Here is a 230,686-nt window from a genome sequence, read left to right as displayed (position 1 = left end):
CACGGCCGCTGGCCCGTTTCCCACGCCGGGCTCGCGGCCGCGTTCGCGCCGGCGAGAAGCATCGCCGTGCGTTTCCCGACGGCACGGCATGCAGGCGGCTCGCAGCGCTTCCGCCAACGAAGGTTTAATCAGTTGTGCGTATTACAACACTCACAAAACGGAGACAGACGATGAAGAGCAGGACATGGACGATTTGCGCGGCGCTGCTGGGCGCGGCGGCAAGCACGAGCAGTTTCGCGCAGAGCAGCGTCACGCTGTACGGCGACCTCGACGCCGCATTGCTCTATACGAGCCGCTCGTTGGATTCGGCGACCGGCGGCAACGCCGGACGCCAGTTCGCGCTGACCGACACGGGCATGACGCCGACCAACTTCGGCATCACGGGCACCGAGGATCTCGGCGGCGGGCTGCACGCGCGATTCAAGCTGGAAAGCGGCTTCAACATCACGGACGGCGCGTTCGGCCACTCGAACGGCAACTTCTTCGGCCGCCAGGCATGGGTCGGAATCGACGGCGGCTTCGGCGAAACGAAGGTCGGCCTGCAGTTCTCGCCGTTCGTGCTCGCGATCCTCGGATCGGATCCGCGCAACGTCTCGCACTTCGGCGCCGCGCTGGTTCCGTACGTCGACAACGTGCTCGTCACGGGCCTCTTCAACCCGAACGCGATTTCGTACACGAGCCCGACCATCGCCGGGCTGACGGCCAGCGCGATGTTCGGCTTCGGCGGCAAGGCCGGCGACTTCCAGGCGGGACGCCAGTATTCCGGCAGCCTCACCTATACGAACGGCGGTTTCATGCTCAACGCGGCGCTCTACGACGGCAACGGCGGTACGTCCCCGACGCCGGTGCCGAGCACGGTCGCGTTCGTCGGCCGCACGATCGGTGCCGCCTACACGTTCGGGCCGGTGACCGGCAAGGCGTCGTTCACGAGCTACAAGGTCGCCGGCTCGTTCAGCAACAACGTGTATAGCGCCGGCCTCGACTACCGCGTCACGCCGGCCCTCGACCTGAACACCGGCGCGTGGTACACGACCGACCGCAACGACTCGCACAATCATTCGCTGCTGGCCGCGATCGGCGCCGACTACAGCCTGTCGAAGCGAACCGGCCTGTATGCGCAGGTCGGCGTCGTCAACAACCACGGCGCGATGAATACCGGCCTCGGCATCACGGGCGGCGCGCTGTACGGGCTGCCGGGCACGACGGTCGGCGTCAACGCCGGCATTCACCACGTGTTCTGACGCAGCGCCTGTGGACGGGCGGCCGCCACGCGCCGCCCGTCCCTCGTCACGCCGCCGCGCGGCCGCCACGGCAAACGTGGCGCAAACGTGGTGCAAACGCGCCCCGCCCGGCGCCGGTCCGGCCGTCGGGGATGCCGATCTCGATGTTTACCCGACCTCAAGTCCGCGGCCGTGCAGCCGTCAAGTCAGGAACGCACGCCCACCATCCGCCGGGAACCCGGTGCGCATGTCCTCAAGGAGACCCACCAACGTGAACTTCTTCGGAATCGGCCGCGGCCGCCGTTCGTCGCGCGCGCTCGTCGGCGACATCGCCGAACAGGCCGGCAGGCTGGGCATCGAGATCTGCGACGTGTCGGGTCACGTCGAGGAAGTCGCGGCCCGCGTCGCCCGACAGGCGGAGGTGTGCCACACGCTGCGCGAATCGGCCGCCCTCACGCTGCGCGGCAACCACCGGATCGCCGAGGCCGCGCAGCAGGTGCGCGACGTCAGCGCCAATGCGTCGAATGCGGTCCGGCAGTCACAGCAGACGATCGAGGCCTCGCTCGCCGACATTCACGGCCTCGTCGAGGGCGTCACCACGATCAGCGACCAGATGGGCGCGCTGCGTGACGCACTCGATCACGTGCGGGCCGTGTCCGAGGAAATCTCCGTCATCGCGCGCCAGACCCACCTGCTCGCGCTGAACGCCGCGATCGAGGCCGCGCGCGCCGGCGAGTCGGGCCGCAGCTTCGCGGTCGTCGCGGCCGAGGTCAAGAACCTGTCCGCGAAGACCGGGCAGGCGACGGCCCAGATCGAGACGACCCTCGCGCGGCTCGCCGAGCAGACCGAACACCTGCTCGCGGAAGGCACCGACAACGCCGCCCGCGCACATCGCGTGCGCGAGGGCACGCGCACGATCGGCGAGGTCGTGCACGCGACCGGTCACGCGATCACCGAACTCGCCGGCGAGGCCGAACAGATCGCGTCGCTGACGGACGAGATCGAGACGCAGTGCCATCGTCTCGACGAACAGGTGGGCGAGATGGCGTCCGGCGTCGAGAACTCGGCCGAGAACTTCTCGCAGGCCAAGGACCGGCTCGGCAATCTGCTCTCCGTCTCCGAGACGCTGATCGAGCTCACCGCCGCGACCGGTATCGAATCGCCCGACACGCGCCTGATCGACGCCGCGCGCAGCACGGCCGCCGCGATCGGCAAACTCTTCGAGGAGGCGGTCGGGCGCGGCGACATCGCACTCGACGCGCTCTTCGACGCGCACTACGAACCGATTCCCGGCACCGACCCGCAGCAGTTCATGACGCGCTTCACCGCGTTCACCGATCGCGTGCTGCCGGCCGTCCAGGAGCCGGTGCTCGATCTCGACGAACGCATCGTCTATTGCGCGAGCTTCGACCGGCAGTGCTACCTGCCGACCCACAACCGGAAGTTCTCGCTGCCTCAGCGCTCGGACGCCGCGTGGAACGCGGCGAATTGCCGGAACCGCCGGATCTACACGGACCGCACGGCGCGCATGTCCGTGGCGCATGACAAGCCGTTCCTGTTGCAGACCTATCGGCGCGACATGGGCAACGGCCAGTTCGCGCTGATGAAGGACGTGTCCGCGCCGATCGTCGTCGGCGGACGGCCGTGGGGTGTGCTGAGGATCGGCTACAGCGTCTGAACCGGCGCGAGCGGGCCGCGCCTGCTTACTGCTTCAGCCCCACTCCCGGCGGCCGCTGATCGCTGCGCCCGTGATCGTCGACCACCCGCACCGTATAGCTGCCGGCCGTGCGCGGCTGCCAGAACAACGCGTCGCCGGTGCGCTGCGGCCGACGTACGCATCGTTGACGAACCCGTACAGCGCATGCGCGCTCGCATCGGCGGTCGCGTTGAACGCGATGCACGTTTCGTCGGTGGTCTTCACGCGCATCGCATACGGACTGCCGTGTAGCGGCGACGTGACGCGCGGCGGGTCGCCTTCGACCTGCCCGGCATCGCGGCAATCCGGATGCAGCACGCCCCGGTCGAAGCCGGGCGCATAGACGAACGGCTTGAGCGTGGAGCCCGGCGAGCGCCGCGCGCGCGTGCCGTTCACCTGCCCGTCGATCGAGCGATCGAAGAAGTTCGCGGGGCCGCCCCGCGCCTTCACGCCCATGTCGCACGTATCGTTGCGCGCGGCGAGCGCCTGGTCGACCGCATGCGGCGCGTCGAACGGCAACGCGGACAGCGGCTTGAGCGACGCATCGCCCGGATGCGTCGTCAGCCAGCGCGCATACAGCCGGTTACGCGACGCAACCAGCGCACGGTCGATCGCGTCCTGCCCGCCACGCACGTAGGTGATCCATGCGCCGCACGCGAGCCCGTACGGATTGAAACCCGGATGCCACCGGAACCAGCGGTCCTCGTGCAGCATCACGGCTTCGACCCGTTGCGGCCCACGCGGGCGCCGTCCACGATACGTCGCCGACCCGGCAGGCGGTCGGATATCGGCTGGTCGCGGGCCGTCGCGACCCGACGGCTGCACACGGTCGCGCCACGTTCGCTAGAATGCGCGGCTCGGCAGGATCGAATCGAAATGAAAGGAAACCGCTTGAAACTCCCGTTCGAATGGCAGATCGGGCTGCGCTACGCGCGCGGCGGCCGGCGCTCGGCCGGCGACGGCTTCGTGTCGTTCATCGCCGGCGCCGCGATGGCCGGCATCGCGCTCGGCGTGGCCGCGCTGATCGTCGTGCTGTCGGTGATGAACGGCTTTCGCACCGAGGTGCGCGACCGGATGCTGTCGGTGCTCGCGCACGTGGAAATCTTCTCGCCGTCCGGCGCGATGCCCGACTGGCGGCTGACCGCACACGAATCGTTACAGAACACGGCGGTGCGTGCCGTCGCACCCTACGTCGACGCGCAGGCGCTGCTGACGAACGCGGGCAACGTGACGGGCGTCGCGCTGCGCGGCATCGATCCCGTGCTCGAGCCGCGCGTGTCCGAGATCGCGCGCAAGCTGAAGACCGGGCGCCTCGACGCGCTCGCGCCGGGCGAGATGGGCATCGTGCTCGGCGCCGCGCTCGCCGATGCACTGCACGTGAAGATCGGCGACCGCATCACGTTCTTCGCGCCCGGCAACCGTGCGCGCCTGGGCGACGCGCTGCCGCGGTTCCGCCAGTTCAACGTGGTCGGCACGTTCGAGTCGGGCCACTACCAGTACGACAGCGCGCTCGCGTACATCCACATCCGCGATGCGCAGCAACTGTTCAACGTGCCCGCGCCGACCGGTATCCGGCTGCGCGTCGACGATCTGCAGCGTGCGCCGGAGGTCGCGCTGGCGCTGTCGCGTACGCTGTCGGGCGACCTGTATATCCGCGACTGGACGCGGCAGAACCGCACGTGGTTCGAGGCCGAGCGGCTGCAGAAACGCATGCTGTCGCTGATCCTGATGCTGATCGTCGCGGTCGCCGCGTTCAACCTCGTGTCGTCGCTCGTGATGACGGTCACGCAGAAGCAGGGCGACATCGCGATCCTGCGCACGCTCGGCGCGCCGCCCCGCTCGATCATGAAGATCTTCGCGATCCAGGGAATGACGATCGGCCTCGCCGGCACGCTGGCAGGCGTCGCGCTCGGCTGCGCGATCGCGGTGAGCATCCCGGTGGTGCTGCCGGCGATCGAGCAGTTGCTCGGCATCCGCTTCCTGACGCCGTCCGTGTATTTCCTCAGCGCGCTGCCGTCGAAGCTGTCGGCGCTCGACGTGATCGAGATCGCATCGGCCGCGTTCCTGATGTCGTGCGTCGCGACGCTCTACCCGAGCTGGCGCGCCGCACGGGTGCGGCCCGCCGAAGCGTTGCGCGACGAGTAGACGCAGCCGGCTCGATTGGCGCGGCGTTACGCGATCTCGTGGAAACCGACGCTGTTGCCGCCGTCCGGCGTGTAGCTGGCGAGCACATCGAAGCCGACGTTGACGAGTTCCACGCGCATGCCGTGGGACTTGTTGCCGGACGCGTCGACGAAGATCGACGTGCCCGACGATAGCTGGCGTGCGGCGTCCAGCAACGCGAGCGTGCCGCGCGCGCTGCCGGCCGACGGCGCGATCGTCAGCGTCGTGCCGTCCTGCGTGGTGAAGTGCCCGCCGGGCGGCACGGGCGGCGGGTTGTCCGCGACCGACCGGTCGAGCAGGCTCATGAAGTGAAAGCGCGTGTCGGCGCCCTGACTCGCCGCCGCGCGATCGCTGTCCGTGAACGTATCGCCTCGCACGGCCGCACCCTGCGCGGCGATATCGACGGCCTGCTCGTGAAACGCGCGCGTCGCGAGCACGAGGCCGGCGTTCGCATTCAGCGTCGACTCGATCCATGCGCGGTCGCTGTCGGTCAACGTCGTCGACACCACCTTGATCCGGCCGGCGTCGGTCATGAAATCGAATGGCGCATCGGCCAGGTCCGGCCGCTTCGCGACGATGTCCCGCAGGCTCGTCGCGAGCGCGTCGGTCACGCCGCGCAGCTTCATCGACAGGTCGCCCACCATCGACAACTGTTTCGTCAGCGCCGCCTGCATCGCTTCCGGGTCGATTGCCCGGATGCCGATCGGCGCGTCTTGCGGCGCGCCGGACGCGGCCGCGTCCGTCGTCTGACGCCCGTCGAGCGCCGCCTGTGCCATTTGCGCGAGCGTAAGGCCGCCCGCCGCCGTGACCGGAATCGTCATTGCCCTCTCTCTCGTTTTCAGCGCGTTTTTCATTGTTTACGGACGGATGGCCGGGAAGTTGAGCGTGCATGCAACACACACGTCGAAACTTTGTTTGACCCGAACTAAAAAAGTTTGACACGGGCATTTCGCTGAGATAACTTTTGCGCAAGCTTCCGGAAAGCAATCCGGCCAGCGTGCCGACTCGCGTCGCGCTTTCCTGCCGTTGCAGCACCGCCGTTCGCAACATTCCCGCCTCATTGCATCGTGCCGTTCCGTTTCATTCGAAACCTGAAGGAATCCCGGGCATGCCCGCATTTGATTCGCAGTCCTGCATTCGCAGCGAACCGCCGCACTGACGATTTCCGTTCGGGGCGATGCACTCGCCTCGACGCCGGCCGGATGCACGCCGCCTGACCCGCGCCGGCACCGGGCGAGACGCTCATCCATCTCGCCCGCCGTTTTTTGATGGTGCAGTTCCGCTTCATCCGACGCAGCACCCGGCCAGGCCGCAGGGGGCGTATCGCGAGCCAGCCGGTTCCAGACAAACACAAGAGACGAGGTCGATTCAATGAACATTCATCGAACCGGAGTGCGGCGCGCATGGCTGCCCGCGCTCGTGGCGGCCGCGACGCTCGCCGCGTGCGGCGGCGACGACGGCGGCAGCGTGGCGGGCGTGTCAGCGCTCGCGCAGGGCCAACAGGAGGGGGCCTCCGCCGCGGCCGGCACGGCCAATACGCCATCGCTCGCGTCGCGCTTTTCGCCGTCCGGCGTGCCGTACGCGAATCCGGCGAGCGGCGGACGCTACAAGCCGGTGATCAGCAACGGCCAGGTGCAGCCGTCGCTGTCGGGCGGCACGATCGAGGAAAACGCGTGGGTCGACACGCCGGTCGATTCCGACGGCGACGGCACGCGCGACCGCATCCACGTACGCATCGTGCGGCCGTCCGAAACCGCGAACGGCGCGCGCACGCCCGTCATCGTGCTCGCGAGCCCGTATTACGCCGGGCTCGCCGACAGCCCCAATCACGACGTCGACGTCGAACTCGACGGCACGCCGCATCCGGCCGCGACCGCCGGTGCCGCGGCATCGGCGTCCGCCCGCATCTTGGCCGCGGCGCCGCAATCGCGGATGCTGCAGCAGGTCGAGGCGGCTGCCGCCGGCCGCTCGTGGATCGAAAGCTATTTCGTGCCGCGCGGCTTCACGATCGTCTATGCGGATTCGCTCGGCACCGCCGGCTCGGACGGCTGCCCGACGATCCTGACGCGCGACGAATCGGTCGCGATGGCGTCGGTGATCCGCTGGCTCGGCCGCGATGCGACCGCGAAGGACGCGAACGGCAAGACGGTCGTCGCGAACTGGTCGACCGGCCACGTCGGCATGTACGGCGTGTCGTACGACGGCACGCTGCCGAAGATGGTCGCCAGCCTGCGCACGCGCGGGCTCGACGCGATCGTGCCGATCGCCGGGCTGTCGAACATGTACGGCTACTACCGCTCGGGCGGCCTCGTGCGCGCGCCGGAAGGCTATCAGGGCGAGGACGTCGACGTCTACATCAAGGCGCTGCTGACCAACGCGCATCCGGAGCGCTGCACGCACCTGATCGACGAAGCACTGCAGCAGGAAGACCGCAAGACCGGCGACTATTCGCCGTTCTGGGCCGCACGCGACATCCCGACCGGGTTCGCGGTCGCGCCGGCGCTCGTCGCGCAGGGCCTCACCGACGACAACGTGCGCGTCGACCAGTCGACGTCGTGGTATCTGGCGATGCGACGCCAGGGCGTGCCGACCCAGCTGTGGCTGCATCGCCTGAAGCACACCGATCCGACCCGCGTGCCGGGCATGGCCGACGCGTGGACCGCGGAGGTGAACCGCTGGTTCACGCGCTACCTGATCGGCTATGACAACGGCGTCGAGCAGGATCCGCGCGCGGTGATCGCGCAGGCGGACGGCACGCTGCTGAAGGAAGCCGACTGGGCCGCGCGGCGCGCCACGCCGGTCACGTACTTCGCGGGCGGCGACGGCGCCGGTACCGGCACGCTGCTGCGGCTGCCGAGCGGCGGCCCGCTCGCGCGCTTCACCGACGATGCGCGCATTCCCGCGCTCACGCTGGCGAACACGCCGACCGGCGAAAACCGCAGCCGCTTCGAGACGGCCCCGCTGACAGCCGCCACGCGCATCTCCGGCACCGCGACCGCGCACGTCAGGCTGACCTTCACGGGCGTCGCGAACGTGACGGCGCTGCTGGTCGACCGCGCGCCGGACGGCACGGCGACGATCGTCACGCGCGCATGGACCGACCCGCGCAACCGGCTGTCCGAGTGGGTGTCGCAACCGGTGCTGCCCGGCATGCCGTACGACCTGAAGCTGACCTTCATGCCGCGCGACTACCGGCTGGAAGCCGGCCACCGGCTGGGGCTCGTCGTCCTCTCCAGCGACTACGAGGCGACGCTGCGACCGACGCCCGGCACGGGCCTGACGCTCGATCCGGCCGGCACGTCGGTGACGGTGCCGCTCGCGTCATCATCGACGGGCGCGTAGCCGTGCGCCGGCTGGCAGCCTGACGCTGCCGTCTCCCCCGCCCGCATCCGCGTCGATGCGGGCGGGGGCAACGCTGCAAGAAGGGAACACCTGCGCTAGGCTGCGGCAATCGAATGCCTACGGTGAGCCCCCATGATTCCTCTCAGCGCCAAAGCCATCGTCCGCAATGGCCGTTCCGTCCTGTTCCTGCGCAATCCCCGCGACGAGTGGGAGCTGCCGGGCGGCTGGCCCGAAGCGGGCGAATCGCTCGAAGACGCGGTCACCCGCGAAGTGGAGGAAGAATGCGGAATCGTCGCGTCGGCGATCCGCTACGTGGGCAGCCGCTCGTGCGAGGTCGTGCCGGGCAAGCGCGTACTGATCGTGTGCTTCCAGTGCGAGGTCGATCGCCATGACATCGTGCTGAGCGACGAGCACCACCAGTTCGGCTGGATCGATCTCGATGCCGACAAGCCGGCGAACCTGCCGGATTTCTACTGGACATTCTGCAAGCAGGCGGACTGATTCGACGCCGCCGCGCGGCGCTCACACCGGCGTCAACACCGGCTGCCCCGCGAAATGCCGCGCCGCGTTGTCGAGAAACTGCCGCACCGAACGATCGAGCGCCTCGGGCGACCAGCCGCCCATGTGCGGCGTGAGCACGACGCTGTCGAGATCCGTCAGCGCACGCGGCGGCTCCGGTTCGCCTTCGTACACGTCGAGCCCCGCGCCCGCGATGCGCCGTTCGCGCAGCGCGTCCGCCAAAGCAGCGGTATCGACAACACTGCCGCGCGACACGTTGACGAGAAAGCCGCCGGGGCCGAGCGCGTCGAGCACGGTGCGATCGATCAGATGCCGCGTGCCCGCGCCGCCCGGCGTCGCGACGATCAGGAAATCGGCCCACTGCGCGAGCGCGTCGACCCGGTCGAAATAGCGATACGGCACGGGCTTCTCCGACCGGTTGTGATAACCGATCTCGATGTCGAAGCCGGCCGCGCGGCGCGCGCATTTCTCGCCGATCTTGCCGAGCCCGACGATGCCGAGCTTCTTGCCCGACACGTTCGGCGGCATCGACAGCCCGTCGCGCCATACGCCCGCGCGGGTCTTCGCATCGAGCTGCACGACGTTGCGCACCGCCGCGAGCAGCAGCGCGAACGCGTGATCGGCGACGCAATCGTCGTTGGTGCCGGCGCCCGTGACCACGACAATGCCGCGCGCCTTCGCATGCGCGACGTCGATGTGCTCGTAGCCCGCGCCGAGCGCGCTGACGAACGTGAGCCGCGGCAGCCGGTCGATCTCGGCGGCGGTCAGCCCGGTGCTGCCGTTGGTCAGCACCGCACGAATCGTGCTGCCGTGTTCGGCGATCGCGCGTTCGCGCGCATCGGGCGTCGGGGCATAACGCACGTCGAACGACGCGGCGATCTCGCGATGCGCGTCGCCGCGCAGCGCGATGAGGACCAGCAGCTCGGGCTTCATGTCAGCAAATGTCCGCAGGCGGGGAACGAATTTCAGTGTAACAAGCCCGCATGACGGATGCGGGTTATCCCCACACCGGCTGTGGACACGCCGCCGCACGCGGTTTGCCAAAGCCGGCTCAGTCAAGTAACTTTCGGCGTACGCCCCCGTCCTGGAGATTGGCCCCGATGAAGCTCGCCCTGCCCGCCCGGATCCTGGGCCTCGCGTTCGCCGCCGCCATCGTGGCGCCCGGCGCGCACGCCGACACGCCCGTCGTGGTGTCGTCGAAAATCGACACCGAAGGCAACCTGCTCGGCAACCTCATTTCGCAGGTGCTGAAGGCCCACGGCATTCCCGTCACCGAAAAGATCGCGCTCGGCACGACGCCGATCGTGCGCAAGGCGCTCACGAGCGGCGAGATCGACGTCTACCCCGAATACACGGGCAACGCCGCGTTCTTCTTCAACAAGGCCGACGACCCGGTGTGGAAGAACGCGAGCCAGGGCTACGACACCGCGAAAAAACTCGACTACGCGGCGAACCATCTCGTGTGGCTCGCCCCGGCGCCCGCGAACAACACGTGGGGCGTCGCGCTGCTTGCGCCCGTCGCTCAGTCGCAGCACCTGAAGACCTTCTCCGACTTCGGCAAGTGGGTGGCCGGCGGCGGCAAGGTGAAGCTCGCGGCCTCGGCCGAATTCGTGAACAGCGCATCGGCGCTGCCGTCGTTCGAGAAAGCGTACGGCTTCAAGCTGAAGCCCGAGCAGCTCGTCGTGCTGTCCGGCGGCGACACGGCCGCGACGATCAAGGCCGCCGCGAACCAGACCGACGGCGTGAACGCCGCGATGGTCTACGGCACCGACGGCGGCATCGCATCGAGCGGCCTCGCGGTGCTCGACGACGACAAGCACGTGCAGCCCGTCTACGCGCCGGCGCCGGTGATCCGCGAAGCCGCGCTGAAAGCGCATCCGCAGATTGCCGACTTGCTCAAGCCCGTGTTCGCGAGCCTCGACCTGAAGACGCTGCAATCGCTGAACGCCCGCATCCAGCTCAACGGCGAGCCGGCGGCCGGCGTCGCGAAAAGCTACCTGAAAGCGAAGGGTTTCGTGAAATGACGGAGCGCGCGGCCGCGTCCGCGCGGCGCGTCACGCTCGACAAGGTCGGCATCCTGATCGGCATCCTGACGATCGTCGCCGTGTTCGGCCTGTCGTTCGCGGTGCTGCGGCCAAACCGGATCGCGGCCGGTACCGGGCTGTCGGTGTTCGCCGCGCTGCCGGCGATGCAGGGCGCCGCGCTCGCCGCGCTGTGGACCGTCGGCGCGCTATGGGCGATGACGGCGAGCCGCCCCGCGTGGCGGCTCGCGGCCGGCTGCGCGGGGCTCGCGACGCTCGCGTATGCGGTCGGCGCGGCCGCGACGCACGTCGTCGCGCCCGACGACATGCTGGCCCGCGTGTCGCCCGACGCCGGCGTCTGGTTGCTGCTGTTCGCGTGGGCCGTGCTCATCGCCGACGCGCTCGCGCGCCTCGCGTTCGGCCCGTGGCGGCGCCTCGCCGCGCTCGCCGTCGCGATCGCGGCGGTTGCCGTGCCGCTCGCGAGCGGCTGGTGGGACGGCCTCTCCGTGATGCGCGAATACGCAGTGCGCAGCGACGATTTCTGGCGCGAAGCGATCCGTCACGTGTCGCTCGCGGGCGGCTCGGTCGCCGCCGCGCTCGTGGCCGGCGTGCCGCTCGGCATCGCCTGTGCGCGCATCGCGGCGGTGCGCACCGTCGCGATGCCGGTGCTCAATATCGTGCAGACGATCCCCAGCATCGCGATGTACGGGCTGATGATGGCGCCGCTCGGCCTGCTCGCCGCGCACGTACCGCTCGCGGCCGCGCTCGGCATTCGCGGGATCGGCGTCGCGCCGGCCGTGCTCGCGTTGTTCCTCTACTCGCTGCTGCCGATCGCGTCGAGCGTCGTGGTCGGGCTCGAACAGGTGCCGCCGCACGTGACCGAAGCGGCCCGCGCGATGGGCATGACGCGCGTGCAGCGGCTGCTGCGCGTCGACCTCGTGCTCGCGCTGCCGGTGATCCTGAGCGGCGTGCGCATCGTGCTCGTGCAGAACATCGGGCTGACCGCGGTTGCCGCGCTGATCGGCGGCGGCGGATTCGGCACCTTCATCTTCCAGGGGATCGGTCAATCGGCCGCCGATCTCGTGCTGCTCGGCGCGATCCCGACGATCGCGCTCGCACTGGCGGCCGCCGTCGTGTTCGAAGCCGCGACGTCGCTCGCGAAGGGACGTGCAGGATGATCGAGATCGAACGAGTCGGCAAACGCTTCGGCGACGTGGTCGCCGTCGACGACGTATCGCTGACGATGCAGCGCGGCACGATCACCGCGCTCGTCGGCGCATCGGGCAGCGGCAAGTCGACGCTGCTGCGCATGATCAACCGGCTGATCGCGCCGACCAGCGGCACGATCCGCATCGACGGCGTCGATACGGCGACGGTCGCACCCGAGCAACTTCGCCGCGGCATCGGCTATGCGATCCAGGGGCACGGGCTGTTTCCGCACTGGAGCGTCGCGCGCAACATCGCGACCGTGCCGCGCCTGCTCGGCTGGCCGGCCGAGCGCATCGCCGCGCGCGTGAACGAACTGCTCGACCTGTTCCACCTCGCGCCGGCCGAATTCGCCGGCAAGCTGCCGCACGAACTGTCGGGCGGCCAGCAGCAGCGCGTCGGGGTGGCGCGCGCCCTCGCCGCCGAGCCCGCGATGCTGCTGATGGACGAACCGTTCGGCGCGCTCGATCCGATCATCCGCAACAAGGCGCAGGACGACCTGTTCGCGCTGCAGCGCCGCCTCGGCATCACCGTGGTGATCGTCACGCACGATATCGAGGAAGCGCTGAAGCTCGGCGACACGATCGCGGTGATGGACGGCGGCCGGCTGCTGCAGGTCGCGTCGCCCGCCGAGATTCTCGGCCGGCCGGCAGCGGGGGTGGTCGAACAGCTCGTCGCGGGCGTCGACCGGCCGCTGCGCCTGCTCGCGCTCACGCCGATCGACGCCGTGGCCGAAGCCGGCCACGCCGACGGCGAACCGATCGCCGCGACGCGCACACTGCGCGATGCGGTGTCCGAATTGTTGTGGCGCGGTGTCGACGCGCTGCCCGTCGACGATACCGCCGCCGGCGACCGCCACGCACACGGCCCCCGTCGCATCACGCTCGACGCGATCCGCTCGCACGCGAGGCAGCCCGCATGACGACGCGCAGCAGCGTGGGGCCCAAGCGGCCGTCGCTTCCCGCGTACGTCGCCCGCGCGGCCGCGCTCGCGCTGTTGCTCGTGCTGTTGTTGCGCCCGGCCTGGCTGCAGGGTCTGTTCGCGCCGTTCGCGGACAACGGCGCGCCGGTGATCTACGATCGCGCGAGCCTGCTCGATCTCACGCTCGCGCATCTCGGCACGGTCGCGCTGTCGAGCCTGATCGGCACGATCGTCGCGGTCTCGGCGGGCATCGCGGTCACGCGTCCGTTCGGCGCCGATTTCCTGCCGGTCGCGCGCAGCGTCGTCGATATCGGCCAGACCTTCCCGCCGGTCGCCGTGCTCGCGCTCGCGGTGCCGGCAGTCGGCTTCGGATTGAAACCCGTGCTGATCGCGCTCGTGTTGTACGGGCTCCTGCCGGTTTTCGAAAGCACGATCGCGGGGCTCGAGGACGTGCCGCGCGACGTCGTCGACGCCGCACGCGGGATGGGGATGAGCGGGTGGCAGCAACTGGTGTCCGTCGAGCTGCCGCTCGCGTTCCCGGTGATCGTCAACGGCATCCGCCTCGCGGTCGTGATCAATCTCGGCACCGCGACGATCGGCTCGACGGTCGCCGCGCGCGGGCTCGGCGACGTGATCATCGCGGGCCTGCAGACGTCGAACACCGCGTTCGTGCTGCAAGGCGGCGTGATCGTCGGCTTGCTTGCGGTGCTCGTCAGCGATGCGATCGGCGCGATTGCGCGGGTAGCGAGCGCGCGGCGCGCCTAGCAGCCGTTGCGCAATTTTCCGAAGGAGCAACCATGTCTGTCCTCGACACCGGCCCGTTTTTTCATGGCACGAAAGCGGATTTGCGGATCGGCGACTTGCTGACGGCAGGCTTCCGATCGAATTATCGGGACGACGTCGTGATGAATCACATTTATTTCACGGCCCTGCCCAAAGGCGCCGGCCTGGCCGCGGAAATGGCCAAGGGCGACGGCCGGCCGCGGGTCTATATCGTCGAGCCCACCGGCGAATTCGAAAACGACCCGAACGTCACGGACAAGAAATTCCCCGGCAATCCGACGCGCTCGTATCGAAGCACGTCGCCTTTGAAGATCGTCGGCGAACTCGATCGCTGGGAACCGTACGATCCCGAGTTCATCCAGCAGCTCAGAGCCCGCGTCGAAACCGGTATGGGCGAGATCATCAACTAGCGTTTCGTTCGCGCCGATTCGCCAATCGGGCCCGAACTGCCGCCGGCATGGGACACGCGAGCCGACGACATTGCCGCGATACCGCGGGGCGAATCGCAGGAGAGGACGGAAACGCCCGGTTCATCCGGACTCCGATGCGTGTCCGCGCAACGATCGGCGCGTCGATCGTCGCGAACGTGACAAGCCTACACGTCGCTTTCACTCGAACTCGCCCTCGACCACCGGCCGCGATTGGTCGATATACTATGCGCCTCCCATTTCCCCGCACTCGACCATGCGACGACGGTTCTTCTGGCTGATCGTGCTTTCGCTCGGCATTGCGCAACCCGCCGCGGCGCAGCAGGCGCCCGCCTTGCCTGCCTCTGCGCCCGAAGCAGCCGCATCCGCGCCAGGCGACGCATCCGCACCGCTCGCCAACGATCAGCCCAACGAAGCAAACCGCCGCATCACGTCCTACCTGACGAAGAAATTCGGCGTCGCGAAGGAACGCGCCGCGAAGCTCGCCGATATCGTGAGCGTCACTGCGACGAAATATTCGCTGCCGCCGGCACTCGTTTACGCGATTATTTCGATCGAATCGCGCTTCCAGGAAAAGGCGCGCGGCCAGCATGGCGCGACCGGGTTGATGCAGGTCGTACCGTCCGCGCACCGCGGCATGCTGCGCAACGTGAAGGATCTCACCGAGCCGAATGCGAACGTCGAGGTCGGCTCGCGCATTCTGTCGGGCTACGTGAAGGCGGCCGGCGGCAACGTGCAGGCCGGGTTGAAGAGCTACAGCGGCGGATCGAGTGCGTATGCGGCGAAAGTGATGCAGCGCGTCGATGCGTTCCGGTTCGTGCTCGAACCCGAGGACGATGCGAAAAGCGCGAATACCGGGAGCGATGCGAACAACGCGAAGGCACACATGGTGCCGGTCAGCGATCCGTCAGCGGCGCCCGCCGCGAACCGCAACGCGAAGTAAGTGCATGCAGGAACGTAAACGAGTGCGGCGGCGCATTCGCGCCGCCGCCCCATGGAATCGCCGGATCACCTCCCTCGTGCCTTGATCCGGCCCCCTCTGATCAAAGCTGCCCCGCCGCCCCCGTCCACCGCAGGTAATCTCCGCGCGTCCAGTCGAGCGACACGCCCACGCGCTTCGTCCCCGGCCGGATCTTCGGCTTGTACATCGACAGCGTCAGCGATTCCAGCGCCGGCCATTCGCGGAACGACAGCACCGCGAGATCGGCGACGAGCGTCTCCAGCAACCGCGTATGCGGCTTGTGCGCCAGAAACGACGCCACGCGCGCGCAGTACCCGTCGTAATCGATCCACTCGCCCTGCTCGCTCGGCTCGCAGCGATACCCGAGCCGCGCATCGATCACGATCGGCTGCGGCGCCTCGTGCTCGTGCGCGTGAATGCCGATCCGCGCGGGCACCTTCAGTTCGTCGACGAACACGCTCCAGCCGCGCCCGCGCAGGCGCGGCGCGTCGATCGCCACGAACGGTTCGTCGAACGGCTTCATGAGACGAGCGGCGCCGCGGCGTCGAGCATGATGCGCACGAAATAGTCGGCGAAGCTGCGACGCAGGACGATCTCGAACGTGTCGTCGCCGGTCGGGATCAGCGTGATCGGCGACTTGAAGTAGTGCGACTGCGCGCACTGGCCCGGCTTGAACACGCGCGGATGCAGGTCGAGCGGGCAGCCGCGCGCGATCACGTCGCGCACGCGTTCGCCGCTGATCTCGACGACCGTATAGCCGCTGCCGACGTCGACGGCCGCCGCGTACGAGCCCTGCACGGCCTCCGCCAGCTTCGCCTCGAGCACGCCGGCCTGAACCGGCCCGTTCGACCGCACGAGCCATTCGTCGGGGCCGAGCCACAGCACGTCGTACTCGGCGCCGCGCGCCACCGTGTTCGGCTGCGCGGGCGGCCGGCAGCCCACCACGCGCTCGAACGCGGCGACGAATGCCGGATCGTTCAACTCGCCGCGCACGTTGACGAGATCGAGGAACGGCCGCTCGCGCAGCGTGAACTTCTTCGATGCGCGCGCCTGGTGCGCCTTCAGCACGTCGGCCGCGCCGACGAACGGCGATTCAAGCGTCACGCCGCCCGCACCCGCCACCTGCGTCTGGTTTCTCGTTTCATTCCACATGCTGACGCACCCCTTCGGTATCGTAGAAAACCGGGCTCGAAATCTTCGCGGTGATGCGCTTGCCATTGGCCAGCGGAATCACGACGCTCTCGCCCATCTTGTTCAGGCCGCCCTTCACCACCGCGAGCGCGATCGAGCGCTTCAGGATCGGGCTGTAGTAGCTGGACGTCACGTGGCCGATCATCGGCGTCGGATCGACCGCCGACACCTGCGTGTCCTTCGCGACGATCTGCGCGCCTTCCGGCAGCACGAACTGTTCGTCTTCGGTCAGCAGGCCGACGAACTGCTTGCGGCCTTCCTTCGCAGTATCCGAACGCGACAGCGAACGCTTGCCGAGGAAGTCCTTCGACTTCGCGACGAGCCCGCCCATCCCGAGGTCGTACGGCGTGATCGAGCCGTCGGTGTCCTGGCCGACGATGATGTAGCCCTTCTCCGCGCGCAGCACGTGCATCGTTTCCGTGCCGTACGGCGTGATGTCGAACTCGGCGCCGGCCGCCATCAGCGCTTCCCACACCGCGCGGCCCGCATTCGCCGGCACGTTCACTTCGTAGGCGAGTTCGCCCGAGAAGCTGATCCGCATCACGCGCGCCTTCGCGCCGGCAACCGTGCCGTTGCGGTAGCTCATGAACGGGAACGCCTCATTGCCGAAGTCGATGTCCTGACACACCTTCTGCACGACCTTGCGGCTCTTCGGGCCGACCACCGCGAACGTCGCCCAGTGATCGGTGACGGACGCGAGCCGCACCTTCATGTCGGGCCATTCGGTCTGCAGCCAGCGCTCGAGCCACGTCAGCACGCGCGCCGCGCCGCCGGTGGTGGTCGTCATCATGAAATGCTGGTCGGCGAGGCGCACGGTCACGCCGTCGTCGAACACCATCCCGTTTTCGTCGAGCATCAGCCCGTAGCGGCACTTGCCGATCTCGAGCTTGTTCCACGGGTTCGTGTACATCCAGTTCAGCAGCTTCACCGCGTCCGGGCCCTGGATGTCGATCTTGCCGAGCGTCGACGCATCGAGAATGCCGACGCCGTTGCGCACCGCGAGGCATTCGCGCTTCACGGCCGCATGGAGATCCTCGCCGTTCTTCGGGAAATACCACGGCCGCTTCCAGTTGCCGACGTCCTCGAACATCGCGCCGTGCTCGACGTGCCATTCGTGCACGGCCGTCTTGCGGATCGGGTCGAGGAAGTCGCCCGTCTCGCGGCCCGCGAACGTGCCGAACGACACGGGCGTGTAGTTCGGGCGGAACGTCGTCGTGCCCGTTTCCGGAATCGTCTTGCCGAGCGCGCCCGCGAGGATCGCCATCCCGTTGATGTTGCCGAGCTTGCCCTGGTCGGTGCCGAAGCCCATCGCCGTGTAGCGCTTCACGTGCTCGACCGATTCGAAGCCTTCGCGCGCGGCGAGCAGGATGTCGGCGGCGGCAACGTCGTTCTGGAAGTCGACGAACTGCTTCGGCCCGCGCGCGGCCGCCTCGCGGCTGCCGACGAGCCACAACGGCTGCAGCGCGCCTTCGACGGTTTCCGCGACCTGCGGTGCGGCCGGACGCTGCGCGGCCGTGAAGCCCGCGGCCTTCGCCGCTTCGACGCCCGCATCCACCGCGAGCCGCAGCGCACGGGCGAGCCCGAATTCGCCGGCCGCCGCGCCGATGCTCGCTTCCGCCTGCACGGGCTTGCCCGGCAGGAAGCACGCCTTCTCGTCGTTCCAGCACGCCTTGCCGCCCGATTGCGCGAACAGGTGCAGCACCGGGCTGAAACCGCCCGACATCGCGACGAGGTCGCACGGCAGCGTCTGCAGCTTGCCGCCGGTCTGGCCGTTCGAGTAGGACGCGACGTCGACCGACGATACGCGCCACTTGCCCGAAGCGGCCGTGACGACCGCGCCGCTCATCACCGTCACGCCCTGCCGCTTCGCAGCGGCCGGCAGCGCGCCGTTCGACGACGCGCGGGAATCGACGACCGTCACCTTCGCGCCGCACGCTTTCAGGTCGAGCGCGGTCTGATAGGCGCGGTCGTTGTTCGTGAACACGACCACGTTGCGGCCCGGCAGCACGCCGAAGCGATGCACGTAGGTCGACACCGCGCCCGCCAGCATCACGCCCGGCAGGTCGTTGTTGCCGAACACGATCGGCCGCTCGTGCGCGCCGGTCGCGAGGATCACGCGTTTCGCGCGGACCTTCCACAGCAATTCGCGCGTGCCCTTGCGCATCGACACCGGCAGGTGATCGGTGAGGCGCTGCGTGACCGTCACGAGGTTGTGGTCCTGATAGCCGAACGCGGTGCTGCGCGACAGGATCGTCACGTCGGGCAGCTTGCGCAGTTCGGCCTCGATCTTCTCGACCCATTGCAGCGCGGGCTTCGCGTCGATCTCCGCGCGGCACGACAGCAGGCTGCCGCCGAGTTCGCGCTGGTCGTCGACGAGAATCACGCGCGCGCCGGCCGTGGCGGCCGCATGCGCGGCGGCGAGGCCCGACGGGCCACCGCCGACCACGAGCACGTCGCAGTGCGCGTAGCATTTGTCGTAGCGATCGGCGTCGAGCACTTCGGGCGCCTTGCCGAGGCCGGCCGCTTCGCGGATCTTCTCTTCGTACTTCGGCCACATGTTGCGCGGCCACATGAAGGTCTTGTAGTAGAACCCGGCCGGCATGAAGCGCGAGAACTTCTGGTTGATCGCGTACTTGTCGTTCTCGAGCGTCGGCTCGGCGTTCACGCTGGTCGCGACGAGCCCCTGGTACAGCTCGATCTCGGTCGCGCGCGCGTTCGGCACCGTATACGGGCCGGTTTCGAGCTGCACGACGGCATTCGGTTCCGCGACGTCCGCCGTCACGATCCCGCGCGGACGGTGGTACTTGAAACTGCGCGCGACGAAATGCACGCCGTTCGCGAGCAGCGCGGACGCGAGCGTGTCGCCCTGGAAGCCCTGGTACGTGCGGCCGTTGAACGTGAACGTCAACGGAATCGCGCGATTGATGCGGCCACCGGTGCCGAGGCGGTCTTTCTGGCTCATTTGCTCGTGCCCTCTTCGTGTGCGTTGCCGGCAGCTGCGCCATTGTTGGCAGCTCCACCGAACTTTTCGTAGCCCTTGATATCGTAGGTCACCGTGTCGCGCGTGACCTTGAACCAGCGGCGGCAGCCCTGCGTGTGCAGCCATTGCTCCTTGTGGAGCCCGCGCTTGTTCTCGCGCATGAACACGTATTCGCCCCATTCGCGGTCGGTCATGGTCTCGTTCGCCACCGGGCGCACGATGTCGGCTTCACCGCCGCACGTGAACTCGGATTCGGCGCGCGGCCCGCACCACGGACATTCGATCAGCAACATGTTTCTTTCTCCTCAGTGCGGTTAGTGCGCGACGGCAGCAGCGCCGTGCTCGTCGATCAGATGGCCCGTGTAGAAGCGGTCGAGCGCGAACGGTGCGTTCAGCGGATGCGGTTCGTCGCGGGCGATCGTGTGCGCGAACACCCAGCCCGAACCGGGCGTCGCCTTGAAGCCGCCGGTGCCCCAGCCGCAGTTGAAATAGAGGCCCTTCACGTCGGTCTTGGTGATGATCGGGCACGCGTCCGGCGACACGTCGACGATGCCGCCCCACTGGCGGTTCATCCGCACGCGCGAGAACACCGGGAACATCTCGACGATCGCCTGCAGCGTGCTTTCGATGATGTGGAAGCTGCCGCGCTGGCCGAAGCCCGTGTACTGGTCGATACCGGCGCCGATCACGAGGTCGCCCTTGTCGGACTGGCTGATGTACGCGTGCACCGCGTTCGACATGATCACCGAGTTGACGACCGGCTTGATCGGCTCCGACACCAGCGCCTGCAGCGGGTGGCTTTCGATCGGCAGACGCACGCCGGCCATGTCGGCGAGCGTCGTCGTGTTGCCGGCGGCGACCACCGCGACCTTCTTCGCCTTGATGAAGCCCTTCACCGTATCGACGCCGACCACCGCGCCGCCTTCGCGGCGAATGCCCGTGACCTGGCAGTTCTGGATGATGTCCACGCCGGCGCGGTCCGCGCCGCGTGCGAAGCCCCAGGCCACCGCGTCGTGACGCGCGACACCCGCACGGCGCTGGATCGATGCGCCGAGCACCGGGTAGCGGCTGTTCAGGTTGATGGTCGGCTCGATTTCCTTGATCTGCGCGGGCGTCAGGAATTCGGCATCGACACCGTTCAGCCGGTTCGCGTTCACGCGGCGCTCGGTGTCGCGCACGTCCTGCAGCGTGTGGGCGAGGTTCATCACGCCGCGCTGGCTGAACATCACGTTGTAGTTCAGGTCCTGCGACAGCCCTTCCCACAGCTTCATCGCCTTCTCGTACAGCGCGGCCGATTCGTCCCACAGATAGTTCGAGCGCACGATCGTCGTGTTGCGCGCGGTGTTGCCGCCGCCGATCCAGCCCTTCTCGAGGATCGCGACGTTCGTGATCCCGTGTTCCTTCGCGAGGTAGTACGCGGTCGCGAGGCCGTGGCCGCCGCCGCCGACGATCACGACGTCGTATTCCTTCTTCGGCTCCGGGCTCTTCCACTGCTTCTCCCAGTTCTCGTGATACGAGAGGCCGTTGCGGAACAGGCTGAATATCGAGTAGCGGCTCATGTTTGGATCCTTCGTTAGCATTCGATGACGTTCACGGCGAGACCGCCGCGCGACGTTTCCTTGTATTTCGTCTTCATGTCGGCGCCGGTTTCGCGCATCGTCTTGATCACGGAATCGAGCGATACGTAGTGCTGGCCGTTGCCCTTGAGCGCCATGCGCGACGCGTTCAGCGCCTTGATCGCGCCCATCGCGTTGCGCTCGATGCACGGGATCTGCACGAGCCCGCCGACCGGGTCGCAGGTCATCCCGAGGTTGTGCTCCATGCCGATCTCGGCCGCATTCTCGACCTGGTCCGGCGTGCCGCCCATCACGGCGGCGAGCGCGGCCGCGGCCATCGAGCACGCGACGCCCACTTCGCCCTGGCAGCCGACTTCCGCGCCGGAGATCGACGCGGTTTCCTTGTAGATGATCCCGATCGCCGCGGCCGTCAGCAGGAATTCGACGATGCCGGCTTCGTTCGAGCCCGGCACGAACTTCACGTAGTAGTGCAGCACCGCGGGGATCACGCCGGCCGCGCCGTTGGTCGGCGCGGTGACGACCCGGCCGCCGGCCGCGTTCTCTTCGTTCACGGCCATCGCATACAGGTTGACCCAGTCGAGCATCGACAGCGGATCGCGCAGCGACTCTTCCGAACGCGCGCGCAGGCGGCCATTCAACTCGGCCGCGCGACGCTTCACGCGCATCGGGCCCGGCAGATCGCCCTCGACCTTGCAGCCGCGCTCGACGCAGGCGGCCATCGTGCGCCAGATCGCGAGCAACCCGGCGCGCACTTCGTCGGCGGGGCGCAGCGCGCATTCGTTGCGCAGCATCAGTTCGGCGATCGACAGCCCGTGCTCGCGGCACTGGCGCATCAGGTCGTCGCCGGTGCGGAACGGATACGGCACGTCGACCGCCGCCCGCACGCCGTTCACGCGATCGCCGTCCCGGTTCACGACGAAGCCGCCGCCGACCGAGTAATACTCCTTCTCGACGAGCAACTGGCCGTGTTCGTCGAACGCCTGGAAGCGCATCCCGTTCGGGTGCACGATGCTCGTGCCGCTCATCAGCTTGCGAAAGAAGCCGATGTGCTCCTTTTCCTCGAAGCGCACCGTCTGCTTGCCGAGCAGCGACAGCGTCTTCTCCGCGCGGATCGCGGCGAGCCGCGGCTCGATCAGGTCCGGATCGATCGTGTCGGGCAGGTGGCCCTCGAGGCCGAGCAGCACGGCCTTGTCGGTGCCGTGGCCCTTGCCGGTCGCGCCGAGCGAGCCGTACAGCTCGACCCGCACGCGGCGCACGAAGCCGAGCAGGTTCGCGTCCTCGACGTGCGACGCGAAGCGGCACGCGGCGATCATCGGGCCGACCGTATGCGAACTGGACGGGCCGATGCCGATCTTGAACAGGTCGAACGCGCTGACGTTCATCTGGCTTCCTTTGGGTTGCATGCGTGAAATGTCGTTGGGCCCCAGTACATCAAAGCGTAAAATCGGCCGATAGAACAAAAACGGCATCGGCGTGGGATAGCGCCGCCAAGCGCCGCGCCGGCCGGCCCGAAAGTGCGTTTTGGCGATGGTTCGCGACGAAAAACCACAAGTCCGGCCGCGGCCGATCGGCGACGCTGGCTGCATCCGCGCCGCCCCGGCAGCCGTAACCCGCAAACCGAGTGAAACGAGTGAGACCGCCTGCCCGGCGTGACGAGATTGGCCGCGATGACCCCCGACGTACCCGCTTCCCCCCTCGCAGAACCCGCGCCGCGGCGCATCCGCTTCGGCATCGTGCTGCTGCCGAACTTCACGCTGACGGCCTTCTCCGGCTTCGTCGACATGCTGCGGCTGTCGGCCGACGACGGCGACTACAGCAAGCCGGTGCGCTGTGCGTGGAGCGTGATCGGCGAGACGCTCGCGCCGGTGCGCGCGAGTTGCGGGATCCAGATCACGCCCTGGGAGACGTTCGACGCGGCCGAGCCGTTCGACTATGTGGTGGTGGTCGGCGGGCTGCTGCATTCGGGGCCGCAGGCCGGCCCTGAAACGCTCGATTTCGTCCGCCGCGCGGCGGCGGACGGCGCGACGGTCGTCGGCATCTGCACCGGCGTGTTCACGTTGATGCGCGCCGGCGTGCTCGACGGCTACCGCACCTGCGTGAGCTGGTTCCATTACTGGGATTTCATCGAGCGCTTTCCGTCCGCCGACCCCGACCTGCTGATCGCCGACCGGCTGTTCGTGATCGACCGGCGCCGGATCACGTGCTCGGGCGGCCGCGCGTCGATCGACGTCGCCGCCGCGATCCTGCTGCGCCATTTCGATCACGCGACCGTGCAGAAGGCGCTGCGCATCCTGCTCGTCGGCGAGATGCAGAAAGGCAATGCGCCGCAGCCGCATCCGCCGGGCCTCGAGCCGGCGACGCATCCGAAGGTCAAGCGCGCGATTCTTCTGATGGAACAGCACGTCGGGCGGGCGCTGCCGCTCGAGGAACTCGCGTGCAAGCTCGACCTGTCGACGCGGCAGCTCGAACGGCTGTTCAAGGCGGAGACCGGCAAGAGCCCGCAGGCCTTCGCGAAACAGGTGCGGCTGCGTACCGCCGCGTGGCTGCTGACGAGTTCGGACCGCACGGTCGCCGATATCGCGTCGAGCTGCGGATTCGCCGATGCGTCGCACCTCGGGCGCGAATTCCGCAAGCAGTTCGGCGTGCCGCCGGCGACGTATCGCGAGCGCGGCGGCGACGTGGCTGAAGTCGCCGCGACGCCCGACGGGTCGGCCGATCCGGTCGAGGACATCGCCGACTGAACGCCCCCGGGCGCGCATCCGCCTCCCCCGTCGATTGCGGATCGACACACGTTCACATCGGTTTCGCCGCTTTTGGAACCGGTTCCAGTCAACTTAGCCGACGTTCGCCGCCGTAAAACGAGGGTTATCCCGGATGCTGATGCCCGCTCAAATTTGTATGATGACCACATCACCTTACAAACCTGAGCATCATGTTCGAGAAAATTCCCGCCCGGGCGATGAGCGACCATGTCGCGCAGCAACTGCTCAAGCAGATCGAAGTGGGCAGCTTCTCGGCCACCGGCAAGCTGCCGACCGAGGCCGTGCTCGCGCAGGAATTCGGCGTGAGCCGCACCGTGATCCGCGAGGCGATCTCGCGGCTGAAGAACGAAGGCGTGGTCGAGCCGCGCCAGGGCAGCGGCGTGTTCGTAAACCAGCACGGCGCGATCCGGCCGCTGCGGATCGACTACGCGGAAGCCGTCGAGGCGAGCTCGCTGCCGCATCTGCTCGCGGTACGCCGCGCGATCGAGGCTGAAGTCGCGGCCGAAGCCGCGCTGCACCACACCGCCGACGACATGGCCGACATCGACGACGCGCTGCGCAAGATCGACGAAGCGGTGGCCGAAGGGCGCGACGGCGTCGCGGAAGACGTCGCGTTCCACCGCACGATCGCGGCCGTCACCGGCAACCCGTATTTCCTGAAGACGCTGCAGTTCCTGAACCAGTACCTCGAAGCCGGCGTGAAGGTCACGCGGCGCAACGAAGCGACGCGCGAGGACTTCTCGCGCCAGGTGCGCGACGAACACGCGGCGATCGCCGACGCGATCCGCGCGCGCGACCCGATGGCCGCCCGCAACGCGGCGCGCACGCACATGTACAACGCCGCCCGCCGTCTCGCGGAAGCCGGCATCTGCTGAAAGCCGGCGGCGCGGCCGTTCCCGGCAGCGCCGCCGTCACGAACCTCCCCGAATCGATCAAGGTTGACCATGTCACGAAATGTTGGAGTCATCGGCCTCGGCGCGATGGGCCTCGGCGTCGCACGCTCGCTGCTGCGCGCCGGGCTGCGCGTGCACGCATGCGACGTGCGCGACACCGTGCTGCAGGCGTTCGCCGCCGAAGGCGGCATCGCGTGCGCGACGCCGGCCGAACTCGGCGCGCAATGCGACGTCGTCGTCACGCTCGTCGTCAATGCCGCGCAAACGGAAACGGTGCTGTTCGGCGAACACGGCGCGGTCGCGGCGATGAAGCCGGGCGGCGTCGTGATCGCGAGCGCGACCGTCGCACCCGAATTCGCGGTCGCGCTCGGCGCACGCATCGAGGCTGCGGGCCTGCAGATGCTCGACGCGCCCGTGTCGGGCGGCGCGGCGCGCGCGGCCTCCGGCGAGATGACGATGATGACGTCGGGCCCGGCCGCCGCGTATGCCGGCTGCGAGGACGTGCTCGCCGCGATCGCCGGCAAGGTGTACCGCCTGGGCGACGCGCACGGCATCGGCTCGAAAGTGAAGATCATCAATCAGTTGCTGGCCGGCGTGCATATCGCGGCGGCCGCCGAGGCGATGGCGCTGGGCCTGCGCGAAGGCGTCGATGCCGACGCGCTGTACGACGTGATCACGCACAGCGCCGGCAATTCGTGGATGTTCGAGAACCGTGTGCCGCACATCCTGAACGGCGACTACACGCCGCTGTCGGCCGTCGACATCTTCGTAAAGGATCTCGGCCTCGTGCTCGATACCGCGCGCCGCAGCAAATTCCCGCTGCCGCTGTCGGCCACCGCGCACCAGATGTTCATGAGCGCGTCGAGCGCCGGCCACGGCGGCGAGGACGATTCCGCCGTGATCAAGACTTTCCCCGGCATCACGCTGCCGCCCGCCCGCTGATTCGAACGACGCTTTTGCCATGACCGCTTCCGCTTCCCGTCCCCTGCTCGGCTGCATCGCCGACGATTTCACCGGCGCGACCGATCTCGCGAACATGCTCGTCAAGAGCGGCATGCGCACCGTGCAGACGATCGGCGTGCCCGCCGACGGCGCCGCTGCCGACACGATCGTCGACGCCGACGCGATCGTCGTCGCGCTGAAGTCGCGCACGATTCCCGCCGCCGACGCCGTCGCGCAATCGCTCGCCGCGTACGAATGGTTGCGCGCGCAAGGGTGCCGCCAGTTCTTCTTCAAGTACTGCTCGACGTTCGATTCGACCGACGCGGGCAACATCGGGCCGGTGGCCGACGCGCTGCTCGACGCGGCCGGCGGCGACTTCACGGTCGCGTGCCCGGCATTCCCCGAGAACGGCCGCACGATCTATCGCGGCCACCTGTTCGTCGGCGACGTGCTGCTGAACGAATCGGGGATGGAGAATCATCCGCTCACGCCGATGAAGGACGCGAACCTCGTGCGCGTGCTGCAACGGCAGACGCAGTCGCCGGTCGGCCTGATCCGCTACGACACGATCGCGCTCGGCGCGGCCGCCGTGCGCGCGCGGATCGACCAGCTGCGCGCGGAAGGCGCCCGTTTCGCGATCGCCGACGCGCTGTCGGACCGCGATCTCTACGTACTCGGCGAAGCGTGCGCAGGCCTGCCGCTCGTCACCGGCGGCTCGGGCATCGCGCTCGGCCTGCCCGCGAATTTCCGCCGCGCGGAGCAACTGCCCGAGCGCGACAACGCGGCGTCGCTGCCGCGCATCGACGGCCTGTCGGCGGTGCTCGCCGGCAGCGCGTCGAAAGTCACCAACGCACAGGTCGCCGCGTGGCGTGCGACGCGGCCGAGCTTCCGCATCGATCCGCTCGCGGCCTCGCGCGGCGAGCCCGTCGTGGAGCAGGCGCTCGCGTTTGCGCGCGCGCACCTGCCGCAGCCCGTGCTGATCTACGCAACGGCCACGCCCGACGAAGTGAAAGCCGTGCAGCAGGCGCTCGGCGTCGACGCGGCCGGCCATCTCGTCGAAAGCACGCTCGCGGCGATCGCCCGCGGGCTGCGCGAACTCGGCGTGCGCAAGTTCGTCGTCGCGGGCGGCGAAACGTCCGGCGCGGTCGTGCAGGCGCTCGACGTGAAGTCGCTGCAGATCGGCGCGCAGATCGATCCGGGCGTGCCGGCCACGGCCACCGTCGACGCGCAGCCGCTCGGCCTCGCGCTGAAATCCGGCAACTTCGGCACGACCGACTTTTTCGACAAGGCGCTGCGCGCGCTGGACGGAGCCGCACGATGAGCGACGAAGCCAAACTGCGCGAAGAGATCTGCGTGGTCGGCGCGAGCCTGTACGCGCGCGGCCATGCGGTCGGCAGCGCCGGCAACATCAGCGCGCGCCTGCATGACGGCTGGCTGATCACGCCAACCGACGCCTGCCTCGGCCGGCTCGACCCGAACGACATCGCGAAAGTCGGCGCCGACGGGCAGCCCGTCTCGGGCGGCAAGCCGTCGAAGACGCTCGCGCTGCATCGCGGCATCTATGCGCGCAACGCCGCAGCAAACGGCGTCGTCCACACGCATTCGACGCACCTCGTCGCATTGACGCTCGCGGGCGTGTGGCGCGACACCGACGTGCTGCCGCCGATCACGCCGTACTACGTGATGAAGGTCGGGCACATTCCGCTGATCCGTTACCGCCGCCCCGGCGACCCGGCCGTCGCGGCCGAAGTCGCGGCGCTGGCCGACCAGGTGCGCGGCGTGCTGCTCGATCGCCTCGGCCCCGTGATGTGGGGGCCGTCGGTATCGCACGCGTCGTATGCGCTCGAGGAGCTCGAGGAAACCGCGCGGCTGTGGCTGATGACGCAGCCGAAGCCGGAACCGCTGTCCGACGCCGCGCTCGACGAACTGCGCCAGACCTTCGGCGCGCGCTGGTAACGCGTCGCCGTCCGGATCACGCACCGCTTCCCATGCCCGCCGTGTGCGCGGGCCCTTCCGTCAGCACACACACGATCCGGCGGCGTACGCGCCGCCGGTACACGATAGTCCAGGAGACGACGATGACTGCTCTCGACGCGGCCGCAAGCCGCTCGCCCGCCGCGGCCGCCCAATCGGGCGAACTCGACCGCACCTACAAGAAAGTGTTCTGGCGCATCGTGCCGTTCCTGATGCTCTGCTACGTGGTCGCGTATCTCGACCGCGTGAACGTCGGCTTCGCCAAGCTGCAGATGTCGCAGGATCTCGCATTCAGCGAAACCGTGTTCGGGCTCGGCGCCGGGATTTTCTTCCTCGGCTACTTCCTGTTCGAACTGCCGAGCAACATGCTGATGCACCGCATCGGCGCGCGCATCTGGATCGCGCGGATCATGATCACGTGGGGGCTGCTGTCCGCGCTGTTCGCGTTCGTGAAGACGCCCACGCAGTTCTACGTGCTGCGCTTCCTGCTCGGCCTCGCGGAAGCCGGCTTCTACCCGGGCGTGATCCTGTACCTCACGTACTGGTTCCCGTCGCACCGCCGCGCGAAGATCATCGCGGTGTTCATGTCCGCGATTCCGGTGTCGGGCATCTTCGGCAACCCGCTGTCGGGCTGGATCATGGAGCGCTTCCACGGCGGCTCGGGCTTCCACGGCTGGCAATGGATGTTCATGATCGAAGCCGTGCCGGCCGTGCTCGTCGGCATCGCGACGATCCTGTATCTCGACAACAGCATTCGCAGCGCGAAATGGCTCGACGAGCGCGAGAAGCAGTTGCTCGAAGACGAGATCGCCGCGCAGCCGCAGGAACAGCAGAAGCACGGCCATTCGCTGAAGGCCGTGTTCTCGGACCCGCGCATGTGGTGGATGTCGCTGATCTACTTCGCGTTCGTCACCGGCCAGTACGGGCTCACGTTCTGGATGCCGACGCTCGTGAAATCGACCGGCATCACCGATACGCTGCAGATCGGCCTGCTGTCGGCGATTCCGTTCGTCGTCGCGATCGTCGTGATGAACCTGTTCGGCCACAGCGCGGACAAGCGCCGCGAACGCCGCTGGCACCTGATCGTGCCGGCGCTGATGGGCGCGATCGGGTTTGCGGTCGCCGCGTCGTACTCGCACAATACGGCGGTGTCGATCGTGTTCCTGTCGCTCGCGGCAGGCGGCGTGCTGACCTGCGCGCCGCTGTTCTGGTCGCTGCCGACCGCGTTCCTCGCCGGCTCCGCGGCCGCGGCCGGGATCGCGATCATCAACTCGGTCGGCAACCTCGCCGGTTTCGCGAGCCCGTACGTGATCGGCTACCTGAAGGACGTCACGCACAGCACGTCGTCCGGCATGTACGTGCTCGCGGCGATGCTCGTGCTCGGCGCGATCGCGGTATGGCTCACGCCGCCCAAGCTCGTGAACCGCTGATCCGCCGCCGGCCGATTCATCATTCGACGCGGGGCGCATGGCGCCCCGCTCCCTTCATTCACAGGACCCGCTGCCATGCCCCGCTTCGCCGCCAACCTCTCGATGATGTATACCGAGCATGCGTTCCTCGAACGCTTCGCCGCTGCCGCCCATGACGGTTTCAAGGCCGTCGAGTACCTGTTCCCGTACGACTTCGCGGCCGAGGACATCCGCGCGCGCCTCGACGCGCACGGCCTCGAACAGGCGCTGTTCAACGCGCCGCCGGGCGACTGGGCCGCGGGCGAACGCGGCATTGCGTCGCTGCCGGGCCGCGAGGACGAATTCCGCCGCGGCATCGACCAGGCGCTCGACTATGCGCGCGTGATCGGCAACAAGAAGCTGCACGTGATGGCCGGCATGGTCGCGCCGGGCGCCGACCGCGCGCGCCATCGCGACACCTACCTGGCGAACCTGCGTCATGCGGCGCAGGCGGCGGCCGCGCACGGCATCACGATCCTGATCGAGCCGATCAACCAGCGCGACATGCCCGGCTATTTCCTGAGCCGCCAGGACGACGCGCAGGCGATCCGCGCGGAAATCGGTGCACCGAACCTGAAGGTGCAGTTCGACTGCTACCACGGCCAGATCGTCGAAGGCGATCTCGCGATGAAGCTCAAGCGCGATTTCGCGGGCATCGGCCATATCCAGATCGCGGGCGTGCCTGAACGCCACGAGCCGGATGTCGGCGAACTCAACTACCCGTACCTGTTCGCGCTGATCGACGCACTCGGCTACGACGGCTGGATCGGCTGCGAGTATCGGCCGAAGGCCGGCACGTCGGAAGGCCTCGGCTGGCTCAAGCCGTACCTGTAATTCAAGCATTCCTCAGAGGGCAACCAACATGAAAGTACTGATCACCGGCGGCGCCGGCTTTCTCGGCCAGCGTCTTGCGCGCAAGCTGCTCGAGCGCGGCGAACTGACCGGCCCGGACGGTCGCAGCGAGAAGATCGACGAGCTGGTGCTGCTCGACGTCGTCAAGGGCAGCGATTTCGGCGATGCGCGCGTGACGTCGATCGTCGGCGACATCGCCGATCGCGCGGTGCTCGACAGCGCGATCGACACGCAGACGGGCGCGATCTTCCACCTCGCGGCGATCGTCAGCGGGCAAGCCGAAGCCGATTTCGATCTCGGCATGCGGATCAATCTCGACGCATCGCGCACGCTGCTCGAAGTGTGCCGCGCGCGCGGCCACCAGCCGCGTGTCGTGTTCACGAGCTCCGTCGCGGTGTACGGCGGCGCGCTGCCCGACGTCGTGCAGGACGACACCGCGCTGAACCCGCAATCGTCGTACGGCGCCGAGAAGGCGATCGCCGAACTGCTGCTGTGCGATTACGCGCGGCGCGGCTTCGTCGACGGCCGCGTGCTGCGGCTGCCGACCATCAGCGTGCGGCCCGGCCGCCCGAACGCGGCCGCGTCGTCGTTCGCGAGCGGCATCATCCGCGAGCCGCTGAACGGCGAGGAAAGCGTGTGCCCGGTGCCCGGCTCGACGCGGCTGTGGCTGCTGTCGCCGCGCGGCGCGATCGAAGCGCTCGTCGCCGGCTGTGAACTCGACAGCGCGAAGCTCGGCAACAAGCGCGTGATCAACCTGCCGGGGCTGTCGGTGTCGGTCGACGAGATGATCGCGGCGCTGCGCGACGTCGCGGGCGACGAGGTCGTCAAGCTGATCCGTCATGCGCCCGACGAACGCGTCGAGAAGATCGTCGGCAGCTGGCCGGGCCGCTGGGATACGTCGCGCGCGGAAGCACTCGGGCTGAAGGGCGACGCGTCGTTCGCGGACGTGATCCGCAGTCATATCGCGGACGAACGGCGCTGATTTGCGCCGGGCCGGGCCGCCTCGACGCGGCTCGGCCGGACTTTCCGACGCGCCACGACGCGCGTCGCGTCCCGCCCGCGTGCCGGCCTACCCGGACGCTTCGCGTCGAGCGCGAGCGCCGGCATGAAGCACGCATCGGCGCCGGGACGACACCGCACCCCCGCTCCACACGATTCGTATCCGCGCGACCCGCAGCGCGCGCGCCTCGCTCTGTCGCGATGCCGGCGGTCTCTCGCCACACGGGGACATGTCGGCCCCTAGTTGCCGACCTGCGCCGGCATGCCGGGTTCGGCCGCCGGCGTCGCCGACGCCGCCATGCGCGCCCGATCCTGCTCGGCGAGCTTCGCTTCCGCGGCCTGGATGTCGGCCGGATACTCGCCGTCGTCGCCCTTCGCCGGGTCGTACCCGGCCGCTTCGAGACGCATCAGTTCGTCGCGGACCTGCGCACGCGTCAGCGGGGCGGCCGCTTGCGCGAACGCCGACTGACCGGCGAGCGCACCGATCATCATCAGTAGTGCGACATATGTTTTCATCATGAACTCCTTCAACGTGATGTACCGATCAACCATGGGACAGGCGTGAGCTGCGCATGCAGGCGGGTGGATCAGCTGCCGAAATAGATCGTGCAGAAGCTCGCGGGGCCGACGCATGCGGCGGTGCCCGGACGCGGCGACATCGCCGCCGGCTTGCCCGCTTCGGACGACAAGGCCGGATCGCTGCCGACCGCCGTGCTGGCCTGCCGCTGCGGCATCCGCTCGGCTTGATGCTGAAACAGCGGGCTCACGTCCGGATACGACGTATCGGTCACGAAGCGCAACCCGTTGTTTTCGGCATCGATCAGTTCCTGCCGGACCTGCTCGCGCGTGAGCGCCTGTGCCGACGCTTGCGTCGCGACACCTGCGAGAGACATTGCCGCCACCGTGGCGGCCACCAGCCATTGCGTATTCATGTTCCACTCCTTCATCGATCAACGAGACGACGTGCTACACCCGTATGACGACGGAGGGGTCGTGTTTATTCCCGGCTTGCCATTCGCGCCGGCCGGACATTCAACTGTCATTCATTCGTCAGCCGGCGTAACCTGACGTAACGCAATGCCCGTCGCGCTTCGGCAGACTGACCAGCACTTCATCCGGACCGCCCATCGATCGCCCATGTCCGCCGCCTACGACCATGCAGCCGCCCTGCTGCGCACGCTGTACGACCGCCATATCGACAGCGGTGCGGTGCTCGACGCGGCCGCATTCCCGGATGCCGAGCGTTTCGTGCGCGCGTGGCCCGCGATCCGCGCGGAGGCGCTGGCGGTAGCACGCGACATGCCGCGCATCCCGCGCTTTCACGAAATCATGCGCGAGCAGTACGACATCTCGGCCAACGACGCACGCGACTGGCGCATGTTCATCATGCAGGCGTACGGGCAGCCGTTTCCGCGCAACCTGTCGCGCTGCCCGACCGTCGCGTCGCTCGTCGCGGCGTCGCCGGACGTGCTGTCCGCGTCGCTGTCGTTCCTCGCGCCCGGCAAGCACATCCCGCCGCATCGCGGGCCGTTTCGCGGCATCCTGCGCGGGTATCTCGTGCTGTCGATGCCGACGCGCGCGGACGGTACGCCGGCCGCCGTGCTGAAGGTCGACGGGCACGAATACCGGCTCGACGAAGGCCGCTTCCTGCTGTGGGACGACACGTTCACGCACGAGGTATGGAACGACAGCGACGCGGTGCGGATCGTGCTGCTGCTCGATATCCGCCGCCGCGGGATGCCGCGCTGGCTCACGTGGCTGTCGAATGCGGTGATCGGCGTCGTGCGGCTGGGGATCCGGATCCGGGGGCGGTCGATTCCGGTGTAGCCGCCGCCACCCTGCACGGCGCCTTCAATGCACCTTTCGGCGCACGCCGGATCGCCTACACTACAAGCCGTCCCTTCGTGCGGCTCCTGCCAGCTACCGCCATGGCGCACCTCTTCTTCGCCGCGTCGATCCAGCGGCACGTCGAAACGCCCGAGCGCGACATCGACGCGCACACGGTCGGCGAAGCATTCGACACCATTTTCAGCGAGCAGCCACGGTTGCGCGGCTACATCGTCGACGACCAGGGCGCGCTGCGAAAGCACCTGTCGGTGTTCATCGACGGCCAGCCGATCCGCGACCGGCAGCGCCTGTCCGATGCGCTCGGGACCACCAGCCGCGTGTATGTCGTGCAGGCGCTGACCGGCGGATAAAGGGACCGATGCACGGGCGCATCCCCATACCAAGTGCCGCCGTACCAAGGCGAACCATCCGGAGACATCGCACATGAACGATCGACTGCTCGTCGCCACCCGCAAGGGCCTGTTCGTCCTGCAACCGGACGGCAACGGCGGTTGGACGCCCGGCGAACCGCATTTCATCGGCGAGCCCGTCAGCATGGCGCTCGCCGATCCGCGCGACGGCACGCTGTACGCGGCGCTCAATCTCGGTCATTTCGGCGTGAAGCTGCATCGGCTGCGCGCAGGCGCCACCGACTGGGAGGAATGCGCGGTTCCGGTTTATCCGCCGCAGCCAGCCGATGTGTCGCCTGCCCGTGCCGACACGCGCGCAGGCAGCGGCGACACCGACGACGAGCCTGCCGGATCGCCGCAACCGCCGTGGACGCTGCAGCAAATCTGGTCGCTCGAAGCCGGCGGCGCGGACGAACCCGGCGTGCTGTGGGCCGGCACGATTCCCGGCGGCCTGTTCCGCTCCGACGACCACGGCGACTCGTGGGTCCTCAACCGCGCGCTGTGGGATCGCCCCGAACGCGCCGAATGGGGCGGCGGCGGGTACGACGCGCCGGGCATCCATTCGGTGATGGTCGATCCGCGCGACAGCCGGCACGTCACCGTCGGCGTCTCGTGCGGCGGCGTCTGGCAGACCGTCGACGGCGGCGCGACCTGGCGCGTCACGGCGGAAGGCATGGAAGCCGACTACATGCCGCCCGAGCGGCGCGGCGAGCCGAACATGCAGGATCCGCACCGCGTCGTGCAGTGCGCGGCCAACCCGGACGTGCTGTGGACCCAGCATCACTGCGCGATCTTCCGCTCGACCGACGGCGGCGAACACTGGCGGCGCATCGAGGCCGAGCCATCGAGCTTCGGTTTCGCGGTGGCCGTGCATCCGCACGAACCGGATACCGCGTGGTTCGTGCCGGCCGTGAAGGACGCGTGCCGGATCCCGGTGAACGGCCGGTTCGTCGTCACGCGCACGCGCGACGGCGGCCGCAGTTTCGAGAGTCTGTCGAACGGGTTGCCGGCCGCGCCGGCGTACGACCTCGTGTACCGGCACGGGCTCGCGGTGGACGATTCCGGCACGCGCCTCGCGATGGCGTCGACGACGGGCGGACTATGGACGTCCGCCGATGGCGGCGAGCACTGGCAACAGATATCGGCGCACTTGCCGCCGGTCTATTGCGTCAGCTTCGGGTAGCGGCGCGGCGCTCATCGGGCGCGATCCGCGCCACCGCGTCGCGGGTCCGGGCGATTTCCGCTTCGAGCCAGTCGAGAAACCGCCTGACCTGCGGCTCGCGCTCCCGCCCCGGCCGGCACAGCGCGACGAAGCGCGCGCCGTCGAGCCGCACCGCGGGATCGATCGGCATCAATGCGCCGCGCTCGACATGCTCGGCGGCCAGCACGGAGCTGAGCAGCGCGACACCCTGCCCGTGCAGCACGGCCTGCAACGCGTAATGCTCGTCGTCGTAATGGCGAAACACCGCGCGTTCGAGCCACGCTTGCCGGCCCGCCGCACGGCACCACGACGCCCAGTCGACCGACACGGGCAGCGGCGTGTCCCACACGGTCTCGATCAGATCGAGCGGCGCGTCCGTGCGATGCGCATCGAACCCGGCGGCCGCATACGCGCCGAAGTACTCGTCGATCAACGCAATCTCGTGCAGCGCGGGAAACTGGCGCGACGTCGCGCGAATCGCGAGATCGATCCGTGCATCGCGTTCGAGATCGACGAGCGCGTTTCCGGTTTCGACCTTGATGTGCAGATGCGGATCGACGCGGCGAAACGCACCGAGACGCGGAATCAGCCACATCGCCGCAAAGGCCGGCGTCGTGGTCAGCACGAGCGTGCGCTCGTCGGCCGCCTCCGGACGCACCGCGTCGAGCCCGCGGCTCAACGCCAGCAACGCATCGTGACTCGCGCGAAACAGCCGCTCGCCTTCTTCGGTCAGCCGCACGCCGCCCGCGCCGCGCTCGAACAGCAGCACGCCGACGCGGCTCTCGAGCGCCTTGATCTGGTGCGACACGGCCGCCGGCGTCACGGACAACTCGTCCGCGGCAGCCTTGAACGTGCCGAGCCGTGCCGACGCTTCGAATACACGTAATGCGGTCAGGGGAATTTTCGAGAACACGGAGCCTCGCGGGCCGGATGCGGCCGGGTTGAATTGGATTCAATCCGGGTGAGATTAGGTGAATTGAAGCGGGTGCGCAACGCGGCTAGCCTTGCGGGACGTTGCGGCATGACGCCGCCGTCGAACCGGAGGAACCCGTGCAAGGCCTACCGCGCAGGATCACGCAGGCGGTGCTCTACGAAGCGATCGCCATTTCCTGCATCTCGCCCGTGATCGCGGCGATCTTCAAGCAGGACCTCGTCTACTCGGGTGCGCTGTCGGCGACGATGTCGGCGATCGCGATGCTGTGGAACCTGATCTTCAACGCACTGTTCGAGCGCTGGGAAGCGTCGCGCCGACAGCCGGCGCGTACGCTCGGGCGGCGCATCCTGCACGCCACCGGATTCGAGGGCGGACTGATCTTCATCCTCGTGCCGGTCGTGTCGGGGTGGCTCGACATCTCGTGGTTCGACGCGTTCGTCGTCGACATCGGGCTGTTCGCGTTCTTCTTCTGCTACGCGTTCGTGTTCCAGTGGGCGTTCGATCGCGTGTTCGACGTGCCGGCGGCGACGAAGGGATCGTGAGTCGGGCGCTTACGCCCCCGCGGCAATTTTCGGCAACTGCCAGCCGAAGCGCACCGCCGCCATTCGCAGCGCAAAGCACGCGACGCCGCCCAGCACGGCCGCGACGACGGGCGGGCAACCGAGTCGCCGGCACGACACGACGACGACCGCACCGAGCAGCGCCGCGCTCGCGTAGATGTCGGTGACCAGCACGACCGGTATCCGTGCGAGCAGCAGATCGCGCACCACGCCGCCCCCGCAGCCGGTCACGGCGCCCATCAGCGTGGCGATGAACGGGTGGACGCGAAATTCCAGCGCCTTCACCGCGCCCGCGACCGCGAACAACGCGAGGCCGGCCGCATCGAGCGCCGTCAGCAGCGACGGCGGGAACGACGCGACCCGCGCATGAAACACGAACGCGAACAGCCCGGCGGCGAACGCGAGCGCCGGATAACGCCAGTCGCTCACGGCGCTCGGCGGGCGGGCGCCGATCAGCAGGTCGCGAATCACGCCGCCGCCAAGCGCGACGACGAGCGACAGCACCATCACCCCGAACAGGTCGAGTCCGGCGCCGATCGCCGCATTGGCGCCCTCGATCGCGAACACCGCCGTGCCCGCGAGATCGGCGGCGAGCACGACTTGCTCGATGCGCTTCATGCGAATGAACGGCCGCGGTGCGGGATCGCCCGGTTGCAGCCAGCATCGACCGAAGCGGTCGCGCCATTCGGTCGCGTGGCGGCTGCCGATTGCCATCCGGATGTATCGAGCGTGCTGCGGGTCATTGCCGTCTCCTCGATCGGGATCGAGCAGTCTAGCGCATCGCCGGCCAGCGGTCGGGCCAAGCGCGAAGCGGGCAGCAAAAAACCGGCGCAAGCAGGGCACCCTGCTTGCGCCGGCTCATCATGCACGTCAGGTTTTGGGTCGCAACCGCCAAGCCCGACAGGTCACCGTCAATGCACGCCGAGGTACGCCTTCACCGCCGGCAGGCCCGGCTTGCCGTCGAGCGTCGTCACGCCCGCGAGCCACTTGTCGAGGGCTTGCGGATTCGCCTTCAGCCATTCGGCGGCGGCCTTGTTCGGATCCTGCTTGTTCATGATCGGCACCATCACGTGGTTCTCGATCGACGTCGTGAACTGCAGGTTCGACACGAACTTCGCGACGTTCGGGCAGCGCTGCGAGTAGTCGGGCGGCGTCGCCGTCAGCACCTTCGCCTCGCCGTAGTTCGGGCCAAACACGTCGTCGCCGCCGGTCAGGTAGTCGATCTTCATCTGCACGTTCATCGGATGCGGTTCCCAGCCGAGGAAGACGATCCACTGCTTGTCGCGGATCGCGCGATTCACCTCGACCAGCATCCCGGCCTCGCTCGATTCGACCAGCTTGAACTTGCCGAGGCCGAACTGGTTGCCGTCGATCATCTTCTTGATCAGCGCATTGCCGTCGTTGCCCGGCTCGATCCCGTAGATCTTGCCGTTGAGCTTGTCCGCGTACTTCTGGATGTCCGCGAACGACTTCAGGCCGCCCTGGTACACGTAGTCGGGCACCGCGAGCGTGTATTTCGCGCCGGTCAGGTTGGGCGTCGCGAGCACCTTGATCGTGCCGGCCTTCGTGAACGGCTGGATGATCGGGTCCATCGTCGGCGACCAGTAGCCGAGGAACACGTCGATCTGCTTGCTCTTGATCCCGGCGAACGTGATCGGCACCGACGCGATCGTCTTCGTCGGGTTGTAGCCGAGCCCCTGCAGCATCGTCGACGCGAGGCCCGTGGTCGCCGCGATGTCGGACCAGCCGACATCGGCGAAGCGCACGTTCTTGCATACGGGCGGATCGGCCGCATAAACGGCCGACATCGGCGCGGCCACCCCGATCCCGCACACCGCTGCGATCAATAGGCGCTTCATCTTGCTTCTCCTCAAAGTGATGTCGTTTGCTTGAATGCGGGATCGTTTATTGAAGCCGCGCGCCGCGATCCCGGCGACGTCGCGGACCGAATGACCGCCCGTTCAGCGCCCCGGCAGCCGGCGCTCGTAGCTCGGTGCATGGCCGAACTGCGCGCGGTATGCCTTGCTGAAATGGCACGGCGAATGAAACCCGCAGACCGTCGTCACGCGCGCGATCGATGCATCGGTCGTGCGCAGCAGGTCGCGTGCGCGCTTCAGGCGCAGCGTCAGGTAATAGTGGGTCGGCGAAACGTTCAGGTACACCTTGAACATGCGCTGCAGATGCCGCTGCGACAGCCGCACGAGCCGCGCGAGTTCCTCGAGCGACAGCGGCTCCTCGATGTTCGCCTCCATCAGCCGCACGACCTCGATCAGCTCCGCGCGCGAGAAGCCCACCCGCGCATCGACCGGAATCGGCTGCGTATCGGTCGAACTGCGGATGCGCTCGAGGATGAACTGCTCGGATACCTGCGCGGCCAGTTGCTGGCCGAAGCGCATGCCGACGAGGTTCAGCATCAGGTCGAGCGGCGCGGTGCCGCCGGTGCAGGTGAGCCGGTCGCGATCGACGACGAACAACTCGTCGGCGAAGCCCACCCGCGGAAATTCGGAATGCAGCGCGGACAGGTTTTCCCAGTGCACGGTGCAGCGATAGCCGTCGAGCAACCCGCTCGACATCAGCGCATAGGCGCCCGTGCAGATGCCGCCGAGCGGCAGCCCGCGTTCGGCGAGCGCCGCGAGCGTATCGCGCGCGCCCTCGTCGACCACGTCGCGGATGCGGATGCCGCCGCACACGATCATCACGTCGGGCAGGTTGTCGTAGTCGAGCGCCTGCGTGGGCCGCACCGCGATGCCGTTACTGGCATGCACGGGCGCGCCGTCGAGCGAGTAGATCGACCACTTGTAGTGTTCCGCCCGCCCGACGTAGTTCGCCATCCGAAGCACTTCGACCGCGCTCGAGAACGCGATCATCGAGAAGTTCGGCAGCGTCAGGAAGCCGAAATGGGCGAGGGACGAAACCGGTGAAACGCAGGCGGCGGGCGCGACAGCGACGGCGGACGTCACATCGGTCTCCTGGCGAGGAGGTTGCAGGGGGCCAGCCCCGCGGCCGAAGCCGCGGGAACCGTTATCTATTCAGGGTGTGCGGCCAGGTCGCTCCTGGCCGCCGAAGATCAGGCCTGTGCGGGCGCGGCCTTCACGCGAAACAGCTGCTTGAGGCCGGAGAACAGCGGCGCCTTCACGGTGCCCGGTGCGCGGCCGAAGCTCTCGGTGATGCGGTCCAGAATGATCGCGAGCAGCACGACCGACAGACCGCTTTCGAAGCCGAGACCGATGTCGAGGCGCTGGATACTCGCTAGCACGTCGTTGCCGAGGCCGCCCGCGCCGACCATCGACGCGATGATCACCATCGACAGCGCCATCATGATCGTCTGGTTCACGCCCTGCATGATCGACGGCAGCGCGTTCGGGAACTGCACCTTGTACAGCAGTTGCCACGGCGTGCAGCCAAACGCCTGGCCGGCTTCGACGATCTCGCGGTTCACGTGGCGGATGCCGAGGCTCGTGAGGCGCACCGCGGGCGGCATCGCGAAGATCACCGTCGACAGGATCCCCGGCACGCGGCCGAGACCGAACAGCATCGCGGCCGGAATCAGGTAGACGAAGGCCGGCATCGTCTGCATCAGGTCGAGGATCGGGCGCACGATCGCGGCGACCCACTTGCTCTTCGCGGCCCAGATGCCGAGCGGAATGCCGAGCACGAGGCTGATGATCGTCGACGACAGCGTGAGCCCGAGCGTGATGACCGTCTGGTCCCAGAAGCCGGTCGCGAAGATCAGCAGCAGCGACGCGGTGGTGAACAGCGCGAAGCGCCAGCCCACCCGCCACAGCCCGACGCCGATGAAGATCGCCATCATCAACCACATCGGGATCGCCTGCAGGCCATGCTCGACGAATGCGGCGAGCCCTTCGATCGCCTGACCGATCGCGTCGAACGTCTTCGCGTCGTGGTCGAGCAGGTAGTGAACGGACTGGTCGACCCAGCTACCGAGCGGAATCATTTCAGACATGGGAGCCTCGCGAACGCGTGATGGCCTTCAGGATGAGCGCGCGATCGACCGAGCCGCAGTAGCAGCCGTCGTCGTCGACGACCGGCAGTGCATTCGGGCTCGCGACCACGCGCGCGACGACATGGTCGAGCGACGCATCGCGCCGGATGCTTTCGATCGGCCGCACGGACGGCGTGTCCTGGCCGATCGCGTCGCGCGTGACGAAGCCGCGGATCTTGCGCTGGGCATCGAGCACGAACGCGTATTCGGCGCTGCCGTTCAGCGACGCCGCGACGTTCGCGGCATCGCACTTCGACACGAGCGGCACGGCGCCCGTCTGCATCAGGTCGCCGGCCGTGAGATAGCGGCTGGTGTCGATGCCGTCGAAGAACGCGCGCACGTAATCGTCGGCCGGGTTCGCGATGATGTCCTGCGGCGTGCCGACCTGCACGAGGCGGCCACCTTCCATGATCGCGATGCGGTTGCCGATGCGCAGCGCTTCCTCCAGATCGTGCGACACGAACATGATCGTGCGACGCTGTTCCTTCTGCAGTTGCAGCAGCACGTCCTGCATTTCGCGGCGCTTGAGCGGATCGAGTGCGGAAAACGCCTCGTCCATGATCATCAGCGACGGGTTCACGGCCAGCGCGCGGGCGAGGCCGACGCGCTGCTGCATGCCGCCCGACAGCTCGGACGGCAGCTTGTGCGAAAACGGCGCGAGGCCGACCTGCTCGAGCACTTCCATCGCGCGGCGCTCGCGCTCCTTCTTGCCCATGCCCGCGACTTCGAGCCCGAACGCGGCATTCGACACGACGGTGCGATGCGGCATCAGCGCGAACGACTGGAACACCATGCTCATGTCCTTGCGGCGCAGCGCGGTCAGCGCCGAGCGGCGCGCCGACGCGACGTCGAGCCCGTCGATCAGCACCTTGCCGGCGCTCGGATCGACCAGCCGGTTCACGAGTCGGATCAGCGTGGACTTGCCGGAGCCGGACAGGCCCATCAGCACGAAAATTTCGCCTTCCTGCACATCGAAGGAGACGTTGTGCACGCCGACGACCTGACCGGTGCGCTTGAGCACATCGTCCTTCGTCGCGCCGGCGGCGAGCATGTCGAGCGCCTGCTGCGGATTGCTTCCAAACACCTTGCACAGACCTTCGACCACAACCTTGGGGGCATCCATCGAAACCTTCTCCTCGTGTAGCGGGGACTCGCGCTTGTCATAGCGTGCCTACATAGTTGCCAGAAAAAACCCCGGCCTGCCGACGAATTACGACAAACGCTTGCGCAAATACGACACAGCCTCCGGCCCCGTCCGGCGGGCCGCGCCGCCGATTGCGGCAGCGCAATACGCGCCCGGCCAGCAACGACGGGCATCGCCCGCCGGACTTGTGCGCAGCAGCGCGGCGAACGGCACATGAGGTTTTGCGTCAGGTCGCATCGGGCACGCGTCGTTTTGCGACAAATCGACGTCCGTTCCGGCGTCGATCTGCTCAGACGAAAGCGCGCATCCATTCGCCAGTAAAAAGCATGACCGTGCAAAAAGCCGGATGGCGACACCGAACGGCGCATGCCGCGATACCGCGTCACCCCCGGAATTCGGCGCGGGCACGCTGTGATACATTCCCCGCAAACACGCCGATCGCGACGATGCCGCGGGCCTTTCGCACGAGGGCCGAGCCGCACGGCGCGCGCATGCCGGTTCGCCTGCCGGCCGTGCTGAAACCGCCTCGATCCGGTGCGATCCGCGATCGAAGGACGATAACGATAGTGAGAGGGAGCAAGGCGTTGAACTGGGCATTCGCCGTAATCGGTTTCATCGTGGGCGGCATCGCTGCCTTGATCGGGGATTTCTCGGCCGGGAGCGGCTCGCTGCTCGGGGCCGCCGTCGGATTCTGCGTCGGGCACGCGCTGCGGCAACGCAAGCAGCAGAACCCGCGCGCCACGCCCGACGCGTTCGCGGTCTCCGCGACGCCGCCGCCCCCGTTACCGCTCGCCGATCGCGTCGCGCGCCTCGAAGCCACCGTCGACACGCTCACGCGCGAACTCGACGCGCTGCGTGTGCAACTCGCGGGCGCGACGGCCGGCGCGGCGACTTCCGGCGGCATCGCGCACACGGCTTCGGCGAGCGCCACATCCGCCCCGCTGCCGGCGCACTCCCCGACACCGCCCGTACCACCCGCGCAACCTGCTGTCGCACGGGCAGGTACATCGGCCTCCACCTCGGCACCGGCGCCCGCCTCGACGCTCGCGCCGGCAACCGCCGCGCGCCCGGCCGCATCCGCGCCTGCCCCCGTCGACACCACGACGATCCCCCCGGCCGCACCGGCCCGCGCTGTCCCGCCCGCACCCCGTGAACCCGGCATCGCCGAACGCGCATTCGGCGCCGCGCGCGACTGGCTGCTCGGCGGCAACACGGTCGTGCGCGTCGGGATCATCGTGCTGTTCTTCGGTGTCGCGTTCCTGCTCAAGTACGCGGCCGACAACGACATGCTGCCGATCGAGTTCCGCCTCGCGGGCACGGCGCTCGCCGCGGCCGCGCTGCTCGCGATCGGCTGGCGCGTGCGGGCGCGTCGCGCCGCGTACGGCCTCGTGCTGCAAGGCGGCGGCGTCGGCATCCTGTACCTGACGATCTTCGCCGCGACCAAGCTGTATGCATTGCTGCCCGTCGGCGCCGCGTTCCCGCTGATGGTCGCGGTCTGCGCGCTGAGCGCGTTCCTCGCGGTGCGGCAGAACGCGCTGCCGCTCGCATTCATGGGCAGCGCGGGCGGCTTCCTCGCGCCGATCCTGCTGTCGACCGGCCAGGGCAACCATGTCGCGCTGTTCAGCTACTACGCACTGCTGAACGCAGGGATCTTCGCGATCGCGTGGTTCAAGGCGTGGCGCCCGCTGAACCTGCTCGGCTTCGTGTTCACGTTCACGATCGGCTCCGCGTGGGGCGTGACCGCCTATCGTCCCGCGCTGTTCGCGAGCACCGAGCCGTTCCTCATCCTGTTCTTCCTGATGTATGTCGGCATCGCGCTGCTGTATGCGGTGAAACGCGAACTCGCGCTGCGACACTACGTGGACGGCACGCTCGTGTTCGGCACGCCGATCGTCGCGACCGCGCTGCAGGCGTCGCTCGTCAAAGGCATGCCGTTCGGGCTCGCGTGGAGCGCGGTCGCGCTGTCGGCGTTCTACGTCGCGGTCGCCGCATGGCTCGCGCGCCGCCGCGACCGCCTCGGCCTGCTGTTCGAATCGATGCTCGCGCTCGCGGTGATCTTCGCGACGCTCGCGGTGCCGCTCGCGTTCTCGGGGCCGACGACCAGCGCCGCGTGGGCCATCGAAGGCGCGGCCGTCGTGTGGCTCGGCGTGCGCCAGAAGCGCCTGCTCGCGTTCGGCTTCGGGCTGCTGATGCAGGTCGCCGCGGCCGGCGCGTTCTTCACGAGCCTGCTGGGCCCGGCCGACACGGCCGCGCTGCCGGTGCTCAACAGCCCGTATATCGCGATGCTGCTGATCGCGCTCGTCGGCCTGTTCACCGGCTGGTGGCTGCACGGGCGAGGCGAAGCGCGCGCGTGGCACGCATGGATGCCGGAGATCGGTGTCGCGGCCGCCGCGTGGGGGCTGCTGTGGTGGGTCAGCGGCGGGCTGCACGAGATCCTCGTCTATGCGAGCCGCCATGTCGACCTGCATGCCGACCGCTTCGTCGTCGATACGACCGCGCTGTTCGCGGCCGGCACCGCATGGCTCGCGCACGTCGCGCGCCGCCGGCTCGCATGGCCGCTCGCCGAATGGCCCGCGCTCGCGCTCACGCCGGTGCTGGCGCTGCTCGCGCTGCGCGCGTTCGACGCGCACGAAGCGCCGCTGTCGGGCATGGGCGCGTTCGCGTGGCCGATCGCCGTCGGCGCGGGGCTCGCGCTGCTGTGGCGCCAGTCGCGCGGCACGACCGGCGCCGCCGCCGCGAACGGCACGGCGTCCGCCGTTGCAGCAGGCATTCTCGCGCCGCTGCATACGCTGACGTTCTGGACCCTGTGCGGACTGTTGTCGCTCGAGGGTTTCTGGCGCCTGCGCACGTTCGTCCCGGAAGGCGCGTGGAGCTGGAGCGCATGGGCGTACGGCTTCGGCGCGCTGCTCCTGCTCGTATCGGGCCCCGGCTCGCGCCTGCGCTGGCCGGTCGCCGCGTTCCCGCGTGCGTATCAGGTGTGGGGAGCCGCGCCGCTCGCGGCGCTGCTGTGGCTCTGGAGCATCGCCAGCACGGCGAGCGACGGTGACGCCGCTCCGCTCTTCTGGCTGCCACTGCTCAATCCGCTCGACGTCGCGCAGGGTCTCGTGTTCGTCGCGTTCGTCGCGTGGCTGCGTCGCCTGAAATCGCTCGGCCTCGCGTGGCATCCGCGCGTCGTCGACTATATGGCGATCGCGACCGTATTCCTGTGGTTCAACGCGCTGCTGCTGCGCACGCTGCATCACCGCTTCCACCTGGGCTACGACATCGACACCGTGCTGTCGTCGTTCGGCATCCAGCAGGTGTTCATGGTCGGCTGGAGCCTGTTCGCATTCGCCGGAATGTGGCTCACGCGCCGCGACGGCATCGCCCGCCTCTGTGCGTTCGCGTCGCTGCCGCTGATCGTCGTGATGTGGGCGTGGACCTTCTACGCGAACTTCACGCAGGACGGCGGAAGCTGGGCGCGCGTACCGCTGTTCAATCCGCTCGATCTCGTGCTCGCGGTCGTCTATGCGCTCGCCGCGTCGTGGTTCATGCGCGCGCGCAGGCTCGGCTGGTCGTTCGACGCGTATCGCGTCGAGTTGCTGGGTGCGGGCGGCGCGACCGGGTTCCTGTGGCTGAACGCGATCCTGCTGCGCACGCTGCATCACTGGGCCGGCGTGCCGTACGAATTCGGCGCGATGGCGGAGTCGACGCTCGTGCAGGCGTCGGTGTCCGTGTACTGGACGGTCTGCGCGCTCGCGATCACGATCTGGGCCACGCGCCGCGGGCTGCGACCGCTGTGGTTCATCGGCGCCGCGCTGCTCGCGCTCACGGTCGTCAAGCTGTTCCTGTTCGACCTGTCGCACGTCACCGGCATCGAGCGCATCGTGTCGTTCATCGGTATCGGCGTGCTGCTGCTGTTGATCGGCTATTTCTCGCCGCTGCCGCCGAAGGCCGCCGCGCAACAGGACGGCCAGCCATGAAACGACTCGCCGCCCTGTTCGGGCTGAGCCTGCTCGCGTCGTTCGCGGCAGCCGACGGCGCGCCGAACGCCGGCCGCGTCACGCAGCGCTTCGCGCTCGACCTCGACGGCAGCGCCGCGTATTACCAGCTCACCGTGCCGCAGCCCGTGTATGCGGCGAGCCGGCGCGACGACCTCGGCGACGTGCGCGTCTTCAACGGCGCGGGCGAGCCGGTGCCGTACTCGCTCGATGCACCCGCCGCGGCCGCATCCGGCGTGCCGCCGTCCCGCACGCCGGTGCACTGGTTCCCGCTGCCGCCCGTCCGCGCCGAACACGGCAATGCGCCGCTCGGCGTGACGGTCGGCCCGGACGGCGCGCTGCGCGCGGCCGTCGCGACGCCTTCGGACGGCAGGCACGGCGCGGATCTCGTCGACCTGTCGCATGCCGACGGCAGCATCGATGCACTGCTCGTGCACGTGGACGACGACAGCTACCAGGGGCGCGTGTCCGTCGAAGCCAGCGACGACCTGCGCAGTTGGCGAGCGCTCGGCAGCACGCAGTTGCTGAAGGTCGGCCGCGGCAACGACATGCTGGTGCAGGAGCGCATCGCGCTCGAAGGCGCGGCGCCGCGCTACCTGCGGCTCGACTGGCTCGACGGCGCGCCCGCGATCGCGTCGATCGACGTCGAGACGCATCCGCGCGACGCGCGCGGCACCGACACGGCGTCCGTGCCGCGCCAGTGGCGCGATGCCGTGCGGATACGCGCCGGCGGTGCGCCCGGCGAGTATCTGTTCGACACCGACGGCGCGTATCCGGTCGACCGCGTGCGCATCGACCTGCCGCAGCCGAACACCGTCGCGCGCGCGACGCTGCAAAGCCGCGCCGATGCGCAGGCGCCGTGGCGCGACGTGGCGTCCGCCGTGCTGTTCCGGCTGCAGGGCAAGGGCGGCGAGCAGCGCAATCCGCCGTTCGAGTTCGTCGCGAATACGGATCGCGCGTGGCGAATCGTCGTCGACATGCGCAACGGCGGGCTCGGCGGCGGCCAGCCGGCCGTCGCGATCGGCTGGCATCCGGCCGCGCTGACCTTCGTCGCGCGCGGCACGCCGCCGTTTACGCTCGGCGTCGGCGATGCGTCGCTCGTGTCGTCGGCCGTGAGCCGCGACGCACTGCTGGTCGGCATGGCGCCGGAAGTGCGGCCCGCCCGCGTCGGCGCGGCGCTGCCGGTGTCCGCGGTCGCGCCGGCGGCAGCCGCCGATGCGGATGCCGGGCGCCGCTACGTGCTGTGGGGCGCACTGGTGATTGCGGTCGGCGTGCTCGGCGCGATCGCATGGCGCCTCGCGAAAGGCGGCGGCGAGACGCGCGACCGCGCCGAATGACGCAAACACGCGTTTGCGTGCCGCTCGACGCGGCGTTCATCGAGCAGGTTCGTTCCTTCGGCCATCGCGGCGCGTGACCACACCGGTTCATCGAGCGATCCGCGCCCCGTCTTCGCGGGAAGGCCACGCGACGCGCCTGCGGCACGAGCAGGCGCCCTGCCCGCCGCTATCGCGCCACGAAGCGGCCGTGCTGACGCGGCCGCCACGGCGACGACCGACGACTGGCCGCACCGGCCGCTCGGCGCGCCGCGAAACGTCCGGCGCGACGCCAGCCCGACTCGCGCCGGGCCATCGCGACGATGCGCGGCGCCCCCGCCTGCATGACACGCCGCACCGCCGCCACGCGCGCAGCCAGCCGCGCTGCCGGCAACACGCGGCGTGCCGCACGTGCAACGGGCCGTTTGCACAGGATCGCGCTGTCGTAGCACTTGCCGGCGAAACGCATCACGTCGACCACCTCGAAACCCTGCGCACCATAGAACGCCAGCAGGTGCGCAGCGGGATGCGGCGTATCCAGCGCGAGCAGCGCATAGCCGCGCAACGCGGCCCACTGCTCGGCGAACGACAGCAGCAACGCGCCGATCCCGCGGCTCTGGCAAGCCGGGTCCACCGCCACCTGACGCACGCTCGCGACGCCTTCGCGCCGGTACAACGAGCAGGCCGACGACGGATCGGTCGCATACAGCGTGGCCGTGCCGACGACACGCCCGCCGCACACGGCGACATAGCATTCGCCCGCTTCCGCGCGGCGGCGCGTGACGTCTTCGTCCTGATCGACGCACGTGCAATTGAGCCCCATCGCACCGAGTCGCGCGAACGCGCGGTGCAGCATCGGCGTGAGTTGTGCATAGCTGTCGACTGCCGGATCGAAACGCCGGACGATCACCCGATCGGCGCACGCCAAAGGCGGTGCGGCAGGGGTGCGTTCGGCGATCGCGTTCCAGGGTATCGACATGGCCAGGCTCCGTGGTGAAGATGCACGAAGTCTAGGAGCGCGCCGGCAGCCGTCGCAAGAAAAAATGTCGTAAAAATCCCGGGGTAGCGCGGGTGGCGGAGGACGTGATGGAGACGGTGCGTTCCGATGCAGCGTGCGCGTCTTGGCGAACGCATCGAAGCACCGGTCGTTGTTCGCGCAAGCAACCGAGCACGCCATGAAGTCGCGCGGGGAGGCCCGTCCCCGGCGCGCACGCCGTTGACACGTGCCATCCCACACTCCAGACTCGCTGCTCCGTCACCGCATCGCGAGCGCCCATGATCACCTGCTTCCTTCGCTACGTCGTCGATCCGTACAAACTCGTCGAATTCGAAACCTACGGCAAGATGTGGATTCCGCTCGTCGAGCAGTTCGGCGGCACGCATCACGGCTACTTCCTGCCGTCCGAAGGCGCGAGCAACATCGCGCTCGCGATGTTCTCGTTCCCGAGCCTCGCCGAATACGAGCGTTACCGCGAACGCTCGAAGGACGATCCGGCCTGCCAGGCCGCGTTCCGCTACGCGGAGGAAACGCGCTGCATCGTCAGCTACGAGCGCAGCTTCTTCCGGCCGGTGTTCGAGTAACGGGCCGCGCCGCCGCGCATCGCACCCCGTTTTCCGGTCGAGGACGAAAAAAAGCCCCGCCTGCATCCGCGCGGCGGGGCCAACCCATGTCAGTAGAGACATCATGGAGGAGACGAGTCCATCTTATCGACCGTGGCGCACCGTCCCAACCAAGCATTTCTGCTATCGATCTGCGCGGCCGCGCACACGATTGCCCCCGCCACGCGGCATATCGATAGAACGAAAAGTCGTTTTCAGAGTGGCGACGGGGTCGTTACCATCTGGTTTTAAGCCTGTGCTTAGCCGGGCAAGCCAATCCCAGGAGCGCCCCTTGACTGCATTCGATCAACACCGCCGCCCGTTCGTCGTCGGCATCGGCGGGACCACCCGAGCCGCATCGTCCACCGAACGCGCACTGTCGTTCGCACTGCGCGGCGCGCAGGCCGCCGGCGCACGCACGCGCCTGTTCGACGGCCCGTTCCTGCATACGCTGCCGCACTACGCCCCCGAACACAAAACGCTGACCGACGCGCAGCGCGAGCTGATCGACGCCGTGCGCCAGGCCGACGCGATCATCATCGCGACGCCCGGCTATCACGGCGGCGTGTCCGGTCTCGTGAAGAACGCGCTCGATACGCTCGAGGAACTGCGCGCGGACGAACGCCCGTATCTCGACGGCCGCGCGGTCGGCCTGATCGTCACCGCGTACGGCTGGCAGGCGGCCGGCACCGTGCTGACGTCGCTGCGCTCGATCGTTCATGCGCTGCGCGGCTGGCCGACGCCGTTCGGCGCCACCGTCAACACGCTGGAAACGCGCTTCGAAAGCGCCGACAGCTGCTCGGATCCGAAGGTGGTGGCACAGCTCGAGACGGTCGGCGCGCAAGCGGCCGAATTCGCGCTCGCGTTCGCGTCGCATCGTGCGGCCTCGCACGCGGCGTCGGTCGATGCGCTCGCACCCGTGCTGAAGGTCGCCAACCAGTAACCTCCGCATTCCGCCGCGCGGCCCTGATCGACAAGATTCGACAGGGCCGCGCGGCGCGTCTTCCCGCGCATGGCGATGTGCCGGACGCGCCGTCTTCGCCTCTCGCACATACCGTTTCCGCGTACCACCCCGATAACGATTCAGCCCGCTGCGTGATTTGCATTGGCCGAAAGATTGGTTCACGCCGCCGGCAGGTTTTCGTACGCTGAAAGTCCGAACTTTTTCCGCGCACGCCATGAACCGTACGATCCGCTACAAGGGCTATGAAGTCGCTCCCGCTGCCGCCCGGTTGCCGAACGGGCTGTTCGCCGCCAACCTGACCATCGAACGCGCGAACGGCGGGCCGTCGCCGCGCTCCGTGTCGTTCGACGCCATCGATTTCTTCTTCGAGGAAGAACACGCCCTCGCCTACGCGTCGCGCTGGGGCCGCCTCTGGGTCGACACGAACGCGTGACATCCGCGGGGCCGGCGTGCCCATGGCCGCTCGAAAATACGCGATGACGGAAGCTGTGCAAGAATCTTTCGATCCGTAATCGCATAACAATAGCCATGACTGACACGCTGCAGGAAGAGCATGCAGCCGCAGATCACGCGATGCGCAACTGGACCTTCGAGAGGCAAGGTTCGGTCCGGATCGGTTCCGATGCGCACAAGCAGATGTTCTGTCGGATGCTGCTCGACACACACAACCCGTACAAGCCGGCCGTGATCGACTGGCCGGCACTCCAGCCGGCCGAACTCAGGCGGCTCACGTCGCTGCCGATCTGGGACATCGCGGTGCAAACCGAAGGCCGCGCGTCGATCCGCGTGGCGACCTACGCCGCGACGGTCGACGATCCGCTGCTGCGCCGCGCGCTCGAGATGGACGGCGGCGAGGAAGCCCGCCACAAGGTCGTGCTGTCGAAGCTCGTCGAGGCGTACGGCATCCAGTTGGCGCCCGAGCCGCCCTATCCGGCACCGAAGGACCCCGAATGGTCGTGGATGATGACGGGCTTCAGCGAATGCATCGACAGCTTTTTCGCGTTCGGCCTGTTCCGCTCCGCGCAGCGCTCCGGCTATTTCCCGCCCGAACTGGTCGAAACCTTCGAGCCCGTGATCCAGGAAGAAGGCCGCCACATCCTGTTCTTCGTGAACTGGTACGCGTGGTACTGGCGCACGATGCCGTGGTGGCGCCGGCCGTGGTTCTTCGCCCGCGTGGCGGCCGTGTGGGTGCAACTGATCCGCGACCGCATGAGCATCGCGCGCGGCATCGATGCCGACGGCGCCGCGCGTGACGCGAATTTCCCGGCTACCGGCACCGCGGACATCGGCGATGCGCTGAACCCGCGCGAGCTGATCGAGCTGTGTCTCGCGGAGAACGACCGGCGGATGGCCGGATACGACAAGCGCCTGCTGCGCCCGATGTTCGTGCCGCGGATGGCGCGGTTCGCGCTGCGGTTTCTGAAGAAGTGAAGTCGAAGGCTTGCCGCCGGTCATGCGGCAAGCCCCCGGTCGGGTCCACGCCCGTGGACCGAATGTGGCGTGCGCGATACATTCGATCAATCCCTATTTTTCTTCGATACGTCGAGCCGCCGACGGCATGACGGACAAATTGTCGCACCCTCCATCTGACATTTCGACCGCCGCCGACCCGACGCCGACCTGCGGTCTTTGACGACCTGTCGACACACCCCGCGAAACAGCCGCTCCCCCTGCCTGCTCGACTTCCGGCGTGCGCACCGATTCCGCTCTAACACCGGTGCCAACGCGATCGTCAATAGGACAAATCCGATAAATTGCCGCGAATTGTTTCATTTGTCGCTCCGTAGCACTTTTTTACAACTTCGACGGATCGGGCGGCCCGGAACGCCCGTCGCACGGGCCCCCGCGCCGGGCTGGATGCGCAGATCGGCACAACCCAATGCGCCTCGTGCCAGGTAAATTCGATTATAAAATAATCTCCAAATACAAAAACCAATTCAATTTACACCAAACATTTAACAAGTTAATAATTAGGCAAATATATTATCTCGTCATAGCCAAACAATCCTTACTGAAATGAAAGAATGCAGGGTTGCGCAAACGTTTGCTATTTCATTTGTCTTACTTTTGAGTCGATTCGATCTGTTGCCCATCGCACACAACCATCGTAAGTCATTGATTTTTATATATAATGTAGCGTCTCGCCAGAAAAATTCAAACCCTACACGACACATTCTTACATCTTTCAAATTAATTCACACCCAGTACATCAAAACTCGATGCATTAACCATTCTTTAACTTTCAAAACGGTTCATTTATCACTGTTTGTCAATCTCTAAAATCCTCCTCCAATAAACTCCGCCCATCAATTTTGAGATTCGCGCGAGCGCACGGAGTAACCCTCTAACAAAAGAGACCGGTGTGTGGCGTGCACATTTGGAGGTAGCAGGACATGAACCGCACATACCGCTCGATCTGGAACGAAGCGCTTGGCGCCTGGGTCGCGGCATCGGAACACGATTCGGCACGGGGCAAGCCGAACAAGTCGGCCGTCACTGCCGCAGTATTGGCCGCCGTCGCAATGCTCCCGTCGCTCGCCGGCGCCAATACCTTCGTTCCAGGCACGACCAACGGTAGCCAATTCACCGTTTCGTCGTGTACGTCGAGCGGTGGCAACGGCACCGTCGGCCGCACGACGACAGGCAACACCAATGCCTATCCCGTCGACGGATCCGGCACTTACTCCACGGTTGCGGGCTGTAACTCCAGCGGCAACAACAATCTCGCGGCCACGGCTTATGGGGCATTCGCGCAAGTCACCGGCACCGGCGGTACGGCGACGGGCTTCCTGTCATCTGCCGCGCTCTGGGGCACGTCCGCCGGTCTCGAGTCGACCGCCAGCGGCGCCGGTTCTACCGCGCTCGGCTTCGGGGCAACGGCCAACGCATTGAATTCGGTCGCGATCGGCGGTGCAGCCGGTAATGGCACCACCCCGCTTTCATATGCGAACTCGACCATCGCTTCGGGCGCCGGCGCGGTCGCAATCGGCAGCAACGCGACGAAGGGCGCGCAGTCTGCCGCGTCGGATGGCATCGCGATCGGCGGGCAATCGTCCGTCGCGTCGGCCGCCACGTCGGGTATTGCAGTTGGCCGTGGTGCGACGGTCAATGGTGCGTATGGCATCGCGCAAGGCGACGGCGTCGTCTCCGGCGCAACGGGCCGAAACGTGGCAATCGGCTCGTCGGGCACGACGGCGAACAGCGCGACCTCGGCCGGCGGCGCGGTCGCGATCGGCCGAGGCCAGAGCGCAAGCGGCGACGGCGCCGTTGCGATCGGCGATCCGAACAGCGCCACCGGTACGGGCGCGCTGGCAATCGGCGCGAACGACACGTCGAACGGCTCCGGCGCCATCGCGCTCGGCAACAGCAGCACGGCGACCAACAGTTCCGTCGCCATCGGCAGCTCGGCCTCGGCGACGGGTACCAACGGTGCGATTGCCGTCGGCAATGCGGCAACCGCGAACGGCACCGGCGCAATCGCGCTCGGTAACGTCGGCAGCTTTGCCGCCAACTCGATCGCAAGCGGCACGGACGCACTCGCGCTCGGTAACGGCTCGACGGCCAGCGGCAGCGCCGGCGCGGTCGCGGTCGGCGCGGCAGCCGTGGCGTCCGGAAGCTACGGCACGGCACTCGGTTCGAATTCGACCGCGAGCGTCGCAAACTCGGTCGCCCTCGGCTACAACGCGCTGACGACCAGTGCGGCAACGGCGACGTCCGGCGGCACCACCACCGTCAGCAGCGCCACGATCGGCGGTCAGACGTTCGGCAACTTCGCCGGCGCCAATTCGGCGGGCGGTGTCGTCAGCGTCGGGCAGTCGGGCTCGGAACGCCGTATCCAGAACGTCGCGGCGGGCCTCGTCACGGCCACCAGCACCGACGCGATCAACGGCAGCCAGCTCTATTCGGTTGCGAGCACGACGACGTCGAGCATCACGAGCCTGTCGACGTCGGCTTCGACGGGCCTGTCGTCGGCTAATAGCTCGATTTCGTCGCTGTCCACGTCGACCTCGACCGGCATCAATTCGCTGTCCACCGGCCTCAGCTCGGCAAACAGCTCCGTTACGTCGCTTTCGACTTCCACGTCGACGGGTCTCTCCTCGGCTAATAGCTCGATCGGCTCCCTGTCGACCTCGACTTCGACCGGCATCAACTCGCTGTCCACCGGCCTCAGCTCGACAAACAGCTCGGTTACGTCGCTTTCGGCTTCCACGTCGACGGGTCTCTCCTCGGCTAATAGCTCGATCGGCTCCCTGTCGACCTCGACTTCGACGGGTATCAATTCGCTGTCGACGGGCCTCAGCTCGGCAAACAGCTCGGTTACGTCGCTGTCGACTTCCACGTCGACGGGTCTCTCGTCGGCCAACAGCTCGATCTCGTCGCTGTCCACGTCGACCTCGACCGGCATCAACTCGCTGTCCACCGGCCTCAGCTCGGCAAACAGCTCCGTTACGTCGCTTTCGACTTCCACGTCGACGGGTCTCTCGTCGGCCAACAGCTCGATCTCGTCGCTGTCCACGTCGACCTCGACCGGCATCAACTCGCTGTCCACCGGCCTCAGCTCGACAAACAGCTCGGTTACGTCGCTTTCGACTTCCACGTCTACCGGCCTCTCGTCGGCTAACAGCTCGATCTCGTCGCTGTCCACGTCGACCTCGACCGGCATCAACTCGCTGTCCACCGGCCTCAGCTCGGCTAACAGCTCGGTTACGTCGCTTTCGACTTCGACGTCTACCGGCCTCTCGTCGGCCAACAGCTCGATCTCGTCGCTGTCGACTTCGACCTCGACCGGAATCAACTCGCTGTCCACCGGCCTCAGCTCGGCTAACAGCTCGGTCACGTCGTTGTCGTCTTCCACGTCGACCGGCCTCTCGTCGGCTAACAGCTCGATCACGTCACTCTCGACCTCGACCTCGACCGGCATCAACTCGCTGTCCACCGGCCTCAGCTCGACAAACAGCTCGGTTACATCGCTTTCGACTTCCACGTCGACCGGCCTCTCGTCGGCTAACAGCTCGATCTCGTCGCTGTCCACGTCGACCTCGACCGGCATCAATTCGCTGTCCACCGGCCTCAGCTCGGCAAACAGCTCGATCACGTCGTTGTCGTCTTCCACGTCGACCGGCCTCTCGTCAGCTAACAGCTCGATCTCGTCGCTGTCGACTTCGACCTCGACCGGCATCAACTCGCTGTCCACCGGCCTGAGCACGGTCTCGACGAAGACGGACAACCTCGGCAGCAGCACCGCCTCGGCACTTGGCGGCGGTTCGACGTACGACCCGACGACAGGCAAGGTTTCGGCCCCGTCGTACACCACATACAACGCGAACGGCACGACGTCGACCGCCAACAGCGTCGGCTCGGCGATCAACAACATCAACAGCCAGGGCATCAAGTACTTCCACGCGAACTCGACCGGCGCCGACAGCACCGCAACGGGCACCGACGCTGTCGCCATTGGCTCGGGCGCCGTCGCCAGCACGATCAACTCCGTCGCCATCGGCCTCGGCGCGGTCGCCAGCACAGACGACTCCGTCGCACTTGGCGCCGACTCGAAGACCGTCGCGGCAACGCCCACGAGCAGCGCGACCGTCAACGGCGTGACGTTCAGCGGATTCGCTGGCGCCAAGCCAGTCGGCGTCGTCAGCGTGGGTGATGCCGGCAAGGAACGACAAGTCACCAATGTCGCCGCGGGTCAAGTGACCTCCACCAGTACCGACGCGATCAACGGCAGCCAACTGTATTCGGTCGCCCAGCAAGTCGGTACTGCGACCAGCGCCATTTCGTCGCTGTCCACTTCGACCTCGACCGGTCTGTCGTCGGCTAACAGCTCGATCACGTCGCTGTCGACTTCGACCTCGACCGGTCTGTCGTCGGCCAATAGCTCGATCACTTCGCTGTCGACCTCGACTTCGACCGGCTTGTCGTCGGCTAACAGCTCGATCACTTCGCTGTCGACTTCGACCTCGACCGGCCTGTCGTCGGCCAATAGCTCGATCACTTCGCTGTCGACCTCGACCTCGACCGGCTTGTCGTCCGCGAATAGCTCGATCACCTCGTTGTCGACCTCGACTTCGACGGGCTTGTCGTCGGCTAACAGCTCGATCACGTCACTCTCGACTTCGACCTCGACTGGCCTTTCGTCCGCGAACAGCTCGATCACCTCGCTGTCGACCTCGACCTCGACCGGCTTGTCGTCCGCGAATAGCTCGATCACCTCGTTGTCGACCTCGACTTCGACGGGCTTGTCGTCGGCTAACAGCTCGATCACGTCACTCTCGACTTCGACCTCGACTGGCCTTTCGTCCGCGAACAGCTCGATCACCTCGCTGTCGACCTCGACCTCGACCGGTCTGTCGTCGGCCAATAGCTCCATCACGTCGCTGTCGACTTCGACCTCGACGGGCCTGTCGTCGGCTAACAGTTCGATCACCTCTCTGTCGACCTCGACCTCGACGGGTCTTTCGTCGGCTAACAGTTCGATCACCTCGCTGTCGACTTCGACCTCGACCGGCCTGTCGTCCGCAAATAGCTCGATCACGTCGCTCTCGACTTCGACTTCGACCGGCCTGTCGTCGGCAAACAGCTCGATCACGTCGCTCTCGACTTCGACTTCGACCGGCCTGTCGTCGGCAAACAGCTCGATCACGTCGCTCTCGACTTCGACTTCGACCGGCTTGTCGTCCGCGAACAGCTCGATCACCTCGCTGTCGACTTCGACCTCGACGGGTCTGTCGTCGGCCAATAGCTCGATCACTTCGCTGTCGACCTCGACCTCGACGGGTCTCTCGTCGGCTAACAGCTCGATCACTTCGCTGTCGACTTCGACCTCGACCGGTCTGTCGTCGGCCAATAGCTCGATCACTTCGCTGTCGACCTCGACTTCGACCGGCTTGTCGTCGGCTAACAGCTCGATCACTTCGCTGTCGACTTCGACTTCGACGGGCTTGTCGTCGGCCAACAGCTCGATCACGTCGCTCTCGACTTCGACCTCGACCGGCCTGTCGTCGGCCAATAGCTCGATCACTTCGCTGTCGACCTCGACCTCGACCGGCTTGTCGTCGGCCAATAGCTCCATCACGTCGCTGTCGACCTCGACCTCGACTGGCCTTTCGTCCGCGAATAGCTCGATCACGTCGCTGTCGACTTCGACCTCGACCGGCCTCTCGTCGGCTAACAGCTCGATCACGTCGCTCTCGACTTCGACCTCGACCGGCCTCTCGTCCGCAAATAGCTCGATCACGTCGCTCTCGACTTCGACTTCGACCGGCCTGTCGTCGGCAAACAGCTCGATCACGTCGCTCTCGACTTCGACTTCGACCGGCCTGTCGTCGGCAAACAGCTCGATCACGTCGCTGTCGACTTCGACTTCGACAGGCTTGTCGTCCGCGAACAGCTCGATCACCTCGCTGTCGACTTCGACCTCGACGGGTCTGTCGTCGGCCAATAGCTCGATCACTTCGCTGTCGACCTCGACCTCGACGGGTCTCTCGTCGGCTAACAGCTCGATCACTTCGCTGTCGACTTCGACCTCGACCGGTCTGTCGTCGGCCAATAGCTCGATCACTTCGCTGTCGACCTCGACTTCGACCGGCTTGTCGTCGGCTAACAGCTCGATCACTTCGCTGTCGACTTCGACTTCGACGGGCTTGTCGTCGGCCAACAGCTCGATCACGTCGCTCTCGACTTCGACCTCGACCGGCCTGTCGTCGGCCAATAGCTCGATCACTTCGCTGTCGACCTCGACCTCGACCGGCTTGTCGTCGGCCAATAGCTCCATCACGTCGCTGTCGACCTCGACCTCGACTGGCCTTTCGTCCGCGAATAGCTCGATCACGTCGCTGTCGACTTCGACCTCGACCGGCCTCTCGTCGGCTAACAGCTCGATCACGTCGCTCTCGACTTCGACCTCGACCGGCCTCTCGTCGGCTAACAGCTCGATCACCTCGCTGTCGACTTCGACTTCGACGGGGTTGTCTTCGGCTAATAGCTCGATCACCTCGCTGTCGACCTCGACTTCGACCGGCCTCTCGTCGGCTAATAGCTCGATCACTTCGCTCTCGACCTCGACCTCGACGGGGCTGTCGTCAGCTAACAGCTCGATCACCTCGCTGTCGACTTCGACCTCGACGGGTCTGTCCTCGGCTAACAGCTCGATCACCTCGCTGTCGACTTCGACCTCGACCGGTCTGTCGTCGGCTAACAGCTCGATCACTTCGCTCTCGACCTCGACGTCGACCGGCCTGTCGTCGGCTAACAGCTCGATCACCTCGCTGTCGACTTCGACCTCGACGGGTCTGTCGTCGGCAAACAGCTCCATCACGTCGCTGTCGACTTCGACGTCGACCGGCCTCTCGTCGGCAAACAGCTCCATCACGTCGCTCTCGACCTCGACTTCGACGGGTCTGTCCTCGGCGAATAGCTCGATCACGTCGCTCTCGACCTCGACTTCGACCGGCTTGTCGTCGGCCAATAGCTCCATCACGTCGCTGTCGACTTCGACTTCGACGGGGCTGTCGTCGGCTAACAGCTCGATCACCTCGCTGTCGACTTCGACTTCGACCGGTCTGTCGTCGGCCAACAGCTCGATCACGTCGCTCTCGACCTCGACTTCGACCGGTATCAGCTCGCTGTCCACTGGCCTGAGCTCGACCAACAGCTCGGTGTCGTCCCTGTCGACCTCCACCTCGACCGGCCTGTCGTCCGCCAACAGCTCGATCACGTCCCTGTCAACCTCGACTTCGACCGGCATCAGCTCGCTGTCCACTGGCCTGAGCTCGACCAACAGCTCGGTGTCGTCCCTGTCGACCTCGACGTCGACCGGCCTGTCCTCGGCCAACAGCTCGATCAGCTCCCTGTCGACCTCCACCTCGACGGGTCTGTCGTCGGCCACCAGCTCGATCACGTCCCTGTCGACTTCGACCTCGACCGGCATCAGCTCGCTGTCCACCGGCCTGAGCAGCACGGACAGCACGATCCTGTCGCTGTCCACCTCGACGTCGACCGGCATCGGCTCGCTGTCCACCGGCCTGAGCAGCACGAACAGCTCGGTGTCGTCGCTGTCGACCTCGACCTCGACCGCGATCAACGCCGCGAAGACGCACTACTACAGCGTCAACGACAACGGCGTGCAGCAAGCCAACTACGACAACACCGGTGCAACCGGCACCAATGCTCTCGCCGCCGGCGTGAACGCCAGCGCGGCGGGCGCGAGCAGCGTGGCAGTCGGCGACGGCTCGAACGCGCAGACGGCAGGCGCGGTCGCGATCGGCCAGAACGCATCGGCAACGGGCGGCAAGGCAGTATCGATCGGCTCCGGCAACACGGCATCCGGCGATGGCGCGGTCGCGATCGGCGATCCGAACGTGGCGACGGGTACCGGCGCCGTGGCGATGGGTGCGAACAATACGGCGACCGGCGACGGCGCGGTGTCCCTCGGCAACCAGAACACGGCAACCGGCGCCAGCGCGCTCGCCCTCGGCAGCTCGAACCAGGCCACCGCGGACAACACGATCGCGCTGGGCAGCCAGGCCACGGCCAGCGCCACCGGCGCACAGGCCTACGGCTCGGCCGCCAAGGCCACGGCCGCCGACGCGCTCGCCTTCGGCACGAACGCGCAAGCGAACGTCGCGAACTCGATCGCACTCGGCGCGAACTCGGTCACGGCCGCGGCGGTCGGCACCTCGAGCGCCACGATCGGCGGCGTCACGTACCCGTTCGCGGGCGGCTCGCCGGTCGGCGTGGTGAGCGTCGGCGCACCGGGCCAGGAACGCCAGATCACGAACGTCGCCGCGGGTCGGATCTCGGCCACGAGCACGGACGCGATCAACGGCAGCCAGCTGAACGCGACGAACAACGCGATCAACGCGCTGTCGACGTCCACCGCGTCGAACGTCGCATCCCTGTCGACCGGCATCAACTCGCTGTCGACCGGCCTGAGCACGACGAACAGCAACGTGGCCTCGCTGTCCACGTCGACCTCGACCGCGATCAACTCGCTGTCGACGGGCCTCAGCACGACGAACAGCAACGTCAACTCGCTGTCGACGTCGACTTCGACCGGCATCGGTTCGCTGTCCACCGGCCTGAGCACGACGAACAGCAACGTGGCATCGCTGTCGACCGGCGTGACGAACATCAACAACCAGTTGAACCAGTTGTCGACGTCGATCAACAACAACACGACGCGTGCAGCCAACAACAACGGCATCGCGGCCGACATGAACGGCAAGGGCACCGACGTCCCGGTCGTCACCGCCGGCTCGAACTCGGTGGCGATCGGCGCGGGTTCGAACGACGGCGGTCGCTCGAACGTGGTGTCGGTCGGTAGCGACCAGCAGCAGCGCCAGATCACGAACGTCGCGCCGGGTACGCAAGGCACCGACGCGGTGAACGTGAACCAGCTGACGCAGGTGCAGACGACGCTGTCGACGGCACTGTCGGGCCAGCAGGCGCAGATCAACTCGCTGGGTTCGCAACTGCAGCAGACCGACCAGATGGCGAAGCAGGGTATCGCGGCCGTCGGCGCGATGGCGTCGATCCCGCAGCTCGATCGCGACGCCAACTTCGGGATGGGCGTGGGCACGTCGACCTTCCTCGGCCAGAAGGCGATGGCGGTCAACATGCAGGCGCGCATCACGGAGAACCTGAAGGCGTCGATCAACGGCGGCTTCAGCGGCGGTCAGAAGGTGATCGGCGCCGGCATGCTGTATCAGTGGAAGTAATGCGTCGCGCCGCCCGGCCGTCCGGCTCGCCAGCCGGGCGGCCCGCGGCTCCGACGGCAGGACGAGCCCGCCGCGCACCGCGCGGCGGGCCTCGGTCAACCCAAGCTTTAAGGACGTCACCGTGAACAAACTCGCTCTTGCGCTCGCGCTTTCCGCAACGGCCCTCGCCGCGTGCTCGACCGCATCCGGCCCGACCTTCAGCGCCTCCGAACTGCAGCCGCGCGACGGCGTGCGCACCTTCCAGGTGGACTGCCACGGCCTGCTGTCGGGCCCGCAGACCTGCATGAAGGCCGCCCGCAAGATCTGCGGCGACGAGCCCGTGCGCGCCGTGGACTCGGCCCGCGCGCTGCGCGACAAATCCGATCCGGCCACGCTGGTCTTCCAGTGCGGCGCCGCACCGGCCGAAGCGGCCTCGGCCGCCGAGCCGGCCGCCGCCGTGGTCGAACGCGTGAACCTGTCGGGCGACGCGCTGTTCGCCACCGACCACGCGACGCTCGCGCCGACCGCGCGCGAATCGCTGGACCGGCTGCTGAGCGAGCGCGCCGACCGCACGTACTCGCAAGTGACGGTCACCGGCTTCACCGATTCGGTGGGCAGCGACGACTACAACCTCGCGCTGTCGAAGCGCCGGGCCGAATCGGTCGCCGCCTATCTGAAGGCGCACGGGCTCAAGACCGACTCGATGACGGTCTCGGGCCGCGGCAAGGCCGATCCGGTCGCATCCAACGCGACGCCGGAAGGCCGCGCCAGCAACCGCCGCGTCGAAATCCGGCTGCAGCACTGAGCCGCCTGCGGCCGCCCGTGCGGCCGCGCGATCCGGCGTGCCGTCCGCGCCGCGCCGGCACGCCGCCGGACCACCGGGCGCCGCAACGCCTGCGCCCGTTTCCGTTGGCCGGCGGCTATGTCAAAGTTCGTCACGTCCTGCCAAAACCGGCGGTTTCCATGCCACAATCGCCGCAGACAGTCGCCGGGGCAGCCTGCCCGACGCGCGCCGTGCCAGGCGTGCCCGGCGACACGCCGGAATCCGGCTGCCGCCCGCGCGAATCTCGTCGCCCGATTCGTGCACCGCGGCGCACCGGCGCGAATCCAACCATGACGATCCACGGCGCGCCGCTGCCGGCCATACGCTCGACGCGATGCCCGGACGCATGACGCCGCAGAGGAAACCAACCGGTGACGGACATCAATGAAGCCGCCGCGGGCGGCACCCGCAAGCAACGGCCGGCGGTCGGCATCTCGCTGTTTGCGCGCGACGGCCAGGCGATCTGGGAAAACGGCATTCACCAGAACATCGCGTTCCTCGCGATGATGCTCAAGCACTCGGATCGCGTCGGCCCCGTCTATTTCCTGAACGGCGGCGACGCCAACGCGCTGCCGGCCGGCCTCGAACTCGACGGCCTCGACATCCCGCTGGTGAAACCCGCCGACGTCACGCACGAACTCGACGTCGTGATCGAAATGGGCGCGCAGTTGCCGGTCGAGTGGCTGCGGCACATGAAGGCGCTCGGCAAGAAGATCGCCGCGTTCTTCTGCGGGCACGTGTATGCGGGCCTGTGCGAAACGCCGATCTTCGGGAAACCGTCGGGGCACGTGTTCAACGGCGCACCGTTCGACGAAGTGTGGCTGCTGCCGCAATACGACAAGACCGCCGCGCCGATGCTGCAGACGATCCTGCGCGCGCCCGTCCATCTGATGCCGCACATCTGGTCGCCGTACTTCCTCGAGCGCCGCGTCGCCGCGATCGCCGGCGAAGGGGCGACGTTCGGCTATCAGCCCGGCGCCCGCCCGTGGCGCCTCGCGATGCTCGAACCGAACATCTCGGTCGCGAAGTCCTGCCACTACCCGATGCTGGCGTGCGACGCGTTCTACCGCGCGCGGCCGGACGCGGTGCAGCACATGTTCGTCGTCAACGCGATGCACATGAAGGAACATCCGACCTTCGTGCACTTCGCGAACAGCCTCGATCTCGTGCGCCAGCACAAGGCGACCTTCGAACCGCGCCTCGACCTGCCAGGCTTCATGGCGCGCCATGCTGATGCGGTCGTGTCGCATCACTGGGAAAACGGGCAGAACTATCTGTATTACGACGTGCTGTACGGCGGTTATCCGCTGATCCACAACTCGACGCTGATCGGCGACGCCGGCTACTACTACCCGGACTTCGACTCGGCCGCGGGCGGCCGCGCGCTGCTCGAAGCGTGGCTGCATCACGACGAACGCCTCGACGACTACCGCGCGAAGGCCGGCCGGCTGCTGCAGTCGGTCTCGATCGACAACCCCGCGAACCTCGACGCGTTCGTCTCGCGTCTGGTCGCCTGAACCGGAGCATACGCATGTCGGACTCCAATGCCCGTCAAGCGCCCGGCGAGGGCAAGCGTCTCGTCGTCGGCGTGTCGCTGTTCGTGCGCGGCGCCGGCCAGTCGCTGTGGGAAAACGGCATTTTCCAGAACTGCCTGCTGCTGATCCTGCTGCTGCGCCAGTCACCGCTCGTCGCGGATGCCGTGATGGTGAACGGCGGCGAACAGGTCGCCGATCCGCAGATGATGCTCGGCGAGTGGAACGTGCCGCTGCTGTCGATGGACGAAGCGCTCGAGCGCTGCGACGTGCTGATCGAGATGAGCGCACAGTTCGGCGCGGACTACCTGCGCGCGTTCCGCGAGCGCGGCGGCAAGGTCGTCACGATGCGGGTCGGCAACGACTACGTGATCGACATCGAACGCGCGATGTTCGACAAGCCGTCGGGCTTCCTGTTCTCGGGCGCGCCGTACGACGCGGTGTGGACGATCCCCGAGTTCGAGCGCTCGTGCCTGCACTACTACCAGACGGGCCTGCGCGCGCCGGTCACGATCGTCCCGCACATCTGGCATCCGATGCTGTTCGACAAGGCGCGCGCGACGCTCGGCGCCGGTTTGTCGTTCGGCTATCAGCCCGGCAAGCCGCGCTGGCGCGTGACGATGTTCGAGCCGAACATCTGCATGGTGAAGACGAGCATCATTCCGATGCTCGTGACCGAGGAAGCGTATCGCGCGAAGCCCGCGTTCCTCGAGTTCGTGCGCGTGTGCAACACGATTCACCTGAAGGAACATCCGACGTTCGTGCACTTCGCGAAGAGCCTCGACATCGTGAACCACGGCATCACGACGTTCGAAAGCCGCTATGCGGTGTACGAGTTCATGGCCGCGTACGGCGATGCGGTGGTGTCGCACACGTGGGAGAACGCGCAGAACTACCTGTACTACGAGCTGCTGTACGGCGACTATCCGCTGATCCACAACTCGCCGTTCCTCGGCAAGGCCGGGTATTTCTATCCGGACTTCGACTGCCAGGCGGGCGGCCGCGCGCTGCTGCAGGCGTTCGCCGGGCACGACGCGAATCTCGACGCGTATCGCGAGCAGTCGAAGCACGTGCTCGACTCGGTCAGCATCTACAACCCCGAGAACGTCGCGGCCTATACGGACGCGATCGCCACCCTCTATCGCGACGCGTGACGCGCCGCCCTTTCCGGACCCCGCCCATGAACGCACGCCCGACCCTCACCCGCGCAAAATGGCTGCTTGGCTGCGCCGCCGCATCGATCGCGATCGGCGCGCATGCGCAAGCCGCCGGCGAATCGGCCGACACGCTGCTGCGCGACTCCGATGCGGTGTTCAAGCAGCTCGACGCCGGCCAGTACGGCGCGGTATGGACCGACGCTGCACCGTTCGTCAAGGCGCGCTTCAAGCAGGACCAGTTCGCGGCGCAGATGCAGCAGGCCCGCCAGTCGGTCGGCACGGTCAGCCATCGCGGCTGGGCGCAGGTGACGCGCATCCGCTACGAGCGAACGGCCGGGATGCCCGACGGGCTCTATGCGAACGTCGATTACGCGACGACGGTGGCGAGCGGCGCCACGATGTTCGAAAAGCTGAGCTTTCGCCTCGAAACCGACGGCCGCTGGCACCTGACGGGCTACGTGCCGCGTCAGACGCAAAACGCCGCGCAGTAAGCCGCGCACTGCCCGCCCCACGGAGCCGATCCGATGAAACTCAATGTCGCGATAACGATGAACGTGCAGCGCGACGCGACGCAGTCGATCTGGTACAACGGTGCGAACCAGCACTGCGTGTACCTGTACATGCTGCTGAAGCAGTCGCCGTTGATCGGCGAGGTCTGGCTCGCGCACGACAACGGCATCACCGAGTATCCACAGGCGCTGATGATGGACGCGTTCGGCGACGCGCTGCGGCCGCTGTCGGCCGTCGTTCACCAGACCGACCTGCTGATCGAGATGAACGCGTTCGTCGACCCGTCGCACACGGACGTCGTGCGCCAGCGCGGCGGCAAGTGCGTGTCGTATCGCTTCGGCAACGACTACGTGATCGCGGTCGAGACGATCAACTTCGAGAAGAACGACTGGCGGCCGAACCCGCACCGCGTGCAGTTCGACGAGATCTGGACCAATCCGCAGCACATGCACACGTGCGCCGCGTATTTCCAGGCCGTGTACCGTGCGCCGGTGATCGAGCTGCCGCATATCTGGTCGCCGTATTTCATCGAGCGCAGCCTCGACGCCGATCCCGAACTGAAGGCGCGCTTCGGCTATCGCAACCACGGCCCGGCCAAGCGCATCGCGTTCTTCGAGCCGAACCTGAACGTCGTGAAGAGCGCGATCGTGCCGATGCTCGCCGCGAACGCGTGCTACGTCGAGCATCCGGAGCTCATCGAGCACGTGTACATGACCAACACGTTCGACAAGAAGGAAAACGTCGCCTTCAAGCATCTCGCGCTCGGGCTCGAAATGGTGCGCGACGGCAAGGCCACCGCCGACGTGCGCGCGCCGTTCGTCGCGTGGGCCGCGCATCACACCGACATCGTCGTGTCGCACCACTGGGAAAACGGCCTGAACTATCTGCTGTACGACGCGCTGTACGGCAACTACCCGCTCGTGCACAACTCGCCGTTCCTGCGCGACGTCGGCTACTACTATCCGGACTTCGAGATCTTCGATGCGGCGCGTGCGATCGCGACCGCCGCGCAGACGCACGATGCACGGCTCGACGATTACGCGGCGGCCGCCCGTCGCTGCCTGCATCGGGTCGACACGCTCGCCGAGCACAACGTCCGCGCCTATTCCACGCAAATCCAGCATCTGTTCGCCGGCCGCCCGCTCGGCTGATTTCCTTCGCCCGCGCCCCTGCCCATGAATCAGACCGTCCGCAATTTCGTCGTGATCGATTCGATCCACGGCCCGTTCGTCATCAACCGGCACTGCGCATTGCAGGCCGAGGCGCTGATCAAGACCGGCCGGCCGCATATCCAGGGCGAACTCGACACGATCCTGCACGTGATCGACCAGTTGCCCGACGGCGCCATCGCCGTGGACGGCGGCGCGAACGCGGGGCTCGTCTGCGTGCCCGTCGCGCACCGGCTGCGCGAGCGCGGCGGCCGCGTCTATGCGTTCGAGCCGCAGCGCACGCTGTTTCACGCACTCGGCGGCACCGTCGCGCTCAACCAGCTCGACAATCTCCATCTGCTGAACATGGGGCTGGCCGCCGCCAACGGCACGATGAAGGTGCCCGACGTCGACTACGGGCAGGATGCCGACTTCGGACAGGTCTCGCTCGTCGACGCGCAAGCGTCGGGCGGCACGCCGACGCCGGTCGTCCGGCTCGATTCGCTCGGCCTGCCGCGGCTGGATTTCCTGAAACTCGACATCGAAGGAATGGAGATCGACGCGCTGCGCGGCGCACGGCAGTTGATCGAGGCGCATCTGCCGTGGTGCTGGATCGAATACTGGAAAGTCGGCGAGGCGCCGATCATCGACACGTTCGCCGGTCTCGACTACACGTTCTACCGGATCGATGGACTGAACCTGCTGTGCGTGCCGAACCCGCGCTGGGACCGGCAGCGCCTGTTCATCACGGGCGAACCGCTCGACGTCGGCGCGACGGCCGAACACGGCGCGGCGCCAGCAACGGCTGCGGTCGCCGATGCCGACGCACCCGAAACGGACTGGAACCGCGCGCTCGAGCATGAATCGCGCGGTGAGTGGGGGCATGCGATCGACCGCTGGCGGCGCGCACGCGGCCGCGGGCTCGACGACGAGGCGATCGCGCTGCAGCTCGCGTCATGCTACGGCTTTGCCGGCATGCCCGAAGCCGGGCTTGCGGCGCTCGACCCGTTCGGCGATCCGGCCGCGCTGCCCGACGCGGCGCGCGGGCGCATCCAGCTGGCGCGCTCGGCGCTGCTGCTGCGTGCCGGCCGACGCGACGAGGCCGCACGCGCCACCATCGACAGCGAAAACGTATTGACGGCCGCGCAATTCGGGCTGGCGACGGAGCGGCTTTACCAGGGCCAGCCGCTGCACGGCAAGCGGCTGCTCGTCCTCAGCTACGGCGGTGTCGGCGATCAGCTTCAGTACGCGCGCTATCTGCATGCGCTCGACGCGTTCGGCTGCGCCGGCGTGACCGTGGTCGTCCCCGACGCGCTGACGGGCCTGCTGCGCCAGACGTTCCCGCGCATCGAATTCGTCGGCGCGCACGGCGCGTGGGTCGACACGTCGCATCTCGCCCACGACTACTGGTGTTCGTTCCTGGTGCTCGCCGCGCAGTTCGGTTACGCGCCGGCGCCGGAAGGCGTGCCGGCGCCCTACCTGACGTGCCCGCCCGCGCATGCGGCCACGTGGCGCGAGCGTGTGTCGCACGACGGCCATGCGCCCGGCACGCGCCGCATCGGGCTGAACTGGCGCGGTCGCGACGAAAGCGATGCGCGCTTCCATCGCGCGGCCAGCCTGCGCGATTTCGCGCCGTTCGCGCGAATGCGCGGCTACACCGCGTACTGTCTCAATCGCGACCTGTCCGCGCAATCCGAGCAATCGGACCTGCCGGTCACCTTCCCGCATCGGGCCATCGGCGACTTCAGCGATCTGGCCGCGCTGATGCTCGCGATGGACGCCGTGGTGACGACCTGCACCGCGCACATCCATCTCGCCGGCGCACTCGGCGTGCCGGCCGTGCTGCTGCTCAGCCCGAAAGCGGACGCACGCTGGGAAACCGGCTCGCGCACCGCGCTCTACCCCGGCATCCGGATCGTGCGCGCCGCGCACGTCGGTCGATGGGACGATGCGATCGACCGCGCGATGGCGCTGGTGCTTGGCGGTTTCGGGAAGGATTGAGATTCGACGGGCCGCGCGAGCGGGCCGCAGCACCGGGCTCGCTCGCGCGCCGGTTGCGTTACACCAGCACCCGGTCGCCGCTTTGCGCGGCGAATGCGCGGCCATGCCGCCGCCCCATGCGCGCGAGCAGCGCGAAACAACGGGCTGCCGGCCGGCCTGCACCGCCCGATTGCCGGACGAGGCTGTCGGATACGCCGCGCGCGATCGCCGACTCGTCGCCGCACGCGCCGGCGATGACGCCCGCGTAGTAGTGCCGGGCCGCCAACTCGCGGCCGCCCGCGTCGAGCGGGCTCATCCGCTGAATGCGGCGCGCGACGATCGTCAGGCCGTCGAGATAGGGTGCGACGTCGATCGGCGCATCGGTCGATTCGGCGCCCAGCTGCCACAGCATGTCCGCCAGTTCGGCGAGCGCGACCAGGTCGCGCACGTCGGTCGCCTGCGTGCCCGTTCCGCCTCCGGCTTTCGTTCCCGCCATGCCCACGCCCCTTTGCGATTCGTCCCCACCGCCGACACGCATCCCGCGCGCGCCGCCCTGCCCGTTGCCGCGATCACGCGGCGGCCGGCGACCGCCATGAAAAGCGGATGCCCTGCGCCCACGCGACGCCGGCATCCATGATGATCTGCCGGTCGATTTCGCTTTCCACGCCTTCGACGACGACGTGCCGCGCCCCTTCATGCGCGAACGCGATCAGCCGGCGGAACTGGTAGCGCCCGATCGCGTTGCGCTTGATCAACGACAGGACCGACCGGTCCAGTTTCACGATGTCGGGATTGCCGACCACCAGGTTGTTCAACGCGCTGAACCCGACGCCGAAATCGTCGATCGCGATCCGGCAGCCAGCCTGCCGGAAGCGGTTCACGAACGACCGGCCGGCGACGGGGTTCAGCGGCCCCGTCTCCGTGATCTCGATCACCAGCCGCGCCGCCACCGAAGGCTCGCGCTCGAGCCGCCTGAAAATCGCCAGCCACGCGTCGTCGACCACCGCGCTCGCCGCCGCGACGTTGCAACCGTACACGGCGCCCGGATCCGTGCGCAGCGCGTCGATCGTGCGGCCGACCACCAACCGGTCGAACCAGCGCATCAGCCCGAGCGCTTCGAGCCGCGGCAGGAAGGCGAGCGGCGGCAACGCATCGCGCTCGCCCCACCGCAGCCGCGCCAGGCATTCCCGGTACAGCACGCCGCCCGACAGGTCGGCGCGGCACACGGGTTCGTGCGCGAAGCCGAGCCGGCTTTCGACGAAACTGCGTACCGACGCAAGGTCGGGATGATCGTCGGGCGCGCCGAACACGAGATCGATTTCATCGCGATTCGCTTTCCGATTCGCCTCCTGGCGAGCTTCGACCGCATTCATCCGGCGCTCCGGCAAATGGCGAGCCGCCGATCACGGCTCGACCTCAACACATATGCGGAACGAGCCAACCTCGACGCACTCCGCCGCCTACCCGGCCCATCCTGTCATGTCGATTTTTTCCGGGGAGCGTACTGTTCGCTTCGGCGCGCCGTCAAATTCGATATTTTTACGATATTCGATTACTTGAAATACACCACGCGTGCGCGATGCCGACAGTGCGACAGGTTACACAACGCGAATTACAAAATCCCAAAATCCGGATCGTTTATCTTTTTTGCCTAAACAGTTTTATCCGAATCGGCTTTACCCGAATTTGCTCGTCGCGCAAATTGGGGCGCCGCCAATTGATCAGATAAATACCGTGCCTCGAGGTGCCGACCGTGCTTGATATGCCGAGTCGAAACACCGACTTCCGCCCATGCCGCGCCCCGCGGAAAACCCGCTGCGGCGCGCCATTCGATCGTCGCAGCATTCAATTTTCATGTTTCAAACGATATTATGAAGTTTCGAAACGGAATCAAGTGCCGGTCAATCAATAATACCAACTTCAATTATATGAAGATTATCAATTGAAACATCTTTAACAATCTTGAAGACTTGTTAACCTATAAACTCTTTCTTGACGGACTTCCCTCGGAGCCGTCAATTTCGTGCCTTCGAAAACCGTCGAACTCATCGGGTTCGGCGGTTTCTTTTTTAACGGCAGGATTTCGTCAGACATGAGGGCGGGACAAACCCGACGGAAGGCGGCGCCTCGAACGTGCGCCGCGGAAAATCGGCGTCAGGCAGCCGGCGCGCCGATCAGGTTCGCGAGCAGCGCGTCGTACTCGGCGACGAGCGCCGGATTCGCCGACGTGTAACGGCCGAGGATCTCGCGCTGACGCCGCGTGTACGCTTGCCAGTCGTCGTCGTGCGTATGCAGCGCGCGCAGCAGCGCGTCGGCGCCCTGCTGCACGTCGTTGTCCGGATAGTAGTAGCCGAGATCGGGCGCGAGGCTCGCGTTGTGCACGAGCGGATAGCCCTGCCAGCACACGTCGAAATAGAAATAGTTCAGCGGGTTCGACCATTGGTGCGACACGACGATATCGGTCAGGTCGGCCAGGAACAGCGGCGTATCGAAACGCCCGACGAAGCTCGCCTTGCCCGCGCGCACGATGTCCAGGTAGTTCATCAGCATCACGAACTCGGGGCTGTCGTGCGCGAGGCGATCGGCGTTCGTCACGTGCGTGAAGCAGATCGCGTCGGGGTCGCGGCGATACGCTTCGTCGATGATCAGCATCGGATACACGCAGAACTTCACGACGTTGTGGTTCGGCTCCATCACCGTGAGCCGCTTGCCCGGCTCGCTGCGCGGCCGGTATTCGCCGTGCTCGGGCAGCGACCGCGCGCGTTCGGCCAGGAACATCGGATCCCACACGAACGGCACCACGCGCCCCGGGCAGCGTCGCAGCGACTGCAGGAACGGCAGCGACGACGGTGCGATCTGCGGAATCGCCCACACCTCGTCGTAGCCGCGGTTGATGAACAGCGAATCCCACAGCCGGCGGCCGAACAGCATCGACTCCATCGCGTTGATGTACTCGACGCCGCAGCAATAGCTGACCAGCTTCACGCCACGGGCCTTCAGATAGGCCGTCTGCTCGCCGTCGATCTGCCCGCCCAGCTCGATCACCACGTCGAGCGCGTCCTTCATGTCGGCGAACGCGCGCGTGTCGTAAGCGCTGCGGTCCCATGGCAGCGCATCGGTGAGCGGCACGTCGGTCGTGTTGACCAGCGTCACGCGGTAGCCGTGCGGCGACGCCATCAGCAGCTTCGCGAGGAACAGCGCGTTCTGCTTGATGCCGTTGATCCACAGGCTTTCGTCGGGGGCACGCAATCCGATCGTGATACCGATGCGCAGGCCGGTCAGGACAGGAGACGTCATCGTCGGCGGGATGGAAGGTTGAACGGGGAATGGCGCAGTGTAGCGCGCGAAGCGCCGCCCGCGTCAAGCGGCGGCAACCCGGCATTCTAGCGGAGCGCCGGCCGCACACTGTCAGGGATGGTCAGCGCCCGCTCCCGCCGTGCCAATCCGTTCGACCGTTATGCGATACTCGTGCCGCCCGGCGGCCGGTTTGCCCGGGACATTCGAGCGGGCGCCGCACGACCTCGCCGCACCACGATCAGAACAGGGCACACCGAATGGAATACGATGCCGCGCCAGTCTTCCAGACCATCCACGACGAACCGGGGCGGCGCTCGCCGCCACGCGTATCCGGATCGGGTGCCGCGCTGAAGCGCACCGCGCGGATCGTGTGCATGCGTCCCGGCGTCCGGAGCGCACGATGATCGTCGTCAGCCATTTCAGCCAGCCCGCGCCCGCGAGTCTCGAGAATCACCGCTGGTACGCGCAGGTGCACGGCTATCGCCACGAGATCGTCGACGCCTGCGGCATGCCGCAGGCGCTGCCGTTGCGACCGCTGCATCGCTACGAATCGCTGCTTCACGTGCTGCGCGGCGCGCAACCCGGCGAACTCGTGCTGCTGCTCAGCGAAGACGCGGCGATCATCCAACCCGTCGCGCTCGATCGCCTGATGGCGGGGCGCGATACGCTGTTCGTCGACGCGTTCGCGTCGCCGCTGCCGCAAGTCGACGTGCAGATCTGGCGCAACACGCCGGACGTGCGGGCGATCGTGATGCGGCTCGTGCAGCGCTGCAAGCTCGGCAGCGAGCCGAGGCTGACGTCGGAAGCCGCGCTGTTCGCGGATCTCGATACGCACGACTACATGACGCCGATCGACGGGCTGTACGCGGTCATGCCGTCCGGCCCCGACCTCGATCCGATGTGGAGCCGCGAACCGACGTTCGCGATCAGCATCGACGACACGCCGCGCGATCCCGAACGCAAAGGCGCGACGCCGCGCTTTCGCGACACGCTCGTCGCCTACGTCAATCGCTGCCGCGCCGCCGGCCGGCCGATGTTCTCGTTCGATCACGATGCGGCGGTCACGCCGGACGAACGCGCCGAGCGCACCACGTACCACCCCGGCCGGCCGATCGCGTTGATGATGCTGTACACGCCGAACATCGGCAGCTATGCACGCGTCGCCGAACGGAATTTCCGGCGCTACTGCGATGCGCACGGCTACACGCTCTATGTGCATCGCGACATTCCCGCCGAGATCGGGCTGAACGCGACCGGCAACTGGTTCAAGCCGTGGTTGCTGCACGCGTACCTGCAGCACCACGAATGGGTCGTGTGGCTCGATGCCGACGTGCTGATCGCGAACCAGCAGCAACCGCTGGAACCGCTGCTCGCAGGGCGCGACTGGCTGCTCGCGCAGGATATCGGCCAGTGGGCGTTCAATTCGGGCGTGATGGCGTTTCGCCGTACCGAACGCAACGACGCGATGCTGCGCGACCTGATGACGGCGATCGCCGCGCTGCACGACCGCTCGAGCGTCTATGCGAGCGACGGCGACCAGCTGCATTTCATTCGCGCGATGGAGCGCGACGGGCAGTTGCACGGCGAAGGCGTGACCGATCTCGTGAGCCTCAACACACCCTGGCTGTTTCGCCGTGCGGACAGCTACGTCGTGCATTACTACGGCATGTGGTCCGCGATGCGAGCGCTGATGATGGCGCACGACGACGGGCTGCTGCCCTGACGCTTCCGCCGCGACATCATCGATTGGCAAACGCGACGGGCCGGCCGGTTGCAACCGGCCGGCCCGTCGTCGCATCGGTTACCGTCGTCAGATCGCCGTGATCGTCGGCGCGACGGCCGCCGGGTCGGTGATGCTGGCCTTGCCGGTCTCGACGTGCCCCGCGATGCGGCGCGTCCAGCCGGCATTGCCCGCCACCGCGAACTGCAGGTCGTACCAGTGGCTGCTGCACGACAGGTCCCAGTGTGCTTCGATACGCTGCCCGGCCGGAACCGTCAGCGTGCGCGCCGCGCCGCCATACGCGACATCGGTCGCCGTGACCGTGAGCGGGCTCGTGCCCGCATTGGCGATCGTCACGTACACGTCGCCGTTCGCGGTGTCGTAGCACGGTGTGATTTCAGGCTTGGCCGCGGCATCCGCCGCCGCCGAACCCGCGAAGCGCCGGAAATAACCGTTCGGCCCCCACACGCTCACTAGGTAGTTGCCGTTCGCATCGAGCGCCCACGTATCGGTCAGTTGCTTGCCCGCTTCGACCGTATAGCGGCGCGGCATCGCGGTGGGGTCGCCCGTATAGACCCAGAAGTGCGCGCCCTGCGTGCCGGTATTCGCGAACGTCAGCGCATACCCTTGTACCTGGAGTTGGCCGGTGACATGCAACTCGTACGGCAGCGCGCGCGCCGGCCGCGCGCCCGGTTCCTGCGCGGTCACGACCTGCTGCGCGGTGCTGGCCGGCGCGGTCTGCGACGACGCGCGCGAGCATTGCAGGTCGGCCTGCGCGACATATGCCTGCGTGTTCGGCAGGGTCGGCAGCGTCGCATCCGATTTCGAGAAGTCGAGCGCCGACGTCAGGTCGCCGCAGATCGCGCGGCGCCACGGCGAGATGTTGGTCTCCACCACGCCGAAGCGCTTCTCGATGAATTGCAGCACCGACGTGTGATCGAACACCTGCGAGCAGACGAAGCCGCCCTTCGACCACGGCGACACGACGAACATCGGCACGCGCGGACCGAGCCCGTACGGCAGGTTGTCGGCCGTATAGGTGCCGGCTTGCGTGGCGGTCACGACGTTGTGCCGCTCGAGCGACACGTCCACGGTGCTCATGCCCGAGCCCGGCAGCGTCGGCGCCGACGGCGGCACGACGTGGTCGAAGAAGCCGTCGTTTTCGTCGTACATGATCAGCAGGACGGTCTTGCTCCACACGTCCGGGTTGGACGTCAGCGCATCGAGGATCGTCGACAGGTAGTACGCGCCATACAGCGGCGTGAACTTCGGATGCTCCGAATACGCGGCGGGCGGCAGCAGCCACGACACCTGCGGCAGCGCATTCGCCTGCACGTCGGCCTTCAGCTGCGTGATCGGACGCGTGCTCATCCCGCGCGTCTGCAGCGACGAACCGGCCGGCGCATTCACGAAGTTGTTGAAGCACGCCAGCATGTTCGTGCCGTAGTTGCCGGTGAAGTTGTCGAACCCGGTGCCCTGCTGATAGATCTGCCACGAGATGCCGGCTTTTTCGAGGCGTTCCGGGTAGGTCGTCCAGCTGAAGGGCGGCAACTGGATCTTGTCGAACTGGTTGTCGATGTAGTCGGTGTTGTCGAGCAGCGGGCCGCCGCCGGTGCCGAGCGGATCGACCATGCCCGTCATCAGGTACATGCGGTTCGGGTGCGTGTTGCCCGGAATCGAGCAGAAGTAGTTGTCGCACACCGTGAACGCATCCGCGAGCGCGTAATGGAACGGGATGTCGTCGCGAACGTGATAGCCCATCGTCATGTTCGACTTCTGCACGGCCCACTGATCCGCGCGACCGTTGTCGATCGCGCCGTGCGTCGTCGCCCACGTGTGCGGCAGGCCGCCGATGCATTGCGCGTTGACGCCCGGGTTGGTCGTGTCGTAGCGAAACGGTGCGATCACGCTCGACTTGTCTTCCTGGCGCGGCTGGAACCACACCGGCTTGCCGTTCGGCAGCGTGACCGGGAAGCGGTCGTTGTAGCCGCGCACGCCGCTCAGGTGGCCGAGGTAGTGGTCGAACGAGCGGTTCTCCTGCATGAACACAACGATGTGCTGCACGTCCTGGATCGTGCCCGTCACGGTGTTCGGCTCGATCGCCAGCGCCTTGCGGATCGATTCCGGCAGCAGTGCGGTGGCGGCGGTCGCGCCGGCGAGGCCGGCCGAGAACTTCAGAAAATCGCGTCGCGAATGAGTGGCCATGCTGGTTGCTCTTGATGGGTTTTCTGGTGGAAACGGCCGGTATCAGGAAGCGGGCGACGAAGCAGGCGCGGTGAAGCCCGGCGGGCAGCGCATCTGCGCGGTGGCGACCACGGCGCCGCCGCACGCGGCCTTCTGCTGCGCGACGGGCGCGGCGGGTGCGGTCAGGTCGTCGTTGCAAGCGCCGAGCAGCGCGGTCAGCGCGATCAGACCGACGACTGCGAAAGGCCGTAGGGCCGACGTTCGCATAACGGTTCTCCGTGAGGATGATGACGTGACGCGGACGCGAACCCCGCGCCGGTCATATCGACGCCGAGATGCTATGTTCGACTTGTTACACGACGGTGTCGAGTGGCGGGAAGATCGAGGGGCGTGCCGCGCGCGGCACGAAGAGAGATGGCAGGAACGACGAAGACCGTAAGTCGTTCGAAAGATTTTCGTTGGCCGCGCGTACTGCTTCGCGTGTGCTCGATACCGCAGCCGTGCTGCCGCGACGACGAACACACGGCGAATCGCGACGCGCTTTCTTGCGGGCCGGCCGCCGCTGCAACCGGCCCGCGTATGGCAGCAACGCTGCCGATCAGCCTTCCGCCATCATCAGCAACTGCGCGCCGTCCGCGACCTGGTCGCCGACGCCGTACAGCACTTCCGCGACGACGCCCGCGCTCGGCGCGCCGATCGTGTGCTCCATCTTCATCGCCTCCATCACGATCAGCGGCGTGCCGGCTTCGACCTTCTGGCCCGGCTCGACCAGCACCGCGATCACCTTGCCGGGCATCGGCGCGGTCAGGCGGCCGCCGCCCTGCTCCGCGTCGCCCGCATGCGCGAGCAGGTTGCGCCATTCGAACGTTTCGGCCGCGCCCTGCGTGAACACATGGAACGTGTCGCCGTCCGCATACACGCGGCCGCTGCTGCGCACGTCGCCAAGCGTCACGTCGAAATCGAGCGGCGTGGCGCCGCGCGTCCACGCGAACGGTTGCGCGGCCGCGTCGCCGATCGCGATGCGCGCGCCGGCGCCGTCGTCCTCGTACGTGACCGTCACGTCCGCTTCGCGATCGATCGCATGCCACTCGAGCGTGCGGCGATAGCCGCCGTTCAGCCGCCAGTCCGGCAGCGCGGCCCACGGCGATGCGGCCGGCGCCGCAGCGCGTTCGCGTGCCAGCAGCGCCGCGCAAGCGAGCGCGAGCGTCGCGCGCGGCGGCTGTCGCGGCGCGAACAGCGCATCGTGGTTGCGCTCGATCAGGCCGGTGTCGAGATCGGCCGTCGCGAACGGCTCGCACGCGACGATCCGCTGCAGGAATGCCGCGTTCGTATGCAGGCCGACCACTTCGCACGCGCGCAGCGCACGCAGCATCAACCCCAGCGCTTCCGCGCGGTCCGCGCCGTGGACGATCAGCTTCGCGATCATCGGATCGTAGAACGGCGTGATCGCATCGCCTTCGCGCACGCCGCTGTCGACGCGCACCGCCGCGCCGATGTCGAACTCGACGCCGGCCGGCAGCCGCAGATGCTTCAGCGTACCCGTCGACGGCAGGAAGCCGCGCGCCGGATTCTCCGCGTAAAGGCGCGCCTCGAGCGCATGGCCCCGCACGCGCAGTTCCTCCTGCTTCAACGGCAGCGGCTCGCCGGACGCGACGCGCAGTTGCCATTCGACGAGATCGAGCCCCGTGACCATCTCGGTCACCGGATGCTCGACCTGCAGGCGCGTGTTCATTTCCATGAAGTAGAACGCATCGCCCGTCATGATGAATTCGACGGTGCCCGCGCCGACATAGCCGACCGCGCGCGCGGCCGCGACGGCCGCTTCGCCCATCGCCTGGCGCACGTCCTCATGCAGGCCCGGCGCCGGCGCTTCCTCGAGCACCTTCTGGTGACGGCGCTGCACCGAGCAGTCGCGATCGAACAGGTACACGGTATTGCCGAGCGTGTCGCCGAACACCTGCACTTCCACGTGGCGCGGGCGCGTCAGGTATTTCTCGATCAGCACACGATCGTTGCCGAAGCTGCTTGCCGCTTCGCGCTGGCACGATGCGAGCGCCGCGGGAAAGTCCTCGGAGCGCTCGACGACGCGCATCCCCTTGCCGCCACCGCCCGCGCTCGCCTTCAGCAGCACCGGGTAGCCGATCTCGTCGGCTTCGCGATGCAGGTTGGCCGCATCCTGGTCGTCGCCGTGATAGCCGGGCACGAGCGGCACGGCGGCCGCGTGCATCAGCGCCTTCGCGGCGGCCTTCGAGCCCATCGCCGCGATCGCGTCGACCGGCGGGCCGATGAACACGATGCCGGCCGCTTCGCATGCGTGCGCGAAATCCTCGTTCTCCGACAGAAAGCCGTAGCCGGGGTGAATCGCCTGCGCGCCGGTCGCACGCGCGGCGTCGATGATGCGCTCGATGCGCAGGTAGCTGTCTGCCGCGGCCGAACCGCCGATGTGCACGGCCTCGTCGCATGCGGCCACGTGTTTCGCGTTCGCATCCGCGTCGGAATAGACGGCGACGCTCGCGATCCCGAGACGTTTGCACGTCGCGGCGACGCGGCACGCGATTTCGCCGCGGTTGGCGATCAGAATCTTGTCGAACATGGCTTCGATGTCGTCCGGAAGGTTGAGGTCACGCGATCATTCACGCCACGACGGCGTACGCTTTTCGAGGAAGGACGCGATCCCTTCGCGCGCTTCCGCGCCGGCGCGGGTCTTCGCGATCCAGTCGGCGGTCTGCTCGATCAGCGTCGCATCGAGCGCGCGGCCGGCCACGTCGGCGACGAGCCGCTTGCACGCCTTCACCGCGTCGGGGCCGTTCGCGACCAGCGTCGCCGCCAGCTTCGCGACCGTTTCGTCGAGCGCGTCGGCCGGCACCGCATCGTGAATGAAGCCGAGCGACGCCGCACGCGCGCTGTCGAACACTTCGGCCGTCGTGAAATAGCGGCGCGCCGCGCGCTCGCCCATCGCACGCACGACGTACGGCGCGATCGTCGCGGGAATCAGCCCGAGCCGCGCTTCCGACAGGCAGAATTTCACGCCGTCGGCGGCGATCGCGATGTCGGCCGCCGCGACGAGGCCCACGCCGCCCGCATACGCATCGCCATGCACGCGCGCGATCACCGGCTTGCCGCAGCGATGGATCGCTTCGAGCATCCGCGCGAGCTTGCGCGCATCGGCGCGGTTCTCGTCGTCCGAGTAACCGGCCATCTTCTTCATCCAGTTCAGGTCCGCGCCCGCGCAGAATGCCGCACCTTCCGCGGCGAGCACGACCGCGCGCACGCCTTCGTGCGCGTCGAGCCATTCGAACGCGGTGGTCAGCTCGGCGATCGTCGTCTCGTTGAACGCATTGCGCACGTCGGGACGCGCGAGCGTGACGGTCGCCACGCGGCCGGCTTCGCTTACCTTGATCGTTTCGTATCGCATCGGTCAGTCCTCCCGGGCGTTACATGCGGAACACGCCGAAGCGCGTGTCGTCGATCGGCGCGTTCATCGACGCGGCGAGGCCGAGCCCGAGCACGTCGCGCGTCTGCGCGGGGTCGATCACGCCGTCGTCCCACAGCCGCGCGCTCGCGTAATACGGATGGCCCTGGCGTTCGTACTGGTCGCGGATCGGCTGCTTGAACGCTTCCTCTTCTTCCGGCGACCATGCGCCGCCCTTCGCCTCGATGCCGTCGCGGCGCACGGTCGCGAGCACCGACGCGGCCTGCTCGCCGCCCATCACGGAGATGCGCGCGTTCGGCCACATCCACAGGAAACGCGGGCCGAACGCGCGACCGCACATCCCGTAGTTGCCGGCGCCGAACGAGCCGCCGATGATCACCGTGAACTTCGGCACCTTCGCGTTCGACACGGCGGTCACCATCTTCGCGCCATGCCGCGCGATGCCTTCGTTCTCGTACTTGCGCCCGACCATGAAGCCCGTGATGTTCTGCAGGAACACGAGCGGAATCTTGCGCTGGCAGCACAGCTCGATGAAATGCGCGCCCTTCACGGCCGATTCGGAGAACAGGATGCCGTTGTTCGCGACGATCCCGACCGGATGGCCCCAGATGTGCGCGAAACCGGTGACGAGCGTCGTGCCGTAGCGCGCCTTGAATTCGTCGAACTCCGAATCGTCGACGATGCGCGCGATCACCTCGCGCACGTCGAACGGCTTGCGCGTATCGACCGGAATCACGCCGTACAGGCTCTTCGCGTCGTAACGCGGCGGCTTCGGCTCGCGCAGCGCGACCGGCGGCGCGATCTTCGGCGCGAGGTGACTGACGATGTTGCGCGCGATCGACAGCGCATGCGCGTCGTTCTGCGCGAGATGGTCGGCCACGCCCGACAGGCGCGTATGCACGTCGCCACCGCCAAGATCCTCGGCGCTCACTTCCTCGCCGGTCGCGGCCTTCACGAGCGGCGGCCCGCCGAGGAAAATCGTGCCCTGGTCCTTCACGATGATCGATTCGTCGCTCATCGCCGGCACGTAGGCGCCGCCGGCCGTGCACGAGCCCATCACGACGGCGATCTGCGCGACCCCCGCGGCCGACATCGTCGCCTGGTTGAAGAAAATGCGCCCGAAGTGATCGCGATCGGGAAACACGTCGTCCTGGTTGGGCAGGTTCGCGCCGCCCGAATCGACGAGATACACGCACGGCAGCCGGTTTTCCGCGGCGATCTCCTGCGCGCGCACGTGCTTCTTCACGGTGATCGGGTAGTAGGTGCCGCCCTTGACCGTCGCGTCGTTGCACACGATCACGCATTCGCGGCCGGCGATGCGGCCGATCCCGGTGATCACGCCCGCGCCCGGCGCGTCGTCGTTGTACATGCCGTTCGCGGCGAGCTGCGAGAACTCGAGGAACGGCGCACCCGGATCGAGCAGTTGCGCGATGCGGTCGCGCGGCAGCAGCTTGCCGCGCGACAGGTGCTTGTCGCGTGCGGCCTGGCCGCCGCCCTGCGCGAGCTGTTCGATCTTCGCGCGCAGGTCGGCGACGACCGCCTCGAGCGCGGCGGCATTCGCGCGGAAGTCTTCCGAACGCGGGTTCAGTTTCGATTCGATGATCGGCATCGACAAGGCTCCGTTCGCGTGACGTGGGGCGTTACATCGTTTCCGCGAACAGCTCGCGGCCGATCAGCATCCGGCGGATCTCGCTCGTGCCGGCGCCGATCTCGTACAGCTTCGCATCGCGCCACAGGCGGCCGACCGGATATTCGTTGATGTAGCCGTTGCCGCCGAGGATCTGGATCGCCTCGCCGGCCATCCACGTCGCCTTCTCGGCCGTGTAGAGGATCACGCCCGCGCAGTCCCTGCGCACCTGGCGAATGTGGTCGCTGCCCGCCGAGTCGAGGTGGCGGCCCACTGCATACAGGTATGCGCGGCACGCCTGGAACGTGGTGTACATGTCGGCGACCTTGCCCTGGATCAGCTGGAATTCGCCGATCGCCTGGCCGAACTGCTTGCGGTCGTGGATATACGGCACCACGGCGTCGAGGCACGCGGCCATGATGCCCGTCGGGCCGCCCGACAGCACCGCACGCTCGTAGTCGAGGCCGCTCATCAGCACCTTCACGCCGCCGTTGAGCTGGCCGAGGATGTTCTCTTCCGGCACTTCGACGTCCTGGAACACCAGCTCGCCCGTGTGCGAGCCGCGCATGCCGAGCTTGTCGAGCTTCTGCGCGACCGAGAAGCCCTTCATCCCCTTCTCGACGATGAATGCGGTGATGCCGCGCGGGCCGGCTTCGATATCGGTCTTCGCGTAGACGACCAGCGTGTCGCAATCGGGGCCGTTGGTGATCCACATCTTCGTGCCGTTCAGCACGTAGCGGTCGCCGCGCTTGTCCGCCCGCAGCTTCATGCTGACGACGTCGGAGCCGGCGTTCGGCTCGCTCATCGCGAGCGCGCCGATGTGTTCGCCCGACACGAGCTTCGGCAGGTATTTCTGCTTCTGCGCTTCGGTGCCGTTGCGATGGATCTGGTTCACGCACAGGTTCGAATGCGCGCCGTACGACAGGCCGATCGACGCCGACGCGCGCGAGATCTCTTCCATCGCGACCATGTGCGCGGTGTAGCCCATGTTCGCGCCGCCGTATTCCTCGGAGACGGTCATGCCGAGCACGCCGAGATCGCCGAACTTCTTCCACAGATCCATCGGAAACTGGTCGGTGCGGTCGACCTCCGCCGCGCGCGGCGTGATTTCCTTCGCCGCAAACGTCGCGACGGCGTCGCGCAGCATCTCGATGTCTTCACCGAGCATGAATTGCACGCCGGGCAGGTTGATCATGTCTCCTCCGTCTCCAGAAAGTGTGTCGCACTCACCGATTTCTGAGTTTCGCTCAAATCGAATGAATACGCCGATTCATTGACCAATACAGCGGAAATTTTGCACAGTTTCGCGCTTCGCCGGGCTCGGCGTCAATAGTTTTTTGAGTGATACTCAGATATGATGCGAACATGACAGCCGCTCCCGCCGACACCATGACCGCCACCGCCAAAGCCGACCGCGCCGATGCGCCGCGCGCACCCGCCGGGCGCAAATCCCAGCAGCGCGTGCAGGACATCCTGCGCGCCGGCCGTGACGTGTTCGCCGAAAAAGGTTACGAGCATGCGACGGCCGCCGAGATCGCGCAGCGCGTGGGGGTGTCGGAGGCGACGGTGTTCAGCTATTTCCGCGGCAAGCGCGAGCTGTGCGCGCGCGTGATCGCGGACTGGTACGACGAAATCATCGCCGCGTTCGAACACGGGATGCCACGGGAGGCATCGGTGCAGCAGCAGTTCGCGTTCATCGTGCGCACCCACCTGCGGCTGATGCTCGTGAACGGCACGGGGCTGTGCGCGCTGGTGCTGTCGGAAGGCCGCGCGAAACAGCACGCACTGAGCGACGAGCTCACCGCGCTGCAGCGCCGCTACACGGCGCCGCTGATGGACGTGCTCGCACGCGGCCAGGCGGCCGGGCAAGTTCGCGCGGATCTGCCGCTGAGCCTGTTGCGCTCGATGGTGTTCGGGCCGATGGAGCACGTGCTGTGGGATGCGATCCTCGGGCACCGCAAGCTCGATACGGAAACGACGGCCACGCAGCTGATCGACATGCTGTGGGCCGCCGTGCAGCCGCCGGCGCCGGAACAGGCGGCGCTCGTGCGCTTCAGGAACGAAGTGGCCGAAGCCGTGCGGCGGCTGGAAGGGCAAGCGTCACGCGGGTGACGCCGGTGGGCGGCACGCCCGCTGCCCCGCCGCGGCTTCTCTGCGGTCGGGCGGAGCACCGGTGCGTAGCCGCTACGAATCCTCGCTGACCCGCAGCGGCGCGCGGCTCTGCTCGTTGTTCAAATGCACGAACTTGCGTAGCAGGCGCATCAGTTCCTGCGAATCGTCGTCGCCCATCCCGTCGAACAGCCCGGCCCGCAACTCCGTCACCGACGGAATCAGGTGGGTGAGCAGCTCGACGCCCGCCGGCGTCAACAGCAGGCGCCGCTGACGCCGCGGCAGCACTTCGCGCACGATCAATCCCTTCGCTTCGAGCCGCACCGCGAGATCGGCCGTGGTCGATGTGTCGAGCGCCACCCGCTGCGCGAGCGTCACCTGATCGAGCCCCGGATTCTCGTACAGCATCCGCAGCACCGCGTACTGCACGGGCGTCACGTCCCGGCCCAGCTTCTCGTAGAACATCGCGACCGCGATCTGGTGCGCGCGCCGGATCAGGTGCCCGGGTTCGTCGTACAGGTCGATCGGGAAAGCCGGCAGGTCGGCGGGAGTCGTTTTTTCCATGAATGAGTCGATGACATAGGCGGTGCGCGCCGGTTGCGCGCGCCGTCGGCATGGCGCTGCCTCGCGCCATTTCGCGGGAAAACCAGTATACCGCTCGCCTTGTTTCCGCCAATCTCAATGAGTACACTGAATCTCATTCAGTACACGGAATGAAGATCGGGCCGCATCCCCGGCGGCACCGTCCCGAAGGAGACAAGGAACATGTTTCTCAAGAACGCGTGGTACGTGGCGTGCACGCCTGACGAGATCGACGGCAAGCCGCTGGGCCGCAAGATCTGCAACGAATCGATGGTGCTTTACCGCGCGACGGACGGCCAGGTCGCGGCGCTCGAGGATTTCTGCCCGCACCGCGGCGCGCCGCTGTCGCTCGGCGTCGTGCGCGACGGCGTGCTCGTGTGCGGCTATCACGGGCTCGAAATGGGCTGCAACGGCAAGACGGCCGGCATGCCGGGCCAGCGCGTCGGCGGTTTCCCGTCGATCCGCAGCTTCCCGGCGGTCGAGCGATACGGCTTCGTGTGGGTATGGCCGGGCGACCCGTCCGAAGCCGATCCCGCCAAACTGCCGGCGCTGGCCTGGGCCGAGGATCCGGCCTGGGCGCACGGCGGCGGCCTGTATCACATCCGCTGCGACTACCGGCTGATGATCGACAACCTGATGGACCTCACGCACGAGACCTATGTGCATGCGTCGAGCATCGGCCAGAAGGAAATCGACGAAGCGCCGCCGAAGACGACGAGCCACGGCGACGAAGTCGTCACGAGCCGCTTCATGGAGAACGTGATGCCGCCGCCGTTCTGGCGGATGGCGCTGCGCGGCAACGGGCTCGCCGACGACGTGCCGGTCGACCGCTGGCAGATCTGCCGCTTCACGCCGCCGAGCCACGTGATGATCGAAGTGGGCGTCGCGCATGCCGGCCACGGCGGCTACGATGCGCCGGCGAACAAGAAGGCGTCGTCGATCGTGGTCGACTTCATCACGCCCGAGACCGACACGTCGATCTGGTACTTCTGGGGGATGGCGCGCAACTTCCGGCCCGACGATCACGCGCTGACCGCCGAGATCCGCGAAGGCCAGGGCAAGATCTTCGCGGAGGATCTCGAGATGCTCGAGCGGCAGCAGCGCAATCTCGAGCAGTGGCCCGAACGTACGCTCCTCAAGCTCAACATCGACGCCGGCGGCGTGCTGTCGCGCAAGGTGATCGACCGGCTGCTCGCGGAAGAAAACGCGGCGCGCCCGCAGCGGCCCGCGATTCCGGTCGCGCACGCCCGGGAGGCGTCATGAGCGACGCGACATTGACCGTTCGGGTCGCCCGCAAGTGGCACGAAGCACGCGACATCTGCGGCTTCGAACTGGTCAGCGAGGACGGTTCGCCATTGCCGCGCTTCGACGCCGGCGCCCATATCGACGTGCATCTGCCGGGCGGGCTCGTGCGCCAGTACTCGCTGTGCAACCACCCGGAGCAACGCGATCGCTATCAGATCGCGGTGCTGCGCGAGGCCGACGGCCGCGGCGGATCGCGCGCGATTCACGACGAAGTCCGGCAAGGCGATACCGTGCGAATCGGCATGCCGCGCAATCAATTCCCGCTCGCGTCCGATGCGCCGCACCATCTGTTGCTCGCCGGCGGGATCGGCGTCACGCCGATTCTGAGCATGGCGGAACGGCTGTGCTCGGCCGGCATCCCGTTCGACATGCATTACTGCGCGCGTTCGGCCGATCGCATGGCCTTCGTCGAGCGGATCAACGCGGCCGGGTTTCGCGATCGCGTCCGCTTCCACGTCGACGACGGCGACCCCGCGCAGCGTCTCGACCTGGCCACGGTGCTCGCCGCCGCGCCTGAAGGCACGCATCTGTACGTATGCGGCCCACGCGGCTTCATGGATGCGGTGCTGAACGCCGCACGCGAGCGCGGCTGGGGAGAAACGCGGCTGCACTACGAGTTCTTCGGCGGCGCGGTCGTGTCGTCCGGCGCCGATCGCGCATTCCAGGTGCGGATCGCGAGCAGCGGCAAGGTGATCGACGTGCCGGCCGAATGCACGGTGATCGCGGCGCTGGCGGCGCACGGCGTCGACGTGCTGACGTCGTGCGAGCAAGGCGTGTGCGGCACGTGCGTGACCCGCGTGCTCGAAGGCGAACCCGATCATCGCGACGCGTATCTGACCGACGACGAAAAAGCAGCCGGCGACCAGTTCATGCCGTGCTGCTCGCGATCGCGAACCGACCTGCTGGTACTCGATCTGTAGATCCGCGGGCGGGCCGCCCGGCACGCGGCGGCCAATCACCATACTGGAAACGATCGATGGCCCATCCTGCCCGGCCATCAATCAAAAGATCGCGCCCGGCGCGTGATCGAGCGGTTGCTGCTGCAGCCCGAGCGGGCTCGACCCTCGCACGCCGGCCCCCGCCCATCGCTCGACTCAATCGGCGAGCCGGCAATGCGACAGCTTCAGCCCCGGCAGCACCGGCGCATCGATATAGCCTTCGTTCACGCAACTGAAGCGGAACGCCGCCGACGTGACGAACGGCTTGATCTCGCCGCCGGGAAATTTCGGCTTCAACGCGTCCTGGTCGGCCACGTCGAAATGCGTGTCGAACTGCTCGCCGTCGGCCGTCAGCGCGCCGAAGTACGTGCCGCCCGGGTCGCCGCCCATCCGGATCACGGCGCCGACGAACGCGAGGCGCTTGCCGTCGTACTTCGTCTTCGCGGCGGCCATGTCCTGCGTGTAGGCCTCGATCACGGCGCCGTAATGCGCGTCGATCGCGGGTTCGGCGGCCAAGGCCGCGCAAGCGGCCGGGTGGACGGCCGCCAGTAGCGTGCAGGCCGCGAGCGCGGCCGCCGCGAACGGCGCGGAAATCTTCTTCAAGGGTGGTCTCCCGTCTAGCGTGGTGGTTGAAGTCATCGAAGCCCGGCGCAACGCCGGTTGAATTCGCTTCCGTTGCTTTAATCGTTCGAATGGCGGTACACGGCTGCGATCACTTCATCGCCCGCACGCTCGCGCGCGGTGCGTGGCGTCGCGCGAAACGCGACGTGACAGGAAGATGACATGGTGCGGCCCCCGGCTCTCTCGTTGAATTTCACTGCGTCTGATTTTGGCCGCTACGGTAGCAGACGGCCGACGGGCCGGCAACCGAGCGCCGCACGTGGCCGGCCATCCCATTGCAATTGCAAATGATTCTCATTACATATATCATGCGCACCCTGGTCGCCACGCAATGCCGCGGCCCGCAACACGATCCTTAGCATTCCTCTTCCTGCATCGATTCATGCCATCCCGTCGAACGCCCTGCCGTGCCCGGACCACACGTCCGTGGCGCACGCGCCTGCCTGCCCTGCTCACCCTGTGCGTCGCGAGCGGCGCGCATGCGGCCGGCGCCGAACCCGTTGCGCCCGCACCCGACGCCGCGTCGGCCGCCGAACACGCGCTCCCGGCGATCAACGTCAGCGCGTCGGCCGCCGTCGATCCAACCGTCGGCTATCAGCCGCGCACGACGAGCATCGCGGGCGGCGACGACCGCGCGCTGAAGGAAATTCCGCAGTCGGTCGCGGTGGTCAGCAGCAGTGTGATGCAGGACCAGCAGGCGCGTTCGCTCGACGACGTGCTCGGCAACATCAGCGGCGTCACGCAGACGAACACGCTCGGCGGCACGCGCGACGCATTCATCAAGCGTGGCTTCGGCTCGAACAACGACGGCTCGGTGCTGGTCGACGGCGTGCGCACGCCGGTGCTGCACAGCTATCTCGCGACGATCGATCGCGTCGAAGTGCTGAAGGGCCCGGCTTCGCTGCTGTACGGCATGCAGGACCCGGGCGGCGTGATCAACCTCGTCACGCGCAAGCCGGAAGACACGTTCGGCGGCTCGATCTCCGCGTCGCGCACGAGTCACCGCGGCAGCAACGCGCAGTTCGATCTCACGGGGCCGCTCGGCCGCCCGGGCCAGGTCGCGGGCGGCACGCTCGCCTTCCGGCTGACCGGCGAATACGACACGAGCCGCTACTGGCGCAGCTTCGGCCGCGAACGCAACGCGTTGATCGCGCCCGCGCTGTCGTGGCACGACGCGAACACGTCGATCGACGTCAGCTATCAGTACGTCGACTACACGATGCCGTTCGACCGCGGCACCGTGCTCGTGAACGGCCGGCCGGACGATGCGCTGCGCTATCGCCGCTACGAGGAGGCGTGGTCGCAAAGCAGCGGCATCCAGGAAACGCTGCGTACCCGCATCGAGCACCGCTTCTCGGATGCATGGCGCGTGCGCGCCACTTACGGCTGGGGCCGGGACCGCTACGATCAATTCATCACCCGCGCCACCGCGTTCAACAGCAGGACCGGCGCGCTGACGCGCTCGTCGGATGCGAACCTCGGGCGCAACGATTCCGACCAGATCGCGACGCTCGGCCTGCTCGGCAACGTGACGCTCGCGGGCATGCAGCACGCGATCTACGTCGGCGGCGAATACGAGCGGCAGCGCAGCTTCCGCGGCGACACGATCCGCGGCAAGGCCACGACGGGCTTCAATCTCTACGATCCCGTGTACGGGCTGCTCGCGCCGGGCGGCGTGCCGAACCCGAAGCAGAGCGATTCGCGCTCGGTCGTGCATGCGTATTCGACGATCGTGCAGGACTCGGTGAAGATCACCGACCGCCTCACCGCGGTAGGCGGGCTGCGCTGGGAGAACTGGCAGCAGGAATCGGGGATGGGCCGGCCGTTCGTGTTCGCCGACCGCTCGCGCGGCAGCGTCTGGCTGCCGCAGTTCGGGCTTGCGTATGCGCTCACGCCGGCGCTCACCGCCTATGCGAACGTGAGCCGCTCGTTCAAGCCGAACGTCGCGTCGAACGTCGCGGCGCCGCTCGCGCCGGAATACGGCCGCGTGCTCGAGGCCGGGCTGAAGTTCAGCCTGAAGCCCGCGATCACGGGCACGCTCGCCGTGTACCAGATCGACAAGCGCAACGTCGCGGTCACGGTCGACGACATCACGTCGACGATCGGCACCGCCCGCTCGCGCGGGATCGAGCTCGACGTCGCCGGGCAGATCACGCGCCACCTGAGCGTGATCGGCAGCTACGCGTACACGAACGCGAACGATCGCGACAGCAACACGCCGCTCGTCAACGTCGCGCGCCACACGGGGAGCCTGTTCGCGGTGTACGACACGGCCATCGCGAACCTGCCCGGGCGCTGGCGCTTCGGCGGCGGCGCGCGTCTCGTCGGCGCCCGCTCCGGCGACACCGCGAACAGATTCACGCTGCCCGGCTACGTGAGCGTCGACGCGTTCGCGGCGTACGAAACGACGATCGGCAAGTTCCCGACCCGCTTCCAGCTCAACGTGAAGAACCTGCTCGACAAGACCTACTATCCGTCGAGCAACAACAACCTGATCGTCGCGGTCGGCGAGCCGCGGCTCGTCACGCTGACGACGACGGTATCGTTCTGACGTCCGCGCGCGGCCGACGCCGGCGCAGCAGCCGTCGGTCGCGCAACGCCTGCCGCCTTCACGTCGCCGCGCAACGCGGCGGCGCCCGCCTCGCGGTCAATCATCGGGCCCCCGAATAGCTCCCATCCGATATCGCGATTTCCGGTATCGATCGCGCGCCCCTAGACTGGCTACGCGATGGCGACGCAGCGCTGCGGCACGGCGATGCAGCTCGCCCCCACAAAAACGATCTGGGAGAGCTCGATGTCCGACCGGCATGCGCGCCGTGACGCACTCAAGACACTTGGCCTCGCGGCCGGCACCGTCCTGCTCGCGGCGACGCGCCCCGCGCACGCCGCGGCACCCGACACCGGCACGCTGCTGCCCGGCGGCGCCGCGCGCCTCGCCGACCTCACGCGCCGCCTCGCGGCAACCCCGCGACGGCGCGACTTCAAGACGGTGCCGATGATCCTCGAGCGCCCCGACCAGTGGGACCACGCGGCGCTCACCGAAGTCATCGGCTATCGCGGCGGCCCGAAGCAGGTGTGGGACAACACCGAGCTCGGCGGCCCGTGGCTGAACCTGATGCGCAATTCGCTGAACGCGCAGATCTGGTCGTACGGCCATCCGGATTTCCTCGTCGTGTCGGCCACTCACGGCAGCGCGCATCTCGCGCTGTTCGATCGGATCGCGTGGGACAAATACGGCCTCGCGAAATTCGCCGGCGCCGCGTTCCCGACCAACACGCTGCTCGACGCCAAACCGGCGCAAGCGAAAGGCGCACAGGACCACGAACTACCGGACGGCGCATTCTCGTCGCATGACAACGGCATCGCCGCGTTGCAGCAGCGTGGCATCGTGTTCCTGTCGTGCCACAACGCGATCTGGGAACTCGCGGAACGGCTCGACGGCGCGAATGCGAACCCCGACAAGCTGCCGCTCGACGCACTCGCGGCCGACCTGACCAACCACGTGATTCCGTCCGCGATCGTCACGCCGGGCGCGGTCGGCACGCTGCCCGAGTTGCAGCAGGCCGGTTTCACGTACGCGAAATGAGCACCGCGATGACCTCGATCCGGATGAAACCGCCCCGGCAATCGTCCACGGCGCGCCGCCGCCCGCGCACGCCGCGCGCCGTGCTGGCCGCATGGCTGTGCTGCGCCTCGGCGCTTGCGCTCGCCGCCCCCGCCGACACCGATGCACGCCTCTTTCCGCCGTGGCAGGACGGCCGCAACAACGACGCGATCCATCGCGGCCTCGAATTCACGGTGCCGCAAGTCGACGTGCTCGCCGATTTCCACGGCGACCTCACCGCGCCGAAGCTCGTGCTGTACGTCGGCGGCAATTACTTCTTCGCGATGGCGCCGCTCGTCGCGAAGTTCGAGGCAGACCATCCCGAGTATCGCGGCCGCATCTACTGGGAAACGATTCCGCCCGGCCTGCTCGTCAAGCAGATCCACGCGGGCGGCACGATCACCGTCGGCAACATGACGTGGACGGTCAAGCCCGACGCGTATTTCGCGGGGCTCGGCAAGATCAACGACCTGATCGCGGACGGCACGCTCGCGGGCCCGGCCGTGCCGTACGTGACGAACCAGCTGACGATCATGGTGCGCGCCGGCAATCCGAAACGCATCGCGTCGCTCGGCGATCTCGCGCGGCCCGACGTGACGCTCGCGATGCCGAACCCGGCCTTCGAAGGCGTCGCGCGGCAGATCCGCGCGTCGCTCGTGAAAGCCGGCGGCGACGCGCTCGCACGCGCCGTCTACGACGACAAGGTGCGCGCCGGCACGGCCGAGCTCACGCATATCCACCATCGGGAAACGGCGCTGTTCCTGATGCAGGGCCGCGCGGACGCGGGGGTGCTGTGGCAGTCCGAAGCGGCGTTCCAGGAACAGGTCAGGCATCCGCTGATGCACGTCGACATTCCGGCCGAGCAGAATACGACGGCGATCTACGCAGGCGCGATGGTGAAGGACGCGCCGCACCCGGAAGCGGCGCGTGCATGGCTCGCGTTCATCCGGTCGCCCGAAGCGTTCGGGATTTTCCGGCGCTACGGCTTCGGCCGATATGATGCGAACCAGCCGACGCCGCATCTCGCGCCGGCGCAGGACGTGCCTGCCGCAAGCTGACGGTCCGGCCGCTGCACGGCGCGCGCGCCACATACACAACAAGGAGGGGACACGTGAACGACAGGGTCGCTATACGGCGAGAACCATCGCGACGCCGGTTCGCACCGCTGCTGCTCGCCGCGGCCGCGCTGCTGGCCGGCCACGCGCATGCGGACGACGCGGCGTCCGGCAAGACGATCGCGACACAAGGCACGGCGACGGGCGTCGCCGCCTGCATCGGCTGCCACGGCAGCCAGGGCGAAGGCAACGCGGCGGCCGGCTTCCCGCGCCTCGCGGGCGCGAACGCCGCGTACCTGTCCGCGCAGCTCGCCGCGTTCGCGGACGGCAGCCGTCAGAATCCGGTCATGCAGCCGCTCTCGAAACTGCTGTCGCCGCGCGAGCGCGACGCGGTCTCCGCGTACTTCGCAAGCCTGCCCGCGCCGGCCGGCGTCTTCACCCCCGACGACGCGTCGATCGATCCGGCGAACACCGGCGCGTGGCTCGCGACGCGCGGGCGCTGGTCGCAGGGCCTGCCCGCGTGCGCGCAATGCCACGGCCCCGGCGGCCTCGGCGTCGGCACCGCGTTTCCGCCGCTCGCGGGGCAGCCGGCCGCGTATCTCGCCGGTCAGTTGCACGGCTGGCAACACGGCACGCGGCCGCCCGGGCCGATGGGATTGATGCCGATGATCGCCGGCAAGCTGTCCGACGCCGACATCGACGCGGTGGCCGCCTACTATGCACGCGGCGGCGCCGCGCAAGGAGACAAGCGATGACCGATCGCACGACGCTGATCCGCCGCGCCCGCACGGCGCTGCTCGGCGCGGCGTGGCTGCCCGCGCTCGCGTTCGGGGCGACACCGCAGGACGCACCGGCCGCCGCTTCCGCACCCCCGCCCGCGCCCGCCGCCGCGCCGGCGGCGAAACCGTTCACGCCGCCGCCCGAATCCGCGATCCCCGCCGACGACTTCGGCAAGACCGTCAGGCTCGGCGAGCAGATCTTCCTGCACACGCCCGCGTTCGCGGGCAAGTACGTCGGCAACAAGCTGACCTGCGCGAGCTGCCATCTCGATGCGGGCCGCCGGCCCGATTCGAGCCCGATGTGGGCCGCTTACCTGCTGTATCCGGCGTACCGCGCCAAGAACGGCCACGTGAACACGTTCGCCGAGCGCCTGCAGGGCTGCTTCCGCTACAGCATGAACGGCAAGGCGCCGCCGGCCGGCGATCCGATCCTGGTCGCGCTCGAAACCTATTCGTACTGGCTCGCGAAGGGTGCGCCGGTCGGCACGAAGCTGCCGGGCCAGGGGTTCCCGAAACTGCCACCGCCGGCGCAGAAGGCCGACTACGCACGCGGCGCGGCCGTCTACACGCAGCACTGCGCGCTGTGCCACGGCGCGGACGGCCAGGGCCAGTCGAGCGGCGGCAAACCGGTGTTCCCGGCGCTGTGGGGCGCGCGCTCGTTCAACTGGGGCGCGGGGATGGGCGACATCCGCAACGCGGCCGGCTTCATCAAGGCCAACATGCCGCTCGGGCTCGGCGGCACGCTGACCGATCAGGAAGCGTGGGACGTGGCAACCTTCATGGACAGCCACGAACGCCCGCAGGACCCGCGCTTCACGGGTTCCGTGCAGGACACGCGCGCGAAGTTCCACGATTCACCCGACTCGATGTATGGGCGCAGCGTGAACGGGCGCGTGCTCGGCGCGCCCTGACGATCAGGCCGCGCCGGTCGATACGGCCCGCGCGGCCGGCGCGGTCACGGACGCCAGCGATACACGACGATGCTCGACCCGTTGTAGTTGTCCTTCGTGATCACGTACTCGCCGGTCGAGCGCAGGTATGCGCGCACGCCGTACATCGAATCGACGTCGTTGCCGACGTCCATCGCCGACGGGTTCGAGTTCGTCAGCGTCGTGACGAACGCACCGGTGTTCAGGTCGAATATGTCGATGTTCGGCACCGTGTGCACGTAGCCGACGAACAGGTAGTGGCCGGCGGCCGCGATCGATTTCGGGTTCGCGCTCGTCAGGTTGATCACCGGGTTCGGCGTGCTCGTGTTGCCGTTCTTCCAGCCGTGATAGACCTCGATGTGCCCGTTCATCGCGGTCCAGTCCCAGTTGCCCGCGAGGCCCTGCGCAAGAATCATCGTGTCGCTGTCGGCCTGGTAGATGATGCGCGTCACGGGCGCCACGCTGCCCGGCACGGCGGTCGTCACCGGCTTGCCCCATGACGGCTTGCCGGTCGTCGGGTCGAAGCCCGTCATCGGGTAGCGCGTGATCGCGTTGGAGCCGTTCAGTCCGGCCCACACGTCGCCGTTGCCGTCGATGTCGAAACCGGCCGTCACCTGCAGCGTCGTGTTGAACGGCTTGCCGGGCAGCGAGCCGGCCGGAATCGCGATGTAGCCGCTCGCGGTGTTGAAGTAATAGAAGTTGAAGTTGCCGGGGTTCTGGCCCGACGCAACGAGGATCCGATTGCCGCCGACCGTCACGAGCTGGCCGAAGTGCTGGCCACGCTGATAGTCGTTCATGTCGAGGCGCGGGTCCTTCGGATAGGTGAACGGATCGACCGTGTTCGCGACGAACGTGCCGCCCGCGGTGCCCGTATACACGTTGTTGCCGCTGAAGAACAACGTGCCGTCCGTCGCGGGATCGGGCGCGGCGATCCCCTCGAAGTTCAGCGCCTGCAGCTTCCATTGCAGCGTGCCGATCGGGCTGTACGAATGCAGATCGGTGCTGCCGTTGCGGCCGAGATCCCAGCCGCCGCCCCAGGCGTTGTTCAGCACGTACAGGTTGCCGGCCGCATCCTTGCCGAGCGCCGCGACGCGCGTGAAGCGCTTGTCGCCGACCTGCCCCTTGATGCCCGTCGTCGTGTCGAGATAGCCGCCCTGCACGCCGAACGTGCCGACCTGCACCGGCAGCCCGGGCAGCCCGCCGTACACCTTGATGTTCATGTCGGGCCCTTCGTCGCCCACCATCAGGCGGCCCATCGACGCATCGAAGTACAGCGACGCCGGCCGCGCGCCGGCCGCCATCTGCAGCGTGTTCATCGCCGCCCCGGTCGGACTGAACTGCGCGACGACGCCCGCGCTCTTGCGCGCGACCCACAGGTTGCCGGCCGCATCGAGCGCCAGCGCGCCGGGCCCCGTGACGCCGATGTCGCGCTGCCACACGCCATCGGTCGTATAGACGCGCACGCGGTTGCCGTAGAAGTCGCTCACGTACAGCAGGTTGCCGCCCGTCGCGAGGCCCGTGATGACGTCCGCATACTGGATGCCCGTCCACGTGCTGACCGGAATGCGCAGGTCGCGCTGGTTGGTGCTGCGGTTGTAGCGGCCCACCGAGCCGCTGCCGAACGTGCGGTTGTAGCCGAGCGCGACGAACAGCGACGTCGAATTGCCGGTGATCGCGCCGCCCTGGAATTCGTCGTGGATGCCGATCGTGCCGAGCGGCTGGCCGTTCTGGTAGATCGCGACGCCGCCCGCGTTCTCGTCCCAGCGCGACGCCGTGTAGATCACGCCTTCGGGCGCGACCCACATCGAGCGCGCGCCGTTGCCGACGTGCGAGGCGAGCGTGCCGTAGGTGTTCGCGAGCCAGTCGGTCGAGTATTGCGCCTGCGCGTGGCTCGCCGGCGCCAGCATCGCCATGCACATTCCCAGCAACACCGCGCGGATTTGTTTCATTGACATGAATAATGCTCCCAGACGAACCATGGTCGACACTGTAAATCGCGGCGCATGAAATATTGGTGATTCAGGCAAATGCGCATTCGCCGTTACCCCGAATTATTCACTGCACGCCTTTTGCCGTCCGGCGCTTTTTCGTCAATGATCGAAAAATCTGCGAACCCACGCCACGACGGCCTTCCAGCCACGCTGTCGCGGCGCATTCCCCGGCATTTTCTTCCGGGTCATCCAATGCCAATGCGTCATTTTTTCTGATATGAGCGCATTGCTTTTTCATTCCCCGGCGATCGTTTTGATTATTACAAATAGAAATTAAAATGAAAGGGAAAAAATATTATCCGGCGAGCCCGGCGCTTGCGATTTCGTGCAGGAAGGGAAAACAGGAAGGAAAGCGGAATGCAGCGGGGAAAGCCGCGCGCCGGCCGTACCGGCACGCGGCGGCGATCGTTCAGTTCGCCGGATCGAGCGTCGGGCCGTCCCAGCCGTCGACGTATTTCGGCAGCGCATCGACGACGTCGAGCACGCGTTGCCGGTAGAACAGGTGCATCGTCGGCTGCAGGTCGCCGGGCAATGGCCCGCCGTGCGCTCGCGCGGTCAGGCTGTTCGGCACGACGCGCATGCCGAGCCGGTTCGTCCCGAACACGATCTCGCCGCACGCTGCGCACCACGTACGCGCCATCGACTTCGACGGATGCGGAAACGTCGCGTGGCCGCCGTCGATCGTCACCTGCTCCGGCGGCCATGCGGTCGCGGACAGCATCGGCGTGCCGTAGAAATCGCGGCAGGTCGCGCAATGACAGTTCGCACGCGCGGCCGGCTCGCCGCGCAACGTGACGGTCACGGCGCCGCACAGGCAGCGCGCGGAAAGCGTTCGGGTCATGTCGTCTCCTCGAAAAGCGAGGCGACAGTATAGAAGCATGCATGCAACGTGACCCGCATCGGCCGCGGGCCCCGTTGCACGCGCAACGACCGCCGCGTCAGAACTTCTGGCGCAGCCCGAGGCTCACGATCGCCTGCGAGCGCGAATCGGACGAGTGACCGTTCGCCTTGTCGGACACCGACGCGGTCGCGGCCACCGGCCGGCCGAGCGCGTCGAGCGTCGTGCCGGACGCATGCTGGTACGCGCCGAGCAGGTACACGCTGGTGCGCTTCGACAGGTCGTAGACCGCGCCGAGCGTGACGTTGTGATACTGCGCGCGGTTGTCGATGCCGTCGACGTCGCTGCCGCGCGTGTAGCTGTAGCCGGCGAACAGCTGCGTCTGCGGCTGCACGTTCCAGCGCGTGAACACGCCGGCGACGTTGAACGTCGCATGGCCGGAAAACAGCGATTGCGCGCCGCTGCGGTACTGCACGTTGCTGTAGTTCACGCCGACGACGGCCGGGCCGAAGTCGTACGTCGCGCCCGTCGCGATCACCTGTTGCGACTGCGCGCTCGCATAGCCTTCGTTGATCGACGAATTGAACAGGCCGTCATCGGTGCTCTGCCACTTGCCCGCCGTCGGATCGGTCGCGCCCGTCTTGCTGTTGTCCGAGCGCTCGTAGCCGACACCCACGCGCAGCGGCCCCGCCGCATACGCGGCGCCGACGCTCCACGTGTTGCGCTGCTTCATGCTGCCCGGCTGGCCGCCGAAGCCGTACAGCGCGCCGAACGTGAAGCCCGAGTAGTTCGCGCTCGTATATTTGATCGAGCTGTCGACGCGCGCGGTCTGGTCGAGATCGTCGATGTCGCCCGGGTGCGCGCCGAAGCCGCCGATGAACGACGATGGGCCCACCGGGCTCACGAAATCGTCGAGCGACGTGTACTGGCGACCGAGCGTGATCGTGCCGTAGCGGTTGCTGCCGAGCCCGACGAACGCCTGGCGGCCGAACTGGCGGCCGCCCTGGCCGGACGTACCGTTGGAGATGTCGAAGCCGTTCTCGAGGACGAACAGCGCGCGCATCCCGCCGCCGAGATCCTCGGAACCCTTGATGCCCCAGCGGCTGCCGGACAGGTTGCCGGTCGTGAGGCCGACGCTCGAGTGCCCGGTGTACGCGCCCGCCGAGCCGACCCGCTCGTTGCTGCGATAGGTCACGCCCGCGTCGACGATGCCGTACAGCGTGACGGAGCTTTGCGCGGCGGCGATACCCGCGAGCGAGAGCAGCAGCGGCGCTGCGATCAGTTGCTTGTTCATGTTGTATGTCTCCGGGCGGTGAGCCCGTTGTTCTGGCTGGCTGTTTGCGAGTGGCGCGCGCGGGCGCCGACATCCGCCGGCGGTGCGAGACCGGCGACGTCCACGCGCGACGACGCGGCGGGCATGCCCGCTGCGGCCGGTATGGTAGTTGGAACCGGTTTCGTTCCAAAGCGGAATAATGACAACAGTTTCTTGTCGAAATTGAGATAGTTCGGGCGTGGCCGTCGCCGCTCACTGCCGCGCCTGTACAGCGAGGGCCGACGCCCCCGATAATCGAACGCGCGCCCTCCATCGGGAGTTCAAACATGCATGAAACGACCCTGCTGATCTTCGCCGCTGTCGCATTCGTCGGCATCGCGACACCCGGCCCGACCGTGCTGCTCGCGCTGACCAACGGCTCGCGCTACGGCGTGCGCCGCGCGGCCTACGGTTTCGCGGGCGCGATGCTGTCCGACTTCGTGCTGATCGTCGCGGTCGCGCTCGGGCTCGGCGCGCTGCTGATGGCGTCGGCGTTCTGGTTCTCGGTCGTGAAGTGGCTCGGCGCCGCCTACCTCGCCTATGTCGGCATCCGGCTGCTGACGTCGAAGGGAGCGCTCGACGTCGCGGCCGCGCAACACGGCACGGCAACCGAGCGCAACGCGTCGATCTTCGCGAAAAGCTTCCTGACCGCGGTGACGAACCCGAAGGGTTATCTCTTCTTCTCCGCGTTCCTGCCGCAGTTCCTCGATCCATCCGCGCCGCTCGCGCCGCAGTACGTCGCGCTCGCGGTCACGTTCGCGCTGCTCGACGGCGTCGTGATGTTCGGCTACGCGCTGCTCGGCGCACGCGCGGTGCGGCTGTTGAAACGCGCGGGCGCGCTGTGGCTCGAGCGCACGTGCGGCGCGATGCTGCTCGCACTCGCCGGTTCGCTGGCGCTGTACCGGCGCCATGCCGCGTAGGCGCCGGGCTCGATGAAAATCGCCACGCCGCCCCGCGCCGGTTTCCCCGGCCTGTCGCTCAGGCAACTCGAACGCGCGGATCTCGATGCGTGGTACGCGTACCTGTCGAATCCCGACGTTTTCCGCCACACGAGCTGGAACCTGCGCTCGCCCGACGATCTGCTGCCGCTGTTCGACAACATCGAATCGACCGATCCGGATTCGATCCGGCGTCTCGCGATCGTCGACACCGCGTCGGGCGCGCTCGCCGGGACGATCGGGCTGCATACGGTGTCGACCGTGAACCGCTCGGCGGAAATTGCGTACGACCTCGCGCCGTCGCACTGGGGGCGCGGCATCGCGAGCGCGGTATGCGAAGCCGTCACCGCGTGGGCGTTCACGCACGGCGGCTTCATGCGCATGCAGGCGGTCGTGCTGACCAGCAACGCAGGCTCCGCGCGCGTGCTGCAGAAGTGCGGCTACCGCTACGAAGGGTTGCTGCGCGCCTACAAGATAGTGCGCGGCACGCCGGGCGACTTCGCGATGTACGCACGCCTCGCGACCGACTGACGCACGGCTCGCGGCCGCGCGCGCCGATGCCGTGACGCGATTGCACGACCCGCGCCGAATTGGCGACAATCGCCATTCCCCACATCGACTTGCCGCCATGAAAATCGCCGCGCTCTCCGACATCCACGGCAACCTCGCCGCGCTCGACGCGGTGCTCGACGACGTCCGCCGCCGCGGCGCCGACGTGATCGTCAATCTCGGCGACATCGTGTCCGGCGCGCTCCATCCGGCCGAAACGGCCGACCGCCTGATCGCGCTCGACCTGCCGACCGTCAAGGGCAATCACGAACGGCAGTTGCTCACCGGCGAGCGCGACGCGATGCGGCTGTCGGATCGCTGGGCGCACGACACGCTGCGCGCCGACCAGTTCGACTGGCTCGCCGCGCTGCCCGAACGCCTGACGCTCGACGGCGACGTGCTGATGGTGCACGGCACGCCGGCCAGCGATCTCGTCTATTTCCTCGAAACGGTCACGCCCGACGGCTGCCGCGCGGCCACGCCCGATGAAGTCGCGCAGCGCGCGGGCGACACGGCGGCGTCGCTGATCCTGTGCGGCCACACGCACGTGCCGCGTGCAGCACGGCTCGACGACGGCAGGCTGATCGTCAATCCGGGCAGCGTCGGGCTGCAGGCATATGAAGACGACCTGCCGCATCCGCACCGGATCGAGACGGGCTCGCCGCACGCGCGCTACGCGATGGTGTCGCGCACGGCGGCCGGCTGGAACGTCGAATTCCATGCGGTCGAATACGACTGGCACACGGCCGCCGCCACCGCGGCCGCGCGCGGGCGCGACGACTGGACCGTCGCGCTGCGCACCGGCCGCTGCTGACGCGCTCGCGCCGCTCGTCGTCCCGCTTCGCTCCGACTACCGGAACACCAACACGCCATGCCCGCTCCATCGCAATTGCTCTTCCTGCCCGGCGCATCGGGCAGCACCGCATTCTGGCAACCGCTGGCCGGCAGGCTCACGCATCCGGCCGAGCGGCGGATCGTCGCGTATCCGGGCTTCGGCGACACGCCGCGCGATCCAGCCGTCGACGATTTCGACGGTCTCGTGCGTCATGTGCTCGCAAGCGTCGACCGGCCGACCGCCGTGATCGCGCAATCGATGGGCGGCGTAATCGCGATGCGCGCGGCGCTCGACAAGCCGGATCTCGTCACGCATCTCGTGCTGACGGTCACGTCCGGCGGCCTCGACATGGCCGGACTCGGCGCGCAGGACTGGCGCGCCGGTTTCGCCGAGGCAAACCCGCGGTTGCCGGACTGGTTCATGACGTTGCGTGCGGACCTGTCTCAGGACATCGGCCGTATCGCGCAGCCGACGCTGCTGCTGTGGGGCGACGACGATCCGATCAGCCCGGTCGCGGCCGGCCGGCGCCTGCTCGAACGGCTGCCCGATGCGCGGTTGCACGTCGTACCGGGCGGCCGGCACGATCTCGCGGCCGTGCATGCGCAAGCGCTCGCGCCGCTCGTCGACCAGCATCTGCACCGCGCGTGACGTCGCTCCCGTCGTACGCCGCAGCACGCGCCCGACACCGCGACGCTCGCGCGCCGCGTCGCATCACCCCGCGTTCCTCAGCGTCAACGTCGCTTCGAGCCCGCCGCCGTCGGGCCGGTTGCTCAGCGTGAGCGTGCCGCCCATCGCCAGCGCCAGTTGCCGCGCGATCGCGAGGCCGAGCCCCGTGCCGCCGGTATCGCGATTGCGCGACGTCTCCACGCGCCGGAACGGCTCGAACACCGCGTCGAGCTGGTCGTCCGGAATGCCGGGCCCGCGGTCGAGCACCGCGATCACCGCGCCGCCGTCCGGCGCCGCCCGCACGTCGATCTCGGCCGCGCCCGCGAACTTCAGCGCGTTGTCGACCAGGTTGCCGACGATGCGGCGCAGCGCCTTCGGCCGCGTGACGAGCGCGAGCGGCGCGCGGCTGTGCAGCGCGACGTCCTGCCCCGCATCCGTGTAGTCGCACACGATGCTGTCGAGCAGCGCGTCGACGTCGATGCGGCGTGCGGCTTCCTCGGTGCCGTGCAGCGTCCGCGCGTACGCGACGCCCTCCTTCACCAGATGCTCCATCTCCAGCAGGTCCTGGCGCAGCTTCGCGCCCTGCGTGTCGTCGTCCATCACGTCGACGCGCAGCCGCATCCGCGTGATCGGCGTCTGCAGATCGTGCGAGATCGACGCGAGGATCTGCATGCGCTCGGCCATGTACTGCGCGATGCGGTCCTGCATCGCGTTGAAGGCCCGTGCCGCGCGCGCGACTTCCGACGGCCCGTCTTCGCTCAGCCGCTCGCCCTTCAGGTCGGGGCCGAGTGCGTCGGCGGCCTGCGCGAGCTGCTTGAGCGGCCGCGTCGCGAGCCGCACCGCGAGCCAGCAGCACGCGGCCAGCACCGCGAGCTGCACCACGAGCACGGCCGGCAGCCAGCCCGACAGCGGCACCGTCGACATCGGATGAATGTCGATCGTCAGCGGCGAGCCGTCGGTCAGCCGCAGATGCACCTGCAGATGTTCGCGGTCGCCGGGGATCGAATTCGCGGTCAGCGGATAGTCGCCGCCGATACCGTCCGAGATCGAGCGCTCGACGCGCGCCGACAGCCGCGCCTCCGGCGGCGTGCCGGTTTCGCCGGGCCCGAGGATGAATGCATAGCTGCGCCGTGCGAGGCGCGGCAGCCACGCGGTGCGCTCGGCGGGCGGCAGATGGTCGAGCAACGCGACCGAGCTCGCGACCTCGCGCTCGATGTAGCCCATCATCAGGTTCGTGGTCGCCTGGTCGCGCTCGGTCACGGTGAGCCAGAACGACAGCGTCTGCGCGAGCGCCAGGCCCACGCACAGGATCAGCGCGAGCCGCGCGAACAGCGAACGCGGCCAGCGCCACAGCGTGCGCGCGCTCATGGCGTACCGTCGACGGCGGTCACGGCCGACGAGAACACGTAGCCCTCGTTGCGCAGCGTCTTGATGTAGCGCGGCTCGCGCGCGCCGTCGCGCAGCCGCTGGCGCAGCCGGCTCACCAGCAGGTCGATCGAGCGGTCGAACGGGTCGGACTGGCGCCCTTGCGTGAGGTTGAGCAACTGGTCGCGCGTCAGCACGCGCTGCGGGTTGTCGAGGAACACGCGCAGCAGCCGGTATTCGGCGCCACTCAGCGCGACCAGCGTGCCTTCGGCGTCGAGCAGATGGCGCCCGGTCGTGTCGAGCTGCCATTCACCGAACGCGAGCAGCGCGGCCGTTTCCGTGACCTGCATGCCGGGCGGCAGCATGCGCGCGCGGCGCAGCACCGAGCGAATCCGCGCCAGCAGCTCACGCACCGCGAACGGCTTGGCCAGGTAGTCGTCGGCGCCCATCTCGAGACCAATGATGCGGTCGGTTTCCTCGCCGCGTGCGGTCAGCATCAGCACCGGTACCGTGCGGAACTTGCCGGCGCGCAGGTCGCGGCACAGCGTCAGGCCATCCTCGCCGGGCAGCATCAGGTCGAGCACGATCAGGTCGGGCGCGCCGTCGTCCAGCGCGTTGCGCATCTCGCGGCCGTTCGCGGCCAGCGACACGCGCATGCCGTTCTTCTCCAGGTAGTCCGCGATCAGTTCGCGGATCGCGCGATCGTCGTCGACGATCAGCACGTGGTCGAGCTTGTCCATGAGTCGTTGCCGGTATCGGTGTCGGGGTTCGGGCGGGGCGATGTCCGCTTTTATACCGCACGGCGGGCACGCGTTTGTATCGCAATGTATCGCGGCGCCGCGACGACACACAACATTGCATACGCGCGGCTGGCCGGACACATCGCGGATACGTCGGCGCCGCCTAATGGGGCCTGTCGAAACCCGTCCGGCCGCCGCCCTCCCGCCGCGGCCCCAAAGATCAGGAGAACGCCATGCTGCCCCGCTTCAAGACCGCCGCCCTCGTCATCGCCCTCGCCGCCACGGCCGGGCTCGCCGCCTTCGCCGGCACCCGCGACGACGCGGGTGTGCAGGCAGCGCCGGCCGGCATGGCGGCGCCCGGTTTCACCGGCATCGACCGCTGGCACAACAGCGCGCCGCTGACGCTCGACCAGTTGCGCGGCAAGGTCGTGCTCGTCGATTTCTGGACGTATTCGTGCATCAACTGCATTCATACGATCCCGTACGTGAACGACTGGTATCGGAAGTATCGCGACCAGGGGCTCGTCGTGGTCGGCGTGCATACGCCGGAATATCCGTTCGAACGCGACGCGAAGAACGTGGCCGATGCGATCAGGCGCTTCGACATCCGGTATCCGGTCGCGCAGGACAACCGCTACGACACGTGGCGCGCATACGGCAACCAGTACTGGCCCGCGCTGTACCTGATCGATGCGAACGGCAAGATCGTCTATACGCGTTATGGCGAAGGCGGGTACGACAAGACGGAAGCCGCGATTCGCGGCGCGCTCGCGCAGGCGGGGGACGGGACGAAGGGTGCGACGCGCACGCCGTGACCGGGGCCGCGCGCGGGCTCGCCACGCGCCCGCGCGCGGCGGTCATGCGCTCATTCGCGCTTCGCGCCGGCCTCCGCCAGCATCGCCTCGCCGATCGCGAGCTGGCCGTCCGCGACCAGCGCTTCGCCCGCGCCGCGAATATCGGCCGCGGGCTTGTTCTGCCCGAGCTTGCGCTTGCCGACGAGCTGCGTGATCTCGATCTGCAGCCCGACGATCGCTTGCAGCATCGCGTCCATGTAGTCCTGCGGCGCGTCGCCCATCTTCCACGGCACCGGCTGCGACGCTTCGTGCGTGCGCGTCAGCCGCGCGACCACGCCTCGCACGAACTTCTCGTCGTCGCGCACCGTGATGCGGCCGTGCGCATGCACGACCCGGTAGTTCCAGGTCGGCACCTCCCGGTGCGTCGCCTGCTTGCTCGGATACCAGGTCGGCGAGATGTACGCGTCGCCCGCACGGAAGATCACGAGCACCTCGTCGCCGTCCGCGACGTCCTGCCAGACCGGATTCGCGCGGGCGACGTGTGCATGCAGCTCGCCGAGCCCGCCATCGCCCGGCATCAGCGCGAACGGGAGGTGGATCGCATCGAGCCCGCTCTTGCCGTGCGTGATCAGGCTGCCGAACGGGTGCTGCACGATCAGCTCGCGCAGCGCGTCCGGATTGGGTTCGTTGTAATCGGCGGGGATGTACATGTCGGCTCCACGGTCGTACGGGGTGGGAAAGGGGCGCGGGCGCAGGCCCGTCATACGTCGATTGTGGCCTTAAACTGGTTTATCCTGTAGAGCCGGTTTGAAACAATTTCAGCAGACCAGAATCATGGCAAGAACGGCCCGGATCGTCGAAATCCCGTCGCTCGGCGCGCTCGATCGCGCGGCCGGCGACCTGAGCCGCCAGCTCGCGCAGGCGCTGCGCGATGCGGTGCGCCGCGGCGACGTCCGGCCCGGCGACACGCTGCCGTCCACGCGGCTGCTGGCGGCGTCGCTGCAGGTGGCGCGCGGCACCGTCGTCGACGCGTATGCACAGCTCATCGCCGAAGGTTTTCTCGAATCGCGCGGCGGTGCGGGCACGCGGGTCGCGCACGCGCTCGCGGAGCCGCCACCCGTCGACGAACCCGAACCACCCACCCGCCATCAACGCCCGGTACGCGACGCCCTGCCCGAACCCGCCGCCGCCTTCGCGCGGCTTGCCGACGAATTCAACCCGCTGCCGGCGATGCCGTTCGCGATCTCGGTGCCGCTCGGCCTCACCGCGCCCGACGACATCTGGCGCCGGCTCGGCAATCGCCTGCGCGCCCGCGGCGCCGGCGCGCCGTCCGGCTATGCCGATCCGCAAGGCGCGCTGCCGCTGCGCGAAGCGATCGCCGACTACGTGCGCCGGTCGCGCTCGGTGCGCTGCGATGCCGGCCAGGTCGTGATCACGAGCGGCACGCAGCAGGGGCTGCATCTCGCGAGCCAGGTGCTGCTCGGCGACACCGACCGCGCGTGGGTCGAGAATCCGGCCTACCGCGGCATCACCGCGCTGCTCGAAAGCACCGGGCGGCGCGACGCGATGGTGCGCGTGCCGGTCGACGCCGACGGCCTCGACGTCGACGCCGGCATCCGGCTCGCCCCCGATGCGCGCGCCGCGTTCGTCACGCCGTCGCACCAGTACCCGCTCGGCATGCCGTTGAGCATGGCGCGCCGCAATGCGCTGCTCGCATGGGCGCGCACGCACCGCGCATGGGTCGTCGAGGACGACTACGACAGCGAATTGCGCTACGAAGGGTATCCGTTCCCGTCGCTACAAGGCCTCGCGCCCGATCGCGTGATCTATCTCGGCACCTTCAGCAAGATCCTGTTTCCATCGCTGCGGCTCGGCTACGTGATCGCGCCCGACGATCTCGTGCCGGCGTTCTGCGGCGCGCGCGTACTGATGGACCGCCACGCGCCGACCGCCGATCAACACGTACTCGCCGCGTTCATCGCCGACGGCCATCTCGACCGCCACATCCGCCGCGTGCGCGGCGTCTATGCGGAACAGCGCGCGCTGCTGATCGACACGCTCGGCGCGCGACTGCCGCGCGAGCGCGCGTGGGTGCAGCCGGGCGACCAGGGAATGCACGTCGTGCTGTGGCTCGCGGCCGGCATCGACGATCTCGACGTGGTCGCGCGCGCCGCCCGGGCCGGTGTCGCGGTGCGCGCGGTGTCGCCGATGTTCGCGCCCGGCACCGCGCGCCCCGGGCTGGTGCTCGGCTTCGGCGGATTCGGCCGCGCGCAGATGGAAGCGGCCGCGCAACGGCTCGCGGACGTGGTTTCGTCGGTGGAATCGCGGCCCCGCGGGCGGTAAAAGGTTGTCGGCGGGCAACAAACGTAATCGTCTGTAAATCCTGCAAGCAAACGGCCGTTTCGGCCGCCGGCGCGCGGGTTCCGTTTGCTAGGATCGCGCGTCTTCCTTCCGCGCCCCTGCCGCCTTGAATCGCTTCGTGCCGTTGCTCCGAGACGCGTGGCTCCGTTGCCGCGCCCGTGTCGCGCCATTCGCCGCCGCCTGCCGCACGCGCCTCGGTGCGCTGGGCGCCGGCGCGCTGCATCGCCTGCGCCATCCGACCCGGCGCGGCGTGGCGCTGACGTTCGCCGCGATCCCGGTGCTGGGCCTGCTGGTCCTGCTCGCGTTCGTTCCGTTCACGCCGAGCATCGGCGACATCCGCAAGGCGCGCATCGACCGCCCCGCGCGCGTGCTGTCGGCCGACGGCCAGCTGATCGCCGAGTTCCGGCCCGTGAACCGCGAATGGGTGCCGCTCAGGCAGATCTCGCCGCACATGGTCGACGCGCTGATCGCGACCGAGGATCACCGCTTCTATTCACATCACGGCATCGACTTGCGCCGCACGCTCGCGGCCGGCCTGCATACGTTCTCGGGCAGCCGCCAGGGCGGCTCGACGATCACCCAACAGCTCGCGCGCAACCTGTATCCGGACGAAATCGGCCGCGCGCCGACGCTCACGCGCAAGGTGAAGGAGCTGATCACCGCGTTCAAGATCGAAGCGGTGTACAGCAAGGACGAGATCCTCGAAACCTATCTGAATACCGTGCCGTTCCTGTACAACGCGTACGGCGTCGAAATGGCCGCACGCACCTACTTCGGCAAGTCGGCGAATCAGCTCGACATCGCGGAAAGCGCGACGCTCGTCGGGATGCTGAAGGGCAACAGCTACTACAACCCGGTGCTGAATCCGGAACGCGCGGTCCAGCGGCGCAACATCGTGCTCGGCCGGATGGCGCAGATGGGCATGCTGTCGCCGCCGCAACTCGCGAAACTGCAGCGCCGGCCGCTGCGCGTCGACTTCGAACCGCAGACCGCGCAGCCGGGCCTCGCGCCGCATTTCGCGGTGCAACTGCGCAAGTGGCTGATCGCGTGGGCCGACCGCAACAACTACGATCTCTACGCGGACGGCCTCGTCGTGCGCACGACGCTCGATGCGCGGCTGCAGGACATGGCCACGCAGGCGCTGACGCGGCAGACCGAACGGCTGCAGGCGATCGCCGACGGCGCCTGGCGCGGGCCGTCCGGCTGCGGGCTGCGCAACGACCTGTTCCGCGGCTTCATGCGCCAGACGCCCGAGTATCGCCAGGCGCGCGACACGGGGCTCGCCGACGTGGTTGCGCTGAAGCAACTCGGCGCGAATCGCGAATTCATGCGGGCGCTGTGCGCGCGCAAGACGCAGGTGCAAGCCGGCTTCGTCGCGATCGATCCGCGCAACGGCGCGATCCGCGCGTGGGTCGGCAGCCCCGATTTCGGCAGCGCGCCGTTCGATCACGTCGCGCAGGCGCGGCGCCAGCCGGGTTCGACGTTCAAGCCGTTCGTCTATGGCGCCGCGTTCGCGGACGGGATGCGGCCGGGCGACACGTTCGTCGACCGCCCCGTCGCGATCCCGATCGACGGCCGCGCCGTGTGGCGGCCGACCGATGCGGAACCACCGACCGGCGAGCCGATGACCCTGCGCGACGGGCTGGCGCTGTCGCGCAACCGCATCACCGCGCAGGTCATGCAGCGCGAAGGCGCCGCGAAGGTCGCGCAGCTCGCCCGTGCGATGGGGGTGCGCGACAGCCCGCTCGACGCGGTGCCGTCACTCGCGCTCGGCACGAGCCCGGTCACGCTGAAAGAGATGGTGTCCGCGTACGGCACGATCGCGAACCGCGGCGTGTACGTCGCACCGCAGACGATCACGCGCATCGAGGATCGCGACGGCAAGGTGCTCGCCGCGTTCGGCAGCGCGCCGCCGGAGCGCGCGTTGCCGGAGGCCGCCGCGCAGACGCTCGTCGACGCGATGCGCGGCGTCGTCGACTACGGGACCGGCGCGGACATCCGCTCGCGCTACGGGATTCGCATCGACGTCGCGGGCAAGACCGGCACGACGCAGGACAACACCGACGGCTGGTTCATCCTGATGCATCCGCAACTCGTGGCCGGCGCGTGGGTCGGCTTCGACGACGGCAGCGTGACGCTGCGCAGCGACTACTGGGGCGCGGGCGCGCACAGCGCGCTGCCGATCGTCGGGTCGTTCTACGATGCGGCGTTGCGCGCGCAGGCGATCGATCCGCACGTGCAGTTCTCGCCCGACTTCCGGCCGCGCAGCGCACCGGCGCCGAGGCGGCGCGCGCAGCCGCATTCGGGCCTGTTCGACTGGTTGAGGTTCTTTCGCTGATCGGGGTGGCTGCGCGCCGGGCTACCGAGGCGTCGTCATCATGTGCCCGTCCGCGTACAGCCACACGGGCACGCCGTCGCGATCGTCATCGAACAGCGCAGCGTCGCCGAGCCGCGTGTAATGCGGCGGGTGCAGCACGGTGCCGTCCGCGCGCGGCAACGGCCTTCACGGCGCCGACGGCGAAGCGCCGCTGCGCGCGACCCGATACAGCTCGATGCCGTCGACCTGGAAGCCTTGCGTCATCAGCAGCAGGACGCCGGTGGTCGAACGCTTCGTCGTGAAGCCGTTGCCCGTGATGGACGTGACCTGGTACGGTGTCCCGATCGGCATCCTGATGATCTGGCCGCCCGGCACCTCCAGCACGCATGCGTCGGCAGGCGGCTTCTCCGGACCGTCCATATCGAGTTCAGCCACGTGCACCGGCGCCGTATCGACGCTCCAGCGCCCGGCTTCACGCGCGCGCAGCACGATGTCGCTCCCCACCTTCTCGACCCGCATCGTCGCGGGCTTGCCGGCGGCCGGCGCGTAATCGCCGAGTAACGCATCGCAGGCGGTGCCGGCTCGCGCGGACAGCGAGACGAACAACATCAGACAGAAAGCGGGAATACGCACGGTGGAGCCTCTCAGGTTCGAATTGCTATTGGAATGCCGGCGCGGGCGCGCACGGCGGCGGCGCCACGACAGGGTGCTGCCGGACGCCAATATAGCGAACACAAGCGGCGTGTGCCAGTCTGGCTCAGCCCGCCGCGAGCGTTGCAGCGAGCGCATCGAACTCCGGCGCCCACGCGGCACGCCACGCCGCCTTCGTCGCGTCGTCGACCCACGCGCCGTCGATCCCGTTCAGCATGAACTGCTTCAGGTCGGCGACGGTAAAGCCGAAATGACTGAACATCAGTTCCCACGCCTCGGCCGGATTGACCTTGTGCAACGTCGGATCGTCGGTATTCGGATGAATCTTCAACCCGAGGCCCGGCATCTTGCGCATCGGATGCAGCTCGGCCCATTGCTCCGGCGGCAGCGTGCGCAGGTAGTACGAATTCGTCGGCACGACGGTAAACACGATCCCGCGCTCCGCGTAGCGCGCGCACAGCTCGGGTTTGTCGACGACCGTATAGCCGTGATCGACGCGGTCGACCTGCAACAGATCGACGGCCGTCTCGACGTTGCGCCACGGCATCCCGAACTCGCCCGCATGCGCGGTCGTGCGAAAGCCGGCCGCGCGTGCATTGCGGTACGCCTTCCAGAACAGTTCGGGCGGCCGGTCGTTCTCGCGATAGTCGATGCCGAGCCCCGCGACTTCGTCCGCCCGATTCGCCTTCATCCACTCGACGATCTCAACCGCTTCGTCGGGGTCCTGCTCGCGATCGATGCTCGGAATCAGGCGCGCGCCGATCCCGAAATCGCGCGCGGCATCGCGGATCGCCGTCACGATCGCGGCCTGCGCGTCCGCATACGCGATGCCCGACACGCGCACCGTTCCCGTCGGATTCCAGAAGAATTCCGCATGCCGCACGTTGTGCGCGGCCGCGTCTTCCAGATACTCGTATGCGATTCGGCGCAGGTCGTCGGGTTGCGTCAGCAGGTACTTGTCGAGCGCACGCAGCACGTGCAGCACGCCGACCGGCTTCTCGCCGCGCGCGTAGAACGCGTCGATCTCCGACCGCTCGATCGGTGCGCCGCTGCGTTCGGCCAGCGCGACGAACGTGTCGTGCCGCACCGCGCCGAGCAGATGGCAGTGCAGCTCGACCTTCGGCAGCGCGTGGAAGAAGGCCCGATGGGCCGGCGTGATGTCGATGCCCGTGCGCGCGGCCGGGACGTTGCCTGGTGTTCCCTTCATCTCAGTCTCTTTTTCGGTAGTGCGATGCGTGGCGAAGCCGTCTCTCAGTGCGGCTTCACGACGGTCCAGAAGTAATAGCCGAGCGGAATCGCAAGCACGACGAGCCCCCACGACACGTCGCGCCAGCGGCCGGCCAGCAGCTTGACGAGCACGTAGCACAGCAGCCCGCCGGCAATGCCGGTGCCGAAGCTGTTCGACATCAGCGTGAGCAGCACCATCGACATCACGGGCAGCGCATCGGTAAAGTCGTCGAAATGCGTATGGCGGATCGTCGCGAACATCGACAGCCCGATCAGGATCAGCGCCGGCGCGGTCGCCTCCTTCGGGATCGCGAGCGCGACCGGCACGAACAGCAGCATCGCGGCGAACAGCACGGCGGCAGCCAGCGACGACAACCCGCTGCGGCCGCCGGCTTCGACGCCCGCCGCCGATTCGATCAGCGCGGTCAGCGCCGGAATGCCGAACACGGGCCCGAGCGTCGCGGCGAGCGAATCGACGAGGAACGGCCGGTTGATGTCCGGCAGGTTGCCCTGTTCGTCGAGCAGGTTCGCCTTCGCGCCGACCGCGAGCGCGGTGCCGAGCGTCGAGAAGAATTCCGCCGCGAAAAACGCGAACAGGTACGGCGCGGCGGCCAGGCTCAACGCGCTGCCGATATCGAGCTTGAACGCGATCGGCGCGATGCTGTGCGGCAGCGACACGAACGACGCCGGCAGGTGCGTGACGCCGAGCGGCACGCCGGCCGCGGCCGCGACGAGGATCGCGATCAGGATCGCGCCGGGCACCTTGCGCGCCTGCAGCACGATCGCCACCGCGAGGCCGATCAGCGCGACCAGCGCGCCCGGCCGCGAGAAGTCGCCGAGCGCGAACGCGTTGGTCTTCGCGTTCGCGACGACCATCCCCGCATTGCGCAGCCCGAGCATCGTGACGAACAGCCCGATCGACGCGCCGAGCCCGAGCTTGATCTGCACCGGAATCAGCCGCACCACGACGCCGCGCGCGCCGAGGATCGTCAGCAGGAAGAACAGCACGCCCGACACGCACGCGATGCCGAGGCCCGTCTGCCAGCCGACGTGCTCGGTCGTCGCGAGCGTCACGCCGATGATCACCGAGCCGCCGATACCGGGGCCGACGAGGAACGGCAGGTTCGCGTAGAGCCCCATCAGCGTGGTGAACAGCACGAACACGACGATCGTCGCGGTGGTCGCCGCGCCGCGCTCCATTCCGCCCGTCGCGAGCAGCGACGGGATCACGACGAGCAGGTACGCGGCCGCGAGGAACGACGTGACGCCCGCGATCGTCTCGGTGCGCACGCTCGTGCCGCGCGCGGCGAGCGCGAAGCGGCGTTCGAGCCAGTTGGCCGGCGCACGTGCCGGCATCGTGTCAGTCGCTGACATGGTGGTTCTCCTGTGATTCCGATTATTGTCCTGTGTCGGTTCGTGCGGCGCGGTCTTATACTGCCGCGTACCGCTTCCCGACCGTCATTGCCCGATGTCCGACCGCTCGTCGCTGCTGCCCGCGCTCACGCTGCGGCAAGTCCAGCACTTCGTAGTCCTTGCGCACGCACGCAGCTTCACGCAGGCCGCGCAGGCGCTGTCGCTCACGCAGCCCGCGCTCACCGCGTCGATCCGCCAGATCGAATTCCTGCTCGGCGGCCGCCTGTTCGCCCGCACCGCGCATCGCCTCACGCTCACCACCGCGGGCGAAGCCGTGCTGCCGCTCGCCGAACGCCTGCTCAACCAGGCGCGCGGCACCTTCGACGACATGACGCGGCTCATCGGCGAACGCATCCAGACCGTGCGCATCGCGTTCATTCCGTCGGTCGCGGGCCGCCTGCTGCCCGCGCTCAACGCACTGCGCGGCACGCACCCGACGCTGCGCTTCACGCTGACCGATTTGCCGAACAGCGCGCTCGTCGAAGCGGTGCGCGACGGCGTCGCGGATCTCGGCATCGGCGTGCGCGAACCCGATAGCGACGACGGCACGCTGCGCTACCAGCAACTGTTCGAGGACGAGATCGTGATCGTCGTGCGGCACGACGATCCGCTCGCCCGCGCGAAGAGCGTCACGTGGGCGAAGCTCGTCGATCGCGAACTCGCGGTGTTCGTGCGCGGCAGCGTCAGCGAATCGCTGCATCGCACCGGCGGCGCCGGGAAGCTGCGCCTGAACGTCACGTACCGGATGGAATACACCGAGCCGCTCTACGCGCTCGCGCGCAACGGTCTCGCGACCGCCGTGCTGCCGAGCCTCTACACGATGCATCTGCACGATCCCGAGCTCGTCGCGCTGCGTGTCGACAAACCGCGCGTCACACGTGCGATCTCGCTGATCTCGCTCGCCGCCGACGATCGCGGCCCGCACGTGCGCGCGTGCCGCGAGTGGATTGCGAAGCACATCTGATGCCGCGTCCGCCGCGCTTGCCGCATTTGCCGCGCGCGTTCAGGGCAGCTTCGCGATGCGCTCGACGAGCGTCGCGTAGAAGCGGTCCGCGTCGACCTCGTTGATCCACGTCGCGTTCGCCGCACGGCCGCTGCGCCCGTTCCAGTCGACGATCGTCTCGCCGAGCGTCCACTGCCCGGTCGTCTCGACCACCACGTTCACCTTGCGTCCGCCGAACAGCGTCGGGTCGACGAGATAGCCGACGGCCGTCGGGTCGTACATCGGCGCGTCGTCGATCCCGCGCCGCTTCTTGTTGTAGGCCAGTTCCGCTTCCATGATGTCCGCGACGATCGCGCCGCAGCGGTTGCCGAGCGCGCGGAACGGCGCGACCCGCGCCGGCGTGATCGGCGCCTTCACCGCGACGTCGCGCGGCAGCACGACGATCGGCACGCCGCTGCCGAACACGACGTCGGCCGCCTGCGGATCGACGTAGATGTTGAACTCGGCGGCCGGCGTGATGTTGCCGCGCTCGAAGAACGCACCGCCCATCAGCACGATGTCGCGCAGCGCGGCGCGAATCTGCGGCGCCTCGACCAGCGCGGTCGCGATGTTGGTCAGCGGGCCGAGCGCGCACAGCGTCACGCTGTTCGGCGCCGCGCGGCTCAGCGTATCGACGAGGTACGACACCGCGTGACCGGCGGCGAGCGGCGCGCGCGGCGCGTGCAGTTCGACGCCTTCGAGCCCCGTCTTGCCATGCACGTTCGCGGCCGTCACGAGGTCGCGCACGAGCGGGCGCGGGCAGCCCGCGTACACCGGCAGCGTCTTCGTGCGGCCAGCCCAGTCGCGGATGATCCGCGCATTGCGTTCGGTGAGGTCGAGCGGCACGTTGCCCGCCACGGCCGTCAGCGCGCGCACGTCGAGCCGGTCCTGCGCGCCGAGCGCGAACAGGATCGCGATGGCGTCGTCCTGCCCCGGATCGGTATCGATGATCACCGTGCGGCGCGCGGCGTCGCCGCCGGCCGCGAACGCGCCCGTTTCGGGGAGCAGCGCGGTGCCGGCCAGCGCGGCCGACAGTTTCAGGAAGGTGCGGCGGGATGCGATCGGATGGGTCATGGTCGGTGCTCAGAAGACGTGCCGGACGCCGAGCGTCGCCATCATCTGGCGCGTGCCGGTCGAACGCGCATACGCGAAGATCTGCGCATGATCCGCGTCGCCGGCCGCCTGCTGCGCGATCACCGTCAGCGCGACGTCGGTGCGTTTGGACAGGAAGTAATCGGCCTGCAGGTTCACCTGGTGCCATTTCGGACGCTTGTCGATCACGTCGTACTTGCCGTTCGTGAATGCATACGCCGCGCCAAGAAAGAGCTGCGGCGTCATCGTGTAGACGACGTTCACGCCCAGGTTCTGCAGGTGCAGATGCGAATTGTCGAGGTAATCGTAGCGCACGTCGGTAAACATCGCGGCGAACTGCGCGCGGCCGATCGTGTAGAAGCCGCCCGTGCCCGCGATCCGCTGCCGGCTCGCATACGCGGCCGGCGTCATCGCGCTCTTGCTGAAGATCAGCAGCGGCGACGCGTAGTCGTTCGCGATCGCGCCGTCCTGGTTCGTCGCGCTGTAAGGATGGTTGTACTGCGCATAGACCGCGCTCCAGCGCAGCGGGCCACGCTCATAGCCGAGCCCGAAGCTGTACGCGCTGTTGTTCGCGAAACCGGTCGCATTGCTGAAGCCGTACAGCGCGGTGAACTTCAGCCCGTAGTAGACGGGGCTCACGTACTTCACCGAGTGCTGCACGCGGATGTCGTTGTAACCGTTGTCGTTGTCGCCGATGTTCACGCCGTTGCTCGCGATGATCACGGGCCCGATGTAGTCGTGGATCGCGTCGTACTGGCGACCGAACGTCAGCGAGCCGTAGGTGCGGTCGGCCAGGCCGACGTACGCCATGCGCCCGAACTCGCGGCCGTTCTGCGCGGCCGTGCCCGTCATCACGTTGAAGCCGTTCTCGAGCTGGAAGACCGCGGACAGCCCCTGCCCGAGATCCTCCTTGCCCTTCAGCCCCCAGCGCGGGTTCTGGTTCGTGCCGGACAGCGCCTGCCATGCATTCTTGCCACCCTGGTTCGTCGCGAACCCGACACCGGCCGAGATCAGACCGTACAGCGTGATGCTGCTTTGCGCACAGGCATGGGTCGCGAAGGCGCCGAGCATCGCGAGCGGAGCGAGCTTGTAGAGAGTTTTCATGCGGGTCGTGTGGTCGGTGGTGGTCCAGGCGCGGCAGGGTTCCGCGAAACTGGACTCGACTATACGAACCCGGATCGGATAATAAAAGTTTGCTTTCCTTATATCTCAATAAAACGGATTTATTCTCATCCTCGCACCGCCCGCGCCCGGCGAAGCGGCGCTCAGTCCGCCGTATCACCGCCCTTCGGCAGCTTCGACCATGCGCCGCGCCCCGGCAGCGGCGACCACGCCGGGCGGGTCTTGCGGGCGCTGTCGATCACGACCAGGTAGCGGCCCGCGATCGGCGTGATGTCGCGATCGCGACGCAGCACCCACAGCGACTTGCCGGCCTCGACGCGAGCCTGGTAGTCGTCGTCGAGCAGCCCGTGCCGGTCGAGGAACGTGTTCAGCGACGCGGGAATCCGCACGCAGCCCTTCGAGTGCCGGATGCCGAGCAGCGCTTCGAGCCGGTCGGGGTCGGTCGCATGCATCTGGAAGCGCATCGGCGACACGCCGCCCTTGCCCCAGCCGCGCTCGCCGTCCACCCAGCCGAAATCGTAGATGCGCATGTCGCGGTGACCGTAGCCGCGAATGCCGTTCTCGTTCGTCGTGCCTTCCGCGCGGAAATCCATCGTGTCGGGCGAGTGATGGAACACGCCGAGCGGCGTCAGGAAATGGTCGTACTGGCCCGGCAACCCGGTGCCGACCGGCGATGCGCCGATCATCAGCCACGCATTGGCCGGTGTCGCGCGGAAGTAGATGAACAGCGCCTGCACGTTCGGCGCGCGGTCCACCATCGCGACGTATTCGCCGGCGAGATCGCCGAGATCCGCATCGGCGAGCGCTTTCTGGAGGCGGTCGCCGTACGCGCGCTGCTCGCTCGCGGGCACGTTCAGGCGGCGCGTGACTTCCTGCATGAAACGCTTGCGCATGTCGAGCGCGCGTGTCGTCGCGTTTTGCGCGTCCTCGGCCGACAGCGGCGGATGCCGACGCGGCGGCGTGGGCGGAGGCGGTTCGGCCTCGCTGGCGGGCGTGCCGGAGGCGGCCGATGCAGGTGCGCCGGCCGATGCCGCCGATGCCGCGGAAGCGGCCGACGCACCGGATGCCGTGCTTGCGGATTCAGCGCGATTCGCATGTGACGCGGCGGATGTCGGCGCTGCGGCCGATGCGTCCGACGCCGCATGCGCGGACGAAGCCGGATGCGGACGGGAGGCCGCCGAAGCAGGCGACGCGACGGATGAGGATTGCACAGCAGACGACGGAGCGTCGGACGCGGCAAAGGCAGGTCGTTGTGCGACGACGGAAATCGACACCGCGGCAGCAAGCCACACGGATGCGGCGACTGCGCGGTTGAGGCAACGCGGCTGCGCGAAGCGCCGCGTCAAGTGGGCAAGAATCATATGTTCGAAGCCATCGGCCGATCCGGCCGCCGCATGGTGCTGCTGCGAGCGGCGCATCTTCCGCGCAAGCCATCGACACGCCCGGCACATCGCGTGCGCCCGGCGCCGACGCCTCTTCGCGGCGGAGCCATTCGCTGATGCAACGCGGGCACTCCGATGGCGGCTAATGAGTCGTCAGGCCCCCTATTTTACTCGTCCATGCGCGAATCGGCCGCGGCCGGAAGCACGCTTTTACGGGGAATTGCGCTTCGTCACGCTTTGTTTCAACTCGTTGCCGCGTGCGTATTCGTGGCGTGGCACGCTTGCGTGTTCGATGCTTTCGGCACGCGGCCGAGTGCTGACGCGATGGATCCGGTTCGAGCGCGCCTCCCGGTTGATTCGCATGACAAAGCATTTTGGCGAGGGGCCGGTCCGGAAGCGGAAACCCCGGACCGCATCGCACGCATGCCGCAACGAACCGTGCGACATGCGTGCGCACCCGCCGATCACTTCGAGATGGTTTCGAGCGCGATGCCCTTCGTGCGCGGCCCCATCAACCCGATCGCGGCCATCACGATCACCATCGCGCCCGCGATGAACGCGAACACGCCGAACGTGCCGAAGCCGCGCAGCACGGCCGCGATCACGAACGACGAGAAGATCGCCGAGAAGCGGCTCCACGAATAGACGAAACCGACGGCCCGCGCGCGGATCGACGTCGGGAACAGCTCGGCCTGGTAGGCATGGAAGCTGTACGACATGATGTTGCTCGCGAGCGTGAGGCCGATGCCGAGCACGATCAGGAACGCGCCCACCGTCGTCTGGCTGAACAGCAGCCCGCAAACGACGATCGCCGCCGCCATCGCGACGATCACCGACTTGCGCTCGAAGCGGTCGGCGATCACGAGGCCGATCAGCGGACCGATCGGCGCGGCGAGTGCGATCACGCTCGAATACATCAGGCTCGACGTGATCGTGATGCCCTGCTTGATCAGCAGCGTCGGCACCCAGTTCGCGAAACCGTAGAAGCCGACCGTCTGGAACACGTTGAAGATCGTCATCATGATCGTGCGGCTGCGATACGGCGGCACCCACATGTCGCGGAAGCTGCCGCGCGGCGGCACGGGTTCGGCGGGCGCGGGCGGCGGCAGCGGTCGCCCGTATTCGGCTTCGACCTTCGCCTCGAGCGCGCGCATGATGCGGTCGGCCTCGTCGACGCGGCCCTGCTGCGCGAGCCAGCGCGGGCTTTCCGGCAGTTCGCGGCGAATCCACCACACGAACAGCGCGCCGTGCGCGCCGATCAGCACGACCCAGCGCCAGCCGTCGAGGCCGAGCGGTGCGTGCGGCACCAGCAGGTAGGCGAGAAACGCGACCACCGGCACCGCGACGAACCCCACCGCCTGCTCGCACGCGAACGCGCGGCCACGGATCTGCTTCGGCACGAGTTCGGAGATGTACGTGCCGATCGTCACCATCTCGACGCCGAGGCCGAGACCGACGACGAAGCGCCAGAAGTTCAGCCCGGCCGCGGTGTCCTGGAACGCCATCACGACATTGGCGGCCGTGTACCACAGCAGCGACCACGTGAAGATCGCGCGGCGGCCGAAGCGGTCGGCGAGGAAGCCGCACGCGATCGTGCCGATGAAGAGCCCGGAAAACAGCGCGGCGATGAAGCTCGCGACGCCCGTGGTGCCGAACAGGCCGTGCGTCGTCGCGGACAGGATGCCGCTTTTCACGAGGCCCGGCGCGACGTAGCCGCTGTAGAGCAGGTCGTAGAGTTCGAAGAAGAAGCCGAGGCTCAGCAGCACGACCAGCTTCCAGACGCTGCGCGTCGGCGGCAGGCGGTCGAGGCGGGCCGAGATGGCGCCGGGGTCGATGGAAGGGGATTGGGCAGGTGCCTGGGAAAGGCTGTCCGTTGAGGCCATCTTGGGCGCGTCTCCTGATCGTGTCGTGTTGTGCGTTGTCGTCCGGCGGACCGCCGAACCGCCGCCGGGCGAACCGCTGCATTGTACCGGCAGCCCCGTTCGACGCACGGGCAAGCCGGCAGGCCGGACGCAGTGCGGGCACCGAAGCCATTCGATGCCCCGCTTTCGCGCCTGATAATGTGTAACTTGCGTAACCGTATGTCGGGTACCGACTGCGCGTTCGCGTGGCGTTCCGCTACCACCGGCCTCGCGCGCAGGCCGCGCAGGCGGGTGATGACGGGCCTCCCGCGCTGCTTCACCTTGGTGCGCGCCGCCGGAATCGCCGCGAATCGCAACACGCAATCGGGACAACCACGCGTTCCGCGCCCCGGTAACATGCTAGCGGGCCAACTACCGGCTTCCGGCTGCCTTTCGGCAATCGGCATTGTCGGCAAATCGTAAGCATTCCATGTCCATACAACGACTCTCCACGTACGCCCGCCGGATCGCGCTGATCGCGCTGCTGCAGTTCGCGGCGATCGCGACCGCGTCGGCGTTTCCGGCGGCCGCTTCCGCGCCCGTCGCGAGCGGCGTCGGCGCCACCGCGCCGGCCATCTCGCTGCCCGACGCCGTCGCGCAGCTCAAGCAGATGCAGGCCGAGCTGGACCGCATCAAGCAGCAGACCTCCACCGCATCCAACAGCAAGGAGCTGGATGCGCTCGACGATTCGGCGCAGGAACTGAGCACCGATGTCGCGAAACTGCAGAGCGATCTCACGCCGCAACGCGCGCAGGTCCAGGCGCAACTCGACGTGCTCGGCCCGCCGCCGGCCGAGGGCGCCGCGCCGGAAACGCCAGCCGTCGCGAAGCAGCGGGCCTCGCTGGACGCGCGCAAGACGCAGATCGACGCCGCGCTGAAGCAGGCCGCCGACCAGAAGACGAGCCTCGCGAACCTGACCGAGCAGTTCGCGAAGCTGCACCGCAGCCTGCTGAAGAACCAGCTCGCGTTCCGTTCGGGCAGCATCTTCAGCGCGCAGTTCTGGCTGCCGCTGTTCCACCTGTCGCCGGACGATCGCCAGCGGCTCCAGGATTTCGACGACGAACTGTTCGACATGCTGCGCTCGTCGTGGGTGCCGGGGCAGCGGGCCATCACCGCGGTGCTGCTGATCGCCGCGTTCGCGGCATGGCTCGGCGGGCGCCGCCTCATCGAGCGCGGGCTCGCCTGGATCGCGCTGAACCGCCTGCCGCCCACCCGCTTGCGCCGCAGTGCGCTGGCGCTGTCGACCGCGCTGTCGACCTTCCTCGCGACGGCCATCGCGATCCAGATCCTCTACCTCGCCGTCGCGCGTCATTACGAGCTCACGCCGTCGCTGACCGATCTGTGGGACCAGTTCGCGAAGCTCGCCGCAACCTGCGCACTGATCGCCGGCCTCGGGCGCGCACTGCTCTGCACGAAACATCCGTCGTGGCGACTGCCCGCGCTCGCCGATCCGGTCGCGCTCGCGATGAAGCCGTTCCCCGCGATCCTGGCTGCGCTGCTGCTGGTGTCGGGCACGCTCGAATCGATCAACCGGATCGTCGACACCAGCCTGTCGGTCACGCTGTTCGGTCGCGGCATCGTGTCGCTCGTCGTCGCGCTGACGGTCGGCGCGTCGCTGTTGCGCGCGAACCGTGCGCGCGCCGCGCTCGCGGCGGCAGGCGAGGCGCCCGAGCAGCGCTCGACGCTCGCGGGCCTGATCCACGCCGGCGTCACGCTCGCGATCGTCGCGTCGTTGATCGCCCTCCTGATCGGTTACATCACGGTCGCGCGCTTCATCACGTACGAGCTCGTATGGTTCGAGATCGTGCTGTGCGCGACCTACATCCTGATCCAGTTGACGCGCGACGCGAGCGAAAGCCTGTTCTCGTCGAGCCTGTCGACGGGCCAGCAGATCAAGCACCTGTTCGCGCTCGAAGACCGCCACCTCGACCAGGCGCGCACGGTCCTGTCCGGCTTCGGCACGAGCCTGCTGATGCTGATCGCGGCGATCGCGCTGGTGACCGGCGGCTTCGGCACGACGCCGGGCGACCTGCTCGACAGCGCGGTCGCGATGATCGGCAGCCAGCGGCTGCAGAGTCTGAACATCATGCCCGACCGGATCATGAATGCCGTGATCGGCTTCGCGATCGGCTTCTACCTGCTGCGCTCGCTGCGCCGCTGGCTCGACGGCGAGTTCATGCCCGCGCTCGGCATGGACACGGGCATGCGCGTGTCGCTGATCACGCTGTTCACCAATGTCGGCTACGTGCTGCTCGTCCTGATGACGCTCGGGCTGCTCGGCGTCAGATGGAACAATCTCGCGTGGATCGTCAGCGCGTTGTCGGTCGGTATCGGCTTCGGCCTGCAGGAAATCGTGAAGAACTTCGTGTCGGGGCTGATCCTGCTGACCGAGCGCCCGGTGAAGGTGGGCGACATGGTCAGCATCGCGGGCGTCGAAGGCGACATCCGCCGCATCAACGTGCGCGCGACCGAAATCCAGCTGAGCGACCGCTCGACCGTGATCGTGCCGAACTCGCAACTGATCTCGCAGAACGTGCGCAACGTGACGATGGGCAACAGCACGCAGGGCGTCGCGACGCTGGTGCTGACGTTCCCGCTGAACACCGATCCCGAGCAGGTGCGCGACCTGCTGCTCGATGCGTATCGCGCGCATCAGGCGATTCTCGAGAAACCGGCGCCGTCGGTGACGTTCAGCCAGCTCGCGCCGGACGGGATCACGCTGAGCGTGACGGGTTACGTGTCGAGCCCGCGGATCGCGAGTTCGACGAAGAGCGATCTGCTGTTCGAGATCCTCAAGCAGTTGCGCGCGGCGGGGATCACGCTGTCGAGCCCGCAGATGCTGGTCGTGCAGAACATGCCGGCGAACGATGGCGCCACGCGGCACGAATCGTAGGCGAGCCATCGAGCGGGTCCGCTCACGATCGATCGGCGCGGCGCACGCATCGCAATAATCGGCATAGGGGACGGCCATGAGGCCGTACCCCTGCCACACCACCCGGCATGCGGGTCCGCACCGGGCGGTTCGGGAAGTTGAGGTTATGAGAGTCGGGGCACACCCAGCCGATCGAAGTACGCGAGGGTCAATACGCTATTCAGGAGCTTGCCGCTGTTACGCCACCAGTGACAGCTGTTCGCCGCCACCTGTTGCGCCACAGCGGACGGTGCGCCCAGCGCACGCAGTTCCCGGTAGATGGTCGGACCGCGGCGCCAGTGTTTGAGCTGGATGACACGCAGCCGGTGACGCATCCACTTGTCCAGATCCAGCCAGACTCGTGGCGTCTGCGCCATCTGGAAGTACGCCTTCCAGCCCAATACATAGGGCCGTAACCGTTCGACCACGTCCTTCATGCTGCGCCCGCCGCTACGGCCGGTCAGTTCACGAATGCGGCGTTTGAACGCCAGCAGCGCTCTGGCCGCCACCTTGCGCTTGATGACGCCGCCGGACGCTACCCATAGGCTGTAGCCCAGAAACTTGCGACCGAACACACTGGCGACTGCGCTTTTGGTCTCGTTGACCTTCAACCGCAGTTGCCCATACAGACGACGCAGCAGCGCCATCACCCGCTCGCCAGCACGGCGGCTACGAACGTAGACATTCGCATCGTCGGCATAGCGCGCAAAGCAGTGGCCTCGCCGCTCCAGTTCCTTGTCCACCTCATCGAGCAACACGTTGGCCAGCAACGGCGATAGCGGCCCGCCCTGTGGCGTGCCCTGTTCGCGCTGCTGAACCACGCCGCCATCCATGATGCCGCTGTTCAGATACGCCCGGATCAGCCGGATCACGCTGGCGTCCCCAATACGTTTCTGCAGTCGGTCGATCAGGATGTCGTGGTTGACCCGGTCGAAGAACTTCTCCAGATCAACATCCACCACGATTCGCCGACCCGACTGCACGTACGACTGCGCGGCAAGCACCGCATCGTGCGCACGCCGTCCAGGCCGGAAGCCGTAGCTGTGCTCGCTGAAGCCAGGGTCCAGAACCGGTTGCAGCACCTGCAGCAGCGCCTGCTGGATCAGCCGGTCCGTCACCGTCGGGATGCCAAGCTCGCGCTCGCCTCCGTCCGGTTTCGGGATCGTCACCCGCCGTACCGGACTGGGCCGGTACGTCCCCTTCAGCAACTGTTCACGGATCGCAGGCCACGCCGTCACCAGATGGCGCGACGTCTGGTCAATATCCAGACCGTCCACGCCAGCGGCTCCCTTGTTGGCCCGTACCCGTTTGAACGCCTGCTTCAGGTTCTCCCTCGTCAGCGCCGCCATCAGCAGCGATGACCCCGTGTCCCCGGATTCATGGCGCGGGCAACAGCCTTCGTCGCTCACGGGCATAGACGCAGCTTCACCGCGTATGCTTCCCGCTCGCCCCGCTCGCACGGGCATCTGACGCATTGCCTGTCGCATCGACATGACGCTGGACACTCCTTCCCGTTCGGCCCTTCGTCACCAGCTTCAGCCTCATCGACCTGTCCTGTGACTACTACGACCTCTGCTAATGGAATGGACGCCCCCGCCCGGCACGGCATCGATGTGCCAAAGTGGAAGTGTCAGCCACCACTTAACCAGAGGGAACGCTCATCATGAAGGTTACGACCGTTGGTATCGATCTGGCAAAGAACGTCTTTCAAATCCACGGCGTCGACGCGCACGGCAAAGCCGTCCTCAAGAAGCAGATCCGGCGCGATCAATTAATGCTGTTCTTCACGAATCTGCCAGCGTGCTTGATCGGCATGGAGGCCTGTGCCAGCGCGCATTACTGGGCACGACGCGTTCAAGAATGCGGACACACCGTTCGACTAATGGCTCCGCAATTCGTTAAACCCTACGTCAAGACCAACAAGAACGATGCGGCCGATGCCGAAGCAATTTGCGAAGCCGTCGCTCGGCCCAACATGCGCTTCGTCCCCATCAAGACCGAATCGCAGCAGGCCGTCCTCGCCATACATCGCGCACGTCAGAGTTTCGTCAAGGCGCGCACCGCGCAAGCTAATCAGATTCGTGGGCTCCTCGCCGAATTCGGCCTGGTGATTCCCCAAGGTATCGCCCACATCGCGCAACGCGTACCCGAACTGCTCGACTCCGACACTTGCGCCTTGCCAGGCCCGTTTCGTCTCCTTGTGCTGCGCCTGATGGAGCATCTCAAGCTGCTCGATCAGCACGTTCGAGAACTCGAGACGCAAATTCAGACCTGGCACCGCGACAATCCCGCCAGCCGCAAACTTGCCGAGATTCCCGGCGTCGGGCCAATCACGGCAAGCGCACTGGTCGCGTCGATCGGCGATGCCAAGAACTTCGAGAACGGCCGTCAACTGGCCGCTTGGCTTGGGCTGGTCCCTCGGCAACATTCCAGCGGCGGCAAATCGACCTTGCTGGGCATGAGCAAGCGAGGCGACTCCTACCTGCGCACGCTGCTCATCCACGGCGCGCGATCGGCCATCCTAGCCGCACAACGAAAGCCCGACACCGATAGCTGGCTGAGCCGCCTGCTAGGCCGACGCCATCCCAACATCGCTGCCGTAGCCCTGGCCAGCAAGAATGCACGCGTCATATGGGCGTTGCTGGCTCACAACCAGCAGTTCCGACCGGGTTATGCGACTGCCGCGGCAGTCGCATAACCCGGTCGGCTTGCAGTCGAACAAGACCGCTGCGACAAACTTTAGGAGCGACAAACCACCCGATTGCTCAGGCAAGCAATGCAGTGATGGCGAGACAGGTCAGACCGTGGCCGGCAAAACCCATAGAAGTCAGAGCACCTCAAGTGCGATCTGCTGATTGAGGAGCTGGCCAGCGTATTCCATCAGGGACAGCAGGCGTACGCCTGACATCAAAGTCCGGATGTATGGCTGCAATCGATGCCTTCGAACCGTCACTCACCGCGAACCTGGCAAAACGGGGGCGTCCATGTATGACTTCTCGCTCCGGCTCAATGCCGTCGCCCTTTCAGGCATAAGGCGAGATCTCCCCAGGTAAGAGCGCACTCCTTCATCGCACAACCGCCGCATTTACGCTGCTTCGCCTTGGTCACGAGAGCTTCGCGGTGCGTTGCCCGCTCGCCCTGCACGGCAGCGCCTTCTATGCAGTTCTTGTCCATCGGCTCACGATTTACGCTCCACGCTTCCTCTCCACATTCGGTCGCCCTCATGCAGTTGCGCTTCACTTCATTCGCTGTGACCAGCTTATGGCGGGACTTGCACCCGCAGGAGTACGCCCATGCTGGGCGCACAACGACCAGGGCCGGTTACCGCTTCCACGGCAACCGGCCCTGTTCATTCGACGTCGAAGCGCCCAAGCCGGGCGCCCGCACTTATACGTCGAACTTCACCCCCTGCGCCAGCGGCAGCTGGCGGCTGTAGTTGATCGTGTTCGTCGCCCGGCGCATATACGCCTTCCATGCATCCGAACCCGACTCGCGGCCGCCGCCCGTTTCCTTCTCGCCGCCGAACGCGCCGCCGATTTCCGCGCCGCTCGTGCCGATGTTCACGTTGACGATCCCGCAATCGCTGCCGGCCGCCGACATGAACTGCTCGGCTTCACGCATGTCGTTCGTGAAGATCGCCGACGACAGGCCTTGCGGGACCGCGTTGTGCACGTCGATCGCGTCGTCGAAGTTGTCGTAGACCATCACGTACAGAATCGGCGCGAACGTCTCGCGCTCGACCACCGCCGATTGCTTCGGCATCCGCACGATGGCCGGACGCACGTAGTACGCATCCGCGTGGCCGACGTCGACGCGCTCGCCGCCCTTCACTTCGCCGCCCTGCTCGCGCGCATCGGCCAGCGCCTTTTGCATCGCGTCGAACGACGCACGATCGACCAGCGGGCCGACCAGCGTGCCTTCCTCGAGCGGATTGCCGACCTTCACCGACGCATAGGCCTTCTCGATGCGCGGCAGCAGTTGCTCGACGAGGCTGCGATGCACGATCAGGCGGCGCAGCGTCGTGCAGCGCTGGCCGGCCGTGCCGACCGCCGCGAACGTGACCGCGCGCACGACGAGGTCGAGATCCGCGCTCGGCGCGACGATCATCCCGTTGTTGCCGCCGAGTTCGAGGATGCCGCGCGCGAGGCGCTGGCTCAGCACCTTCGCGACTTCCTGGCCCATCCGCACGCTGCCCGTCGCGCTGACGACCGGCACCTTCTTCGACGCCGTCAGCACCTCGCCGACGTCGCGCATGCCGAGCACCAGTTGACCCAGTTCCGCCGGCGCGACGCCCGGATGCGTCTTCTCGAACTCGCGCAGCGCCTTCTGGAGCAGCACGTGGCACGCGATCGCGGTGAGCGGCGTCTTCTCGGACGGCTTCCACACGACCGAATCGCCGCACACGAACGCGAGCGCCGCATTCCACGCCCACACCGCGACCGGGAAGTTGAACGCCGAAATCACGCCGCACACGCCGATCGGGTGCCACGTTTCCATCATCCGGTGGCCCGGGCGCTCGGACGCGATCGTGAGGCCGTAAAGCTGGCGCGACAGGCCGACCGCGAAATCGCAGATGTCGATCATTTCCTGCACTTCGCCGAGGCCTTCCGACGTGATCTTGCCGGCTTCGAGCGTGACGAGGCGGCCCAGCTCGGCCTTGTGCTCGCGCAGCACGTTGCCGAACACGCGCACGAGTTCGCCGCGCACCGGCGCCGGCACCGTGCGCCACTTGAGGAACGCGTCGTGCGCGGCGTCGATCTTGCGCTCGGCGTCGGCGGGCGTGTCGACGGCCAGCGTCGCGAGCGTCGCGCCGTCGAGCGGCGAACGCGCGGTCAGCGCGTTGCCTTTCCACTGGGCGAGATCGATGTCGAGCGCGGCAAGAATGTCGTTGAATTGCATCACTTCCTCTTCAGGGACAGATTGATCGGTGCGGCGGCAGCGCCGCCCGCGTGATTCGATTGGAGCGCGTTCGAGCGCCTCGTGCAAGCGGATGCGCCGCGCGGCGGGCCGGTGCGCCATCCGGCGCATCGCGCTGCGCCGCCGCCGGAAGCCCGGCCGGACGGCGCGCCCCAGCCTCGCGAGGCACGATCCATGAACACATTGTCGATGGCCACAAGTCGGGCCGCTATTGATATTAACTCACGACTTCATTCCCAAAACGCAAGAAGTGCGCTGGCCAGCCGCGGCTGTTTCGATGCCGATATGGGACGTTTCCCAAGCCCGTAACCGGCCGCCCGGACGCATCGCTGCGTGGCCCAAGTTGATGACCATCCCGCATCACCCTGTTCGGAAATATCGTTTGCCGCCGGTGCACCGGGCCCACACAATCGGTGCGACGTCGAGGTGCAACGCACCCGGCGCGCCGCCGGCCGCCACCACGGCAGCCGGACGACCGACGAAGGCGACACGCACCACGGCCCGGCTCAGCGGGCCGGTTTCGCACCGCATCACCGCTGCCCGGCCCGCGAGCCGGCGACGCGTCGCGCTTCGTCACCGAAAAAACAATCCCGGAGACAGCGCCCAGCGCCCGCCATGCATTCAGATGCCCGCCCCGATTCGTCCCGCCCGTCCGGCTCGCCGCCCGCGAAGCCGTCCCTTCACCGCGCGTTGCAGGCCCGCCATCTACGGATGATCGCGATCGGCGGCTCGATCGGCACGGGCCTGTTCGTCGCATCCGGCGCATCGATCTCGCAGGCCGGCCCCGGCGGCGCAATGGTTGCGTACATGGTGATCGGCCTGATGGTCTATTTCCTGATGACGAGCCTCGGCGAAATGGCCGCGTTCATGCCGGTATCGGGCTCGTTCGCGACCTATGGCGCGAAGTTCGTCGACGAAGGCTTCGGCTTCGCGCTCGGCTGGAACTACTGGTACAGCTGGGCCGTGACGCTGGCGGTCGAGCTCGTCGCCGCGCAGCTCGTGATGCACTACTGGTTTCCGCACGTGCCGGGCGTGTGGTGGAGCGCACTGTTCCTCACGCTGATCTTCGCGCTCAACGCACTGTCGGTGCGCGGCTTTGGCGAAGCCGAATACTGGTTCGCGCTGATCAAGGTGCTGACCGTGCTCGCGTTCGTCGGCGTCGGCCTGCTGATGATCTTCGGGATCATGCAGGGCGGCCCGAGCGCCGGCTGGGGCAACTTCACGATCGGCGACGCGCCGTTCGTCGGCGGCTGGGCGACGATGCTCGGCGTCGCGATGATCGCGGGCTTCTCGTTCCAGGGCACCGAAATGATCGGCGTCGCGGCCGGCGAATCGGAAAATCCGCGTACGACGATTCCGCGCGCGGTGAGCCAGATCTTCTGGCGCATCCTGCTGTTCTACGTGTTCGCGATCGTCGTGATCGGCGTGCTGATTCCGTACACCGATCCGAGCCTGCTGAAGAGCGACGTGACCGACATCGGCGTGAGCCCGTTCACGCTGGTGTTCCGCCACGCGGGCCTCGCGTTCGCGGCCGGCGTGATGAACGCGGTGATCCTGACGGCCGTGCTGTCGGCCGGCAACTCGGGCATGTACGCGTCGACGCGGATGCTCTACAACCTCGCGGTCGAAGGCCGCGCGCCGAAGCTGTTCGCGAAGCTGTCGCCCGGCGGCGTGCCGCGCAACGCGCTCTATGCGACCACCGCCGTCGGCGCGCTGTGTTTCCTCACGTCGCTGTACGGCGACAAGACCGTCTACCTGTGGCTGCTGAACACGTCGGGCATGGCCGGCTTCATCACGTGGCTCGGCATCGCGATCAGCCACTACCGGTTCCGCAAGGGTTTCCTGAAGCAGGGCTACCGGCTCGACCAGTTGCCGTACCGGTCGAAGTGGTTCCCGTTCGGCCCGCTGTTCGCGTTCGCGCTGTGCGCGGTCGTCGCGCTCGGCCAGGACTACCAGGCGTTCCTCGCCGACCAGATCGACTGGACCGGCGTCGCCGCGACCTACATCGGCCTGCCGTTCTTCCTCGCGATCTGGCTCGGCTACGCGCTCGTGCGCAAATGCCGGCTGGTGCGCTACGAGGACATGGAAATCGCGCCGTGGATCGAACGCAACGCGGCACGTGAAGCGACCGAAAAGGCCGATACCGGCTATCCGGCCTACGTCGCCCGTCCGGCCAACCCGACGCCGGGCGCCTGACGCCCGGTCACGCGCCGGCCGCCGCTCCCGGGCGGCGGCCGCTGCGCCGAAAACCCCATTCGACGCGGCGCGCGCGTTCAGGCAAGATCGACGCGCGCCGTCCGCTTTTCCGCCGTCACGAATCACCGAAAACGCATGCAGAACTTCTACGAAGCCACCGTTACCCGCCAGCCCTACCCGCAACTGACCGGCACGATCGATACGCAGGTCTGCATCGTCGGCGGCGGCCTCGCCGGCCTGTGCACGGCGCTCGGCCTCGTCGAACGCGGCGTGCACGACGTCGTCGTGCTCGACAGCGAACGGGTCGGCTTCGGCGCGTCGGGCCGCAACGGCGGCTTCGTGTTCGGCGGCTACAGCCTCGACAACGCCGACCTGCTGCGCACGCTCGGCCGCGACGAAGGGCGCCGGCTGTACCGGCTCACCGTCGACGCGGTCGACCTGATCCGCGCGCGGATCGCCCGCTACGGGATCGACTGCGACATCGTCGACGAGGGCGTGATGCTCGCGAACTGGTTCGACGATCCGTCGCGGCTCGACGGTGTGCGCACGCTGATGAAGAACGAACTCGGCGTCGAATGGGAGCCCGTCGCGACCGGCGCGCTGCGCGAGCGGCTGAAGACGCAGCGCTATTACGGCGGCCTGTTCGAGCCGAACGCGTTCCACTTCCATCCGCTCAAGTACGTGCTCGGCGTCGCGGCGGCCGCCTCGCGCGGCGGCGCACGCGTGTACGAGCGCTCGGCCGCGCTGAACATCGCCCGCGACGGCGCCGGGTACGTCGTGCGCACGGCGCAGGGCGCGGTGCGCGCGAAGGACGTCGTGTTCGCCGGCGGCGGCTACGCGCGCGGCGTGTCGCCGCGCATTGAGCGCGCGGTGCTGCCGATCGCGACCTACGTGATCGCGACCGAACCGCTCGGCGCGCGCCTGCCGGACGCGATCGACGCGCCGTACGCAATCTACGACACGCGCTTCGCGTTCGACTACTACCGTCCGCTGAAGGACACGCGGATCCTGTGGGGCGGCCGGATCTCGGTGCTCGACCGCGGCCCCGACGCGATCGCGCGCCTGCTGCGGCGCGACCTGCTGCGCGTGTATCCGCAACTGGAAGGCGTGAAGGTCGACTACGCGTGGGGCGGGCTGATGAGCTACGCGCGGCACAAGATGCCGCAGATCGGCCGCGACGCGGACGGCGTGTGGCACGCGATCGCGTTCGGCGGCCACGGGATGGCGCCGACCACGGTGGCCGGCGAGACGCTCGCCGCCGCGCTGGCCGAAAGCCGGCCGGTGCCGGACGGCTTCGCCGCGTTCGGGCTCACGCGCACGTTCGGGCTGGCCGGACTCGCCGCCGCGCAGCTCACGTATACGGCGTACCAGGCCCGCGACGCGCTCGCGTCCTGCCGCCGCTGAGCGCCCGCGACGGCCGAAACCACCGCGCCGGCGGCCTTGCCGATTAGAGCGGAAGGTCGGCCGGGCGGCCATTTCCCGCATGCTAGAATGCCTTTTCCAAGCCGCCGCGAACCACAATAAAGTCACATGAAAGCAGGAAGCAAGGCCGCCACGTCCGACACCCGCGCGCTTGCGTCCGATGCGCGGCGTAAATACGATCCCGAGCAAACCAAGCGCAACATCCTCGATGTCGCCACGCAGGAATTCTCTGCGATGGGCCTCGCCGGCGCGCGCGTCGACGCGATCGCCGAGCGCACCAACACGACGAAACGGATGCTCTATTACTACTTCGATAGCAAGGAAGGCCTGTACGAGGCCGTGCTGGAGAAGGTGTACGGCGACATCCGCGCGCTCGAGCAGGAACTGCACGTCGGCGACATGGAGCCGCGCGAAGGCATGCGCCGTCTCGTCGAATTCACGTTCGACTACCACGACAAGCATCGCGATTTCGTGCGCCTCGTGTCGATCGAGAACATCCACGGCGCGAAATATCTCGAACAGCTCAAGTCGTTCAAGAACCGCAACGTCAGCATCATCAAGACGCTCGAGGAACTGGTCGAGCGCGGCGCGGCCAGCGGTGCGTTCCGCAAGGACATCGACGCGTTCGACCTGCACCTGCTGATCAGCTCGTTCTGCTTCCATCGCGTGTCGAACCGCTACACGTTCGGCGCTGCGTTCGGCCGCGATCCGTCGGCGCCACGCCTGCGCGCGCGGCATCGCGACACGATCGCCGACGCGGTGCTCCGCTACGTCGCCGCGTAAGCGGCGCCAGCAGCCGGCCGGGGGCGCGACTCGTTCGCGCCCTTTGCATTTCGGCGCGTCAGCCCATCAGTCCGTCGGCGCGGTCGACGCCAGCGCGATCCGCGCCTTCTGTTCCGGGCTGCCCGCCACGTAATACTTCTTCGCCCAGCTCGAATCGGGCGCAAGCGCGAGCCGCGCATGCGTACCCGCGCCCGTACCGTGCTGCTGCTTCGCGTGGATCGCCAGCGCGCGGGCGCGGTAGTGCTCGTAAAGCCGCAGGAATTCCGCGAGATAGATCGCCGCGATCCGCTTGTCGCGGATCTCGAGCAGGTTCTCGTCGTTGTACTGCTCGGAATTGCGGCTCATGTTCGCCGAGCCCGTATAGACGACCGGATTCGCGCCTTCCGCATCGATCACGATGAACTTGTGATGGATCACCACGGGCGGAAAGGCCGGCGCCGGTTCGCCCGGGAAAAGCCGCAACTCCGGCTCGAAACCTTGCGGCACGGTAGCCGGCGAGAAATACGACGCATCGATCACGTCGTGGTTGTCGCGGCTGCGGTGGTACAGCTCGAGGTTCGCGAGCGTGGCCGCATCGAGCGACTGGCCGGCCTGCTGCGCAGCGTCGGCCTTCGTTGCGCTGCCCGCGTTGATCCGGTTCACGAGGCCGAACATCATCAGCCCGCGATCGCCGGCCGCGAAGCATGCATCGCGCAGCGCCGCGTCGGTCGGCATGAACAGGCAGAACGACACCGAATGCTTCGCGGCCGCGATCGCGGCGACGATCGTATCGATCTCGGTACGCTGCCCCGCCGGCTCCGGCGAGTATGCGACGCGCACCTGCGCGCTGCCGATCGTCATCGGCGCCGACCAGCCCGGCGACAGTCGCGCGGTCTCCGCGATCGACGGATTCCCAGCCAGCGCGTGGGCGCGCTCGTTGTACAGCGCGGCGAGCGCGGGCGAGTCGAACGCGTGCAGCACGTTGGCCTGCTCGGTCAGCCCTTCGGTCGTGAAGTTCGCGGAACCGGTCAGCACGCGCGCGGGCGCCGGGTTCGACGGTGCATCGGTCACGATGAACTTGTCGTGCATGATGTGCGTCCGGTCGCGCGGCGCGAGCGTCGCGAGGCCCTGCAGCGCATCGACGGCCGGCTGGTTCGGCGACGGCAGCGGCGGTTTGCCCTTGCGCGCCGTCGTGTGCGCGTCGTAGACGATCGCGAGCGACGCTGCGCCGTGCCGGCGGCCGAACGCGTCGAACGCGGGCAGCGCCCACAGCGAGTCGGTCAGGTGATAGACGGCCGACACCGCGCGCGACGCCGGATCGAGCATCTGCGCGAACACCTGCTCCATGTCGTTCGCGAGCCACGTGCGCAGCTTCAGCGCCTGCGCGGCGCTCGGCGCCTCGTTCGGCGCGAGGCCCAGCGCAGCAACCTGCTTCGCGAACGCCTGCGAGCTGACCACCGCGCGGTTGAACCACGTGCCGATACCGTCCTCGATATGCGCGGGCAGCACGACGACGCACACGCCGGCTTGCGCGTCGAGCACCTGCAGGTTCGCCGGCGTGCCGACGACCGGATAGACGTCGTAGCGGAACGACGCGTCACGGTCCTGCGGATCGATGCGTGCATCCCACCACATGAATTTCTGGATCGGCGCCTGATCGGTCGGCGCATCGCCCTGCGTGTCGGCGGCCGGGCCGTCGAACGTCAGGCGGTTGGGCAGCCAGCTGTCCGGCGCACGCGTCTTGCCGTCGGCCGACCAGAAGCCCGGCGTGCGCCGGATCGCGAAGCCGAGGAAATCGGACCGCGACGCCGCATCGGGCCAGTCGAAAGCCAGCAGGACCAGGGTGGGGGAAAGATAGCTGCGCACGCTGACGGTCATTCGTTGCTCCCTGGCCTGACGGCCGGTCGAGGTGAATGAGTCAGTCTCGATGGCGGTTCTTCCCGCGCGATGACCGTTCGATGAACCTTGTATGTCGGACGCGCGTCAGTCGCACACGAGCAGCTCGATCCCGCGCGCCGTCAGCGCGCGGCGCACGGCCTTGTCGGGCGCGCGCTCGGTCACCAGATAGCGGGCGGCGGCCGCGCCGTTGATCCGCACCGGCGTCACGCGGCCGAATTTCGAATGGTCGGCGACGATGATCGCCGTGCCCGCCGCCGCGATCATCCGGCTGCGCACTTCGGCCGCGAGCCGCGAGTAATCGGTGCATTCGCCGTCGGGCGTGATGCCGCCGGCGCCGACGAACGCGAAATCGACGTGGTATTGCGCGAGCTGGTGGATCGTGTCGAGCCCGAAGGTGGCGTCCTCGTCGTCGGACAGCTCGCCGCCGAGCAGCGTCACGCGGTTGCCGTTGCGCCGCGCGAGCACGAACGCGGTACGCCAGTCGTTCGTGTAGATCGACAGCCGGTGCCGGTCGGCCAGCGCCAGCGCGACCGCATGCGGCGTGCTGCCCGAATCGATCAGCACCGATGCATCGTCGGGCACGAATTCGGCCGCGCGCCGCCCGATCGTGCGCTTCGCGTCGGCGTTCGCGGCCTCGCGCTCGGACAGGCTCGGCTCGCGGCGATCCGCGGCCAGCGCGCCGCCGTGCGTCATCACGAGCAGCCCGCGCGCGGCCAGCGCGTTCAGGTCGCGCCGCACGGTTTCTCGCGACACGTCGAGCGAACGCACGAGTTCCGCGACCGACAGCGCGCCCGACCGTCCGAGCTCCGACAGGATGTATTGATGACGTTGTTCCGCCAGCATCGCGTGTGCGCCCGAGGCGACTGGTAATGGGTAAGCCGGCCATTGTATTACGGACGTTTGACGACCATTTGACGACGCCGGGAAGCGCGGCCGGCGCGTTTCCCGAAAGCGAAATTCAGTATTGTCCGGCGCGCGCGAATCCGCGCGGCGGCGGGCGCTACACTTTGCGCTTCGCCGAACGACCAACCAAGGGGCTCGCGCCATGTATCGCAAAGGCAGTGTGATCGAAATCCAGTTTCCGCCGGAACGCCTCAACGACGCGGCGGGTGATCCGTACTGGATCGACCTGACGCTCGACGAAGCGCGCCGGCTCTACGAACAGCTCGCCGCGCGCTTCGCGACCGACGCGCGCGCCAACCAGCCGCTCGACACGTTCTCGATCGACTGATCGTCGCCGCTGCGCGCCCCTCCGCGCAGCGGCGTGCGGGGCACGCATCCCCACGGCACCACACATCCGGCGCGCGCTGACCGCCGGCACGATCACGCATCGCGTGGCACGAGTGCAGGATTCGACAAGACGCCGGCACCGCTTCGTCCGATACTGGCCGACTTTCCGGTTCTGTCCGGCCGCCTCGCGGCCCGTCACGCATGCTTACCTCGATCGTCGCCGCCGCCTTCGTCGCGCTCTGGTCCACCGGCTTCATCGTTGCCCGGGCAATCAAGCCTTACGCCGACCCGAACCTGTTCCTGCTCGCGCGCTTCGCGGGCACGGCCGCGTTGTTCGGCGTGGTCGCGCTCGTCGCGCGCGCGCCGTGGCCGGCCCGCCGCGAATGGCCGCGCCACCTGATCGCCGGCGCGCTGCTGCAAGGCGTCTATCTCGGCGCGAGCTACTGGGCCGTCGCGCAAGGGTTGAATGCGGGCGTGATGGCGCTGCTTGGCGCGCTGCAGCCGCTCGCCACCGCCGTGCTCGCGGTCCCGCTGTTCAACGAACGCCTGCCCGCGCGCGGCTGGCTCGGCATGGCGCTCGGGCTGGCCGGCGTCGCGCTCGTGCTCGCGCCGAAGGTCACGGGCGGCGTCGCACCGCCGCCGGGCGCCGCGCCGGCGTGGCTCGTCGTCGCCGTGTCGGTCCTCGCGGTCGGGTCGATCACCGCCGGCTCGCTGTACCAGAAAGGCAAGCTCGCGCAGAGCGACCTGCGCACCGCGGTCGCCGTGCAGAATTTCGGCGCGGCGATCGTCGCGGCCGTGTTCGTCCTGCTGCTCCATGAAACCCGCTGGATCGACGCGCCGGCGCTGTGGGTGTCGCTCGTGTGGGGCGTCGTGTTCCTGTCCGGCGGCGCGGTCACGATGCTGATGTGGATGCTGCGGCGCGGCAATGCGGCGCGCGCGACGTCGCTGCTGTTTCTCGCGCCACCGCTGGCCGCGCTGCAGGGTTACGGGCTGTTCGGCGAAACGCTCGCCGCGATCCAGCTCGCCGGCTTCGCGCTCGCGCTGGTGGGCGTCGTGCTCGCGCGGCGCTGACGCCGCCCCCGGGCGCCTGCCCGGCCGCCGTTCGCGCGGCATCCTGCCCCCGCCCGGCGCACCGTGCACCACGGCGATGCGCCGCGTCTCGTCGATGCAACGCAAAACCGCCGGATCGCCGGCCCGGCGCGGCGGCACGCCGCGATTGCGCTTATGATGGGCGCCTTGCATTTCGTTCCGGAACTTCCTTCATGACATCCGCCGATTACGCCAGCCGCCAACGCGCGATCATTGCCGAACTGAACGTCGCCCCGCACTTCGACGCCGAAGCCGAAATCGACCGCCGCATCGATTTCCTCGCGCAGTACCTTCGTTCGACCGGCCTGCGGACCTACGTGCTCGGCATCAGCGGCGGCGTCGATTCGTCGACGGCCGGCCGGCTCGCGCAACTGTCGGTCGAGCGCCTGCGCGCCGACGGCTACGATGCGCGCTTCATCGCGATGCGCTTGCCGAACGGCGTGCAGAACGACGAGGAGGATGCACAGCGCGCGCTGGCGTTCGTGCGCGCGGACGAGGTATTGACGGTCGACGTGAAGCCGGCCGCCGATGCGATGCTCCGTTCGCTGGTCGCCTCCGGCCACGCGTTCGACACCCCGGCGCAACAGGATTTCGTGCACGGCAACATCAAGGCGCGCGAGCGCATGATCGCGCAGTACGCGGTGGCCGGCGCGCGGCGCGGCATCGTGATCGGCACCGATCACGCGGCCGAATCGCTGATGGGGTTCTTCACGAAGTTCGGCGACGGCGGCGCGGACATCCTGCCGCTCGCGGGCCTGAACAAGCGCCGCGTGCGCGGGGTGGCGCGCGCGCTCGGCGGCGAGGAGCTGATCGTGATGAAGGTGCCGACGGCCGACCTCGAGGAACTGCGCCCGCTGCGCCCGGACGAGCACGCGTATGGCGTGACCTACGACGAGATCGACGATTTCCTCGAAGGCAAGCCGGTCGCCGACCGCGTCTACGAAACGGTGCTGCGCTTCTACGACGGCTCGCGCCACAAGCGCGCGCTGCCGTACACGATGTTCGACTGGCCGGCCGCGTAAGCCGGCCCCCGGCTACCGACATACCGCCGCGCGCACCGTCACGGCCGCGCGCGGCACGCTCGGGACGGGCAACGCTACGCGTGCCCGCCCGTCTTCTTCGCCTGCAGTGCACGAATCCGCATCCGCGCGCCCGTATCGCTGACCGTCGCGTCGTACATCGTCGCGAGATCGCGCTTGAGCGCGGTGCGCGAGCCGCCGTCGAGATACACCATGTGCCCCGACGGATAGAACCGTGCGGACAGGTTCTGCCGCACCTTCTGGTCCTCCAGCGGCATCTGCTGCAGATCGATCACGGTCTGGTAGAACGGCGTGACGAAATCGTAGAAGCCGTTCGCCGACAGCACTTTCAGGTCGACGTTCAACGCCATCACCGCGGCGAGGTCGCCGGCCGTGTAGAGGATCACGTTCCCCTGCGCATCGATGCCCTGCTGCGCGCCGGTCGGGTCGATGTGGCTGAAATCCCAGTTCTGGAACGCCTGGTCGTTCAGGTCCGTGAACGCGGAATTCGACGTGAACTTCAGCTGCTCGTTCAGGTAGCTGTTCCACATCGCCGTATAGACGCCCGTCACGGCCGTCATCGTCGGATCGTTGCCGCCCGAATTCGGGTCGATCTTGCCGGCGATACCCGACGAGATCCCGGTCACGCGGCCGTCGTACGAACCGAGCGCGAGCCCCTGCGCATGCAGCAGCGTCGTCAGGAACAGCGAATTGCCGCGCGCGTCGTAGCCGGCGATATTCAGCCCCCACGACTGCAGCGTCGCCGTATCGATGCCCGTGTATTGCGACAGTTTCTGCACGGTGGCCGGGTTCGCATGCGGCACCGCGCGCAGCGCGCTCAGATAGTCGGTGCGCGCGAACTGCGCGACTTCCTCGACGAACGCGCCGAGATCGCTCGGCGGCGGCTTGATGCCGAGTTTCTTGTGATACCACGCATCGGCCGCGGCGGTCGGCAGCGTACCGACCGGGTTGCCGGCCTGCCGGTAATCGAGGATCGACGATTGCAGCGTGACGCCGTTCAGGTCGACGCCGTCCTCGTGCAGCTTGTACGCGAGCACGCAGCTGCGCGCGGTGCCGTACGATTCGCCGAACAGGTATTTCGGCGAATTCCAGCGGTTGTTCTTCGTCAGGTAGCGCTTGATGAACTGCTTCAGCGAATTCGCATCCTGGTCGACGCCCCAGAAGTCGCGGTTCTTGTTCGGCGCGACGGCCGCCGAATAGCCGGTGCCGACCGGGTTGATGAACACCAGGTCGCTGTGGTCGATCATGCTGTCCGGGTTGTCTTCGATCTGGTACGGCGCGGGCGGCGTGAAGCCCGGCATCGACGTCTTGATGCGCTTCGGCGCGAACGAGCCGAGCAGCACGAACACCGACGACGAACCGGGCCCGCCGTTGTAGAAGAACGTCACGGGCCGCGTTTCCTCCTTCGCGCCGTCGGCCGTGAACGCGACGTAGAAAATCTTCGCGGCCGGCTGCGAACTGCTCGGATCGACGGTCACCAGATGGCCGACCGTCGCCGTGTACGCGATGCGTTTCCCGTCGATCAGGATCGTGTGGTGCGTGATCGCGGCCGCCTCGGTCGTGTCGGTCACCGAATCGTCCGGGCCGTTGCCGTACGCGACCGGGTCGAAGAACGGCTGATCGCGGCCGTGGCTCAGCGCGACCGGGTTGATGGTCGGCGGCACGCCATGCGAATTGTGGTCGCCGTGATGCAGCGGATACACGCCGCCGGAAGATGCGGAATCGATGCCCATCGTGCTGCTCCTGGAGGTGAAAAAAGACGCGGGCAGACCACCCGCGTCGAACGGAAAGGCGTGCGCCGGCGCGTCAGCTCGACGGCTTGCGCGCGAGGATCGTGGCGAGCTGCGCGCCGTTCGGGCTGCCGAGGCCCGTGCACGCGTCCCAGCCCGACGCGGCCGCATAGGTGCCGTTCGATCCTTTCGTGATGTCGCGCAGCGCGTCCGGATGCTTGTACAGCACCGGATTGATCCAGCCGGCCGACGCGCCGGCCGCCGCATTGATCCGCGCGATCAGCGCGGCCCACAGCGGCGCGACCGCGCTCGTGCCGCCCATCACCGCGGGCGTGCCGGCCACCGACACTTCGTAGCCCGTCTGCGGCGACGCGTCGCCGGCGACGTCCGGCACGCCGCGCTTCGCGAGCGGCGTGCTGCTGCCGTCGGCGCGCGCGACCTTCAGCCCCTGCTGCCACGCCGGCAGGTCGAACAGCGCACTGACGCCGCCGCCACCCGCGCCGCCGCCCGACGCCTCGTCGTTCCACGTGACCTCGCTCCGAATGCCCTGCCCGGGCAGCGCGTCGAGCTGCGTGCCGCCGCAGCCGAGCACGTACGGGCTCGACGCGGGGAAGTCGACGTGATCGGCGCCATCCTGCAGCCCGTCGCCCGAGCCGCTGTCGCCGGACGCCGCGCAGACGGTGATGCCCTGCGCGGCGGCCGCCTGCAGCACGCGGTTGAACGCGTGTGCGGACTGCGCCTGCCAGATCGCTTCCGGGCCGCCCCAGCTGATCGAGATCACGGACGGCTGGTTCGTCTTGTCGGTCACGGCCGCGTTGACGGCCTGGATGAAGCCTGCGTCGCTGTTCGGCGCGAAGTAGACGGCGATCTTCGCGGCCGGTGCGATCGCGCCGGCGATTTCGATGTCGAGCGCGACTTCGCCGTCCGGGCCGTTCGGCTCGCCGGTCGGCGCATTGCGGCCGGTGCCGACGTTCACGTCGACGAGCTTGGGCGGTGTCGTGATGCCGAGCCCGCGGAAATACTGCTGGATGTCGGCCGCGCGATAGCCGCCGCCGAGCTCGATGATCGCGATGCATTGCCCGGCGCCGTCGCCGGCCGGAAAGTCGTACAGCGACGCAAGCTGGATCGGCGTGAACGTGACGGCCGCCGCGCCGCGCGCCGGCTTGAACGGCGGACGGAAGCGGAAGTGCGGCCGCGCCTGCGGGCGACTGTCGAGGCCGAGCACGGCCGTCACCGCATCGCCGAGCTCGTCGGGCAGCGCGATCGGGCCCGAGCGGCCGCGGTACTGGCCGATCGAACGATGCTCGAAACGCTCGAGCTTCACGCTGAACGCGGTTTCGAACTGCCGGATCGTGCCGGACAGCACGACGACGCTTTCGACCGGATCGACGCGATCGACCGTCAACTGGTGACGTCGCGCGAACGCCTCGGTCTTGCGGATGTCGTCGGGATTGGCGGAGAAACGCTGCGCGAAAGCGTCGCGCGACACCGGTTTTGCGCGGGCGTCGCCGGTGGCGAGCTGGTGAACCAATGCATCGAGTTGCCCTTCTTCCTGCCGCCGCAACATGATCGTGACGTGAATGCGTTCTGCCGGATCGCACTGGCCGAGGCACTTGGACTCGGCCACGATGCGGGGCTCACGGTCGGCTTGAAGATGCCTTGCCATGTTCAGACCCTCCTTGGTACCGCGTTGCACGGAACAGCCAGGAAATCGGACATAGCCTGCGGAAGACGGTTCCGTTCGGTCAGTCGGTTCGCGACAGCGCGTGTGCGACCGCGCGAAGTTAAAGGAAGTTTAGAACAGTCAGACGATTTGCGCGCACGCCCTGCTGCGGCAAGGCATGCGCGCGAAGGCCGGCATTGCGCGCGGCCTGCATCGATCCCTCACGGCGCGCCGCAGGGCCGATCGGCCCGCGCGGCGACCATGCCGCGACGACGCTCAGTCCATCGACAGCCGCAGCGCGAACCCGATCAGCGCCGCGGAAAAGGTCCAGCGCTGCACCGTCTGCGCGAGCGGATGCGCACGCATCCACGCCGCGATGCGCGACGCGCCGAACACGCACGCGAGGTCGAAGCACACACCGGCCGCCACCAGCAGCGCGCCGAGCTCGAACATCTGCCAGACGACCGGCCCGGCCTCGGGCCGCACGAACTGCGGCAGCAGCACCGAGCAGAACAGCAGCGCCTTCGGGTTCAGCAGGTTGGTCAGCAGCCCCTTCACGAACGACTGCCGCAACTCGCCCGCCGCCGCGTCGCCGTCGCCGAGCGCGAACACCGGCGAGCGGAACACCTGGATCGCGACATACGCGAGATAGAGCGCGCCGCCGTAGCGAATCACTTCGTACAGCCACGGCGCGCTACGGATCAGCGCCGCGACGCCGCACGCCGACAGCGTCACGTGCGCGGTGCGCGCGAGCGACAGGCCGGCTGCCGCCGCCATCCCCGGCCGCACGCCGCGGCCGATGCTGGTCTGCAGCACGAGCGCCATGTCGGGCCCCGGCACCGCATAAATGGCCGCCAGCGCGGCGAGATAAATCAACAGCAAATGCGTGGAAATCATGGTCCGCCCCCGTCCTCCAATGACGATATGTTGCCGCTGAAGGAGGAGGGATTATTGGCCATCTTTGGCTGAGGCTTGGCGATTCGTGGTGGAATCCGCCACAATCCCCCTATCAGAACAAGGATTCCGCCAACATGATCGACCTCGACAAAACCGACCGCGCGATCCTCGCTGCGGTGCAACGCGACGGCCGGCTGCCGATCGCACGGCTCGCCGAATCCGTGGGCCTGTCCGAGACGCCTTGCGCCCGGCGCCTCAAACGTCTCGAAAACGACGGCTACATCGAGCGCTATCGTGCGCAGCTGTCACGCCAGGCGCTCGGCTTCGGCGTGGTCGCGTTCGTGCTCGTGCGGTTCGCGACGCACGACCGCAAGGTCGCCGACCGGTTCGAACGGGAAGTGCTCGGCATCGAGCGGATTCTCGCGTGCCACAACGTCGCGGGCACGGCCGATTACCTGCTGCAGGTGGTCGCGCGCGACCTCGACGACTACGGCACGTTCCTGCGCGATTCGCTGCGGATGCTGCCGGGCGTGACGTCGATCGAATCCGCGCTGTCGCTGCGCGAGGTGAAGCACGACGCGGGTTTGCCGGTGCCGTGATGCGCGCCGGGCCGGCCAGCCCGGCCGGCCGCAACGCTCGTTCACATCGCCGGCTGCGCCGGTGTCATGCGACGTCCGGCGCTTGATGCGCGCGCTCGAGATCCTCGAGGAACGCCTCCACGAGCGGATTCCCGCGCCCGTTGCGCGCGACGACCATGTGGAACGTCACGTCGTAGCGCAGTTGCTCCGGATTGAGCGGCGCGAGCAGCCCCTGCGCGACGTACGGCGCCGCGAAATGCTGCGGCAGGTAGCCGAGATGGTGGCCGGACAGGATCAGCAGCGCGACGGCCTCCATGTTGTCGGCGGTCGCGGTCACGCGGTCGGGCGTCGTCGACAGTTGCGCCTCGGGCAGCGGATACGAGCGCCACGCCCATTCGAAGCCCGCGACGTCGGCCGGCGTCAGCGTGCCCGCGCCGTCGAACAGCGGATGGCCGCGGCCGCAATACGCGACCTGACGCTCGATGAACAGCGGCGTGTAATGCAGCGACGGCACGCGGTGCCAGAAATAGCCGACCGCGATCTGGATCTCGTCGCTCAGGAGCTTCTCCTCGAGATCGCCGGGCGCGCGCACCGAAATCGAGAAGCGCACGGCCTCGTCGCGCGTGCGGAACGCGGCGATCGCCTCGGCGATCCGCGCATTCTGGCTCACCGGCGTATGGCCGATCAGGCCGATGTTCAGCGTGCCGACCAGCTGGCGGTCCATGTGCCGCGCGGCCATCCCGAATTCGTCGAGCGCCGCGAGCAGCTTGCGGCTCATCGCGTGGAACCGCTCGCCCTTCGGCGTGAGCCAGAAGCCGCTGCGGCCGCGTTCGCAGAGCCGGTAGCCGAGCCGCGTCTCGAGCGACGACAGTTGCGCGCTGATCGTCGACTGGCCGACGTTCAGCACCGCCTGCGCGGCCGACACGCCGCCCGCGTCCGTGACCGCGAGAAACACGCGGATCAACCGCAGATCGAGGGTCGACAGATTCCCCAGCACGTTCATCCCCTTCCATACATCGATGAAAATCGATGTTTACGTCGATATCTTCGCATTCTTCTTTCCCGGCGGAGCGCGTAAAACTGTGCGCCAAGCCGCGTCGCATGATACGGCAACCCCACACTGGAAGAGACGCCCCCATGAACGACCACACCCATTTCCAGCCGCTCGGCGGCAATGAAATGCCGCGCTGCGGCGGCATCGCGACGATGATGCGCCTGCCGCACGTGGCGAGCGCCGAAGGCCTCGACGCCTGTTTCGTCGGCGTGCCGTTCGACCTCGGCACGTCCAACCGCACCGGCGCGCGCTTCGGCCCGCGCCAGATCCGCACCGAATCCGTGCTGCTGCGCCCGTACAACATGGCCACCCGCGCAGCACCCTTCGATTCGCTGCAGATCGCCGACATCGGCGACGTCGCGATCAATCCGTACAACCTGCACGATTCGATCGCCCGCATCGAGGCCGCGTACGACGCGATTCTCGAGCACGACTGCAAGCCGATCACGCTCGGCGGCGACCATACGATCGCGCTGCCGATCCTGCGCGCGATCCACCGCAAGCACGGCAAGGTTGCATTGATCCACGTCGATGCACACGCCGACGTGAACGATACGATGATGGGTGAAAAGATCGCGCACGGCACGCCGTTCCGTCGCGCGGTCGAGGAAGGCCTGCTGCACGGCGACAAGGTCACGCAGATCGGCCTGCGCGGCACCGGCTACGCGGCCGAGGATTTCGACTGGTGCCGCGAGCAGGGCTTCCGCGTCGTCCAGGCCGAGGAATGCTGGAACAAGTCGCTCGCGCCGCTGATGGAAGAAGTGCGCGCGCGCATCGGCGACGCGCCCGTCTACATCAGCTTCGACATCGACGGCATCGACCCCGCCTACGCGCCGGGCACCGGCACGCCGGAAATCGCGGGCCTCACGGTGCCGCAGGCGCTCGAGATCATCCGCGGCGCGAAGGGGCTGAACATCGTCGGCTGCGATCTCGTCGAAGTCGCGCCGCCGTACGACCCGTTCGGCACCACAGCGCTGCTCGGCGCGAACCTCGCGTACGAGCTGCTGTGCGTGCTGCCGGGCGTCGCGTACCGCGACTGATCCCCGCACCGCCATCTATTCCAAATCAGAGGATTCCAGAGGAGCACACACAAAGATGGGGACTTCCGTCAAGCAACCGAAGCGGGCAGCGCTCGCTTCGTTCGTCGGCACCACGATCGAGTGGTACGACTTCTATAGCTATGCGACCGCCGCCGCCATCGTATTCGGGCCGCTGTTCTTTCCCGGCGAAAACCGCTTCATCAGCCTGCTCGCGTCGTTCGGCTCGTTCGCGGTCGGCTTCTTCGCGCGGCCGCTCGGCGGCGTGCTGTTCGGCTATCTCGGCGACCGCTTCGGCCGCAAGCGGTCGCTGCTCGCAACGTTGATGCTGATGGCCGTGTCGACGGTCGCGATCGGCCTGCTGCCGACCCACGCGCAAGCCGGCGTGGTCGCACCGATCCTGCTCGTGCTGATGCGCGTGCTGCAAGGCATCGCGGTCGGCGGCGAATGGGGCGGCGCGGTACTGCTGGCCGGCGAGCACGCGCCGGAAGGCAAGCGTACGTTCTTCGCGTCGTTCGCGCAGCTCGGCAGCGCGAGCGGCCTGATCCTGTCGATGCTCGCGTTCGGCGCGATCAGCACGCTGTCGAAGGACGACATGATGAGCTGGGGCTGGCGCGTGCCGTTCCTCGCGAGCGCCGTGCTGCTGGTCGTCGGCTTCGTGATCCGCGCGAGCGTGTCCGAGTCGCCCGAGTTCGAGGAAGTCAGGAAGAGCGGCAACACCGCGCGGAACCCGGTGCGCGAAGCGCTCAAATACTGGCCGCTGCTGCTGCTCGCGATCGGCGCGAACGTGTACGGGATCGCCGGCGTGTATTTCAGCAACATCTTCATGATCAGTTATGCGACGCAGTTCCTGTCGCTCGACCGGTCGATGGTGCTGCATTGCATGACGATCGTCGCGGTGCTGCAGTTCGTCGTGCAGCTCGCGGCCGCGTTCCTCGCGCAACGCTTCGGCACCACGCGCGTGCTGCTGATCACCGGCGCCTGGGCGATGATCGTCCCGTTCGTGATGCTGCCGCTCGTGCACCTCGGCACGCCGGTGTCGATCACGGTCGGCGTCGGCCTCGCGACGCTCGCGGAATCGGGCTACTACTCGGTGGTCGCGGGCTTCGTCAGCGGCATCTTCGTCGCACGGATCCGCTATACGGCGATCTCGATCGCGTACCAGGTGTGCGGCGCGCTCGCCGGCGGCCTCACGCCGCTGGTGGCGACCGTCATCGCGCAGAACACCACGCCGCACTGGTGGCCGCTCGCGATCCAGTACGCGAGTGCCGCCGTGCTGTCGTCGCTGTGCGTGTGGCTGATCTCGCGCCGGGTCAGCATCGACGATGCGGGTGCACCCGGCAAGACGGACGAGGTGCTGCCGCGCGGCACGCGCACCGCGTAACGCCTGGCGCATCGCGCAAATGCACGCGTGACGAAAGCGGCCCGCTTCTGCGGGCCGCTTTTTTTTGCCGTCGCGATCGTTGATCGCGACGGTGCCGCACGGTGCTTGCCGCGTGGCTACCGCACCTGATTGCGCAGCGTCTTCGCAGCCGCGACCATGTTCGTCAGCGCCGGAATCACTTCCCCCCACTGACGCGTCTTCAGCCCGCAATCCGGGTTCACCCACAGGCGTTCCGCCGGAATCCGTTCGGCCGCCTTCCTCATCAGGCCGACGATGTGATCCTGCGTCGGGATGTTCGGCGAATGGATGTCGTACACGCCCGGCCCGATTTCGTTCGGATACTTGAAGTCGTCAAATGCATCGAGCAGCTCCATGTCGGAGCGCGACGTCTCGATCGTGATCACATCCGCGTCCATGTCGGCGATCGACGCGATGATGTCGTTGAACTCCGAATAGCACATGTGCGTGTGGATCTGCGTATCGTCCTGCACGCCATTCGCGGTGATGCGGAACGACTCGACCGCCCACTTCAGGTATTCGCTCCACTGCGCGCGGCGCAGCGGCAACCCTTCGCGCAGCGCCGCTTCGTCGATCTGGATCACGCGCACGCCGGCCTGCTCGAGATCGAGCACTTCGTCGCGGATCGCCAGCGCAAGCTGGTAGCACGACACCGAGCGCGGCTGGTCGTCGCGCACGAACGACCAGTTCAGGATCGTCACGGGGCCGGTCAGCATCCCCTTCATCGGCTTGTTCGTCAGCGACTGCGCATAGGTGATCCACTCGACCGTCATCGCCTTCGGGCGGCTGATGTCGCCGAACAGGATCGGCGGCTTCACGCAGCGCGAACCGTACGACTGCACCCAGCCGAACTGGCTGAACGCGTAGCCGTCGAGTTGTTCGCCGAAGTATTCGACCATGTCGTTGCGCTCGGCTTCGCCGTGCACGAGCACGTCGAGCTCGAGCGATTCCTGTTCGCGGACGCTGCGTTCGATCTCGGCCTGCATCGCCGTGCGATAGCCGGCTTCGTCCAGCGTGCCGGCCTTGAACCGGCTGCGCGCCTGGCGGATTTCGGCGGTCTGCGGGAACGAGCCGATCGTCGTCGTCGGGAACGCCGGCAGGTTCAGGCGCGCCGACTGCTTCGACGCACGCTGCGCATACGGGCTCGCGCGGTTGCCGAGCCGCGCGTCGATGCGGGCGATCGCGGCCTTCACCGCCGGATTGTTCACGCGCGGCGAGCGGCGGCGCGACTCGATCGCGGCGGCATTCGCGGCGAGCGCGTCGGCCACCGTGTCGCGGCCTTCGTTCAGGGCGGTCGCGAGTACCTTCAGCTCGTCGAGCTTCTGCAGCGCGAACGCGAGCCATGAGCGGATTTCCGCGTCGAGCTTCGCCTCGTTCGCGAGATCGACCGGTACGTGCAGCAGCGAGCACGACGGCGCAAGCCACAGCCGGTCGCCCAGTTGCTTCGCGAGCGGCTCGAGCCAGTCGAGCGTCGCGTTCAGGTCCGTCTTCCAGATGTTGCGGCCGTTGATCGCGCCGATCGACAGCACGCGTTCGGGCGGCAGCTCACGCACCAGCGCGTCGACTTCGTCGCGTGCGTTGATCGCGTCGATATGCAGGCCGTCGACCGGCAGCGACGCCGCGAGCGTCAGGTTGTCCTGAAGCTGGCCGAAATACGTGGCGAGCAGCAGATTGATGCGGCGCGTTTCGAGCGCCGCATACGCGGTGCGGAATGCCTGGCGCCATTCGGCATCGAGCTCGGTGACGAGAATCGGCTCGTCGATCTGCACCCATTCGACGCCCTGCGCGGTCAGCGTGTCGAGCAGCGCGCCGTACACGGGCAGCAGCTTCGGCAACAGCGCGAGGCGATCGGAATCGTCCTTCGCCTTGCCGAGCCACAGGTACGTGACGGGGCCCAGAATCACCGGCTTCGCATTCACGCCCTGCGCGTTCGCTTCGGCCAGTTGCTGCAGCAGACGCGACGGATCGAGCGAGAAGTTCGTGTCCGCATGGAACTCCGGCACGATGTAGTGATAGTTCGTGTCGAACCACTTCGTCATTTCGCCGGCCGCGACCCCGCCGCAGCACGCGGCATGCGCCTCCGCCGACTGCGCCGACCGGCCGCGCGCGACGCGGAAAGCGTTGTCGAGCGCATCGCCGTGGAAATCCTGCACGCGCTTCGGCAGGTTGCCGAGCGTGAAGCTCATGTCGAGCACCTGGTCATAGAACGCGAAATCGCCGATCGGCGCGAGATCGAGGTCACGCTGGTCGTGCCAGTGGCGCCGGCGCAGTTCGGCGCCGAGCGCCTTCAGTTCGTCGCGCGACGATTCGCCCTTCCAGTAGCGTTCGAGACCGAACTTGAGTTCGCGCTTCGCGCCGATGCGCGGAAAACCGAGGTTGTGTGTCGTGACCATGAGGCTGCCGTCCAGAGAAAAATGAAGATCCGGCAGCCATCATAGGGATTTCAAACCATGAAATAAAATGGCATTATTTCATTCATCCATTAACATTCTTCATGTATTCGTCGGGTGTGCGCAAGCCATGCTGGAACGATTCCATCTCGTCGTCATTCGTGAAGTCGAGCGCCAGGGCTCGCTGACCGCGGCGGCCCATGCGCTGCACCTCACGCAGTCGGCCCTCAGTCATACCGTCAGGAAAATCGAGCAGCAGCTCGGCACGCCGATCTGGGACCGCGAAGGCCGCGGCCTGCGGCTCACGCAGGGCGGGCAGTATCTGCTGAAGCTGGCGAACCGGCTGCTGCCGCAGTTCGAGCTCGCCGAGGAACGGATGAAGCAGTACGCGAAGGGCGAGCGCGGCACGCTGCGTATCGGGATGGAGTGCCATCCGTGCTACCAGTGGCTGCTGAAAGTCGTGTCGCCGTACCTGTCGCGCTGGCCCGACGTCGACGTGGACGTGAAGCAGCGCTTCCAGTTCGGCGGCATCGGCGCGCTGTTCGGTTACGACATCGACGTGCTCGTGACACCCGATCCGCTGAACAAGCCGGGGCTGCGCTTCGATCCCGTGTTCGACTACGAACAGGTGCTGGTGGTCGCGGATTCGCACCGGTTCGCGAATGCCGACTACGTGACGCCCGAGCAACTGACCGACGAGATCCTGATCACGTACCCGGTCGAAACCGACCGGCTCGACATCTACAACCAGTTCCTGACGCCGGCCGGCATCGTGCCGAGGCGGCACAAGTCGATCGAGACGACCGACATCATGCTGCAGATGGCCGCGAGCGGACGCGGCGTGGCCGCGCTGCCGCGGTGGCTCGCCGACGAGTATGCGGACCGGATGCCGGTCGTGCCGGTCAAGCTCGGCAAGAACGGCATCGCGAAGCAGATCTTCCTCGGCATCCGCGAAGCGGATGCCGCGATCGACTATCTGGCCGCGTTCGTCGCGCTGGCGCGCGAATCGACGTGGAACGCGCCGCGCATGCTGCGCTAGGCGCGCCCGCCTGGCCCGTGCGTCAGGCGGCGCGAACGCCGGTGCCGGTGCGTTCGCCGCGTTCGACCCACGCACCGAACAGCAGGCCGATCGTCGTCCACATGATCACCTGCATGCCGATGGCCGCCACGCGGAACTTCCACAGCAAGGCCGCCGGGAAATCGGCCGGCAACTCGCTGACCGACGGCAGCCCGATCTGCACGGCCGCGATGATCGCGATGAACACGAGCCCGGCGACGATCGACGCGTTCCACTGCCCGAGCTTCGCCACCAGATGGCGGCGCACGCTGACCGAGAACACCATCGTCGCGATCGAGATCGCGATCATCAGGAAGAACAGGCCCGTGCGATAACCGATCGTGTCGGGGTCGCCGACCGACGGCGGATTGGCCGGGTACTTGAGGTTCGGCACGATCACGAGCGCGACGAACGCCGCCAGCGCGAGCCAGGCGGCCAGCGGCCGTGCCGGCAGGCGGCTGCCGCGTCCGTACGCATACGCGAAGACCAGCGAGAACAGCCCGCCGAATGCCGCGCCGTAGGTCACGACGCCCGTCAGTAGCCCGAGGCCGGCCTGCGTGTGGCGGCTGACCAGTTCCGGCTCCGGTGCCTCGCCTTGGGCGGCGGCGGTTTTCTCTTCGAGGGCGATCGCCTGATCGACCTGCGGTTCGCCGACGACTTTCGCGAAACCGAACGTGAGGAGGCCCGCGGCGATGCCTGCGAGCATCCCGCGCATGAGCAGCTTTCCGACCATCTTTTACTCCGCGTCAGTGGCAGGGAAAGCCGAGCAGATGGCGGCCGTCGTGGACGAATTCGTGGACATACATGCCCGGCACGAGCGACGTCGCGCCCTGTTCCGCACCGACGAAATACAGGGCGAGCAGCAGGATCAGGCCGACGAACACGGCCCACGGCAACAGCTCACGGACGGGGATGGGTGCCGGCACGACCGCCGGCTTCAGCACTGCTTCGCTCATGGATGCACCTCAGGGGAATCGCGCCCCGACAAATGATGGATGGGTACGAAGGCAGGTCTGGCTTCCGGGATCATCGATTCCCCGGTTACAGTGGCGCGACCGCGCCGGAATTGCACCGGCTTCCGCGCTTCGTATCGGGCGAATTGTACGCGCGAACGTTCGCGTATTGAAGCGACGACAGATGGGCAAGCGCGCCCCGCTCCGGATCATCCGACCACCGACATGAACCTGCATGCCTCGCTGCGCCTGATCGCGCACGCCTCGACCCGCGCGATGCGCACCGGCACGTTTCCCGACGACGATCCGCTCGACGCGCGCGGGCTTGCCGAAGCCGCCGCGCTGCACGGCCGGTGGACGGCCATCGCCGGCTCGCTCGTGCTGTGCAGCCCGGCACGCTGCGCAACGCAGACCGCCGACGCACTCGGGCTGCACGCCGACATCGACGACGCGCTGCGCGACATCGACTACGGCGACTGGCGAGGCAAGCGGCTGCACGATCTCGCACGCGATCTGCCTGACGAACTTGCCACGTGGATCGGCACGCCGTCCGCGTCGCCGCATCGCGGCGAATCGTTCGACGCCGCCGCACGTCGGGTCGGCACGTGGTTCGACGGGTTGCCGCGCGAGCGCGACGTCATCGCGATCACGCATGCGCCGATCGTCCGCGCGGCCATCGCGCATGTGCTGCGGATGGACCACGCCGCGGCCGCGCGTCTCGACGTTGCGCCGCTGTCGTGCACGACGTTCGTAGCGTCGCCGGCCGGCTGGACGTTGGCGGCGACGGATGATGAGCAGCGCGATACCGGCGCGTAAGCCGCTGTCGTGTTCACTATGTGAGTGATCGACGCGACTCGCTGCCTCGCATGCCGCCACTCGCCTTACATCCCCGTAAGACACACCGTTCGTCGTCCCGACTGTCATCAAACTGACTGCTAGCCGCAGCTAGGATCGGACGCGGTTCCCTTACGAGATGCCGTCATGAATCAACCTGCTTCGTCCGCCCCGAACAATCCGGGCTCCGTCGCGCGCACCCGGCAGGTCGGCTATGCCGCCTTCCTGCTGGTGCTCGTGCTCGGCGCCGTCTATATCGCCACCCACCTGGTCGCCGATCTGGCGCCGGTCCGCGAAGGGACGCTGTTCCCGTACCTGCTGCTCGGCGCCGCCCTGCTGATCGCGCTGGGCTTCGAATTCGTCAACGGCTTCCACGACACCGCGAATGCGGTCGCGACCGTGATCTATACGCACTCGCTGACGCCGAACGTCGCGGTGATCTGGTCGGGCATGTGGAACTTCCTTGGCGTGATGGTCTCGAGCGGCGCCGTCGCGTTCGGCATCCTGCAGTTGCTGCCGGTCGAGCTGATCCTGCAGGTCGGCAGCGGCTCGGGCTTCGCGATGGTGTTCGCGCTGCTGATCGCCGCGATCGTGTGGAACCTCGCGACCTGGTATTTCGGGCTGCCGTCGTCGAGCTCGCATACGCTGATCGGGTCGATCATCGGCGTCGGGCTGATGAACCAGCTGATGCATGGGCCGTCCGGCACGAGCGGCGTCGACTGGGGCCAGGCGCTCGGGGTCGGCAAGTCGCTGCTGCTCTCGCCGATCGTCGGCTTCCTGTGCGCGTCGCTGCTGCTGCTCGTGCTGAAGGCGCTCGTGCGGATTCCGGAGCTGTACAAGGAGCCGCCGAAGGATCAGCCGCCGCCGTTCTGGATTCGCTGCCTGCTGATCCTCACCTGCACCGGCGTGTCGTTCGCCCACGGGTCGAACGACGGGCAGAAAGGGATGGGGCTCATCATGCTGATCCTGATCGGCACGGTGCCGACCGCGTATGCGCTGAACAAGGCCGTCACGCCCGCCGAATCGCAGACCTTCGTGGCGGTCGCGAACCAGGCGGCTGCGACGTTCGGGAAGTACACGAACGGCATCGCGCCGTCCGCGAACCCGCGTGCCGATGTCGAACATTACGTGCAGCACCGTGAACTGACACCCGCCGTGCTGCCGGCCGTCGCGCAGCTGTCCACGTCGCTCGCGACCGCCGTCGGCGCGTCGGGCTCGATGGCGGCCGTGCCGCAACGCGACGTCGACAACGTGCGCAACACGATGTACCTCGTGTCCGAGGCCATTCGCCTGATCGAGAAGTCGGGGCAACCCGCGTTCGCCGCCGCCGACAAGCTCGCGATCGACAACTACCGCAAGCAGCTCGACCACGCGACCAAGTTCATTCCGACGTGGGTGAAGGTCGCCGTCGCGATCGCGCTGGGCCTCGGCACGATGGTCGGCTGGAAGCGCATCGTCGTGACCGTCGGCGAAAAAATCGGCAAGCAGCATCTGACCTACGGACAAGGCGCATCGGCCGAACTCGTCGCGATGCTGACGATCGGTGCCGCCGACATGTACGGGCTGCCCGTGTCGACGACTCACGTGCTGTCGTCGGGCGTCGCGGGCACGATGGCGGCGAACGGTTCCGGGTTGCAATGGAGCACGGTGCGCAGCCTCGTTCTCGCGTGGGTGCTGACGCTGCCGGCGTCGATCGCACTCGCGGCGGGGCTTTACTGGTTGTTCCGGTCGCTGGCCTGATTTGTGGACGCGGCGGGTGGCGGGCGGGAGCCGGCCATCCGCCGCGATAGGCTGGATCTGGCGTTTCGCTACCTCTCCGCTTCTCCTTCTCCTCCGCCACCTCTCTGGTACCTCACCACATTCAGTGTGCCGATGCCGCAGCCCGCTTTTCGCTGTTTCATCATCCGAATTAAAGCGCAAGATCTGGAGCGTACCGGCGCATGGACGCCGCTAGACTGGGTTCATCAACTTCCATCGTGGACTCGACCGTGCGCGACTGCACGGCCCCACACCGCCGATGCCCAGAGGTACGCCCGTGAACATTGCCGATCTGCAACCTGCCGTCGAATCGCTGGACATCGCGCAACGCGTCGACGCCCTCGACTGGCCGACGGTCGAGGGCGAACTCGATCGCTACGGATGCGCGCGCGTACCGGGCCTGGTGTCGGCAAGCGAGTGCGATGCACTCGCGTCGCTCTATCCGTACGATGCACTCTATCGTTCACGTGTCGTGATGGCCCGGCACGGCTTCGGCCGCGGCGAATACAAGTATTTCGCGTATCCGTTGCCTGCGGTCATCGCCGAGCTGCGCGCGACGCTCTACCCGCATCTCGCGCCGATCGCAAATCGCTGGAACCAGGCACTCGGAGTCGACGTTCGTTATCCGAAGGAGCATGCGACGTTCCTCGATCGCTGCCATGCGGCGGGACAGACGCGACCGACGCCGCTGATCCTCCAATACGGCGCCGACGACTACAACTGTCTCCATCAGGACCTGTACGGCGAGCACGTGTTTCCGCTGCAGGTCGCGATCCTGCTGTCGGCACCGGGCCGCGATTTCAGTGGTGGGGAGTTCGTGTTGACGGAACAACGGCCCCGCATGCAGTCGCGCGCGGAAGTGGTGCCGCTGACACAAGGCGACGCCGTGATCTTCGCGGTGCACGGCCGGCCGGTGCAGGGAACCCGCGGCGTCTATCGCGTCAACTTGCGCCACGGCGTCAGCCGGATTCGAAGCGGCCATCGCCACACGATCGGCATCATCTTCCATGATGCGCAGTAGCGGGAATCGGGACGACGGCGCTACTGTCGTCCGCATATCGCATTCGGCCTTGATGCTCGTTCCGGCACCGCACGTCATTGTCCGGAGAGCGCGGCGGTCCAGCATGGTTGCCCGGCAGGCCCAAGCCCATTCGCCCGCGGTGACGGCAAACCGGTTACGCTGATCGTCAAGCGATCGCCACCGGGACGAATCGGCGCCTCGGGTGAGCGCCGAAAAACAAGCGCACTCACTGGTTGCACCGCAAATTCGATTTGCAGTCGGGCCTATCCTCGCGCTATGTTGGCCCGCAGCCGGTCGCCAGCATTGGAAGCCAGCCGTGCATAGCCCGGCAACGTCAGCAGCGCGAGCACGCCCGCCGCGACGAACGCCCAGCGGAAATCGTCGAGCACGTAGTGCATGCCGGCCGCATCGCCGCGCACCAATGCCGCTAGCCGCAGCGACAATGCGCCAAATGCGATCCCCATCCCGATCGTCATCTGCTGCGCGGCGCTCCACAGCGTGCTGGCCGCGCTCGTCTGGTGAGACGGGATATCCGCATAGGCCAGCGTCGCGAGCGTCGTGAACTGCATCGACCGCGTGAGCCCGTAGACGAATACGACGAACAGCGTGATCGCCAACGGCGTCGACGCGGTGAGCCAGCCGCATGCGATCGTGAAGATGCCGACGATCGTCACGTCGACGAGCGCGACACGCCGAAAGCCGTAACGGTCGAGGATCCACGATGTCCCCGCCTTCATCCCGAGATTGCCGAGCGCGCTCGCGAGCAGCAGCAGGCCTGACTGAAACGGCGACAGCCCGAAGCCGATCTGGAACAGCAGCGGCAGCAGGTACGGGACGGCGTTGATCGCCATCCGCGTAATCGAACCGGTGATCACCGTCACCGAGAACGTCGGCACCTTCAGCGTCGTGAAATCGAGCAGCGGATGCGCGCTGTGTCGCGCATGCAGCCACGCGGCGATGCCGAACAGCACGCTTGCGCCCACCAGGACACCCGCGCGCGTGAAGTCGACATCCTGCTGCCCGGCCGCTTCCGTGCCGATCAGCAGGCACGTCAATGCGCCACCGGCCAGTACGAAGCCGACCCAGTCGAGCGGCCGTTGCTCGTCGGCCCGCGTATTCCGGACGATCAGCCAGGTACAAACGAGTGCGGCAAGACCGAACGGGACGTTCAACAGGAAGATCCATCGCCATGACGCGTAGGTCGTGATGAAGCCGCCGATCGGCGGCCCGACGACGGGCGCGACGATGCCCGGCCACGTGATCGTCGCGATCGCGCGCATCAGTCTCGCCTTCTCGGTACTGCGCACGACGATCATCCGGCCGACCGGCACCATCATTGCCCCGCCGACACCCTGCAGCAGCCGCGCAGCCGTGAACGACATCACCCCTTCGGACAGCCCGCACAGCACCGACGCGCCGGTAAAGACGACGATCGCACTCGCGAAGACGGTACGCGAACCATAGCGGTCCGCGATCCAGCCGCTGATCGGAATGAACACCGCCAGCGCCAGCATGTACGCCGTCATCCCGAGACTCAGCGCATTCGGTCCGACGCCGAACGAGCTGGCCATTTGCGGCAGCGCAGTCGCGATCACGGTCGTGTCGAGGTACTCCATGAAGAACGTCGCGGCGACGAGATACGGCAAGAAGTCGGTCGTCCGACCACTTTGGGCGGGGCTGTCAGTCATGAACGATGCAGGAGACGGAAGGCCAAAGACGCCGACCGCCGGGGATGCAGACACGCACCGGCGAATCGGGACGAACGGCGATATTACCCCGAAGGGCTTGCTCTCCGCTCTGTCGAGCATGCCGGGCGAATGAACTTTATGCGCATAGATTTTTTATGACGATTTCGCGCTGCGCTCGCGGAGTGAGGCATTTGATGTGGCACACCGAAGCGTCGAGAGATGAAGCGAGGTCTTCGTCAGGAAGCGGTATTTATCGATCATCGTCGATCAACATCGCTCATCACCGGCCATCACAGCTATCGGCGCTGGATGTGCAGCATTAGCTGGAGCCGGCCCGAAGAGGAATAGGTCCGATTGGCAAAAGGAAGTGGCGGGAGATGCCGGACGGCACGAACAGCGAGTGTGGAACTGGCGGGCTCGGCGCTCCGATTGATTGCGTCAGCGGGGAGCCAGTGGACGTAGCCTTGGCAACGCTTCGCCGCACGATTTTTCTGGCGCACCAATGCAAAAACCCCCGCCTTTCGGGCGGGGGTTTCTGGCTTAGGGAGCCTGACGATTACCTACTTTCACACGGGAATCCGCACTATCATCGGCGTAGAGTCGTTTCACGGTCCTGTTCGGGATGGGAAGGGGTGGGACCGACTCGCTATGGTCATCAGGCAAAGAGGGTTGTTCTGCTGGCGTGGCCAACAGAACCAATCTGGGAAGAAGCAGTAATTTTGAGTTGTGTGTATCACACACGAGAATTCAACATGTCGCTTTGGATCGCGACCGGTGCTTTCGCACGGCGCCGATCTACAAGGCAGACTCGTTATAGGATCAAGCCTTACGGGCAATTAGTATCAGTTAGCTGAACGCATTACTGCGCTTACACACCTGACCTATCAACGTCCTGGTCTCGAACGACCCTTCAAGGGGATCTAGTCCCCAGGGATATCTCATCTTAAGGCGAGTTTCCCGCTTAGATGCTTTCAGCGGTTATCTCTTCCGAACATAGCTACCCGGCGATGCCACTGGCGTGACAACCGGTACACCAGAGGTTCGTCCACTCCGGTCCTCTCGTACTAGGAGCAGCCCCCTTCAAATATCCAACGCCCACGGCAGATAGGGACCAAACTGTCTCACGACGTTTTAAACCCAGCTCACGTACCTCTTTAAATGGCGAACAGCCATACCCTTGGGACCGGCTACAGCCCCAGGATGAGATGAGCCGACATCGAGGTGCCAAACACCGCCGTCGATATGAACTCTTGGGCGGTATCAGCCTGTTATCCCCAGAGTACCTTTTATCCGTTGAGCGATGGCCCTTCCATACAGAACCACCGGATCACTATGACCTGCTTTCGCACCTGCTCGACTTGTCGGTCTCGCAGTTAAGCACGCTTATGCCATTGCACTATCAGCACGATTTCCGACCGTACCTAGCGTACCTTCGTACTCCTCCGTTACGCTTTGGGAGGAGACCGCCCCAGTCAAACTGCCTACCATGCACTGTCCCCGACCCGGATCACGGGCCAAGGTTAGAACCTCAAACAAACCAGGGTGGTATTTCAAGGACGGCTCCACCGAAACTAGCGTTCCGGTTTCATAGCCTCCCACCTATCCTACACAGATCGGTTCAAAGTCCAATGCAAAGCTACAGTAAAGGTTCATGGGGTCTTTCCGTCTAGCCGCGGGTAGATTGCATCATCACAAACACTTCAACTTCGCTGAGTCTCGGGAGGAGACAGTGTGGCCATCGTTACGCCATTCGTGCAGGTCGGAACTTACCCGACAAGGAATTTCGCTACCTTAGGACCGTTATAGTTACGGCCGCCGTTTACCGGGACTTCAATCAAGAGCTTGCACCCCATCATTTAATCTTCCGGCACCGGGCAGGCGTCACACCCTATACGTCCACTTTCGTGTTTGCAGAGTGCTGTGTTTTTATTAAACAGTCGCAGCCACCAGTTTATTGCAACCCCTTCACCCTCCTGGCGCAGGCCAGTCAAGCTACAAGGGCGTACCTTATCCCGAAGTTACGGTACCAATTTGCCGAGTTCCTTCTCCCGAGTTCTCTCAAGCGCCTTAGAATACTCATCTCGCCCACCTGTGTCGGTTTGCGGTACGGTCATCGTTAGACTGAAGCTTAGAGGCTTTTCTTGGAACCACTTCCAATTGCTTCGCTCCCTAAGGAGCTCGCGCCACACCCTTGAATTACGCGCCCGGATTTGCCTAAGCGCCTTCTCCAATGCAGCGACCGGGACTTCCAACACCCGGACAACCTTCCGCGATCCGTCCCCCCATCGCATCTAACAATGGTGCAGGAATATTGACCTGCTTCCCATCAGCTACGCATTTCTGCCTCGCCTTAGGGGCCGACTCACCCTACGCCGATGAACGTTGCGTAGGAAACCTTGGGCTTACGGCGAGGGGGCCTTTCACCCCCTTTATCGCTACTCATGTCAGCATTCGCACTTCCGATACCTCCAGCACCCTTTACAAGGCACCTTCGCAGGCTTACGGAACGCTCTCCTACCATGCGAGCAAGCTCGCATCCGCAGCTTCGGTATATAGCTTAGCCCCGTTACATCTTCCGCGCAGGACGACTCGATCAGTGAGCTATTACGCTTTCTTTAAAGGGTGGCTGCTTCTAAGCCAACCTCCTGACTGTTTTAGCCTTCCCACTTCGTTTCCCACTTAGCTATATTTGGGGACCTTAGCTGGCGGTCTGGGTTGTTTCCCTCTTGACACCGGACGTTAGCACCCGATGTCTGTCTCCCGTGATTGCACTCTTCGGTATTCGGAGTTTGCTATGGCGGGGTAATCTGCAATAGACCCCCCAACCATGACAGTGCTCTACCCCCGAAGGTGAGACACGAGGCACTACCTAAATAGTTTTCGGAGAGAACCAGCTATTTCCAGGTTTGTTTAGCCTTTCACCCCTATCCACAGCTCATCCCCTAACTTTTCAACGTTAGTGGGTTCGGACCTCCAGTACGTGTTACCGCACCTTCATCCTGGCCATGGATAGATCACCTGGTTTCGGGTCTACGCCCAGCAACTGAACGCCCTATTCGGACTCGCTTTCGCTACGCCTGCCCTATACGGTTAAGCTTGCTACTGAACGTAAGTCGCTGACCCATTATACAAAAGGTACGCCGTCACCCCTTGCGAGGCTCCGACTGTTTGTATGCATGCGGTTTCAGGATCTATTTCACTCCCCTCCCGGGGTTCTTTTCGCCTTTCCCTCACGGTACTGGTTCACTATCGGTCGATCACGAGTATTTAGCCTTGGAGGATGGTCCCCCCATCTTCAGACAGGATTTCACGTGTCCCGCCCTACTTGTCGCACACCTAGTTCTTTCATACTGTTTTCGCCTACAGGGCTATCACCTGCTATGGCCGCACTTTCCAGAGCGTTCGGCTAACAATACAAATAAAGAGTGCAAGGCTCATCCCATTTCGCTCGCCACTACTTTGGGAATCTCGGTTGATTTCTTTTCCTGCGGTTACTTAGATGTTTCAGTTCACCGCGTTCGCTTCACTAGACCTATGTATTCAGTCTAGGATGACCCAAAAGGGCGGGTTTCCCCATTCGGACATCTACGGATCAAAGCTCGTTTGCCAGCTCCCCGTAGCTTTTCGCAGGCTACCGCGTCCTTCATCGCCTGTGATCGCCAAGGCATCCACCACATGCACTTGTTCGCTTGACCCTATAACGAGTCTGTCTCGTTACAGGTTGAGTTCTCGCGTTGTGCCGTATTCCAAATCGAGCCGAACAATGAAGTTCGAATCATCTTGAGATACATCGATACAATCACAACCCGGATAGTTTTCACGTCCATCTCGAGACGCTTCCGCTATCCAAATTACTTACTTCTTCCAGATTGTTAAAGAACGACAGCCGATATCTGTTGATATCCTCTGACTGGCTCAATCGCCAATGACAAAGACTCGAACAATCGTCATTCGAATGTTTGTCATTGAGGATTGGTGGAGGCAGACGGGATCGAACCGACGACCCCCTGCTTGCAAAGCAGGTGCTCTCCCAGCTGAGCTATGCCCCCATGTACAGATTTGCCTCAGGTGTACCTACCGCCAGACAATGGTGGGTCTGGTTGGATTCGAACCAACGACCCCCGCCTTATCAAGACGGTGCTCTAACCGACTGAGCTACAGACCCCTGAGTCTGTCTTTAATTTACAGCCGATAAGCGTGAGCGCTCAACTTTGCGAGATAGCTCTGGAAAGGAGGTGATCCAGCCGCACCTTCCGATACGGCTACCTTGTTACGACTTCACCCCAGTCATGAATCCTACCGTGGTGACCGTCCTCCTTGCGGTTAGACTAGCCACTTCTGGTAAAACCCACTCCCATGGTGTGACGGGCGGTGTGTACAAGACCCGGGAACGTATTCACCGCGGCATGCTGATCCGCGATTACTAGCGATTCCAGCTTCATGCACTCGAGTTGCAGAGTGCAATCCGGACTACGATCGGTTTTCTGGGATTAGCTCCCCCTCGCGGGTTGGCAACCCTCTGTTCCGACCATTGTATGACGTGTGAAGCCCTACCCATAAGGGCCATGAGGACTTGACGTCATCCCCACCTTCCTCCGGTTTGTCACCGGCAGTCTCCTTAGAGTGCTCTTGCGTAGCAACTAAGGACAAGGGTTGCGCTCGTTGCGGGACTTAACCCAACATCTCACGACACGAGCTGACGACAGCCATGCAGCACCTGTGCGCCGGTTCTCTTTCGAGCACTCCCACCTCTCAGCGGGATTCCGACCATGTCAAGGGTAGGTAAGGTTTTTCGCGTTGCATCGAATTAATCCACATCATCCACCGCTTGTGCGGGTCCCCGTCAATTCCTTTGAGTTTTAATCTTGCGACCGTACTCCCCAGGCGGTCAACTTCACGCGTTAGCTACGTTACTAAGGAAATGAATCCCCAACAACTAGTTGACATCGTTTAGGGCGTGGACTACCAGGGTATCTAATCCTGTTTGCTCCCCACGCTTTCGTGCATGAGCGTCAGTATTGGCCCAGGGGGCTGCCTTCGCCATCGGTATTCCTCCACATCTCTACGCATTTCACTGCTACACGTGGAATTCTACCCCCCTCTGCCATACTCTAGCCTGCCAGTCACCAATGCAGTTCCCAGGTTGAGCCCGGGGATTTCACATCGGTCTTAGCAAACCGCCTGCGCACGCTTTACGCCCAGTAATTCCGATTAACGCTTGCACCCTACGTATTACCGCGGCTGCTGGCACGTAGTTAGCCGGTGCTTATTCTTCCGGTACCGTCATCCCCCGACTGTATTAGAGTCAAGGATTTCTTTCCGGACAAAAGTGCTTTACAACCCGAAGGCCTTCTTCACACACGCGGCATTGCTGGATCAGGCTTTCGCCCATTGTCCAAAATTCCCCACTGCTGCCTCCCGTAGGAGTCTGGGCCGTGTCTCAGTCCCAGTGTGGCTGGTCGTCCTCTCAGACCAGCTACTGATCGTCGCCTTGGTAGGCCTTTACCCCACCAACTAGCTAATCAGCCATCGGCCAACCCTATAGCGCGAGGCCCGAAGGTCCCCCGCTTTCATCCGTGGATCGTATGCGGTATTAATCCGGCTTTCGCCGGGCTATCCCCCACTACAGGACATGTTCCGATGTATTACTCACCCGTTCGCCACTCGCCACCAGGTGCAAGCACCCGTGCTGCCGTTCGACTTGCATGTGTAAGGCATGCCGCCAGCGTTCAATCTGAGCCAGGATCAAACTCTTCAGTTCAAACCTGTTACTGTTTTCGGTTCTTTCGAACCGGTCGCTCACTCAAAGCTGACAGGAATATGAATCACTTCATAAACCTGACTTACTTTAGTGTGAGACTCTTGATACTTTTGCTATCTGATCCGAGGATCAGCTCGCTGCCATCAAGCGCCCACACTTATCGGCTGTTAATTTTTAAAGAGCATGTCTGCGAGGGATCTTGAACCCCTCAGCAGCGCTGCGTTTTCAGCAGCAGAGAAGCGAGATTATGAACCGTGTTTCGCAGCTCGTCAACAACTTTCTGAACGACTTCGTTGCGACTGCGGGGCTCAACTTCCGTACCGCCGAGGCTCGCTACCTCCGAACTCCAACGGCACTGCTTCCCTTCCTTCCGCGCCGCGTTTCCGTTAGCGCGAAAGAGGCGTGATTCTATGCAGCTCACGGCGATCGCGCAAGGGGCTTGAAGCAACTTTTTTACGAGCGCCGCAATTCGGCCGTCCGGCCATGCCTGGGCACGAGGCCGCTTATGGTGCAAAGAACGGACTAGAATGTGAGGTTCTTCGCCTCTTTCTATATACGTCTTTAATATGCGCCAGCGAATCGCCAAACGCCTCCCCCCCGATGCCGACAAACTGGTCGGTCTGTCGCTTGCGCTCTTCGCGTCGGGCAGCCGCATCGAGGATCGCTTCTGGGAAGCGAAGCTCGACGCGCTGCTCGCCAAGATCGTCCGCAACGGCAATCAGACCACGCTCGACGCCGCGCTCGACCATCTTCAGCAGAATCATCCCGACGCCTACGGCGCGCTCGCCGACATGGCCGAGACACACAGCGAGTCGATGGTGATCGACCACGACGGCCAACCGTACGATGCGCTGCTGGTCGCCGTCCCGGTGCTCGCCTGGACGCGCTATATGATTCCGTCGGGCCCACTGAAGGGCGACGTTACCGACGCGCTGCGCACGCACCTGCAGGCGCACGTGCTCGCAAACGGCACCCTCGTCGGGCTTGCTCCCTTCCTCTACAGCATCGACCAACTGCCGCGGCACCACGTGGAAACCTACCGGCTGGCCCAGCAGCTCGCGCATGCGGCGATCGGTCAGCACACCCCGAAGCTGAGCTTCGGCGACCTGCCGGAAACCTCGCCGATCCTGGCCGATCCGCGCTTCCTGCTGGCGGTCGTCGCCGCGCCGACCGGCGCGGCGCTGTTCCGTTGGCAGGAAGAAGAAAACGGCAGCCGTATCGAGCGCGGCCAGTGCCTCGAACAGTGGACGGCACAAGGCGGCCCGAACCTGTCGATCGCGCTGCCCGGCTGCGAGTTCGAATGCCTGCTTCCGGACGCGTACTACTCGGCCTGTCGCGATGCGGACGAACGCGTGCGTCCACACACCGTCCGAACGGCCATTCGTTATCTATTCGACACACTTGGTGCAGCGCCGCAGGAGTTGCGCGCGGTGGTCGCCGGCTTCGGCGAACGCCGTATCGACGAGTATCGGGTCGGCTTCACGCGGCGTGCCAGCAACGATGTGATCTACGGCGTCGTGTGGCCGCTCTACGGCCGTGAAAACGGCGACGTTTCGATCGACAGCGCGACGCTCGAAGGCGAAGCGCCGATCGAAGGGCCGCTCGAGGAAATCGTGAGCCTGCTGAAGGAATGCGGCGTAACCGACGTCCGCCGGCACGCGGGCCGCTTCGAACCCGAATACTGCGACGACTGCGGTGTGCCGCTGTACGCCGATCCGCTCGGCGAAATCGTCCATGCGGAAATGCCGGAAGACGCGTCGCCCGCGCAGCCGCATTTCCACTGACTCGCCCCCGCAGGCCCTGCAGCCTGCCCCGCCAAAAGCCGCTTCCGGTGCCTGCCGAAGCGGCTTTTTTTCTTGTCCGATGTTCTGTCGCCCAAAATTTCGAACTTTTCCTAAGCCTTTCAGCCAAGCAGACATCGTGTAAGGTCTTTGTCATTATCGGGGCCAGCTTATATCCCCCCGACAGCAGTCAATGACTCACCTTATGGAGATTGAATATGCGATTCTTGGTGCTTAACTCAGACGCCGAACGGCGTGACGGACTGAAGGCCCTGTTGCGGCAGATCGACCGGCACGCCAGCATCAACGATGCGCCTGACGGTTTCCAGGCGCGCCGGCTGCTGCGCACCCAGCGTTTCGACCTCCTCGCGATCGACTGGCTCGACGTGGGCCGGCTCAGCGAGCTTCAGGCGCTCGGCAACGCGTGCTCGCCGACACCGGTCGCCGTCCTGGTCGACGAGATCTCGCCCGAAGCCATCCAGCGTTTCTTCAACTACGGCGTCGCGGGCGTGATCCCGCATTCCACGCGGCCGCACCTTATCGTGCGCGCGCTCGAGATCGTCCTGCTGGGCGGGCACTACATTCCGCCGATCGCCCTCAGCCTGCTGCCGTCCACGGCGACGGCGCGCCACGATGCCCATTTCCAGACGCTCGCCGGCTCGCTGCCCCGCCGCCCGCCGAGCGGCCTCCTGTCGCCGCGACAAGCGCAGATCATGCGGTTCGTCCACATGGGCAGCACGAACAAGATGATCGCGCGTACGCTCGGCATCAGCGAAGGCACCGTGAAGATCCACCTCGCGAGCATCTTCCAGCAGCTTGGCGCCGCAAACCGCGCCGCCGCGGTCGCGATCTACAACGGCTGGCTGTCGCCCCATCTCGAGGTGCTGCTGGCGAACCGCAACCGCGCCCGCAAGCCGGCCATCGGCGAACACGGCCCGGTTCCGCTGCGGACACAACGGCATGACCGTCCGTACCCGTTGCCTACCGCGAATGCCGGCACGCACGATCTGCCGCTCGCCGCCGAGCCACCGGCACGGTTCCGGCGCGGACGCTAGGCAAACAGTCTCGATATTGCGACGGTCGCGCATGCGCCGGTTCCCACCTTTGATACTCAACGAGTAATATGGACGCATGGGTTTTCTTTTCACACCGCTTCCGCTCTGGGTTGGCATCGGTGGCTGGATCGCCGCCGTGGCCCTGCTCGCGCTCGCGATCTGGAATCGCCCGTTCGTACGCCTGCAAGACGCCACGCTTCAGCACGTGTGGCTCGCACTCGTCACTGCGATCACGGTCCTGTGGGCTTCGAACGCATGGCTCGAAGACGGCATCGTCATGCATCTGCTTGGCGCAACGCTGCTCGTCACGCTGTTCGACTGGACGCTCGCCCTGGTTGCGATGGGCGCCGTCACGGCGATTGCCGCGGTCATCTTCGACGCGCCGTGGCAAGGCATCGGCCTGACCTATCTGATCTACGGTGCGCTGCCTGTCGCCGTGTCGGCGTTGCTGCAACGCGCCGCGCTCGCGTGGCTGCCGCACAACCTCGCATCGTTCATCACGGGGCAGGGCTTCCTGTCGCCGGCCATCGCGATCGTCGCGGTCGCCGCTGCGGCGGCCGGTGTCCAGCTCGCGCTTGCCGACGGCGTGCCCGTCGTGATTCCGGCCGGCTATCTGCTGAACACCGCGCTGCTCGCGCTCGGCGAAGCGTGGTTCACCGGCATGGCGACGGCACTCATCGCCGTCTATCGCCCCGCGTGGGTCACGACCTTCGACGTCCGGCGCTACCGCCTCGGCGGCCCGCGCGCCTGACTTTCCCCTCCGGACCAGCTCGGCGCACACATGTGCCGGCGGCACCGTCCACGACGCGCGCCGAATACGCCACCTACTGCCGCACAACTTTTTTACGCTAAGATTGAACTCCTGTTCTTCATCGGGCATCTATACGTGCCCGATGTCTCCTTCGCTCCTCACCAATAACCAGATGGACAGCTCACCTGCCTCGCTCCGGATTTTCCGGGCGCTCGGCAAGCTGGCAGCCTGTATCGCGGGCCTGTCGCTTGCGCTTCCCGCTCCGGTATTCGCCGACCTGCTCGACCAGCGCTCCGAACTGATCAACAAATTCGTCAACGAGATGCATGCCGATCCGCTCGCCGCCGATTGTGCGGCGCACGGCAGCTTCATCGCCAGTACGTCGACGGCGTTCGATCGCGTCGACTTCGCACCGAACGCATTCGACAGCGGCAATGCGACCATCACGCCGTGGAACGACTCGTTCGACCAGGGCAAGCAGCGCGTGAAGGTCGACAACATCGTCACCGTCGATGGGCTCGGCATCCACAGCAACGGCAGCGATCCGACGCCGCTGAAATTCCGTTGCGGCTATGTCGGCCAGCAAATGCTCGCGTTCAGCTGGAACGACCCGGTCCCGCCGCTGAAGCCGCGCGTCGAACGCTCGTCGTCTTCGACGAAGAAGTTCAAGGGCAAGTCGCACCGCGGCAAAGCCAAGGCGAAGGCATCGAGCCACGCCGGCAGCAAGAAGGCCGTCGCGACGAAGAAATCCAGCGGCCAGAAGAAGGCCGTGAAGAAAAAAACCGCGAAGAAGTCCTGATACGACGGAGCGGCAACGACAGCGGCAAAAAAGCCGGCGCATCACGAGATGCGCCGGCTTTTTTCATGCGACGACGAACGGCTGCGCTTACGCGAACGTGTCGACGTGCACCAGGATCGCGGCCAGCATCGCCGCGCCGAGCGCCGCGCTGCGCTCGCCGTTCCAGCCGACGCGCTCGTCGGGCAGGTTCGCGTTGTCCTTGAACGGCATTTCGAGCGTCAACGACAGGCAGCCGAACTGATGGCCGATGTACTTCGACGCGAGCTTCAGCGCATCTTCCTTGTACTTGCTCGCCGCGTAGCCATGCTCGGTCTGGAAGTCGGGGCTGGCGACCTTGAACGCGTCGATGAACGCGGCCTGCTCCTTGCCCTGCTGCTCGGTAAAGCTCGGCAGCATCTCCGAGCCGGCGACGAACACGTACGGCAGATCCTCGTCGCCGTGAATGTCGAAGAACATGTCGCAGCCGATCGCGTGGATCGCATCGCGCACGGCCAGCACTTCGGGGCTGCGCTCGGCATCGGGCGCCATCCACTCGCGGTTCAGGTTCGCGCCGGCCGCATTGGTGCGCAGGTTACCGTGCACGCTGCCGTCCGGATTCATGTTCGGGACGATGTAAAACGTCACGCGATCGTAGAGCTTGCGCGCCACCGGATCGCCGGCCCAGTCGCCCCATCCCGCCAGCCGCTTGACCAGGCCTTCGACGAACCACTCGGCCATCGACTCGCCCGGATGCTGGCGCGCGATGATCCATACCTTCTTCTTCGGCGCATCGTCGGTTTCCGGCGTGCCGAGCGTCAGCAGCGACATCGGACGGCCTTCGACCGTGCGGCCGAGCTCGACGACGCTCGCCTGCGGCAACTGCTGGACCGCGCCGAGAAACGCCGCGTGACGCTCTTCCGAGTACGGTTCGAAATACGCGTAGTAGATGCTGTCGAACTCGGGCGTATGGTCGATGGTCATCGTCTTGCCGTCGAACGTCGTCGGCACGCGGAACCAGTCGACCCGGTCGTAGCTTGCCACCGCGTGATAGTTGCGCCAGCCCGACGGGTATGCGCATTCGGCTGCGTTCTCGAACGTCATCACGCACCGCTCGCCGCGCGCGCCCGTCAAGCGGTAGTAAAACCATTGCGCGAACTCCGACCGATTGTCGCCACGCACGCGCAGCCGGATCGCGTCGGGACGCTCGCACGACACGACGTCGATGGCGCCCGCGTCGAAATTACTGGTGATCGAAAGGGTCATCTGTCTCTCTCCGTTATCGACCGGCGTTAGCGCTTTAGCGCTTACGCCGGCCCCATGCAAAGCGGTTGACCGAAGCACGCGGTGTACCGCCTGTCCGGCCTCATGCAGGCGCCGGCCGTCTCGTGAACGGCCGGCAAGGTCACTCGCCGATGCGCCGGCGATATACGTAAGTCGAATCGTTCGACGCCGCCGCATCGAACGCATAGCCTTCGGTCGCGAATGCCTTCAGCGCCTTCGGGTCGGTGATACGGTTCTCGACGACAAAACGCGCCATCAGGCCGCGCGCGCGTTTCGCATGGAAGCTGATGATCTTGTAGCGGCCGCCCTTCCAGTCCTCGAATACCGGCGTGATGACCGGTGCGGCCAGCAGCTTCGGCTTGACCGACTTGAAGTATTCGGTCGACGCGCAGTTGACCAGCACGCGTGCGGCGCCGCTGCGCGTCTCCAACTGCTCGTTCAGCGCCCGCGTGATGCGGTCGCCCCAGAACGCATACAGATCCTTGCCGCGTGCGTTCGCGAACCGCGTACCCATCTCGAGCCGGTACGGCTGCAGCAGGTCGAGCGGACGCAGCAGCCCGTACAGGCCCGACAGCACGCGCACGTGCTGCTGCGCATAGTCGAGATCGGTGGACGACAGCGATTTTGCGTCGAAACCCTCGTAAACGTCACCGTTGAACGCCAGCACGGCCTGCTTCGCGTTGGCCGGCGTGAAGGTCGGCGACCAGTCGGCGTAGCGCTGGAAATTCAGGCGCGCGAGCGGATCGGAGATATCCATCAGCGTCGCGATGTCCTGCGGCGACAGCTTGCGCAGGCCGTGGATCAGTTCCGACGCGTCGTCGACGAATGCAGGCAACGTGTAAGACGGGACGTGCGCGGGCGTATCGTAGTCGAGGGATTTGGCGGGAGAGAGAACGATTATCATAGAGGCTCGCTGGCACGCCGTGCCTTGCGGTCAGACGAAAACCACCGATTGTAACGAATGAGCCGCTCTCTCGCCCCGCATGCCGCGCACCGCGTCGTGCTCGACTCGAACGTCTGGATCGACATCCTCGTATTCGACGACCCCGCTACGCGCCCGATCCGCGCCGCGCTGGAATGCGGCACGCTGGCCGCCGTGATCGACGGCCGCTGCCTGACCGAGCTCGAATACGTGCTCGACTATCCGCAGTTCCAGTCGCGCGCGATCGACAAGGCGGCCGCGCTCGCGACCGTCGCCCGTCTCGCGAACCTCGTCGAACCGCCGCCCGTCGACGCCGGCGCGCCGCCGCTGCCGAAGTGCAAGGACCGCGACGACCAGAAATTTCTCGAGCTTGCCCGCGCCGCGCAGGCCGACTGGCTCGTGTCGAAGGACCGCGCGCTACTGAAGCTCGCGAAACGCACCGCACGCGACTTCGGTTTCCGGATCGCGCAGCCCGCTCCCTTTACCGAGGCCTGCGCGCTCGACGCGACGCCGGCCGCCCCGACCACGCCAGCCTGACGCACACGGCCCCACCCGATTTCGACCGTATCGATGAACGCTCCTTCAGATATGCCAACGACGCCCGTTTTCCCCTCGCGCCTGCCGAACGTCGGCACGACGATCTTCACGGTCATGAGCGCGCTTGCCGCCGAAAAAGGGGCGGTGAACCTCGGCCAGGGTTTCCCGGATTTCGATTGCGATCCGCGCATCGTCGATGCGGTCTCGGCCGCGATGCGCAACGGGCACAACCAGTATCCGCCGATGGCCGGCGTCGCGCCGCTGCGCGACGCGATCGCCGACAAGATCGCGCAGGTGTACGGCCGGCGCTACGATCCGGCCAGCGAAATCACCGTGACGGCCGGCGCGACGCAGGCGCTGCTGACGGCGATCCTGTGCGCGGTGCATCCGGGCGACGAAGTAATCGTCGTCGAGCCGACCTACGACAGCTACCTGCCGTCGATCGAGCTCGCGGGCGGCAAGCCGGTGTTCGTCACGCTGGAGGCGCCCGACTATGCGATCCCGTTCGACCGCCTCGCGGCCGCGATCACGCCGAAAACGCGGATGATACTGATCAACACGCCGCACAACCCGACGGGCACCGTGTGGCGCGAGGCCGACATGCGCAAGCTCGAGGACATCGTGCGCGGCACCAACGTGCTGATCCTGTCCGACGAGGTGTACGAGCACATGGTCTACGACGGCGCGCGCCACGAGAGCGTCGCGCGCTACCCGGAACTCGCCGCGCGCAGCTTCATCGTGTCGAGCTTCGGCAAGACCTATCACGTGACGGGCTGGAAGGTCGGTTACGTCGCGGCGCCTGCCGCGCTGACCGCGGAATTCCGCAAGGTCCACCAGTTCAACGTGTTCACGGTAAACACGCCGATGCAGATCGGGCTCGCCGACTACCTGCGCGACCCGGCGCCGTACCTGTCGCTCGCGGGCTTCTATCAGCACAAGCGCGATTTCTTCCGGGCCGGCCTCGAACGCACGCGCTTCAAGCTGCTGCCGTGCACGGGCACGTACTTTCAGTGCGTCGACTACTCGGCGATCAGCGACCTGCCCGAAGCGGAATTTTCGAAGTGGCTCACGTCGGAGATCGGCGTGGCCGCCATTCCGGTGTCGGCGTTCTATCACGAGCCGCACGAATCGGGCGTCGTCCGCTTCTGCTTCGCGAAGCAGGAAAGCACGCTCGCCTCCGCGCTCGAACGGCTCGCCCGCCTGTAAGACCGCCACGGGCGGCCGCACGCCGCCCGTCAGAAACGCTTACGAACGCACGACGTTCGCCGCTTCGATATACGCCTTGCGCTCGGCTGCCACGCGTTGCGCGGCCGGGCGCTCACCCACCGTCTTCGCGTGCGCCTTCCAGTCGATGCCTGCATCGAGCAGGAAGTCGCGGCCGAATATGGCCTTCGTCGCCATGCCGATGACCGGCAGATGGACCCACGCCGCCATGTCCGCGAGGCCGAACGATTCGCCGAGCACATACGGCGAAAACCGCGTCATCTGCTTGAAGGCATCGATCGCGCGCGGCAGACGCTTCTCGACGTGCGCCTTCATCCCGTCGCTGACCTTGCCGCCGAAAAACGCTTCCGTATAGACCTCGCGCGCCATCCATTCGAGATACAGCTCGAGCGTCTCGACCAGTTCGCGCACCTTCGCGGCCGCGAACGGGCTTGTGGGCAAAATACCTTTTTCGGGATAGCGCGCCGCCAGGTATTCGACGATCACCTGCGACTCGAACAGCGCGCCCTCTTCGGTCTTCAGGAACGGAATCTTGCCGAGCGGCGAATCGGCAAGCTGCGCCGGATCGCTGATCGGCAAACCGCACACCGACTCCTCGAACGGAATGTCGTGCTCGAGCAGGACGAACTTCACCTTGTTGTAGTAGTTGGACAACGGGATACCGCACAGCTGTAGCATCGGAGTCTCCTTCCTGGCTGAAGCGCGGCCGCCTCGACGCTGGCCGCATCGGGATTCATCGCGCTGAAAAGCACGTTCGTGCTAGTCTAAAGCAAGTTTTGCGTTCGTCACGACAACATTACCGCCGCTGCGGCGACAGCGCCGCCTGTCCACGCGACACACGCGGCGTCACAGCCGCGCCATCCGATGGAGACACGCTTCCATGAGTGCTGAACTGCTGGCCTCGCGTCCGCCCGAGAGCGAATCGACGCTCGTCCTCACACTGTCCAATCCCGGCGCGCGCAACGCGCTGCATCCCGACATGTACGCGGCCGGCATCGAAGCGCTCGCCACCGCCGAGCGCGATCCGGCGATTCGCGCCGTCGTGCTGACAGGTGCCGACCGCTTCTTCTGCGCAGGCGGCAACCTGAACCGGCTGCTCGAGAATCGCTCGAAGGAGCCGTCCTTTCAGGCCGACAGCATCGATCAGCTCGCGGCGTGGGTAACGGCGATCCGCGCAGCCACGAAGCCGGTGATCGCAGCCGTCGAAGGCGCCGCGGCCGGCGCGGGCTTCTCGCTCGCGCTCGCGTGCGACCTGATCGTCGCCGCACATGATGCGAAATTCGTGATGTCGTATGCGCGCGTCGGCCTGACGCCCGACGGCGGCGGCTCGTGGTTTCTCGCCCGTGCGTTGCCGCGCGCGATCGCGGCCGAGATCCTGTTCGAAGGCAAGCCGGTTGCCGCCGAACGCCTGCATGCGCTCGGCGTCGTCAACCGGCTCGCCACGCCCGGCACGGCGCTGAGCGACGCACTGGCATGGGCCGACACGCTCGCCGGCATCTCGCCGAATGCGCTCACGCGCATCAAGTCGTTGCTCGACGACGCGACCGCGCAACCGCTGGACGCGCACCTCGGCACCGAGCGCGATCATTTCGTCGCGTCGCTGCATCATGCGGACGGGCTCGAAGGCATCACCGCCTTTCTCGAGAAGCGCCCGCCGCGCTACAAGCGCTGATCCGCCGCGTCGGCCTTCGAACCGACGCCACGCCGCCGCGTCCCTCCGATGCGGCATGTCGCCGTCGCACGCAATGCCGACGGCGATCTCCCGCCCGGCCTTGCCTGCCCGTCGGCACGCGCGTTTGCGTCGCCAGCAGCCCGTGTCGATCCATGCTCTAATGACCGCCTGTCGCGGCGCCGCCGGCGCCGTTTTCGCGCAAGCCTCACAGGAGTTGACGATGATCGACGTCTATAGCTGGGCGACCCCGAATGGCCACAAGGTGCACATCATGCTCGAGGAAACGGGCCTCGCATATCGTGCCCATCCGATCGATATCGGCGCGGGCGACCAGTTCGAGCCCGCGTTCCTGAAGATCAGCCCGAACAACAAGATCCCGGCGATCGTCGATCCGGACGGCCCCGGCGGCCAACCGATCTCGCTGTTCGAATCGGGCGCGATCCTGATCTACCTCGCGGAGAAGACCGGCAAGTTCCTGCCGACCGATCCGGCCGCACGCTATGCGACGCTCGAGTGGCTGATGTTCCAGATGGGCGGTGTCGGCCCGATGCTCGGGCAGGCGCACCACTTCCGCCTGTATGCGCCGGAGAAGATCGAGTATGCGGTCAACCGCTACACGAACGAAGCGAAGCGCCTGTACAACGTGATGGAAAAGCGCCTCGGCGAATCCGAGTATCTCGCGGGCGACACGTACACGATCGCGGACATTGCGACGTTCCCGTGGACACGTTCGTGGCAGAACCAGGGCATCGTGCTCGACGCCTTGCCGAACGTGAAGCGCTGGCACGAGGCGATCGCCGCGCGACCGGCCGTGCAGCGCGGCGTCGAGGTGCTCGCGTCGATGCGCAAGCCGCTGCAGGACGACAAGGCGCGCGAGGTGCTGTTCGGCGCGACGCAATACGCGAAGCACTGACCCGCACGCGGCGGGCGGAGCGGCATCCGTGCATGCCGCTCCGTGCCTCAGAAGTAATGCAGCGTGATGAACTCCGCCGCGCACACCGGCAGCGGCGCGTCGGGGCGCTCGACCTGCACCGATACGGACCACGTCACCTGAATGCCGCCACGCGCAGCGTCGGCGGTTTCCTTCACCGCGAACAGCGCACGCACGCGCGCACCGACCGGCACCGGCTTCAAAAACCGCACGCGGTTCAGCCCGTAGTTCACGCCCATCTTCTGCTCGAAGCGCATCGCGTCGGTCATCAACGCGGGAATCAGCGACAGCGTCAGGAACCCGTGCGCGATCGGTCCGCCGAACGGCGACTCGCGCCGCGCGCGCTCGGGGTCGACGTGAATCCATTGATGGTCGTCGGTCGCGTCGGCGAAACCGTCGACGCGCGGCTGGTCGATCTCGATCCAGCCGCTCGCGAGCGGCTCCGCGCCGACCCGCGCCTGCAGCGCCTGCGCCGATGCGATCAGCGGCAAGGTCACGTCGGTCATATCTTCGCGCCTCCCGGATGGCGCAGCCCGAAAATCACCTTGGTGTGCACGGTGATCACCGTCTCGCCGGCTTCGTTCACGCCGACCCATTCCGTCGATACGATGCCGCGATCGGGCTTGCTCTCCGACACGCGCTTGTCGTGCACCTTCTGGTACATCGTGATCGTGTCGCCGGCGCGCACCGGCTTCAGCCAGCGAATCGAATCGATGCCGGGCGAGCCCATGCTGGTCGAATCCGGTCCGAGCTTCTGGATCAGCAGGCTCATGAACACCGAGCACGTATGCCAACCGCTCGCGACGAGGCCGCCGAAATGCGACGCCTTCCCCGCTTCCTCGTCGAGATGGAACGGCTGCGGATCGTAGCGCTTCGCGAACGCCTTGATGTCGTCAGGCTCGAACGTATAGCGGCCCACTTCGGTGGTACTGCCGACCACCAGATCTTCGTAACTGATGCCCACTGATAAGTCTCCTTGTCTCGCGCGCTCGCGCGTCGCCATCATGCTACGTCGGTCTGCGCGAAATCGGGCAGCGCCGCGATGCGGGCGAGGTGATGATCGGTATCGCCGAGTGTCGTCTCGATGATCGACAGCCGTTTGAACAGGTGCGCGGCGGCCACCTCGTTGGTCACGCCCATGCCGCCGTGCAGCTGGACCGCCTGCTGGCCGACGAAGCGTGCGGCCGACCCGACCCGCGCCTTCGCGGCCGACACGGCCTTGCGCCGCGCATCGGCGTCGCCGTTCGCGTAGCGCACCGCCGCGAGATAGGTCAGCGAACGCGCCTGCTCGGCATGGATCAGCATGTCGACCATTCGGTGCTGCAGCGCCTGAAAACGCGCGATCGGCACGCCGAACTGCTCGCGCGTCTTCGTGTATTCGACCGTCGCGCGATTGAGTTCGTCGAGCGCGCCGACCGCTTCCGCGCACAGCAGGAAAGTCGCGTAATCGGCAATCTGCTCGAGTGCCGCCGCGTCGCGCGCGCCACCCGTCAGCAATCGGGCCGGCGTGTCATCGAAGGAGATCGTCGCGGCACGCTGGCCATCGATGGTCCGGTAGTCGACCACCTTCGTGTTCGCTGCATCGTGTTCGACGACAAAGAGGCCGATGCCGCCGCCGTCGACCCGCGCAGGCACGATCCACGCATGCGCCTGGGCGCCGTGCTGAACCACCGACTTGGCGCCGGTCAGCCGGTACGTGTCGCCCTGCTCGCGCGCATGCGTGTCGAGTGCGTACAGGTCGTAGCGCGCTCGCGGTTCGTGGAACGCGACCGCCACGCGCTTGTGCCCCTGCGCGACCGCCTCCAGCAACGCGGCATCTTCGCCTGCGCCGGAGCCGGCGATCCGCAACGCCTCGACGCCGACTGCCGTGGCCCAGTACGGCTCGATCACGAGTGCGCGGCCGAGCTCCTGCATCACGACCAGCATGTCGACCGGGCCGCCGCCGAAGCCGCCCTGCGCGTCCGGCACGGGCAACGCGGTCAACCCGAGTTCGGTGAATGCGCTCCATTGCGCGTCCGATACGCCGGCATCGCTGCGCACGATCGCCTGGCGCGCTTCGAAACCGTATTGCTCGCCGAGATACCGGCGCAGCGCGTCGGCGAACTGCTGCTGCTCATCGGTAAAGCTGAAATCCATGGTTGTCTCCGTTCCGTGATCACAGCCCCAGAATCATCTGCGCGATGATGTTCTTCTGGATCTCGTTCGAACCGCCGTAGATCGACGTCTTCCGGTAATTGAAGTAGTACGCGGCGAGCGGCGCCGCATCGTCGTCGCCCGCGATGCTGTGCTCGCGCTCGCCGTCGAGGAACGGCACGTCGAACGGTGCGGCCAGCGGACCGATCGCCTCGACCATCAGCTCGGTGAGCGCCTGCTGCACCTCGGTGCCCTTGATCTTCAGCATCGATGCTTCGGGGCCGGGCCCCTTGCCGCTCGTCTCGCGGCTGACGACGCGCAGCACCGTCACCTCGAGCGCCATCAGCTCGACTTCGAGCGCCGCGACCTTCGCGGCGAACACGGGATCGGCGAGCAGCGGCTTGCCGTTCTTGCGCTGGTTCGATGCGACACGCTTCAGGAACGCGAGCTCCCGCTTCGACGCACCGACGCGCGCGATGCCGGTGCGCTCGTGGCCCAGCAGGTATTTCGCGTAGGTCCAGCCGCGGTTCTCGTCGCCGACGAGGTTCTCGACCGGCACCTTCACGTCCTCGAAGAACACCTCGTTGACCTCGTGGTCTTCGTCGAGCATCACGATCGGACGCACCGTGATGCCGGGCGTCTTCATGTCGATCAGCAGGAACGAGATACCCTCCTGCTTCTTCGCGGCCGGATCGGTGCGCACGAGGCAGAACATCATGTCGGCGTACTGGCCGAGCGTGGTCCAGGTCTTCTGGCCGTTGACGACGTAGTGATCGCCGTGGCGCTCGGCGCGCGTGCGCAGCGACGCGAGGTCGGATCCGGAACCCGGCTCCGAGTAACCCTGACACCACCAGTCCGAGCCGTCGAGAATACGCGGCAGATAGTGGCGCTTCTGCGCTTCGCTGCCGTATTTCATCAAAACCGGCGCGACCATCGACACCCCGAACGGCAGCACGGTCGGCGCACCGATCCGCGCGCATTCCTCGTCCCAGATGTGTCGCTGCGTCGCGTTCCAGCCCGGGCCACCATATTCGACCGGCCATGCGGGTGCGGACCAGCCGCGCTGGCCGAGAATCCGGTGCCAGCTCGCGAAATCCTCGCGGTCGAGTCGTTTGTGATCGAGTACCTTGGCGCGCAGAGCATGAGGCAGGTGGGCCTCGAGCCAGGCGCGGACGTCAACGCGGAACGCGTCGTCGGCGGGGGAATAGTCCAGATCCATGCGCAGTGTCTCCTGACCGCGGCCGTCCGGCCCGGCCAGGACTCACTGCATACGTCATTGCAGCGGTTCTTTCAGCGCGGCAGGAATCGGCAGCGGCATCACGTCGATGCCTTCTTCGACCAAGGATTGCGCGTCTTCCGGCGTCGTGACGCCACGAATGCTGCGTGCGGGCGCCTCGTTGTAATGGATGCGCCGCGCTTCCTCGGCGAAGCGCTCGCCCACGTTCTCGGTCTTCTCCAGCACCTCGCGCAGCGCGCGCATCACCTGCGCCTGCAGCGCACGCGGATCGGCCGGCCGGGCCTGCGTCGCCCCCGACAGATTCAGGCGCGGCGCCGACGGCAGACGGTTGACCTCGGTCGTCCCGCACACCGGACATTCGACCAGCTTGCGGGACAACTGCGCTTCGAATTCATCGGCGGAAGCGAACCAGCCTTCGAACCGATGACCGTGCGGACACTGTAAATCGAGGACCTTCATGCTGAATCAGGGCGTGTGACGAGTGTAGCGCAAAAAGCGATTTTGTGAACGATCGTGCTAAATTCCGATCGCGCGGCACGGGTGCGCCGCGTCACCAGATTGTAACGCGGTGCCCCGCTCGCCGCTGACGCTGCACTCAGGGCGTGACGACCGGGCCGAGCGGCCACGTGCCGGACAGCACCTTGTCGAGCCACATCGTGCCGATGATCGTCTTCACGTCGGAGATCTGGCCCGTGCGCACCCATTCCTGCAGGTCGGCCAGCGTCGCGGTAAAGGTTTCGAGGAATTCGCCTTCGTCGAGCTTGCGCTCGCCGGCCGTCAGCCCGCGCGCGAGGTACAGGTCGATGAATTCGGTCGAATAGGAAATGATCGGGTGAATGCGGGCGAGGAACACGTATTCGCGTGCCGTGTAGCCGGTTTCCTCGCGCAGTTCGCGCACCGCGCACGCGAGCGCGCCTTCGTTCGGGTCGAGCTTGCCGGCCGGGAATTCGGCCATCACCTTGCCGATCGGATAGCGATACTGGCTTTCCATCAATACGCGGCCGTCGTCGAACAGCGGGATCACCATCACCGCGCCCGGGTGCTGCACGTACTCGCGCGTGGCCTTCTTGCCGTCCGGCAGACGGACGGTATCGCGCTTGAGCTTGAGGAACGCGCCGTCGAAGATTGCCTCGCTCTCGAGGCAGGTTTCGGTCAGTGCGGCGTCGTGATTGGGTAGTTCGGCCATCGGCGGCTCCTAGATGAGCACGACGGACGGCCGAAGCCGTCAGCGTCGTTTGACGAGATACTGGAACGTGAAGCCGGGAAACGCGAACACGACGAACAGACTGAACGTGATCGCGTAAAACTGCCAGCCCTGTTCGAAGCGGTTGCCGGCGCGCGACTCGAGCCAGAAGCCGAGCGCGCCGACGATGAAGTACAGCACGATCAGCTCGCCGATCCGCACCCACGCGTTCTTCTTCGTCGCGCCGAACGGCACGACGGCGAAGAGGCGTTGGTTCAGGAACGGCAGGTTGGCGCAGACGAGCGCCAACAGCACGATGAACCAGCCGGCTGCCGACATTACAGCGGCAGCGTGTGACGGATTGCCTGCAGGCAGGCGGTCAGCAGCGGGCTCGGGATCAGGCCGAGCACGACGACCGCCAGGCCGTTCAGCACGAGGATCGTGCGCTTGCAGAAGTCGCCCGAGATCGGCGTCGAATCCTGCGGCGCATCGAAGTACATCAGCTTCACGATGCGCAGGTAGTAGAACGCGCCGAACAACGACGTGATCACGGCCAGCACGGCCAGCCACGTGAGGCCCGCGTTGACGGTCGCCTCGAGCACGGCCAGCTTCGCGTAGAAGCCGACGGTCGGCGGGATGCCGGCCAGCGAGAACATCATGACCATCATCACGAACGCGAACACCGGGCTGCGCTTGTTGAGGCCCTTGAAGTCGTCGATCGTTTCCGCTTCGAAATCGCGGCGCGCGAGCAGCATCACCACGCCGAACGAGCCGAGCGTCGTGATCAGGTAGACGATCGCGTAGAACATCGCCGAGCTGTAGGCGTTCGCCGGTGCCGCCGCGTCGCCCTTCACGATGCCCGCGAGCAGGCCGAGCAGCACGAAGCCCATGTTCGAGATCGCCGAGTACGCGAGCATCCGCTTGATGTTGCGCTGGACGATACCGGTGATGTTACCGACGATCAGCGACAGCGCGGCCAGGATCACGAGCGCGGTCTGCCAGTTCTGCGCGAGCGGCAGCAGGCCCATCACCAGGAAGCGCAGGCCCCACGCGAACGCGGCAACCTTCGGGCCGCCGCCGACGAACAGCGTCATCGCGGTCGGTGCGCCCTGGTAGACGTCCGGCACCCACATGTGGAACGGTACGGCGCCGAGCTTGAACGCGATACCGGCGACGATGAAGATCACGCCGAACATCAGCACGGCCGCGTCGGTGTTGCCGCCGACCGCCTTGTACACTTCGCCGAGCTCGAGCGAGCCGGTCGCGCCGTAGAGCATCGAGATGCCGTACAGCACGAAGCCCGACGCGAGCGCACCCAGCACGTAGTACTTCATCGCGGCTTCGCTCGACTGCGCGGCATCGCGACGCAGCGCGATGACCGCATACAGCGACAGCGACATCAGTTCGAGACCGAGGTACAGCGTCAGGAAGTTGTTGCCCGACACCATGACCAGCTGACCGAGCAGCGAGAACATGCCGAGCAGGAACACGTCGCCGCGGAACATGTCGCGGTCTTCGAGGTACTTGCGCGAATAGACGAGCGAGACCGCGAAACCGAACGACACGACCGCCTTCATCATGCTCGCGAACGAGTCGACGACGACCATCTTCGAGAAGAAGTAGTACTGGTGCGGGTCGAGCGCCTGGACCGCGAACCACACGCCGGCGACGACCGACGAGACGACCGCGATCAGATAGGTCAGGCGGCGGCCGGAAGCACCGGTAAAGGTGTCGTTCAGCCATGCGACGACGATGGCGGCCATCACCAGCGCGTCAGGCAACAGGACATTCATAGGAGCGTTCATGATCTTGATTTCCTCCGCTCGCGATTACTGGGCCAGCGGCAGCTTCGACTGCGCGACGTGGGAGAGGAGGTTTTCGACGGAAACGTGCATCACGTCGGTGAAAGGCTTCGGATACAGGCCCATCAGCAGCGTGAACGCGGCGAGCACGGCCAGCATCAGGAATTCGCGACGGCCGATGTCCTTCAGCTTGGCGACGTGATCGTTCGCGACCGCGCCGAAATACACACGCTTGTACATCCACAGCGTGTAGGCCGCGCCGAGGATCAGCGTGAATGCCGCGCCGAATGCGATCCAGAAGTTGTACTGGACGGCCGCGAGAATCACCATGAACTCGCCGACGAAACCCGACGTACCCGGCAGGCCGCAGTTGGCCATCGAGAACAGCATCGCGAATGCCGCGAACTTCGGCATCACGTTGACGACGCCACCGTAATCGGCGATCTGGCGCGAGTGCACGCGGTCGTACAGCACGCCGATGCAGAGGAACATCGCGCCCGACACGAAGCCGTGCGAGATCATCTGGATGATCGCGCCTTCGACGCCGAGCTGGTTGAAGATGAAGAAGCCGAGCGTGACGAAGCCCATGTGCGCGATTGACGAATACGCGACCAGCTTCTTCATGTCGGCCTGCACCATCGCGACGAGGCCGATGTAGATCACCGCGATCAGCGACAGCGTGATCACGACGGGTGCCAGGAAGTGGCTCGCGTCAGGCGTGATCGGCAGCGAGAAGCGCAGGAAACCGTACGCGCCGAGCTTCAGCATAATCGCGGCCAGCACGACCGAGCCGCCCGTCGGCGCTTCCACGTGCGCGTCCGGCAGCCACGTGTGCACCGGCCACATCGGCACCTTCACCGCGAACGCGAGGAAGAACGCAATGAACAGCAGGATCTGTGGCGTCATCGCGATCTTCGCGTTCTGCCACGTCGCGAGGTCGAACGAGTGCGTTTCCGTGTACAGGTAGATCAGCGCGACCAGCATCAGCAGCGAGCCGGCCAGCGTGTACAGGAAGAACTTGAACGCCGCATACACGCGGTTCGGGCCGCCCCACACGCCGATGATGATGTACATCGGGATCAGGGTCGCCTCGAAGAACACGTAGAACAGCAGGCCGTCGGCCGCCGAGAACACGCCGATCATGATCCCGGACAGGATCAGGAACGCCGCGAGGTACTGTGCGACGTTCTCGGTGATCACTTCCCACGCGGCGATCACGACGATCACGGTGATCAGCGCGGTCAGCACGACGAACCACATCGAGATGCCGTCGACGCCGAGGTGATACGCAATGTCGAAGCGTTCGATCCAGGTCGACTTCTCGACGAACTGCAGCGCAGCCGTGCTCGAGTCGAAGCCCGTGATCAGCGGGATCGTGACCGCGAGGCCGAGCAGCGCACCGATCAGCGCAACCCAGCGGGCCGTCCCCGGATTTTTGTCGTTACCTACCGCAAGCACGAGGAGGCCGAAAACGATCGGCAGCCAGATCGCGGTACTGAGAATCGGAAAAGCGTGCATTAGTTGTCCCCCCGCCTTATTTGCCGCCGAGCGTTACAAACAGGGTCAGGAGCCCCAGCATGCCGATGATCATGGCGAACGCGTAGTGATAGATGTAACCGGATTGGAGGAAGCGGATCACGCCGGCGAACCAGCCGATGAACCGGGCGCTGCCGTTGACGAGGCCGTCGATCACGACGACGTCGCCCTCCTTCCACAGGCCGCGGCCGATCGCCACCGAACCGCGGGCGAACACCACTTCGTTGATCTTGTCCATGTAGTACTTGTTGTCCAGCAGCGTGTAGATCGGGCCGAACGCGCGGCGGATCGACGCCGGCAGCTCCGGACGCTTCAGGTACAGGAACCACGCGACGACGACACCGGCGAGCGCCAGCCACACCGGCAGGCCCGACACCGAGTGCAGGCCCATGCCGACCCAGCCGTGGAACTCTTCGGCCATCTCGGCCAGCGCCGGATGGTTTTCGCCGATGAAGATCACCTTGTCGAATGCGACGCCGTGCTGGAAGAAATCGCCGAACAGCATCGGGCTGATCGCGATCGCGCCGATGATCACCGACGGGATCGCCAGCAGGACCAGCGGCACCCACACGACCCACGGGGTCTCGTGCGGCTCGTGCGCGTGGTCGTCATGACCGTGGCCATGGCCGTGATCGTCGTGGCCGTGCGCGGCCGCCATGCCCATCGGCGATTCCGGATGCTTCGGCTGGCGGAAGCGCTCTTCGCCGTGGAACACCAGGAAGTACATGCGGAACGAGTACAGCGCCGTGACGAACACGCTCGCGACGACCGCGAAGTACGCGAAGCCCGAACCCGGCAGGTGCGACAGCTTCACCGCGTCGATGATCGAGTCCTTCGAGTAGAAGCCCGAGAAGAACGGCGTACCGATCAGCGCGAGCGAGCCGACGAGCGACGTGATCCACGTGATCGGCATGTACTTGCGCAGGCCGCCCATGTTGCGCATGTCCTGGTCGTGGTGCATGCCCATGATCACCGAGCCGGCGCCGAGGAACAGCAGCGCCTTGAAGAACGCGTGCGTCATCAGGTGGAACACGGCGACCGGGTAAGCGGACACGCCGAGCGCGACGGTCATGTAGCCGAGCTGCGACAGCGTCGAGTACGCGACCACGCGCTTGATGTCGTTCTGGACGATGCCGAGGAAGCCCATGAAGAGCGCCGTGATCGCGCCGATCACCGTGATGAAGGACAGCGCGGTATCCGACAGCTCGAACAGCGGCGACATGCGCGACACCATGAAGATGCCGGCCGTGACCATCGTCGCCGCGTGAATCAGCGCCGAGATCGGGGTCGGGCCTTCCATCGAGTCCGGCAGCCACACGTGCAGCGGGAACTGCGCCGACTTGCCCATCGCGCCGATGAACAGGCAGATACAGGCAACGGTCAGCAGGCCCCAGTCGGTGCCCGGGAAGTGCAGGCTCGCGAGTTCCGCGCGCTTCGCGAACACTTCGCCGTAGTTCATCGAGCCGGCGAACGCGAGCAGCAGGCCGATGCCGAGCAGGAAGCCGAAGTCGCCCACGCGGTTCACGAGGAACGCCTTCATGTTCGCGTAGATCGCGCTCTCACGCGTGAAGTAGAAGCCGATCAGCAGGTACGACACCAGACCCACTGCTTCCCAGCCGAAGAACAGCTGCAGGAAGTTGTTGCTCATCACGAGCATCAGCATCGAGAACGTGAACAGCGAGATGTACGAGAAGAAGCGCTGGTAGCCGTCCTCTTCCGCCATGTAGCCGATCGTGTACACGTGCACCATCAGCGAGACGAAGGTCACGACGACCATCATCATCGCGGTCAGCGAATCGACGAGGAAGCCGACTTCGAGCTTCAGCGAGCCGACGTTCATCCATTCGTAGACGGTCGCGTTGAAGCTCGCACCGCCCATCACGTCGAAGAAGACTTTCGCCGACAGGAGGAACGCGATCAATACGCCGAGGATCGTGATCCGGTGTGCGCCCTTGCGCCCGACTGCGTTCCCGAACAGCCCCGCAATCAGCGAGCCGGCCAGCGGAGCGAGCGGAATCGCCAGCAGCAGGTTTTCATTGAGTGTCGTTGACATAACAGCGTTGCCTGAAATTAACCTTTGAGCTGATCGAGATCCTCGACATTGATCGTGTCGAGCTTACGGAACAGGGTCACCAGAATCGCGAGACCGATCGCGGCTTCCGCTGCGGCGACCGTCAGCACGAAGAACACGAAGATCTGGCCGTGCACGTCACCCAGGTAGTGCGAGAACGCGACGAAGTTGGTGTTCACCGCCAGCAGCATCAGTTCGATCGACATCAGGATGATGATGACGTTGCGGCGGTTCAGGAAAATCCCGACGATCGCGATCGCGAACAGGATCGCGCCGAGCACAAGGTAGTGAGCAAGAGTCAGCATGGTTTTCTTTTCCTCCGCTTAGCCGTTGGTGCCCGAACCGGCTTCGCTTTGCGCCGCTTCCGGCTGCGGCTTGTCCGCTTCCATCTTCACGAGGCGCACGCGGTCGTTGCGGCGCACCTTGACCTGATCCGACACACGCTGGCGCTTGCTGTCCTTGCCCTTGCGCTCGGTCAGCCCGATCGCGGCGATGATCGCGACCAGCAGCACGAGGCCGGCGATTTCGAACGCGAAGATGTAGTCGGTGTAGATCACCTTGCCGATCAGGCGCGTGTTCGACCAGTTGGCCATCTCGCCCGTCGCCATCGCATGCACGGTGTGCGTGTCGCCGTAACCGCGCCACAGGATCAGCGCGGTTTCGATCACGATGATCGCGCCGACCACGGTGGCCATCGGTACGAAGCGCTTGAAATCGCGGCGCAGGTAGTCGATGTTGATGTCCAGCATCATCACGACGAACAGGAACAGCACCATCACCGCGCCCACGTAGACCAGCACCAGCAGGATCGCGAGGAACTCCGCCTCCAGCAGCATCCAGATCGCGGCGGCGTTGAAGAATGCCAGCACAAGGAAAAGCGCAGACGCCACCGGGTTGCGCGAAGTGATCACCTTCAGCCCTGATACCACCAGGAGCAGCGCGAAGATGTAGAACAGTACGGTCGTGAATTCCATGATTACCGGTTCATCGTTAGGCCATAGTCAGGCGCGGCTTGCGGGACGCCCGCACCCGTCGCGGCGGCTCGGCCCGTTCATGCCGGGCCGGCACTGCAAACACAATCAACGATACGGCGCGTCGGCAGCCTTCGCCGCGGCGATGTCCTTCTCGTAGCGGTCGCCCACCGCGAGCAGCATATCCTTCGTGAAATACAGGTCGCCGCGCTTTTCGCCGTGGTACTCGAGAATCTGCGTCTCGACGATCGAATCGACCGGGCAGCTCTCTTCGCAGAAACCGCAGAAGATGCACTTCGTCAGGTCGATGTCGTAGCGCGTCGTGCGGCGCGTGTTGTCCGCGCGCGTTTCCGATTCGATCGTGATCGCCAGCGCGGGGCACACGGCCTCGCACAGCTTGCACGCGATGCAGCGCTCTTCGCCGTTCTCATAGCGGCGCAGCGCGTGCAGCCCGCGGAAACGCGGCGAAATCGGGGTCTTCTCTTCCGGGAACTGCACGGTGAACTTGCGCTTGAACGTGTAACGACCGGTCAGCGCGAGCCCCTTCAGCAGCTCGGTCAGGAAGAAAGTCTTAAAGAAGTGTTGGATAGCCGTCATGATTTCGTCCTTACTTCACCCAGATGTTCAGCGGCGACATCATCCAGCAGCCGACCACGACCACCCAGATCACCGTGACCGGCAGGAACACCTTCCAGCCCAGACGCATGATCTGGTCGTAACGGAAGCGCGGGAACGTCGCGCGCACCCAGATGAACACCGACAGCAGTGCGAATACCTTCAGCACCAGCCAGAAGATGCCCGGGATGAACGACAGGAATTCGAACGGGGCGTCCCAGCCGCCGAGGAACAGCGTCGCAGCCAGCGCCGAGATCACGATCATGTTGATGTACTCGGCGAGGAAGAACAGCGCGAACGCCATACCCGAGTAATCGATCATGTGACCCGCGACGATCTCCGACTCCCCTTCCACCACGTCGAACGGGTGACGGTTCGTTTCGGCGATGCCCGAGATGAAGTAGACGACGAACGCCGGCAGCAGCGGCAGCCAGTTCCACGACAGGAAGTTCACGCCGTGGCCGGCGAAGAAGCCGTGCTGTTGCGAGCCGACGATTTCCGACAGGTTCAGGCTGCCGGCCGTCATCAGCACCAGCACCAGTGCGAAGCCCATCGAGATTTCGTACGACACCATCTGTGCCGCGGCGCGCATCGCACCGAGGAACGCGTACTTCGAGTTCGACGCCCAGCCGGCGAGAATCACCGCGTACACGCCGATCGACGAGATCGCCATCGCGTACAGCAGGCCCGCGTTCACGTTCGCGAGCACGGCTTCGGCCTGGAACGGGATCACCGCCCACACGGCGAACGCCGGCACGACGGTCATGATCGGCGCGATCAGGTACAGCCAGCGGCTGGCGGCGGTCGGCTGGATGACTTCCTTCAGCAGCAGCTTCAGCACGTCGGCGATCGGCTGCAGCAGGCCGCCGGGGCCGACGCGGTTCGGGCCGAGACGTACGTGCATCCAGCCGATCAGCTTGCGTTCCCACAGAATCAGGTACGCGACGCACAGCAGGATGACGACGGAGACGACGAGGATGCGCACGACTGCCCACACCGTCGGCCACGCGAAGCCGAGAAGCTGGGCCCCGCCCGCGTTGATCGTATCGAACAAGCTCATTTACGCCTTCTCCACCACCAGTTCACCGGACAGGCTGCCGAGCGCTGCGCCGGCAGGCGTCGCCGCCGACACGCGAACGACCGTCTCCGCAAGATTCGCGTCGCGCACGGCCGGCAATTGCACCGCACGCTCGCCCTGGCGCACGCGCACCGCGTCGCCTTCCTTCAAGCCCAGCTTGTCGAACAGCGCGGCCGGCAGGGCTGCGACGTTCGCCGCCTTCGCGGCGGCCGTCAGGTGCAGCGCACCCGCGCGGCGCACGAGTGCGTCGGCGTGATAGATCGGCACATCGGCCAGGCGCTCGAAACCGCCGTTCGCGGCATTCGCCGCGGCACGGGCCGGCGCGACCGACGTCTGGTTCGACAGGCGACCCGCGACGCCGGCGTCGCCGAGCGCGGCGACACGCACTTCTTCAGCGGTCTCGTATTCGAAGTTCGGCAGGCCGAGCAGGCTGCCGAGCACGCGCAGCACCTTCCACGCCGGACGCGTGTCGCCGAGCGGGCGCACGACGCCGTTGAAGCTCTGCACGGTGCCTTCCGCGTTGACGAACGTACCGGCCGTTTCGGTGAACGGCGCAACCGGCAGCAGCACGTCGGCGTAGTCGAGGCCGTGCTTGAACGGCGACATCACGACGACCATCTCCGCCTGGTTCAGCGCGGCCAGTGCCTGCGCCGGGTCGGCCGTATCGAATTCCGGTTCGACGTTCAGCAGCACGTAGCCCTTGCGCGGCTGCGCGAACGCTTCGCGTGCGTTCAGGCCGCCTTCGCCCGGCAGTGCGCCGACCACGTGCGCGCCGACCGTGTTCGCCGCTTCCGTCAGGAAGCCGAACGTGGCGCCGGTGTTGTCGGCGATCCACTGGGCGACGGCGTGCAGCTTCGCGAATTGCGGATGACGGACCGCGACGTTGCCGAGCAGCACCGCGCGGCGTTCGCCGTTCGCGAGCGACTGCGCGACAGCCTGGGCGGCCGGCGATGCCGTGACGCCCGCGAGCGCGTCGGGCAGCGTGACGCCGCGCAGTTGCGCGACGGCCGCGGCGATGCCGGCCAGCTCGTCGAGCCATGCCGACGGCGCGGCGACGATGCGTTGCGCGGTCGGGATCAGCGAATCGTCGCCGGTCGCGTGCAGGAAGTGCAGCTTCGCGCCGTTCTTCGCAGCCTGACGCAGGCGCGATGCGAACAGCGGGTGGTCGCGGCGCAGGAACGACCCGACGACGAACGCGGCGTCCACGTTCGACAGATCGGCGATCGGCATGCCGAGCCACGGCGCGCCCTGGACCGGTGCCGAGAAATCCTGCTGACGCAGACGGAAGTCGACGTTCGGCGTTTTCAGTTCGTTGGCGAGCTGCTTCACGAGGAACAGCTCTTCGGCCGTGCTGTGCGCGCTCGCGAGCATCGCCAGCGCGTTCGCGCCGTGATCCGCGGCGATGCCCTTCAGGCCCTTCGCGACGTATTCGAGCGCGGTCTGCCAGTCGGTCTCGATCCACTGGCCGCCCTGCTTCAGCATCGGCTTCGTCAGGCGCTCTTCGCTGTTGAGGCCTTCATACGAGAAGCGGTCCTTGTCCGAGATCCAGCATTCGTTGATCGCTTCGTTCTCGAACGGCAGCACGCGCATCACGCGGTTGTTCTTCACCTGCACGACGAGGTTCGCGCCGACGGAATCGTGCGGGCTCACCGACTTGCGACGCGACAGCTCCCAGGTACGGGCGCTGTAGCGGAACGGCTTGCTGGTCAGCGCGCCGACCGGGCACAGGTCGATCATGTTGCCCGACATTTCGGAGTCGACCGTCTTGCCGACGAACGTCGTGATTTCCGAATGCTCGCCGCGGCCCAGCATGCCGAATTCCATCACGCCGGCGATTTCCTGGCCGAAGCGGACGCAGCGCGTGCAGTGGATACAGCGCGACATTTCTTCCATCGAGATCAGCGGGCCCACGTTCTTGTGGAACACCACGCGCTTTTCTTCCGAGTAGCGCGACGACGACTTGCCGTAGCCGACCGCCAGATCCTGCAGCTGGCATTCGCCGCCCTGATCGCAGATCGGGCAATCGAGCGGGTGATTGATGAGCAGGAATTCCATCACCGACTGCTGCGCCTTCACAGCCTTGTCGGACTGCGTGCGGACGATCATGCCGGCCGACACGGGGGTCGCGCAGGCAGGCACGGCCTTCGGCATTTTCTCGACTTCGACGAGACACATCCGGCAGTTGGCCGCGACCGACAGTTTCTTGTGATAGCAGAAGTGAGGAATGTACGTATCCGCCTTGTGCGCAGCCTGGATCACCATGCTGCCTTCGGGCACCTCGACCTTCTTGCCGTCTATTTCAAGTTCAACCATGATGGTGAATGGTCCTTAACCTATTTCCGCCCGTTCGCGCCTTCGCCCGACCGTGCGCTCAAATTCCGCAACCGGGTGCGCTTCAGGCTGCCGCCGCGTGCGCGTGGCCGCCGACCATGCAGTGCTTGTGCTCGACGTGGTACGCGAATTCGTCCCAGTAGTGCTTCAGCATCCCGCGTACCGGCATCGCCGCCGCATCGCCGAGCGCACAGATCGTGCGGCCCATGATGTTCTCGGCCACCGAGTTCAGCAGGTCCAGATCTTCCTGGCGGCCTTCGCCGTGCTCGATACGGTTCACGACGCGATACAGCCAGCCGGTGCCTTCACGGCACGGCGTGCACTGGCCGCACGATTCCTCGTAGTAGAAGTACGACAGGCGCAGCAGCGAGCGCACCATGCAGCGCGTCTCGTCCATCACGATCACCGCGCCGGAACCGAGCATCGAGCCCGCCTTCGCGATCGAGTCGTAGTCGAGATCGGTCTGCATCATGATGTCGCCCGGGATCACCGGCGCCGACGAACCGCCCGGAATCACGGCCTTGATCTTCTTGCCGCCGCGCATCCCGCCGGCGAGCTCCATCAGCACCGCGAACGGCGTGCCGAGCGGCACCTCGTAGTTGCCCGGGCGCTCGACGTCGCCCGACACCGAGAAAATCTTCGTGCCGCCGTTGTTCGGCTTGCCGATCTCGAGGTAATTCTGCGGCCCGATGGACAGCAGGAACGGCACCGCGGCGAACGTCTCGGTGTTGTTGATCGTGGTCGGCTTGCCGTACACGCCGAAGCTCGCCGGGAACGGCGGCTTGAAGCGCGGCTGGCCCTTCTTGCCTTCGAGCGACTCGAGCAGCGCCGTTTCCTCGCCGCAGATGTACGCGCCGTAACCGTGGTGCGCGTGCAGCTGGAACGAGAATTCCGAGCCCATGATGTTGTCGCCGAGGAACCCGGCGGCGCGTGCCTCATCGAGCGCGGCTTCGAAGCGTCGATACACTTCGAAGATTTCGCCGTGGATGTAGTTGTAGCCGACGGTGATGCCCATCGCGTACGCGCCGATGGCCATGCCTTCGATCAGCGCATGCGGGTTCCAGCGCAGGATGTCGCGATCCTTGAACGTGCCCGGCTCGCCTTCGTCCGAGTTGCAGACGAGGTACTTCTGCCCCGGGAACTGGCGCGGCATGAAGCTCCACTTCAGGCCGGTCGGGAAGCCCGCACCGCCGCGACCGCGCAGGCCCGACGCCTTCACGTCGGCGATCACCTGCTCGGGCGGAATCTTTTCTTCGAGAATGCGGCGCAGCTGCTTGTAGCCGCCGCGCGCAACGTAGTCTTCGAGGTGCCAGTTCTCGCCGTTCAGACCAGCGAGGATCAGCGGTTTGATGTGACGGTCGTGGAGGGACGTCATTTCGAGAGCTCCTCAAGCAGCTGGTCGATCTTCTCGCGGCTCATGAAGCTGCACATTCTGTGATTGTTCACCAGCAGCACCGGCGCATCGCCGCACGAGCCCATGCATTCGCCTTCCTTCAGCGTGAACTTGCCGTCGGGCGTGGTCTCGCCGAAGCCGATGCCCAGCTTCTGTTTCAGGTAGTCGGCAGTCGCTTCCGCGCCGCCGTGCGGGCCGAGCTGGCACGGCAGGTTCGTGCAGAGCGTGATCTTGTGCTTGCCGACCGGTTTGAGCTCGTACATCGTGTAGAACGTCGCGACTTCCTGCACGGCAACGGCCGGCATGCCGAGATAGTCCGCAACGAACTGCATCAGTTCGGGCGACAGCCAGCCGTGCTCTTCTTGAGCCACGGCCAACGCCGACATCACGGCGGACTGTTTCTGATCGGCGGGATACTTCGTCAACGCTCGATCGATTTCCTTCAGGCCTTCAGCTGAGATCATTTTCAGACACGACTCTTTCAATTCCTACCGAACGAACAACCTGCCGCACACTGGGGTGCATGGACGGCAGACCTGGCGCTCACTCTGTTGACAGCTTGCGAAGCCGCGCCGGTTCAGCGCGCATCGCGTGTGACTTACTGCTCGCCGCCCGCGCTCGCGGGCGGCGCAACCATTAGCGATCGATTTCGCCGAACACGATGTCCTGCGTACCGATGATCGTGACGGCGTCGGCGATCATGTGACCGCGCGCCATTTCGTCGAGCGACGCCAGGTGCGCGAAACCCGGTGCGCGAATCTTGAGGCGATACGGCTTGTTGGCGCCGTCCGACACGAGGTAGATGCCGAATTCACCCTTCGGATGCTCGACCGCCGCGTACGCTTCGCCTTCCGGCACATGGAAACCTTCGGTGAAGAGCTTGAAGTGGTGAATCAAGTCTTCCATGTTGGTCTTCATGCCGACGCGCGACGGCGGGGCAACCTTGTGATTGTCCGTCATCACCGGGCCCGGATTCTTGCGGAGCCACTCAATACACTGTTTCGCGATGCGGATCGACTGGCGCATTTCTTCGACGCGCACCAGATAGCGGTCGTAGCAATCGCCGTTCACGCCGACCGGCACGTCGAAATCCATCCGATCGTACACTTCGTAGGGCTGCTTCTTGCGCAGGTCCCACGCGATGCCCGAGCCGCGCAGCATCGGGCCCGTCAGGCCCATCTGCAGCGCACGTTCCGGGCTCACCACGCCGATCCCGACCAGACGCTGTTTCCAGATCCGGTTGTCGGTCAGCAGCGTTTCATATTCGTCGACGCACTTCGGGAAGCGCGTGAAGAAATCGTCGATGAAGTCGAGCACCGAACCACTGCGCGCTTCGTTCATCTTCGCGAGCGCCTTCTCGTTGCGAATCTTCGACGCCTTGTATTGCGGCATTGCGTCAGGCAGATCGCGATAGACGCCGCCCGGACGATAGTAGGCCGCGTGCATCCGGGCGCCGGACACCGCTTCGTACACGTCCATCAGGTCTTCGCGCTCGCGGAACGCGTACAGGAACACGGCCATCGCGCCGACGTCGAGTGCGTGCGCGCCGATCCACATCAGGTGGTTCAGCACGCGCGTGATTTCGTCGAACAGCACGCGGATGTACTGCGCGCGCTCCGGCACTTCGATGCCGAGCAGCTTTTCGATCGCGAGCACGTAGCCGTGCTCGTTGACCATCATCGACACGTAGTCGAGACGGTCCATGTACGGCACGGACTGGATGAAGGTCTTGGATTCCGCGAGCTTTTCCGTCGCGCGGTGCAGCAGGCCGATGTGCGGATCGGCACGCTGGATGACTTCGCCGTCGAGCTCGAGCACGAGGCGCAGCACGCCGTGCGCTGCCGGGTGCTGCGGGCCGAAGTTGAGCGTGTAGTTCTTGATTTCTGCCATGACGCCCCCTTAATGTTTCAGACCGCCATAGCGATCCTCGCGGATCACGCGCGGCGTGATTTCGCGCGGCTCGATCGTCACCGGCTGGTACACGACCCGCTTCTCTTCCGGGTCGTAACGCATTTCGACGTAGCCCGACACCGGGAAGTCCTTGCGGAACGGGTGACCGATGAAGCCGTAGTCGGTGAGGATGCGGCGCAGGTCGGGGTGGCCTTCGAACACGATGCCGTACAGGTCGAACGCTTCGCGCTCGTACCAGTTCGCCGAGGTCCAGATGTCGACCAGCGACGCCACGATCGGCAGATCGTCGTCCGGCGCGAATGCGCGCAGGCGCAGGCGCCAGTTGTTCGTGACCGACAGCAGGTGCGACACGGCCGCGAAGCGCGGGCCGTCGTAGGCGCCGTCGCCGAAGGTCTGGTAGTCGACGCCGCACAGGTCGATCAGTTGCTCGAAACGGAGCTTCGGATCGTCGCGCAGCGTCTTTGCGACTTCGAGGTAATCGCTCGCCTTCACGACGAGCGTCAGTTCACCGATCGCTTCGGTGAGGCTCACCACGCGCGCGCCGAGCGCGGCTTCGAGGTTTGCCTTGAGGGTCTCGATTTTGCTTGCCATATTGAGGGGACGCTCGGGGCTTTATTGACGGGCGATGGTATTGGTGCGGCGGATCTTCGCCTGAAGCTGGATCACGCCGTAGACCAGCGCCTCGGCCGTGGGCGGACAGCCCGGCACGTAGACGTCGACCGGCACGATCCGGTCGCAGCCGCGGACCACCGAGTACGAGTAGTGGTAGTAACCACCCCCGTTTGCGCACGACCCCATCGAGATCACCCAGCGCGGCTCGGCCATCTGGTCGTACACGCGGCGCAGCGCGGGCGCCATCTTGTTGCACAGCGTGCCGGCCACGATCATCACGTCCGACTGACGCGGGCTCGGACGGAACACGACGCCGAACCGGTCCAGATCGTAACGGGCCGCGCCCGCATGCATCATCTCGACGGCGCAACACGCGAGCCCGAACGTCATCGGCCACAGCGAGCCGGTACGCGTCCAGTTGATCAGCTTGTCAGCCGTCGTGGTGACAAACCCTTCCTTCAAGACCCCTTCGATACTCATTTGCTTTCCACTCCAGACGAGCGACCGAGCGTGGCCGCCCATGCAAACCGGCGATTAACCCATCACTCCCAGTCGAGGCCGCCTTTCTTCCAGATATAGGCAAAGCCCAGCAGGAATTCGAGCAGAAAAATCATCATTGCGATGAAACCCGGCCAGCCGATGTCCCGGAGCGCGACGCCCCACGGAAACAGGAATGCGGTTTCGAGATCGAAGATGATGAACAGGATGGCGACGAGGTAATACCGAACGTCGAATTTCATCCGGGCGTCTTCAAAGGCTTCGAAGCCGCACTCGTACGGTGCGTTCTTCTCGACGTCCGGCTTGTTGGGACCAAGGAGCTTGCCGATGCTGACCAGCGCTATACCTAAACCAGTGCCCACGAGGAGGAACAACAAGACGGGGTAATAGGCTGCGAGGTTCAAGGCAATCCTCTATCGGTTGGTTCTGAGCGTCCGGAGAATACCACTTCCGGCGGAAGGAATCATTTCGGAGTACAGGCGATCGCAAGACAACCGCAAGCACACCCCAGAAATGAAAAATGCCAGCCACTAGAAGCGGCTGGCATTGAGTAACTTTGGTGCCGACGGCGAGACTCGAACTCGCACAGCTTTCGCCACTACCCCCTCAAGATAGCGTGTCTACCAATTTCACCACGTCGGCACTGCATGCAACTCGGGTTGTGCTGCTCGTTTCCCGCGAATCGCTTCAAGAATTAAATTCTAACCCGAGTTCCAGATTTGTTCAACGCACAAACGCAAAAAATTTAACTTTTTATTTCGGGACATCCTGGCCCGGCACGCTTGCGGCCGAACCGGCGGCAGCGGACGCCGCGACGGCCGGTGCCGACGCTGCAGGTGCCGATGCCGGCGCGGTCACGGCCGTGCCGAGCACGCCCGCCGACGGCGTCGACTTGTACGAACCGAGGTACGTCAGCGCGAGCGTCGCGACGAAGAAGATCGTCGCGAGAATGCCCGTCGTACGCGACAGGAAGTTCGCCGAGCCCGTCGCACCGAACAGGCTGCCCGACGCGCCGCTGCCGAATGCGGCGCCCATGTCGGCCCCCTTGCCGTGCTGCAGCAGCACGAGTCCAATCACACCAAGTGCAGACAGCACCTGCACCACAATAATCAGCGTCTTGAATAACAGCATCACACCCACCCGATTGGATCGGGCGACCGGACCGACCGGCCGCCGTCATGGTTCAATTCGATCTCGGACCGCTCAACGCGCGGCCCGGCAGATCGCCAGGAAATCTTCCGCCTTCAGCGACGCGCCGCCGATCAGGCCGCCGTCGATGTCCGGCTGCGCGAACAGCTCTTCCGCGTTGTCCGGCTTCACGCTGCCGCCGTACAGCACGGACACGTCCGCCGCACCCTTTGCCGCAAGACGCGTACGCAGGAACGCGTGCACGTCCTGCGCCTGCGCCGACGTCGCGCTCTTGCCCGTGCCGATCGCCCAGACCGGCTCGTACGCGACGACGATGCGCGCGGCCTCGTCAGCCGTCAGCACGGCCAGCACCGCGTCGAGCTGCGCACCGACGACCTGCTCGGTCGCACCCGACTCGCGCTCGTCGAGCGTCTCGCCGACGCACACGACCGGCGTGAGGCCCGCCGCGAGCGCGCGCTGCGTCTTCGCCGCGACCGTCTCGCTGCTTTCGCCGTGATACGCGCGACGCTCCGAATGGCCGACGATCGCGTACCGCGCGCCGAACTCCGCCACCATCGCGGCCGCCACTTCGCCGGTGAACGCGCCTTGCTCGTGCGCGGACACGTCCTGCGCACCGAACGCGACACGGCCACCGCCGAGTTGCGCCTGAACCTGCGCGAGATACGGGAACGGCACGCACACGCCAATCGACGTTTCAGCCGCCACCGCGCCCGCACCCTGCACCACTTCGTTCAGCAGCGCCTGGTTGCCGGCCAGCCGGCCGTGCATCTTCCAGTTGCCGATCACTCGCTTTGTTCGTTGTTTCGACATCGTGTCCGTCTCGTCACTATCTTGTCATTAACGTGCCGGAACCCGGCCGTCAGGTTGGATCTGGCGAAGCAAACCCGCGATTTTACTGCGCGGGGCTTGAACCGGTCAAACCGCGCATGTCAAGCCCGCCGCACGGGGCGTCAGGCGTTCGACCCCCAATCGAGCACGATCTTGCCGGTATGCTCGCTGCTTTCCATCAGCGCATGCGCCTGCGCGGCGTCCGCGGCGGGCAGCACGCGATAGATCACCGGCTTGATGCGGCCGTCGGCGAGCAGCGGCCATACGCGCGCCTTCAGCTGCGCGGCGATACGGGCCTTGAATTCGACCGGGCGCGGGCGCAGCGTCGAACCGGTGATCGTCAGCCGGCGGCGCAGGATCTCGCCGAGGTTGACGTCGGCCTTCGCGCCGCCAAGCAGCGCGATCAGCACGAGACGGCCGCCGTCCGCGAGCGCGGACAGCTCGCGCGGCACGTACGAGCCCGCCACCATGTCGAGGATCACGTCGACGCCGCGATCGTGCGTCAGCGACTTCACGACTTCGACGAAGTCTTCGGTCTTGTAGTTGATCGCGCGCTCGGCGCCGAGCGCCTCGCACGCACGGCACTTGTCGGCGGTGCCGGCCGTCGCGAACACGCGAAAACCGAGCGCATGCGCGATCTGGATCGCCGTCACGCCGATGCCGCTGGAGCCGCCCTGCACGAGCAGCGTCTCGTGCTCGCCGCCCTCGCCCGCGCCGAGCTGCGCACGGTCGAACACGTTGCTCCACACGGTGAAAAACGTTTCGGGCAGCGACGCGGCCTCGATATCGGTGAGGCCGCCCGGCACCGGCAGGCACTGCGGCAGCGGCGCGACCGCATATTCGGCATAGCCGCCGCCCGCGAGCAACGCGCACACGCGGTCGCCGAGCTTCAGGCCGAACGGGTTCAGCGCCGCATCGGACAGATCGCCGCCGACGATCTCGCCCGCGACCTCGAGGCCCGGCAGATCCGACGCACCCGGCGGCGGCGCATAGGCGCCCTTGCGCTGGAACACGTCGGGCCGGTTCACGCCGGAAGCCGCCACCTTGATCAGCACTTCGCCGCGCTTCGGTTCGGGGCGCGGACGCTCCGCGAGCTTCAGCACGTCGGGGGCGCCGAATTCGGTGATTTCGATGGCTTTCATGGTGAGAATCGCTCCAGGATCGGAATCGGATGGCACGCCCGCGCGCACGGCGTGGACGCCTCGCCGGCGCTGCTGCGCCGCACAACGATGCTACAGAAAAAACGGCCGGCACGCTTTCGCACTGCCGGCCGTTGATCCGCCTGTCCGCTTACTGCTGCGGCGGCGTATCCGACTGCGCTGCAGCCGCTGCTTCATTCAGCAGCGCCTTGGCCGACAGACGCACGCGACCCTTCTCGTCCGTCTGGATCACCTTGACCTTCACCTGCTGACCTTCCTTCAGGTAGTCGTTGATGTCCTTCACGCGCTCGTTGACGATTTCCGAGATGTGCAGCAGGCCGTCCTTGCCCGGCAGCAGGTTCACGATCGCGCCGAAATCGAGCAGCTTGAGCACCGTGCCTTCGTACACCTGGCCGACTTCGATCTCGGCCGTGATCTGCTCGATGCGCTTCTTCGCTTCGGCCATGCCGTCGCTGCTCGTGCTCGCGATCGTCACGACGCCGTCATCCGAGATGTCGATGGTCGTGCCCGTTTCTTCCGTCAGCGCGCGGATCACCGAACCGCCCTTGCCGATCACGTCGCGGATCTTTTCCGGGTTGATCTTGATGGTGATCATGCGCGGCGCGAATTCCGACAGTTGCGTGTTCGCACCCGACACCGCCGAGGTCATCTTGCCGAGGATGTGCATGCGGCCTTCCTTCGCCTGCGCGAGCGCGACCTGCATGATTTCCTTCGTGATGCCCTGGATCTTGATGTCCATCTGCAGCGCCGTCACGCCTTGCTCGGTGCCGGCCACCTTGAAGTCCATGTCGCCGAGGTGGTCTTCGTCGCCGAGGATGTCGGTCAGCACCGCGAACTTGTTGCCTTCGAGAATCAGGCCCATCGCGATACCCGCGACGTGCGCCTTCATCGGCACGCCGGCGTCCATCAGCGCGAGGCAGCCGCCGCACACCGATGCCATCGACGACGAACCGTTCGATTCGGTGATTTCCGACACGACGCGGATCGAGTAGCCGAATTCGTCGGCGCTCGGCAGGCACTTGACCAGCGCGCGCTTGGCCAGCCGGCCGTGGCCGATTTCGCGGCGCTTCGGCGAACCGACGCGGCCCGTTTCGCCGGTCGCGAACGGGGGCATGTTGTAGTGAAGCATGAAGCGCTCGCGGTATTCGCCTTCGAGCGCGTCGATGATCTGCTCGTCACCCTTCGTGCCGAGCGTCGCGACGACCAGCGCCTGCGTCTCGCCGCGCGTGAACAGCGCCGAGCCGTGGGTACGCGGCAGCACGCCGGTGCGGATTTCGATCGGGCGCACGGTGCGCGTGTCGCGGCCGTCGATGCGCGGCTCGCCGTTCAGGATCTGCGAGCGGACGATCTTCGCTTCGATGTCGAACAGGATATTGCCGACGGTGGCCTTGTCGGCCGCGACCGTGCCGGCCGCCAGCGCGTCTTCCTCGAGCTTCGCCGAGGTCGCCGCGTAGACTTCCTTCAGCTTCGCCGAACGTGCCTGCTTGTCGCGCAGCTGGTAAGCGGCGAGCAGATCGTTCTGCGCCAGCTCGGTCACGCGTGCGATCAGCGCCTCGTTCTTCGGCGCCGGCTGCCAGTCCCACTCGGGCTTGCCGCCGTCGCGCACCAGTTCGTGGATCGCGTCGATCGCGATCTGCATCTGCTCGTGGCCGAACACCACCGCGCCCAGCATCACGTCTTCCGACAGTTGGTCGGCTTCCGATTCGACCATCAGCACGGCGCGCTCGGTACCCGCGACGACGAGGTCGAGGCTCGATGCCTTGATCTGGTCACGCGTCGGGTTCAGCACGTACGCGTTGTCGATGTACGCGACGCGTGCGGCGCCGACCGGGCCGTTGAACGGCAGGCCCGACACGGCGAGCGCAGCCGATGCGCCGATCAGCGCGGGGATGTCCGCCGGGATTTCCGGGTTCACGGACAGCACGTGGATCACGACCTGGACTTCGTTGTAGAAGCCTTCCGGGAACAGCGGGCGCAGCGGACGGTCGATCAGGCGCGACGTCAGCGTCTCGTGCTCCGACGGACGGCCTTCGCGGCGGAAGAAGCCGCCCGGGATCTTGCCGGCCGAATAGGTTTTCTCGAGGTAGTCGACGGTCAGCGGGAAGAAGTCCTGACCCGGCTTCGCCGACTTCGCGCCCACGACGGTCGCGAGCACGACGGTGTCTTCGACGTCGACGATCACGGCGCCGCTCGCCTGGCGAGCGACTTCACCGGTTTCGAGGCGCACCTTGTGCTGGCCCCACTGGAATTCCTTCACGACCTTGTTGAACATGGACATGGTTGCTCCTTTGTATTCATGCATTTCATTCGCCGCGCCGGCGATCCCGCGCGGCGGCGTCCCGACCGAATCACCCGGAGCAAGGTGTGTTTTTTATGCCATTCCAGCGCGGCGCTCAGGCAGCGACGCGCTGGAATGACACAAATCCCGCCCCGGTATCGATCGTTGCGGCAGGCCGGCACGAACGTGCCGGACAGCCTGCGGTGCGTGTGACGCTACGCACCGCGCAAAAACAAAATGCCTGTATCAGCGGACTGACACAGGCATCTTGCTGGCGGCAATCGCCTCGATTACTTACGCAGACCCAGCTTCTCGATCAGTGCGCGGTAACGGTCGGCATCCTTGCCCTTGAGGTAGTCGAGCAGCTTGCGGCGGCGGCTCACCATGCGCAGCAGGCCGCGGCGGCTGTGGTGATCCTTCGCGTGGGTCTTGAAGTGACCCGTCAGTTCGACGATACGTGCGGTCAGCAGTGCGACCTGGACTTCGGGCGACCCCGTGTCGTTGGTACCGCGGGCGAACTGAGCAACGACTTCCGACTTCTTGATATCTGCAACAGACATGTGATTTCCTTTCTAACTGAACAGGCGGACACGGAAGAATGGCCGTGCCGTGACTTACAACCGGCGCGCATTGTAGCACAACTCGATGCCGTTCTTACCGCCTCCCGTCACGGACGCGTCATCGAACACGTCGACGGCATCTCCGTGCGCTGCGCCGGCACCGCGAGCACCGTCCGAAAGCCGTAGCCCGACCCTTCGTTGTCGAAGCGCACGCCCGGCGCGCCGACCTTGTCCATGTCCATCACGTAAAGGGGCTGGATCAGCTGGTGATCCTGCGCGCGCATCCGCGACGCGTGGAAGCCGTCGTCGAACGACAGGCCTTCGAGCGCACGCGCGACCGCGACCGGGTCGGCCGACCCCGCGCGGGTCATCGCGGCGGCCAGCATCTCGATCATCTGGCTCATCCGCCGCACCGGATAGTCGTCCTGCGCGGCCGGGAAACGGGTCCGGAACGCGCGGTAGAACGCGTCGGATTTGGCCCCGCCCGCGTTCGGATGCCAGTCGGCCACGGCCACCACGCGGCCGACGCCCGCGTCGCCCAGGGCCGACGGCGCGCCGAGGCTGTTGCCGTAGAACGTATAGAACTTCGCGTCGAGCCCCTGTTCGCGCGCCGCCTTCACGAGCAGCGTGAGGTCGTTGCCCCAGTTGCCGGTCACGACGGCGTCCGCGCCGCTGGCGCGGATCTTCGCGATATACGGCGAGAAATCCTTGATCCGGCCGATCGGGTGGAATTCGTCGCCCGCGATCGTCACGTCCGGGCGCCGCGCGGCCAGCGCCTGCCGTGCGAGGGTGCTAACGTCGTGGCCGAAGCTGTAGTCCTGGTTCAGCAGATAGACCTTGCGCAGCGCGCGATCGCGCGCCATCACGTCCGCGAGCGCGGCCATCCGCATGCCGGCATGCGCATCGAAGCGGAAATGCCAGAAACTGCAACGCGCGCCGGTCAGCGCCGGATCGTCGGCCGAATAGTTCAGGAACAGCATCCGGCTGTCCGGATTGCGCACGTTCAGCTTGTCGAGCGCCGCGACGAGCGCGGCCGCGACGGCCGAGCTGTTGCCCTGCGCGACGAAGCCGATATGGCGGTCGGCCGCCGCGCGCAATTGCACGAGCGCCTCCTCCGGGCTGCCCTTGCTGTCGAGCACGACGAGTTCGAGCGGATGCGTGCCATCGCGCAGCTTCACGCCGCCCGCCGCGTTGACCTGCTCGACGCCGAAACGCAGGTTGCGCTCGACCGCCGCCCCCGCGTTCGCGAACGGGCCCGACATCCCTTCGATCAGCGCGATCCGCACCGGCTCGCCACCGGCAAACGCGGACGACGCCAGCATCCACCCCGCGCTCCACGCGAGCGCGCACCGCTTCCAACCCTGCATCGGCCACCTGCCCTTCAATCTGCCCGAGAAGCGCGGATCATAGGCCGCCGCGACCGCCGCCCGCAAGCGCGACAGCTGCGATCCGCACCGATTTTTCGCATGCGATGCGCCGTCGCGCGCCGTCCGTGATAAAACGGGACTTGTTTCCGTGTTCTGGAGAATCCGATGCGCATTCGCATTCCCGCGCGCCTGCCGGTGCTGGCCGTCTGCGCTACCGCGCTGCTGGCCGGTTGCGCGCAACCGTGGCAGCAATACCAGGCCGGCCAGGACGAGTCGGCGATCGTCGCACGCATGGGCCCGCCGCGCGAGATCTACGACCTGCCCGGCGGCGGCAAGCGCCTGATGTGGCCGACCCAGCCAATGGGCGAAATCACGGTCGCGGCCGACGTCGATGCGGCCCACCGGATCGTCAACGTGCGTCAGGTGCTGCAGCCGAGCGAGTTCTATCGCGCGGAGATCGGCAAGTGGACGAAGACCGACGTCCTCGTCAATTTCGGACGCCCGGTCGAGACGTCCTACTTCCCGCTGATGAAACGCGAGGTGTGGACGTACCGGTATCTCGAGGACAACGTCTGGTACATGATGTACAGCTTCTACTTCGATCCGCAGGGCATCCTGCGCACCACGCAGAAAACGCCGGACCCGCTGCACGATCCCGATCGCCGCACCCTGTTCTGACCGATTGCGCATTCAAGCGCAATTGTCGCAATGGCCATTTACGAATTATTGCGTGAATGGCCATTTCATTTTTTCCGTCGTCTTATTTAATTCGAAGAACAAGACGGAAATCTTTTCCGATTCCTGACATTCCGATGGCAAGCCGCTGAACGCCCCGTCATGCGGGCCACTGCGCGCATACAGGCATGGGCCGTGCATGTCATGCGTCGCGCTGGTGCATGCAATGCACTATGCCCAATCAATTTGAAACAATTTGTTTCAGTTCACCCGGAGTGCTAGGGCATACCCCTAATATCAGTCGAAATTCAACCTTTCAATTTAGAAAGAATGCGCTTGCGCCATTTCGGCCGATATTTATTTGCCTTTATCACAAAGGAGTCCTCATGAATCGCCCCAAGAGCATGCTGGTTGCCAACATTGCCTGGGCCCGCGAGACGCGCGAACACACGCCCGGCTTCTTCGACGCGCTCGCGCGCGGCCAGAACCCGCGCGTCCTGTGGATCGGCTGCGCCGACAGCCGCGTGCCGGCGGAAACCATCACGCACTGCGCGCCCGGCGAGCTGTTCGTCCATCGCAACATCGCGAACCTGTTCCATCCCGACGACGACAATTCCGCCAGCGTGCTCGAGTACGCGGTGCGGGTGCTGAAGGTCGATCACGTGATCGTGTGCGGCCACTACGGATGCGGCGGCGTGCGCGCATCGCTGCTGCCGCCGCCCGCCGACCTGCCGCACGTCGCGCGCCGCATCGCACCGCTCTGCGCGCTCGCGCGGCGCCATCGCGACACGCTCGACGGGCTCGACGACATGGCCGCCGCCGACCGCCTCGCCGAGCTGAACGTGCTCGAACAGGTGCGGCTGCTGCGCGCGTCGCCGATCGTGCGCGGTCGCGAACGGCCGCCGCTCGTGCACGGCTGGATCTTTTCGCTCGCCGACGGCCGCCTGAAGGAGCTCGATTCCGGCTATGCGGCATTGCCGACCGAAGCCGAGCCCGAACCTGTCGCGACCGCCGCCGCGCTCGGTTGACCCGCGCCCTGCCCTCCCTGCCAACGAAACCACCCCAACCATGAAACTGAACGAGCGCCTGTCCACCCTGCCGCGCGACATCGTCGCCGGCATCGTCGTTTTCCTCGTTGCGCTACCGCTCTGTCTCGGTATCGCCAACGCCTCCGGCGTCGAGCCGTTCGCCGGGCTCGTGTCGGGCATCGTCGGCGGCATCGTCGTCGCGCTGCTGAGCGGCTCGTCGCTGTCCGTCAGCGGACCGGCCGCCGGCCTCGTCGTGATCGTCGTCGAAGGGATCGCGCAACTCGGCAGCTTCTCCGCGTTCCTGCTCGCGGTGCTGCTGTCCGGCGTGCTGCAGTTCGGCTTCGGCATGCTGCGCGCCGGCCGCTTCGCCGCCTACGTGCCGTCGCCCGTCATCAAGGGCATGCTCGCCGCGATCGGCCTGCTGCTGATCGTGAAGCAGATTCCGTTCGCCTTCGGCATTGGCGGCTCGGCCGCGCAATCGTTTGCGAACTGGCCGGGGCTGCCGGTCGCATGGGCCGCCACGGCCATCGCGCTCGCGTCGCTCGCGTTGCTGGTGGCATGGGACACCCCCGCGCTGCGCCGCTTCGCGCTGGTGCGCTCGGTGCCCGCGCCGCTCGCGGTGGTCGTGCTCGGCATCGGCGCGACGCTGGTGCTGGGTGTCGTCGCGCCCGCGGTCGCGCCGGGCGCCGCCCACCGCGTCACCTTGCCCGAACTCGGATCGTTCACCGCATTCGCGGCATCGCTCAAGCACGCGGAGCTCGGCCCCAACTTCGCGCAGCTCGTCAATCCGGACGTGTGGCGCGTCGCGATCACGCTCGCGGTCGTCGCCAGTCTCGAAACCCTGCTGAGCCTCGAAGCGGTCGAACAGATCGACCCGAAGCGCCGGCCGGTGCAACCCGACCGCGAACTGAAGGCCCAGGGCGTCGGCAATCTCGTCGCGGGCGCGGTCGGCGGCCTGCCGATCACGTCGGTGATCGTGCGCAGCTCGGTAAACGTCAACGCGGGCGCGCAAAGCCGGATGTCGGCGATCGTCCACGGGGTGCTGCTGCTCGCCAGCGTGTTCGCGCTCACCGGGCTGATCAACCTGATCCCGCTCGCGAGCCTCGCCGCGATCCTGATCCACACGGGCTTCAAGCTGGCGAAGCCGGCGCTGTTTCGCTCGGTGATGAAACAGGGGCCGGCCGCGTTCGTGCCGTTCGCCGCGACGATCGTCGGCGTGCTGGCGGTCGACCTGCTGTTCGGCATCGCGCTCGGCCTCGCGTGCAGCGTGCTCGCCGTCGCCGTCGCGAACCTGAAGAGCCCCGTCACGCTCGCGCAGCATGACGACCACTTCCTGCTGTCGTTCCGCAAGGACGTGTCGTTTCTGGGCAAGGTACAGGTCAAGCACCATCTGCGGCACATTCCGGACCGCGCGGCGGTGATCATCGACGCGACGCGCGCCGACTACATCGATCACGACGTGCTCGAACTGCTCGATGCGTTCGTCGCCGATGCGCCGCGGCGCGGGATCGCGGTCGAGTTCCGCCGGCGCCAGCCGGCGCCACGCACGGCGGCGCGCCGCTGGCTGTTCCGCGCGCCGGCCGCCGAATGAGCGGCCGATGAAAAAACACCCCGGCGGCGCAGGGCCGCACGGGGCGTTTCGGGCAACGTGACGCGCGGCGCTTACGAGCGCTGCGGGTTGACCTTGTCGTCCTTCGAGTGCAGCTTGTTCAGCGCGGAAATGTACGCCTTCGCGGACGCGGCGACGATATCCGGATCGGTGCCGACGCCGTTGACGATCCGCCCGCTCTTCGACAGCCGGACGGTCACTTCGCCCTGCGCCTGCGTGCCGGTCGTGATCGCGTTCACCGAGTACAGCAGCAGCTCGGACCCGCTGCCGACCTCACCCTCGATCGCATTGAACGTCGCATCGACCGGGCCGTTGCCGCGCGCCTCGCCGGTCACTTCCTTGCCTTCGACCGCGAACACGACCTTCGCCTGCGGCTGCTCGCCCGTTTCCGAACGCTGCGACAGCGACACGAACTTGAAGTGCTCCTGCTCCTGCGCGAGCGCCGACTCCTCGGACACGATCGCGATGATGTCCTCGTCGAAGATCTCCGCCTTGCGGTCGGCCAGATCCTTGAAGCGCATGAACGCGGCATTCAATTCCGCTTCGCTGTCGAGCGACACGCCGAGCTCCTGCAGGCGCTGCTTGAACGCGTTGCGGCCCGACAACTTGCCGAGCACGATCTTGTTCGCGGTCCAGCCCACGTCTTCCGCGCGCATGATCTCGTAGGTGTCGCGCGCCTTCAGCACGCCGTCCTGGTGAATGCCCGACGCGTGCGCGAATGCGTTCGCGCCGACCACCGCCTTGTTCGGCTGCACGACGAAGCCGGTGATCTGCGACACGAGCTTCGACGTCGGCACGATCTGCGACGTGTCGATGCCGACGTCGAGGCCGAAATAGTCCTTGCGGGTCTTCACGGCCATCACGATTTCCTCGAGCGACGTATTGCCCGCGCGCTCGCCGAGACCGTTGATCGTGCACTCGACCTGACGCGCGCCGCCGATCTTCACGCCGGCGAGCGAGTTCGCGACCGCCATCCCGAGGTCGTTGTGGCAGTGCACCGAAAAGATCGCCTTGTCCGAGTTCGGAATGCGCTCGCGCAGCGTCTTCACGAGGTTGCCGTAGAGTTCCGGCACGCCGTAGCCGACCGTATCGGCGATGTTGATCGTCGTCGCGCCTTCCGCGATCACGGCTTCCAGCACGCGGCACAGGAAATCCATGTCCGAGCGGCTGCCGTCTTCCGGCGAGAACTCGACGTTGTCGGTGAACTTGCGTGCGAAACGCACCGCGAGGCGCGCCTGCTCGAACACCTGGTCGGGCGTCATCCGCAGCTTCTTCTCCATGTGCAGCGGCGACGTCGCGATGAACGTGTGGATCCGGAAGCTGTTGGCCGGCTTCAGCGCGTCGGCCGCGCGCTGGATGTCCTTGTCGTTGGCCCGCGCCAGCGAGCAGATCGTGCTGTCCTTCACGAGACCGGCGATCGTGTGGATCGCGTCGAAATCGCCGTTCGAGCTGGCGGCGAAGCCGGCCTCGATCACGTCGACCTTCATCCGCTCGAGATTCTTCGCGATACGGATTTTCTCTTCCTTCGTCATCGATGCACCGGGCGATTGCTCGCCGTCACGCAACGTCGTATCGAAAATGATCAGCTTGTCTGTCATGGGGGGCTCCAGGGCTCTTTTATACGGAAGTCAAACGTAACGAGATCGCGCCACCGCTGGCGACGCTCAACAACAGACGAGGCTTGAGACGGAGGGCGAGAACGGTCAGCGCGGCAGGCGCGCCAAAGCTGGCGCGCGTAGCGGCGCACCGGCTAGAAGGAGGGAGAGGCGGGGAAATGCAGTCATGCCAAAGACTATAGCGACATTCGGTTGGCCGCGCAATCGGACGGCACCCGGGGATCGACGCGCCCCCGGCTCGAAAAAGGGGCACATGAAAACGGCGGCCCCGAGGCCGCCGTTTTCGGGCAAATCGCGCGCCGGAGTCAGTGATCGCGCTGCGACGAGCGCGCCGGATTGGCGCGCCCGCGGATGGCCTGGTAGGCCCAGAACACGTAGCCGGACAGCCCGTACAACACGAACAGGCAGAACAGCATCAGCGGCGGATCGGACGACACGAGCACGAACGCGACCACGACGAGCAGGATGGCCGCGAACGGCACACGGTGCCGCACGTCGAGCGCCTTGCCGCTGTAGAACGGCGCGTTCGACACCATCGTCACGCCCGCGTAGATCGTCAGCGCGAACGCGACCCACGGCAGCCAGCCGAGCTTCATCGGCACGCGGTTGTCGGTCGCGAGCCACACGAAGCCCGCGATCAGCGCGGCGGCGGCCGGGCTCGGCAGCCCCTGGAAGAAGCGCTTGTCGACCACGCCGATGTTCGTGTTGAAGCGCGCGAGGCGCAGCGCGGCGCCCGAGCAATAGACGAACGCGGCGAGCCAGCCCCAGCGGCCCAGATCCTTCAGTACCCACTCGTACATCACGAGCGCGGGCGCGACGCCGAACGACACCATGTCCGACAGGCTGTCGAACTGCTCGCCGAACGCGCTCTGCGTATGGGTCATGCGCGCGACGCGCCCGTCCATCCCGTCGAGCACCATCGCGACGAAAATCGCGATCGCGGCGATCTCGAAGCGCACGTTCATCGCCTGCACGACCGCGAAGAAGCCGCAGAACAGCGCGGCGGTCGTGAATGCGTTCGGCAGCAGATAGATGCCGCGCGTCTTCAGGAACCGCTGGCGCGCGGCGCGGCGGCTTTCGAGCGGCGCCGGATCGGGCGCCATCACCTTGTTGCGGCGGAACGGGCGTGGCGTCTGGCCGGAGCCGTTGCGCGGCCGACGCGGTTTGAATGCGGCCATCGTGCGCCCCGCCGCTTACTGCTCGAGCTCGGCGAGGATCGTCGACGACGCGTAGACCTTCTCGCCGATCGACACCTTCGCGCGGCTGCCGAGCGGCAGGTACACGTCGACGCGCGAACCGAAGCGGATGAAACCGTAGCGCTGGCCGCGCGACAGCGGCTCGCCGGCGCGCACGTAGCAGAGGATCCGGCGCGCGATCAGGCCGGCGATCTGCACCGAGGTGACGGTCTTGCCGCTCGCCGTCTGGATCACGACCGCATTGCGCTCGTTCTCGGTCGACGCCTTGTCGATCGCCGCGTTCAGGAACGCGCCCGGGAAGTACTCGACCTTGCTGATCGCGCCATCGACCGGCGAGCGCTGCGAATGGACATTGAAGACATTCATGAACACGCTGATCTTCAGCGCTTCGCGGTTCGCGTACGGATCCTGCGCGGTCTCGACCGCGACGATGCGGCCGTCCGCCGGGCACAGCACCGCGTTCGGCTGCGCCGGGATCGGGCGCTGCGGGTCACGGAAGAACTGGACGACGAAGACGAGCAGCAGCCAGAACGGCCACGCGAAGCCGAAGCCCCCGACGGCATGGATCAACAGCGCGATGACGGCTGCAATCGCGATGAACGGCCAGCCTTCGCGCGCGATGATCGGATGAGGATAGTTCATGGATTCGTTCTGTGTTCGGTGAATTGCAAAGCCCGTAGCATAACAAAAGCCGCCCGGGGCACTGCTGCCTTCGGACGGCTTTTTGATGCCGGCCCTTCGCTCGAAGGGCCGGAACAGCACGGGATGCTCAGTTCTTCGTCTGGTCGACGAGCTTGTTCTTCGCGATCCACGGCATCATCGCACGCAGCTTCGCACCGACCTGCTCGATCTGGTGCTCGGCCGTCAGGCGGCGACGCGACTGGAGCGTCGGGGCGCCTGCCTTGTTCTCGAGAATGAAGCTCTTCGCGTACTCGCCCGTCTGGATGTCGGTCAGGCACTGCTTCATCGCCTTCTTCGTCTCTTCCGTGACGATGCGCGGGCCCGTCACGTACTCGCCGTACTCGGCGTTGTTCGAGATCGAGTAGTTCATGTTCGCGATGCCGCCTTCGTAGATCAGGTCGACGATCAGCTTCAGTTCGTGCAGGCACTCGAAGTACGCCATTTCCGGCGCGTAGCCGGCTTCGACCAGCGTCTCGAAACCTGCCTTGATCAGCTCGACCGTGCCACCGCACAGCACGGCCTGCTCGCCGAACAGGTCGGTTTCGGTTTCTTCACGGAAGTTCGTCTCGATGATGCCGGCACGGCCGCCGCCGTTCGCTGCCGCGTACGACAGCGCGATGTCGCGCGCCGCGCCCGACTTGTTCTGCGCAACCGCGATCAGGTGCGGCACGCCGCCACCTTGCGAGTACGTGCCGCGCACGGTGTGGCCCGGTGCCTTCGGCGCGATCATGATCACGTCGAGGTCGGCGCGCGGGATCACCGCGCCGTAGTGGACGTTGAAGCCGTGCGCGAACGCGAGCGCCGCGCCCTGCTTGATGTTCGCGTGGACTTCCTTCGCGTACACGTCGGCGATCTGCTCGTCCGGCAGCAGCATCATGACGACGTCCGCGCCCTTCACCGCTTCCGCGACTTCCTTGACCGACAGGCCGGCGTTCTCGGCCTTGCTCCACGACGCGCCGCCCTTGCGCAGGCCGACCGTCACGTTCACGCCGCTGTCCTTCAGGTTCAGCGCGTGTGCATGGCCTTGCGAGCCGTAGCCGATGATCGTGACTTGCTTGCCCTTGATGAGGGAGAGGTCAGCGTCTTTGTCGTAGAAAACGTTCATGATGGTTCCTTCGCTAATTCAAAAAATTCAATAATTCGTTCGGATGGAGTACTGCGGGCCGGGACATGACGGCGCACCCGGCGTGCCTCTTTGGCTATGTCGGCATCACACCTTCAGGATGCGCTCGCCGCGTCCGATGCCGGAGCTGCCGGTGCGCACGGTCTCGAGGATCGCGCCCGCGTCCAGCCCCTGGATGAATGCGTCGAGCTTGTCGCTCGCGCCCGTCAATTCGATCGTGTAGGTCTTCTCGGTCACGTCGATGATGCGGCCGCGGAAAATGTCCGACATCCGCTTCATTTCTTCGCGCTCCTTGCCCACTGCACGTACCTTGATCAGCATCAGCTCGCGTTCGATGTGTGCACCGTCGGTCAGGTCCACCACTTTCACCACCTCGATAAGGCGGTTCAGATGCTTCGTGATCTGTTCGATCACGTCGTCGGAGCCAATGGAAACGATGGTGAGCCGCGACAGCGATTGATCTTCGGTCGGCGCCACCGTCAAGGTTTCGATGTTGTAGCCGCGTGCGGAAAACAGGCCGACCACGCGCGACAGCGCGCCCGGTTCGTTCTCCAGCAGGACGGAAATGATGTGTCTCATGTTCGCTTCTTCCAGAATGTGTCCGTGTCGATTCACTCGCGCCGCGCGCCGCCGCGTGCCGCACCGCCCTTCGTGAAGGCGGCCGCATCGGGCCGGGCGCGCGTCGCGCCGTTACAGATCTTCCGATCCGAGCAGCATCTCGGTGATGCCCTTGCCGGCCTGTACCATCGGCCAGACGTTTTCGGTCGGATCGGTCTGGAAGTCGAGAAACACGGTGCGGTCCTTCAGGCGCAGCGCTTCCTTCAGCGCCGGCTCCACATCCGAAGTCTTTTCGATCCGCATGCCGACATGGCCGTACGCTTCGGCGAGCTTCACGAAATCCGGCAGCGCATCCATGTACGAATGCGAATAGCGCTTGCTGTATTCGATCTGCTGCCACTGGCGGACCATGCCGAGGTAGCGGTTGTTCAGCGAAATGATCTTCACGGGCGTGTCGTACTGCAGGCAGGTCGACAGTTCCTGGATGCACATCTGGATCGAGCCTTCGCCCGTGATGCACAGCACGTCGTCGTCCGGATGGGCCATCTTGACGCCCATCGCCGCCGGCAGGCCGAAGCCCATCGTGCCGAGGCCGCCGGAGTTGATCCAGCGACGCGGCTTGTTGAAACGGTAGAACTGCGCGGCCCACATCTGGTGCTGGCCGACGTCCGAGCACACGAACGCATTGCCGTCCGTCAGCTCCCACGCCTTCTCGACCACGTACTGCGGCTTGATGATCTCGCTTTCGCGGTCGTACTTCAGGCAGTCCTTCGCGCGCCAGCCTTCGATGTCCTTCCACCATTGCGCGAGCGCTTCGGTGTCGGGGCCATGCTCGGCCGTCTGCAACTGCTCGATCAGCTCCTTCAGCACTTCCTTCACGTCGCCGACGATCGGGATGTCGACCTTCACGCGCTTCGAGATCGACGACGGGTCGATGTCGATGTGAATGATCTTGCGCGGGCGCGACGCGAAGTGCGCCGGGTCGCCGATCACGCGGTCGTCGAAGCGGGCGCCGATCGCGATCAGCACGTCGCAGTGCTGCATCGCCATGTTCGCTTCGTAGGTGCCGTGCATGCCGAGCATGCCGAGGAATTTCTTGTCCGACGCGCGATAGCCGCCGAGGCCCATCAGCGTGTTCGTGACCGGGTAGCCGAGCAGGTCCGCGAACTGGTTCAGTTCACGCGACGCGTCGGCGAGGATGATGCCGCCCCCCGTGTAGATGTACGGACGCTTCGCCGTCAGCAGCAGCGACACGGCCTTGCGGATCTGACCCGAATGGCCCTTCGTGACGGGGTTGTACGAACGCAGCGACACGCTCTTGATCGGCTCGTACTGGCACGGCGTCTTCGAGATGTCCTTCGGGATGTCGATCAGCACCGGGCCCGGACGGCCGGTGCGGGCGATATAGAACGCCTTCTTGACGGTTTCCGCGAGGTCGCGCACGTCCTTCACGAGGAAGTTGTGCTTCACGCACGGACGCGTGATGCCGACGGTGTCGCATTCCTGGAACGCATCCTGACCGATCGCGGCCGTCGGCACCTGGCCGCTGATCACGACCATCGGGATCGAATCCATGTAGGCCGTTGCGATGCCGGTCACCGCATTGGTGACACCGGGGCCCGACGTCACGAGGCAGACGCCGACGTTGCCGGTGGAGCGCGCATACGCATCGGCTGCGTGCACGGCCGCCTGTTCATGGCGCACCAGCACGTGCTGAATCTTGTCCTGCTTGTACAGCTCGTCGTAGATGTAGAGAACCGAGCCGCCGGGGTAGCCCCAGATGAATTCGACGTTTTCGTCGGCCAGTGCCTTCATGAGCACGGTGCCGCCGATGGAGTCGCTATCGGGAGGGGAAAGGGGTTCCGACGTGGAGAATTCCGCGCTGGGCATGTTCATTTTGACCTTTCGAATTTTCGGCAAAAAATTGATCGGGTGCTCTCTGCCGGGCTTGTGGCTCGGGTTCAAGCGGCGCGTCCAGTTTGAAGGGCGGGCTTCTTGGGCCAGCCTCAAATGAGACCATCACTTCATGTTGCGAATCGCTGACGATAGCGGGTCGTGATGGGGCCGTCAAGCAAAATATCCCGCAGCGCATCATGCGCGCCGCCCGGCGCCCCGCCGGCGCGGCTCGCGCGCAACTGCGGCGCCCGACCCGGTGCCAAGCCGCGCGAAAATTTGATAGCATCCGCGGGTTTTACGAAATTTTTCGACCTTTTACACCACGCAGCGGGCCGCAGCGCATACCTTCACGGAATGGCATCAGACAAGGAACTCGCCGACTTTCTGGCGGGCGTCGAAAGGCGCGCGTTCAAGCAGGCTGCGTACGCCGTGCGTGACGACGATGCATCGCTCGACATCGTGCAGGACGCGATGATCAAGCTCGCGGAGAAGTACGGCGACCGGCCGTCGGCCGAGCTGCCGCTGCTGTTTCAGCGAATCCTGCAGAACGCGATCCACGACTGGTTCCGCCGGCAGAAGGTCCGCAACACGTGGGTGACGCTCTTCTCGTCGTTGAACAACACCGACGACGACGACTTCGACCCGCTCGAAACGCTCGAATCCGCGGATGACAACGCGGGCGTCGAAAGCAGCGAGCACCGCCTCGAAAGAGAGCAGGTTCTGGCCCTGATCGACGAAGAAATCCAGAAGCTTCCGACGCGTCAACGGGAAGCGTTCCTGATGCGTTATTGGGAAGATATGGATGTCGCCGAGACTGCCGCCGCAATGGGGTGCTCCGAGGGCAGCGTGAAGACGCACTGCTCGCGAGCCACTCACACCCTGGCGCAAGCGCTCAAGGCCAAAGGAATCACGCTATGAGCTCCGCAAACCGAGAACACGAATTCGCGCTGAAGGTGCGCCGCGCGCTGGACGAGCGCGCGGCCGCCCTGCCTGCCGCGACCACCGATCGGCTGGCCGTCGCCCGCCGGGCCGCGCTCGCGCGCAAGAAGCCCGAAGCCGCGACCGCGCCGGTGTTCGTGCCGGCCTTCGCCGGCGCGGCCGGTGCCTACGGCCCGACGCCCGCGAATCGCCGGCCGACGTCGTTCGCGCGCCGCCTGCTGCGCGCGTGGCCGCTCGCATTGCTGCTCGCGGGGCTCGTCGGCATCGCGTACTGGGAAGACATGCAGCGCACCGCCGAACTCGCCGACATCGACGCGGCGATGCTCAGCGACGACCTGCCGCTCAACGCGTATCTCGACCACGGGTTCAACGCGTATCTTTCACGCGCTCACTAACAGACAATAACGAGGGGATCGTACGGGTGAGTCAGAAGCGCGGCCTGGCCGTATTTTTCGGATGCGTGATCGCGATCGCCGTTTCCTACGTCGCCACGTATCCCCGATTCCACCCGGCCCCCGCGACGACGCCCGTCGCGACCGCCAACCCTGCCGCGCCGGCATCGGCCGCGGCCGGACTCACCACCGAACTGCCCCCGCTGCCCCTGCCCTTGCCGCTGCCGGCCGCCGCCGGCCCGCTGGCGTGGGCGCGCCTCACGCCGGCGCAGCACGCGGCCCTCGCGCCGTTCGCCGACCAGTGGGACGGCTTCAGCGATGCTCGCAAGCGAAAATGGCTGAAGATCGCATCGCGTTTCGCGAAGTTGTCGCCGGATGACCAGAAGCGCCTGCAGGAGCGCATGGCCGAGTGGGCGAAGATGACGCCCGAGCAGCGCCGCGTCGCGCGCGAGAACTACCAGAGCGCGAAGGAGCTGTCCGCGCAGGCGCGCGAGCGCGCATGGAAGGCCTACCAGCAACTCCCCGAGGAGCAGAAGGAACGGCTTGCCGCCGCCGAGCGCCGCCGCAAGCCGAGCGTCGTCAGCGCGCCGCCGACCGTCGCGGACCGCGACGTCCGCCGCCTCGTCAACTCGCACGAACACCCGGCGAGCGGCGCGGCCGCCGCTCCGGCGCCCGCGTCGACCGGCGCCGCCGCGCAGCCGGTGCCCGCGTCGTCGACGTCCGGCACCGCATCGGCCCCGGCCGCCGTGGCGCCGGTGTCGCCCGCCGACGCGCCTTCGCTGTTCAAGGGCTCCTGAGCGGCCGTGGCGAACGCCCGCGCTTCCGAGACCCCGGCCGCCGCGCCGTCCGTGCGGCGGCGCCTCGCCGCACTGCTCTACGAAGGCGTGCTGCTGTTCGGCGTCGTGTTCTTCGCGGGGCTCGCGTTCAGCCTCGCGACGCAGCAACGCAACGGCCTCGTTCATCACAACCTGCTTGCCGCGTGGATCGCGCTCGTCGTCGGCGCGTATTTCGTCTGGTTCTGGACACACGGCGGCCAGACGCTGCCGATGAAAACCTGGCGGCTGCGGCTCGAATCGGCGAACGGCCGGCCGTTGAGCGCCGGCCACGCGCTCGTCCGCTACGTGCTCGGCTGGCTGTGGTTCCTGCCGCCGCTCGCGCTGCATCCGCTCCTGGGCCTGTCGGTACCCGTCACGCTTGCGCTCGCCGCCGCATGGGTCGTCGCGTGGGCCGGTGCCGCCCGGTTGCACGCCGGACGCCAGTTCCCGCACGACCGGATCGCCCGCACGCGCGTCGTCGCGATACCACGCTGACGCGTCGCCGCATTCACCAGACGAAAGCCCCTCGCCCGGCGCCCTCATCGAGCCGCGGAGCCTGGCCTGACACGCCCCGAGCGTTCAGTGCGACAGGTTACGCAACGCCCGTTCATTCACTGCTAAACACCCTTCGACGGTCGTAATAAGAACGTCTCGTGACTGTCACGGCACAGTCACGCCCGCATGGCGGAATGCCGGTAATGTCAACCGGCGCGAGTCATGCATGGGCCAGAAAACGTCCGCGACCTCACTGTTTCGTCACCCCATCGGCGCCCGCGCCGCCACTGCGTTCCTGTCCGGCTCGGGGGCAACCGACGGCGTGGTGTCGCACAAGCCGCCCGTTGCGCACACCACCCAGCACGAGGACCCGGAGCCGTCCGCCCACCGCTACCGCACCATCTGGCTGTCCGACATCCACCTCGGCTCGAGCGGCTGTCAGGCGCCCTACCTGCTGGATTTCCTGCGTCACAACGATTCGGAATACCTGTACCTCGTCGGCGACATCATCGACGGCTGGCAGCTGAAGAAAGGCTGGTACTGGCCGCAGGCGCACAACGACGTCGTGCAGAAGATCCTGCGCAAGGCGCGCAAGGGCACGCAGGTCGTCTACATCCCCGGCAACCACGACGAAGGCGCGCGGCAGTTCTGCGATCTCGCGTTCGGCGACATCCAGGTGCGCGGCGAGGCATTTCACACGACGCTCGCAGGCAAACGTTTGTGGATCGTGCACGGCGACCTGTTCGACGGCGTGATCCAGCACGCGAAGTGGCTCGCGTACCTCGGTGACACGCTCTACACGCTGATCCTCGTGCTGAACCGCTGGTTCAACCGGATCCGCAGCCGGCTCGGCTTCCAGTACTGGTCGCTGTCGCAGTACCTGAAGCACCAGGTCAAGAACGCGGTCAATTTCATCTCGCAGTTCGAGACCGTGATGACCGACGAGGCGCGCCGCCGCGGCTGCGACGGCGTCGTGTGCGGCCACATCCACAAGGCCGAGATCCGCGACATCGACGGCGTGCTGTACTGCAACGACGGCGACTGGGTCGAAAGCCTGTCCGCGCTCGTCGAAACGATGGAAGGCGAACTGAAGATCGTCTACTGGACGGTGATGCGCACCGCACCGTCGGAGACCACGTCGCGCAAGGCCAAGGCCGCTGCCTGACACAACCCTACTTACAGGACATGCCGCGATGAAGATCATGATCGTCACCGACGCGTGGGAACCGCAGGTCAACGGCGTCGTGCGCACGCTGAAGAGCACATCGCGCGAACTCACGGCGCTCGGCCATCGCGTCGAGCTGCTGACGCCGCTGGAATTCCGCACGGTGCCCTGCCCGACCTACCCCGAGATCCGCCTGTCGATCCTGCCGTACCGCAAGCTGCGCGCAAGGATCGATGCGTTCGCACCCGACGCGCTGCACATCGCGACCGAAGGCCCGCTCGGCCTCGCCGCACGGCGCTATGCGCGCGCCCGCAAGCTGCCGTACACGACCGCGTATCACACGCGCTTTCCGGAATACGTGCAGGCGCGCTTCGGCATCCCGCTCGCGGCGACCTACCGCTTCCTGCACTGGTTCCACGGCCCGTCGCTCGCGGTGATGGCGCCGACCCCGGTCGTCAAGCAGGACCTCGAGAAATTCGGCTTCACGAACGTCGTGCTGTGGACCCGCGGCGTCGACCTCGACATCTTCCGGCCGATGGAGTCGAAGGTGCTCAACACCGCGCGGCCGATCTTCCTGTACGTGGGCCGCGTCGCGATCGAGAAGAACGTCGAGGCGTTCCTGCGCCTCGACCTGCCCGGCTCGAAGTGGGTCGCGGGCGAAGGCCCCGCGCTCGCGGAACTGAAGTCGCGCTACCCGGAGGCGAACTATCTCGGCGTGCTGTCACAGGCGGAGCTCGCGAAGGTGTATGCTGCGGCCGACGTGTTCGTATTCCCGAGTCGCACCGACACGTTCGGCCTCGTGCTGCTCGAAGCCCTCGCCTGCGGCACGCCGGTGGCCGCGTATCCCGTCACGGGTCCGATCGACGTGCTCGGCGAAGGCAATGCCGGCGCGATGCACGAGGATCTGCAGGAAGCCTGCCTCGAGGCGCTGAAGATCGAACGCACGACTGCGCGCGCGTGGGCCGAACGCTTCTCGTGGCGCGCGGCATCCGAGCAGTTCGCGTCGCATCTGAAGCCGCTGCCGAAGACCGCGTACTCGCCAGCCGAAGGTGCCGCCGTTTGAAACGAGACCTGAACGACAAGATCCCGCCCCCCGCCGCGACGCCGCGGCACCGCCCGTTCGACGAGGAAGAGCCGCACGCCGACGCGGACGTGCACGCGCACGAACCGCTCGGCCCCGACGACCGGCTCGCGCCGCTGCCGCCGAACCCGTACAAGCGCCACCGCGGCATCACGCGCGCGTGGTTCGCCCTCAAGCATTCGCTGAACGGGTTTCGCGTCGCGATCCGCGAGGAAAGCGCGTTTCGCCAGGAGCTCACGCTCGCCGCGCTGATGCTGCCGATCGGCGCATTCGCGCCGGTGCCGGCCGCGTCGCGCGCGCTGCTGATCGGCTCGGTGCTGCTGGTGCTGATCGTCGAGCTGCTGAACTCGAGCGTCGAAGCCGCGATCGACCGCATCTCGCTCGAACGTCACGAACTGTCGAAACGCGCGAAGGACCTCGGCAGCGCGGCCGTGACGGTCGCGCTGTTCGCGTGCGTGACGACCTGGGGCTTCGTGCTCGGGCCGGTCGTCGCACGCTGGCTCGGCTTCTAGGCAACCGCCCGGCGCCATTCCCGCTGCCCGCGTGCGGCGCTGCACCATGCGCCGCGCGGGGCCGCGATCACGAAATGCCCCGATGTGGCGAAACCCCGGTTTATAATCGTCCGCTAGACATAGAACAGCAACCCGCGCCGGACGAATCACGCAGCATCGATTGCAGCGCCCGCCAGTCCGGCACACACAGGGCCGGACGACATGGAAGCGAAACCTCCCCGCCGCACCCGCGAACGGATTCTCGAGTTGTCGTTGAAACTCTTCAACGAGATCGGCGAGCCGAACGTCACCACCACGACGATCGCCGAGGAAATGGAAATCAGTCCAGGCAACCTGTACTACCATTTCCGCAACAAGGACGACATCATCAACAGCATCTTCGCGCAGTTCGAGCAGCAGATCGAACGGCGGCTGCGCTTCCCCGAAGATCATCGTCCGACGATCGACGAAACCTGGTCGTACCTGCAGTACATGGCCGATTTCATGTGGACCTACCGGTTCCTGTATCGCGACCTCAACGACCTGCTCGCACGCAACCGCACGCTCGAGACACACTTCAAGCAGATCATCAGCCACAAGGTGCGCTTCGCACACGACATGTGCGAGCTGCTCGTCTCCGATGCCGAAATGGTCGCGACGCCCGCCGAGATCGAAGTCATCGCCACCAACATGGCCGTGATCTCGACATACTGGCTGTCGTATCAGTACGTGATGCATCCGCGCAAATACAACGACCAGGACGCGATCCGCGAAGAGCTGCACCAGGTGAGCATGCACGTGATCTCGATCATGGCCCCGTACCTGCGCGGCCGTTCGCGCCAGCTGTTCGACGACCTCGTCTCCGGCAAGCTGCCCAAGCGCCAGTTCACCGACTACCTGCCGCCGCGCGACGGTTCGCCGCGCCCGGCCGGCAGCCCCGTCTCCGGTGGGCAGGCCCCCGCCAAGGACGCGAAGCAATGAAGGCAGTCTGCGTTTACTGCGGTTCGTCGTCCGGCGTGCGGCCGGTCTATGCCGATGCCGCGCGCGCGTTCGGCCGCGCGCTCGTCGACGCGGGCCTCACGCTCGTGTACGGCGGCGGCCGCGTCGGCCTGATGGGCGTGATCGCCGACGAAGTGATGGCGGCCGGCGGCCGTGCGGTCGGCGTGATCCCCGAGCTGCTCGTCGACAAGGAAGTCGGCCATACGGGGCTGTCGGAACTGCACGTCGTGCCCGACATGCACCATCGCAAGAAAATGATGGCCGACCTCTCCGACGCGTTCGTCGCGATGCCCGGCGGCGCCGGCACGCTCGAGGAGCTCTTCGAGGTCTACACGTGGGCGCAGCTCGGCTATCACCGCAAGCCCGTCGCGCTCTACAACATCGATGCGTTCTACGATCCGCTGATCGCGCTGCTGCGCCATACGGTCGACGAAGGCTTCATGCGGCCGGCCTATTTCGACGCGCTGTGCGTCGAATCCGAACCCGTCGCGCTGATCGAGCGGCTGCGCCGCTACCAGCCGCCCGCCCGCGACAAGTGGGCGCCCGACGCAGCGAAGTGACCCTCACCGGAACCCGCACGCGATGACCGCATCGTCCGACCGCAAGGCCGTCCTCATCACCGGCGCGAGCCGCGGCATCGGCCGCGCGACCGCCGTGCTCGCGGCCGAACGCGGCTGGGACGTCGGCATCAACTACGCGCGCGACGCGGCGGCGGCCGAACTGACCGCGCAGGCCGTGCGCGACGCGGGCGGCCGCGCGTGCATCGTCGCGGGCGATGTCGCGAACGAGGCGGACGTCGTCGCGATGTTCGATACCGTTGCGGCCGCGTTCGGACGCCTCGACGCGCTCGTCAACAACGCGGGCATCGTCGCGCCGTCGATGCCGCTCGCCGACATGCCGGTCGACCGGTTGCGGCGGATGTTCGATACCAACGTGCTCGGCGCCTACCTGTGCGCGCGCGAAGCCGCGCGCCGGCTGTCGACCGACCGCGGCGGCCGCGGCGGCGCGATCGTCAACGTGTCGTCGATCGCATCGCGGCTCGGCTCGCCGAACGAGTACGTCGACTACGCGGGCTCGAAAGGCGCGGTCGATTCGCTGACGATCGGCCTCGCCAAGGAACTCGGCCCGCACGGCGTGCGCGTCAACGCGGTACGCCCCGGCCTGATCGAGACCGACATTCATGCAAGCGGCGGCCAGCCGGGCCGTGCGGCCCGCCTCGGCGCGCAAACGCCGCTCGGCCGCGCGGGCGAAGCGCAGGAGGTCGCCGAGGCGATCGTCTGGCTGCTCGGCGATACGGCCTCCTACACGACGGGCGCCCTGCTCGACGTCGGCGGCGGCCGCTGAGCTGACGCGCCGCGCAACAATACGGCGGTCGACAACGCCGCGTGGTCACGCCGCCACAAATCTCCACAATTCCGTGACAGTTTCAGTAAACATCCGTAACAATTCCGTGCTCTACTAGCGGTCATTCAGACAGGTGTCTTAAACATCCTGTCCGTTAGCCGGATGTAATCCCCTTATCGGTCCAGCCCATGTCGCCGGACCGGCTCGACTCGACCCGAGATCTTTTCCATGCCTGGAACCGCAGCGCCCAGCCGGCGACGCACGTCCGTGCCCGCCTCGGCCGCGCACACCCGCTCGACCGCCGATACCGACGTCATCGCGACGCTCGACGTTGCCGGCACGCCCGTTGCCGCATCGACCGCGGCCGCCAGCCCCGCGCGCGACCGCGCGCTGCTGCTCGGCTGGCGCGCCTGGGTGTTCGTTGCCGCCCTGGTGTGCGCGTACACGCTGCCCGGCGTGCTCGGCCACGATCCGTGGAAACAGGACGAAACCTACACGTTCGGCATCATCCAGCACATGCTCGAGACCGGCGACTTCGTCGTGCCGACCAATGCCGGCCTGCCCTTCATGGAAAAGCCGCCGCTTTACGCGTGGGTCGCGACCAGCCTCGCGTGGCTGCTGCAGCGCGTGATGCCGCTGCACGACGCGGCGCGCCTGGCGAGCGCCCTGTTCGCCGCGCTCGCGTTCGGCTTCATCGCACGCGCGGCCCGCATGGCCAGCCGGACGGAGAACTGGTTCGACCTGCGCGTGCTCGGCCCGGTCGTGCTGAGCGCGGGCACGCTCGTCGTCATCAAGCACGTGCACGACATGATGACGGACGTCGCATTGTTTGCCGGTACGGCAATGGGGTTCTGCGGACTGCTCGAACTCGTAATGCAGCACGTCGCGCGCGCGCAGCAGATGCGGCACGGGCTGCCGGTGCACCCGGCGAGCCGGTGGGCCGCGCCGCTCTTCGGCGCGGGCGTCGGCATCGCGCTGATGGCGAAGGGGCTGTTCGTGCCGCTCGTGTTCGCGGCCACGCTCGTCTGCACACTGGTGCTCTACCCGGCCTGCCGCACCCGCTCGTTCGCACGCGCGCTCGGCATTGCCGCGCTCGTGTTCGCGCCGTTCGCGCTGATCTGGCCGACCGCGCTGTTCCTGCGCTCGGAGACGCTGTTCATGAAGTGGTTCTGGGACAACAACGTCGGCCGCTTCTTCGGTTTCTCCGTCCCCGAGCTCGGGGCAGAAAACGACAAGCCGCTCTTCATTCTCCGCGCGTTCCTGACCGTTGGTTTCCCGATCGCACCGCTCGCGATCGTCGCGCTCGCACGCGGCGCATGGCGTGACTGGCGCGTGCCGTCTGTCGCGCTGCCCGTGCTGTTCGCCGGTATCGGGCTCGTGGTGCTGCAAATATCCGCGACGTCGCGCCAGCTCTACATCCTGCCGTTCTTCGCGCCGCTCGCACTGGTCGCCGCGCAGGCGATCGAGCGCCTGCCGCGCCGGCTGCATCTCGCGTGGGATTACCTGAGCCGCCTCCTGTTCGGCACGGTCGTCGTGCTCGCGTGGGCGATCTGGGCGGTGATGGCCGATCCCGCCGCGTCGCGCGCCGATCTCGCGCTGCTCGGCCGCTGGCTGCCGCTCGACTGGACGATGCCGATCCAGCCCGCGCTCGTGACCGGCGCGCTCGCACTGACGGTCGGCTGGCTGACGCTGCTGCCGAAGTTGCGCACGACGGGCCGGTGGCGCGGCGCGCTGTCGTGGGGCGCCGGCGCGCTCGTCGCGTGGGGGCTCGTCTACACGCTGCTGCTGCCGTGGCTCGATGCCGCGAAGAGCTACCGCTCGGTGTTCGACGACCTGAACGCGCATCTGGCGCTCGAATGGAACGACGGCGACTGCATGGCGAGCCTGCCCGGGTTCGGCGAATCGGAGGCGCCGATGATGTACTACTTCTCCGGCATCCAGCACACGCCGATCGACGACGCGAAGACGACGCGCTGCACGTGGATGATCGTGCAGGGCGTGCGGGCCGTCGAGCCGGCGCCCGGCAGCGAGTGGAAGCTGTTCTGGACGGGCGCCCGCCCGGGCGACAACGACGAGTTGCTGCGCGTTTACGTGCGCACGCCCGAACAGCACCTGCAGTGACACCGGGCGGCGCGATGCGCCGTCCTGCCCGCCTTCGTTTTCTTCTTCGGCAATGGCCGCGCTCATCCGCCCGGCCGGTGCGCAGCCCTTGCGCGATACCGGCGCCGGTCCGAGCCCGCCAGCGCCCCAACGGTCGCCGCCCCTTCCGTCATCACGTCGACATCCGGATCGTCAGAACGACGAGCCGGGCTCTCGCAAAAACGCCGTTTCCTCGTCGGTCGACGCGCGGCCGAGAATCGCGTTCCGGTGCGGAAAGCGCCCGAAGCGCTCGACGACCGCCGCATGCAGCAATGCGAAGCGGTGATAGCTCTCGCACCCGGCCTCGTCGCGGATGCCCGCGCACAGACGCACGGCCTCGCGCTGGCTCTCGACCGACTCGTCGTGCTCGAACGGCAGATACGCGAACGCACGGTGATGGCCGCTCGGCAACCGCGCGTCCCAGCCGGCCGCGACGACGCGGCGCGCGAGCGCGAGCGCCTTCGAATCGGCGGCAAACGCGCGCGGCGTGCCGCGATGGATGTTGCGCGAGAACTGGTCGAGCACGACGATCAACGCGAGCGCGCCCGACGGCGAATCGGCCCAGTGATCGCAAGCGCCGTCGCATGCAGCGTCAAGCAGCGCGCCATAGCGCGTGCGCAGCACGTCGTCGAATGCCGCGCCGCCATTGAACCAGACCGTGCGGTTCTGCCCGAATTCGGCCGAGCCCGGCGCGCCGAACCAGAAATCGAGAATCTCCCGTGCCTGCGGATCGAGCGCCGCCGCGCCTGCTTTCCCGGTATCGATCGTCATGCAAACTCCAGTACGAGGCGCCGTGTGCGCGCACTCTTCTTTTCCAGTTTCGCGACCCGCAGCCCACCGATTTCGGACGTGTTGCGCACATGCGTGCCGCCGCACGGCTGCAGGTCGACGTTTTCGATGCGCAGCAGCCGCACGCGGCCGAGGCCCATCGGCGGCTTCACGCTCATCGTGCGCACGAGTTCGGGCCGCTCGGCCATCTCGTCGTCGGTGATCCATTCGGTCGTGACCGGATGCGCGCCGACGACGAAGCCCGCGAGGCGCCGCTCGACGTCGTCGCGGTCGATCGCGTCGGACGTCGCGAAATCGAGCCGCACGTAGTCGGCCGTCACGCTGCAGCCGTCGACCGCATACGGCAGCACCGCGCACATCAGGTGCGCGGCCGTATGCAGGCGCATGTGCCGGTAGCGGCGCAGCCAGTCGATCGCCGCGACCACGCGCGTGCCGGGGGCGAGCGTCGCGACGCTCGCCTCCTGGTCCGGCGCGGGCACGTGCACGGCGTCGTCGGGCGTCGCACCGTCGAACTTCGCCTTGCGCGTGTCGGCGATCGCGATCGTGCTGCCGTCGGGCAGCGTCAGCGTGCCGGTGTCGCCGGCCTGGCCGCCGCCGAGCGGATAGAACACCGTGCGGTCGAGCCGGATGCCGTCGTCGCCGACGGCCTGGACGATCGCCTCGCATTGCGTGAGGTACGCGTCTTCGCGAAACAGCGCTTGTGTCGTCATCGGGCGAGCCTCGTATCGATGGGGGAATGGAAACGGCCAGTGTCGCGCCGGGCGGCACGGGCGCCCAGACGCAGATCGTCCCGCGCGCGGGCAGCGGCGTACCGGTCGATCAACCGGGCCGGTTGCGCATCCAGTCGGCCGTGTCGTAGAACGAATGCATGAGCCGCTCGCGCAGCGGCTCCGGCAACCCGACATCCTCCATCGCCCACGCCATGCAGCGCAGCCACTGGTCGCGCTCGACCGACGCGATCGGGAACGGCAGGTGCCGCGCGCGCAGCCGCGGATGGCCGAACCGGCTGATGTAGTGGTCGGGGCCGCCGAGCCAGCCGCACAGGAACCAGAACAGCTTGTCGCGCGAACCGTCGAGCGACGGCGGATGCAGCGCGCGAATCTGCGCGAACTCCGGCTCGAGGTCCATCAGGTCGTAGAAGCGGTCCACCATTTCGCGCACGCGGGCTTCGCCGCCCACGAGCTCGAACGCCGTCGGCTGCGACGGCGCATCGTCATTCACATCGGTCATACGGATAGTCGGGAAACGGGATCTTCGGGGCCGCGGGCGACGCTCAGGCGTCGCGCAGCGACTGCAGCGCGGGGCGCCGCAACACATTATGCAGGCTCAGCCAGCCGGCCGCACCGGCGCAGACGACACCGGCCGCGATGCCGGCCGGCACGAGCCAAGGATCGACGGCGAGCTGGAAGTCGAACACGCGCGCGGCGAGCACCCAGCCGACCGCGATCGCGCCCGCCGATGCCAGCACGCCGGCCAGCGCGCCGACCACGACGAATTCCGCGCGCTGCACCGCGTTCACCTGCGCGCGCGACGCGCCGAGCGCGCGCAGCAGCGCGGCCTCGCGCACGCGCTCGTCGCGCGAGCCGGCGAGCGCCGTGTACAGCACGAGCACCCCGGCCGCGAGCGTGAACGCGAACAGGAACTGCACCGCCCCGACCACCTGCAGCATCATCCGCTGCAATTGCGCGAGGATTGGCGCGACATCGATCGCGGTCAGGTTCGGGTAGCGCGCGATCAGCGGATCGAGCAGCGCGGCGTCCGAGGCCGGCAGATGGAAGCTGGTCAGGTAGACGGCCGGGAAATCCTTCAGCACGGGCGGCGGCATCAGCACGAAGAAGTTGACGCGGAACGAGCCCCAGTCGAGCTTGCGCACGCTGGTGACGGGCGCGTCGACCGTCAGTCCCGTCACGTCGAAGCGCAGCGTGTCGCCCGGTTTCACGTTCAGCGTCTTCGCGAGGCCGGCTTCGATCGAGATCTGCGGCGTGGCCGCGGTGCCGAACCAGTCGCCTTCGACGATCCGGTTGTCGGACGGCAGCTCGGTCGTATACGACAGGTTGAACTCGCGATCGACGAGCCGGCGCGCCTCTTCGGACGGGTACGCGTCCGGATTCACCGGCTTGCCGTTGATCGCGACGAGGCGGCCGCGCACCATCGGCGCGGGCTCGGCGTCGCGCACGCCGTGCGCGGCCAGATAGGCCGCGACATCGGCGCGCTGGTCGGGCTGGATGTCGATCAGGAACTGGTTCGGCGCATCGGGCGGTGTCGACTGCCGCCAGCCCGCCACGAGGTCGTTGCGCGTGATCGCGATCAGCAGCAGGCACATCAGGCCGAGCGCGAGCGCGGTGATCTGCAGCGCGCTGGCCGTGCCGCGTCGGTGCAGCGACGCCAGCGCGTAACGCCAGCCGACGCCCGCGGCCACGCGCGCATTGCGCACCGCGCGCGCGGCGGCAAACAGCACGAGCCGGGCGATCAGCGCGAACCCGACCAGCGCGCCGGCAAAGCCGCCCGCGACGATCAGGCCGAGCTTCAGGTTGCCGGCGGCCACGATCAGCAGCCCCGCGAACAGCACGACGCCGATCGCGTACGCGGCCCACGCGGTGCGCGACGCGTCGCCCCACTCGCGCCGCAGCACGCGCACCGGCGGCACGCGCGTGAGCGGCACGAGCGGCGGCAGCGCGAAACCGAGCAGCAGCACGAGCGCGGCGCCCATGCCGATCAGCGCCGGCCACAACGTCGGCGGCGGCAGCACGACGTCGATCAGGCTGCCGAGCGCGGCCAGCAACGCCCAGTGGCCGGCATAGCCGAGCACCGCGCCCGCGGCGCCCGACACGATGCCGACGCCGGCGAATTCCAGCGCGAACAGCGCGCCGAGCGTGCGGCGGCTCACGCCAAGACAGCGCATCGTCGCGCAGCCGTCGAGATGACGCCGCATGTAGCGCTGCGCGGCCATCGCGATCGCGACCGCCGCGAGCAGCGCGGTCAGCAGCGCGACGAGCGTCAGGAAATGGCGCGCGCGATCCAGCGTCTGCCGCACCTGCGGCTGCCCTTCCTGCAACGACTCGAGCCCGACGCCGCGCAGCTTCCCGCCGTCGACGCGCGCGTGCGCATACGTTTCGAAGCGCGCGATGGCCGGAGCATCGCCGGCGACCAGCAGCCGGTACGTGACGCGGCTGCCGTAGCCGGTGAGCCCCGTCGCGGCGAGCTCGTCCGCGCGCATCATCAGCCGCGGCGAAAAATTGACGAACGAAAAGCCGCGATCGAGTTCGCGGGTGATCGCGGCGGCGACCGTAAATGTACGCAGCCCGACCCGCACCGTATCGCCGGCCTTCAGGTGCAGCGCGTCGAGCAGCGCAGGGTCGGCCCATACGGTGCCGGGCGCGGGAATCGCGGCCGCCTTCTGCGCAGTGGCGGCACCGGCCGGCAGAATCTCGACCGCGCCGCGCAGCGGATACCCGGGCGACACGGCCTTCACGGCCGCGAGGCGCGACGGCGCCGCGTCGGCCGCCTGCCCGCCCGCGGCGGCCGCGATCATGCTCGGAAAAATGGCGGTCGTCGCGGTACGCAGGCCGAGCGCGCGGGCCTGCCGGTCGAACGACGGATCGACCGGATGATCGGCGCGCACGACGAAATCGGCGCCGAGCATCTGGCGCGCGTCGCGCTCGAGCCCCTGGCGCAGGCGATCGGCGAGAAAGCCGACGCTCGTCAGCGCCGCGACCGCGAGCACCAGCGCGAAGACGAGCAGCGTCAGTTCGCCCGCGCGCCAGTCGCGCGCGGTCATCCGGGCAGCCTGGTGGATCAGGTCGCGCAGACCGAAGCGGCCCGCATGCGCGCGCCCGTCATGGCCGGATGGCCCGGCCGGCGGCTGCGCCGCGTGTTGCGGCCCCTTCAATCGCGTTTCCCTCCGATCGAGTTGAGCCGCGACACCATGTGGTTCGCCATCCCGCGAAAACCGCCCGACACGCCGCGCCACAGACGCGGCAGCGCCCACGCCGACGCCGCGATGAACGCGGCGAGCAGCACGAGGAACGCGAGCGGAACGAAGAACGCGAGGACGAGCCCGCCGACCACGAGACCGTCCTCGGTCGACGACGCGACCCAGTTCGAAATCGGTTCGGGAGACAGGTTGATCAGCGCGCGCGTGCCGGCCTTCGCCACGTGCGCGGCGCCGGCGAGCGAGCCGCCGGCGAGACCCGCGACCGCCAGCATGGTCGGGTCGGCATGGCCGAGCGCGCCGGCCGCGAGCACGGCCCCGGCCGGGATGCGGATGAAGGTATGCACGGCATCCCACAGCGAGTCGAACGCGGGGATCTTGTCGGCAAGGAACTCGGTCACGGTGAGCACGGCCGCGGCGCCGATCACCCACGGCGACATCAGCACGGCCAGCGTGTCGGGTAGATGGAGCCAGCCGAACCGCGCCAGCACGCCGGCGATCAGGACCGTCAGGTACAGGCGCAGGCCGCTCGCCCACGCGAGCCCCGCGCCGAGCGAAATGGCTTCGATCATGGCCCTCTCCTTGCACTTTCCGTGCGTTTTGCCGATTGATCGGATCGGGTCGGACAGATTGGCCGCGCGGCGCGTGGCGACCGGCACCGCGTGCCGCGAGAAGCACGACGGGATTCAGGCCCGAATGCGTTCCATTATAGACAGGCTGGGCGGGCGACCGGCGCAATTCCGCGGGGCAAGGCGGCGCCCGGGCGCCTGCGCACCCGGGATACCGTCGTCAGGCGGCCGACGACAGCTTCAGGCCGACCAGCCCCGCGACGATCAGCGCCGCGCTCGCGACGCGCGCGACGGTCAGCGCCTCGCCCATCATCACGATGCCGAACACGAACGCGCCGACCGCGCCGATGCCCGTCCACACCGCGTACGCGGTACCGAGCGGCAGCTGGCGCATCGCGACCGCGAGCAGCCCGAAGCTGGCCAGCGCCGTCACGATCGTAAACACCGACGGACCGAGCTTCGTGAAGCCGTCCGACGATTTCAAGCCGGCCGCCCAGGCCACTTCCAGCAAACCGGCGATCAACAACCATACCCACGCCATCTCGACGTACACCGTATCGGATGGGGCCGTCCCCGTTGAAGCGAATGACCCGGGGTCGTCCCCGGGCGGCGCCGAGTATAACAAGAGGCTTACGGACCTGCCGGCTGCCTGCCACGTCGGTGGCCGATGCGGGGCGCGATCGGCCGGCCGCGCTTGTATGTTCAGTACTGACCAGTACGGTAAAGTCTGGTGGTAGCCAGACGAGACCGTGCAGTTTGCCCCGCGCTTGGGTGTTGGAGCCCGTGACTGAGTACAAAACGCACGGTTGCCGTGCTGGTCTTCCTGAAGCCCGAACGGTTACGCGCGCCATTTACATCGAGTGCGCATGTACAAGCATGGGATCCGAAGATCATGTCTGCTCCTTCTGCCGTAACGGTCGGCATTGACGTCGCAAAAGCTCACGTCGATGTTTCCGTACTGGGTGCCAATCTGGACATCCGTCGATTCAACAACGATGCCGAGGGCCACTCGGCCCTGGCTGTTGCCCTTCAGCCGCTGAACGTGCAGTTGGTCGTGATGGAGGCGACCGGTGGCTACGAGACCGAGCTGGCGTGCGCCTTGCAAGGTGCGGGTTTGCCGGTCGCTGTCGTCAACCCTCGGCAAGCACGCGATTTTGCCCGCTCGATGGGACGTCTGGCGAAAACCGATGCCATCGACGCACGTATGCTTGCCGAACTGGCTTCCGTGCTACTGCGTCGGGACGATCTGTCCCGCTTGCTACGTCCCGTTCCCGACGAGCGGCAGCAGTGGCTGGCTGCACTGGTGACCCGACGGCGCCAACTACTCACCATGCTCCTTTCGGAGCGACAGCGGCTCCAGATCACGCCGGTTGGTCTGCATTCAAGTCTGCTGGCTATCATTGCCGCCATCCAGGCACAACTCGATGACATTGACGCTCAGATGGTCGCTCATGTACGCCAGCACTTCGGTGAACTCGACCGCCTGTTGCAGTCCACACATGGAATTGGCCCGGTATCCAGCGCCTGCCTGATCGCAGAACTGCCCGAATTGGGCCGGCTCAATCGCCGTCAGATTGCAGCCCTCGTTGGCGTCGCTCCCATTGCTTGCGATTCCGGCTTACGTAATGGGCGACGACGGGTTCAAGGTGGCCGCTTCGCGATCCGTCGCGTGCTGTACATGGCTACATTGACTGCCACACGCTACAACCCCGCCATCAGAGCCTTCTATCAACGCCTGAAGGCCGCCGGCAAACTGTCCAAGGTCGCGCTTGTTGCCTGCATGCGCAAGCTCCTAACCATGCTCAATGCCATGGTCAAAACCAACACGCCTTGGGACGATTCACTTCATCGGGCTTGACTCGGAAGACGGTTACTCAGTCGCTGTTGAACGTCAAACCGCAGCCGACGCGTGTCGAGCGGCCGCATCCCAGCTCGGATCTCACATTCGGCTACAGATAAATCGCCCTGAACCGACGCTCTCTGAGCGGATCGTAGCCGCTCTCTTCTGAAGACTGCGTTGTACCGGTCGCGCTGCGATTACCGGCCCACGAATGCCCGGCGTCAACTTCTATCTACTCCGAATCCCACCATTCCATGAATCGCGCGACCGACGTGTGCGTTGTCACGTGACAACTGGCGCTAAATATCGGTGCGCCCCGTACTCGATTGGAGGCTCAAGGGAATTCAATGGTAGAGCACCGATCCTCCCGGCTCATCGGCGGATCCCGCGAAGAATCAGCCGAAACGTATCAAAAACAACAAATCACATATCAATCAAAACAAATCTAGCCGCAGCCGTATCAATCTTCAATGCCCGGGCGTTGAAAACTCATACGCCCCTATTTCCCGAGGGTGCAGCATCCGTTTTGCGTGAAACAGCATGAAGAATATGGCGCAAACCATTGCCCGACAAGGATTTCCGGGCGAGTGCTTATTTTCGGGAAATGTTTCACGATCCGACCCGTTTGGGTTGTTACATGCCTCTGACGTATGGATTCAGCGCCAGTAGCAGTTCATACCTGCGGCTATCTCCGGCATCAACAGTCCACCAGCGCAGGCACCGGCTGGCGGCCACGAAGCAACCTACCCTATCGGCCGGCACGCGTGGAAACGCAGGGTCGCGCTCCTATAAATGGGGACATATCATGACAGCCCCATGCAGCCTTTGCGACAGAGCTCGGCAGCATTGCGTCCGCCCTTGAGGGTCCGCACGCCGGCAGGAATTTGGCCGCGCAACCGATCGTGCCAAGGCCTTCGCAGCCCCAAGCCGTTTCTTTGCGACAGCAACGGGGCGCTCCTCGCCATAGAGTCGCCATCGCTTGAACTTCCCGGCATCGCGTCCTGTTGTCACGTGACAACTCACCGATGGACACACGGACAAACCACCTCGGCGAAAACTATCAACTTCGTGCGTTTCCCCGACAATATGCCTCCACGCCGCGAGCGTCGACCAGCAACAACTATTCTTAACTGACCACAAATCCCCTATCCGAGACAGCACCTTGGGATTGTTTGTCACGTGACAACTCATCTTCCCAGGTAGACGTCCGCGATTTAGCGCCCGTGTATCGATAATTAGAGTGAAGCGATTACCCCGCGCTCCAGGTCGCAATCGAAAACTTTCGCTCGACGTAGCACTCGGAGGAATCGATATCCGGCGACTTGTCACGTGACAACCGGCTCTTCCTCGTTACCGGGGTCTCAGCGCCCCGGATTTGTATCGAATTTCGTCTCAGACTGAAGCACGACGAGACATCAACTCTCTGAGAAAAGGTTTCGCGATCGTTGCCGAAGACGGCGAACTGGCTCGTGCTTGTCGTTCGATTTTACAAACATGAGCGACTGACTTGTTTTCTTGGATCAATAAGTACGAGTAACGCCTTAGCCATTCGGCCCACTTGTCACGTAACGACCACAACGATCAACAAAATATCCTCTGCTTCGAACGCTTTTCTGGACATTCCGTTAATAACTGCATATATTACGAAAAACTCCGTGGAGGAATTTAATGGCTTTCAAGATCGCCGTCAGTAATCAAAAAGGTGGGACTGGAAAGACAACCATCTCCGTCAACATCGCGGCTGCCTTCGAAGCCGGCGGTAACAAGGTCGCGTTGATCGATGCCGACCCTCAAGGCACTTCCGTCCGTTGGGTCACGAGCGGCGAGAACACGCTGCCGATGACGGTCCTTTCGCTGGCTCCCGCGGGCCGCGGTATCGGCGGTGAGATCAAGAAGCAGGACGCGAACTTCGACGTGATCGTCGTCGACTGCCCCGGCAACCTGGAAGATCCGCGTATTGCATCCGTCCTCGAAGTAGCCGACTTCTGCCTAGTGCCGCTTTCGCCTTCGCCGGCCGACTTGTACAGCACCGTCGCGATGATCCGCATGATCGAGTCGATGCGCGCCGTTCGAAATCCTCAACTTTCTTCCGCATTGATGCTGAATAGCGTCAATGGAAAAACTAAAATGCGTGAAGAAATTTTAAAAATTCTAAGGGCTGAAGAAATAGGGGAGCATCTGCTCGACAGCCAGATCGCGCAACGCGAGGTCTATCGTCAGACGTTCGCGCTCGGCACCACGATCCATCACCACAATCGATACCTGAAGGGCCTGAAGGAAGCCCGCGCGGAAATCGAAAGGCTGGTCACGGAAATGGCCCAATACATCGCGTCGACGCGCGCTACCGGAGCCGCCCATGGCTAAGGACACCTCGAAAGACAAGAAACCGACCGGCAACCTGCATCTCGCGGCCGGCCTGTTGCGCGGACTCGCGCAGGAAAATGCGGCGCTCGAAACGCGGCTGCCCGAGCCGACGGCCGCACCGGCTGCGGTCGTCGAAGCGACGCCCGCCAGTGCTCCGGCCGCCGCCACGCCCGCCGGTACGGCCGATCTTGGCGCGCCGCAGAAGGTGCTGGTCAAGGACTGCATCCCGAACCCGTTCAATCCGCGTGTGTTCTACTCGGAATCGAGCCTGCACGAGCTCGCACTGACGTTGAAACGGGAAGGGCAGATCGAGCCGATCAAGGTCACGCGACTCCCCGAGTTTCCCGGCAAGCTCGTCGTGATCGACGGGCAACGCCGGCTGCGTGCGACGAGCATCAACGGCGACGAGACGATCAATGCGACGTTCCGCACGGATCACACGCCCGAGCAGCTCTATACGATCGCGTATCGCGCGAACCACGACCACGAACGCCAGACGATCTTCGACGATGCGGTTGCGTGGAAACGTCTCCTCGACGAGAAGGTCTTTTCCGACCAGAACACGCTGGCGGAAAAAATCGGCAAGGACAAGGCCTCGATCAGCAAGACGCTGTCGCTCAACGCGCTGCCGAACACGCTGCTGGAGCGGATGGCCAGTGCGAACGACGTCGTCGGTCTGCAGGCGGCGTACTTCCTCAAACTGATCTATGAACGCCTGGGCGAGCCGACGGCCGACCGGCTGCTGACGGCCGTGATCGACCGGAAAAAATCCGTCCGCGATCTCGAGAATTTCCTGCGTGCGCAGAGCGACGGCACCAAGAAGGCCGGACGCACGCGCTACAGCGTTCGTCACGACTTCGCGCTCGAATCGCGCGCGATCGGCCAGTTGAAGACGTATCCGGACGGGCGTCTGGATCTGCAACTCAAGGGCGTCGACGCATCCCACCAGGAAGCGCTTGCCGACAAGCTCAAGACCGTCATCGACGCGTACGTGGCGGATCTGGCGACGGCCACGTCAAAGTAACGCGCCACCGACGAAAGGCCTCGTCTTCGCACTGCGCCGCGAACCCGGACCGCAACACGGTTCGGCGCACGGCGCGCACGACGGCGAGGCCGCGTTCAGTTGCCTGCGAGGCTGCTTTTCAGCAGGAATTCCAGCAGGTCGTCCGAGGTCGGCTCGCCCCAGGTATCGAGCGCCAGCCATCGGAAGAAGCTCGTCTGCGCGAGCTTGCTCGCCTTCTTCTTCGGCGACAGCGTCAGGTCCTTCGACCCCGCCACCGTCTCGTTGTAGCGCTCGATCAGCTTGGTCTGGTCGTCGATCTCCAGCTCGCGGAAATACGCGCCGGCTTCCTCGACCTTCGCCGCCAGATACTTGTCGCGGATCTGCTCCTGCTTGCTCTGCGCGGATTCCTTCGCCGGTGCGGCCGTTTCGGTGCCCTGACCGTCGGCCAGCGTGTAGCCGTGCGTCAGCGCCTTGCGGAAATACGCGGCGACGTTGTCGACCGGCGTCGCATTCTTCTTCGTAGTCCGATTGAGCGTATAGGCAATCGCCGCCTTGATGCGCTGCACGCCGTATTGCGTGATCAACCGGCGCGCTTCCGAGCGCGGAATGCCGAACTTCGCGACTTCCTCGACCAGCGCTTCGTTCTTGACGTCGCCGTCCTCGACCGTATCGGTGCTCTGCTTGCGCGTCACCTTGAACTGCACGGCTTCCACGCTGCGGCCGGATTTGTGTTCGATCAGCTCGAGCGTGTGGTCCGATACTTCGTTCACCTCCTGGATGCACGGCACCAGCACCTTGCTCTTGAACAGCTTGTATTCCTTGTACGACTGCGACGCCTTGTCCTGGCCGAGGATGAGGTCACGGAATTTCGGCAACGGAATCTTCGCGGTGATGCCGATTCCTTCGTAGCGCACCGTGTTTTCCCACAGCGCGAGCGAATGCGATCGCCGGAACTCGCGAGCGATCCGCATATCGATCAGCGCGTAGATTTCGGGATTGAGCAGTTCGCTGCGAATCTGGTCGGAGAAGCTGTACTTCAGCACCGATTGTTCGAGCTCCGCGCCGGCGAGCAGGCCCGACGCCTTCCAGACCGTCGAACGGTCCGCGGCCAGGTAGTCCCAGTTGACGACGGTACTGATCAACGAGTTGACCGTGTCCTTCACGTACTTCGTGTTGTTGCTGTTCAACCCGCTCTCGTGCGACAGCGACGCGATCGAGATCGAGAAGCTCGTCCGGCCGGGTTCGAACGCCTCCTGCCGAAGCGCGTTCTTGATCAGCGAGCTGAACATCTTGCGCTGCTGCAGACCGATCTTTCCGGACTTCGGTGCGATATGAATCGCCTGGACCGCCTTGCGCAACAGGTCGGGAGGCTCGGGTGTCTGAAACAGCGAAACCTGTTTGTCTGAGCCTTTGCTTGCGGGCTTGCGCGGCATCGTGGTGTCCGGGTAAGGTTGCCTTATTGAGAGCGGACTTTATACCTTTTCGCGCGGCGGAGCAACGTCCGTGCTCCAGCATCACTTTCACTATCTGCGCTAACCATCAGATATGAAAGGAAAAATTCTGGTTCATCGATTTGTGCGAGGCCCCATATCCGTCTACCTTTTGCCAAAAAGGCCTCCCAAAAGCCGCTACCTTTCCTGGGCGACCACGCAAACCCGGCACAAGATTTGCCACCACGAAGGTACCCATCCATGGGGGCAAACGCGCGGAATCGGGATGGTCGGGAGGATTCGTGGTGCCTTGCAGCACAACCGCCGTTTTCTCCCATAACCTGCTACCTTCGTCGATTCCCATAGGAGGGTACCTGTCAGCACCGTCAAACGTATTGCTTGCCGTCCCGAGCGTAGAAATCGTGCCCATAAACGGCAACCATTCGCTTTCCCCATAAAAGGTAACCTGTCGATGACACCGGTCCTGTCTATGGGAAAGCGCTACGGGGTGCGCGAGGGAAAGGACAACGAATCGATTCAGTCCGGCTCCCATAACCGGCTACCTTCTTGATTCCCCATAACCGGCTACCCAAAGAAAATCACTGTGCACGCAACGAACTTCCGATCGAGAAAAGTCGCCCATAAAAGGCTACCTTCATGCGTTCCCATAGACGACTACCTAACGCAATTTCCGGCCGATTTCCCATAACCGGATACGTTCGCCCCATATCCACAACCCTGATTCCCCACAGCGTGGTACCCCAAACCCCAAATCCACAGACCTGAAACCCCAAACCCGTCCACCTGTGCTCCCATAAATGGGTACCGAATACCGCTCAAAGCCTTGCCAGATAAGGCTGTGAGCCGTCTAAAAGTAGTTAAAGAAGTAAACGTGGTTTACCAAAGATGTAAACACACGTGTGCTTGCACAGAAAGACGAACCCCATAAACCGCTACCAATGGGAGTCGTCTGTGGGAGACGAAGCCCCGGACCCCTCGATTCATGCCGACTCCGCCCTGTCTGCCGCACCGGTTTCTGATGGCTCCAAGCCTGACAAGGCATCCCGAAGAGGTGAGTGCCCACTCACACATACCGAAACGTAGAAACTTATGGGAGGAAATCCCCGGATTCGGCGTAGAGGTTCCCGTTTATGGGACGGAAAAACGTGCCTCGTGGCTCCAGCGACACCTGTGATTGACCAGCGGAACGGATCCGGTCGGTTTCCTCCACAGCAGTTCGAAATCATCCCGGGCTGCCGGCGAGTGGTTTTTTGTACTCGCGCCGCTTCGTCTGTGGACAAGTTTTTGCCGATCGCCGGTGACGCTGCTCGCCAAATTTAGCCTGTGGACTGTGCAAGCAGGTTATCCGCGCCGGGCTGTTTTCCATCCCCACGTCCCGTCCGTTTTTCTACCTTTGGAGCCACGATCGAGAGTCGTCATGCTGTGCCCGTCACTGGCAACGAGAAATTCGTACAACGGCCCGAAAGCAACCTCACGCCGAAAGGCCACCGCACAGAGGGCCGGACCGCCGCGCCGATCTTGACGGCATTCAGGCATTCATCGACATCGCTACGAGGCAACGTGAAGATGTCGCCGGATCCGACGCTCACCGCACCCGATTCTGCCGATGCTCCCGAACATCCTCACCTTTTCAAAAACGCCGAATCCCGTAAAGGCTCACCGATCAGGTGGAGCACAGGTATAAGCAAGCTGTGCAGGTAGCAGCTTCGTTCAGATAGGGAACCGTCGATGGGAGCAAACAACAACGGGTGGCGTCCATGTGTGATGGCTGGTGCGTCGGCAAGTATCGTCACGGGGACGAGCATGTGACCACGGTGATGTGCGCATCCATCAGACGAGCGTTGCTCCTCATGCCGGGTTCAGCACATCCGTGAGACCGACCAGGCCGGCGTTTTCACCGCTCGCACGGCACTCACCTTTTTCGTCAGACCTGCCGGTCGTCCACGGGTAACCTTCGGCATCACAGTGTCGCGAAACCTGCCGAATCAATGACCGAACACCGCAACGGCGCAACGTAACCGTCTCGATCGCCGAAGAACCGAATCGTGGTCGTTTATGGGAGGAACCGTCGCTCGAGCTACATCGAACGACGACGTAACGCACGGACCGACTGTTGCTGCGGTGATCGTGCGAGCGCGACGATCATCACGTCGCGCATGAGCGTATCGATATCACCACCCATGAAACAGCCATCGACGCCGCGCGTCGTGTCCGGTACGACTGCGCCCGTCATCGAACGCACGAGCCACGTCGTCTCCCATACGTGTATCCCCAATGCCGTTGCACGATGGCGCCATATTTTTTGCGACACGGTTATGATGCACAGGTCCTGATCGCGACATGACGACCGGTCAGGGCAGGGGCGGTATCTCGATGGTTTTTCAAACCGTGATGGTCATCAAAAAAGAGAGTTCAGCGATGCGAATCCAGATCAGAAAACTCACGCTGGCTGCTACGGCAGCCGCTTTCCTGTTCGGCTCGGCCGTTCCGGCGTTCGCGCAGACCGACGCCGCCAGCGCACCGGCTGCGGCGGCTGCACAGGACGCAAAGGCCGCGAAGAGCGAAGCGCGCAAGGCGGCCCGGGCCAAACGCAAAGCCGAACGCAAGGCCGCGCGTGCGAAGAACACCGCCGAGCTGAAGAAACTCGAAGACGCCGGTTACAAGCCGGCGGCCAATGATCCGAACTATCCGCAGAACCTGCAGAACGCGGAGAAGAAGGCCGGCGCCGCAGCAAGCCAGTAAGCGAGGTCCGGCGGCAAGCCCACGGTTCGATCCGCGGCTTGCCGTTTGCATTGCGATCAAGCGATGCGCACAGGCGAACACGTTCCGGACATTTACCTCATTTGATTTGGAATCCTTCATGGTTTGAAGGCGCGTGGCCGGCATGCCGAAAGCGTCAATCCCGCCCGCCCGACGCAGTCGCGCTTCCCGTCACCTTCAACCAGTCCTTGAACGCACGTACGGCGTCGTCGTCCGCCCGCGCGGATGCCACATACGTGAAGTAGCGCCACGGCGGCAGCGCCGGTTCGCTGAACGGCTGCACGAGCCGGCCTTCGGCGATGTCGTCGGCGACGAGCGCGATCGGCCCCATCGCGACGCCGAGCCCGTCGAGCGCGCCTTGCAGCGTCAGGTAGAAATGCTCGAGCGTGAGCGAGTGTCGCGGACGAGATTCGGATGCCCGGCCGCTGCGAGCCATCCGGCCACATGCCCGGATAGGTCGCCGCGGTGCAGCAACGTGAAGCGGGCGAGATCGGCAGGCGTATCCAGCGACCGGCCCTCCAGCAACTTCGGCGCACACACCGGCAGCCGGACTTCGGACAGGAATTCCTCCGCGACGTACCGTCGATGGCCTGCGGGCCGCCGCGCACGATCAGGTCGACCTTGTCGCGCAGCTTTCGATCGGCTCGTTCGACGTCGACAGCCGCACCTCGATGGCCGGATGCGCGACCTGGAACGACGACAGCTTCGGGACGAGCCAGCGCAGCGAGAACGTCGCGGGGCGCGCTGACGCGCAACACGCGCTGCTGCGCGTGGCGAAGTGCTGCGCGGTGGCGAGCGCGATCCGGTCGAACGAGGCGCCGACCTCGGCGAGGTACGCGCGCCCGGCCGCGGTCAGTTCCACGCGCCGGTTGTGGCGTTCGAACAGCGGTCGCCCGAGCCACGCTTCCAGTTGCTGCACGTGCCGGCTGATCGCGCCGTGCGTCACGCACAGCTCGTCGGCGGCCAGCGTGAAGCTGCCGAGGCGCGCGGCGGCTTCGAACGCGCGCAGCGAATTCAACGGAGGGAGACGTCGGGCCATGGCATCGTTTCGTGTGAGATTTCATCACACGATGGTTCAGGTTTAATCGTTTGATCGGGTGATCCGGCTCCGTCAATATGGCATACAAACGGCCCATGCGGCCGAACGAGTGTCTGAATTTCTCACATGGAGTACGGAGCATGCCGAACGTGGTGGTCGTGGGCGCCCCAATGGGGTGACGAAGGCAAGGGGCGCGTCGTGGACTGGCTGGCGGCACAGGCCGATCTCGTCGCACGCTACAACGGCGGGCACAACGCGGGCCACACGCTGGTCGTCGGCGGCAACACGTACAAGCTCGCGCTGCTGCCGAGCGGCATCGTGCGCGGCAAGCGCGGCGTGATCGGCAACGGGGTGGCGCTCGACCCCGAAGCGCTGCTCGCGGAAATCGGGCGGATGGCCGAGCTCGGGTTGTCGGTGACGCCGGACAACCTGTCGATCGCGG

The 230,686-nt window shown here is 66.5% G+C and carries 195 protein-coding genes, 3 tRNA genes, 3 rRNA genes, 2 pseudogenes and 1 riboswitch; of the genes and pseudogenes, 95 read left to right on the top strand and 108 right to left on the bottom strand.

The window, feature by feature from the left end:
• Nucleotides 1-170: 170 nt before the first annotated feature.
• Both DTA15_RS15030 and DTA15_RS15025 read left to right on the top strand, forming a co-directional pair.
• On the top strand, nt 171-1,241 hold the full coding sequence (locus DTA15_RS15030) for a porin (protein WP_006486121.1): 1,071 nt from the start codon (nt 171-173) through the stop codon (nt 1,239-1,241).
• 250 nt (nt 1,242-1,491) lie between these two features.
• Nucleotides 1,492-2,898 carry a methyl-accepting chemotaxis protein gene (locus DTA15_RS15025; protein WP_006486127.1) on the top strand — a complete coding sequence of 469 codons (1,407 nt, stop codon included), beginning with the start codon at nt 1,492-1,494 and terminating at the stop codon, nt 2,896-2,898.
• 33 nt (nt 2,899-2,931) lie between these two features.
• Here the strand turns inward: DTA15_RS15025 and DTA15_RS15020 are convergent, their stop codons facing one another.
• On the bottom strand, nt 2,932-3,630 hold the full coding sequence (locus DTA15_RS15020) for a transpeptidase-transglycosylase (RefSeq protein ID WP_227743170.1): 699 nt from the start codon (nt 3,628-3,630) through the stop codon (nt 2,932-2,934).
• A gap of 162 nt (nt 3,631-3,792) precedes the next feature.
• Between DTA15_RS15020 and DTA15_RS15015 the strand changes: the two genes are divergently transcribed.
• Nucleotides 3,793-5,061, top strand: a complete 1,269-nt coding sequence (locus DTA15_RS15015) for a lipoprotein-releasing ABC transporter permease subunit (RefSeq protein WP_006493665.1) — start codon at nt 3,793-3,795, stop codon at nt 5,059-5,061.
• Between the two features lie 26 nt (nt 5,062-5,087).
• Here the strand turns inward: DTA15_RS15015 and DTA15_RS15010 are convergent, their stop codons facing one another.
• Complete coding sequence (locus tag DTA15_RS15010; protein ID WP_006486126.1) at nt 5,088-5,900, bottom strand: hypothetical protein; 813 nt, start codon at nt 5,898-5,900, stop codon at nt 5,088-5,090.
• Between the two features lie 550 nt (nt 5,901-6,450).
• On the opposite strand from DTA15_RS15010, the gene DTA15_RS15005 reads away from it, so the two are divergent.
• On the top strand, nt 6,451-8,421 hold the full coding sequence (locus DTA15_RS15005) for a Xaa-Pro dipeptidyl-peptidase (RefSeq protein WP_006486123.1): 1,971 nt from the start codon (nt 6,451-6,453) through the stop codon (nt 8,419-8,421).
• Between the two features lie 132 nt (nt 8,422-8,553).
• The gene (locus DTA15_RS15000) at nt 8,554-8,922 is read left to right on the top strand and encodes an NUDIX domain-containing protein (RefSeq protein ID WP_006486124.1); all 369 of its coding nucleotides are present in this window, start codon (nt 8,554-8,556) and stop codon (nt 8,920-8,922) included.
• A gap of 21 nt (nt 8,923-8,943) precedes the next feature.
• On the opposite strand, the gene DTA15_RS14995 is transcribed toward DTA15_RS15000, so the two are convergent.
• Nucleotides 8,944-9,873, bottom strand: coding sequence for a 2-hydroxyacid dehydrogenase (locus tag DTA15_RS14995; RefSeq protein ID WP_006486136.1), 930 nt, complete (start codon nt 9,871-9,873; stop codon nt 8,944-8,946).
• A gap of 167 nt (nt 9,874-10,040) precedes the next feature.
• Here DTA15_RS14995 and osmF point away from each other — a divergent pair, with 167 nt between their 5' ends.
• From osmF to DTA15_RS14965, 6 genes are all read left to right on the top strand, one after another.
• Nucleotides 10,041-10,964 carry a glycine betaine ABC transporter substrate-binding protein OsmF gene (osmF, locus tag DTA15_RS14990; RefSeq protein WP_006493662.1) on the top strand — a complete coding sequence of 308 codons (924 nt, stop codon included), beginning with the start codon at nt 10,041-10,043 and terminating at the stop codon, nt 10,962-10,964.
• Complete coding sequence (locus tag DTA15_RS14985; RefSeq protein ID WP_012493541.1) at nt 10,961-12,139, top strand: ABC transporter permease; 1,179 nt, start codon at nt 10,961-10,963, stop codon at nt 12,137-12,139. The genes osmF and DTA15_RS14985 overlap by 4 nt, the downstream gene beginning before the upstream one ends.
• Nucleotides 12,136-13,089, top strand: coding sequence for an ABC transporter ATP-binding protein (locus tag DTA15_RS14980; protein ID WP_006489110.1), 954 nt, complete (start codon nt 12,136-12,138; stop codon nt 13,087-13,089). Before DTA15_RS14985 ends, DTA15_RS14980 begins: the two co-directional genes overlap by 4 nt.
• Nucleotides 13,086-13,853 carry an ABC transporter permease gene (locus DTA15_RS14975; RefSeq protein ID WP_006489111.1) on the top strand — a complete coding sequence of 256 codons (768 nt, stop codon included), beginning with the start codon at nt 13,086-13,088 and terminating at the stop codon, nt 13,851-13,853. The genes DTA15_RS14980 and DTA15_RS14975 overlap by 4 nt, the downstream gene beginning before the upstream one ends.
• A 32-nt stretch (nt 13,854-13,885) precedes the next feature.
• Nucleotides 13,886-14,281 (top strand): NAD(+)--rifampin ADP-ribosyltransferase, encoded by a 396-nt coding sequence (gene arr / locus DTA15_RS14970; protein WP_006489117.1) that lies wholly within the window; start codon nt 13,886-13,888, stop codon nt 14,279-14,281.
• Nucleotides 14,282-14,555: 274 nt separating this feature from the next.
• A complete protein-coding gene (locus tag DTA15_RS14965) occupies nt 14,556-15,242 on the top strand; it encodes a lytic transglycosylase domain-containing protein (RefSeq protein ID WP_006489129.1) in 687 nt (228 codons plus the stop codon).
• Nucleotides 15,243-15,342: 100 nt separating this feature from the next.
• On the opposite strand, the gene DTA15_RS14960 is transcribed toward DTA15_RS14965, so the two are convergent.
• The 6 genes from DTA15_RS14960 to DTA15_RS14935 are packed head-to-tail and all read right to left on the bottom strand — an operon-like array spanning nt 15,343 to nt 22,390.
• Nucleotides 15,343-15,783, bottom strand: coding sequence for a dihydroneopterin aldolase (locus DTA15_RS14960; protein WP_006489139.1), 441 nt, complete (start codon nt 15,781-15,783; stop codon nt 15,343-15,345).
• Complete coding sequence (locus tag DTA15_RS14955) at nt 15,780-16,412, bottom strand: sarcosine oxidase subunit gamma (RefSeq protein ID WP_006489116.1); 633 nt, start codon at nt 16,410-16,412, stop codon at nt 15,780-15,782. The genes DTA15_RS14960 and DTA15_RS14955 overlap by 4 nt, the downstream gene beginning before the upstream one ends.
• Nucleotides 16,402-19,413 (bottom strand): sarcosine oxidase subunit alpha family protein, encoded by a 3,012-nt coding sequence (locus DTA15_RS14950; RefSeq protein ID WP_006489130.1) that lies wholly within the window; start codon nt 19,411-19,413, stop codon nt 16,402-16,404. The genes DTA15_RS14955 and DTA15_RS14950 overlap by 11 nt, the downstream gene beginning before the upstream one ends.
• The gene (locus tag DTA15_RS14945; protein WP_006489131.1) at nt 19,410-19,724 is read right to left on the bottom strand and encodes a sarcosine oxidase subunit delta; all 315 of its coding nucleotides are present in this window, start codon (nt 19,722-19,724) and stop codon (nt 19,410-19,412) included. Before DTA15_RS14945 ends, DTA15_RS14950 begins: the two co-directional genes overlap by 4 nt.
• Before the next feature lie 21 nt (nt 19,725-19,745).
• Nucleotides 19,746-20,990: a sarcosine oxidase subunit beta family protein gene (locus DTA15_RS14940; RefSeq protein WP_006480591.1), complete on the bottom strand. Its 1,245-nt coding sequence runs from the start codon at nt 20,988-20,990 to the stop codon at nt 19,746-19,748.
• 14 nt (nt 20,991-21,004) lie between these two features.
• Complete coding sequence (locus DTA15_RS14935; protein ID WP_006489136.1) at nt 21,005-22,390, bottom strand: L-serine ammonia-lyase; 1,386 nt, start codon at nt 22,388-22,390, stop codon at nt 21,005-21,007.
• A gap of 285 nt (nt 22,391-22,675) precedes the next feature.
• Here DTA15_RS14935 and DTA15_RS14930 point away from each other — a divergent pair, with 285 nt between their 5' ends.
• The 8 genes from DTA15_RS14930 to denD all read left to right on the top strand — a co-directional run bounded on the left by DTA15_RS14930 (nt 22,676) and on the right by denD (nt 30,861).
• Nucleotides 22,676-23,749: a GlxA family transcriptional regulator gene (locus tag DTA15_RS14930; RefSeq protein WP_006489138.1), complete on the top strand. Its 1,074-nt coding sequence runs from the start codon at nt 22,676-22,678 to the stop codon at nt 23,747-23,749.
• A gap of 191 nt (nt 23,750-23,940) precedes the next feature.
• On the top strand, nt 23,941-24,645 hold the full coding sequence (locus DTA15_RS14925) for a FadR/GntR family transcriptional regulator (protein WP_006489135.1): 705 nt from the start codon (nt 23,941-23,943) through the stop codon (nt 24,643-24,645).
• 69 nt (nt 24,646-24,714) lie between these two features.
• Complete coding sequence (gene ltnD / locus DTA15_RS14920; RefSeq protein WP_006489132.1) at nt 24,715-25,605, top strand: L-threonate dehydrogenase; 891 nt, start codon at nt 24,715-24,717, stop codon at nt 25,603-25,605.
• Between the two features lie 19 nt (nt 25,606-25,624).
• Nucleotides 25,625-26,926: a 3-oxo-tetronate kinase gene (otnK, locus tag DTA15_RS14915; protein WP_006489107.1), complete on the top strand. Its 1,302-nt coding sequence runs from the start codon at nt 25,625-25,627 to the stop codon at nt 26,924-26,926.
• Nucleotides 26,923-27,561, top strand: coding sequence for a 3-oxo-tetronate 4-phosphate decarboxylase (gene otnC, locus DTA15_RS14910; RefSeq protein WP_006489112.1), 639 nt, complete (start codon nt 26,923-26,925; stop codon nt 27,559-27,561). Before otnK ends, otnC begins: the two co-directional genes overlap by 4 nt.
• 122 nt (nt 27,562-27,683) lie before the next feature.
• The gene (locus DTA15_RS14905) at nt 27,684-29,009 is read left to right on the top strand and encodes an MFS transporter (protein WP_006489121.1); all 1,326 of its coding nucleotides are present in this window, start codon (nt 27,684-27,686) and stop codon (nt 29,007-29,009) included.
• A 75-nt stretch (nt 29,010-29,084) separates the two neighbouring features.
• The gene (otnI, locus tag DTA15_RS14900) at nt 29,085-29,861 is read left to right on the top strand and encodes a 2-oxo-tetronate isomerase (protein WP_006489113.1); all 777 of its coding nucleotides are present in this window, start codon (nt 29,085-29,087) and stop codon (nt 29,859-29,861) included.
• Between the two features lie 28 nt (nt 29,862-29,889).
• Nucleotides 29,890-30,861, top strand: coding sequence for a D-erythronate dehydrogenase (denD, locus tag DTA15_RS14895; RefSeq protein ID WP_006489120.1), 972 nt, complete (start codon nt 29,890-29,892; stop codon nt 30,859-30,861).
• Nucleotides 30,862-31,118: 257 nt separating this feature from the next.
• Here the strand turns inward: denD and DTA15_RS14885 are convergent, their stop codons facing one another.
• On the bottom strand, nt 31,119-31,394 hold the full coding sequence (locus DTA15_RS14885) for a DUF4148 domain-containing protein (protein ID WP_034178321.1): 276 nt from the start codon (nt 31,392-31,394) through the stop codon (nt 31,119-31,121).
• A gap of 71 nt (nt 31,395-31,465) precedes the next feature.
• Nucleotides 31,466-31,810, bottom strand: a complete 345-nt coding sequence (locus tag DTA15_RS14880; protein ID WP_006489118.1) for a DUF4148 domain-containing protein — start codon at nt 31,808-31,810, stop codon at nt 31,466-31,468.
• A gap of 205 nt (nt 31,811-32,015) precedes the next feature.
• Between DTA15_RS14880 and DTA15_RS14875 the strand changes: the two genes are divergently transcribed.
• The 3 genes from DTA15_RS14875 (at nt 32,016) to DTA15_RS14865 (ending at nt 34,298) form a co-directional block, all read left to right on the top strand.
• Nucleotides 32,016-32,705, top strand: coding sequence for an aspartyl/asparaginyl beta-hydroxylase domain-containing protein (locus tag DTA15_RS14875; RefSeq protein WP_006489133.1), 690 nt, complete (start codon nt 32,016-32,018; stop codon nt 32,703-32,705).
• A gap of 101 nt (nt 32,706-32,806) precedes the next feature.
• Entirely contained in the window at nt 32,807-33,076 is a 270-nt protein-coding gene (locus DTA15_RS14870) for a ubiquitin family protein (protein WP_006489119.1), read from the top strand.
• A gap of 73 nt (nt 33,077-33,149) precedes the next feature.
• The gene (locus DTA15_RS14865; RefSeq protein WP_006489115.1) at nt 33,150-34,298 is read left to right on the top strand and encodes a WD40/YVTN/BNR-like repeat-containing protein; all 1,149 of its coding nucleotides are present in this window, start codon (nt 33,150-33,152) and stop codon (nt 34,296-34,298) included.
• Here DTA15_RS14865 and DTA15_RS14860 read toward each other — a convergent pair.
• Nucleotides 34,285-35,229 (bottom strand): LysR substrate-binding domain-containing protein, encoded by a 945-nt coding sequence (locus DTA15_RS14860; protein ID WP_006489108.1) that lies wholly within the window; start codon nt 35,227-35,229, stop codon nt 34,285-34,287. The two genes, DTA15_RS14865 and DTA15_RS14860, sit on opposite strands and share 14 nt — an antisense overlap.
• Nucleotides 35,230-35,366: 137 nt before the next feature.
• Here DTA15_RS14860 and DTA15_RS14855 point away from each other — a divergent pair, with 137 nt between their 5' ends.
• The gene (locus DTA15_RS14855) at nt 35,367-35,792 is read left to right on the top strand and encodes a PACE efflux transporter (protein WP_012493547.1); all 426 of its coding nucleotides are present in this window, start codon (nt 35,367-35,369) and stop codon (nt 35,790-35,792) included.
• 9 nt (nt 35,793-35,801) lie between these two features.
• Here the strand turns inward: DTA15_RS14855 and DTA15_RS14850 are convergent, their stop codons facing one another.
• The 6 genes and pseudogenes from DTA15_RS14850 to DTA15_RS38580 form a co-directional block, all read right to left on the bottom strand.
• Entirely contained in the window at nt 35,802-36,428 is a 627-nt protein-coding gene (locus tag DTA15_RS14850) for a trimeric intracellular cation channel family protein (RefSeq protein WP_034178320.1), read from the bottom strand.
• 293 nt (nt 36,429-36,721) lie between these two features.
• Complete coding sequence (locus tag DTA15_RS14845; protein ID WP_006489128.1) at nt 36,722-37,669, bottom strand: choline ABC transporter substrate-binding protein; 948 nt, start codon at nt 37,667-37,669, stop codon at nt 36,722-36,724.
• A gap of 102 nt (nt 37,670-37,771) precedes the next feature.
• Nucleotides 37,772-38,770, bottom strand: a complete 999-nt coding sequence (locus DTA15_RS14840; RefSeq protein ID WP_006489109.1) for a GlxA family transcriptional regulator — start codon at nt 38,768-38,770, stop codon at nt 37,772-37,774.
• Nucleotides 38,771-38,877: 107 nt separating this feature from the next.
• Nucleotides 38,878-39,774: a choline ABC transporter permease subunit gene (gene choW, locus DTA15_RS14835; RefSeq protein ID WP_006491873.1), complete on the bottom strand. Its 897-nt coding sequence runs from the start codon at nt 39,772-39,774 to the stop codon at nt 38,878-38,880.
• A pseudogene (locus DTA15_RS14830) lies at nt 39,767-41,058 on the bottom strand (quaternary amine ABC transporter ATP-binding protein); the annotation flags it as partial. The gene choW and the pseudogene DTA15_RS14830, both read right to left, overlap by 8 nt.
• Entirely contained in the window at nt 41,024-41,377 is a 354-nt protein-coding gene (locus DTA15_RS38580) for a hypothetical protein (RefSeq protein ID WP_006489122.1), read from the bottom strand. The pseudogene DTA15_RS14830 and the gene DTA15_RS38580, both read right to left, overlap by 35 nt.
• Before the next feature lie 164 nt (nt 41,378-41,541).
• Here DTA15_RS38580 and DTA15_RS14820 point away from each other — a divergent pair, with 164 nt between their 5' ends.
• Together DTA15_RS14820 and DTA15_RS14815 are read left to right on the top strand one after the other, a co-directional pair.
• On the top strand, nt 41,542-44,919 hold the full coding sequence (locus tag DTA15_RS14820; RefSeq protein WP_012493548.1) for a DUF2339 domain-containing protein: 3,378 nt from the start codon (nt 41,542-41,544) through the stop codon (nt 44,917-44,919).
• On the top strand, nt 44,916-46,274 hold the full coding sequence (locus tag DTA15_RS14815) for a DUF3999 domain-containing protein (RefSeq protein WP_006482153.1): 1,359 nt from the start codon (nt 44,916-44,918) through the stop codon (nt 46,272-46,274). The genes DTA15_RS14820 and DTA15_RS14815 overlap by 4 nt, the downstream gene beginning before the upstream one ends.
• A 166-nt stretch (nt 46,275-46,440) precedes the next feature.
• Here the strand turns inward: DTA15_RS14815 and DTA15_RS14810 are convergent, their stop codons facing one another.
• Nucleotides 46,441-47,229, bottom strand: a complete 789-nt coding sequence (locus tag DTA15_RS14810) for a GNAT family N-acetyltransferase (RefSeq protein ID WP_012493549.1) — start codon at nt 47,227-47,229, stop codon at nt 46,441-46,443.
• 296 nt (nt 47,230-47,525) lie between these two features.
• Here DTA15_RS14810 and DTA15_RS14805 point away from each other — a divergent pair, with 296 nt between their 5' ends.
• The 11 genes from DTA15_RS14805 to DTA15_RS14755 all read left to right on the top strand — a co-directional run bounded on the left by DTA15_RS14805 (nt 47,526) and on the right by DTA15_RS14755 (nt 66,684).
• Nucleotides 47,526-47,831, top strand: a complete 306-nt coding sequence (locus DTA15_RS14805) for an NIPSNAP family protein (RefSeq protein WP_006490913.1) — start codon at nt 47,526-47,528, stop codon at nt 47,829-47,831.
• A gap of 310 nt (nt 47,832-48,141) precedes the next feature.
• Nucleotides 48,142-48,792, top strand: a complete 651-nt coding sequence (locus DTA15_RS14800) for an NADPH-dependent FMN reductase (RefSeq protein ID WP_006490914.1) — start codon at nt 48,142-48,144, stop codon at nt 48,790-48,792.
• Nucleotides 48,793-49,027: 235 nt separating this feature from the next.
• A complete protein-coding gene (locus DTA15_RS14795) occupies nt 49,028-49,246 on the top strand; it encodes a hypothetical protein (protein WP_006491406.1) in 219 nt (72 codons plus the stop codon).
• A 95-nt stretch (nt 49,247-49,341) separates the two neighbouring features.
• The gene (locus tag DTA15_RS14790) at nt 49,342-50,244 is read left to right on the top strand and encodes a hypothetical protein (protein WP_006490910.1); all 903 of its coding nucleotides are present in this window, start codon (nt 49,342-49,344) and stop codon (nt 50,242-50,244) included.
• Nucleotides 50,245-51,206: 962 nt separating this feature from the next.
• Nucleotides 51,207-59,534 (top strand): ESPR-type extended signal peptide-containing protein, encoded by an 8,328-nt coding sequence (locus DTA15_RS14785; RefSeq protein ID WP_012493550.1) that lies wholly within the window; start codon nt 51,207-51,209, stop codon nt 59,532-59,534.
• A gap of 121 nt (nt 59,535-59,655) precedes the next feature.
• The gene (locus DTA15_RS14780; RefSeq protein WP_012493551.1) at nt 59,656-60,318 is read left to right on the top strand and encodes an OmpA family protein; all 663 of its coding nucleotides are present in this window, start codon (nt 59,656-59,658) and stop codon (nt 60,316-60,318) included.
• Between the two features lie 389 nt (nt 60,319-60,707).
• The gene (locus tag DTA15_RS14775; RefSeq protein WP_006482015.1) at nt 60,708-61,853 is read left to right on the top strand and encodes a DUF2827 domain-containing protein; all 1,146 of its coding nucleotides are present in this window, start codon (nt 60,708-60,710) and stop codon (nt 61,851-61,853) included.
• Nucleotides 61,854-61,867: 14 nt separating this feature from the next.
• Entirely contained in the window at nt 61,868-63,022 is a 1,155-nt protein-coding gene (locus DTA15_RS14770) for a DUF2827 domain-containing protein (RefSeq protein ID WP_006482012.1), read from the top strand.
• 26 nt (nt 63,023-63,048) lie between these two features.
• Nucleotides 63,049-63,516, top strand: coding sequence for a DUF4019 domain-containing protein (locus DTA15_RS14765; protein WP_006482018.1), 468 nt, complete (start codon nt 63,049-63,051; stop codon nt 63,514-63,516).
• A gap of 33 nt (nt 63,517-63,549) precedes the next feature.
• The gene (locus tag DTA15_RS14760; protein WP_006482013.1) at nt 63,550-64,686 is read left to right on the top strand and encodes a DUF2827 family protein; all 1,137 of its coding nucleotides are present in this window, start codon (nt 63,550-63,552) and stop codon (nt 64,684-64,686) included.
• A 24-nt stretch (nt 64,687-64,710) separates the two neighbouring features.
• Nucleotides 64,711-66,684: an FkbM family methyltransferase gene (locus DTA15_RS14755; RefSeq protein ID WP_012493552.1), complete on the top strand. Its 1,974-nt coding sequence runs from the start codon at nt 64,711-64,713 to the stop codon at nt 66,682-66,684.
• 58 nt (nt 66,685-66,742) lie between these two features.
• Here the strand turns inward: DTA15_RS14755 and DTA15_RS14750 are convergent, their stop codons facing one another.
• The 3 genes from DTA15_RS14750 to DTA15_RS14735 form a co-directional block, all read right to left on the bottom strand.
• Nucleotides 66,743-67,159 carry a hypothetical protein gene (locus DTA15_RS14750; protein WP_034178316.1) on the bottom strand — a complete coding sequence of 139 codons (417 nt, stop codon included), beginning with the start codon at nt 67,157-67,159 and terminating at the stop codon, nt 66,743-66,745.
• Nucleotides 67,160-67,232: 73 nt separating this feature from the next.
• Nucleotides 67,233-68,036 (bottom strand): EAL domain-containing protein, encoded by an 804-nt coding sequence (locus tag DTA15_RS14745; RefSeq protein WP_006493422.1) that lies wholly within the window; start codon nt 68,034-68,036, stop codon nt 67,233-67,235.
• A gap of 781 nt (nt 68,037-68,817) precedes the next feature.
• Entirely contained in the window at nt 68,818-69,960 is a 1,143-nt protein-coding gene (locus tag DTA15_RS14735; RefSeq protein WP_006483224.1) for a DUF2827 domain-containing protein, read from the bottom strand.
• 400 nt (nt 69,961-70,360) lie between these two features.
• On the opposite strand from DTA15_RS14735, the gene DTA15_RS14730 reads away from it, so the two are divergent.
• Nucleotides 70,361-71,683, top strand: coding sequence for a glycosyltransferase family protein (locus tag DTA15_RS14730; protein WP_006483223.1), 1,323 nt, complete (start codon nt 70,361-70,363; stop codon nt 71,681-71,683).
• 87 nt (nt 71,684-71,770) lie between these two features.
• Here DTA15_RS14730 and DTA15_RS14725 read toward each other — a convergent pair whose 3' ends face one another.
• The 6 genes from DTA15_RS14725 to DTA15_RS14695 all read right to left on the bottom strand — a co-directional run bounded on the left by DTA15_RS14725 (nt 71,771) and on the right by DTA15_RS14695 (nt 80,119).
• The gene (locus DTA15_RS14725) at nt 71,771-73,885 is read right to left on the bottom strand and encodes a phosphocholine-specific phospholipase C (protein ID WP_006483225.1); all 2,115 of its coding nucleotides are present in this window, start codon (nt 73,883-73,885) and stop codon (nt 71,771-71,773) included.
• A gap of 42 nt (nt 73,886-73,927) precedes the next feature.
• The gene (locus DTA15_RS14720; protein WP_006483229.1) at nt 73,928-74,131 is read right to left on the bottom strand and encodes a hypothetical protein; all 204 of its coding nucleotides are present in this window, start codon (nt 74,129-74,131) and stop codon (nt 73,928-73,930) included.
• Between the two features lie 331 nt (nt 74,132-74,462).
• Nucleotides 74,463-76,457 (bottom strand): acetyl/propionyl/methylcrotonyl-CoA carboxylase subunit alpha, encoded by a 1,995-nt coding sequence (locus tag DTA15_RS14710; protein ID WP_006483240.1) that lies wholly within the window; start codon nt 76,455-76,457, stop codon nt 74,463-74,465.
• A 36-nt stretch (nt 76,458-76,493) separates the two neighbouring features.
• Nucleotides 76,494-77,279 (bottom strand): enoyl-CoA hydratase/isomerase family protein, encoded by a 786-nt coding sequence (locus tag DTA15_RS14705; protein ID WP_006483238.1) that lies wholly within the window; start codon nt 77,277-77,279, stop codon nt 76,494-76,496.
• Nucleotides 77,280-77,298: 19 nt separating this feature from the next.
• On the bottom strand, nt 77,299-78,906 hold the full coding sequence (locus DTA15_RS14700; protein ID WP_006483237.1) for a carboxyl transferase domain-containing protein: 1,608 nt from the start codon (nt 78,904-78,906) through the stop codon (nt 77,299-77,301).
• A 31-nt stretch (nt 78,907-78,937) separates the two neighbouring features.
• Nucleotides 78,938-80,119, bottom strand: a complete 1,182-nt coding sequence (locus DTA15_RS14695; protein WP_006483234.1) for an isovaleryl-CoA dehydrogenase — start codon at nt 80,117-80,119, stop codon at nt 78,938-78,940.
• Between the two features lie 170 nt (nt 80,120-80,289).
• On the opposite strand from DTA15_RS14695, the gene DTA15_RS14690 reads away from it, so the two are divergent.
• A complete protein-coding gene (locus DTA15_RS14690; protein ID WP_006493419.1) occupies nt 80,290-81,036 on the top strand; it encodes a TetR/AcrR family transcriptional regulator in 747 nt (248 codons plus the stop codon).
• A gap of 72 nt (nt 81,037-81,108) precedes the next feature.
• On the opposite strand, the gene DTA15_RS14685 is transcribed toward DTA15_RS14690, so the two are convergent.
• Complete coding sequence (locus DTA15_RS14685) at nt 81,109-81,597, bottom strand: MarR family winged helix-turn-helix transcriptional regulator (RefSeq protein WP_006483226.1); 489 nt, start codon at nt 81,595-81,597, stop codon at nt 81,109-81,111.
• A gap of 201 nt (nt 81,598-81,798) precedes the next feature.
• Here DTA15_RS14685 and DTA15_RS14680 point away from each other — a divergent pair, with 201 nt between their 5' ends.
• Nucleotides 81,799-82,878: an aromatic ring-hydroxylating dioxygenase subunit alpha gene (locus DTA15_RS14680; RefSeq protein WP_006483221.1), complete on the top strand. Its 1,080-nt coding sequence runs from the start codon at nt 81,799-81,801 to the stop codon at nt 82,876-82,878.
• Nucleotides 82,875-83,840: a PDR/VanB family oxidoreductase gene (locus DTA15_RS14675; protein ID WP_006483222.1), complete on the top strand. Its 966-nt coding sequence runs from the start codon at nt 82,875-82,877 to the stop codon at nt 83,838-83,840. The genes DTA15_RS14680 and DTA15_RS14675 overlap by 4 nt, the downstream gene beginning before the upstream one ends.
• Before the next feature lie 174 nt (nt 83,841-84,014).
• Here DTA15_RS14675 and DTA15_RS14670 read toward each other — a convergent pair whose 3' ends face one another.
• Nucleotides 84,015-84,461 (bottom strand): hypothetical protein, encoded by a 447-nt coding sequence (locus DTA15_RS14670; protein ID WP_006483235.1) that lies wholly within the window; start codon nt 84,459-84,461, stop codon nt 84,015-84,017.
• A gap of 400 nt (nt 84,462-84,861) precedes the next feature.
• On the opposite strand from DTA15_RS14670, the gene DTA15_RS14665 reads away from it, so the two are divergent.
• From DTA15_RS14665 to DTA15_RS14645, 5 genes are all read left to right on the top strand, one after another.
• Complete coding sequence (locus DTA15_RS14665; protein ID WP_006483228.1) at nt 84,862-87,030, top strand: TonB-dependent siderophore receptor; 2,169 nt, start codon at nt 84,862-84,864, stop codon at nt 87,028-87,030.
• 243 nt (nt 87,031-87,273) lie between these two features.
• Complete coding sequence (gene tetH / locus DTA15_RS14660; RefSeq protein WP_012493556.1) at nt 87,274-88,065, top strand: thiosulfate dehydrogenase; 792 nt, start codon at nt 87,274-87,276, stop codon at nt 88,063-88,065.
• Nucleotides 88,066-88,073: 8 nt separating this feature from the next.
• On the top strand, nt 88,074-89,141 hold the full coding sequence (locus DTA15_RS14655) for a molybdate ABC transporter substrate-binding protein (protein ID WP_006484810.1): 1,068 nt from the start codon (nt 88,074-88,076) through the stop codon (nt 89,139-89,141).
• Between the two features lie 53 nt (nt 89,142-89,194).
• A complete protein-coding gene (locus DTA15_RS14650) occupies nt 89,195-89,893 on the top strand; it encodes a c-type cytochrome (protein ID WP_006493751.1) in 699 nt (232 codons plus the stop codon).
• Nucleotides 89,890-90,828 carry a c-type cytochrome gene (locus DTA15_RS14645; RefSeq protein ID WP_006493755.1) on the top strand — a complete coding sequence of 313 codons (939 nt, stop codon included), beginning with the start codon at nt 89,890-89,892 and terminating at the stop codon, nt 90,826-90,828. The genes DTA15_RS14650 and DTA15_RS14645 overlap by 4 nt, the downstream gene beginning before the upstream one ends.
• Before the next feature lie 44 nt (nt 90,829-90,872).
• Here DTA15_RS14645 and DTA15_RS14640 read toward each other — a convergent pair whose 3' ends face one another.
• The 4 genes from DTA15_RS14640 to DTA15_RS14630 form a co-directional block, all read right to left on the bottom strand.
• Nucleotides 90,873-92,801: an NHL repeat-containing protein gene (locus DTA15_RS14640; RefSeq protein WP_020979510.1), complete on the bottom strand. Its 1,929-nt coding sequence runs from the start codon at nt 92,799-92,801 to the stop codon at nt 90,873-90,875.
• A 100-nt stretch (nt 92,802-92,901) separates the two neighbouring features.
• Nucleotides 92,902-93,075, bottom strand: coding sequence for a hypothetical protein (locus DTA15_RS38575; protein ID WP_006490061.1), 174 nt, complete (start codon nt 93,073-93,075; stop codon nt 92,902-92,904).
• Nucleotides 93,076-93,246: 171 nt separating this feature from the next.
• On the bottom strand, nt 93,247-93,678 hold the full coding sequence (locus DTA15_RS14635; RefSeq protein WP_006490053.1) for a GFA family protein: 432 nt from the start codon (nt 93,676-93,678) through the stop codon (nt 93,247-93,249).
• Between the two features lie 97 nt (nt 93,679-93,775).
• Nucleotides 93,776-94,969: a porin gene (locus tag DTA15_RS14630; RefSeq protein WP_006490059.1), complete on the bottom strand. Its 1,194-nt coding sequence runs from the start codon at nt 94,967-94,969 to the stop codon at nt 93,776-93,778.
• 305 nt (nt 94,970-95,274) lie between these two features.
• Here DTA15_RS14630 and DTA15_RS14620 point away from each other — a divergent pair, with 305 nt between their 5' ends.
• The 4 genes from DTA15_RS14620 (at nt 95,275) to DTA15_RS14605 (ending at nt 97,957) form a co-directional block, all read left to right on the top strand.
• Complete coding sequence (locus DTA15_RS14620; RefSeq protein ID WP_006490064.1) at nt 95,275-95,907, top strand: LysE family translocator; 633 nt, start codon at nt 95,275-95,277, stop codon at nt 95,905-95,907.
• Nucleotides 95,908-95,919: 12 nt separating this feature from the next.
• Nucleotides 95,920-96,456 carry a GNAT family N-acetyltransferase gene (locus tag DTA15_RS14615; RefSeq protein WP_006490074.1) on the top strand — a complete coding sequence of 179 codons (537 nt, stop codon included), beginning with the start codon at nt 95,920-95,922 and terminating at the stop codon, nt 96,454-96,456.
• A gap of 97 nt (nt 96,457-96,553) precedes the next feature.
• Nucleotides 96,554-97,288 carry a metallophosphoesterase family protein gene (locus tag DTA15_RS14610; protein ID WP_006490078.1) on the top strand — a complete coding sequence of 245 codons (735 nt, stop codon included), beginning with the start codon at nt 96,554-96,556 and terminating at the stop codon, nt 97,286-97,288.
• Between the two features lie 57 nt (nt 97,289-97,345).
• Nucleotides 97,346-97,957 carry an alpha/beta fold hydrolase gene (locus tag DTA15_RS14605; protein WP_006490057.1) on the top strand — a complete coding sequence of 204 codons (612 nt, stop codon included), beginning with the start codon at nt 97,346-97,348 and terminating at the stop codon, nt 97,955-97,957.
• A gap of 63 nt (nt 97,958-98,020) precedes the next feature.
• Here the strand turns inward: DTA15_RS14605 and DTA15_RS14600 are convergent, their stop codons facing one another.
• On the bottom strand, nt 98,021-99,343 hold the full coding sequence (locus DTA15_RS14600; RefSeq protein WP_006490055.1) for an ATP-binding protein: 1,323 nt from the start codon (nt 99,341-99,343) through the stop codon (nt 98,021-98,023).
• Entirely contained in the window at nt 99,340-100,080 is a 741-nt protein-coding gene (locus DTA15_RS14595) for a response regulator (protein WP_006490080.1), read from the bottom strand. The genes DTA15_RS14600 and DTA15_RS14595 overlap by 4 nt, the downstream gene beginning before the upstream one ends.
• A gap of 233 nt (nt 100,081-100,313) precedes the next feature.
• Between DTA15_RS14595 and DTA15_RS14585 the strand changes: the two genes are divergently transcribed.
• A complete protein-coding gene (locus DTA15_RS14585; RefSeq protein WP_006490070.1) occupies nt 100,314-100,895 on the top strand; it encodes a thioredoxin family protein in 582 nt (193 codons plus the stop codon).
• 50 nt (nt 100,896-100,945) lie between these two features.
• On the opposite strand, the gene DTA15_RS14580 is transcribed toward DTA15_RS14585, so the two are convergent.
• Nucleotides 100,946-101,584 carry an FMN-binding negative transcriptional regulator gene (locus DTA15_RS14580; protein ID WP_006490066.1) on the bottom strand — a complete coding sequence of 213 codons (639 nt, stop codon included), beginning with the start codon at nt 101,582-101,584 and terminating at the stop codon, nt 100,946-100,948.
• 124 nt (nt 101,585-101,708) lie between these two features.
• Here DTA15_RS14580 and pdxR point away from each other — a divergent pair, with 124 nt between their 5' ends.
• Both pdxR and DTA15_RS14570 read left to right on the top strand, forming a co-directional pair.
• Complete coding sequence (gene pdxR, locus DTA15_RS14575) at nt 101,709-103,217, top strand: MocR-like pyridoxine biosynthesis transcription factor PdxR (protein ID WP_012493558.1); 1,509 nt, start codon at nt 101,709-101,711, stop codon at nt 103,215-103,217.
• 124 nt (nt 103,218-103,341) lie between these two features.
• Entirely contained in the window at nt 103,342-105,573 is a 2,232-nt protein-coding gene (locus DTA15_RS14570; RefSeq protein ID WP_020979680.1) for a penicillin-binding protein 1A, read from the top strand.
• 165 nt (nt 105,574-105,738) lie between these two features.
• Here the strand turns inward: DTA15_RS14570 and DTA15_RS14565 are convergent, their stop codons facing one another.
• From DTA15_RS14565 to DTA15_RS14555, 3 genes are read right to left on the bottom strand one after another with little or no spacing between them, the layout of a single operon-like run.
• Nucleotides 105,739-106,341, bottom strand: coding sequence for a hypothetical protein (locus DTA15_RS14565; protein ID WP_226245377.1), 603 nt, complete (start codon nt 106,339-106,341; stop codon nt 105,739-105,741).
• A complete protein-coding gene (gene add / locus DTA15_RS14560) occupies nt 106,310-107,410 on the bottom strand; it encodes an adenosine deaminase (RefSeq protein WP_006491124.1) in 1,101 nt (366 codons plus the stop codon). Before add ends, DTA15_RS14565 begins: the two co-directional genes overlap by 32 nt.
• A 44-nt stretch (nt 107,411-107,454) precedes the next feature.
• Nucleotides 107,455-108,804 carry an NCS2 family permease gene (locus tag DTA15_RS14555; RefSeq protein ID WP_006491121.1) on the bottom strand — a complete coding sequence of 450 codons (1,350 nt, stop codon included), beginning with the start codon at nt 108,802-108,804 and terminating at the stop codon, nt 107,455-107,457.
• 94 nt (nt 108,805-108,898) lie between these two features.
• Here DTA15_RS14555 and DTA15_RS14550 point away from each other — a divergent pair, with 94 nt between their 5' ends.
• The gene (locus DTA15_RS14550) at nt 108,899-109,807 is read left to right on the top strand and encodes a LysR family transcriptional regulator (RefSeq protein ID WP_006495136.1); all 909 of its coding nucleotides are present in this window, start codon (nt 108,899-108,901) and stop codon (nt 109,805-109,807) included.
• A 39-nt stretch (nt 109,808-109,846) separates the two neighbouring features.
• Here the strand turns inward: DTA15_RS14550 and DTA15_RS14545 are convergent, their stop codons facing one another.
• The 4 genes from DTA15_RS14545 to DTA15_RS14530 form a co-directional block, all read right to left on the bottom strand.
• Nucleotides 109,847-110,899, bottom strand: coding sequence for a nucleoside hydrolase (locus DTA15_RS14545; RefSeq protein ID WP_006491123.1), 1,053 nt, complete (start codon nt 110,897-110,899; stop codon nt 109,847-109,849).
• Between the two features lie 9 nt (nt 110,900-110,908).
• Complete coding sequence (locus DTA15_RS14540) at nt 110,909-112,021, bottom strand: porin (RefSeq protein ID WP_006491111.1); 1,113 nt, start codon at nt 112,019-112,021, stop codon at nt 110,909-110,911.
• Between the two features lie 161 nt (nt 112,022-112,182).
• Nucleotides 112,183-113,490 carry a hypothetical protein gene (locus tag DTA15_RS14535; RefSeq protein WP_012493560.1) on the bottom strand — a complete coding sequence of 436 codons (1,308 nt, stop codon included), beginning with the start codon at nt 113,488-113,490 and terminating at the stop codon, nt 112,183-112,185.
• 395 nt (nt 113,491-113,885) lie between these two features.
• On the bottom strand, nt 113,886-115,304 hold the full coding sequence (locus tag DTA15_RS14530; protein WP_006495132.1) for an MFS transporter: 1,419 nt from the start codon (nt 115,302-115,304) through the stop codon (nt 113,886-113,888).
• A 448-nt stretch (nt 115,305-115,752) separates the two neighbouring features.
• Between DTA15_RS14530 and DTA15_RS14525 the strand changes: the two genes are divergently transcribed.
• Nucleotides 115,753-118,215: a DUF3772 domain-containing protein gene (locus tag DTA15_RS14525; protein ID WP_006491122.1), complete on the top strand. Its 2,463-nt coding sequence runs from the start codon at nt 115,753-115,755 to the stop codon at nt 118,213-118,215.
• A 143-nt stretch (nt 118,216-118,358) separates the two neighbouring features.
• On the opposite strand, the gene ltrA is transcribed toward DTA15_RS14525, so the two are convergent.
• On the bottom strand, nt 118,359-119,726 hold the full coding sequence (gene ltrA / locus DTA15_RS14520; protein ID WP_006491129.1) for a group II intron reverse transcriptase/maturase: 1,368 nt from the start codon (nt 119,724-119,726) through the stop codon (nt 118,359-118,361).
• A 170-nt stretch (nt 119,727-119,896) separates the two neighbouring features.
• Between ltrA and DTA15_RS14515 the strand changes: the two genes are divergently transcribed.
• Nucleotides 119,897-120,931: an IS110-like element ISBcen3 family transposase gene (locus DTA15_RS14515; protein WP_006491127.1), complete on the top strand. Its 1,035-nt coding sequence runs from the start codon at nt 119,897-119,899 to the stop codon at nt 120,929-120,931.
• A gap of 689 nt (nt 120,932-121,620) precedes the next feature.
• Here DTA15_RS14515 and amaB read toward each other — a convergent pair.
• Nucleotides 121,621-123,132, bottom strand: coding sequence for an L-piperidine-6-carboxylate dehydrogenase (gene amaB / locus DTA15_RS14505; protein ID WP_012493562.1), 1,512 nt, complete (start codon nt 123,130-123,132; stop codon nt 121,621-121,623).
• 633 nt (nt 123,133-123,765) lie between these two features.
• Here amaB and DTA15_RS14500 point away from each other — a divergent pair.
• The 3 genes from DTA15_RS14500 to DTA15_RS14490 all read left to right on the top strand — a co-directional run bounded on the left by DTA15_RS14500 (nt 123,766) and on the right by DTA15_RS14490 (nt 127,551).
• Nucleotides 123,766-125,346, top strand: coding sequence for an amino acid permease (locus DTA15_RS14500; protein WP_012493563.1), 1,581 nt, complete (start codon nt 123,766-123,768; stop codon nt 125,344-125,346).
• 135 nt (nt 125,347-125,481) lie between these two features.
• Nucleotides 125,482-126,750, top strand: coding sequence for an NAD(P)/FAD-dependent oxidoreductase (locus DTA15_RS14495; protein ID WP_006491119.1), 1,269 nt, complete (start codon nt 125,482-125,484; stop codon nt 126,748-126,750).
• Between the two features lie 126 nt (nt 126,751-126,876).
• A complete protein-coding gene (locus tag DTA15_RS14490; RefSeq protein WP_006491110.1) occupies nt 126,877-127,551 on the top strand; it encodes a TetR/AcrR family transcriptional regulator in 675 nt (224 codons plus the stop codon).
• Between the two features lie 66 nt (nt 127,552-127,617).
• Here the strand turns inward: DTA15_RS14490 and DTA15_RS14485 are convergent, their stop codons facing one another.
• Together DTA15_RS14485 and DTA15_RS14480 are read right to left on the bottom strand one after the other, a co-directional pair.
• On the bottom strand, nt 127,618-129,408 hold the full coding sequence (locus DTA15_RS14485) for a phospholipase D-like domain-containing protein (protein ID WP_006491108.1): 1,791 nt from the start codon (nt 129,406-129,408) through the stop codon (nt 127,618-127,620).
• 105 nt (nt 129,409-129,513) lie between these two features.
• A complete protein-coding gene (locus DTA15_RS14480) occupies nt 129,514-130,272 on the bottom strand; it encodes a DeoR/GlpR family DNA-binding transcription regulator (protein WP_006491117.1) in 759 nt (252 codons plus the stop codon).
• Nucleotides 130,273-130,474: 202 nt separating this feature from the next.
• Between DTA15_RS14480 and DTA15_RS14475 the strand changes: the two genes are divergently transcribed.
• From DTA15_RS14475 to nadE, 3 genes are all read left to right on the top strand, one after another.
• The gene (locus DTA15_RS14475; protein ID WP_006480515.1) at nt 130,475-130,660 is read left to right on the top strand and encodes a hypothetical protein; all 186 of its coding nucleotides are present in this window, start codon (nt 130,475-130,477) and stop codon (nt 130,658-130,660) included.
• Between the two features lie 200 nt (nt 130,661-130,860).
• A complete protein-coding gene (locus DTA15_RS14470) occupies nt 130,861-131,730 on the top strand; it encodes a DMT family transporter (RefSeq protein WP_006491114.1) in 870 nt (289 codons plus the stop codon).
• A gap of 191 nt (nt 131,731-131,921) precedes the next feature.
• Nucleotides 131,922-132,770, top strand: coding sequence for an NAD(+) synthase (gene nadE, locus DTA15_RS14465; RefSeq protein WP_006483847.1), 849 nt, complete (start codon nt 131,922-131,924; stop codon nt 132,768-132,770).
• A gap of 74 nt (nt 132,771-132,844) precedes the next feature.
• Here nadE and DTA15_RS14460 read toward each other — a convergent pair whose 3' ends face one another.
• The 3 genes from DTA15_RS14460 to DTA15_RS14450 form a co-directional block, all read right to left on the bottom strand.
• Complete coding sequence (locus DTA15_RS14460) at nt 132,845-134,521, bottom strand: S10 family peptidase (RefSeq protein WP_006483848.1); 1,677 nt, start codon at nt 134,519-134,521, stop codon at nt 132,845-132,847.
• Nucleotides 134,522-134,594: 73 nt separating this feature from the next.
• Entirely contained in the window at nt 134,595-136,184 is a 1,590-nt protein-coding gene (locus DTA15_RS14455) for a S53 family peptidase (RefSeq protein ID WP_006493562.1), read from the bottom strand.
• 273 nt (nt 136,185-136,457) lie between these two features.
• A complete protein-coding gene (locus tag DTA15_RS14450) occupies nt 136,458-137,078 on the bottom strand; it encodes a LysE family translocator (protein WP_006488495.1) in 621 nt (206 codons plus the stop codon).
• Nucleotides 137,079-137,212: 134 nt separating this feature from the next.
• Here DTA15_RS14450 and DTA15_RS14445 point away from each other — a divergent pair, with 134 nt between their 5' ends.
• Nucleotides 137,213-137,677, top strand: a complete 465-nt coding sequence (locus tag DTA15_RS14445; protein WP_006488501.1) for an Lrp/AsnC family transcriptional regulator — start codon at nt 137,213-137,215, stop codon at nt 137,675-137,677.
• Between the two features lie 64 nt (nt 137,678-137,741).
• Here DTA15_RS14445 and DTA15_RS14440 read toward each other — a convergent pair whose 3' ends face one another.
• Nucleotides 137,742-138,653: a LysR family transcriptional regulator gene (locus DTA15_RS14440; RefSeq protein WP_012493564.1), complete on the bottom strand. Its 912-nt coding sequence runs from the start codon at nt 138,651-138,653 to the stop codon at nt 137,742-137,744.
• A 140-nt stretch (nt 138,654-138,793) separates the two neighbouring features.
• Between DTA15_RS14440 and speB the strand changes: the two genes are divergently transcribed.
• Nucleotides 138,794-139,750 (top strand): agmatinase, encoded by a 957-nt coding sequence (speB, locus tag DTA15_RS14435; protein WP_006488491.1) that lies wholly within the window; start codon nt 138,794-138,796, stop codon nt 139,748-139,750.
• Between the two features lie 55 nt (nt 139,751-139,805).
• Nucleotides 139,806-141,131, top strand: coding sequence for an MFS transporter (locus tag DTA15_RS14430; protein WP_006495119.1), 1,326 nt, complete (start codon nt 139,806-139,808; stop codon nt 141,129-141,131).
• Nucleotides 141,132-141,247: 116 nt separating this feature from the next.
• Here the strand turns inward: DTA15_RS14430 and metE are convergent, their stop codons facing one another.
• A complete protein-coding gene (metE, locus tag DTA15_RS14425; protein ID WP_006488503.1) occupies nt 141,248-143,542 on the bottom strand; it encodes a 5-methyltetrahydropteroyltriglutamate--homocysteine S-methyltransferase in 2,295 nt (764 codons plus the stop codon).
• Nucleotides 143,543-143,669: 127 nt separating this feature from the next.
• On the opposite strand from metE, the gene DTA15_RS14420 reads away from it, so the two are divergent.
• Nucleotides 143,670-144,578, top strand: coding sequence for a LysR family transcriptional regulator (locus tag DTA15_RS14420; RefSeq protein WP_012493566.1), 909 nt, complete (start codon nt 143,670-143,672; stop codon nt 144,576-144,578).
• A 22-nt stretch (nt 144,579-144,600) separates the two neighbouring features.
• Here DTA15_RS14420 and DTA15_RS14415 read toward each other — a convergent pair whose 3' ends face one another.
• Both DTA15_RS14415 and DTA15_RS14410 read right to left on the bottom strand, forming a co-directional pair.
• The gene (locus DTA15_RS14415) at nt 144,601-145,329 is read right to left on the bottom strand and encodes a CbtA family protein (protein WP_006488493.1); all 729 of its coding nucleotides are present in this window, start codon (nt 145,327-145,329) and stop codon (nt 144,601-144,603) included.
• Between the two features lie 13 nt (nt 145,330-145,342).
• On the bottom strand, nt 145,343-145,552 hold the full coding sequence (locus DTA15_RS14410) for a CbtB domain-containing protein (RefSeq protein ID WP_006488502.1): 210 nt from the start codon (nt 145,550-145,552) through the stop codon (nt 145,343-145,345).
• A 33-nt stretch (nt 145,553-145,585) separates the two neighbouring features.
• Nucleotides 145,586-145,724: riboswitch (cobalamin riboswitch) on the bottom strand.
• Between the two features lie 50 nt (nt 145,725-145,774).
• Here DTA15_RS14410 and DTA15_RS14405 point away from each other — a divergent pair.
• The 3 genes from DTA15_RS14405 (at nt 145,775) to DTA15_RS14395 (ending at nt 149,162) form a co-directional block, all read left to right on the top strand.
• Nucleotides 145,775-146,365 (top strand): histidine phosphatase family protein, encoded by a 591-nt coding sequence (locus tag DTA15_RS14405; RefSeq protein ID WP_012493567.1) that lies wholly within the window; start codon nt 145,775-145,777, stop codon nt 146,363-146,365.
• A 165-nt stretch (nt 146,366-146,530) separates the two neighbouring features.
• The gene (locus DTA15_RS14400) at nt 146,531-148,123 is read left to right on the top strand and encodes an inorganic phosphate transporter (RefSeq protein ID WP_006488499.1); all 1,593 of its coding nucleotides are present in this window, start codon (nt 146,531-146,533) and stop codon (nt 148,121-148,123) included.
• Nucleotides 148,124-148,400: 277 nt separating this feature from the next.
• Entirely contained in the window at nt 148,401-149,162 is a 762-nt protein-coding gene (locus DTA15_RS14395) for a 2OG-Fe(II) oxygenase (RefSeq protein WP_012493568.1), read from the top strand.
• Nucleotides 149,163-149,425: 263 nt separating this feature from the next.
• Here DTA15_RS14395 and DTA15_RS14390 read toward each other — a convergent pair whose 3' ends face one another.
• The 6 genes from DTA15_RS14390 to DTA15_RS14360 form a co-directional block, all read right to left on the bottom strand.
• The gene (locus tag DTA15_RS14390) at nt 149,426-150,850 is read right to left on the bottom strand and encodes a DHA2 family efflux MFS transporter permease subunit (protein WP_012493569.1); all 1,425 of its coding nucleotides are present in this window, start codon (nt 150,848-150,850) and stop codon (nt 149,426-149,428) included.
• Nucleotides 150,851-151,397: 547 nt separating this feature from the next.
• A 5S ribosomal RNA gene (gene rrf / locus DTA15_RS14385) occupies nt 151,398-151,510 on the bottom strand.
• 155 nt (nt 151,511-151,665) lie between these two features.
• Nucleotides 151,666-154,545: ribosomal RNA gene (locus DTA15_RS14380) — 23S ribosomal RNA — on the bottom strand.
• 278 nt (nt 154,546-154,823) lie between these two features.
• A tRNA-Ala gene (locus DTA15_RS14370) sits at nt 154,824-154,899 on the bottom strand.
• Nucleotides 154,900-154,938: 39 nt separating this feature from the next.
• Nucleotides 154,939-155,015: transfer RNA gene (locus DTA15_RS14365), tRNA-Ile, on the bottom strand.
• A gap of 63 nt (nt 155,016-155,078) precedes the next feature.
• A 16S ribosomal RNA gene (locus tag DTA15_RS14360) occupies nt 155,079-156,611 on the bottom strand.
• The 16S, 23S and 5S rRNA genes sit together here with 2 tRNA genes alongside, the layout of an rRNA operon.
• 566 nt (nt 156,612-157,177) lie before the next feature.
• Between DTA15_RS14360 and DTA15_RS14350 the strand changes: the two genes are divergently transcribed.
• From DTA15_RS14350 to DTA15_RS14335, 4 genes are all read left to right on the top strand, one after another.
• Nucleotides 157,178-158,395, top strand: a complete 1,218-nt coding sequence (locus tag DTA15_RS14350; RefSeq protein WP_006484868.1) for a DUF2863 family protein — start codon at nt 157,178-157,180, stop codon at nt 158,393-158,395.
• A 215-nt stretch (nt 158,396-158,610) separates the two neighbouring features.
• On the top strand, nt 158,611-159,447 hold the full coding sequence (locus tag DTA15_RS14345) for a response regulator transcription factor (protein ID WP_006496994.1): 837 nt from the start codon (nt 158,611-158,613) through the stop codon (nt 159,445-159,447).
• 76 nt (nt 159,448-159,523) lie between these two features.
• The gene (locus DTA15_RS14340) at nt 159,524-160,198 is read left to right on the top strand and encodes an energy-coupling factor ABC transporter permease (protein ID WP_006484865.1); all 675 of its coding nucleotides are present in this window, start codon (nt 159,524-159,526) and stop codon (nt 160,196-160,198) included.
• A 142-nt stretch (nt 160,199-160,340) separates the two neighbouring features.
• The gene (locus tag DTA15_RS14335; protein ID WP_012492731.1) at nt 160,341-160,997 is read left to right on the top strand and encodes a BspC domain-containing protein; all 657 of its coding nucleotides are present in this window, start codon (nt 160,341-160,343) and stop codon (nt 160,995-160,997) included.
• An 87-nt stretch (nt 160,998-161,084) separates the two neighbouring features.
• Here the strand turns inward: DTA15_RS14335 and DTA15_RS14330 are convergent, their stop codons facing one another.
• Both DTA15_RS14330 and yaaA read right to left on the bottom strand, forming a co-directional pair.
• Entirely contained in the window at nt 161,085-162,239 is a 1,155-nt protein-coding gene (locus DTA15_RS14330; RefSeq protein ID WP_006484873.1) for a M14 family metallopeptidase, read from the bottom strand.
• A gap of 139 nt (nt 162,240-162,378) precedes the next feature.
• Entirely contained in the window at nt 162,379-163,161 is a 783-nt protein-coding gene (gene yaaA, locus DTA15_RS14325) for a peroxide stress protein YaaA (protein ID WP_006484893.1), read from the bottom strand.
• 57 nt (nt 163,162-163,218) lie between these two features.
• Between yaaA and DTA15_RS14320 the strand changes: the two genes are divergently transcribed.
• Nucleotides 163,219-163,716 (top strand): putative toxin-antitoxin system toxin component, PIN family, encoded by a 498-nt coding sequence (locus DTA15_RS14320; protein ID WP_006484880.1) that lies wholly within the window; start codon nt 163,219-163,221, stop codon nt 163,714-163,716.
• Nucleotides 163,717-163,749: 33 nt separating this feature from the next.
• Nucleotides 163,750-164,922, top strand: a complete 1,173-nt coding sequence (locus tag DTA15_RS14315) for a pyridoxal phosphate-dependent aminotransferase (RefSeq protein ID WP_020979891.1) — start codon at nt 163,750-163,752, stop codon at nt 164,920-164,922.
• 39 nt (nt 164,923-164,961) lie between these two features.
• On the opposite strand, the gene DTA15_RS14310 is transcribed toward DTA15_RS14315, so the two are convergent.
• Nucleotides 164,962-165,618 carry a glutathione S-transferase family protein gene (locus DTA15_RS14310; RefSeq protein WP_006484897.1) on the bottom strand — a complete coding sequence of 219 codons (657 nt, stop codon included), beginning with the start codon at nt 165,616-165,618 and terminating at the stop codon, nt 164,962-164,964.
• Nucleotides 165,619-165,820: 202 nt separating this feature from the next.
• Here DTA15_RS14310 and DTA15_RS14305 point away from each other — a divergent pair, with 202 nt between their 5' ends.
• Together DTA15_RS14305 and DTA15_RS14300 are read left to right on the top strand one after the other, a co-directional pair.
• Complete coding sequence (locus DTA15_RS14305) at nt 165,821-166,612, top strand: oxepin-CoA hydrolase, alternative type (RefSeq protein ID WP_006484890.1); 792 nt, start codon at nt 165,821-165,823, stop codon at nt 166,610-166,612.
• 220 nt (nt 166,613-166,832) lie between these two features.
• Nucleotides 166,833-167,525, top strand: coding sequence for a glutathione binding-like protein (locus DTA15_RS14300; RefSeq protein ID WP_006484871.1), 693 nt, complete (start codon nt 166,833-166,835; stop codon nt 167,523-167,525).
• Nucleotides 167,526-167,572: 47 nt separating this feature from the next.
• Here the strand turns inward: DTA15_RS14300 and DTA15_RS14295 are convergent, their stop codons facing one another.
• From DTA15_RS14295 to DTA15_RS14155, 28 genes are all read right to left on the bottom strand, one after another.
• Nucleotides 167,573-168,049, bottom strand: a complete 477-nt coding sequence (locus DTA15_RS14295; protein WP_006484891.1) for a MaoC family dehydratase — start codon at nt 168,047-168,049, stop codon at nt 167,573-167,575.
• On the bottom strand, nt 168,046-168,507 hold the full coding sequence (locus DTA15_RS14290) for a MaoC family dehydratase (RefSeq protein ID WP_006484884.1): 462 nt from the start codon (nt 168,505-168,507) through the stop codon (nt 168,046-168,048). The genes DTA15_RS14295 and DTA15_RS14290 overlap by 4 nt, the downstream gene beginning before the upstream one ends.
• Before the next feature lie 38 nt (nt 168,508-168,545).
• A complete protein-coding gene (locus DTA15_RS14285; protein ID WP_006484899.1) occupies nt 168,546-169,679 on the bottom strand; it encodes an acyl-CoA dehydrogenase family protein in 1,134 nt (377 codons plus the stop codon).
• Between the two features lie 19 nt (nt 169,680-169,698).
• A complete protein-coding gene (locus DTA15_RS14280) occupies nt 169,699-170,895 on the bottom strand; it encodes an acyl-CoA dehydrogenase family protein (protein WP_006484866.1) in 1,197 nt (398 codons plus the stop codon).
• A gap of 54 nt (nt 170,896-170,949) precedes the next feature.
• A complete protein-coding gene (locus DTA15_RS14275; protein WP_006484892.1) occupies nt 170,950-171,372 on the bottom strand; it encodes a DUF1178 family protein in 423 nt (140 codons plus the stop codon).
• 136 nt (nt 171,373-171,508) lie between these two features.
• On the bottom strand, nt 171,509-172,099 hold the full coding sequence (locus DTA15_RS14270; RefSeq protein ID WP_006484889.1) for an NUDIX domain-containing protein: 591 nt from the start codon (nt 172,097-172,099) through the stop codon (nt 171,509-171,511).
• A gap of 39 nt (nt 172,100-172,138) precedes the next feature.
• The gene (locus DTA15_RS14265; protein WP_006484867.1) at nt 172,139-172,435 is read right to left on the bottom strand and encodes a DUF2818 family protein; all 297 of its coding nucleotides are present in this window, start codon (nt 172,433-172,435) and stop codon (nt 172,139-172,141) included.
• Nucleotides 172,435-173,889, bottom strand: a complete 1,455-nt coding sequence (gene nuoN / locus DTA15_RS14260; RefSeq protein WP_171983970.1) for an NADH-quinone oxidoreductase subunit NuoN — start codon at nt 173,887-173,889, stop codon at nt 172,435-172,437. Before nuoN ends, DTA15_RS14265 begins: the two co-directional genes overlap by 1 nt.
• 36 nt (nt 173,890-173,925) lie before the next feature.
• Complete coding sequence (locus DTA15_RS14255) at nt 173,926-175,416, bottom strand: NADH-quinone oxidoreductase subunit M (RefSeq protein WP_006484881.1); 1,491 nt, start codon at nt 175,414-175,416, stop codon at nt 173,926-173,928.
• A gap of 16 nt (nt 175,417-175,432) precedes the next feature.
• Nucleotides 175,433-177,487 carry an NADH-quinone oxidoreductase subunit L gene (nuoL, locus tag DTA15_RS14250; protein WP_006484887.1) on the bottom strand — a complete coding sequence of 685 codons (2,055 nt, stop codon included), beginning with the start codon at nt 177,485-177,487 and terminating at the stop codon, nt 175,433-175,435.
• 17 nt (nt 177,488-177,504) lie between these two features.
• On the bottom strand, nt 177,505-177,810 hold the full coding sequence (nuoK, locus tag DTA15_RS14245; protein ID WP_006478272.1) for an NADH-quinone oxidoreductase subunit NuoK: 306 nt from the start codon (nt 177,808-177,810) through the stop codon (nt 177,505-177,507).
• Between the two features lie 18 nt (nt 177,811-177,828).
• Nucleotides 177,829-178,479 carry an NADH-quinone oxidoreductase subunit J gene (locus DTA15_RS14240; protein ID WP_006484877.1) on the bottom strand — a complete coding sequence of 217 codons (651 nt, stop codon included), beginning with the start codon at nt 178,477-178,479 and terminating at the stop codon, nt 177,829-177,831.
• 105 nt (nt 178,480-178,584) lie between these two features.
• Entirely contained in the window at nt 178,585-179,073 is a 489-nt protein-coding gene (nuoI, locus tag DTA15_RS14235) for an NADH-quinone oxidoreductase subunit NuoI (protein WP_006484869.1), read from the bottom strand.
• A 10-nt stretch (nt 179,074-179,083) separates the two neighbouring features.
• Complete coding sequence (gene nuoH / locus DTA15_RS14230; protein WP_006484885.1) at nt 179,084-180,151, bottom strand: NADH-quinone oxidoreductase subunit NuoH; 1,068 nt, start codon at nt 180,149-180,151, stop codon at nt 179,084-179,086.
• Nucleotides 180,152-182,482, bottom strand: coding sequence for an NADH-quinone oxidoreductase subunit NuoG (gene nuoG / locus DTA15_RS14225; protein ID WP_006484875.1), 2,331 nt, complete (start codon nt 182,480-182,482; stop codon nt 180,152-180,154).
• Between the two features lie 82 nt (nt 182,483-182,564).
• Nucleotides 182,565-183,875: an NADH-quinone oxidoreductase subunit NuoF gene (nuoF, locus tag DTA15_RS14220; RefSeq protein ID WP_006484894.1), complete on the bottom strand. Its 1,311-nt coding sequence runs from the start codon at nt 183,873-183,875 to the stop codon at nt 182,565-182,567.
• Complete coding sequence (nuoE, locus tag DTA15_RS14215) at nt 183,872-184,357, bottom strand: NADH-quinone oxidoreductase subunit NuoE (protein ID WP_006478266.1); 486 nt, start codon at nt 184,355-184,357, stop codon at nt 183,872-183,874. The genes nuoF and nuoE overlap by 4 nt, the downstream gene beginning before the upstream one ends.
• A gap of 172 nt (nt 184,358-184,529) precedes the next feature.
• On the bottom strand, nt 184,530-185,783 hold the full coding sequence (locus tag DTA15_RS14210) for an NADH-quinone oxidoreductase subunit D (RefSeq protein ID WP_006478265.1): 1,254 nt from the start codon (nt 185,781-185,783) through the stop codon (nt 184,530-184,532).
• A gap of 9 nt (nt 185,784-185,792) precedes the next feature.
• A complete protein-coding gene (locus DTA15_RS14205) occupies nt 185,793-186,395 on the bottom strand; it encodes an NADH-quinone oxidoreductase subunit C (protein WP_006478264.1) in 603 nt (200 codons plus the stop codon).
• 21 nt (nt 186,396-186,416) lie between these two features.
• Nucleotides 186,417-186,896, bottom strand: a complete 480-nt coding sequence (locus DTA15_RS14200; RefSeq protein ID WP_006398799.1) for a NuoB/complex I 20 kDa subunit family protein — start codon at nt 186,894-186,896, stop codon at nt 186,417-186,419.
• Between the two features lie 62 nt (nt 186,897-186,958).
• On the bottom strand, nt 186,959-187,318 hold the full coding sequence (locus tag DTA15_RS14195) for an NADH-quinone oxidoreductase subunit A (protein ID WP_006398798.1): 360 nt from the start codon (nt 187,316-187,318) through the stop codon (nt 186,959-186,961).
• 153 nt (nt 187,319-187,471) lie between these two features.
• A tRNA-Leu gene (locus DTA15_RS14190) sits at nt 187,472-187,556 on the bottom strand.
• Nucleotides 187,557-187,667: 111 nt separating this feature from the next.
• Complete coding sequence (secG, locus tag DTA15_RS14185) at nt 187,668-188,045, bottom strand: preprotein translocase subunit SecG (protein ID WP_012492733.1); 378 nt, start codon at nt 188,043-188,045, stop codon at nt 187,668-187,670.
• A 72-nt stretch (nt 188,046-188,117) separates the two neighbouring features.
• On the bottom strand, nt 188,118-188,873 hold the full coding sequence (tpiA, locus tag DTA15_RS14180; protein ID WP_006484882.1) for a triose-phosphate isomerase: 756 nt from the start codon (nt 188,871-188,873) through the stop codon (nt 188,118-188,120).
• Nucleotides 188,874-189,013: 140 nt separating this feature from the next.
• Nucleotides 189,014-190,033 (bottom strand): NAD(P)H-quinone oxidoreductase, encoded by a 1,020-nt coding sequence (locus DTA15_RS14175; protein WP_012492734.1) that lies wholly within the window; start codon nt 190,031-190,033, stop codon nt 189,014-189,016.
• Nucleotides 190,034-190,181: 148 nt separating this feature from the next.
• A complete protein-coding gene (gene pnp, locus DTA15_RS14170) occupies nt 190,182-192,329 on the bottom strand; it encodes a polyribonucleotide nucleotidyltransferase (protein WP_034178497.1) in 2,148 nt (715 codons plus the stop codon).
• 290 nt (nt 192,330-192,619) lie between these two features.
• A complete protein-coding gene (rpsO, locus tag DTA15_RS14160) occupies nt 192,620-192,889 on the bottom strand; it encodes a 30S ribosomal protein S15 (RefSeq protein WP_006398792.1) in 270 nt (89 codons plus the stop codon).
• A 107-nt stretch (nt 192,890-192,996) separates the two neighbouring features.
• Complete coding sequence (locus tag DTA15_RS14155) at nt 192,997-194,256, bottom strand: branched-chain amino acid ABC transporter substrate-binding protein (protein ID WP_034178498.1); 1,260 nt, start codon at nt 194,254-194,256, stop codon at nt 192,997-192,999.
• Nucleotides 194,257-194,421: 165 nt separating this feature from the next.
• Here DTA15_RS14155 and DTA15_RS14150 point away from each other — a divergent pair, with 165 nt between their 5' ends.
• From DTA15_RS14150 to DTA15_RS14140, 3 genes are all read left to right on the top strand, one after another.
• A complete protein-coding gene (locus DTA15_RS14150; protein ID WP_006484895.1) occupies nt 194,422-194,934 on the top strand; it encodes a hypothetical protein in 513 nt (170 codons plus the stop codon).
• A gap of 383 nt (nt 194,935-195,317) precedes the next feature.
• Nucleotides 195,318-195,959: a carbonic anhydrase gene (locus DTA15_RS14145; RefSeq protein WP_006497012.1), complete on the top strand. Its 642-nt coding sequence runs from the start codon at nt 195,318-195,320 to the stop codon at nt 195,957-195,959.
• 40 nt (nt 195,960-195,999) lie between these two features.
• On the top strand, nt 196,000-197,550 hold the full coding sequence (locus tag DTA15_RS14140; protein ID WP_006493526.1) for a SulP family inorganic anion transporter: 1,551 nt from the start codon (nt 196,000-196,002) through the stop codon (nt 197,548-197,550).
• Nucleotides 197,551-197,621: 71 nt separating this feature from the next.
• On the opposite strand, the gene DTA15_RS14135 is transcribed toward DTA15_RS14140, so the two are convergent.
• The 6 genes from DTA15_RS14135 to DTA15_RS14105 form a co-directional block, all read right to left on the bottom strand.
• Nucleotides 197,622-199,166 carry a 2-isopropylmalate synthase gene (locus tag DTA15_RS14135; protein ID WP_006491031.1) on the bottom strand — a complete coding sequence of 515 codons (1,545 nt, stop codon included), beginning with the start codon at nt 199,164-199,166 and terminating at the stop codon, nt 197,622-197,624.
• A 323-nt stretch (nt 199,167-199,489) separates the two neighbouring features.
• Nucleotides 199,490-200,362, bottom strand: a complete 873-nt coding sequence (gene pssA, locus DTA15_RS14125; RefSeq protein WP_006491034.1) for a CDP-diacylglycerol--serine O-phosphatidyltransferase — start codon at nt 200,360-200,362, stop codon at nt 199,490-199,492.
• Between the two features lie 15 nt (nt 200,363-200,377).
• The gene (locus tag DTA15_RS14120; protein WP_006491035.1) at nt 200,378-201,022 is read right to left on the bottom strand and encodes a phosphatidylserine decarboxylase; all 645 of its coding nucleotides are present in this window, start codon (nt 201,020-201,022) and stop codon (nt 200,378-200,380) included.
• Nucleotides 201,023-201,149: 127 nt separating this feature from the next.
• Nucleotides 201,150-202,166: a ketol-acid reductoisomerase gene (gene ilvC, locus DTA15_RS14115; RefSeq protein ID WP_006491032.1), complete on the bottom strand. Its 1,017-nt coding sequence runs from the start codon at nt 202,164-202,166 to the stop codon at nt 201,150-201,152.
• A 105-nt stretch (nt 202,167-202,271) separates the two neighbouring features.
• A complete protein-coding gene (ilvN, locus tag DTA15_RS14110; protein ID WP_006398781.1) occupies nt 202,272-202,763 on the bottom strand; it encodes an acetolactate synthase small subunit in 492 nt (163 codons plus the stop codon).
• A gap of 111 nt (nt 202,764-202,874) precedes the next feature.
• Nucleotides 202,875-204,638: an acetolactate synthase 3 catalytic subunit gene (locus DTA15_RS14105; RefSeq protein ID WP_012492736.1), complete on the bottom strand. Its 1,764-nt coding sequence runs from the start codon at nt 204,636-204,638 to the stop codon at nt 202,875-202,877.
• A 354-nt stretch (nt 204,639-204,992) separates the two neighbouring features.
• Between DTA15_RS14105 and DTA15_RS14100 the strand changes: the two genes are divergently transcribed.
• The 11 genes from DTA15_RS14100 to DTA15_RS14050 all read left to right on the top strand — a co-directional run bounded on the left by DTA15_RS14100 (nt 204,993) and on the right by DTA15_RS14050 (nt 214,480).
• Nucleotides 204,993-205,556: an RNA polymerase sigma factor gene (locus tag DTA15_RS14100; protein ID WP_006491033.1), complete on the top strand. Its 564-nt coding sequence runs from the start codon at nt 204,993-204,995 to the stop codon at nt 205,554-205,556.
• On the top strand, nt 205,553-205,972 hold the full coding sequence (locus tag DTA15_RS14095) for a DUF3619 family protein (protein ID WP_006497015.1): 420 nt from the start codon (nt 205,553-205,555) through the stop codon (nt 205,970-205,972). The genes DTA15_RS14100 and DTA15_RS14095 overlap by 4 nt, the downstream gene beginning before the upstream one ends.
• Nucleotides 205,973-205,998: 26 nt before the next feature.
• Nucleotides 205,999-206,766, top strand: coding sequence for a DUF3106 domain-containing protein (locus DTA15_RS14090; protein ID WP_020979871.1), 768 nt, complete (start codon nt 205,999-206,001; stop codon nt 206,764-206,766).
• Between the two features lie 6 nt (nt 206,767-206,772).
• Complete coding sequence (locus DTA15_RS14085; protein ID WP_006488204.1) at nt 206,773-207,279, top strand: RDD family protein; 507 nt, start codon at nt 206,773-206,775, stop codon at nt 207,277-207,279.
• Between the two features lie 226 nt (nt 207,280-207,505).
• Nucleotides 207,506-208,444: a UDP-2,3-diacylglucosamine diphosphatase gene (locus tag DTA15_RS14080; protein ID WP_006478246.1), complete on the top strand. Its 939-nt coding sequence runs from the start codon at nt 207,506-207,508 to the stop codon at nt 208,442-208,444.
• A 28-nt stretch (nt 208,445-208,472) separates the two neighbouring features.
• A complete protein-coding gene (locus tag DTA15_RS14075; protein ID WP_006488194.1) occupies nt 208,473-209,507 on the top strand; it encodes a glycosyltransferase family 4 protein in 1,035 nt (344 codons plus the stop codon).
• Nucleotides 209,504-210,037: a diacylglycerol kinase gene (locus DTA15_RS14070; RefSeq protein WP_006488206.1), complete on the top strand. Its 534-nt coding sequence runs from the start codon at nt 209,504-209,506 to the stop codon at nt 210,035-210,037. The genes DTA15_RS14075 and DTA15_RS14070 overlap by 4 nt, the downstream gene beginning before the upstream one ends.
• Nucleotides 210,038-210,238: 201 nt before the next feature.
• Entirely contained in the window at nt 210,239-210,997 is a 759-nt protein-coding gene (locus DTA15_RS14065; protein WP_006488215.1) for a TetR/AcrR family transcriptional regulator, read from the top strand.
• Nucleotides 210,994-211,575 (top strand): LOG family protein, encoded by a 582-nt coding sequence (locus DTA15_RS14060; protein WP_006488208.1) that lies wholly within the window; start codon nt 210,994-210,996, stop codon nt 211,573-211,575. Before DTA15_RS14065 ends, DTA15_RS14060 begins: the two co-directional genes overlap by 4 nt.
• A gap of 22 nt (nt 211,576-211,597) precedes the next feature.
• Nucleotides 211,598-212,359 (top strand): SDR family oxidoreductase, encoded by a 762-nt coding sequence (locus tag DTA15_RS14055; RefSeq protein WP_006488202.1) that lies wholly within the window; start codon nt 211,598-211,600, stop codon nt 212,357-212,359.
• Nucleotides 212,360-212,587: 228 nt separating this feature from the next.
• Nucleotides 212,588-214,480, top strand: coding sequence for an ArnT family glycosyltransferase (locus DTA15_RS14050; protein WP_012492738.1), 1,893 nt, complete (start codon nt 212,588-212,590; stop codon nt 214,478-214,480).
• 171 nt (nt 214,481-214,651) lie between these two features.
• Here the strand turns inward: DTA15_RS14050 and DTA15_RS14045 are convergent, their stop codons facing one another.
• The 6 genes from DTA15_RS14045 to sugE form a co-directional block, all read right to left on the bottom strand.
• Nucleotides 214,652-215,269 carry a DUF924 family protein gene (locus tag DTA15_RS14045; RefSeq protein ID WP_006488213.1) on the bottom strand — a complete coding sequence of 206 codons (618 nt, stop codon included), beginning with the start codon at nt 215,267-215,269 and terminating at the stop codon, nt 214,652-214,654.
• On the bottom strand, nt 215,266-215,997 hold the full coding sequence (locus tag DTA15_RS14040; RefSeq protein WP_006488196.1) for an alanyl-tRNA editing protein: 732 nt from the start codon (nt 215,995-215,997) through the stop codon (nt 215,266-215,268). Before DTA15_RS14040 ends, DTA15_RS14045 begins: the two co-directional genes overlap by 4 nt.
• A gap of 109 nt (nt 215,998-216,106) precedes the next feature.
• Nucleotides 216,107-216,517 carry a group II truncated hemoglobin gene (locus DTA15_RS14035; protein WP_006488211.1) on the bottom strand — a complete coding sequence of 137 codons (411 nt, stop codon included), beginning with the start codon at nt 216,515-216,517 and terminating at the stop codon, nt 216,107-216,109.
• A gap of 43 nt (nt 216,518-216,560) precedes the next feature.
• Nucleotides 216,561-219,176: an ABC transporter permease gene (locus DTA15_RS14030; RefSeq protein ID WP_012492739.1), complete on the bottom strand. Its 2,616-nt coding sequence runs from the start codon at nt 219,174-219,176 to the stop codon at nt 216,561-216,563.
• The gene (locus DTA15_RS14025) at nt 219,173-219,790 is read right to left on the bottom strand and encodes a DUF4126 domain-containing protein (RefSeq protein ID WP_006483514.1); all 618 of its coding nucleotides are present in this window, start codon (nt 219,788-219,790) and stop codon (nt 219,173-219,175) included. Before DTA15_RS14025 ends, DTA15_RS14030 begins: the two co-directional genes overlap by 4 nt.
• A gap of 217 nt (nt 219,791-220,007) precedes the next feature.
• Nucleotides 220,008-220,328: a quaternary ammonium compound efflux SMR transporter SugE gene (sugE, locus tag DTA15_RS14020; RefSeq protein ID WP_006497024.1), complete on the bottom strand. Its 321-nt coding sequence runs from the start codon at nt 220,326-220,328 to the stop codon at nt 220,008-220,010.
• A 351-nt stretch (nt 220,329-220,679) separates the two neighbouring features.
• On the opposite strand from sugE, the gene DTA15_RS14015 reads away from it, so the two are divergent.
• The 3 genes from DTA15_RS14015 to DTA15_RS14005 all read left to right on the top strand — a co-directional run bounded on the left by DTA15_RS14015 (nt 220,680) and on the right by DTA15_RS14005 (nt 225,015).
• A complete protein-coding gene (locus DTA15_RS14015; protein WP_006476181.1) occupies nt 220,680-221,645 on the top strand; it encodes an IS110-like element ISBcen8 family transposase in 966 nt (321 codons plus the stop codon).
• A gap of 1,650 nt (nt 221,646-223,295) precedes the next feature.
• Nucleotides 223,296-223,991 carry an AAA family ATPase gene (locus DTA15_RS14010; protein WP_006489070.1) on the top strand — a complete coding sequence of 232 codons (696 nt, stop codon included), beginning with the start codon at nt 223,296-223,298 and terminating at the stop codon, nt 223,989-223,991.
• Complete coding sequence (locus tag DTA15_RS14005; RefSeq protein WP_006489082.1) at nt 223,984-225,015, top strand: ParB/RepB/Spo0J family partition protein; 1,032 nt, start codon at nt 223,984-223,986, stop codon at nt 225,013-225,015. The genes DTA15_RS14010 and DTA15_RS14005 overlap by 8 nt, the downstream gene beginning before the upstream one ends.
• A gap of 95 nt (nt 225,016-225,110) precedes the next feature.
• Here the strand turns inward: DTA15_RS14005 and DTA15_RS14000 are convergent, their stop codons facing one another.
• The gene (locus DTA15_RS14000; protein ID WP_006489076.1) at nt 225,111-226,427 is read right to left on the bottom strand and encodes a replication initiation protein; all 1,317 of its coding nucleotides are present in this window, start codon (nt 226,425-226,427) and stop codon (nt 225,111-225,113) included.
• Nucleotides 226,428-228,522: 2,095 nt separating this feature from the next.
• Nucleotides 228,523-228,678 carry a hypothetical protein gene (locus tag DTA15_RS38570; RefSeq protein WP_162470861.1) on the bottom strand — a complete coding sequence of 52 codons (156 nt, stop codon included), beginning with the start codon at nt 228,676-228,678 and terminating at the stop codon, nt 228,523-228,525.
• Nucleotides 228,679-228,818: 140 nt separating this feature from the next.
• Between DTA15_RS38570 and DTA15_RS13990 the strand changes: the two genes are divergently transcribed.
• A complete protein-coding gene (locus tag DTA15_RS13990) occupies nt 228,819-229,187 on the top strand; it encodes a hypothetical protein (RefSeq protein WP_006489073.1) in 369 nt (122 codons plus the stop codon).
• A 154-nt stretch (nt 229,188-229,341) separates the two neighbouring features.
• Here DTA15_RS13990 and DTA15_RS39055 read toward each other — a convergent pair whose 3' ends face one another.
• Nucleotides 229,342-229,641, bottom strand: a complete 300-nt coding sequence (locus DTA15_RS39055) for a LysR substrate-binding domain-containing protein (RefSeq protein WP_256598364.1) — start codon at nt 229,639-229,641, stop codon at nt 229,342-229,344.
• Nucleotides 229,642-229,815: 174 nt separating this feature from the next.
• Entirely contained in the window at nt 229,816-230,244 is a 429-nt protein-coding gene (locus tag DTA15_RS39050; RefSeq protein ID WP_256598363.1) for a LysR family transcriptional regulator, read from the bottom strand.
• 140 nt (nt 230,245-230,384) lie between these two features.
• Here DTA15_RS39050 and DTA15_RS13980 point away from each other — a divergent pair.
• Nucleotides 230,385-230,686: pseudogene (locus tag DTA15_RS13980) on the top strand (adenylosuccinate synthetase); the annotation flags it as partial.

Source organism: Burkholderia cenocepacia (assembly GCF_900446215.1).
Classification (GTDB): domain Bacteria; phylum Pseudomonadota; class Gammaproteobacteria; order Burkholderiales; family Burkholderiaceae; genus Burkholderia; species Burkholderia cenocepacia.
The sequence above is the reverse complement of the archived record's forward strand: the minus strand, read 5'-3'. Positions and strand labels throughout refer to the sequence as shown.

Coding starts and splice junctions, on each gene's coding strand:
- DTA15_RS15030 (WP_006486121.1), top strand. CDS start 171: ATGAAGAGCAGGACATGGACGATTTGCGCGGCGCTGCTGGGCGCGGCG.
- DTA15_RS15020 (WP_227743170.1), bottom strand. CDS start 3,630: ATGCTGCACGAGGACCGCTGGTTCCGGTGGCATCCGGGTTTCAATCCG.
- DTA15_RS15015 (WP_006493665.1), top strand. CDS start 3,793: ATGAAAGGAAACCGCTTGAAACTCCCGTTCGAATGGCAGATCGGGCTG.
- DTA15_RS15010 (WP_006486126.1), bottom strand. CDS start 5,900: ATGACGATTCCGGTCACGGCGGCGGGCGGCCTTACGCTCGCGCAAATG.
- DTA15_RS15005 (WP_006486123.1), top strand. CDS start 6,451: ATGAACATTCATCGAACCGGAGTGCGGCGCGCATGGCTGCCCGCGCTC.
- DTA15_RS15000 (WP_006486124.1), top strand. CDS start 8,554: ATGATTCCTCTCAGCGCCAAAGCCATCGTCCGCAATGGCCGTTCCGTC.
- DTA15_RS14995 (WP_006486136.1), bottom strand. CDS start 9,873: ATGAAGCCCGAGCTGCTGGTCCTCATCGCGCTGCGCGGCGACGCGCAT.
- osmF (WP_006493662.1), top strand. CDS start 10,041: ATGAAGCTCGCCCTGCCCGCCCGGATCCTGGGCCTCGCGTTCGCCGCC.
- DTA15_RS14985 (WP_012493541.1), top strand. CDS start 10,961: ATGACGGAGCGCGCGGCCGCGTCCGCGCGGCGCGTCACGCTCGACAAG.
- DTA15_RS14980 (WP_006489110.1), top strand. CDS start 12,136: ATGATCGAGATCGAACGAGTCGGCAAACGCTTCGGCGACGTGGTCGCC.
- DTA15_RS14975 (WP_006489111.1), top strand. CDS start 13,086: ATGACGACGCGCAGCAGCGTGGGGCCCAAGCGGCCGTCGCTTCCCGCG.
- arr (WP_006489117.1), top strand. CDS start 13,886: ATGTCTGTCCTCGACACCGGCCCGTTTTTTCATGGCACGAAAGCGGAT.
- DTA15_RS14965 (WP_006489129.1), top strand. CDS start 14,556: ATGCGACGACGGTTCTTCTGGCTGATCGTGCTTTCGCTCGGCATTGCG.
- DTA15_RS14960 (WP_006489139.1), bottom strand. CDS start 15,783: ATGAAGCCGTTCGACGAACCGTTCGTGGCGATCGACGCGCCGCGCCTG.
- DTA15_RS14955 (WP_006489116.1), bottom strand. CDS start 16,412: ATGTGGAATGAAACGAGAAACCAGACGCAGGTGGCGGGTGCGGGCGGC.
- DTA15_RS14950 (WP_006489130.1), bottom strand. CDS start 19,413: ATGAGCCAGAAAGACCGCCTCGGCACCGGTGGCCGCATCAATCGCGCG.
- DTA15_RS14945 (WP_006489131.1), bottom strand. CDS start 19,724: ATGTTGCTGATCGAATGTCCGTGGTGCGGGCCGCGCGCCGAATCCGAG.
- DTA15_RS14940 (WP_006480591.1), bottom strand. CDS start 20,990: ATGAGCCGCTACTCGATATTCAGCCTGTTCCGCAACGGCCTCTCGTAT.
- DTA15_RS14935 (WP_006489136.1), bottom strand. CDS start 22,390: ATGAACGTCAGCGCGTTCGACCTGTTCAAGATCGGCATCGGCCCGTCC.
- DTA15_RS14930 (WP_006489138.1), top strand. CDS start 22,676: ATGACCCCCGACGTACCCGCTTCCCCCCTCGCAGAACCCGCGCCGCGG.
- DTA15_RS14925 (WP_006489135.1), top strand. CDS start 23,941: ATGTTCGAGAAAATTCCCGCCCGGGCGATGAGCGACCATGTCGCGCAG.
- ltnD (WP_006489132.1), top strand. CDS start 24,715: ATGTCACGAAATGTTGGAGTCATCGGCCTCGGCGCGATGGGCCTCGGC.
- otnK (WP_006489107.1), top strand. CDS start 25,625: ATGACCGCTTCCGCTTCCCGTCCCCTGCTCGGCTGCATCGCCGACGAT.
- otnC (WP_006489112.1), top strand. CDS start 26,923: ATGAGCGACGAAGCCAAACTGCGCGAAGAGATCTGCGTGGTCGGCGCG.
- DTA15_RS14905 (WP_006489121.1), top strand. CDS start 27,684: ATGACTGCTCTCGACGCGGCCGCAAGCCGCTCGCCCGCCGCGGCCGCC.
- otnI (WP_006489113.1), top strand. CDS start 29,085: ATGCCCCGCTTCGCCGCCAACCTCTCGATGATGTATACCGAGCATGCG.
- denD (WP_006489120.1), top strand. CDS start 29,890: ATGAAAGTACTGATCACCGGCGGCGCCGGCTTTCTCGGCCAGCGTCTT.
- DTA15_RS14885 (WP_034178321.1), bottom strand. CDS start 31,394: ATGAAAACATATGTCGCACTACTGATGATGATCGGTGCGCTCGCCGGT.
- DTA15_RS14880 (WP_006489118.1), bottom strand. CDS start 31,810: ATGAATACGCAATGGCTGGTGGCCGCCACGGTGGCGGCAATGTCTCTC.
- DTA15_RS14875 (WP_006489133.1), top strand. CDS start 32,016: ATGTCCGCCGCCTACGACCATGCAGCCGCCCTGCTGCGCACGCTGTAC.
- DTA15_RS14870 (WP_006489119.1), top strand. CDS start 32,807: ATGGCGCACCTCTTCTTCGCCGCGTCGATCCAGCGGCACGTCGAAACG.
- DTA15_RS14865 (WP_006489115.1), top strand. CDS start 33,150: ATGAACGATCGACTGCTCGTCGCCACCCGCAAGGGCCTGTTCGTCCTG.
- DTA15_RS14850 (WP_034178320.1), bottom strand. CDS start 36,428: ATGAAGCGCATCGAGCAAGTCGTGCTCGCCGCCGATCTCGCGGGCACG.
- DTA15_RS14845 (WP_006489128.1), bottom strand. CDS start 37,669: ATGAAGCGCCTATTGATCGCAGCGGTGTGCGGGATCGGGGTGGCCGCG.
- choW (WP_006491873.1), bottom strand. CDS start 39,774: ATGTCTGAAATGATTCCGCTCGGTAGCTGGGTCGACCAGTCCGTTCAC.
- DTA15_RS38580 (WP_006489122.1), bottom strand. CDS start 41,377: ATGTATCACAGCGTGCCCGCGCCGAATTCCGGGGGTGACGCGGTATCG.
- DTA15_RS14815 (WP_006482153.1), top strand. CDS start 44,916: ATGAAACGACTCGCCGCCCTGTTCGGGCTGAGCCTGCTCGCGTCGTTC.
- DTA15_RS14810 (WP_012493549.1), bottom strand. CDS start 47,229: ATGTCGATACCCTGGAACGCGATCGCCGAACGCACCCCTGCCGCACCG.
- DTA15_RS14805 (WP_006490913.1), top strand. CDS start 47,526: ATGATCACCTGCTTCCTTCGCTACGTCGTCGATCCGTACAAACTCGTC.
- DTA15_RS14795 (WP_006491406.1), top strand. CDS start 49,028: ATGAACCGTACGATCCGCTACAAGGGCTATGAAGTCGCTCCCGCTGCC.
- DTA15_RS14790 (WP_006490910.1), top strand. CDS start 49,342: ATGACTGACACGCTGCAGGAAGAGCATGCAGCCGCAGATCACGCGATG.
- DTA15_RS14785 (WP_012493550.1), top strand. CDS start 51,207: ATGAACCGCACATACCGCTCGATCTGGAACGAAGCGCTTGGCGCCTGG.
- DTA15_RS14770 (WP_006482012.1), top strand. CDS start 61,868: ATGTCGGACTCCAATGCCCGTCAAGCGCCCGGCGAGGGCAAGCGTCTC.
- DTA15_RS14765 (WP_006482018.1), top strand. CDS start 63,049: ATGAACGCACGCCCGACCCTCACCCGCGCAAAATGGCTGCTTGGCTGC.
- DTA15_RS14760 (WP_006482013.1), top strand. CDS start 63,550: ATGAAACTCAATGTCGCGATAACGATGAACGTGCAGCGCGACGCGACG.
- DTA15_RS14755 (WP_012493552.1), top strand. CDS start 64,711: ATGAATCAGACCGTCCGCAATTTCGTCGTGATCGATTCGATCCACGGC.
- DTA15_RS14750 (WP_034178316.1), bottom strand. CDS start 67,159: ATGGCGGGAACGAAAGCCGGAGGCGGAACGGGCACGCAGGCGACCGAC.
- DTA15_RS14745 (WP_006493422.1), bottom strand. CDS start 68,036: ATGAATGCGGTCGAAGCTCGCCAGGAGGCGAATCGGAAAGCGAATCGC.
- DTA15_RS14735 (WP_006483224.1), bottom strand. CDS start 69,960: ATGACGTCTCCTGTCCTGACCGGCCTGCGCATCGGTATCACGATCGGA.
- DTA15_RS14730 (WP_006483223.1), top strand. CDS start 70,361: ATGATCGTCGTCAGCCATTTCAGCCAGCCCGCGCCCGCGAGTCTCGAG.
- DTA15_RS14725 (WP_006483225.1), bottom strand. CDS start 73,885: ATGGCCACTCATTCGCGACGCGATTTTCTGAAGTTCTCGGCCGGCCTC.
- DTA15_RS14720 (WP_006483229.1), bottom strand. CDS start 74,131: ATGCGAACGTCGGCCCTACGGCCTTTCGCAGTCGTCGGTCTGATCGCG.
- DTA15_RS14710 (WP_006483240.1), bottom strand. CDS start 76,457: ATGTTCGACAAGATTCTGATCGCCAACCGCGGCGAAATCGCGTGCCGC.
- DTA15_RS14705 (WP_006483238.1), bottom strand. CDS start 77,279: ATGCGATACGAAACGATCAAGGTAAGCGAAGCCGGCCGCGTGGCGACC.
- DTA15_RS14700 (WP_006483237.1), bottom strand. CDS start 78,906: ATGCCGATCATCGAATCGAAACTGAACCCGCGTTCGGAAGACTTCCGC.
- DTA15_RS14695 (WP_006483234.1), bottom strand. CDS start 80,119: ATGATCAACCTGCCCGGCGTGCAATTCATGCTCGGTGAAGACATCGAG.
- DTA15_RS14690 (WP_006493419.1), top strand. CDS start 80,290: ATGACAGCCGCTCCCGCCGACACCATGACCGCCACCGCCAAAGCCGAC.
- DTA15_RS14685 (WP_006483226.1), bottom strand. CDS start 81,597: ATGGAAAAAACGACTCCCGCCGACCTGCCGGCTTTCCCGATCGACCTG.
- DTA15_RS14680 (WP_006483221.1), top strand. CDS start 81,799: ATGTTTCTCAAGAACGCGTGGTACGTGGCGTGCACGCCTGACGAGATC.
- DTA15_RS14675 (WP_006483222.1), top strand. CDS start 82,875: ATGAGCGACGCGACATTGACCGTTCGGGTCGCCCGCAAGTGGCACGAA.
- DTA15_RS14665 (WP_006483228.1), top strand. CDS start 84,862: ATGCCATCCCGTCGAACGCCCTGCCGTGCCCGGACCACACGTCCGTGG.
- tetH (WP_012493556.1), top strand. CDS start 87,274: ATGTCCGACCGGCATGCGCGCCGTGACGCACTCAAGACACTTGGCCTC.
- DTA15_RS14655 (WP_006484810.1), top strand. CDS start 88,074: ATGACCTCGATCCGGATGAAACCGCCCCGGCAATCGTCCACGGCGCGC.
- DTA15_RS14645 (WP_006493755.1), top strand. CDS start 89,890: ATGACCGATCGCACGACGCTGATCCGCCGCGCCCGCACGGCGCTGCTC.
- DTA15_RS14640 (WP_020979510.1), bottom strand. CDS start 92,801: ATGTCAATGAAACAAATCCGCGCGGTGTTGCTGGGAATGTGCATGGCG.
- DTA15_RS38575 (WP_006490061.1), bottom strand. CDS start 93,075: ATGAAAAAGCAATGCGCTCATATCAGAAAAAATGACGCATTGGCATTG.
- DTA15_RS14635 (WP_006490053.1), bottom strand. CDS start 93,678: ATGACCCGAACGCTTTCCGCGCGCTGCCTGTGCGGCGCCGTGACCGTC.
- DTA15_RS14630 (WP_006490059.1), bottom strand. CDS start 94,969: ATGAACAAGCAACTGATCGCAGCGCCGCTGCTGCTCTCGCTCGCGGGT.
- DTA15_RS14620 (WP_006490064.1), top strand. CDS start 95,275: ATGCATGAAACGACCCTGCTGATCTTCGCCGCTGTCGCATTCGTCGGC.
- DTA15_RS14615 (WP_006490074.1), top strand. CDS start 95,920: ATGAAAATCGCCACGCCGCCCCGCGCCGGTTTCCCCGGCCTGTCGCTC.
- DTA15_RS14610 (WP_006490078.1), top strand. CDS start 96,554: ATGAAAATCGCCGCGCTCTCCGACATCCACGGCAACCTCGCCGCGCTC.
- DTA15_RS14605 (WP_006490057.1), top strand. CDS start 97,346: ATGCCCGCTCCATCGCAATTGCTCTTCCTGCCCGGCGCATCGGGCAGC.
- DTA15_RS14600 (WP_006490055.1), bottom strand. CDS start 99,343: ATGAGCGCGCGCACGCTGTGGCGCTGGCCGCGTTCGCTGTTCGCGCGG.
- DTA15_RS14595 (WP_006490080.1), bottom strand. CDS start 100,080: ATGGACAAGCTCGACCACGTGCTGATCGTCGACGACGATCGCGCGATC.
- DTA15_RS14585 (WP_006490070.1), top strand. CDS start 100,314: ATGCTGCCCCGCTTCAAGACCGCCGCCCTCGTCATCGCCCTCGCCGCC.
- DTA15_RS14580 (WP_006490066.1), bottom strand. CDS start 101,584: ATGTACATCCCCGCCGATTACAACGAACCCAATCCGGACGCGCTGCGC.
- pdxR (WP_012493558.1), top strand. CDS start 101,709: ATGGCAAGAACGGCCCGGATCGTCGAAATCCCGTCGCTCGGCGCGCTC.
- DTA15_RS14565 (WP_226245377.1), bottom strand. CDS start 106,341: ATGCGCTCGCTGCAACGCTCGCGGCGGGCTGAGCCAGACTGGCACACG.
- add (WP_006491124.1), bottom strand. CDS start 107,410: ATGAAGGGAACACCAGGCAACGTCCCGGCCGCGCGCACGGGCATCGAC.
- DTA15_RS14555 (WP_006491121.1), bottom strand. CDS start 108,804: ATGTCAGCGACTGACACGATGCCGGCACGTGCGCCGGCCAACTGGCTC.
- DTA15_RS14550 (WP_006495136.1), top strand. CDS start 108,899: ATGTCCGACCGCTCGTCGCTGCTGCCCGCGCTCACGCTGCGGCAAGTC.
- DTA15_RS14545 (WP_006491123.1), bottom strand. CDS start 110,899: ATGACCCATCCGATCGCATCCCGCCGCACCTTCCTGAAACTGTCGGCC.
- DTA15_RS14540 (WP_006491111.1), bottom strand. CDS start 112,021: ATGAAAACTCTCTACAAGCTCGCTCCGCTCGCGATGCTCGGCGCCTTC.
- DTA15_RS14535 (WP_012493560.1), bottom strand. CDS start 113,490: ATGTGCCGGGCGTGTCGATGGCTTGCGCGGAAGATGCGCCGCTCGCAG.
- DTA15_RS14530 (WP_006495132.1), bottom strand. CDS start 115,304: ATGGCCTCAACGGACAGCCTTTCCCAGGCACCTGCCCAATCCCCTTCC.
- DTA15_RS14525 (WP_006491122.1), top strand. CDS start 115,753: ATGTCCATACAACGACTCTCCACGTACGCCCGCCGGATCGCGCTGATC.
- ltrA (WP_006491129.1), bottom strand. CDS start 119,726: ATGTCGATGCGACAGGCAATGCGTCAGATGCCCGTGCGAGCGGGGCGA.
- DTA15_RS14515 (WP_006491127.1), top strand. CDS start 119,897: ATGAAGGTTACGACCGTTGGTATCGATCTGGCAAAGAACGTCTTTCAA.
- amaB (WP_012493562.1), bottom strand. CDS start 123,132: ATGCAATTCAACGACATTCTTGCCGCGCTCGACATCGATCTCGCCCAG.
- DTA15_RS14500 (WP_012493563.1), top strand. CDS start 123,766: ATGCATTCAGATGCCCGCCCCGATTCGTCCCGCCCGTCCGGCTCGCCG.
- DTA15_RS14495 (WP_006491119.1), top strand. CDS start 125,482: ATGCAGAACTTCTACGAAGCCACCGTTACCCGCCAGCCCTACCCGCAA.
- DTA15_RS14490 (WP_006491110.1), top strand. CDS start 126,877: ATGAAAGCAGGAAGCAAGGCCGCCACGTCCGACACCCGCGCGCTTGCG.
- DTA15_RS14485 (WP_006491108.1), bottom strand. CDS start 129,408: ATGACCGTCAGCGTGCGCAGCTATCTTTCCCCCACCCTGGTCCTGCTG.
- DTA15_RS14480 (WP_006491117.1), bottom strand. CDS start 130,272: ATGCTGGCGGAACAACGTCATCAATACATCCTGTCGGAGCTCGGACGG.
- DTA15_RS14475 (WP_006480515.1), top strand. CDS start 130,475: ATGTATCGCAAAGGCAGTGTGATCGAAATCCAGTTTCCGCCGGAACGC.
- DTA15_RS14470 (WP_006491114.1), top strand. CDS start 130,861: ATGCTTACCTCGATCGTCGCCGCCGCCTTCGTCGCGCTCTGGTCCACC.
- nadE (WP_006483847.1), top strand. CDS start 131,922: ATGACATCCGCCGATTACGCCAGCCGCCAACGCGCGATCATTGCCGAA.
- DTA15_RS14460 (WP_006483848.1), bottom strand. CDS start 134,521: ATGGGCATCGATTCCGCATCTTCCGGCGGCGTGTATCCGCTGCATCAC.
- DTA15_RS14455 (WP_006493562.1), bottom strand. CDS start 136,184: ATGGCAAGGCATCTTCAAGCCGACCGTGAGCCCCGCATCGTGGCCGAG.
- DTA15_RS14450 (WP_006488495.1), bottom strand. CDS start 137,078: ATGATTTCCACGCATTTGCTGTTGATTTATCTCGCCGCGCTGGCGGCC.
- DTA15_RS14445 (WP_006488501.1), top strand. CDS start 137,213: ATGATCGACCTCGACAAAACCGACCGCGCGATCCTCGCTGCGGTGCAA.
- speB (WP_006488491.1), top strand. CDS start 138,794: ATGAACGACCACACCCATTTCCAGCCGCTCGGCGGCAATGAAATGCCG.
- DTA15_RS14430 (WP_006495119.1), top strand. CDS start 139,806: ATGGGGACTTCCGTCAAGCAACCGAAGCGGGCAGCGCTCGCTTCGTTC.
- metE (WP_006488503.1), bottom strand. CDS start 143,542: ATGGTCACGACACACAACCTCGGTTTTCCGCGCATCGGCGCGAAGCGC.
- DTA15_RS14420 (WP_012493566.1), top strand. CDS start 143,670: ATGCTGGAACGATTCCATCTCGTCGTCATTCGTGAAGTCGAGCGCCAG.
- DTA15_RS14415 (WP_006488493.1), bottom strand. CDS start 145,329: ATGGTCGGAAAGCTGCTCATGCGCGGGATGCTCGCAGGCATCGCCGCG.
- DTA15_RS14410 (WP_006488502.1), bottom strand. CDS start 145,552: ATGAGCGAAGCAGTGCTGAAGCCGGCGGTCGTGCCGGCACCCATCCCC.
- DTA15_RS14405 (WP_012493567.1), top strand. CDS start 145,775: ATGAACCTGCATGCCTCGCTGCGCCTGATCGCGCACGCCTCGACCCGC.
- DTA15_RS14400 (WP_006488499.1), top strand. CDS start 146,531: ATGAATCAACCTGCTTCGTCCGCCCCGAACAATCCGGGCTCCGTCGCG.
- DTA15_RS14395 (WP_012493568.1), top strand. CDS start 148,401: ATGCCCAGAGGTACGCCCGTGAACATTGCCGATCTGCAACCTGCCGTC.
- DTA15_RS14390 (WP_012493569.1), bottom strand. CDS start 150,850: ATGACTGACAGCCCCGCCCAAAGTGGTCGGACGACCGACTTCTTGCCG.
- DTA15_RS14350 (WP_006484868.1), top strand. CDS start 157,178: ATGCGCCAGCGAATCGCCAAACGCCTCCCCCCCGATGCCGACAAACTG.
- DTA15_RS14345 (WP_006496994.1), top strand. CDS start 158,611: ATGCGATTCTTGGTGCTTAACTCAGACGCCGAACGGCGTGACGGACTG.
- DTA15_RS14340 (WP_006484865.1), top strand. CDS start 159,524: ATGGGTTTTCTTTTCACACCGCTTCCGCTCTGGGTTGGCATCGGTGGC.
- DTA15_RS14335 (WP_012492731.1), top strand. CDS start 160,341: ATGTCTCCTTCGCTCCTCACCAATAACCAGATGGACAGCTCACCTGCC.
- DTA15_RS14330 (WP_006484873.1), bottom strand. CDS start 162,239: ATGACCCTTTCGATCACCAGTAATTTCGACGCGGGCGCCATCGACGTC.
- yaaA (WP_006484893.1), bottom strand. CDS start 163,161: ATGATAATCGTTCTCTCTCCCGCCAAATCCCTCGACTACGATACGCCC.
- DTA15_RS14320 (WP_006484880.1), top strand. CDS start 163,219: ATGAGCCGCTCTCTCGCCCCGCATGCCGCGCACCGCGTCGTGCTCGAC.
- DTA15_RS14315 (WP_020979891.1), top strand. CDS start 163,750: ATGAACGCTCCTTCAGATATGCCAACGACGCCCGTTTTCCCCTCGCGC.
- DTA15_RS14310 (WP_006484897.1), bottom strand. CDS start 165,618: ATGCTACAGCTGTGCGGTATCCCGTTGTCCAACTACTACAACAAGGTG.
- DTA15_RS14305 (WP_006484890.1), top strand. CDS start 165,821: ATGAGTGCTGAACTGCTGGCCTCGCGTCCGCCCGAGAGCGAATCGACG.
- DTA15_RS14300 (WP_006484871.1), top strand. CDS start 166,833: ATGATCGACGTCTATAGCTGGGCGACCCCGAATGGCCACAAGGTGCAC.
- DTA15_RS14295 (WP_006484891.1), bottom strand. CDS start 168,049: ATGACCGACGTGACCTTGCCGCTGATCGCATCGGCGCAGGCGCTGCAG.
- DTA15_RS14285 (WP_006484899.1), bottom strand. CDS start 169,679: ATGGATTTCAGCTTTACCGATGAGCAGCAGCAGTTCGCCGACGCGCTG.
- DTA15_RS14280 (WP_006484866.1), bottom strand. CDS start 170,895: ATGGATCTGGACTATTCCCCCGCCGACGACGCGTTCCGCGTTGACGTC.
- DTA15_RS14275 (WP_006484892.1), bottom strand. CDS start 171,372: ATGAAGGTCCTCGATTTACAGTGTCCGCACGGTCATCGGTTCGAAGGC.
- DTA15_RS14270 (WP_006484889.1), bottom strand. CDS start 172,099: ATGGCCGAACTACCCAATCACGACGCCGCACTGACCGAAACCTGCCTC.
- DTA15_RS14265 (WP_006484867.1), bottom strand. CDS start 172,435: ATGTCGGCAGCCGGCTGGTTCATCGTGCTGTTGGCGCTCGTCTGCGCC.
- nuoN (WP_171983970.1), bottom strand. CDS start 173,889: ATGAATGTCCTGTTGCCTGACGCGCTGGTGATGGCCGCCATCGTCGTC.
- DTA15_RS14255 (WP_006484881.1), bottom strand. CDS start 175,416: ATGCACGCTTTTCCGATTCTCAGTACCGCGATCTGGCTGCCGATCGTT.
- nuoL (WP_006484887.1), bottom strand. CDS start 177,487: ATGTCAACGACACTCAATGAAAACCTGCTGCTGGCGATTCCGCTCGCT.
- nuoK (WP_006478272.1), bottom strand. CDS start 177,810: ATGCTGACTCTTGCTCACTACCTTGTGCTCGGCGCGATCCTGTTCGCG.
- DTA15_RS14240 (WP_006484877.1), bottom strand. CDS start 178,479: ATGGAATTCACGACCGTACTGTTCTACATCTTCGCGCTGCTCCTGGTG.
- nuoI (WP_006484869.1), bottom strand. CDS start 179,073: ATGACGGCTATCCAACACTTCTTTAAGACTTTCTTCCTGACCGAGCTG.
- nuoH (WP_006484885.1), bottom strand. CDS start 180,151: ATGAGCTTGTTCGATACGATCAACGCGGGCGGGGCCCAGCTTCTCGGC.
- nuoG (WP_006484875.1), bottom strand. CDS start 182,482: ATGGTTGAACTTGAAATAGACGGCAAGAAGGTCGAGGTGCCCGAAGGC.
- nuoF (WP_006484894.1), bottom strand. CDS start 183,875: ATGACGTCCCTCCACGACCGTCACATCAAACCGCTGATCCTCGCTGGT.
- nuoE (WP_006478266.1), bottom strand. CDS start 184,357: ATGATCTCAGCTGAAGGCCTGAAGGAAATCGATCGAGCGTTGACGAAG.
- DTA15_RS14210 (WP_006478265.1), bottom strand. CDS start 185,783: ATGGCAGAAATCAAGAACTACACGCTCAACTTCGGCCCGCAGCACCCG.
- DTA15_RS14205 (WP_006478264.1), bottom strand. CDS start 186,395: ATGGCAAGCAAAATCGAGACCCTCAAGGCAAACCTCGAAGCCGCGCTC.
- DTA15_RS14200 (WP_006398799.1), bottom strand. CDS start 186,896: ATGAGTATCGAAGGGGTCTTGAAGGAAGGGTTTGTCACCACGACGGCT.
- secG (WP_012492733.1), bottom strand. CDS start 188,045: ATGCTGTTATTCAAGACGCTGATTATTGTGGTGCAGGTGCTGTCTGCA.
- tpiA (WP_006484882.1), bottom strand. CDS start 188,873: ATGTCGAAACAACGAACAAAGCGAGTGATCGGCAACTGGAAGATGCAC.
- DTA15_RS14175 (WP_012492734.1), bottom strand. CDS start 190,033: ATGAAAGCCATCGAAATCACCGAATTCGGCGCCCCCGACGTGCTGAAG.
- pnp (WP_034178497.1), bottom strand. CDS start 192,329: ATGTCCATGTTCAACAAGGTCGTGAAGGAATTCCAGTGGGGCCAGCAC.
- rpsO (WP_006398792.1), bottom strand. CDS start 192,889: ATGTCTGTTGCAGATATCAAGAAGTCGGAAGTCGTTGCTCAGTTCGCC.
- DTA15_RS14155 (WP_034178498.1), bottom strand. CDS start 194,256: ATGCAGGGTTGGAAGCGGTGCGCGCTCGCGTGGAGCGCGGGGTGGATG.
- DTA15_RS14150 (WP_006484895.1), top strand. CDS start 194,422: ATGCGCATTCGCATTCCCGCGCGCCTGCCGGTGCTGGCCGTCTGCGCT.
- DTA15_RS14145 (WP_006497012.1), top strand. CDS start 195,318: ATGAATCGCCCCAAGAGCATGCTGGTTGCCAACATTGCCTGGGCCCGC.
- DTA15_RS14140 (WP_006493526.1), top strand. CDS start 196,000: ATGAAACTGAACGAGCGCCTGTCCACCCTGCCGCGCGACATCGTCGCC.
- DTA15_RS14135 (WP_006491031.1), bottom strand. CDS start 199,166: ATGACAGACAAGCTGATCATTTTCGATACGACGTTGCGTGACGGCGAG.
- pssA (WP_006491034.1), bottom strand. CDS start 200,362: ATGGCCGCATTCAAACCGCGTCGGCCGCGCAACGGCTCCGGCCAGACG.
- DTA15_RS14120 (WP_006491035.1), bottom strand. CDS start 201,022: ATGAACTATCCTCATCCGATCATCGCGCGCGAAGGCTGGCCGTTCATC.
- ilvC (WP_006491032.1), bottom strand. CDS start 202,166: ATGAACGTTTTCTACGACAAAGACGCTGACCTCTCCCTCATCAAGGGC.
- ilvN (WP_006398781.1), bottom strand. CDS start 202,763: ATGAGACACATCATTTCCGTCCTGCTGGAGAACGAACCGGGCGCGCTG.
- DTA15_RS14105 (WP_012492736.1), bottom strand. CDS start 204,638: ATGAACATGCCCAGCGCGGAATTCTCCACGTCGGAACCCCTTTCCCCT.
- DTA15_RS14100 (WP_006491033.1), top strand. CDS start 204,993: ATGGCATCAGACAAGGAACTCGCCGACTTTCTGGCGGGCGTCGAAAGG.
- DTA15_RS14095 (WP_006497015.1), top strand. CDS start 205,553: ATGAGCTCCGCAAACCGAGAACACGAATTCGCGCTGAAGGTGCGCCGC.
- DTA15_RS14080 (WP_006478246.1), top strand. CDS start 207,506: ATGGGCCAGAAAACGTCCGCGACCTCACTGTTTCGTCACCCCATCGGC.
- DTA15_RS14075 (WP_006488194.1), top strand. CDS start 208,473: ATGAAGATCATGATCGTCACCGACGCGTGGGAACCGCAGGTCAACGGC.
- DTA15_RS14065 (WP_006488215.1), top strand. CDS start 210,239: ATGGAAGCGAAACCTCCCCGCCGCACCCGCGAACGGATTCTCGAGTTG.
- DTA15_RS14060 (WP_006488208.1), top strand. CDS start 210,994: ATGAAGGCAGTCTGCGTTTACTGCGGTTCGTCGTCCGGCGTGCGGCCG.
- DTA15_RS14055 (WP_006488202.1), top strand. CDS start 211,598: ATGACCGCATCGTCCGACCGCAAGGCCGTCCTCATCACCGGCGCGAGC.
- DTA15_RS14050 (WP_012492738.1), top strand. CDS start 212,588: ATGCCTGGAACCGCAGCGCCCAGCCGGCGACGCACGTCCGTGCCCGCC.
- DTA15_RS14045 (WP_006488213.1), bottom strand. CDS start 215,269: ATGACGATCGATACCGGGAAAGCAGGCGCGGCGGCGCTCGATCCGCAG.
- DTA15_RS14040 (WP_006488196.1), bottom strand. CDS start 215,997: ATGACGACACAAGCGCTGTTTCGCGAAGACGCGTACCTCACGCAATGC.
- DTA15_RS14035 (WP_006488211.1), bottom strand. CDS start 216,517: ATGACCGATGTGAATGACGATGCGCCGTCGCAGCCGACGGCGTTCGAG.
- DTA15_RS14025 (WP_006483514.1), bottom strand. CDS start 219,790: ATGATCGAAGCCATTTCGCTCGGCGCGGGGCTCGCGTGGGCGAGCGGC.
- sugE (WP_006497024.1), bottom strand. CDS start 220,328: ATGGCGTGGGTATGGTTGTTGATCGCCGGTTTGCTGGAAGTGGCCTGG.
- DTA15_RS14015 (WP_006476181.1), top strand. CDS start 220,680: ATGTCTGCTCCTTCTGCCGTAACGGTCGGCATTGACGTCGCAAAAGCT.
- DTA15_RS14010 (WP_006489070.1), top strand. CDS start 223,296: ATGGCTTTCAAGATCGCCGTCAGTAATCAAAAAGGTGGGACTGGAAAG.
- DTA15_RS14005 (WP_006489082.1), top strand. CDS start 223,984: ATGGCTAAGGACACCTCGAAAGACAAGAAACCGACCGGCAACCTGCAT.
- DTA15_RS14000 (WP_006489076.1), bottom strand. CDS start 226,427: ATGCCGCGCAAGCCCGCAAGCAAAGGCTCAGACAAACAGGTTTCGCTG.
- DTA15_RS38570 (WP_162470861.1), bottom strand. CDS start 228,678: ATGACGGGCGCAGTCGTACCGGACACGACGCGCGGCGTCGATGGCTGT.
- DTA15_RS13990 (WP_006489073.1), top strand. CDS start 228,819: ATGGTTTTTCAAACCGTGATGGTCATCAAAAAAGAGAGTTCAGCGATG.
- DTA15_RS39055 (WP_256598364.1), bottom strand. CDS start 229,641: ATGGCTCGCAGCGGCCGGGCATCCGAATCTCGTCCGCGACACTCGCTC.
- DTA15_RS39050 (WP_256598363.1), bottom strand. CDS start 230,244: ATGGCCCGACGTCTCCCTCCGTTGAATTCGCTGCGCGCGTTCGAAGCC.